At 59.1% G+C, this 223,585-nt stretch carries 222 protein-coding genes, 7 tRNA genes, 3 pseudogenes and 1 riboswitch (2 of these 233 cut by a window edge); of the genes and pseudogenes, 101 read left to right on the top strand and 131 right to left on the bottom strand.

Going from position 1 to position 223,585, the window contains the following annotated elements; genetic code table 11:
- From J2X71_RS16880 to J2X71_RS16855, 6 genes are all read left to right on the top strand, one after another.
- Positions 1-930 carry the 3' portion of an ABC transporter substrate-binding protein gene (locus tag J2X71_RS16880; RefSeq protein WP_310383098.1) on the top strand. 87 nt of this gene lie to the left of the window's left edge, so the window shows 930 of its 1,017 coding nt (coding positions 88-1,017); the start codon falls outside the window, past its left edge; its stop codon occupies positions 928-930.
- Between the two features lie 67 nt (positions 931-997).
- Positions 998-1,822 (top strand): ABC transporter ATP-binding protein, encoded by an 825-nt coding sequence (locus J2X71_RS16875; protein WP_310383097.1) that lies wholly within the window; start codon positions 998-1,000, stop codon positions 1,820-1,822.
- The gene (locus tag J2X71_RS16870; RefSeq protein WP_310383096.1) at positions 1,822-2,667 is read left to right on the top strand and encodes an ABC transporter permease; all 846 of its coding nucleotides are present in this window, start codon (positions 1,822-1,824) and stop codon (positions 2,665-2,667) included. The genes J2X71_RS16875 and J2X71_RS16870 overlap by 1 nt, the downstream gene beginning before the upstream one ends.
- The gene (locus J2X71_RS16865; RefSeq protein WP_310383095.1) at positions 2,667-3,980 is read left to right on the top strand and encodes a cytosine deaminase; all 1,314 of its coding nucleotides are present in this window, start codon (positions 2,667-2,669) and stop codon (positions 3,978-3,980) included. The genes J2X71_RS16870 and J2X71_RS16865 overlap by 1 nt, the downstream gene beginning before the upstream one ends.
- Before the next feature lies 1 nt (position 3,981).
- Positions 3,982-5,391: an FAD-binding oxidoreductase gene (locus J2X71_RS16860; RefSeq protein ID WP_310383094.1), complete on the top strand. Its 1,410-nt coding sequence runs from the start codon at positions 3,982-3,984 to the stop codon at positions 5,389-5,391.
- On the top strand, positions 5,388-5,969 hold the full coding sequence (locus J2X71_RS16855; RefSeq protein ID WP_310383093.1) for an NAD(P)H-dependent oxidoreductase: 582 nt from the start codon (positions 5,388-5,390) through the stop codon (positions 5,967-5,969). The genes J2X71_RS16860 and J2X71_RS16855 overlap by 4 nt, the downstream gene beginning before the upstream one ends.
- A gap of 171 nt (positions 5,970-6,140) precedes the next feature.
- Here J2X71_RS16855 and J2X71_RS16850 read toward each other — a convergent pair whose 3' ends face one another.
- From J2X71_RS16850 to J2X71_RS16835, 4 genes are all read right to left on the bottom strand, one after another.
- Positions 6,141-6,530, bottom strand: coding sequence for a RidA family protein (locus tag J2X71_RS16850; RefSeq protein ID WP_310383092.1), 390 nt, complete (start codon positions 6,528-6,530; stop codon positions 6,141-6,143).
- A gap of 76 nt (positions 6,531-6,606) precedes the next feature.
- Entirely contained in the window at positions 6,607-7,170 is a 564-nt protein-coding gene (locus tag J2X71_RS16845) for a methylated-DNA--[protein]-cysteine S-methyltransferase (RefSeq protein WP_310383091.1), read from the bottom strand.
- A gap of 88 nt (positions 7,171-7,258) precedes the next feature.
- Entirely contained in the window at positions 7,259-7,846 is a 588-nt protein-coding gene (locus J2X71_RS16840; protein ID WP_310383090.1) for an alpha/beta hydrolase, read from the bottom strand.
- A gap of 127 nt (positions 7,847-7,973) precedes the next feature.
- On the bottom strand, positions 7,974-8,279 hold the full coding sequence (locus tag J2X71_RS16835; RefSeq protein ID WP_310383089.1) for a hypothetical protein: 306 nt from the start codon (positions 8,277-8,279) through the stop codon (positions 7,974-7,976).
- 212 nt (positions 8,280-8,491) lie between these two features.
- On the opposite strand from J2X71_RS16835, the gene J2X71_RS16830 reads away from it, so the two are divergent.
- From J2X71_RS16830 to J2X71_RS16810, 5 genes are all read left to right on the top strand, one after another.
- Entirely contained in the window at positions 8,492-8,815 is a 324-nt protein-coding gene (locus J2X71_RS16830; RefSeq protein WP_113325213.1) for a hypothetical protein, read from the top strand.
- Between the two features lie 129 nt (positions 8,816-8,944).
- A complete protein-coding gene (locus J2X71_RS16825; RefSeq protein WP_310383088.1) occupies positions 8,945-10,399 on the top strand; it encodes a deoxyribodipyrimidine photo-lyase in 1,455 nt (484 codons plus the stop codon).
- On the top strand, positions 10,396-11,730 hold the full coding sequence (locus J2X71_RS16820) for an FAD-dependent oxidoreductase (RefSeq protein WP_310383087.1): 1,335 nt from the start codon (positions 10,396-10,398) through the stop codon (positions 11,728-11,730). Before J2X71_RS16825 ends, J2X71_RS16820 begins: the two co-directional genes overlap by 4 nt.
- Complete coding sequence (locus tag J2X71_RS16815; protein WP_310383086.1) at positions 11,727-12,587, top strand: DUF1365 domain-containing protein; 861 nt, start codon at positions 11,727-11,729, stop codon at positions 12,585-12,587. Before J2X71_RS16820 ends, J2X71_RS16815 begins: the two co-directional genes overlap by 4 nt.
- Positions 12,588-12,665: 78 nt before the next feature.
- The gene (locus J2X71_RS16810; RefSeq protein ID WP_310383085.1) at positions 12,666-13,925 is read left to right on the top strand and encodes a cyclopropane-fatty-acyl-phospholipid synthase family protein; all 1,260 of its coding nucleotides are present in this window, start codon (positions 12,666-12,668) and stop codon (positions 13,923-13,925) included.
- On the opposite strand, the gene J2X71_RS16805 is transcribed toward J2X71_RS16810, so the two are convergent.
- Both J2X71_RS16805 and J2X71_RS16800 read right to left on the bottom strand, forming a co-directional pair.
- Positions 13,926-14,759, bottom strand: coding sequence for an SDR family NAD(P)-dependent oxidoreductase (locus J2X71_RS16805; protein ID WP_310383084.1), 834 nt, complete (start codon positions 14,757-14,759; stop codon positions 13,926-13,928).
- Between the two features lie 98 nt (positions 14,760-14,857).
- Positions 14,858-15,517 carry a ChrR family anti-sigma-E factor gene (locus J2X71_RS16800; protein ID WP_310383083.1) on the bottom strand — a complete coding sequence of 220 codons (660 nt, stop codon included), beginning with the start codon at positions 15,515-15,517 and terminating at the stop codon, positions 14,858-14,860.
- A gap of 210 nt (positions 15,518-15,727) precedes the next feature.
- Here J2X71_RS16800 and J2X71_RS16795 point away from each other — a divergent pair, with 210 nt between their 5' ends.
- From J2X71_RS16795 to J2X71_RS16775, 5 genes are all read left to right on the top strand, one after another.
- On the top strand, positions 15,728-16,768 hold the full coding sequence (locus tag J2X71_RS16795) for a cysteine synthase A (protein WP_310383082.1): 1,041 nt from the start codon (positions 15,728-15,730) through the stop codon (positions 16,766-16,768).
- A gap of 6 nt (positions 16,769-16,774) precedes the next feature.
- Positions 16,775-17,512, top strand: a complete 738-nt coding sequence (locus tag J2X71_RS16790; protein ID WP_310383081.1) for an alanyl-tRNA editing protein — start codon at positions 16,775-16,777, stop codon at positions 17,510-17,512.
- A gap of 44 nt (positions 17,513-17,556) precedes the next feature.
- The gene (gene sseA, locus J2X71_RS16785) at positions 17,557-18,426 is read left to right on the top strand and encodes a 3-mercaptopyruvate sulfurtransferase (RefSeq protein WP_310383080.1); all 870 of its coding nucleotides are present in this window, start codon (positions 17,557-17,559) and stop codon (positions 18,424-18,426) included.
- 5 nt (positions 18,427-18,431) lie between these two features.
- Positions 18,432-18,992 (top strand): GNAT family N-acetyltransferase, encoded by a 561-nt coding sequence (locus J2X71_RS16780; protein WP_007815685.1) that lies wholly within the window; start codon positions 18,432-18,434, stop codon positions 18,990-18,992.
- Positions 18,993-19,089: 97 nt separating this feature from the next.
- A complete protein-coding gene (locus J2X71_RS16775) occupies positions 19,090-19,599 on the top strand; it encodes a DUF1203 domain-containing protein (RefSeq protein ID WP_310383079.1) in 510 nt (169 codons plus the stop codon).
- A gap of 16 nt (positions 19,600-19,615) precedes the next feature.
- On the opposite strand, the gene ald is transcribed toward J2X71_RS16775, so the two are convergent.
- Positions 19,616-20,734 carry an alanine dehydrogenase gene (gene ald, locus J2X71_RS16770; protein WP_310383078.1) on the bottom strand — a complete coding sequence of 373 codons (1,119 nt, stop codon included), beginning with the start codon at positions 20,732-20,734 and terminating at the stop codon, positions 19,616-19,618.
- Between the two features lie 158 nt (positions 20,735-20,892).
- On the opposite strand from ald, the gene J2X71_RS16765 reads away from it, so the two are divergent.
- The 4 genes and pseudogenes from J2X71_RS16765 (at position 20,893) to J2X71_RS16750 (ending at position 24,839) form a co-directional block, all read left to right on the top strand.
- Complete coding sequence (locus tag J2X71_RS16765) at positions 20,893-21,354, top strand: Lrp/AsnC family transcriptional regulator (RefSeq protein WP_310383077.1); 462 nt, start codon at positions 20,893-20,895, stop codon at positions 21,352-21,354.
- Between the two features lie 68 nt (positions 21,355-21,422).
- Positions 21,423-22,304, top strand: a complete 882-nt coding sequence (locus J2X71_RS16760) for a DMT family transporter (protein ID WP_310383076.1) — start codon at positions 21,423-21,425, stop codon at positions 22,302-22,304.
- A gap of 87 nt (positions 22,305-22,391) precedes the next feature.
- Positions 22,392-22,706, top strand: a pseudogene (locus tag J2X71_RS16755) (PilZ domain-containing protein); the annotation flags it as partial.
- Positions 22,707-22,850: 144 nt separating this feature from the next.
- Positions 22,851-24,839, top strand: coding sequence for a bifunctional 2',3'-cyclic-nucleotide 2'-phosphodiesterase/3'-nucleotidase (locus J2X71_RS16750; protein ID WP_310383075.1), 1,989 nt, complete (start codon positions 22,851-22,853; stop codon positions 24,837-24,839).
- A 39-nt stretch (positions 24,840-24,878) separates the two neighbouring features.
- Here J2X71_RS16750 and J2X71_RS16745 read toward each other — a convergent pair whose 3' ends face one another.
- Positions 24,879-25,436: a DUF2087 domain-containing protein gene (locus J2X71_RS16745; protein WP_310383074.1), complete on the bottom strand. Its 558-nt coding sequence runs from the start codon at positions 25,434-25,436 to the stop codon at positions 24,879-24,881.
- Between the two features lie 187 nt (positions 25,437-25,623).
- Positions 25,624-26,592 (bottom strand): LysR family transcriptional regulator, encoded by a 969-nt coding sequence (locus J2X71_RS16740; RefSeq protein ID WP_310383073.1) that lies wholly within the window; start codon positions 26,590-26,592, stop codon positions 25,624-25,626.
- Positions 26,593-26,733: 141 nt separating this feature from the next.
- On the opposite strand from J2X71_RS16740, the gene J2X71_RS16735 reads away from it, so the two are divergent.
- Entirely contained in the window at positions 26,734-27,348 is a 615-nt protein-coding gene (locus J2X71_RS16735) for an FMN-dependent NADH-azoreductase (RefSeq protein WP_310383072.1), read from the top strand.
- A 50-nt stretch (positions 27,349-27,398) separates the two neighbouring features.
- Here the strand turns inward: J2X71_RS16735 and J2X71_RS16730 are convergent, their stop codons facing one another.
- Complete coding sequence (locus tag J2X71_RS16730; protein ID WP_310383071.1) at positions 27,399-27,977, bottom strand: TetR/AcrR family transcriptional regulator; 579 nt, start codon at positions 27,975-27,977, stop codon at positions 27,399-27,401.
- Positions 27,978-28,084: 107 nt separating this feature from the next.
- On the opposite strand from J2X71_RS16730, the gene J2X71_RS16725 reads away from it, so the two are divergent.
- Positions 28,085-28,861, top strand: coding sequence for an SDR family oxidoreductase (locus tag J2X71_RS16725; RefSeq protein ID WP_310383070.1), 777 nt, complete (start codon positions 28,085-28,087; stop codon positions 28,859-28,861).
- Between the two features lie 11 nt (positions 28,862-28,872).
- Here the strand turns inward: J2X71_RS16725 and J2X71_RS16720 are convergent, their stop codons facing one another.
- The 3 genes from J2X71_RS16720 to ilvA all read right to left on the bottom strand — a co-directional run bounded on the left by J2X71_RS16720 (position 28,873) and on the right by ilvA (position 32,003).
- Positions 28,873-30,144, bottom strand: a complete 1,272-nt coding sequence (locus J2X71_RS16720) for a GGDEF domain-containing protein (RefSeq protein ID WP_310383069.1) — start codon at positions 30,142-30,144, stop codon at positions 28,873-28,875.
- A gap of 242 nt (positions 30,145-30,386) precedes the next feature.
- On the bottom strand, positions 30,387-30,716 hold the full coding sequence (locus J2X71_RS16715; protein WP_007812996.1) for an HlyU family transcriptional regulator: 330 nt from the start codon (positions 30,714-30,716) through the stop codon (positions 30,387-30,389).
- 36 nt (positions 30,717-30,752) lie between these two features.
- On the bottom strand, positions 30,753-32,003 hold the full coding sequence (ilvA, locus tag J2X71_RS16710) for a threonine ammonia-lyase (protein WP_310383068.1): 1,251 nt from the start codon (positions 32,001-32,003) through the stop codon (positions 30,753-30,755).
- Between the two features lie 196 nt (positions 32,004-32,199).
- Between ilvA and J2X71_RS16705 the strand changes: the two genes are divergently transcribed.
- From J2X71_RS16705 to J2X71_RS16675, 7 genes are all read left to right on the top strand, one after another.
- Positions 32,200-32,577: a VanZ family protein gene (locus tag J2X71_RS16705; RefSeq protein WP_310383067.1), complete on the top strand. Its 378-nt coding sequence runs from the start codon at positions 32,200-32,202 to the stop codon at positions 32,575-32,577.
- Between the two features lie 251 nt (positions 32,578-32,828).
- Entirely contained in the window at positions 32,829-33,278 is a 450-nt protein-coding gene (locus tag J2X71_RS16700; protein WP_310383066.1) for an ester cyclase, read from the top strand.
- A gap of 267 nt (positions 33,279-33,545) precedes the next feature.
- The gene (ada, locus tag J2X71_RS16695) at positions 33,546-34,640 is read left to right on the top strand and encodes a bifunctional DNA-binding transcriptional regulator/O6-methylguanine-DNA methyltransferase Ada (RefSeq protein ID WP_310383065.1); all 1,095 of its coding nucleotides are present in this window, start codon (positions 33,546-33,548) and stop codon (positions 34,638-34,640) included.
- Between the two features lie 14 nt (positions 34,641-34,654).
- The gene (locus tag J2X71_RS16690) at positions 34,655-34,876 is read left to right on the top strand and encodes a hypothetical protein (RefSeq protein WP_310383064.1); all 222 of its coding nucleotides are present in this window, start codon (positions 34,655-34,657) and stop codon (positions 34,874-34,876) included.
- 158 nt (positions 34,877-35,034) lie between these two features.
- Positions 35,035-35,601 carry a methylated-DNA--[protein]-cysteine S-methyltransferase gene (locus tag J2X71_RS16685; RefSeq protein ID WP_310383063.1) on the top strand — a complete coding sequence of 189 codons (567 nt, stop codon included), beginning with the start codon at positions 35,035-35,037 and terminating at the stop codon, positions 35,599-35,601.
- A complete protein-coding gene (locus J2X71_RS16680) occupies positions 35,598-36,347 on the top strand; it encodes a 2OG-Fe(II) oxygenase (RefSeq protein ID WP_310383062.1) in 750 nt (249 codons plus the stop codon). The genes J2X71_RS16685 and J2X71_RS16680 overlap by 4 nt, the downstream gene beginning before the upstream one ends.
- A 130-nt stretch (positions 36,348-36,477) precedes the next feature.
- Positions 36,478-36,996 (top strand): methylated-DNA--[protein]-cysteine S-methyltransferase, encoded by a 519-nt coding sequence (locus J2X71_RS16675; RefSeq protein WP_310383061.1) that lies wholly within the window; start codon positions 36,478-36,480, stop codon positions 36,994-36,996.
- A 577-nt stretch (positions 36,997-37,573) separates the two neighbouring features.
- On the opposite strand, the gene J2X71_RS16670 is transcribed toward J2X71_RS16675, so the two are convergent.
- Complete coding sequence (locus tag J2X71_RS16670; RefSeq protein WP_310383060.1) at positions 37,574-37,972, bottom strand: hypothetical protein; 399 nt, start codon at positions 37,970-37,972, stop codon at positions 37,574-37,576.
- A gap of 258 nt (positions 37,973-38,230) precedes the next feature.
- Here J2X71_RS16670 and J2X71_RS16665 point away from each other — a divergent pair, with 258 nt between their 5' ends.
- On the top strand, positions 38,231-39,319 hold the full coding sequence (locus J2X71_RS16665; protein ID WP_310383059.1) for a hypothetical protein: 1,089 nt from the start codon (positions 38,231-38,233) through the stop codon (positions 39,317-39,319).
- A gap of 90 nt (positions 39,320-39,409) precedes the next feature.
- Here J2X71_RS16665 and J2X71_RS16660 read toward each other — a convergent pair.
- A tRNA-Leu gene (locus tag J2X71_RS16660) sits at positions 39,410-39,495 on the bottom strand.
- Between the two features lie 151 nt (positions 39,496-39,646).
- Entirely contained in the window at positions 39,647-40,243 is a 597-nt protein-coding gene (gene wrbA, locus J2X71_RS16655) for an NAD(P)H:quinone oxidoreductase type IV (protein ID WP_310383058.1), read from the bottom strand.
- A 220-nt stretch (positions 40,244-40,463) separates the two neighbouring features.
- On the opposite strand from wrbA, the gene J2X71_RS16650 reads away from it, so the two are divergent.
- The 9 genes from J2X71_RS16650 (at position 40,464) to J2X71_RS16610 (ending at position 52,721) form a co-directional block, all read left to right on the top strand.
- Complete coding sequence (locus tag J2X71_RS16650; protein WP_310383057.1) at positions 40,464-41,240, top strand: competence/damage-inducible protein A; 777 nt, start codon at positions 40,464-40,466, stop codon at positions 41,238-41,240.
- Positions 41,241-41,339: 99 nt separating this feature from the next.
- Positions 41,340-42,182, top strand: coding sequence for a universal stress protein (locus J2X71_RS16645; protein ID WP_310383056.1), 843 nt, complete (start codon positions 41,340-41,342; stop codon positions 42,180-42,182).
- 169 nt (positions 42,183-42,351) lie between these two features.
- On the top strand, positions 42,352-42,849 hold the full coding sequence (gene gpt / locus J2X71_RS16640) for a xanthine phosphoribosyltransferase (RefSeq protein WP_007812968.1): 498 nt from the start codon (positions 42,352-42,354) through the stop codon (positions 42,847-42,849).
- Positions 42,850-43,032: 183 nt separating this feature from the next.
- Positions 43,033-43,623 (top strand): hypothetical protein, encoded by a 591-nt coding sequence (locus tag J2X71_RS16635; RefSeq protein ID WP_310383055.1) that lies wholly within the window; start codon positions 43,033-43,035, stop codon positions 43,621-43,623.
- Between the two features lie 585 nt (positions 43,624-44,208).
- A complete protein-coding gene (locus J2X71_RS16630; protein WP_310383054.1) occupies positions 44,209-48,021 on the top strand; it encodes a vitamin B12-dependent ribonucleotide reductase in 3,813 nt (1,270 codons plus the stop codon).
- A 299-nt stretch (positions 48,022-48,320) separates the two neighbouring features.
- Complete coding sequence (locus tag J2X71_RS16625; protein WP_310383053.1) at positions 48,321-49,454, top strand: patatin-like phospholipase family protein; 1,134 nt, start codon at positions 48,321-48,323, stop codon at positions 49,452-49,454.
- Positions 49,451-50,500 carry a cyclic GMP-AMP synthase DncV-like nucleotidyltransferase gene (locus tag J2X71_RS16620; protein ID WP_310383052.1) on the top strand — a complete coding sequence of 350 codons (1,050 nt, stop codon included), beginning with the start codon at positions 49,451-49,453 and terminating at the stop codon, positions 50,498-50,500. The genes J2X71_RS16625 and J2X71_RS16620 overlap by 4 nt, the downstream gene beginning before the upstream one ends.
- 2 nt (positions 50,501-50,502) lie before the next feature.
- Positions 50,503-52,203: a ThiF family adenylyltransferase gene (locus J2X71_RS16615; RefSeq protein WP_310383051.1), complete on the top strand. Its 1,701-nt coding sequence runs from the start codon at positions 50,503-50,505 to the stop codon at positions 52,201-52,203.
- Positions 52,191-52,721 carry a Mov34/MPN/PAD-1 family protein gene (locus J2X71_RS16610; protein WP_310383050.1) on the top strand — a complete coding sequence of 177 codons (531 nt, stop codon included), beginning with the start codon at positions 52,191-52,193 and terminating at the stop codon, positions 52,719-52,721. The genes J2X71_RS16615 and J2X71_RS16610 overlap by 13 nt, the downstream gene beginning before the upstream one ends.
- A 133-nt stretch (positions 52,722-52,854) precedes the next feature.
- Here J2X71_RS16610 and J2X71_RS16605 read toward each other — a convergent pair whose 3' ends face one another.
- Positions 52,855-53,202 carry a hypothetical protein gene (locus J2X71_RS16605; protein ID WP_310383049.1) on the bottom strand — a complete coding sequence of 116 codons (348 nt, stop codon included), beginning with the start codon at positions 53,200-53,202 and terminating at the stop codon, positions 52,855-52,857.
- 355 nt (positions 53,203-53,557) lie between these two features.
- Here J2X71_RS16605 and J2X71_RS16600 point away from each other — a divergent pair, with 355 nt between their 5' ends.
- From J2X71_RS16600 to J2X71_RS16590, 3 genes and pseudogenes are all read left to right on the top strand, one after another.
- A complete protein-coding gene (locus J2X71_RS16600) occupies positions 53,558-54,355 on the top strand; it encodes a hypothetical protein (protein ID WP_310383048.1) in 798 nt (265 codons plus the stop codon).
- 178 nt (positions 54,356-54,533) lie between these two features.
- Complete coding sequence (locus J2X71_RS16595) at positions 54,534-55,085, top strand: hypothetical protein (RefSeq protein WP_310383047.1); 552 nt, start codon at positions 54,534-54,536, stop codon at positions 55,083-55,085.
- A gap of 42 nt (positions 55,086-55,127) precedes the next feature.
- A pseudogene (locus J2X71_RS16590) lies at positions 55,128-55,262 on the top strand (NADP oxidoreductase coenzyme); the annotation flags it as partial.
- Between the two features lie 52 nt (positions 55,263-55,314).
- On the opposite strand, the gene J2X71_RS16585 reads toward J2X71_RS16590, so the two are convergent.
- On the bottom strand, positions 55,315-55,554 hold the full coding sequence (locus tag J2X71_RS16585; RefSeq protein WP_310383046.1) for a hypothetical protein: 240 nt from the start codon (positions 55,552-55,554) through the stop codon (positions 55,315-55,317).
- Between the two features lie 16 nt (positions 55,555-55,570).
- Positions 55,571-56,188 (bottom strand): hypothetical protein, encoded by a 618-nt coding sequence (locus tag J2X71_RS16580; protein ID WP_310383045.1) that lies wholly within the window; start codon positions 56,186-56,188, stop codon positions 55,571-55,573.
- A 766-nt stretch (positions 56,189-56,954) separates the two neighbouring features.
- Here J2X71_RS16580 and J2X71_RS16575 point away from each other — a divergent pair.
- A complete protein-coding gene (locus tag J2X71_RS16575) occupies positions 56,955-57,668 on the top strand; it encodes a hypothetical protein (protein ID WP_310383044.1) in 714 nt (237 codons plus the stop codon).
- A 798-nt stretch (positions 57,669-58,466) separates the two neighbouring features.
- Here the strand turns inward: J2X71_RS16575 and mauJ are convergent.
- The 6 genes from mauJ to J2X71_RS16545 all read right to left on the bottom strand — a co-directional run bounded on the left by mauJ (position 58,467) and on the right by J2X71_RS16545 (position 67,689).
- Positions 58,467-59,882: a methylamine utilization protein MauJ gene (gene mauJ, locus J2X71_RS16570; RefSeq protein WP_310383043.1), complete on the bottom strand. Its 1,416-nt coding sequence runs from the start codon at positions 59,880-59,882 to the stop codon at positions 58,467-58,469.
- Positions 59,883-60,031: 149 nt separating this feature from the next.
- Positions 60,032-62,029 carry an ATP-binding protein gene (locus J2X71_RS16565; RefSeq protein WP_405049720.1) on the bottom strand — a complete coding sequence of 666 codons (1,998 nt, stop codon included), beginning with the start codon at positions 62,027-62,029 and terminating at the stop codon, positions 60,032-60,034.
- Positions 62,022-63,407 carry an SIR2 family protein gene (locus J2X71_RS16560; RefSeq protein WP_310383041.1) on the bottom strand — a complete coding sequence of 462 codons (1,386 nt, stop codon included), beginning with the start codon at positions 63,405-63,407 and terminating at the stop codon, positions 62,022-62,024. The genes J2X71_RS16565 and J2X71_RS16560 overlap by 8 nt, the downstream gene beginning before the upstream one ends.
- Before the next feature lie 635 nt (positions 63,408-64,042).
- Positions 64,043-64,816 carry a hypothetical protein gene (locus J2X71_RS16555; RefSeq protein ID WP_310383040.1) on the bottom strand — a complete coding sequence of 258 codons (774 nt, stop codon included), beginning with the start codon at positions 64,814-64,816 and terminating at the stop codon, positions 64,043-64,045.
- Positions 64,816-67,284, bottom strand: coding sequence for an AAA family ATPase (locus tag J2X71_RS16550; RefSeq protein ID WP_310383039.1), 2,469 nt, complete (start codon positions 67,282-67,284; stop codon positions 64,816-64,818). Before J2X71_RS16550 ends, J2X71_RS16555 begins: the two co-directional genes overlap by 1 nt.
- 225 nt (positions 67,285-67,509) lie before the next feature.
- Positions 67,510-67,689 (bottom strand): hypothetical protein, encoded by a 180-nt coding sequence (locus J2X71_RS16545; RefSeq protein ID WP_310383038.1) that lies wholly within the window; start codon positions 67,687-67,689, stop codon positions 67,510-67,512.
- Between the two features lie 105 nt (positions 67,690-67,794).
- Between J2X71_RS16545 and J2X71_RS16540 the strand changes: the two genes are divergently transcribed.
- The 3 genes from J2X71_RS16540 (at position 67,795) to J2X71_RS16530 (ending at position 69,069) form a co-directional block, all read left to right on the top strand.
- Positions 67,795-68,028 carry a hypothetical protein gene (locus J2X71_RS16540; protein WP_310383037.1) on the top strand — a complete coding sequence of 78 codons (234 nt, stop codon included), beginning with the start codon at positions 67,795-67,797 and terminating at the stop codon, positions 68,026-68,028.
- A gap of 437 nt (positions 68,029-68,465) precedes the next feature.
- Positions 68,466-68,666: a DUF4160 domain-containing protein gene (locus J2X71_RS16535; RefSeq protein WP_310383036.1), complete on the top strand. Its 201-nt coding sequence runs from the start codon at positions 68,466-68,468 to the stop codon at positions 68,664-68,666.
- Complete coding sequence (locus tag J2X71_RS16530) at positions 68,659-69,069, top strand: DUF2442 domain-containing protein (protein ID WP_310383035.1); 411 nt, start codon at positions 68,659-68,661, stop codon at positions 69,067-69,069. The genes J2X71_RS16535 and J2X71_RS16530 overlap by 8 nt, the downstream gene beginning before the upstream one ends.
- A gap of 286 nt (positions 69,070-69,355) precedes the next feature.
- Here J2X71_RS16530 and J2X71_RS16525 read toward each other — a convergent pair whose 3' ends face one another.
- Both J2X71_RS16525 and J2X71_RS16520 read right to left on the bottom strand, forming a co-directional pair.
- Positions 69,356-71,230 carry an AAA family ATPase gene (locus tag J2X71_RS16525; protein WP_310383034.1) on the bottom strand — a complete coding sequence of 625 codons (1,875 nt, stop codon included), beginning with the start codon at positions 71,228-71,230 and terminating at the stop codon, positions 69,356-69,358.
- Positions 71,231-71,239: 9 nt separating this feature from the next.
- Positions 71,240-71,857 carry a hypothetical protein gene (locus J2X71_RS16520; protein ID WP_310383033.1) on the bottom strand — a complete coding sequence of 206 codons (618 nt, stop codon included), beginning with the start codon at positions 71,855-71,857 and terminating at the stop codon, positions 71,240-71,242.
- Between the two features lie 402 nt (positions 71,858-72,259).
- Between J2X71_RS16520 and J2X71_RS16515 the strand changes: the two genes are divergently transcribed.
- The 3 genes from J2X71_RS16515 to J2X71_RS16505 all read left to right on the top strand — a co-directional run bounded on the left by J2X71_RS16515 (position 72,260) and on the right by J2X71_RS16505 (position 74,892).
- Complete coding sequence (locus J2X71_RS16515; protein ID WP_310383032.1) at positions 72,260-73,030, top strand: hypothetical protein; 771 nt, start codon at positions 72,260-72,262, stop codon at positions 73,028-73,030.
- Positions 73,031-73,259: 229 nt separating this feature from the next.
- Positions 73,260-73,649, top strand: a complete 390-nt coding sequence (locus tag J2X71_RS16510) for a MerR family transcriptional regulator (protein WP_310383031.1) — start codon at positions 73,260-73,262, stop codon at positions 73,647-73,649.
- A 427-nt stretch (positions 73,650-74,076) separates the two neighbouring features.
- On the top strand, positions 74,077-74,892 hold the full coding sequence (locus tag J2X71_RS16505; protein ID WP_310383030.1) for a hypothetical protein: 816 nt from the start codon (positions 74,077-74,079) through the stop codon (positions 74,890-74,892).
- A gap of 434 nt (positions 74,893-75,326) precedes the next feature.
- Here J2X71_RS16505 and J2X71_RS16500 read toward each other — a convergent pair whose 3' ends face one another.
- Positions 75,327-75,941 (bottom strand): hypothetical protein, encoded by a 615-nt coding sequence (locus J2X71_RS16500; protein ID WP_310383029.1) that lies wholly within the window; start codon positions 75,939-75,941, stop codon positions 75,327-75,329.
- 773 nt (positions 75,942-76,714) lie between these two features.
- On the opposite strand from J2X71_RS16500, the gene J2X71_RS16495 reads away from it, so the two are divergent.
- The 7 genes from J2X71_RS16495 (at position 76,715) to J2X71_RS16465 (ending at position 84,362) form a co-directional block, all read left to right on the top strand.
- The gene (locus J2X71_RS16495) at positions 76,715-77,014 is read left to right on the top strand and encodes a hypothetical protein (protein WP_310383028.1); all 300 of its coding nucleotides are present in this window, start codon (positions 76,715-76,717) and stop codon (positions 77,012-77,014) included.
- 90 nt (positions 77,015-77,104) lie between these two features.
- Positions 77,105-77,959 (top strand): hypothetical protein, encoded by an 855-nt coding sequence (locus J2X71_RS16490; RefSeq protein WP_310383027.1) that lies wholly within the window; start codon positions 77,105-77,107, stop codon positions 77,957-77,959.
- Positions 77,960-77,970: 11 nt separating this feature from the next.
- Positions 77,971-80,235, top strand: coding sequence for a hypothetical protein (locus tag J2X71_RS16485; RefSeq protein WP_310383026.1), 2,265 nt, complete (start codon positions 77,971-77,973; stop codon positions 80,233-80,235).
- Positions 80,236-80,283: 48 nt separating this feature from the next.
- A complete protein-coding gene (locus J2X71_RS16480) occupies positions 80,284-81,360 on the top strand; it encodes a TniB family NTP-binding protein (RefSeq protein ID WP_310383025.1) in 1,077 nt (358 codons plus the stop codon).
- The gene (locus J2X71_RS16475) at positions 81,357-83,198 is read left to right on the top strand and encodes a TniQ family protein (RefSeq protein ID WP_310383024.1); all 1,842 of its coding nucleotides are present in this window, start codon (positions 81,357-81,359) and stop codon (positions 83,196-83,198) included. The genes J2X71_RS16480 and J2X71_RS16475 overlap by 4 nt, the downstream gene beginning before the upstream one ends.
- Positions 83,171-83,911: a type II toxin-antitoxin system PemK/MazF family toxin gene (locus J2X71_RS16470; protein WP_310383023.1), complete on the top strand. Its 741-nt coding sequence runs from the start codon at positions 83,171-83,173 to the stop codon at positions 83,909-83,911. Before J2X71_RS16475 ends, J2X71_RS16470 begins: the two co-directional genes overlap by 28 nt.
- A gap of 79 nt (positions 83,912-83,990) precedes the next feature.
- On the top strand, positions 83,991-84,362 hold the full coding sequence (locus J2X71_RS16465) for a hypothetical protein (protein ID WP_310383022.1): 372 nt from the start codon (positions 83,991-83,993) through the stop codon (positions 84,360-84,362).
- Between the two features lie 51 nt (positions 84,363-84,413).
- Here the strand turns inward: J2X71_RS16465 and J2X71_RS16460 are convergent, their stop codons facing one another.
- Complete coding sequence (locus J2X71_RS16460; protein ID WP_310383021.1) at positions 84,414-85,322, bottom strand: hypothetical protein; 909 nt, start codon at positions 85,320-85,322, stop codon at positions 84,414-84,416.
- A 669-nt stretch (positions 85,323-85,991) separates the two neighbouring features.
- On the opposite strand from J2X71_RS16460, the gene J2X71_RS16455 reads away from it, so the two are divergent.
- Positions 85,992-86,663 carry a response regulator transcription factor gene (locus J2X71_RS16455; protein ID WP_310383020.1) on the top strand — a complete coding sequence of 224 codons (672 nt, stop codon included), beginning with the start codon at positions 85,992-85,994 and terminating at the stop codon, positions 86,661-86,663.
- On the top strand, positions 86,663-87,994 hold the full coding sequence (locus J2X71_RS16450) for a HAMP domain-containing sensor histidine kinase (protein ID WP_310383019.1): 1,332 nt from the start codon (positions 86,663-86,665) through the stop codon (positions 87,992-87,994). Before J2X71_RS16455 ends, J2X71_RS16450 begins: the two co-directional genes overlap by 1 nt.
- A 139-nt stretch (positions 87,995-88,133) precedes the next feature.
- Here the strand turns inward: J2X71_RS16450 and J2X71_RS16445 are convergent, their stop codons facing one another.
- On the bottom strand, positions 88,134-89,123 hold the full coding sequence (locus J2X71_RS16445) for an aldo/keto reductase (protein WP_310383018.1): 990 nt from the start codon (positions 89,121-89,123) through the stop codon (positions 88,134-88,136).
- Between the two features lie 329 nt (positions 89,124-89,452).
- Here J2X71_RS16445 and J2X71_RS16440 point away from each other — a divergent pair, with 329 nt between their 5' ends.
- Positions 89,453-89,926 carry a DUF4145 domain-containing protein gene (locus J2X71_RS16440; RefSeq protein WP_310383017.1) on the top strand — a complete coding sequence of 158 codons (474 nt, stop codon included), beginning with the start codon at positions 89,453-89,455 and terminating at the stop codon, positions 89,924-89,926.
- 117 nt (positions 89,927-90,043) lie between these two features.
- Here the strand turns inward: J2X71_RS16440 and J2X71_RS16435 are convergent, their stop codons facing one another.
- Positions 90,044-90,235 (bottom strand): hypothetical protein, encoded by a 192-nt coding sequence (locus tag J2X71_RS16435; protein WP_113324664.1) that lies wholly within the window; start codon positions 90,233-90,235, stop codon positions 90,044-90,046.
- 190 nt (positions 90,236-90,425) lie between these two features.
- Positions 90,426-90,914 carry a GAF domain-containing protein gene (locus tag J2X71_RS16430; protein ID WP_310383016.1) on the bottom strand — a complete coding sequence of 163 codons (489 nt, stop codon included), beginning with the start codon at positions 90,912-90,914 and terminating at the stop codon, positions 90,426-90,428.
- A gap of 112 nt (positions 90,915-91,026) precedes the next feature.
- Here J2X71_RS16430 and J2X71_RS16425 point away from each other — a divergent pair, with 112 nt between their 5' ends.
- Entirely contained in the window at positions 91,027-91,449 is a 423-nt protein-coding gene (locus J2X71_RS16425; protein WP_310383015.1) for an NUDIX domain-containing protein, read from the top strand.
- A gap of 97 nt (positions 91,450-91,546) precedes the next feature.
- Entirely contained in the window at positions 91,547-92,152 is a 606-nt protein-coding gene (locus J2X71_RS16420; RefSeq protein WP_113324641.1) for a carboxymuconolactone decarboxylase family protein, read from the top strand.
- 30 nt (positions 92,153-92,182) lie between these two features.
- On the opposite strand, the gene J2X71_RS16415 is transcribed toward J2X71_RS16420, so the two are convergent.
- Positions 92,183-93,112: an alpha/beta hydrolase gene (locus tag J2X71_RS16415; protein WP_310383314.1), complete on the bottom strand. Its 930-nt coding sequence runs from the start codon at positions 93,110-93,112 to the stop codon at positions 92,183-92,185.
- Between the two features lie 275 nt (positions 93,113-93,387).
- Here J2X71_RS16415 and J2X71_RS16410 point away from each other — a divergent pair, with 275 nt between their 5' ends.
- Positions 93,388-93,810: a lipocalin-like domain-containing protein gene (locus tag J2X71_RS16410; protein ID WP_310383014.1), complete on the top strand. Its 423-nt coding sequence runs from the start codon at positions 93,388-93,390 to the stop codon at positions 93,808-93,810.
- Positions 93,811-93,813: 3 nt separating this feature from the next.
- Here the strand turns inward: J2X71_RS16410 and J2X71_RS16405 are convergent, their stop codons facing one another.
- Positions 93,814-94,701, bottom strand: a complete 888-nt coding sequence (locus J2X71_RS16405; RefSeq protein ID WP_310383013.1) for a LysR family transcriptional regulator — start codon at positions 94,699-94,701, stop codon at positions 93,814-93,816.
- A 125-nt stretch (positions 94,702-94,826) separates the two neighbouring features.
- Here J2X71_RS16405 and J2X71_RS16400 point away from each other — a divergent pair, with 125 nt between their 5' ends.
- The 7 genes from J2X71_RS16400 to J2X71_RS16370 all read left to right on the top strand — a co-directional run bounded on the left by J2X71_RS16400 (position 94,827) and on the right by J2X71_RS16370 (position 99,032).
- Positions 94,827-95,666 carry an SDR family NAD(P)-dependent oxidoreductase gene (locus J2X71_RS16400; protein WP_310383012.1) on the top strand — a complete coding sequence of 280 codons (840 nt, stop codon included), beginning with the start codon at positions 94,827-94,829 and terminating at the stop codon, positions 95,664-95,666.
- Between the two features lie 154 nt (positions 95,667-95,820).
- A complete protein-coding gene (locus J2X71_RS16395) occupies positions 95,821-96,825 on the top strand; it encodes a 2-dehydropantoate 2-reductase (RefSeq protein ID WP_310383011.1) in 1,005 nt (334 codons plus the stop codon).
- Between the two features lie 114 nt (positions 96,826-96,939).
- Positions 96,940-97,086 (top strand): hypothetical protein, encoded by a 147-nt coding sequence (locus J2X71_RS16390; RefSeq protein ID WP_310383010.1) that lies wholly within the window; start codon positions 96,940-96,942, stop codon positions 97,084-97,086.
- A gap of 9 nt (positions 97,087-97,095) precedes the next feature.
- Positions 97,096-98,016: a 4-hydroxy-tetrahydrodipicolinate synthase gene (dapA, locus tag J2X71_RS16385; RefSeq protein WP_310383009.1), complete on the top strand. Its 921-nt coding sequence runs from the start codon at positions 97,096-97,098 to the stop codon at positions 98,014-98,016.
- Between the two features lie 122 nt (positions 98,017-98,138).
- Positions 98,139-98,318, top strand: coding sequence for a hypothetical protein (locus J2X71_RS16380; protein ID WP_310383008.1), 180 nt, complete (start codon positions 98,139-98,141; stop codon positions 98,316-98,318).
- 23 nt (positions 98,319-98,341) lie between these two features.
- Entirely contained in the window at positions 98,342-98,605 is a 264-nt protein-coding gene (locus J2X71_RS16375) for a hypothetical protein (protein WP_037106596.1), read from the top strand.
- 124 nt (positions 98,606-98,729) lie between these two features.
- Complete coding sequence (locus tag J2X71_RS16370) at positions 98,730-99,032, top strand: DUF1883 domain-containing protein (protein WP_113324635.1); 303 nt, start codon at positions 98,730-98,732, stop codon at positions 99,030-99,032.
- 18 nt (positions 99,033-99,050) lie between these two features.
- On the opposite strand, the gene J2X71_RS16365 is transcribed toward J2X71_RS16370, so the two are convergent.
- Entirely contained in the window at positions 99,051-100,367 is a 1,317-nt protein-coding gene (locus J2X71_RS16365) for a replication-associated recombination protein A (RefSeq protein ID WP_310383007.1), read from the bottom strand.
- Positions 100,364-101,764 carry a DegQ family serine endoprotease gene (locus J2X71_RS16360; RefSeq protein WP_310383006.1) on the bottom strand — a complete coding sequence of 467 codons (1,401 nt, stop codon included), beginning with the start codon at positions 101,762-101,764 and terminating at the stop codon, positions 100,364-100,366. Before J2X71_RS16360 ends, J2X71_RS16365 begins: the two co-directional genes overlap by 4 nt.
- A 279-nt stretch (positions 101,765-102,043) precedes the next feature.
- Here J2X71_RS16360 and J2X71_RS16355 point away from each other — a divergent pair, with 279 nt between their 5' ends.
- Complete coding sequence (locus tag J2X71_RS16355; protein ID WP_310383005.1) at positions 102,044-102,394, top strand: lysozyme inhibitor LprI family protein; 351 nt, start codon at positions 102,044-102,046, stop codon at positions 102,392-102,394.
- 4 nt (positions 102,395-102,398) lie between these two features.
- Here J2X71_RS16355 and J2X71_RS16350 read toward each other — a convergent pair whose 3' ends face one another.
- The gene (locus J2X71_RS16350) at positions 102,399-102,860 is read right to left on the bottom strand and encodes a MarR family winged helix-turn-helix transcriptional regulator (RefSeq protein ID WP_310383004.1); all 462 of its coding nucleotides are present in this window, start codon (positions 102,858-102,860) and stop codon (positions 102,399-102,401) included.
- 75 nt (positions 102,861-102,935) lie between these two features.
- Between J2X71_RS16350 and J2X71_RS16345 the strand changes: the two genes are divergently transcribed.
- On the top strand, positions 102,936-103,340 hold the full coding sequence (locus J2X71_RS16345; protein WP_007812912.1) for a GFA family protein: 405 nt from the start codon (positions 102,936-102,938) through the stop codon (positions 103,338-103,340).
- Positions 103,341-103,398: 58 nt separating this feature from the next.
- On the opposite strand, the gene ilvD is transcribed toward J2X71_RS16345, so the two are convergent.
- Positions 103,399-105,237, bottom strand: coding sequence for a dihydroxy-acid dehydratase (gene ilvD, locus J2X71_RS16340; RefSeq protein ID WP_310383003.1), 1,839 nt, complete (start codon positions 105,235-105,237; stop codon positions 103,399-103,401).
- A 321-nt stretch (positions 105,238-105,558) separates the two neighbouring features.
- Here ilvD and msrP point away from each other — a divergent pair, with 321 nt between their 5' ends.
- Together msrP and msrQ are read left to right on the top strand one after the other, a co-directional pair.
- Positions 105,559-106,506: a protein-methionine-sulfoxide reductase catalytic subunit MsrP gene (gene msrP / locus J2X71_RS16335; RefSeq protein ID WP_310383002.1), complete on the top strand. Its 948-nt coding sequence runs from the start codon at positions 105,559-105,561 to the stop codon at positions 106,504-106,506.
- Positions 106,506-107,168, top strand: coding sequence for a protein-methionine-sulfoxide reductase heme-binding subunit MsrQ (msrQ, locus tag J2X71_RS16330; RefSeq protein WP_310383001.1), 663 nt, complete (start codon positions 106,506-106,508; stop codon positions 107,166-107,168). Before msrP ends, msrQ begins: the two co-directional genes overlap by 1 nt.
- Before the next feature lie 7 nt (positions 107,169-107,175).
- Here the strand turns inward: msrQ and J2X71_RS16325 are convergent, their stop codons facing one another.
- Complete coding sequence (locus J2X71_RS16325) at positions 107,176-107,601, bottom strand: DUF2809 domain-containing protein (RefSeq protein WP_310383000.1); 426 nt, start codon at positions 107,599-107,601, stop codon at positions 107,176-107,178.
- Between the two features lie 142 nt (positions 107,602-107,743).
- On the opposite strand from J2X71_RS16325, the pseudogene J2X71_RS16320 reads away from it, so the two are divergent.
- Positions 107,744-108,612: pseudogene (locus J2X71_RS16320) on the top strand (DUF817 domain-containing protein).
- 97 nt (positions 108,613-108,709) lie between these two features.
- Complete coding sequence (locus J2X71_RS16315) at positions 108,710-109,093, top strand: VOC family protein (RefSeq protein WP_310382999.1); 384 nt, start codon at positions 108,710-108,712, stop codon at positions 109,091-109,093.
- A 68-nt stretch (positions 109,094-109,161) separates the two neighbouring features.
- On the opposite strand, the gene rplQ is transcribed toward J2X71_RS16315, so the two are convergent.
- From rplQ to rpsL, 31 genes are all read right to left on the bottom strand, one after another.
- A complete protein-coding gene (gene rplQ, locus J2X71_RS16310; protein ID WP_007812897.1) occupies positions 109,162-109,584 on the bottom strand; it encodes a 50S ribosomal protein L17 in 423 nt (140 codons plus the stop codon).
- Positions 109,585-109,708: 124 nt separating this feature from the next.
- Positions 109,709-110,719 carry a DNA-directed RNA polymerase subunit alpha gene (locus tag J2X71_RS16305; protein ID WP_007812895.1) on the bottom strand — a complete coding sequence of 337 codons (1,011 nt, stop codon included), beginning with the start codon at positions 110,717-110,719 and terminating at the stop codon, positions 109,709-109,711.
- Positions 110,720-110,816: 97 nt separating this feature from the next.
- Entirely contained in the window at positions 110,817-111,206 is a 390-nt protein-coding gene (rpsK, locus tag J2X71_RS16300) for a 30S ribosomal protein S11 (protein WP_003547577.1), read from the bottom strand.
- A gap of 133 nt (positions 111,207-111,339) precedes the next feature.
- Positions 111,340-111,708 carry a 30S ribosomal protein S13 gene (gene rpsM / locus J2X71_RS16295; RefSeq protein WP_310382998.1) on the bottom strand — a complete coding sequence of 123 codons (369 nt, stop codon included), beginning with the start codon at positions 111,706-111,708 and terminating at the stop codon, positions 111,340-111,342.
- Between the two features lie 218 nt (positions 111,709-111,926).
- Positions 111,927-112,577: an adenylate kinase gene (locus J2X71_RS16290; RefSeq protein WP_310382997.1), complete on the bottom strand. Its 651-nt coding sequence runs from the start codon at positions 112,575-112,577 to the stop codon at positions 111,927-111,929.
- Entirely contained in the window at positions 112,574-113,914 is a 1,341-nt protein-coding gene (gene secY / locus J2X71_RS16285; protein ID WP_310382996.1) for a preprotein translocase subunit SecY, read from the bottom strand. Before secY ends, J2X71_RS16290 begins: the two co-directional genes overlap by 4 nt.
- Positions 113,915-114,149: 235 nt before the next feature.
- The gene (gene rplO, locus J2X71_RS16280) at positions 114,150-114,623 is read right to left on the bottom strand and encodes a 50S ribosomal protein L15 (protein WP_113324621.1); all 474 of its coding nucleotides are present in this window, start codon (positions 114,621-114,623) and stop codon (positions 114,150-114,152) included.
- 16 nt (positions 114,624-114,639) lie between these two features.
- A complete protein-coding gene (gene rpmD / locus J2X71_RS16275; protein ID WP_007812887.1) occupies positions 114,640-114,849 on the bottom strand; it encodes a 50S ribosomal protein L30 in 210 nt (69 codons plus the stop codon).
- 13 nt (positions 114,850-114,862) lie between these two features.
- Positions 114,863-115,432 (bottom strand): 30S ribosomal protein S5, encoded by a 570-nt coding sequence (rpsE, locus tag J2X71_RS16270; RefSeq protein WP_007812885.1) that lies wholly within the window; start codon positions 115,430-115,432, stop codon positions 114,863-114,865.
- Positions 115,433-115,562: 130 nt separating this feature from the next.
- On the bottom strand, positions 115,563-115,925 hold the full coding sequence (gene rplR / locus J2X71_RS16265; RefSeq protein ID WP_003573785.1) for a 50S ribosomal protein L18: 363 nt from the start codon (positions 115,923-115,925) through the stop codon (positions 115,563-115,565).
- Between the two features lie 12 nt (positions 115,926-115,937).
- Positions 115,938-116,471, bottom strand: a complete 534-nt coding sequence (rplF, locus tag J2X71_RS16260) for a 50S ribosomal protein L6 (RefSeq protein WP_007812882.1) — start codon at positions 116,469-116,471, stop codon at positions 115,938-115,940.
- Positions 116,472-116,512: 41 nt separating this feature from the next.
- Positions 116,513-116,911, bottom strand: a complete 399-nt coding sequence (gene rpsH / locus J2X71_RS16255) for a 30S ribosomal protein S8 (RefSeq protein WP_004674934.1) — start codon at positions 116,909-116,911, stop codon at positions 116,513-116,515.
- A gap of 12 nt (positions 116,912-116,923) precedes the next feature.
- The gene (rpsN, locus tag J2X71_RS16250) at positions 116,924-117,229 is read right to left on the bottom strand and encodes a 30S ribosomal protein S14 (protein WP_007812880.1); all 306 of its coding nucleotides are present in this window, start codon (positions 117,227-117,229) and stop codon (positions 116,924-116,926) included.
- 32 nt (positions 117,230-117,261) lie between these two features.
- Positions 117,262-117,819, bottom strand: coding sequence for a 50S ribosomal protein L5 (gene rplE, locus J2X71_RS16245; RefSeq protein ID WP_007812878.1), 558 nt, complete (start codon positions 117,817-117,819; stop codon positions 117,262-117,264).
- Complete coding sequence (rplX, locus tag J2X71_RS16240) at positions 117,812-118,120, bottom strand: 50S ribosomal protein L24 (protein ID WP_037106636.1); 309 nt, start codon at positions 118,118-118,120, stop codon at positions 117,812-117,814. The genes rplE and rplX overlap by 8 nt, the downstream gene beginning before the upstream one ends.
- Before the next feature lie 12 nt (positions 118,121-118,132).
- On the bottom strand, positions 118,133-118,501 hold the full coding sequence (gene rplN / locus J2X71_RS16235) for a 50S ribosomal protein L14 (protein ID WP_003573790.1): 369 nt from the start codon (positions 118,499-118,501) through the stop codon (positions 118,133-118,135).
- Positions 118,502-118,762: 261 nt separating this feature from the next.
- Complete coding sequence (gene rpsQ, locus J2X71_RS16230; protein WP_007812872.1) at positions 118,763-119,002, bottom strand: 30S ribosomal protein S17; 240 nt, start codon at positions 119,000-119,002, stop codon at positions 118,763-118,765.
- A gap of 12 nt (positions 119,003-119,014) precedes the next feature.
- Positions 119,015-119,215, bottom strand: a complete 201-nt coding sequence (rpmC, locus tag J2X71_RS16225; protein WP_007812871.1) for a 50S ribosomal protein L29 — start codon at positions 119,213-119,215, stop codon at positions 119,015-119,017.
- A 12-nt stretch (positions 119,216-119,227) separates the two neighbouring features.
- On the bottom strand, positions 119,228-119,641 hold the full coding sequence (gene rplP, locus J2X71_RS16220) for a 50S ribosomal protein L16 (protein ID WP_003573792.1): 414 nt from the start codon (positions 119,639-119,641) through the stop codon (positions 119,228-119,230).
- A gap of 38 nt (positions 119,642-119,679) precedes the next feature.
- Positions 119,680-120,414 carry a 30S ribosomal protein S3 gene (rpsC, locus tag J2X71_RS16215; protein ID WP_007812868.1) on the bottom strand — a complete coding sequence of 245 codons (735 nt, stop codon included), beginning with the start codon at positions 120,412-120,414 and terminating at the stop codon, positions 119,680-119,682.
- Complete coding sequence (rplV, locus tag J2X71_RS16210) at positions 120,414-120,803, bottom strand: 50S ribosomal protein L22 (protein ID WP_007812866.1); 390 nt, start codon at positions 120,801-120,803, stop codon at positions 120,414-120,416. The genes rpsC and rplV overlap by 1 nt, the downstream gene beginning before the upstream one ends.
- A 2-nt stretch (positions 120,804-120,805) precedes the next feature.
- Entirely contained in the window at positions 120,806-121,084 is a 279-nt protein-coding gene (gene rpsS, locus J2X71_RS16205; RefSeq protein WP_007531666.1) for a 30S ribosomal protein S19, read from the bottom strand.
- 15 nt (positions 121,085-121,099) lie between these two features.
- On the bottom strand, positions 121,100-121,936 hold the full coding sequence (gene rplB / locus J2X71_RS16200) for a 50S ribosomal protein L2 (protein ID WP_310382995.1): 837 nt from the start codon (positions 121,934-121,936) through the stop codon (positions 121,100-121,102).
- 10 nt (positions 121,937-121,946) lie between these two features.
- The gene (locus J2X71_RS16195) at positions 121,947-122,240 is read right to left on the bottom strand and encodes a 50S ribosomal protein L23 (protein WP_007812862.1); all 294 of its coding nucleotides are present in this window, start codon (positions 122,238-122,240) and stop codon (positions 121,947-121,949) included.
- A complete protein-coding gene (gene rplD, locus J2X71_RS16190; RefSeq protein ID WP_007812861.1) occupies positions 122,237-122,857 on the bottom strand; it encodes a 50S ribosomal protein L4 in 621 nt (206 codons plus the stop codon). The genes J2X71_RS16195 and rplD overlap by 4 nt, the downstream gene beginning before the upstream one ends.
- A 13-nt stretch (positions 122,858-122,870) precedes the next feature.
- On the bottom strand, positions 122,871-123,512 hold the full coding sequence (gene rplC / locus J2X71_RS16185) for a 50S ribosomal protein L3 (protein WP_007812859.1): 642 nt from the start codon (positions 123,510-123,512) through the stop codon (positions 122,871-122,873).
- Positions 123,513-123,545: 33 nt separating this feature from the next.
- The gene (rpsJ, locus tag J2X71_RS16180; protein ID WP_003547547.1) at positions 123,546-123,854 is read right to left on the bottom strand and encodes a 30S ribosomal protein S10; all 309 of its coding nucleotides are present in this window, start codon (positions 123,852-123,854) and stop codon (positions 123,546-123,548) included.
- A gap of 307 nt (positions 123,855-124,161) precedes the next feature.
- Positions 124,162-125,337 (bottom strand): elongation factor Tu, encoded by a 1,176-nt coding sequence (gene tuf / locus J2X71_RS16175; protein ID WP_113323818.1) that lies wholly within the window; start codon positions 125,335-125,337, stop codon positions 124,162-124,164.
- A 66-nt stretch (positions 125,338-125,403) separates the two neighbouring features.
- The gene (gene fusA, locus J2X71_RS16170) at positions 125,404-127,503 is read right to left on the bottom strand and encodes an elongation factor G (protein WP_113325479.1); all 2,100 of its coding nucleotides are present in this window, start codon (positions 127,501-127,503) and stop codon (positions 125,404-125,406) included.
- A 29-nt stretch (positions 127,504-127,532) separates the two neighbouring features.
- Positions 127,533-128,003, bottom strand: a complete 471-nt coding sequence (gene rpsG / locus J2X71_RS16165) for a 30S ribosomal protein S7 (protein WP_007817128.1) — start codon at positions 128,001-128,003, stop codon at positions 127,533-127,535.
- Positions 128,004-128,109: 106 nt separating this feature from the next.
- Positions 128,110-128,481, bottom strand: a complete 372-nt coding sequence (rpsL, locus tag J2X71_RS16160; protein WP_003547537.1) for a 30S ribosomal protein S12 — start codon at positions 128,479-128,481, stop codon at positions 128,110-128,112.
- A gap of 496 nt (positions 128,482-128,977) precedes the next feature.
- Here rpsL and J2X71_RS16155 point away from each other — a divergent pair, with 496 nt between their 5' ends.
- The gene (locus tag J2X71_RS16155; protein WP_007817126.1) at positions 128,978-129,271 is read left to right on the top strand and encodes a hypothetical protein; all 294 of its coding nucleotides are present in this window, start codon (positions 128,978-128,980) and stop codon (positions 129,269-129,271) included.
- A 538-nt stretch (positions 129,272-129,809) separates the two neighbouring features.
- Here J2X71_RS16155 and rpoC read toward each other — a convergent pair.
- From rpoC to tuf (J2X71_RS16095), 12 genes are all read right to left on the bottom strand, one after another.
- Positions 129,810-134,021, bottom strand: a complete 4,212-nt coding sequence (rpoC, locus tag J2X71_RS16150) for a DNA-directed RNA polymerase subunit beta' (RefSeq protein WP_113325480.1) — start codon at positions 134,019-134,021, stop codon at positions 129,810-129,812.
- 190 nt (positions 134,022-134,211) lie between these two features.
- Positions 134,212-138,354 (bottom strand): DNA-directed RNA polymerase subunit beta, encoded by a 4,143-nt coding sequence (rpoB, locus tag J2X71_RS16145; RefSeq protein ID WP_310382994.1) that lies wholly within the window; start codon positions 138,352-138,354, stop codon positions 134,212-134,214.
- A gap of 259 nt (positions 138,355-138,613) precedes the next feature.
- The gene (gene rplL / locus J2X71_RS16140; protein WP_007817117.1) at positions 138,614-138,994 is read right to left on the bottom strand and encodes a 50S ribosomal protein L7/L12; all 381 of its coding nucleotides are present in this window, start codon (positions 138,992-138,994) and stop codon (positions 138,614-138,616) included.
- Between the two features lie 58 nt (positions 138,995-139,052).
- Complete coding sequence (rplJ, locus tag J2X71_RS16135; RefSeq protein ID WP_007817115.1) at positions 139,053-139,571, bottom strand: 50S ribosomal protein L10; 519 nt, start codon at positions 139,569-139,571, stop codon at positions 139,053-139,055.
- 330 nt (positions 139,572-139,901) lie between these two features.
- A complete protein-coding gene (rplA, locus tag J2X71_RS16130; RefSeq protein WP_113325481.1) occupies positions 139,902-140,606 on the bottom strand; it encodes a 50S ribosomal protein L1 in 705 nt (234 codons plus the stop codon).
- Between the two features lie 4 nt (positions 140,607-140,610).
- Positions 140,611-141,042, bottom strand: coding sequence for a 50S ribosomal protein L11 (gene rplK, locus J2X71_RS16125; protein ID WP_007817112.1), 432 nt, complete (start codon positions 141,040-141,042; stop codon positions 140,611-140,613).
- Positions 141,043-141,221: 179 nt separating this feature from the next.
- Positions 141,222-141,752: a transcription termination/antitermination protein NusG gene (gene nusG, locus J2X71_RS16120; RefSeq protein ID WP_007817111.1), complete on the bottom strand. Its 531-nt coding sequence runs from the start codon at positions 141,750-141,752 to the stop codon at positions 141,222-141,224.
- 17 nt (positions 141,753-141,769) lie between these two features.
- Positions 141,770-141,970, bottom strand: a complete 201-nt coding sequence (gene secE, locus J2X71_RS16115; RefSeq protein ID WP_007817110.1) for a preprotein translocase subunit SecE — start codon at positions 141,968-141,970, stop codon at positions 141,770-141,772.
- Positions 141,971-142,163: 193 nt separating this feature from the next.
- Positions 142,164-142,239: transfer RNA gene (locus J2X71_RS16110), tRNA-Trp, on the bottom strand.
- A gap of 214 nt (positions 142,240-142,453) precedes the next feature.
- Entirely contained in the window at positions 142,454-143,347 is an 894-nt protein-coding gene (locus J2X71_RS16105; RefSeq protein WP_113325482.1) for an NAD(P)-dependent oxidoreductase, read from the bottom strand.
- A gap of 173 nt (positions 143,348-143,520) precedes the next feature.
- On the bottom strand, positions 143,521-143,655 hold the full coding sequence (locus J2X71_RS16100) for a hypothetical protein (protein ID WP_007817108.1): 135 nt from the start codon (positions 143,653-143,655) through the stop codon (positions 143,521-143,523).
- A gap of 202 nt (positions 143,656-143,857) precedes the next feature.
- Entirely contained in the window at positions 143,858-145,033 is a 1,176-nt protein-coding gene (gene tuf / locus J2X71_RS16095; RefSeq protein WP_113323818.1) for an elongation factor Tu, read from the bottom strand.
- A 385-nt stretch (positions 145,034-145,418) separates the two neighbouring features.
- Between tuf (J2X71_RS16095) and J2X71_RS16090 the strand changes: the two genes are divergently transcribed.
- Positions 145,419-145,619, top strand: coding sequence for a hypothetical protein (locus J2X71_RS16090; protein WP_310382993.1), 201 nt, complete (start codon positions 145,419-145,421; stop codon positions 145,617-145,619).
- A 35-nt stretch (positions 145,620-145,654) separates the two neighbouring features.
- On the opposite strand, the gene J2X71_RS16085 is transcribed toward J2X71_RS16090, so the two are convergent.
- Positions 145,655-145,728, bottom strand: a tRNA-Gly gene (locus tag J2X71_RS16085).
- A gap of 25 nt (positions 145,729-145,753) precedes the next feature.
- Positions 145,754-145,838, bottom strand: a tRNA-Tyr gene (locus J2X71_RS16080).
- Positions 145,839-146,042: 204 nt separating this feature from the next.
- Between J2X71_RS16080 and rlmB the strand changes: the two genes are divergently transcribed.
- Both rlmB and J2X71_RS16070 read left to right on the top strand, forming a co-directional pair.
- Positions 146,043-146,933: a 23S rRNA (guanosine(2251)-2'-O)-methyltransferase RlmB gene (gene rlmB / locus J2X71_RS16075; RefSeq protein ID WP_310382992.1), complete on the top strand. Its 891-nt coding sequence runs from the start codon at positions 146,043-146,045 to the stop codon at positions 146,931-146,933.
- 391 nt (positions 146,934-147,324) lie between these two features.
- Positions 147,325-147,468 (top strand): hypothetical protein, encoded by a 144-nt coding sequence (locus J2X71_RS16070; RefSeq protein WP_310383318.1) that lies wholly within the window; start codon positions 147,325-147,327, stop codon positions 147,466-147,468.
- A 12-nt stretch (positions 147,469-147,480) separates the two neighbouring features.
- On the opposite strand, the gene J2X71_RS16065 is transcribed toward J2X71_RS16070, so the two are convergent.
- From J2X71_RS16065 to J2X71_RS16050, 4 genes are all read right to left on the bottom strand, one after another.
- Positions 147,481-148,077 carry a TetR/AcrR family transcriptional regulator gene (locus J2X71_RS16065; RefSeq protein ID WP_405049719.1) on the bottom strand — a complete coding sequence of 199 codons (597 nt, stop codon included), beginning with the start codon at positions 148,075-148,077 and terminating at the stop codon, positions 147,481-147,483.
- Positions 148,078-148,088: 11 nt separating this feature from the next.
- On the bottom strand, positions 148,089-148,595 hold the full coding sequence (locus tag J2X71_RS16060; protein ID WP_310382991.1) for a DinB family protein: 507 nt from the start codon (positions 148,593-148,595) through the stop codon (positions 148,089-148,091).
- Between the two features lie 277 nt (positions 148,596-148,872).
- On the bottom strand, positions 148,873-149,205 hold the full coding sequence (locus tag J2X71_RS16055; RefSeq protein WP_310382990.1) for a hypothetical protein: 333 nt from the start codon (positions 149,203-149,205) through the stop codon (positions 148,873-148,875).
- A gap of 107 nt (positions 149,206-149,312) precedes the next feature.
- Positions 149,313-149,388 (bottom strand) — tRNA-Thr (locus J2X71_RS16050).
- Between the two features lie 263 nt (positions 149,389-149,651).
- Between J2X71_RS16050 and J2X71_RS16045 the strand changes: the two genes are divergently transcribed.
- The 3 genes from J2X71_RS16045 to J2X71_RS16035 are packed head-to-tail and all read left to right on the top strand — an operon-like array spanning position 149,652 to position 152,009.
- Entirely contained in the window at positions 149,652-150,425 is a 774-nt protein-coding gene (locus tag J2X71_RS16045) for an NAD kinase (protein ID WP_113324889.1), read from the top strand.
- Positions 150,426-150,429: 4 nt separating this feature from the next.
- Entirely contained in the window at positions 150,430-150,960 is a 531-nt protein-coding gene (locus tag J2X71_RS16040) for a hypothetical protein (RefSeq protein ID WP_310383311.1), read from the top strand.
- 29 nt (positions 150,961-150,989) lie between these two features.
- The gene (locus J2X71_RS16035; protein ID WP_310382989.1) at positions 150,990-152,009 is read left to right on the top strand and encodes a dienelactone hydrolase; all 1,020 of its coding nucleotides are present in this window, start codon (positions 150,990-150,992) and stop codon (positions 152,007-152,009) included.
- A 54-nt stretch (positions 152,010-152,063) separates the two neighbouring features.
- Here the strand turns inward: J2X71_RS16035 and prfB are convergent.
- From prfB to J2X71_RS16020, 3 genes are all read right to left on the bottom strand, one after another.
- A protein-coding gene (prfB, locus tag J2X71_RS16030; protein ID WP_162710085.1) for a peptide chain release factor 2 occupies positions 152,064-153,195 on the bottom strand; the annotation gives its coding sequence in 2 pieces (ribosomal slippage) (positions 152,064-153,125 and positions 153,127-153,195; 1,131 coding nt in all).
- A 102-nt stretch (positions 153,196-153,297) separates the two neighbouring features.
- Positions 153,298-155,757: a penicillin-binding protein 1A gene (locus J2X71_RS16025; protein WP_113324891.1), complete on the bottom strand. Its 2,460-nt coding sequence runs from the start codon at positions 155,755-155,757 to the stop codon at positions 153,298-153,300.
- 260 nt (positions 155,758-156,017) lie between these two features.
- The gene (locus tag J2X71_RS16020; protein WP_405049718.1) at positions 156,018-157,142 is read right to left on the bottom strand and encodes an N-acetylmuramoyl-L-alanine amidase; all 1,125 of its coding nucleotides are present in this window, start codon (positions 157,140-157,142) and stop codon (positions 156,018-156,020) included.
- Between the two features lie 758 nt (positions 157,143-157,900).
- Here J2X71_RS16020 and J2X71_RS16015 point away from each other — a divergent pair.
- A complete protein-coding gene (locus tag J2X71_RS16015) occupies positions 157,901-160,750 on the top strand; it encodes an Rne/Rng family ribonuclease (RefSeq protein WP_310382987.1) in 2,850 nt (949 codons plus the stop codon).
- Positions 160,751-161,123: 373 nt separating this feature from the next.
- Here J2X71_RS16015 and J2X71_RS16010 read toward each other — a convergent pair whose 3' ends face one another.
- Complete coding sequence (locus tag J2X71_RS16010) at positions 161,124-161,273, bottom strand: hypothetical protein (RefSeq protein WP_310382986.1); 150 nt, start codon at positions 161,271-161,273, stop codon at positions 161,124-161,126.
- The gene (locus J2X71_RS16005; RefSeq protein WP_310382985.1) at positions 161,274-162,932 is read right to left on the bottom strand and encodes an acyl-CoA dehydrogenase family protein; all 1,659 of its coding nucleotides are present in this window, start codon (positions 162,930-162,932) and stop codon (positions 161,274-161,276) included. It abuts the gene before it with no gap.
- Positions 162,933-163,112: 180 nt separating this feature from the next.
- On the opposite strand from J2X71_RS16005, the gene J2X71_RS16000 reads away from it, so the two are divergent.
- The 4 genes from J2X71_RS16000 to dprA are packed head-to-tail and all read left to right on the top strand — an operon-like array spanning position 163,113 to position 167,180.
- A complete protein-coding gene (locus J2X71_RS16000) occupies positions 163,113-164,069 on the top strand; it encodes an aspartate carbamoyltransferase catalytic subunit (RefSeq protein ID WP_310382984.1) in 957 nt (318 codons plus the stop codon).
- Positions 164,066-165,358, top strand: coding sequence for a dihydroorotase (locus tag J2X71_RS15995; RefSeq protein ID WP_113323309.1), 1,293 nt, complete (start codon positions 164,066-164,068; stop codon positions 165,356-165,358). Before J2X71_RS16000 ends, J2X71_RS15995 begins: the two co-directional genes overlap by 4 nt.
- 53 nt (positions 165,359-165,411) lie before the next feature.
- The gene (gene plsY / locus J2X71_RS15990) at positions 165,412-166,032 is read left to right on the top strand and encodes a glycerol-3-phosphate 1-O-acyltransferase PlsY (protein WP_113323308.1); all 621 of its coding nucleotides are present in this window, start codon (positions 165,412-165,414) and stop codon (positions 166,030-166,032) included.
- A complete protein-coding gene (gene dprA / locus J2X71_RS15985) occupies positions 166,032-167,180 on the top strand; it encodes a DNA-processing protein DprA (RefSeq protein ID WP_310382983.1) in 1,149 nt (382 codons plus the stop codon). The genes plsY and dprA overlap by 1 nt, the downstream gene beginning before the upstream one ends.
- Here dprA and J2X71_RS15980 read toward each other — a convergent pair.
- Complete coding sequence (locus tag J2X71_RS15980; RefSeq protein WP_113323306.1) at positions 167,160-167,366, bottom strand: hypothetical protein; 207 nt, start codon at positions 167,364-167,366, stop codon at positions 167,160-167,162. The genes dprA and J2X71_RS15980 overlap by 21 nt on opposite strands.
- 256 nt (positions 167,367-167,622) lie before the next feature.
- Between J2X71_RS15980 and topA the strand changes: the two genes are divergently transcribed.
- The 5 genes from topA to rpmG all read left to right on the top strand — a co-directional run bounded on the left by topA (position 167,623) and on the right by rpmG (position 174,924).
- Entirely contained in the window at positions 167,623-170,280 is a 2,658-nt protein-coding gene (topA, locus tag J2X71_RS15975; protein ID WP_310382982.1) for a type I DNA topoisomerase, read from the top strand.
- A gap of 2 nt (positions 170,281-170,282) precedes the next feature.
- Entirely contained in the window at positions 170,283-172,652 is a 2,370-nt protein-coding gene (gene rnr, locus J2X71_RS15970) for a ribonuclease R (protein ID WP_310382981.1), read from the top strand.
- A gap of 122 nt (positions 172,653-172,774) precedes the next feature.
- Positions 172,775-173,227 carry a DUF983 domain-containing protein gene (locus tag J2X71_RS15965; RefSeq protein WP_310382980.1) on the top strand — a complete coding sequence of 151 codons (453 nt, stop codon included), beginning with the start codon at positions 172,775-172,777 and terminating at the stop codon, positions 173,225-173,227.
- A gap of 251 nt (positions 173,228-173,478) precedes the next feature.
- Entirely contained in the window at positions 173,479-174,663 is a 1,185-nt protein-coding gene (locus J2X71_RS15960; RefSeq protein WP_113323302.1) for an MFS transporter, read from the top strand.
- A 93-nt stretch (positions 174,664-174,756) separates the two neighbouring features.
- Positions 174,757-174,924, top strand: a complete 168-nt coding sequence (rpmG, locus tag J2X71_RS15955; RefSeq protein WP_003587245.1) for a 50S ribosomal protein L33 — start codon at positions 174,757-174,759, stop codon at positions 174,922-174,924.
- Positions 174,925-175,686: 762 nt separating this feature from the next.
- On the opposite strand, the gene J2X71_RS15950 is transcribed toward rpmG, so the two are convergent.
- Complete coding sequence (locus tag J2X71_RS15950) at positions 175,687-177,060, bottom strand: PleD family two-component system response regulator (RefSeq protein WP_310382979.1); 1,374 nt, start codon at positions 177,058-177,060, stop codon at positions 175,687-175,689.
- A gap of 19 nt (positions 177,061-177,079) precedes the next feature.
- On the bottom strand, positions 177,080-177,451 hold the full coding sequence (locus tag J2X71_RS15945) for a response regulator (RefSeq protein WP_003547430.1): 372 nt from the start codon (positions 177,449-177,451) through the stop codon (positions 177,080-177,082).
- A gap of 132 nt (positions 177,452-177,583) precedes the next feature.
- On the opposite strand from J2X71_RS15945, the gene J2X71_RS15940 reads away from it, so the two are divergent.
- Together J2X71_RS15940 and J2X71_RS15935 are read left to right on the top strand one after the other, a co-directional pair.
- Entirely contained in the window at positions 177,584-177,898 is a 315-nt protein-coding gene (locus J2X71_RS15940; RefSeq protein WP_113185645.1) for a DUF3572 domain-containing protein, read from the top strand.
- Positions 177,853-178,578 (top strand): hypothetical protein, encoded by a 726-nt coding sequence (locus tag J2X71_RS15935; RefSeq protein WP_405049717.1) that lies wholly within the window; start codon positions 177,853-177,855, stop codon positions 178,576-178,578. The genes J2X71_RS15940 and J2X71_RS15935 overlap by 46 nt, the downstream gene beginning before the upstream one ends.
- On the opposite strand, the gene J2X71_RS15930 is transcribed toward J2X71_RS15935, so the two are convergent.
- Positions 178,553-179,140, bottom strand: coding sequence for a GNAT family N-acetyltransferase (locus J2X71_RS15930; RefSeq protein WP_310382977.1), 588 nt, complete (start codon positions 179,138-179,140; stop codon positions 178,553-178,555). The two genes, J2X71_RS15935 and J2X71_RS15930, sit on opposite strands and share 26 nt — an antisense overlap.
- A gap of 76 nt (positions 179,141-179,216) precedes the next feature.
- On the opposite strand from J2X71_RS15930, the gene J2X71_RS15925 reads away from it, so the two are divergent.
- Positions 179,217-180,506: a DNA polymerase IV gene (locus tag J2X71_RS15925; protein WP_310382976.1), complete on the top strand. Its 1,290-nt coding sequence runs from the start codon at positions 179,217-179,219 to the stop codon at positions 180,504-180,506.
- Positions 180,507-180,605: 99 nt separating this feature from the next.
- Here the strand turns inward: J2X71_RS15925 and J2X71_RS15920 are convergent, their stop codons facing one another.
- Positions 180,606-182,336: a GNAT family N-acetyltransferase gene (locus tag J2X71_RS15920; RefSeq protein WP_310382975.1), complete on the bottom strand. Its 1,731-nt coding sequence runs from the start codon at positions 182,334-182,336 to the stop codon at positions 180,606-180,608.
- A 153-nt stretch (positions 182,337-182,489) separates the two neighbouring features.
- On the opposite strand from J2X71_RS15920, the gene J2X71_RS15915 reads away from it, so the two are divergent.
- Positions 182,490-183,740, top strand: coding sequence for a L,D-transpeptidase family protein (locus J2X71_RS15915; protein ID WP_310382974.1), 1,251 nt, complete (start codon positions 182,490-182,492; stop codon positions 183,738-183,740).
- A gap of 3 nt (positions 183,741-183,743) precedes the next feature.
- Here J2X71_RS15915 and J2X71_RS15910 read toward each other — a convergent pair whose 3' ends face one another.
- Positions 183,744-184,175, bottom strand: coding sequence for a helix-turn-helix domain-containing protein (locus J2X71_RS15910; protein WP_310382973.1), 432 nt, complete (start codon positions 184,173-184,175; stop codon positions 183,744-183,746).
- A 142-nt stretch (positions 184,176-184,317) separates the two neighbouring features.
- On the opposite strand from J2X71_RS15910, the gene J2X71_RS15905 reads away from it, so the two are divergent.
- On the top strand, positions 184,318-185,715 hold the full coding sequence (locus tag J2X71_RS15905) for an MFS transporter (RefSeq protein ID WP_310382972.1): 1,398 nt from the start codon (positions 184,318-184,320) through the stop codon (positions 185,713-185,715).
- Between the two features lie 41 nt (positions 185,716-185,756).
- Here the strand turns inward: J2X71_RS15905 and dnaE are convergent, their stop codons facing one another.
- Positions 185,757-189,254 (bottom strand): DNA polymerase III subunit alpha, encoded by a 3,498-nt coding sequence (gene dnaE, locus J2X71_RS15900; RefSeq protein WP_310382971.1) that lies wholly within the window; start codon positions 189,252-189,254, stop codon positions 185,757-185,759.
- A 313-nt stretch (positions 189,255-189,567) separates the two neighbouring features.
- Here dnaE and J2X71_RS15895 point away from each other — a divergent pair, with 313 nt between their 5' ends.
- Positions 189,568-190,029 (top strand): DUF5680 domain-containing protein, encoded by a 462-nt coding sequence (locus J2X71_RS15895; RefSeq protein WP_310382970.1) that lies wholly within the window; start codon positions 189,568-189,570, stop codon positions 190,027-190,029.
- Positions 190,030-190,032: 3 nt separating this feature from the next.
- On the opposite strand, the gene J2X71_RS15890 is transcribed toward J2X71_RS15895, so the two are convergent.
- The 3 genes from J2X71_RS15890 to proS are packed head-to-tail and all read right to left on the bottom strand — an operon-like array spanning position 190,033 to position 193,411.
- Positions 190,033-190,716: an ABC transporter ATP-binding protein gene (locus J2X71_RS15890; protein WP_310382969.1), complete on the bottom strand. Its 684-nt coding sequence runs from the start codon at positions 190,714-190,716 to the stop codon at positions 190,033-190,035.
- A gap of 51 nt (positions 190,717-190,767) precedes the next feature.
- Positions 190,768-192,072 (bottom strand): lipoprotein-releasing ABC transporter permease subunit, encoded by a 1,305-nt coding sequence (locus J2X71_RS15885; protein WP_310382968.1) that lies wholly within the window; start codon positions 192,070-192,072, stop codon positions 190,768-190,770.
- Positions 192,073-192,088: 16 nt separating this feature from the next.
- Positions 192,089-193,411 (bottom strand): proline--tRNA ligase, encoded by a 1,323-nt coding sequence (proS, locus tag J2X71_RS15880; RefSeq protein WP_310382967.1) that lies wholly within the window; start codon positions 193,409-193,411, stop codon positions 192,089-192,091.
- Between proS and J2X71_RS15875 the strand changes: the two genes are divergently transcribed.
- On the top strand, positions 193,410-193,688 hold the full coding sequence (locus J2X71_RS15875) for a hypothetical protein (protein ID WP_162748094.1): 279 nt from the start codon (positions 193,410-193,412) through the stop codon (positions 193,686-193,688). The two genes, proS and J2X71_RS15875, sit on opposite strands and share 2 nt — an antisense overlap.
- A 315-nt stretch (positions 193,689-194,003) precedes the next feature.
- On the opposite strand, the gene J2X71_RS15870 is transcribed toward J2X71_RS15875, so the two are convergent.
- The 23 genes from J2X71_RS15870 to J2X71_RS15760 form a co-directional block, all read right to left on the bottom strand.
- Complete coding sequence (locus J2X71_RS15870) at positions 194,004-194,279, bottom strand: DUF1467 family protein (RefSeq protein ID WP_310382966.1); 276 nt, start codon at positions 194,277-194,279, stop codon at positions 194,004-194,006.
- Between the two features lie 110 nt (positions 194,280-194,389).
- Positions 194,390-194,794 carry a methylmalonyl-CoA epimerase gene (gene mce / locus J2X71_RS15865; protein WP_310383309.1) on the bottom strand — a complete coding sequence of 135 codons (405 nt, stop codon included), beginning with the start codon at positions 194,792-194,794 and terminating at the stop codon, positions 194,390-194,392.
- 2 nt (positions 194,795-194,796) lie between these two features.
- On the bottom strand, positions 194,797-196,467 hold the full coding sequence (locus tag J2X71_RS15860; protein WP_113324436.1) for a ribonuclease J: 1,671 nt from the start codon (positions 196,465-196,467) through the stop codon (positions 194,797-194,799).
- A gap of 17 nt (positions 196,468-196,484) precedes the next feature.
- Positions 196,485-197,249 carry a biotin--[acetyl-CoA-carboxylase] ligase gene (locus J2X71_RS15855; protein ID WP_310382965.1) on the bottom strand — a complete coding sequence of 255 codons (765 nt, stop codon included), beginning with the start codon at positions 197,247-197,249 and terminating at the stop codon, positions 196,485-196,487.
- Complete coding sequence (gene nuoN, locus J2X71_RS15850; RefSeq protein ID WP_310382964.1) at positions 197,249-198,694, bottom strand: NADH-quinone oxidoreductase subunit NuoN; 1,446 nt, start codon at positions 198,692-198,694, stop codon at positions 197,249-197,251. The genes J2X71_RS15855 and nuoN overlap by 1 nt, the downstream gene beginning before the upstream one ends.
- Before the next feature lie 14 nt (positions 198,695-198,708).
- Positions 198,709-200,220: an NADH-quinone oxidoreductase subunit M gene (locus J2X71_RS15845; RefSeq protein ID WP_007823904.1), complete on the bottom strand. Its 1,512-nt coding sequence runs from the start codon at positions 200,218-200,220 to the stop codon at positions 198,709-198,711.
- Complete coding sequence (nuoL, locus tag J2X71_RS15840; RefSeq protein WP_310382963.1) at positions 200,220-202,217, bottom strand: NADH-quinone oxidoreductase subunit L; 1,998 nt, start codon at positions 202,215-202,217, stop codon at positions 200,220-200,222. The genes J2X71_RS15845 and nuoL overlap by 1 nt, the downstream gene beginning before the upstream one ends.
- 7 nt (positions 202,218-202,224) lie before the next feature.
- Complete coding sequence (gene nuoK / locus J2X71_RS15835) at positions 202,225-202,533, bottom strand: NADH-quinone oxidoreductase subunit NuoK (protein ID WP_007823900.1); 309 nt, start codon at positions 202,531-202,533, stop codon at positions 202,225-202,227.
- 25 nt (positions 202,534-202,558) lie between these two features.
- Positions 202,559-203,176, bottom strand: coding sequence for an NADH-quinone oxidoreductase subunit J (locus tag J2X71_RS15830; RefSeq protein ID WP_007823895.1), 618 nt, complete (start codon positions 203,174-203,176; stop codon positions 202,559-202,561).
- A 142-nt stretch (positions 203,177-203,318) separates the two neighbouring features.
- On the bottom strand, positions 203,319-203,810 hold the full coding sequence (nuoI, locus tag J2X71_RS15825) for an NADH-quinone oxidoreductase subunit NuoI (protein WP_037096244.1): 492 nt from the start codon (positions 203,808-203,810) through the stop codon (positions 203,319-203,321).
- Between the two features lie 37 nt (positions 203,811-203,847).
- Entirely contained in the window at positions 203,848-204,894 is a 1,047-nt protein-coding gene (gene nuoH / locus J2X71_RS15820) for an NADH-quinone oxidoreductase subunit NuoH (RefSeq protein WP_037096242.1), read from the bottom strand.
- Between the two features lie 12 nt (positions 204,895-204,906).
- Positions 204,907-206,988, bottom strand: a complete 2,082-nt coding sequence (gene nuoG / locus J2X71_RS15815) for an NADH-quinone oxidoreductase subunit NuoG (RefSeq protein WP_310382962.1) — start codon at positions 206,986-206,988, stop codon at positions 204,907-204,909.
- A gap of 225 nt (positions 206,989-207,213) precedes the next feature.
- On the bottom strand, positions 207,214-207,873 hold the full coding sequence (locus J2X71_RS15810) for a 5' DNA nuclease (protein ID WP_310382961.1): 660 nt from the start codon (positions 207,871-207,873) through the stop codon (positions 207,214-207,216).
- Between the two features lie 4 nt (positions 207,874-207,877).
- On the bottom strand, positions 207,878-209,182 hold the full coding sequence (nuoF, locus tag J2X71_RS15805) for an NADH-quinone oxidoreductase subunit NuoF (protein ID WP_113324443.1): 1,305 nt from the start codon (positions 209,180-209,182) through the stop codon (positions 207,878-207,880).
- A gap of 12 nt (positions 209,183-209,194) precedes the next feature.
- On the bottom strand, positions 209,195-210,340 hold the full coding sequence (locus J2X71_RS15800) for an NADH-quinone oxidoreductase subunit E (RefSeq protein ID WP_113324444.1): 1,146 nt from the start codon (positions 210,338-210,340) through the stop codon (positions 209,195-209,197).
- Between the two features lie 16 nt (positions 210,341-210,356).
- Positions 210,357-210,629, bottom strand: a complete 273-nt coding sequence (locus J2X71_RS15795; RefSeq protein WP_113324445.1) for a hypothetical protein — start codon at positions 210,627-210,629, stop codon at positions 210,357-210,359.
- On the bottom strand, positions 210,629-211,819 hold the full coding sequence (locus J2X71_RS15790) for an NADH-quinone oxidoreductase subunit D (protein ID WP_113324446.1): 1,191 nt from the start codon (positions 211,817-211,819) through the stop codon (positions 210,629-210,631). Before J2X71_RS15790 ends, J2X71_RS15795 begins: the two co-directional genes overlap by 1 nt.
- A gap of 67 nt (positions 211,820-211,886) precedes the next feature.
- The gene (locus J2X71_RS15785) at positions 211,887-212,489 is read right to left on the bottom strand and encodes an NADH-quinone oxidoreductase subunit C (protein WP_007823880.1); all 603 of its coding nucleotides are present in this window, start codon (positions 212,487-212,489) and stop codon (positions 211,887-211,889) included.
- 18 nt (positions 212,490-212,507) lie between these two features.
- Positions 212,508-213,092: an NADH-quinone oxidoreductase subunit B family protein gene (locus tag J2X71_RS15780; RefSeq protein WP_037096229.1), complete on the bottom strand. Its 585-nt coding sequence runs from the start codon at positions 213,090-213,092 to the stop codon at positions 212,508-212,510.
- Positions 213,083-213,448 carry an NADH-quinone oxidoreductase subunit A gene (locus tag J2X71_RS15775; protein ID WP_113324478.1) on the bottom strand — a complete coding sequence of 122 codons (366 nt, stop codon included), beginning with the start codon at positions 213,446-213,448 and terminating at the stop codon, positions 213,083-213,085. Before J2X71_RS15775 ends, J2X71_RS15780 begins: the two co-directional genes overlap by 10 nt.
- A gap of 248 nt (positions 213,449-213,696) precedes the next feature.
- Positions 213,697-213,773 (bottom strand) — tRNA-Asp (locus J2X71_RS15770).
- Positions 213,774-213,846: 73 nt separating this feature from the next.
- A tRNA-Asp gene (locus J2X71_RS15765) sits at positions 213,847-213,923 on the bottom strand.
- Between the two features lie 334 nt (positions 213,924-214,257).
- Positions 214,258-214,659 (bottom strand): cupin domain-containing protein, encoded by a 402-nt coding sequence (locus tag J2X71_RS15760; RefSeq protein ID WP_113324447.1) that lies wholly within the window; start codon positions 214,657-214,659, stop codon positions 214,258-214,260.
- Between the two features lie 149 nt (positions 214,660-214,808).
- On the opposite strand from J2X71_RS15760, the gene J2X71_RS15755 reads away from it, so the two are divergent.
- The gene (locus J2X71_RS15755) at positions 214,809-215,795 is read left to right on the top strand and encodes an aldo/keto reductase (protein ID WP_310382960.1); all 987 of its coding nucleotides are present in this window, start codon (positions 214,809-214,811) and stop codon (positions 215,793-215,795) included.
- Positions 215,796-215,867: 72 nt separating this feature from the next.
- Here the strand turns inward: J2X71_RS15755 and J2X71_RS15750 are convergent, their stop codons facing one another.
- Complete coding sequence (locus J2X71_RS15750; protein WP_310382959.1) at positions 215,868-216,857, bottom strand: zinc-dependent alcohol dehydrogenase family protein; 990 nt, start codon at positions 216,855-216,857, stop codon at positions 215,868-215,870.
- Positions 216,858-216,960: 103 nt separating this feature from the next.
- Here J2X71_RS15750 and J2X71_RS15745 point away from each other — a divergent pair, with 103 nt between their 5' ends.
- A complete protein-coding gene (locus tag J2X71_RS15745) occupies positions 216,961-217,860 on the top strand; it encodes a LysR substrate-binding domain-containing protein (protein WP_310382958.1) in 900 nt (299 codons plus the stop codon).
- An 81-nt stretch (positions 217,861-217,941) separates the two neighbouring features.
- Here the strand turns inward: J2X71_RS15745 and J2X71_RS15740 are convergent, their stop codons facing one another.
- The 4 genes from J2X71_RS15740 to lon form a co-directional block, all read right to left on the bottom strand.
- Positions 217,942-220,143 carry an esterase-like activity of phytase family protein gene (locus tag J2X71_RS15740; RefSeq protein ID WP_310382957.1) on the bottom strand — a complete coding sequence of 734 codons (2,202 nt, stop codon included), beginning with the start codon at positions 220,141-220,143 and terminating at the stop codon, positions 217,942-217,944.
- A gap of 96 nt (positions 220,144-220,239) precedes the next feature.
- The gene (locus tag J2X71_RS15735) at positions 220,240-221,139 is read right to left on the bottom strand and encodes a DMT family transporter (protein WP_310382956.1); all 900 of its coding nucleotides are present in this window, start codon (positions 221,137-221,139) and stop codon (positions 220,240-220,242) included.
- A gap of 92 nt (positions 221,140-221,231) precedes the next feature.
- Positions 221,232-221,384: riboswitch (FMN riboswitch) on the bottom strand.
- Positions 221,385-221,507: 123 nt separating this feature from the next.
- Positions 221,508-221,783 carry a DNA-binding protein HupB gene (gene hupB, locus J2X71_RS15730; RefSeq protein WP_003558438.1) on the bottom strand — a complete coding sequence of 92 codons (276 nt, stop codon included), beginning with the start codon at positions 221,781-221,783 and terminating at the stop codon, positions 221,508-221,510.
- 207 nt (positions 221,784-221,990) lie between these two features.
- Positions 221,991-223,585: the 3' portion of an endopeptidase La gene (lon, locus tag J2X71_RS15725; protein WP_310382955.1), read on the bottom strand. It continues 826 nt past the right edge of the window; only the last 1,595 of its 2,421 coding nucleotides appear in the window; the start codon falls outside the window, past its right edge; it ends in the stop codon at positions 221,991-221,993.

The raw sequence follows: 223,585 nt of genomic DNA, 5'->3' as shown, positions 1-223,585 counted from the left end.
GACAAGGTCAGCTATGGCACCAACTGGCTGGCGCAGGCCGAGCATGGCGGCTTCTACCAGGCCGTGGCCGACGGGACCTATGCGAAATACGGCCTCGACGTTTCCATCGTGCAGGGCGGGCCGAATGCCGCCAACAACGCGCTGCTGATCTCAGGCAAGATCGACTTCTATATGGGCGGGCCGCAGGGCGAAATCTCCGCCGTCGAGCAGGGCATTCCGCTCGTCGATGTCGCCGCGATCTTTCAGAAAGATCCGCAGATCCTGATCGCCCATCCTGACGTCGGCGTCGACAAGTTCGCAGATCTTGCGAAGCTGAAGACCTTGTTCCTCAGCAAGGATGGCTACCTCACCTATTTCGAATGGATGAAGGCAAACTTTCAGGGCTTCAAGGATGAGCAATACAAGCCCTACAACTTCAACCCCGGCCCTTTCCTCGCCGACAAGCAATCCGCCCAGCAGGGTTACCTGACCTCAGAGCCCTACGAGATCCAGAAGCAGACCGGCTGGGAGCCGAAGGTCTTCCTGCTCGCCGACAATGGCTATTCGCCCTATTCGACGATGATCACCACGACCCAGCAGATGGTCGATACCAAGCCTGATGTGGTGCAGCGCTTCGTCGATGCCTCGATCGAGGGCTGGTACAACTATCTCTACGGCGACAACAGCAAGGGCAATGAGCTGATCAAAAAGGACAATCCGGAAATGACGGATGGCCAGATCGCTTATTCCATCGCCAAGATGAAAGAATACGGCATCATCGAATCCGGTGAGGGCCTGGAAAAGGGCATCGGCTGCATCACCGACACTCACTACAAGAAGTTCTTTGACGAAATGGTGGCGATCAAGGTCTTCAAGCCTGAGACCGACTACACCAAGGCCTTTACGACGAAGTTCGTGTGCAAGAGCGTTGGTGTATCGCTGAAGAAATAAGCCTCCCAAGCAGTGTCCGTCGCCATCCGGCGGCGGGCCGCATCCCCTTCGATAAAAGAGCGAGAGAATGTCCCTAGCCGAAACCAAGGCGGCGCCTTCGAGGGAAATACGCAGGCGGCCGCTTGTCGTCATGCAATCAGTCTCGAAGGTCTTTTCCAGCGGCACGATTGCGCTTTCGGGCATGTCGCTGACGGTCGAAAGCGGCGAGTTTATAAGTCTTCTCGGTCCCTCCGGCTGCGGCAAGTCCACGGCCTTGCGCATCATCGCGGGTCTTGGCGATGTCACGTCGGGCAAGATCGACTGGCCAAGTTCGCGCATCAATTCGAAGGGCCTGCCGGAGGGCGACATCGGCTTCGTCTTCCAGGAGCCGACGCTGATGCCCTGGAAGACGGTTTTCGGGAATGTCTATCTGCCGCTGAAACTGCGCGGTGTTTCCAAGGCCGAAGCAAGTGATCGGATCATGGAAGTCCTTGCAACCGTCGGCCTTCAGGATTTCGCCAATGCCTATCCGCGGGAACTCTCCGGCGGCATGAAGATGCGTGTGTCGATCGCCCGCGCCTTGGTGACCAAACCGAAACTGCTGCTGATGGACGAGCCTTTCGCAGCGCTCGACGAGATCACCCGGCAGAAGCTCAATGACGACGTTTTGCGGTTGTGGAAGGCGACCGGCATCACGGTGATTTTCGTCACGCATTCCGTCTTTGAGTCCGCCTACCTTTCCAACCGGATCGTGGTGATGAAGGCGCGGCCCGGCCGCGTTCATGCCGATATTCCGCTTACGACGAGCCTCGATCGTGACGCGCACTACCGGACTTCCGAGGAATACCGGCAGGCCTGCGAGACCGTTTCCTATTCGCTGATTGGCGCGATCAACGCGGCAAAGGAAGACTGATGAGCATCGAGACAGTCGAAAATTCCGTGCCGGCAATGCCCAATCCACTCAATGCGAAGCGCCGGGATCTATTGCTCCGCATTACCGTGCCTTTTGTCGCCATCATCGTGCTGATTGCGATCTGGGCGACCTATGTCAAGGTTTCGGGTGTGCCGCCCTATATACTTCCGAGCCCATTTGCGGTTGCCGGAGCGCTCGTTAGTGATTGGGGCACGCTTTCGCCGGCGCTCTGGGTTACGACCAAGATCACCTTCATGTCGCTGGCGCTCGCCCTGATCGGCGGCGTCGGTTTTGCGATCTTCCTGGTGCAGTCGCGCTGGATCGAGATCGCCTTCTATCCGCTCGCCGTCATCCTGCAGGTCACGCCGATCGTGGCGATCTCGCCGCTGATCCTGATCTATGCGCCGTCGACGCAGGTGGCGTTACTGATCTGCGCTTTTCTCGTCGCCTTCTTTCCGATCCTGTCGAACATGGTGCAGGGATTGAAGAGCGTCGATCACAACCTCATCAATCTCTTCGAGCTCTACAGCGCCTCGCGCTGGCAGACGCTGCTTTATCTGAAGTTGCCCGCGGCCCAGCCCTATTTCATGACCGGGCTTCGCATCGGCGGCGGTCTGGCGCTGATTGCGGCGGTTGTGGCCGAGTTTGCGGCCGGTTCGGCGGGTGCGGGCTCCGGCCTTGCCTTCCGACTCCTCGAAGCGCAATACCGCATGAATATCCCCCGCCTCTTCGCTGCGCTCTTCATGCTGTCGATGCTCGGTGTCGCGATCTTTGCCATCACCTCCTTCATTTCATGGCTCAGCCTGCATCGCTGGCACGAGAGCAGCCTGAAGCGGGAAAATTGATGACCTATTCCTTCATGTCTCCCCCGAATGCGGGCCGCTTCGTGCTGGCCAATGCGACGCTCCCGACCGTTGCCGTCAGCGACTTCGCTGCTGCCTCCAATGAGGGCCTCGTCAAGGCCGACATCGTGATTGCCGACGGTCTCATCTCGGCAATCCTGCCCTCCGGAACAGCACCGGCGGAATTCGCCAAGTCCGATATGAAAGAGGGCATGGTCTGGCCGTGCTTTGCCGATATCCATACGCATCTGGACAAGGGCCATATCTGGCCGCGCAAGCCCAATCCGGACGGCACCTTCATGGGTGCACTGGAGGCCGTCGGCAGGGACCGCGAGGCGAACTGGTCGGCGGCGGATGTGCGCAAGCGCATGGAATTTTCGCTACGCTCGGCCTATGTGCACGGCACCGGCCTAATCCGCACGCATCTGGATTCACTTGCTCCCCAGCACCGTATTTCTTTCGAGGTCTTTGCCGAGGTGCGCGACGAGTGGAGAGACAAGATTGCCCTGCAGGCAGTCGCTCTCTTCCCGCTCGACAATATGGTCGATGAAGCCTTTTTCGCCGATCTCGTTGCTGTCGTGAAGGACAAGGGCGGCCTGCTTGGCGGTGTCACCAGGATGGGACCGACACTCGACTGGCAGCTCGATACGCTTTTGCGCGCGGCGACGGAGAATGACCTCGATGTCGATCTGCATGTCGATGAGACGGATGATCCGGGCGCGGAGACACTGAAGGCGATCGCCGAAGCGGTTCTACGCAACCGGTTCGAAGGCAAGGTGACAGCGGGCCATTGCTGCTCTCTGGCGCGGCAGGATGACGATGCGGCCAAGCGGACCGTGGATCTCGTTCACAAGGCAGGGGTTTCGGTCATCTCGCTGCCGATGTGCAACATGTACCTGCAGGATCGCTATCCCGGCCGCACGCCGCGCTGGCGTGGCGTCACTCTGTTCAAGGAACTGGCGGCTGCCGGCGTCGAGACGGCTGTCTCCTCCGACAATACGCGCGACCCCTTCTATGCCTATGGCGATCTCGATCCGGTGGAAGTATTTCGCGAGGCGGTTCGCATCCTGCATCTCGACCATCCGCTCGATACTGCGGCGCGTGTCGTCACGGCGTCACCGGCCAAGATTGCCGGCAGGCCGCAGATGGGCCGCATTGCCGTCGGCAACCCCGCCGATCTCGTGCTCTTCAGCGCAAGGCGCTGGAGCGAATTCCTTTCCCGTCCGCAGTCTGACCGCGTCGTGCTTCGCCGCGGCAAGGTGATCGACCGCAGCCTGCCGGATTACCGTGAACTCGATAGCGTCGTTGGAGGCTGAGATGGCCGATTATCAGAAGATCAGACAAGAACTCGAAGGTATCGCGGTCGAAGACAATCCGGCGCTCGTTCGCCAGAAGAGCCGGGATTTCTACTGGTATTCGCCGATCCTGAAGGCGCAGCTCGACAATGTGACGGCGGATATCGTCGTCACGCCGAAGAACGAGGCCGAAGTCATCCAGACGCTGAAGGTTGCCTTCGCCCATGGTGTTCCTGTCACCCCGCGTGGCGCCGGTACGGGCAATTACGGTCAGGCCATGCCACTGTCAGGCGGTATCGTGCTCAACCTTGCCGCCATGGACAAGATCAAGGAAATTCATCCCGGCCGCGTCATCTGCGAACCCGGCATCGTGATCGCCCAGCTCGACAAGCAGGCCAAGGCACATTCCGGGCAGGAGTTGCGCTTTCACCCTTCGACGGCGCAAACGGCGACGGTCGGCGGTTTCATTGCCGGCGGCTCTGGCGGCGTCGGCTCGATTACATGGGGCGGGTTGCGCGATCTCGGCAATATCCTGCGCTTGCGTGTCGTGACCATGGAGGCGGAGCCGCGGGTGCTCGATCTCACCGGCTGGGACCTGCAGAAGGTCAGCCATGCCTATGGCACCAACGGCATCATCACCGAAATCGAAATGCCGCTGGCACCTGCCTATGACTGGGTGGACGTTCTCGTCGGCTATGACGACTTCATGGATGCAGTGCGCTTCTCCGATGCGCTGGCGAAGTGCAACGGCATTCTCGTCAAGGAAATAGCGCCGATCGCAGCACCCATCCCGCATGAATATTTCACCCGCCACAAGCCCTATATCCGTCAGGGCCAGTCGATCGTCGTGCTGATGATCGCACCGCATTCCATGGATGCCTTCCTGGCCTTTACGGCAGCGCAGAAGGGTGAAATCATGTTCCGTTCCGACAAGGTCGAGAGCATGCGCGGCATCCCGCATGCCTATGAACTTGCCTGGAACCACACGACGCTGCGTGCCCTCAAGGTCGATCCGTCCTTCACCTATCTGCAAGTGCAGTATCCGGGGCCGGATCATGTCGCCAAGGTGAAGAAGATGGTGGAGATTTTCGGCGATGAGGTGCCGGGTCATCTCGAATTCATCAAGTTCGATGGACAGATCCAGTGCTCGGGCTTGCCGCTGGTACGCTACACGACCGAGGAACGGCTGGAAGAAATCATCAAGATCCATCAGGACCACGGCTGCCCAATCTTCAACCCGCACCGCTATACGCTGGAAGAAGGCGGCATGAAGCGCACAGACAAGGTGCAGCTCGCCTTCAAGCATGAGACCGATCCGAAGGGGCTGCTCAACCCCGGCAAGATGATCGCCTGGGAAAATCCCAACTTCGATTTCAATGCCGGCAAGAACTATCTCTTCCCGGGCCTTGCCGCCGTTATGGAGGCTTCATGAGGGTTCTCGTCCTCCATTCGCACCCGGTCGAGGAAAGCTACGGCAAAGCGCTCTTCAGACAGACCCTGGAGAGCCTCGCCAAGGCCGGGCACGAGGTGGATGCGTGCGATCTCTATGCGGAAAATTTCGACCCCGTCCTGTCGAAACATGACCGGCTCGTCTATCACGACTATCCCGGCAATACCTCGCTGGTGAAACCCTATGTCGAGAGGCTGAAGCAGGCCGAGGCGCTGGTCATTTGCACACCGGTGTGGAACTTCGGTTTTCCGGCCATCCTCAAGGGCTACTTCGACCGGGTCTGGCTCCCCGGTGTTTCCTTCGCGCTCGTGGACGGCAAGGTTCAATCCCGACTGCGGCATATCAAGAAGCTCGGTGCAGTGCTGACCTATGGCGCGACACCTTTTCGCGCCTTCGTTGCCGGCAATCCGCCTAAGAAGATCGTGAAGCGTGTTTTGCGGGCGCAGATCAACCCACTCAAGCCGGTCACCTTTCTCGCCCATTACGACATGAACAATTGCACCCCGGAGACGCGAGCAGCGTTTCTCGCCAAGGTGAAGAGCGCGATGGAGCGCTTCTAAAGTCGCGCAAAAATGTGGTGCGGTTTGCGACAACCACATGCGAAAACAAGTGCCTGAAGCGCGGCAAGCAAATCAGAAGGATTGCGATACGCTTTAGGAAGCGGCTTGCATGCGTGCTGCCACGCCGTTGAACTGCGCGGTCGTGATCGCCACGGAGCCTGCGGTCAAACCTTAGAAGACCTTGGCGGCCGTTACTTCCACCTCGACCAAAAATTCGGGCCGGGTAAAGCCGCTGACGATGATGAGCGTCGAAACAGGTTTCGGGTCGAGCGTGAAGCGGTCGCGCACCGCCATATAGGCCGGGAAATCCTCCCGCTTCGTTACGAAGCCGGAAACGCGGATGACATCGGCAAAGCTCATCTCGGCCTCGGCGAGGATCGCCTTGATCGCCTCGAAGCAGAGCTCGGCCTGCGCCGTCACATCCTCGGGGACCTTTTCATCGAGACCGATTCCAAGTTGACCTGACGTGACCAGCAAGGACGCGCCCGGCGGCACGAGAAGGCCGTGATTGTAATTTCCGAAGGGCCGGCGGACGGATGGCGGGTTGAAAATCTTGTTCATGAAAAACCTCGCTATAGACAGAGTTTTATAGCGAGGATTTTCAGGATATTCCAAGCACTTGCTTGCGGCTTCGTCCTCAAAAATCGAGAGACTGCTGGGCGGGCGGCGGCGGGCCGACATGCACGCCCTCGAGTTCCAGCATATGCAGCTTGGCATTCGAACCACCGGGCGCCGAAAAGCCGCCGATCTTGCCGCCTGCGGCCAGCACGCGATGACAGGGAATGATAAGCGCGACGGGGTTTTTCGCCATGGCCTGGCCGACGTCGCGTGCGGCTTCCGGCCCTGCTCCAAGCTCCTTGGCCAGCGTGCCGTAGGTGGTCGTGCGACCCCAACTGACGCGGCGCGCGGCGGCATAGATATCGCGGAAGAATGCGGCCTGGCCGTCAAGGTCAACGGCGACAGTGGAGAAGTCGACTTCCTCACCTTCGAAGTAGCGCTTTACCGCAGCAACGGCGTCCAGAATCTGCGGCGTCGGCCTGCCCGGTTCGGCAGCCGGCAAACGGCGCAGCAACAAGCGTTCTGTCGACTCGGCGCTCTTCGTCGGCAACTGGAATCGCGTCACGCCGGCATCGCTCCAGGCAATGCCGCAAAAGCCGCCGGCGGTTTCGAAGATCAGATATTGATGCACTTTCTGAGCCATGGTGAAGCCCTCACATTCCGTCGGGCATCAGAATCGTACTGCAAAGGCGTAAGTTCAACCCGTTTCTTGCGCATGTCCCGATAAAATATCAGGCCGATGCGGCGGTCGCGGCAAGCGTGGATATCTGCGGTCTCTTCGCCTTCGCCTTGCCTTTTACTGCATCGAACAGGGCGTAGCCGCCGGTCCAGCGACCGAAACCGCTGGCAATGTTGATATGGCCTGCGAGACCTATGTTGCGGACCTCGGTTTTCCAGAGGCGAGTGTAGAAGCTCAAACGGTCGAGCGACATATATTTGTCGTCGAGGCTGCCGACGGTGAGGCTCGGAAAGGGAAGCGGGGTTGTCGGCATGGGGCCGAAGGCGAGCGAGCCGGGGTGCAGCCTTTCCGTGGCCGGCAAATCGCACGGGGCGACCAGAAGCGCTCCCTTTACCCGCCGGGCCAGTGGCCGGTCGGCGAGCCTCGCCGTCAGGATGCAGCCGAGGCTGTGGGCAACGATATAGGCTTCCCCCGCCTCCAGCAGTGCCTGTTCCAGCCGTTCCATCCAGCGATCCAGACGAGCGTGGTTACAGTCGTCCTGGCCGACCATTTGGCTCTGTGGCACGTCATCAAGCCAATAGTGCTGCCAATGCCCCTCGTCGGAACCGAACAGACCCGGCACGATCAGGATTTTTGTCATTGCTATCTCCTGGCGCATGCGCAGCAAACTGCTGTGACGCATCTCGGCCAGAATTATCCATAAATTTTATGGACTAAAGAAATGAAGCTCCAAAACCCGTGAGAAAGCTGGAAAATCCATCGCGGGATCAGAAGCTGTCGCTCACAGCAAAGGTCAACAAGTCGCAGGATATTCTGAGGCCGATCGTGTTGTGGCAAGGCATCCCCTCGCCTGCAGTCATATCGCGCCCGTCGGAAAGCAGAATGGGCTCGGCATTCCCGACGCGGACGGGGCCAGCAGACCAGAGCGAAGGACGGTTGACGTCGATGACCGAAACCCGTTGCTCCGTTGCTTTCACAACGGTCGACGCCAGCGCCATGCCGCTCACCGTCAAAGTGAGTGCAAGCATCATCTGAAGGCAGAGATCTCCGGCTTCGCGCGGTGAAATGAACATGGCGGCCTCATGCCGTAACAAGGGTTTCACTGCGCAGGTAAGGCAAAGGAGAGCTCAGGCAAAGCGGCTTTCGCGGTTAAGGTTTATGCGTAACCATGCGCAATTGTCTCAACCGCCCCGTTTAAATTTTGTAACCTAATTTTGGAACCATGAGTTTTCTCACGGGTTAGGAAAGGGTCGCCAAAGACGAAAATCTAAGGAGGACAGCTCCCATGCATAAATCTCTTATCGCCGCCTCGCTGCTTGCCATCGGCATGGCTTCGTCGGCATTCGCTCAGTCTAATCCCGACACCATCGGCCCGACCAATGGCGGTTCGACGGACCCGAGTTCGGGCAATTATTCGTCCGACTACACCAATGACAGCAATGGCATTCATCCGATGCCCGGGGCCACGGTAGACCCGACCACGACGCAGAGCATCGGTGGTCAGGCCATCGATTGCCCGGGCATGCCGCAGCAGAATACCGGCGTCGATACGCGCGGTGGCGAGAGCGGCGCTTCGGTCAGCGATGCCTGCCGCGAATACGACAACTGATCGGGCAAAGACCCGTTCATTGAGAGAGGCCGGCTCCCACCGGCCTTTTTCATGCGCGCCTGATGAAACTGTTGATCCGATTGCCTCGTACTTCCGTAACAGACAGAGAGGCAAGGCAGGGAGCAGCCATTGGCACGGGAGACTGTTGCAAGACCGGTAATCGTCTGGTTCCGCAAGGACTTGCGTCTTGACGACAACAGGGCTCTGCATGCGGCATGCGCATCGGGGCGGCCGGTCATTCCGCTTTATATCCGCGAACCCCAGGAAGACGGCACGGGGCCTCTTGGCGCTGCCCAGGCATGGTGGTTGCATCATTCACTGCATGCGCTTGACGCAGCCCTCAAAAGACATGGCGGCAAGCTCATTCTAGCAAGCGGTCATGCCCGCAATGTGCTTGCCGACATCATCAAGCGGAGCGGTGCGGAAGCCGTTTTCTGGAACCGCCGTTATGATCCGCCGGGCATCGCGATCGACACCCGCCTGAAGCATGAATTCGAAAAACAGGCGATCGAGGCACGCAGCTTCGGCGGACAGCTTCTGCATGAGCCGACCAAGCTCAAAACGGCAAGCGGCACGTCATACCGCGTCTATACGCCATTCTGGCGGGCGCTCGAAGAAGGCGGCGAGCCGGAGGCACCGGTCGATGCGCCCGAGCGCTTCCGCTTCCCAAAACAGTTTCCGGCCTCCGAAGTGTTGACCTCCTGGAAGCTCCTGCCGCTTAAGCCGAACTGGGCAAAGTCCTTCCCCGACATGTGGACGCCGGGTGAAGCGGCAGCCCAGGAAAAGCTCAGCGGTTTCGTCGAGGACGGACTTCCAGGCTATTCAGCCGACCGGGATTTCCCCGGAAAGACCGCAACCTCCCTTCTCTCTCCGCACTTGGCGCTCGGCGAAATCTCGCCTGCCCGCATCTGGGACGCCACGAAGGGACTTTCGCGGCGCATTCCATCCGACGATATCGTACGCTTCCGCAAGGAACTGGCATGGCGAGAATTCTCCTACCATCTGCTCTTCCATTTTCCTGAGCTTGCCAGGGATAACTGGAACGACGATTTCGACGGCTTCGGTTGGCGCGAAGATGAAGACGGATTTCATGCCTGGTGCAATGGCCAGACCGGCTATCCCATTGTCGACGCCGGCATGCGCCAACTCTGGCGCCATGGCTGGATGCATAACCGCGTGCGGATGATCGTCGCCTCGTTTCTCATCAAGCACCTGCTGGTCGACTGGCGCCGCGGCGAAGCCTGGTTCCGCGACACGCTAGTCGATGCAGACCCCGCCAATAACGCGGCCAGCTGGCAGTGGGTGGCAGGTTCAGGCGCCGATGCCTCCCCCTTCTTCCGCATCTTCAATCCGATGCTCCAGGGCGAAAAATTCGATGCCGACGGCAGCTACATCAGGCAGTTCGTGCCGGAGCTCGGAAAGCTCGAGGACAAACATATCCACCGGCCGTTCGAGGCACCAGCGAGCGTGCTCGAAAACGCCGGCGTCACGCTTGGGAAAACCTACCCCAGACCCATCGTCGATCACGCCACGGCGCGCAGACGAGCGCTGAAGGTCTATAGCGCCATAAAGGATGCAGCATGAACGTGCATGTTCCTTCGCTGCCACGCAGCCTCAAGGTCGCCATCGTAGGGTCGGGCATATCGGGTGCTTCGGCCGCCTGGGCGCTCAATCCTGTCCATGACGTGACACTCTACGAGAAAGATGCCCGGCCGGGCGGCCATACGGCAACGGTCGATGTCGGCTATGACGGGCTGAGCATTCCGGTCGATACCGGCTTCATCGTCTACAACGAGCACAATTATCCCAATCTGACCGCGCTCTTTGCAGAGCTCGGCGTTGCCACGCATGCCAGCGACATGAGCTTTTCACTGTCGCTGGATCATGGCAGGCTGGAGTGGAGCGGCGGCGGGCTGTCGTCTATATTCGCGCAGAAGCGCAATCTGCTGAGCCCCTCCTTTCTCTGGATGATCCGCGAGATCCTGCGCTTCAACCGGACCTGCCTGGAAGACCGGGCGGCCGGGCACCTGGCCTCACGTTCGATCGGCGATTATCTCGACTGGCGTGGCTTCTCGCCGGGTTTCACCAACAACTATCTGGTGCCGATGGCGGCGGCGATCTGGTCGGCGCCATCAGCGCGGATGCTGCAATTTCCCGCCGAACATTTCGTCAATTTCTTCGACAATCACCGACTTATCTATCGCCGTCAGCATCAGTGGCGCACCGTCACCGGCGGCAGCCGCAACTACCTGAAAAGGCTTCTGTCACCGCTCGGCGACAAATTGAAGCTCGGCTGCGGCGTGCGTGGGGTGATCCGCAGCGACAAGGGCATCACCCTGATCGACGAGACCGGCGGCGAGGCCTTCTTCGACAAGGTGATCTTCGCCTGCCACAGCGATCAGACGGCGCGGTTGCTGATTGATGCGACGGATCAGGAAAAGCGCTTGCTCGCTGCTGTCCCCTATCTGCCCAACCGCGTTATCCTGCACTGTGACGCCAACCTGATGCCGACGCGGCGTAAGGTCTGGGCCTCCTGGAACTATCTGCGTTCAAGCCATGCCGACGGCAGAGCCGGTGTGGCCGTGACTTACTGGATGAACAGGCTACAGGGCATAGATCCGAATTTTCCGCTGTTCGTCACGCTCAACCCGGACCGCGAACCGGAGAGCCGCAAGGTCTTTGCCGAATTCACCTATGAGCATCCGCAGTTCTCCGCGGAAGCGATGGCAGCGCAACGGGCGATTGCCGCCATCCAGGGAAGAAACAATTGCTATTTCGCGGGCGCCTGGACCGGATACGGATTCCACGAGGATGGACTCGTTTCCGGTCTTGCGGCGGCAGAGGCACTGGGCGGGATCACACCCTGGCGGACCGCCCGGCCCTCCTCTGGAACCACGCTGGAAGCGGTAGCATGATGGCATCCCGCAAACCCCCCCGCGCATCGAGGTATGGCGTCAGCGTGACGCGAAACGGTCCTCCGCCGGACGCAGCGGCGGTACTTTATGTGGGCGATGTCATGCATCAGCGCATTAAACCGTTCGGCCATCGCTTCCAATATCGGGTCTTTTCGCTCTCCATCGATCTCGACCGGTTGGAGGAAGCTGACAGCCAGTCGGCGCTGTTTTCGGTCAACCGAAGCAATCTCGTCTCGTTCCATGAAGAGGACCATGCAGCAAATGGAAAGCTGCGCTCCCATGCCGACCGCCTGCTTGCGGATGCGTGTGTCGAACGGCCGGCCAAGATCCTGCTCGTCTGTTATCCGCGGATCCTCGGCTACGTCTTCAATCCCCTTTCGGTCTATTATGCTTATGACGACAGGGATGCCTTGATTGCGCTGATCTACGAAGTGCGCAACACATTCGGCGAGCGGCATAGTTATGTCTGCCCCGTCGAGGATAATGAAATCTTCGAAAGTGGTCTTCGCCAGACCTGCGACAAGCTCTTCTATGTCTCTCCCTTCATTGGCATCGGCATGCGCTATCATTTCCGCATGCTGCCACCCGGCCAGGAAATCCGCTGGCGCATCCTGGAAACCGATGCGGAAGGGCCGCTTCTTGCCGCAACCTTCGCCGGCCGGAAAAAGCCGCTGACTGGCCGGACGCTCGGTTATCTTCTCACAACTATTCCCTTCCTGACCATCAAGATCATGACCGGAATTCACTGGGAGGCTCTGAAACTCTGGCTCAAAGGCGCCATCTACGTTCGCCGGCCACCACCTCCGCCGCCTGTCAGCGTGAAGCCGGCAAGCCGGCTTGCAGAAGCTGCGGAATGAATCTAGCGTTTGCGGCAATCGCCGGAGGAGAGGCGCAAGCATTGTCCTGACCGGCCTAAAAATACGGGAGGATGGACGGTGAGCAATTTACAGGATTTGAATCAATCTGCCCGGGACGCGGTGACGCTGACGGCAGAAAATATTTCACGCATCGTCAAAGGCCTGCCCTTCAAAGCGAAGCTTGCACTGCGCGGCCTGATGCGCATGCAGCACGGCTCCCTTGCGGTCACGCTGCCCGACGGGCGCAAGGTGTTTATCAAGGGCAAGGCTGCCGGACCTGACGCCGCGTTGACGCTTCGAAACTGGAACCTTGCCGATCGCGCGCTGACCAGCGGCACGATCGGTGTCGCCGAGACCTATATGGACGGCGATTGGGACAGCCCAGACATCACTGCCTTCCTCGAGCTTTTTCTCGTCAATGGCGAAGCGGCGCACAGCTACGCGCATGGCAAGCGCGGCGTCGGCCGCTTCGTCGAGCGTATCCGCCACTGGATGAACGCCAACACCAAGACGGGCTCCAAGCGCAATATCTCGGCCCATTACGACCTCGGCAACGACTTCTACAAGCAATGGCTCGACCCGAGCATGACCTATTCCTCGGCGCTCTATTCGACCGGCGCCAACGACCTGCAATCGGCACAGAACGCCAAATATCGGGCGCTGGCGGAGGCGACCGGCATCAAGTCCGGCGATCATGTGCTGGAAATCGGCTGCGGCTGGGGTGGCTTTGCCGAATTTGCGGCAGGCGAGTTGAATTGCCGGGTGACGGGGCTGACCATCAGCCGCGAGCAGCTTGCCTTCGCGCAAACGCGCATCAGCAACGCGGGGCTTAGCGACAGGGTCGACTTTCGCTTCCAGGACTATCGAGACGAGACCGGGGTCTATGACCGCATCGTCTCGATCGAGATGTTCGAGGCTGTTGGCGAGAAATACTGGCCGGCCTATTTTTCCAAGCTGAAGCAGTGTCTGAAGCCGGGTGGTAAGGCAGGCCTACAGATCATCACCATCCGTCCCGAGGCCTTCGAGCAATATCGCAGCAATCCGGATTTCATCCAGAAATATGTCTTCCCCGGCGGCATGCTGCCGACGCGCCACCACCTTGCCGAACTCGGCAGGAAGATGGACTTGTCACTGGTCAGAGACTTCGGTTTCGGCCTTGACTACGCCCGTACGCTGGCGGAATGGCGCGAGCGCTTCTGGTCCGTCTGGCATAAGCTCAGGCCGATGGGTTTCGACGACCGGTTCAAGCGGCTCTGGGAATTCTACCTCTTCTACTGCGAGGCAGGCTTTCGCGCCCGCAACATCGATGTGCGGCAGGTGGTCTTTTCGCGGTCTTGATCACTCAGCCGGATGCGGCGTCACCGGCCGGTGACTGGAGTTGGCGGGCCGCTCGCCCCAACCGGTGAAGCGGTTCACCAGTGCGAAATAGAGACCGTAAGGCAAGATCCGCAGGACCTTCAGCACATAGGTGAAGCGCTTCGGGAAGGTGATCTCGAAAGCCTGCGATTTGAGGCCTGCCGCAATGCGCTCTGCCGCCGTCTCGGGCGAAACCAGTGCCGGCATGGGAAAGGCATTCTTACGCGTTGCCGGCGTATCGACAAAGCCCGGATTGATGAGCTGGATGCGGATGCCGATCTTATCGAGATCGAATTTCAGGCTTTCGGCCATATTGATCAGGGCAGCCTTGGTCGCGCCGTAAGCGGCGCTGGTCGGCAATCCCGTGTAGCCCGTCACTGAGGAAACGATGGCGATCTGCCCCTGCCCCTTCGCCTTCATGTGCCTTATAGCCGGCAGCAGGCAATTGACGACGCCCGACAGGTTGACGGCAAAAGTCTTCTCGAAATCGGCTCGGTTCAGATCCTCGCCATGGACGGGCTGATAGACACCTGCACACAGGATCGCCATGGCGAGCGCACCGTGCTCATATTCGATCGAGGCCATGACATGTTCCATGTCTTCGGCATCGGTCACATCGCCATCAAGCACGATGATGCTGCCGGACAGTCCGGCTGCCTCGAGCTGCAATTCCACCAGTTTTTCGTGATTGCGGGCGGTGACGGCGACCCCGTATCCCTCGCCTGCGAGCTTCAGCGCCAGCGCTCGGCCTATTCCGGAACTCGCACCGGAAATCCAGACGATACCATGTTCTGGACGGGCGATGAAATTACGCATGACACTTCCTCCGGTCTGCCGATTTGAACACGAACACAGGCCCGGAAGCTCCTCATCTCTCCCGGGACCATGGCTCTATCACAGCATTGTGGCTGCTTTCAGCCGATGAGGTCGCCGATGATCTGCCGGAAGGAGCCGGTGAGCTTGATCGGGCCATCCGAAACGGCAAAGGCGATGCACGGCCGATCCTTCTCGGCGACGGGGCGATGGTCGACGGTGGCATCCGCAATCGAGATATCCCCCGGCCCGAAACGGCCGCGCTCGTCGCGGAAAGCGCCGTCGAGGATGAGGATCAGTTCCATGCCCGCATGCGTATGGGCAGGCAGTGCGCGACCCGGCCGTATCCACATCAGGCTGACCTCGCAGCCGTCAATATCGGTCGCATATTCCTTGAAGCCCGGAAGGCGCTTGCGCCACGGCACATCATCGGCTTCGAAACCGATGAGATTGCGCAAGGCGCGCGGGAAAAGAGCACCCGGCGGACGTGACAGGAGCTTAGGAGGGGAAACAGGAGCCTTCGAGCCGAAGATTGCCGCAAGCTTCGCATCGCGGTCGCTGATCGGGCTTGATGGCGTGCTCTCCAGAGCTTCTCCAGCCAGCCATTCGAGGTCAACCACCAGGCCGCGATTGTCCGGCTTCATTTCGAGATGAGATTCCACGAGTGCGCGAGCCGGCTCCGGAAGGGAGCCAGCAACATAATGCGCCATCAATGCATCGATCGTGTCGATATGCTCGTGAACCATGTCAGATTCGGTCACGCCTTGTTCCTGCGCCCGTGCTTGCTTTGTCGTCATCCATACGCCGAAAGTCAATCTTCGGATCACTGCTTGCCCAGGCTGAGCGAAAGGCTGGAAATAGAAGACTAATTTTATCGCGGGCATAGAAGGCATGGAATAGGATTTCTTGCCAATGCCGCCTTGTGAAGGGAAAAGACCGTTCCTAAACTATGCGTAAACGAGGCAGATTCCATGACCTTCCACCCATCCGTAATCGAGGCTATCGGCAATACGCCCCTCATCAAGCTCAAGGGTGTTTCCGAGGCGACCGGCTGCACCATTCTCGGCAAGGCCGAGTTTCTCAATCCCGGCCAGTCGGTGAAGGACCGAGCGGCGCTCTACATCATCCGTGACGCCGAGAGAAAGGGCCTGCTCAAGCCCGGCGGCGTCATCGTTGAAGGTACGGCTGGAAATACCGGGATCGGCCTGACGGTCGTCGCCAAGGCGCTCGGCTATCGTACCGTGATCGTCATTCCGGAAACCCAGAGCCAGGAAAAGAAGGATGCGCTGCGCCTGCTCGGCGCCGAGCTCGTCGAAGTTCCGGCCGTTCCCTACAAGAACCCCAACAACTACGTGAAGGTTTCGGGCCGCCTTGCCGAACAGCTTGCCAAGAGCGAGCCGAACGGCGCTATCTGGGCGAACCAGTTCGACAACGTCGCCAATCGCCAAGCGCATGTCGAAACCACCGCACCCGAGATCTGGAAAGATACGGACGGCAAGGTCGACGGCTTCATCTGCTCGGTCGGTTCGGGCGGCACGCTTGCCGGCGTGGCGGCAGGTCTCAAGGCCGTCAACAAGGACATCAAGATCGGCATTGCCGATCCCGAGGGTGCTGCGCTCTACGAATTCTACGCGAACGGCACGTTGAAGTCCGAGGGCTCGTCGATCACGGAAGGTATCGGCCAGGGGCGCATCACGGCTAACCTCGAAGGCTTCACACCAGATTTCTCTTATCATGTCACCGATGCCGAGGCGCTTCCCTACCTCTTCGATCTCGTCGAGAATGAAGGCCTTTGCCTTGGCGGTTCCACGGCGATCAATATTGCCGGTGCGGTTCGCCTCGCCAGGGATCTCGGCCCCGGCCACACGGTCGTGACAATCCTCTGCGACTATGGCAACCGCTATCAGTCCAAGCTCTTCAATCCGGATTTCCTTTCATCCAAGGGCCTTCCCATTCCCGAATGGATGGTCGGCTCGACGGATATCAAAATACCCTACGAACCCGCAGCGTGAGCCCCCATGCCAGTCAATGCCCTCTACCGTGACGACTTCTATCTTTCCACATGCGAAGCGGTCGTCACGGCCGTTCACGAGGACGGGGGCATCGAGCTGGACCAGACCTGCTTTTACGCGACATCGGGCGGGCAGCCGGGCGACACCGGCTTCTTCGAACGGGTTGATGGTTCCAAGATAGAACTTGGCCAGGCAAAACACGGCGCGACCAAGGACATCATCATCCATATGCCGCTGGAAGGCCAGCCGCGCCCTGAGAACGGCGAGAAGCTGGTGCTGCACATCGACTGGCCGCGCCGCTACCGACTGATGCGCATGCACACTGCCTGCCATCTTCTGTCGGTCGTCTGCTCCTATCCGATCACCGGGGCAGCGGTCGGTGAGGACGAAAGCCGCGTCGACTTCGACATGACCGATACGATCGACAAGGATGAGGTGACGGCCAAGCTGATGGACCTCGTCAATCAGAACCATCCGGTCTATCTTCAGTGGATTACGGATGAGGAGCTCGCCGCCAATCCCGGCATCGTCAAATCGAAGAATGTGCGTCCTCCTGTTGGCCTTGGTCGCGTCAGCCTCGTCTGCATCGGGGAGAGTTCTGCGATCGACAGCCAGCCCTGCGGCGGCACGCATGTTTCGGAAACACAGGAAGTCGGTCAGATTCATATTGCCAAGATCGAGAAGAAGGGCAAAGAGAACCGGCGCTTCCGCATTCGCTTCGGCACGCCCGGCGACGAAGCCTGATAGACGATGCCTGCTATTTGGGCCTGATATTTGGGGAGATCATCATGAGCGACACCAAGAGCCATTTCGTCGTCTCGGCCGACTGGCTGCAGGCTGAACTCGGCAAGCCCGATCTGCGCGTGCTCGACGCATCCTTCTATCTTCCGGCGCAAAAGCGCGATGCAAATGCGGAATATGCCGCCGGCCATATTCCGGGTGCCATCCGTTTCGATCAGGACAAGATCGCCGACCATTCGACGAACCTGCCGCATACGATCCCCTCGCCCGATTATTTCGCTGCTGAAGCCGGCAAGCTCGGCATCAGCGAGAACGACCGGATCGTCGTCTATGACGGCATCGGCATGTTTGCCTCGCCACGTGTCTGGTGGCTGTTCCGGGTGATGGGCGCAAAGAACGTCTTCGTGCTTGATGGCGGATTGGACGGCTGGAAAGCCGAAGGACGACCGCTCGAAACCGAGGTGCCGCACTATGCCCCGGCGAGTTTCAAGACGAACTATGATGCCAGCCGCGTCGTTCATCTCGAGCAGATGCGCGATATCGTAGCGAGTGGCGCTCTGCAGATCGCCGATGCCCGCAGCGCCGGACGCTTCGCAGCCGTCGAGCCGGAACCGCGCGCAGGCATGCGTTCCGGCCATATGCCCGGCGCACGCAGCCTGCCATCAGGCGTCTTTGCCAATCAGGGCCGTTTCAAATCGCTGCCGGAACTGAAGCAGACGATCGAGGATGCCGGCATCGACCTTTCCAAGCCGGTCGTCACCTCCTGCGGATCGGGCATTACCGCCGCGATCATCACACTGGCGCTGGAATCGCTCGGCCATACCGATAACAAGCTCTACGACGGCTCCTGGAGCGAATGGGGCAGCCGCGAGGACACGCCCGTCGTCACCGGCCCGCCTGAACCGGTCAAAGTCTGACCGCCATGGGAAAGACGCCCGCCTCGCTCAAGGCCCATATTACGCGGCTTGAAATGGTCGCGCCGCCGAAGGCAAGCCTGCCTGTGCCCGTCAACATACAGACGGCAATCATGCGCGCCCCAGGTATTCCCTTGGCCTTCTATCGCTACCTCTACCGGCAGGTTGGCGCGCGCTGGCAGTGGGTCGACCGATTGAGGATGAGTGACGAGGAGCTTACGGCAGCGCTGCATGACAAGCGCAACAATATCAGCGTACTCTACGTCAACGGTGCGCCGGCCGGCTTCTTTGAATATCTCTGCGAGGACGAGGATACGATCGAGCTCTCCCATTTCGGGCTCTTCGAACATGCGCTCGGCCTCGGCATCGGCAAATGGTTCCTGCTCCAGGCGCTCTACGCGATCTGGACACTGAACCCGACAAAGGTCACGACGACCACCAACAATCTCGACCATCCACGGGCATTACAGCTCTATCAGATGTTCGGTTTCTCTCCCGTCTCCACCGGCACCGGGATCGTCAGGCCGTTGAGCGACAAGGAACTGCTGGAAATCGCCAGGAAAAGCTGATCGCGTCTGCACGCGACGTGCTGTTCGAAGCAAGAATCGGGTGGCTTGGTTGATCGTCAGCGCGGAAACTATGGCAAAGCTCACAAGGAGATTTGCCGTGACCAGCATTCAGTTTTCCGCGATGCCGACATCAGATGCAGAAGCGCTCTGGAGCGGCGGCCGCGATGCCTATGATCGTTTGCCTGAGACGATGATATCCGATGGTCCAGGCCATCCCTGCCGCCACTGCCTGCGAAATATCGGCGCTGGCGAAGAACTCTTCGTCTTTGCCTACCGGCCCTTTCCGGAACTGCAGCCCTATGCCGAGACCGGCCCGATCTTCCTGCACAAGCAGCCTTGCAAGCGCTATTCCGCCGACGAAGTTCTGCCTCCTGTCCTGACGACAAGCACTGACTTCATTGTGCGCGGCTATGGCGAGAATGACAGGATCGTCTATGGCACCGGTGCGGTCACGCCGATCGAGAAGATCCCTGCTTATGCGACCGAACTGCTTGCGCGGCCCGGCATCGCCTATGTGCATGTGCGCTCCGCGCGCAACAATTGCTATCAGTGCCGGATCGACAAAGTAAAAGCGCCGGCCCTTGCGGAAACCGGCGCCTTCATCTGACCTAGAGTCAGCTGGTTTACGCTACGTTCAGCGCGCTTTCCGGCGCGACAGCTTCATAACCAAGCGCGTCAGCGACCGGCTTGTTGGTGATGCGGCCCTTGTGGACGTTCAAGCCGTTGCGCAGATGCTTGTCCTCGGCAACGGCGCGCAGGCCGCGATCGGCGAGTGCGAGGCCGTGGACGAGTGTCGCATTGTTCAGCGCGTGGGCAGACGTGACGGGAACGGCGCCTGGCATGTTGGCGACGCAATAATGCACGACGCCGTCGACGACATAGGTCGGCTCGGAATGGGTCGTTGCATGCGAGGTTTCGAAGCAGCCGCCCTGGTCGATCGCGACGTCGACGATGACGGAGCCCTTCTTCATGCCTGTCAGCATTTCGCGGGTCACGAGCTTCGGCGCGGCAGCGCCAGGGATCAGCACGGCACCGATGACAAGATCAGCGGAGAAAACTTCTTCTTCCAGGGCCTGAATGCTTGAATAGCGCGTATGGATACGGCCATTGAAGATATCGTCGAGTTGGCGCAAGCGCGGCAGCGACTTGTCGAGAATGCTGACATCAGCGCCGAGACCGGCTGCCATCTTGGCTGCATGCAGGCCGACGACGCCGCCGCCGATGATGGCAACCTTGGCCGGGAGAACACCGGGCACACCACCGAGCAGGATGCCGAGGCCGCCATTGGCCTTCTGCAGTGCAGTGGCACCGGCCTGGATCGAAAGACGACCGGCGACTTCGGACATCGGCGCCAGGAGCGGCAGGCCGCCGCGATCGTCCGTCACGGTCTCATAGGCGATTGCCGTAACGCCGGAGGCGAGCAGACCCTTGGTCTGTTCCGGATCGGGCGCAAGATGCAGATAGGTGTAAAGGAGCTGACCGTCGCGGAGCTGCGCCCATTCTGACGGCTGGGGCTCCTTAACCTTGACGATCATGTCGCACTTTTCAAAGATATCTTTGGCGGAGGCGGCGATCTTCGCGCCAGCAGCCATATAGGCGGCATCATCGGCACCAATGCCGGCACCCGCCTTCGTCTCCACCCAGACCTCATGGCCGTGGGCGACATATTCTCTTACCGAAGCCGGCGTCAGACCGACGCGATATTCATGGTTCTTGATTTCCTTCGGGCAGCCGACACGCATTCGCGTTCCTCTCATTTTATGTCCGCGTTCCGCGGAGCGTTTTCTTGCTCCTAAATCCAACCACCACGGCCACGAAATGTCCTTGCAAAGAGGATTTGCGTTTCAGCAAAGTTTCGAAGATTATTGCGTTAACTATCCATTTTTCGAAGGTTCTTCGAATGTCTGATCTCGATAGTATCGATCTTGCGATTCTAAGGGCGCTACAGATCAATGCCCGTATCACCAATGCGGAGCTCGCCGACAAGGTGGGACTATCGCCTTCCGCCTCTTCGCGGCGGCTCGATATTCTCGAAAAGAGCGGTGTCATCGGCGGCTATCATGCGCGGCTTTCGCACAAGGCGCTCGATTACAAGATGATCGCCATCGTACACATCTCGCTGTCCGGCCAGTTCGCCAAGACGCTGTCGGAATTCGAGGCGGCAGTGAAACGCTGTCCGAACGTGCTCGTCTGCTACCTGATGTCCGGCGAGTACGACTATATCCTGCGGGTCGCCGCCCGTGATCTGGAAGATTATGAGCGCATCCACCGAGACTGGCTTTCGGCGCTGCCGCATGTGGTGAAGATCAATTCGAGCTTTGCGCTACGCGAAATCATCGACAGGCCGAATGTCGGCCTTTGAGCCCTTGCAAAGCCCTCGAATCCTGCCCTAGCTTGATGTTGCGGGCGTCTCCGCTTCAACGGCAAGACATGAAATCCAAGACTCACGGCTATATCTTCCTGCTCCTGGCACTGACGATCTTTTCAGCGCAGGATGCGATCTCGAAGCATCTTGGTTCAGCCTATTCGCCTATCTTCGTGACGATGGTGCGCTATTGGGCCTTCGGCCTGTTCACCTTGATTCTGGCCGCGAAAATGCGCGGTGGCATCGCCGCCACCGCTCGCACCAAGCACCCCTTTCTGCAGGTGTCGCGCGGCATTCTGCTTGCTGTGCAGGTGGTGCTGGCAATCACCTGTTTTGCGCTGATTGGCCTTGCGCATTCGCAGGCGATCTTTGCCGCTACCCCCATCATCGTCGCACTGCTTGCCATTCCCCTACTTGGCGAACGAGTTGGCTGGCGCCGCTGGACGGCAATCGGCGTCGGACTTTGCGGCGTGTTGCTGATCCTCAAGCCGGAGGGCGGGTTCTTCGACGTGAACCTGCTTCTTGCCGTCGTCTCCTGCGTCAACTTCGCGCTTTACGTGATCGCCACTCGTTACGTGAGCCGGCAGGATTCGGCGATGACGAGCTTCTTCTATACCGGTGTCGTCGGGGCTCTCGTGATGACGCTCGCAGGCCCTTTTTACTGGACGCCGGTTCAGGGCTGGGACTGGATGTGGATGCTGGCCGTCTGCCTGACCGGAACATCGAGCCACTATTTCCTGATCCGCGCCTATGACAGTCTCGACGCGGCCGCCGTCCAGCCGGTTACCTATATCCAGCTTGTCTACGCTTCTATCCTTGGCGTGCTCATCTACGGGGAGGAGCTGACGCTGAACATGATCGTCGGTTCGATCATCGTGGTCGCGGCCGGCATCTTCACGGTGTGGCGCGAACATGTCGTGGCGCGGCGAGCGGTCGTGCCGAATTGAGACTTTCGCAGCAATTTTAAATAAGCGCCTAAAGGCATTTCAATCTTCGCTGCCTATGCTCCTCCCGAATTCGTCACGGGGATAAGCATGATACGCAATCTCAAGATCACGACCCGCAAGGCCGACCGCAGGAGCTGCCGCGTTTTTGGCAAGATCCGTTATCTGAACAACCAGGTAGATGCCCGCATCCTTGATATTTCAGCTACGGGTGCAGCACTCGAAGTCAAGGCGCCGCTTTATGCGGCCTCGGGCAGCAAGGTCCGCATCGAAGCCGAAAATCTCGGCCTGCTCGAAGGCGTCATCCGCTGGACACATAATGGTCGTGTCGGCATCCAGTTCGACGTGAATTCCAATGCCCGCGCGCTCATTGCCTCCTATTTCCGCTTCTTCCATCGCGAAGTGCCACGCGTTCGGTAAAGCTTTCCAGAACGGTGCCGCTTTGGCGGCATCGTTTTTGCCATTCTGTCATTTTCGCGATGTACTCCTTTGCCAATCATCCTAAGTTCATCGAACCGGGTGATGCATGATGTCAAAAGGAGTGTTTCCATGCCTTCCATTCTCGATGTGCCTGCAATGAGCCGTCGTTCCCTGCTTGGCGGTCTTGCCGCCACTTCCGCTCTGGTGCTGCTGCACCCGTTCAGCGCCCGCGCTGCCGCAAACCAGGCGCATCTGCGGCTCATGGAAACGACCGACATCCACGTCAACGTCCTCCCTTATGACTATTATGCCGACAAGCCGAACGACACGATGGGCCTGTCGCGCACGGCAACGATCATCGACACGATCCGCGCGGAAGCCGTCAACTCGCTGCTGATCGACAATGGCGACGTGCTGCAGGGCAATCCGATGGGCGATTACATGGCCTACCAGCACGGTATGAAGGATGGCGACGTGCATCCGGTCGTCAAGGCGATGAACACGCTCGGCTATACGGTCGGCACGCTCGGGAACCACGAATTCAACTATGGCCTGGACTTCATGTTCAAGGTGCTGAACGGTGCGAACTTCCCGTTCGTCTGCGCCAACCTGACCAAGGGCCAACTCGCCTCCGATCCGAAGCAGGACGATCTGTTCTTCAAGCCCTATATCATCGTCGAAAAGCAGATCAAGGACGGCGCCGGCAATGAAAGCCCGGTCAAGATCGGCTTCATCGGCTTCGTACCGCCGCAGATCATGCTGTGGGACATCAAGAATCTCGAAGGCAAGGCGCAGACGCGCGATATCGTTCAGGCCGCCAAAGCCTGGGTGCCCGCCATGAAGGAAGCCGGCGCCGATATCATCATCGCCCTGTCCCATTCCGGCATCGATGGCTCAGGCCCATCCGAGAAGATGGAAAACGCCTCGCTGCATCTTGCTGCCGTCGAGGGTATCGACGCGATCTTCACCGGCCACCAGCATCTGGTCTTCCCTGGCCCGAAAACCTGGGATGGCATAACCGATGCCGATCCGGTCAAGGGTACGCTACATGGCAAGCCCGCCGTCATGGCCGGCTTTTGGGGTTCGCATCTCGGCCTGATCGACCTGCTGTTGGAGAAGGATGGCAACAGCTGGAAAATCGTCGCCTTCACCTCCGAAGCACGGCCCATCTACCATCGCGACGACAAGAAGAAAGTCGTTGCCGACGTCACCGATAAGAAAGAAGTGGTCGAGGCCGCCAAGGCAGAGCACGAGGCAACGCTTGCCTATGTCCGCACGCCTGTCGGCAAGACCTCCGCGCCGCTCTATTCCTACTTTGCGCTCGTTGCCGACGATCCCTCAGTGCAGATCGTTTCGCAGGCTCAGACCTGGTACATCAAGCAGATGCTGGCCGATACGCAGTTCAAGGATTTGCCGGTTCTCTCCGCCGCAGCGCCTTTCAAGGCCGGGGGCCGTGGCGGCGCCGACTACTATACGGATGTTCCGGCCGGCGATATCGCCATCAAGAATGTTGCCGACCTCTACCTCTATCCGAACACTGTTCAGGCTGTCGCAATCACCGGTGCGCAGGTGAAGAACTGGCTTGAAATGTCGGCCGGCATATTCAACCACATCGAGCCCGGCTCCAAAGATGCGCTTCTGCTGAACAACGACTTCCCGTCCTACAATTTCGACGTGATCGATGGCGTGACCTATCAGATCGATCTGTCGCAACCGCCGAAATATGATTCGTCGGGCAAGGCCGTCAATCCGGACTCCAACCGTATCCAGAACCTTGCCTTCGAGGGCAAGCCGATCGATCCGGCCCAGAAGTTCGTCGTCGTTTCCAACAATTATCGTGCCGGTGGCGGCGGCAGCTTCCCGGAAATCGCCTCCGACAAGGTGATCTTCCAAGCGCCGGACACCAACCGCGACGTCATCGTCCGCTATGTCCATGATCAGGGCACGATCAACCCGTCCGCCGACGGCAACTGGACCTTCAAGCCCCTGCCCGGCACGACCGTCGTGTTCGAAAGCGGCCCGAAAGCCAAACAGTATCTCGCCGACGTCAAGAGCGTGAAGATCGAGGATGCCGGCGAAGGCGCCGAGGGCTTCGCGAAGTTCAGGCTGGTTCTCTAAAGCCGCAGGGGCGCGGTTTCTTCAACCGCGCCCTTTCGCTCAAGCAGTTTCGGCCTCAGCTTCGATGCGACGAAGAAGCAAGCCGAGTTCGGCCGGCGGCTTCTTTTCGATCCGGAGATATTGCCTGCCATCGCGGGTGCGGTGGACAAGCCCGAAATCGAAAAGCTCGCGGCGCAGCAGTGCCGCATCGCCGAAAAGATGCAGGCGGCTCAGCAAGTCGCTGATTTCGCGCTCCGTCAGTTCCGTATTCGACGGTAGTTTCGACCACAGGAACCATAAGCAAAGCTCCTGCAGCCCCCTCCTGCCCGGCCAGCGGATCAGTCGACCATTGCCATCGAAATGGCGCGATGCCTTCAGCACACGGTCTTCGTCCGGCAAAGGCTGGGGATCCAGCTTCAGGCTCCAGTCCTTCAGCACTTCGGCGGAGTGCGCCACGCTGCGGAAATGCTGGTAGTTGCGATAACCCGCCGCGCGAGTCAGCAGATTGAGCATCTCGACATGGCTCGGCCTGTCAGCGAGCGCTTCGATCTGCTTACGGAGAGATTTGGCAAAAGCCGAGAGATCGGCGATTTCCATTGGAAAGATAGATCTGGTCACGTCTTATCCTCAACGCGCCGTTCCCTGAAAAGGTGTCGGTGGTCGCCGGCTTTCGACTTCGGCACAGGACAAGTGCTGATGATCTTTCTAAAGCAGGTTTAGCTTCCCTTGCGGGACGGCGACGCCTCGGTGAACTGCAGACCGTGACGCCGTTATAGCAAAGGCCGGAAACCCGTCAACTGTGCGGCTATTCCGCAGCCTCGCGAATGGCGTGCAGTCCGTCGATGCCCAGCATGTTGATGAGTTCGCCATGGCTCGGGCACATGGAGAGTCGCCGGCGGAAGGCTTCGATCAGCCACTGGCCGGCAGGACCCGGCGGGTTGGCGGCCTTGCGCATGGCGTAGATCGGGTATTCGCCCTGCTCGTAGGCCTCCAGCTTGATGGCGACCAGATTGCCCTTCATAATGTCGTCACCGACGAGAGACACCGGCAAGCCACCCCAGCCAAGACCACCCTTGATGAGTTGATGTTTGGTCGCAATGTCGCTGACGCGCCATGTCCTGTAAGACAGAACATTGAAATCCCGCCCCTTGGTAAGCCCGGAAGCGTCGGAGACCACGAGCTGGATCTCTTCACGTACATCGGCCAGCGTCAGGGGCCGTTCGATACGCGCCAGCGGATGATCGGGCGCGACTACAGGAACCATGAAGGAATAGCCGATCTTTTCAGCTATCAGCGAATCTTCCTGCCTCACGAGCGCGCCGCCAATGCCGATGTCGGCTTTGTCGCTCAATACCATGTCCATGACCATGCCGAGCTCGCCGACATTGAGGTTGAGCGCAACGCTGGGGAATTTCTCGCGGAATTCACGCAGCTCCATCATGACGGCATTGGCTGGCACCATCACGCTGATCGCCAGAGAAAGCTCCGCCTCCAGCCCCTGCTTCATGCTTTTCACGCGGGCGCGCATGACTTCGAGGTCAGCCATCAGGCGGCGGGCGTCTTCAAGCATTGCCTTGCCGGCATCCGTCAGCTTCGGCTGGCGGGCGCCGGAGCGCTCGAAGAGCGGCACTTCAAGCTGGGCTTCCAGATTGGCGATCGTATAGCTGATGACCGACTGCGCGCGGTTCAGCACACGCGAGGCGGCTGAAAAGCTGCCGGTTTCGGCGACCGTCAGGAAAACCTGCAATTGATCCAGTGTCGGGTTGGGAAGCATATTCCATCCAATCCATCGATAATTTTGATCGACATTATCCCAGTTTTTTCGATACTGGGCCAGCCTTATTTCTTGTCTCGAACACAGCGGCCCACCGCTCCCAACCGGCCGCTGAACCGCAATTCGAGAGGAAATTCGACCATGTCTTCCATTCTTCTTCTGACGTCCAGCCCGCGTTCAGAGTCCCTTTCCACGTCGATCGCCGTTGAACTCGCTGATAAGCTCAAGGCTCAGAACCCCGGTAGCGTCGTCGTCCGCCGCGACCTTGCTGCAAATCCGCTGCCGCACATTGACGATCTCTTCACCGCGGCCATCCGCAAGCCGCCGGAAGCCCGTACCGCCCAGGAAGCTGCTGCAGTCAAGACTTCCGACGAGCTCGTCAACGAGTTGCTCGCAGCCGACAGCATCGTCATCGGTACCGGCCTCATCAATTTCAACATCTATTCTTCGCTGAAGACCTGGATCGATAATGTGGCCCGCGCCGGCCTCACCTTCAAGTATACCGAAAGCGGCCCGGTCGGCCTCGCCACCGGCAAGAAGGTCTATGTCGTCCTCGCTTCCGGCGGCGTCTATTCCCAGGGTCCGGCTGCCGGCATGAACCATGCTGTCCCGTATCTGAAGTCGGTTCTTGGCTTCCTCGGCATTACCGACATTGAAACCATCTATGTCGAAGGCCTCGCTTTCGGCCCGGAAGTTGCGGAAAAGGCCATCGGCGCCGCCAAGTCGCGCGTCGAGGAACTCGCTCTCGCTGCCTAACCTGCAAATTCAAAAGTTCCACTTGAGGGGGCCGGCGCAAGCCGGCCCTTTCATTTTGCCGAGAAACCATCGACGAAGGACCGGACCGTTTCCAGGATTTCTTCAGAGAGTTTTTCGTCGTCGGCAATGCGTGCAAGGCCGACCGCACCCGTCATCAGGCACGAAACGATGATTGCTTTGCGGCGTGCGTCAGCCTCGTCGACCGCATTCATACGGCCTGTCATGTATCCGAGATTCGTCTTCAACTGTTCGGTCGCAAGCGAGCGGCATTTCTCGTCGCTGCGGGCAAGGTCGGCGGTCAACGCGGCAAAAGGGCATCCGCCGCTTACGTCATCGCGATGGACCTCGCTGAGGTAATTGGCGGAATATTCCGCCATCGGAATATCTGCCGGCGCCCTGCCCTGCGAACGCACTTTCGCTTCCCAGGACCCGAAAGCCAGCTTCATGGCTTCGGCCACCATGTCATCGCGTGACGCAAAATGCTTATAGAAGCCACCGACCGTCAGCCCGGCCTCCTTCATCAGATCGGCGACGCCGATACCCTCGAGCCCCCTCTCCCGCAGGCGCCTGGAAGCAATCTCGACGATCCTGTCGTGCGTCTTCTGCTTTTCGAGTTGCGAATGGCCCATTGAAAATCTCCCGGCATACGGACTTGACTCAAGTGGATTACAATCATAATCCTTGTAGATATCGATCATAATCCAGATCGAGGTATTTTCCAATAGGAGCCATTCCCATGCGTCTCAAGAACAAGATCGCGCTGATTACCGGCGGCAACAGCGGTATCGGGCTTGCCACCGCCAAGGTCTTCGTCGCCGAAGGCGCGAAGGTCATCATCACCGGCCGTAACCCGGAAACGCTCGCAGCGGCCAAGAAGGCGCTTGGTGGCGATGTGCTGGCGCTGAAGATCGATCTCACCGACGTTGCGGCAGCGGAAAAGATCTTCGCCGAGGCTGCTTCTGATGTCGGCAAGTTCGATATCGTCTTTGCCAATGCCGGCATCGGCGGCGCTACACCACTCGGCCAGACCTCACTGGAACAGTTCGAAAAGATTATCAGTACCAACCTGACCTCGGTCTTCTTCACGGTTCAGTCCGCACTGCCGCATCTGAACGATGGCGCTTCGGTCATTCTCAACGGCTCCGTCCACGCCGTTCTCGGTGCGCCGGGCTGGTCGGCCTACGCCGCCACGAAGGGCGCTGTGCGCTCCATGACCCGCAACCTCGCCTCCGAGCTCGCACCGCGCGGCATCCGCGTCAATCAGGTAACGCCGGGCGGCACGCGCACGCCGATCTGGTCGCCCTACGCGCAGACGGAAGATGCGATGACGGCACTGGAGGAAAAGCTCGGGAATATGAGCGCGCTTGGCCGCATGAGCGAAGCAGACGAGATCGCGAAGGCTGCGCTTTATCTCGCCTCTGATGATTCCAGCAATGTCACGGGAATCGAGATTACCGTCGATGGCGGCATGACGAGCGCTCCCTCCGGCGCCAAGATCTTCCGCACCGCCTGAGCGGGCCTGATCTAGCTGACTTTTACGACACCGGAGCGGCCGACGACACAGTTGCGGCCGCTCTTCTTTGCCTCGTAGAGGCGGCTGTCCGCCGCCGAAAGCACAGTCGTGAAGCTGTCCCCATCTTCGTCGGCAGTTGCGACACCTATGCTCACAGATACGGGCGCGTCGTCAGGCGTCTTGACGCTGGTCACAATCGTCCAGCGCAGGCGCTCGGCGAGCAGCAATGCCTCCTCATGGCCAGTACCGGGGCAAACGGCAACAAACTCTTCGCCGCCGAAGCGGAAGATGCGGTCGCTGGAGCGGAGTGTCGTTCCAAGCCTGGAGGCAATAGCCTTCAGAACCTCATCGCCCTGCAGATGGCCGAAGCCGTCATTGACGTCCTTGAAGTGGTCGGCATCGATGATGAGAACGGTCGCATACTGGCCCTGCCGAAGCGCCTCACGTACCATCAGCGGCGCCTCCAGCTCCATACGGCTGCGGTCATAGACGCCGGTCAGCATATCGCGGCCGGTGCGTTCCAGGAGATCGTTGTAGCGCTCACGGAATGTCAGATCGCCGAAGAGGTCGCTGATCGAGCGGGCCGAGGCGGCAACGCCGGCCCGGCGGATACGGTATTCGTAGATGGCAAACATCAGGGAATAGAGGCAGACGGCCAGCATCTTGGCTTTCCATCCGGCCCAGAAGGCCGCCATCGGAACGCCCATGAAATAGTGCAGGCCGCTGAAGAAACAGATCTGGTCAAAGGTCAGAACCACGAGGCCCGAGATCATGAAGCGCAACACCACGCGCCTGCGCATGAAATCGCCAAGCTTTTCGTAGAGCAGGATGATGCCAAGCGAGTCGAGGTAGAGAACTGCCGTTCCCCACACCATCAGCCAGCCCATTTCCTTCAGGAAATCGACGTCTGCCGGATGACCGGGCGACAGCTCCAGCGGTTGGTGAAGCTGCAGTACCCAGGCAATGGCGACGGTCAGGAGATTGCCGAGAAACAGACCATAGATCGGCTGGCGGACGGTCGCCGCATCCTCCTGCAGGTAGAGCATGAGGATCATCATCAGCTTGCCGGAAAAGAAGATCGAAGAACCCGGCGAGACGCTCCCGAACGGCAGGGAAACATAGAAGACCGCAGCGAGATAGGTCTCCATGAAATGCATGACGCCAAGCGCCGTCAGGAAGACGCCCAATCCGAGGCGCTGGCGAAAATGCAGGAGACTGACCATCAGCACGAAATAGCCGACGGCTTCGAAGATGAAGAGCGCGGAGTTCAAGAGCTCCATCACGGTCCTCCGCCTACAACAGGACCGCGCGAGAGAGCCGCAGCCGCCGCAGCGGATCTTCTGGTCAGTCGTCCGGAAAGCTCAAACACATGCGGCGCCCTGCAAAACCTGCAGGCGCCACCTTCGCCATAATCCTTTAAGATTAGGTGAGCAACGCAGCAATTTCCATCACGGAAATGCTGTCATAGTTTTGAAAAACAACGGGAAATGGCGGTTCGAAAAAGCCTTGTCCGGCTAACGAGCGCTCAGACCTGCCGAAGCTTCTCGCCATCGCCGAAGAGGGAGGGGCCATGCTGATCGATGATCTGTTGCGCCTTGCGCACCGTGCATTCGATCGCATCATCGGACGAGGAAAAGAGATCGGCGCGAATGAACTTGCGCACGAGAACGTCCTCGCCAACCTTCTTTTCGATGCGGCCGGCTAGACGATACTGGCCGCCTTCCTTCTGCGGCTCCGCATAGATGGTGCAATCGCCATAGAGCTGCGGCTCACCGGAAGGACCCGCAGCTGCCTCGGTGGAGGATTTGCCGCCGCCGGAGAATACCGAAAGAATGTTTGAAAGGAACGAAGCCATAATCCGCCTTTAGCACGCAGTGCAGTGGACGCAAAGTCAAATGATCAGGTTTGCGAGGATCTCATTTTCGGTAATGTCCTCGAAGCCCATGCCTGATCTTTCGAAATTGGCGACCAGCGTCGCGAAGTTCTCTGGAGCCGTCGTCTCGATGCCGATGAGGATCGAACCGAAATTGCGCGCCGATTTCTTGAGATATTCGAAGCGGGCGATGTCGTCATGCGGCCCGAGAAGATTGAGGAAATCGCGCAAAGCGCCGGGGCGCTGGGCAAGACGCAGGATGAAGTATTTCTTCAGGCCAGCGTAGCGCATGGCCCTTTCCTTGACATCGGGCAGCCGCTCGAAATCGAAATTGCCGCCCGAGACGACGGCAACGATCGTCTTGCCCTTGATGGCCTCGCGATCCATGGCGGCGATCGCCGTCAGCGACAGGGCACCGGCTGGCTCCAGCACCACGCCTTCGACGTTGAGCATCTCCTGGATGGTAACGCAGATGGCATTTTCCGGCATCAGCCTGACCTGCTCGACTGAAAAGTCCTTCAGGGCCGCGAAATTTAGGTCGCCGATGCGAGCGACAGCCGCGCCGTCGACGAAATTGTCGACCTTGGGAAGCGTCACCACCTGCCCGGCCTCGAGGCTGCGGCGCAAACTCGGGGCGCCGGCAGGTTCGGTAAAGACAAAATCGGATTTCGCAACGATGCCGTCGAGATAACCGGTGATGCCAGCAGCAAGGCCGCCGCCGCCAACCGGCAGGACGACCATGTCGGGCACCGTGCCTTCGGGAAGCTGCTGCATGATTTCTGCAGCAACCGTCGCCTGGCCCTCTATGATGTCGGCATGATCGAAAGGCGGCACCATGACACCACCGATCGCCTCCACATGATCGCGGGCGGCCTGGTAGCACTGGTCGAAGAAATCGCCGATGAGCTCGATGGTGATGAAACCGGCGCCGAACATGCGTGTCTTGTCGATCTTCTGCTGCGGCGTGGTGACCGGCATGAAGACGACGCCCGGCACTCCGAAATGGCGGCAGACGAAGGCAAAGCCCTGCGCGTGATTGCCGGCAGACGCGCAGACGAAAGTCTTGCCGCCCGCACCTTCGGCAATCGCCTTGCGGAAGAAATTGAACGCGCCGCGGATCTTGTAGGATCGCACCGGCGAAAGATCCTCGCGCTTCAGCCAGATATCGGCACCGTAGCGGGCGGAAAGGTGATCATTGAGCTGCAGCGGCGTAGCGGGGAAAAGGCTGCGCATTGCCTCTTCTGCGCCTTCGACATCGTGTCTTGTCACGGGCGTTCGTCCATTCTTCAAAAATCCAGACGTCGCTATGACACAGGCCGCTTGGGGAAAGAAGCCCGTTTGCGCCATTTGCGGTTCGCCCGATGAAAGGCTTCCTTAAGCGCGTCTTCAGATTGGGACCAAGATCCAGGTTACGTGGACGGCTTTTAACTTGATGGGGTACAGCAATTGCTAATATGACGGCAAGATGACATCCAAGATCACAAAGCTTCTGGCGTGGCTTTTTCTCGCCTTCATCCTGTTCGTCACAGTTTCGCCGATCGAATTGCGACCCCACACGATCGAAACACCTGACATCGACCGTGCCGCGGCTTACCTTGCGGCAGGGCTGGCTTTTGCCCTTGCTTATCCGAAACAATGGAAAACGGTTGCCGTGCTGCTGATCTTCGGCGCGGTCGCGATCGAATATCTGCAGTACCTGTCGCCGACGCGGCATGCGCGCCTTCACGATGCGGGAGTCAAGGCAATGGGCGCAGCAATCGGCCTGACCGTTGGCTGGGTTTTCAACAAATGGCGTGAAGCGAAAACCGGGGCGAATGTCGCCGCGCAATTTGCCAGACGCTGACAACGGACGGGAACGTTAGCGCCCACGCAATTGCAAGACCCAGAAGAAAAGCGGCACCGCTGCCGACGCCGTTCCAGGTGAAGCCGTTGCATAATAGCTCGAGTTGGCGCCTCAGCATTGGCGTCGTCCATATGCTTTTAATTTCGAGGCAAGAACCGGAGTTCCACAGGGCCGACATGCACCTATTCCAAGCTCAGGTCATCGAGCGGTTTCGATGATCCTCCCGAAACAGATCAGAGGATCCATTTCAAATGAGCAAGGAAGAAGACAACAAGGCCGTCGTCGCGCGCTGGTTCACCGAATTTTGGGGCAAGGACGTCAATCTTGCCGTCGTCGACGAGATTGCGGCACCCGACATGCTGCTCAAATATTCGCTGCACGAACCCCGCCGCGGCCATGACGACATCAAGGCGTTCATGACCGATTTCCGCGCCGCATTTCCCGATCTCAACTTCTGGGGCACGGCCGATCTCATCGCCGAGGGTGACTATGTCGTCGGCCAGTGGGAGGGCGGCGGCACCCATACCGGTCCAGCCTTCAACGACTTCCTGATCGGCGGTCTCCCGGCCGCAACCGGCCGCAAGATGCACTTCACCGGCACCACGGTGCTGAAGCTGAGCGACGGCAGGATCGTCGAGGAGATCGGTCTCGATGACGGTGTAACCGCCCTCACCCAGCTCGGGCTGATGAAGGCTGCTTGATCGAGGCATTCTGTCGCCTGCCGGCTCCGCGGCAAGCGACGTTTCACAGGTTTTCGGATGAGGTCCGTGCTTCCAGCGCGGGCCTCTTTTTCTTTTGAACGGCATCGCTCCAATGCGCTTGACCAACCAAGGCATCAACGCCGGTCGACGAGGCACTCCTCTCGGATGAAATCGGGTGGCTGCTATTCGGATTTGAAAGCAAGAATAGGAGTGTGTCCGACCGGGTTTTGCGGGACGATCACTTCGACCATATGAGAAGATAAGACCATGACCACGGTGCATAAAGCTGCCATCTCATCAGTCGCTGACGATCCTCGCTGGGCGCGTATCGTCGGGCGGGACAAGACTGCCGACGGACATCTCTGGTATTCGGTCTCGACGACAGGCGTCTACTGCCGGCCGTCGTGTCCCTCCAGGACTGCCAATCCCAGGAATGTCCAGCTCCATGACAGCATCGAAAGCGCCAGGGCGACCGGATTCCGGCCTTGCCAGCGCTGTAATCCCGAAGGACCGTCGCTCGAATACGAGAACGCGAACCTTGTCGCGAAGGCGTGCCGCCTTATCGAGGAGAGCGAGGGAGAGCCTTCGCTTGAAGAACTGGCTGATAGGGTCGGCCGCAGCCCGAGTTATTTCCACCGCGTATTCAAGGCAGTGACCGGGCTGACACCGAAGAACTATGCCGCGGCACATCGCGCTGAGAAGGTCCGTCAGGGCCTTGCGTCCGGCAATACCGTCACGGAGGCGATATATGATGCAGGCTTCAATTCCAGCGGACGCTTCTATGAGAAGTCGACCGGCATGCTCGGCATGACGCCATCACAATATCGCGCCGGTGGTGCCAACGAAGAGATCAGGTTCGCGGTCGGGCAGACTTCGCTGGGAGCCATCCTCGTCGCCTCGAGCAGGAAGGGTGTTGTATCTATTCTCCTGGGTGACGATCCGGACAAGCTCGTCCACGATCTTCAGGACCGTTTTCCGAAGGCTCGTCTGGTCGGCGCCAACAGGGACTACGACGCCCTGGTCGCGCGCGTCGTCGGTTTCGTCGAGAAGCCGGGCGTCGGCCTCGATCTCCCCCTTGATGTCCGCGGCACCGCCTTTCAGCAACGTGTCTGGCAGGCATTGAGGGAAATCCCTGTCGGCGAGACAATCTCTTACGCCGAAATCGCTCGGCGGATTGGATCGCCGCATGCGATGCGTGCGGTCGCCGGAGCATGCGCGGCAAACAAGCTTGCCGTCGCCATTCCCTGCCATCGTGTCATTCGCAATGACGGCGCCCTTTCGGGCTATGCCTGGGGCGTCGAGCGCAAGCGCGCCCTGATCGACCGGGAAGCGCCCGGTCCGGAGTCATCCGATCATGCGTGATCTGTTTGAAGGTATTGTCCCGCCGGACCCGCCATGGCACCGACGCCACTGCCGATGCGTTTGACGAACTTTCCCATGCCGATCCCGCCAGATCGCTCGTGATGGCGTATTTCAACCAGCTGGTCATCGATGGCCTTGCGGAGTGGGATATGCTTGCCAATGGAGATATCCGGCTCTGTTTCCCGACAGGAGAGACGTTCCTGCTGGCAGAGACGGTAATCATCCGCCTTGCATGAGAACAAACGGTCGTTGGACCGATGGCGCGTGTCACGACACTCGGCCTTTTTACCTGATGCTAAAAAGAAGAACTCCGATTTGAAAGCAAGGACCGGAGTTCGGGCGGGCCGGCGGCCGGATAGTTTCGATCATGAGGACAAACGAAGGAGTTAGTTCAATGAACCTCATGATTTCCAACACCAACTCGCGGCCTGCACCCGCGGCAAAGAATGCCAATCCTGGCACCGACATCCTCTCTTACGCGACGGGCGAATGCGCCCTGGGCCCAGTGCTGGTCGCTCGCAGCGACAGAGGCGTCTGCGCCATTCTGATCGGCGACAAGGACGAAGATCTCACGGATGATCTTGCGAACCGGTTTCCTGAAGCCGGACTCATTGCGAATGAAATCGCTGTCCACGATGATCTCGCGAAAGTCATCCTCTTCGTGAAGAAGCCCGCTGACGGACTTCATCTCACGCTCGACATGCGCGGGACGCCATTCCAGCGCCGCGTTTGGGAGAAGCTCTGTGCGATCCCTGCCGGCAAGACGACAACCTACATGGAATTGGCCCGTCACGTCGGCGCACGGACATCGCCCCGCGCGGTCGGCGCGGCCTGCGCCGCCAATCCCATTGCACTGGCGATCCCCTGCCACCGCGTCGTGCGCAGCGACGGCGATCTCGCGGGCTATCGCTGGGGTATCGAACGCAAGCGTGAGCTGCTCCGGAAGGAGGCTATAGCATGAGCCTCCCTTCCCCTACTATCTCCCCGACCTCTGCGGACATGTCCGCGGAGGCACGCGTAGCCAGCTACGACTGGCGGTCGCTCGCAGGCGATCTCGACAATTATGGCTGCGCCGTCCTGCCAAAGCTCCTCTCGCCGGATGAGTGCCTCGGCATCGCAATGCTCTATTCGGACGAAAGCCACTTCCGTAGTCACATCCACATGGCTCGGCATGGTTTCGGCAAGGGTGAATACCGCTATTTCAACTATCCGCTTCCGGGCCTGCTCGGTGGCTTACGGACGGCGCTCTATCCGCGTCTCGCTGAGGTCGCCAACCAATGGAACGCTCGCATGGGGATCGATGAACGCTATCCCGCTGCGCATTCGTCCTTTCTCGAACAGTGCCACAATGCCGGCCAGATACGTCCGACGCCGCTTCTGCTGCAATATGTTCCAGGTGACTTCAATTGCCTTCACCAGGATCTCTACGGCGATCTCGCGTTCCCGATCCAGGTTGCGTTTCTCCTGTCCGAGCCCGGCGAGGACTTCACCGGTGGCGAATTCGTGCTGACCGAACAGCGGCCGCGCATGCAAAGCCGCGTCGAGGTGGTCCCGCTTCGCCGCGGCGATGCCGTTGCCTTCGCCGTTCACAACCGGCCGGTACAGGGTTCGAAGGGGAATTACCGCGTGAACCTGCGCCATGGCGTGAGCCGTATCCGCACCGGCATGCGCCACACCGTCGGGATCATTTTCCACGACGCGCGTTAAGGACACGGCGGATGCCTCCGGAGCCATCAGGCGGCATCGTGCCTTTTCCGATTTGAAAGCAAGATCCGGATCGGCTGCACCGCAGCAAACTTCTATTCTTCAGATACAAACAGTTCCACAGGAGGCAAAAATGCCCGAAGTCATCCGCTTCGCATGGGGGATCTGCTCCCTCGGCGACTTCATTGTTGCCATGTCCGACAAAGGGATCGTCGCCTTGGAATTCAGTTCGCAGCGCTCCGCAATGGAGGACGCCTCGCGCTTGCGCTTCCCGGAAGCCGACTTCATTGACGGCCAGGCGGATCTCGGCGACGTCCTTGTGAAGGTGGAGCAGGCAATCGAGAACCCTGGCCTTGATCCTAATATTCCGCTCGATCTGCGCGGAACTCCGTACCAGATTAAGGTCTGGTCGATGCTGGGTGCCATACCCATGGGCGAAACGACGAATTATGGCGCGCTGGCTGCCAATTTGGGCACGCGCGATGCCCGAGAGGTGACCGAAGCAATCGCTTCAAATCCCATAGCCGTCCTCGTTCCGTGCCACCGCGTCATCAAGAAGGATGGCTCGATCTCCGGCTACCGCTGGGGCTTTAAGCGGAAGCGCGACCTGCTGGCACGCGAGCACCGGCTCGGGACCCTCAAAGCTGTCTAGAGTCCGCGCAACTGCAAAGCCCAGAAGAATAGCGGCACTGCTGCCACCGCCGTTCCCAATAGTAGAAAGGCACTCATCTTGAAGAGCCTGACGCGCCGCGTTTTTGCTCCATCCCAGTCGTAAACCATCGTCTTACTCCCACTAAGACAACACTTACTCAACCGCACAGTGCCTATATTTTTTGCAGCACTGACGCCATAGACAAGCGCTGCCTATGGTTTATCCACACTATACAAGCACATTCGAACACGTTTATGAAGATGGTGCGAGCGACGGGGATCGAACCCGTATAGCCTAAGGCCGGGAGATTTTAAATCAGTATGATATCGTCGCCGATAGCCCCAACTGCGCCCCGCTTGAAAAATGTGATTACTTTTCTTTACGTTACCTGGTCAACGGCAAGCGCCGTTCGCTGAACGACATTGCCGAGAAGCTAGCCAAGGTTGGCTATCTTTCCGGCACCAGCAAGCCCTTTCTCGGCGCCATCGTCGGCAGAGGTGGAAGTGGCAAGCCCCGCCACACAAAATCGTGGCCTCAAAAGCCTATCTTTAGGCTGCGCTAATGTCATCACCTCCCATTAAGCTTTACGGACGCCGTACCTCCACCAATTGTCTTCGCTGACATAGCGGCGGACCAAACGAGAAAAATCCTCTTCATGCCGCTCATGTTGGAAGCCCTGCTTATGCTTTTTCTCCATGGCTTCGATCCAACCCCAATCGTAGTCTTTGTTTTCGAATTTTGATGACCGAAACAGGCCCTGTTCGCCGTCCTTAAATCCTTCTTTGCGCCAACGTTTATAGTAACCAACCTCATAGGGCGTCAGCCGAACGCCCTTTTTTGCTAAATGAGGATTGGGGGCGTCGGCCAACTGCCCCGGCGTCCAGTAGCCGATAGACAGGAACTCAATTTCGCGTTCTGCCTGATGTCTGCCGTGGCGTTGCCCACTCCACTCACGCCACGCCTTAAACACACCCATTCCCTCCCAGCTTGCACATCCAGAAACCACCCATAAACGCGTTTCCTTGCGAAATCCCTGCTTCCCGATTGCATTGGCCCTGTTTCGGCGAAGCGGGTTTCCTCTCCAGACCTTGTGCAACTTTGCGCATGCTCCTCTACAGGTGGCCCACTGCAAGGCGGGGCATCTTCCAATCAACCATGCTCGTCGGCGATGGTTGAATGTCGTTTAGGAGTAATCTAGACGAGCTTAGGGCAAGGGTTATTTCTGGGGGTTCCGATGTGGTCGGGGAATGTGGGCCCAATACGGGTCATTTTCACCGTTGTCTTTTCAATCTGTGCTTGGGGCTTCCTCTATAAGGCTCCTGCTGCTGCCGAGGTTGAGGTTGTCGAGTGGCGCGGGCACAAGGTTATCAGCCTTGTCGGCAGCATTGACGAGGGAACTGAACAGAAGCTGGCAGGAAGATTGGCAGAGGTCGCGCCCCTGCCTTACGGCTTGCCCGTTCTTTTGCTGGACAGCCCGGGAGGTCTCGTTGACGAAGCCTTGAAAATATCAGCTCTCCTTGATGGCAAGCCAGTGCATACAGTGGTTCAAGATGGGGCCAAATGTGCCTCAGCATGTGCATCCATTGTGTTTATCGCGGGGGCAGCTCGGACTGTCGAGGAGCAGGGGTTGCTTGGTCAGCACTCCTGCTCACGCAGAGGGGTTCCGGACGAGGACTGTAACGAAAAACTTAGCCAGCATGCTATAGCTCATGGCGTATCTCATGGGAGCGTGAAGGCATTCGTTACATACGTAAACCCTGAGAACATTCTTTGGTTCAGCCGTGAAGACGCTGAGGGATGGGGCTTGACCAAGTACCCCGGGGAAGACCTGAGCGGATTTGAGAAAAGCGAACCGAGGGTCTTTAAGTTACTGACCGGAAAACTCCCGCCAGCGCAGACAGCTTGGCGCATCAACTTTCGAGATGATGGGTATGAGGCATTCGGTAGGACAGTGTCTGATGTAGAACGCGAGATGCAGCTAAACGTCTTCTGTTCAGAAAAACTGAAGGGACACCTGTTCCTGAGCATGGAGGTGAATGGCCCTACCGAGGTCGTTCGGGAAGCCATCCTCGGCGCTTCAATCATGACTGATCAGGCTACTTGGTACGATCACCGGCCGTTAGTTCGGCAGCGGACTAAGCAGATAACGGAGATCGTGACCGAAATCCCGACCAAGCAACTAAAAGCCTTCCTGACGAGAGCCGAGAGGTTGAGCTTTGGGGTCGCGCTGAAAAAGCCCTACGAGCCTATGATTGCTGAGACTTGGTTGACTGGCAGTAGGAAAGTTCTGATGTTCGCCGCCAATAACTGCGGCGACAGATGACGCTCGCCAATACCCATTCCAGAAACGCCACCTCATATAAGCAACGCCAGCGGCAACAAGCAGCCCAAGAGTTTAAACAATAATTCAATGTGGTGCGAGCGACGGGGATCGAACCCGTATAGCCTAAGGCCGAGGGATTTTAAGTCCCTTGCGTCTACCAGTTTCGCCACGCTCGCGCGCCGTCCAGATCAACGACTTAGGCGGATTCGTCAAGAAAATGTTTGCGCGTTTCTGTGGGCGGTCGAAAAACAGGCTTGCGTGAGCACTGTCCCAAAATAAAACGGCGGCCCAAAGGACCGCCGTCTCGCAGAAAGATCTAGGCTGAACTCAGGCGAGTTTTGCAGTGATCTTGGCGACGTGTGCGCCCTGATACTTGGCAGCTTCGAGTTCGATTGCCGAAGGCTGACGCGAGCCATCGCCGTTGGTGATGGTTGATGCGCCGTAGGGAGAGCCGCCCTTGACTTCTTCCGTGCCCATCTGACCCTGGAAGGCGTAGGGAAGGCCGACATAGGCCATGCCGTGGTGCAGGAAGGTGGGGACGAAGCCAAGGATCGTCGATTCCTGGCCGCCGTGCTGCGTGGCGGACGAGGTGAACATCGAGCCGACCTTGCCGACGAGCTTGCCGGTGAACCACAGGCTACCGGTCTGGTCCCAGAAATTGCGCATCTGCGAAGCGACCGTGCCGAAACGCGTGCCGGAGCCGACGATGATCGCGTCATAGTCGGCCAGTTCATCGACGGTGGCGATCGGCGCTGCCTGATCGAGCTTGTAGTAGGAAGCCTTGGCGACTTCTTCGGAAACCAGTTCCGGAACGCGCTTGACGACGACATCAGCGCCGGCGGACTTCGCGCCTTCCGCCACGGCATAAGCCATGGTTTCGATGTGGCCATAAGCCGAGTAGTAGAGGACGAGAATCTTCGCCATTGTTATCTCCATCAAGGATTGATTGAATTTCTTGACCGAGACCGTTCTAGCAGCGCATCCCGTTCAACATAGTCCTGCACCAAGAACTCACTGTTCACCGCTTGTAGACGAAATTTCACTTGCCGTTTCGTTTCGACCCTTGAGCCGCTTCGCTTTGCCGTTTGCAAACTGGCCAAACGGCGCTACCTATTTTCAAGCTTCACACCACGGAAATATCCCCATGAGCAATGAGACTGTCGTTACCGCCGCCATGCTAGCCATCGGCGACGAGCTTCTTTCCGGCCGCACCAAGGACAAGAATATCGGCCATCTCGCCGATATGCTGACTATTTCGGGCATCGACCTGAAGGAGGTTCGTATCGTCGCCGACGAGGAGGATGCGATCGTCGAGGCGCTGAACGCGCTTCGCGGCAAATACGACTATGTCTTCACGTCGGGCGGCATAGGGCCTACGCATGACGATATCACCGCGGATGCCGTCTCGAAGGCCTTTGGCGTTCCCTGCGAGCATGATGCGGCGGCGATGGAGCTGCTTGCCGAGATGTACAAGCGCCGGGAGATGGAATTCACCGAGGCCCGCCAGCGAATGGCCCGCATGCCGCGTGGTGCTGCCCATATCGCCAACCCGGTATCGACCGCTCCCGGCTTCATCATAGGCAATGTCTATGTCATGGCGGGCGTCCCGCAGGTCTTCCAGGCCATGGTCGACAATATGTTGCCGACGCTGAAGACGGGCACGCCCGTCCTCTCGCTCGCTATCGCCTGCCCCTATGGCGAAGGCGAGATCGGCACGCCGCTGGCGGCGATCCAGAAGGCGCATCCGGAAACCAGCATCGGCTCCTATCCGCGTTACGTGGGGCAGAAATTTTCAACGGAGATCGTAGTGCGCGGCCGCTCGCAGGATGTGATCGAGGCTGCAGGTGCGGATGTGCGGGCCATGATCGAGGATATCAGACGCAGGAAAGATATTGCCGAAAACCATTCGGCGAACGCGTGAGGACTATGTGCGGTCTTGATCATGGTCAAGGAACCGCAGCATATTCCGGCGCATTCCTTTCCTCGCGGAGCGTGATTTCAGCCGCAAAGGAGAATTGATATGTCTTATAAAACCATTCTCGCCATTCTGGATACAGCAGACAATAGCGGCGCCGTCGCCGATTTCGCCTTTGCCATTGCCGCGGAAAGCAGCGCCCATGTGATCGGCCTGCATGCCGAAACGATTGCCGCCGTGCCGCTGGTCGCGCCGATGGAAATTCCCGATCCGGTCGCCGTGCAGGCGCTTCAGGACATGGCCCATTCAGAGACTATCGCGGTCGAGCGGATTTTCCGCGCCCGCGCGGAGGCTGCCGGCGCTTCCTTCGAATGGCGCGCCTTTGCGACGTCGACGGGATATGGCTCGGCGCCGCTGATCGAAAGCGCACGCAGCGCCGACCTGCTGATCGCCTCGCAGGCCGATCCTGCAAGACCCTCCGACAGCCATGTGAATGTCGACGAATTCCTGTTCGAAAGCGGCCGGCCGGTACTGATTATCCCTTACATCATCCGCCAGCCGAAGCCGATCAAGCGCGTGCTGATTGCCTGGAATGGCTCGAAGGAAGCAACGCGCGCCACATTCGATGCCCTGCCGATCCTGAAGGCTGCCGAAGCCGTGGAAATCTTCTCCGTCGATCCGGCCGAGACCGCAACTCAATCGGCGACGATGGCCGGAGCCGAGATCTCCGCAACGCTTGCCCGCCACGGCGTGAACGTGACGCTTGCCACGGCTGCAAGCGGCGACAAGAACGCCTCGCATGTCATCGAGAACCGGCTTTCTGACGACAGCATCGACCTTCTGGTCATGGGCGCCTACACACATTCCTGGCTCTGGCAGGCGATCTTCGGCGGTACGACGAAGACGCTTTTGCAATCCATGACGGCGCTAACATTGCTCTCGCGTTAAGGCCGCTCTTGCCTTTTGCCTCCAAATCCCGCTAATTGCGGCGACCGATGATATCAAGGCTTCGGCATCCATCGCGCAGTTCCGGCTGCGCGATTTGCGTTTTGCCAGCCGATGTTCACTCGGTCGCCGGCAAACGGCGTGTCGTTTTTTCATGCCGCGGAGCAGCCCGATGTCCCTTCCCGATAAAGCCTTCCCCGTTTCCTGGGATCAGTTCCACCGCGATGCGCGTGCGCTTGCCTGGCGGCTCGCCGGCCTCGGCCAGGAGTTCAAGGCGATCGTCTGCATCACCCGTGGCGGCCTCGTTCCGGCGGCGATCATTTCGCGCGAACTGAACATCCGCCTCATTGAAACGGTTTGCGTCGCGTCCTATCACGACTACGTCAACCAAGGCGACATGGTGCTGCTCAAGGGCATCGCGCCTGAACTGATGGAAAACGGCGGCGAAGGCGTACTCGTCGTCGATGACCTTACCGATACCGGCAAGACCGCCGCCCAAGTGCGCGGCATGCTGCCGAAGGCGCATTTTGCCTGCGTCTACGCCAAACCCAAGGGCGTGCCGACCGTCGACACCTTTATCACCGAAGTCAGCCAGGACACCTGGATCTACTTCCCCTGGGATATGGGCTTCACCTACCAGGAGCCGATCGCCAAGGGTGCTCGCGGCTAACCGCTGCCGACGCGAGCAACCTCCGGTTTTACGACCGAAAATTGTCCCAATATTTGTCTTCCCGATAGCGGATTCCAGCCCCTGCTCGGTAACGTCCATTTTATTTTATTAGCATAACGTCAGGCAACTACCGGTCGTAAAGACCGGATGTAAAGTGGGGCTGAATGCGGTTGGGGAAGCGCAATGGCATGCTGGGGCAAGATTCGAACGGCAGCGGCCTTCGGGCTGATCGGCTGCCTGTTTCCTTATACGCCTGCCGGGGCCGAGCCGGCCTATATCGGCGTCGTGCGTGAATATGTGGAAACGCTCGTCCGGCCGATGGTCGAGGCTCCGGTCGTCGTAAAGGCGATCGAGGAGCAGAACGCCAAATTCGGCGATGTCAGTGAGATGGACATGCGGGTGCTGGACGAAACCTACCAGGCGGAGGTCGCCCAGGGCGATTTCCAGATGGTCCAAGCACTGATGGCAAAATCCGTCTCGCATTATCTCAAATCGAAACAGGATGATTCGCAGGGAACGATCCTCGAATTCTTCGTCACCGACTGTCACGGGCTGAATGTCGGCCAGAGCACCATCACGACGGATTACTGGCAGGGCGATGAGGACAAGTTTCTCCAAACCTTCGCCCGTGGTTCACAGGAGATCTATATCAGCCGGGCTGAGCGCGACGAGTCGACCCAGCTTCTGGAGACTCAGGCAAGCTTCGTGGTCACCGATGAGGCGGGCAAGCCGATCGGCACGGCGACCGTCACGATTGCCATCGATGCTCTCTAGAAAGTGCTGATTTCCTTCAACGAATCGCCATGCGCATTTGCGTCGCAAAAGCCATCCTAACTTTTGCCGCAGCCGATTTTTTTAACATTCCGGCCTTTCCCTTGTCCGAGCAGCGGCGCAAGCCCTTGTATTTTCAGGCTTCCCCAGACTTTCCCCAGTCTTCACAACAGCATCCACAAGATGTTGTGGTTAGCATTCGGTTACGTTCCACCCCTTGACGGAATCAGCGGTTTCAAACTTAATGTTTCAGATGTTGCGGCGGCGACTGAACCGGAGGTAACGAGACCGGTTCTTCCAAGGAAAATTGAACGCAGAATCAGGGTGTTGGACCGCCAAGAGCGGTGACGTCCGAAGGCATTTCTGCGCCTTATTTCCGGCCTCAAAAAGCGACATCGGGGACTGGTAAAGATAAGCTGTTAACACTATATTTAGTGTTTGCAGCCAGCCTCACCACAAGATACAGGAAAATCATCTCCGGATGACAATCCTGTCACAAGACGGAACGAGCACTGGCCGCGCGAAGGGACAACGCGTAGCCGGACGGGAATTTTGCGCCCTTTCGGGTGCCAACAAGAGGTTAAGAACATGCGCATCGAACGTCGGTTTACGAAGGCTGGTCAGGGCGCCTATGCGGATATCGAATTCCGCAAAGCGACGAGCGAGATCAAGAACCCGGATGGCTCGATCGTCTTCCGCCTCGAAAACATTGAAGTTCCCGCGCAGTTTTCCCAGGTCGCCACCGACGTTCTGGCGCAGAAATATTTCCGCAAGGCCGGTGTCCCTGCCCGCCTGAAGAAGGTCGAGGAGAACAGTGTCCCCTCCTTCCTGTGGCGCTCCGTTGCCGACGACGCAGCGCTGAAGGACCTGCCGAAGGACGAACAGACCGGCTCGGAAATCGATGCGCGCCAGGTCTTCGATCGCCTCGCCGGCACCTGGACCTATTGGGGCTGGAAGGGCGGCTATTTTTCTTCCGAGGAAGATGCAGCAGCGTTCAAGGATGAGCTCGCCTATATGCTCGCCACGCAGCGCGTTGCCCCGAACTCCCCGCAGTGGTTCAACACCGGCCTGCACTGGGCCTACGGCATCGATGGTCCCGGACAGGGCCACTTCTACGTCGATCCCTTCACCGGCAAGATCACCAAGTCTAAGTCTGCCTACGAGCATCCGCAGCCGCATGCCTGCTTCATCCAGTCCGTTGAAGACGACCTCGTCAACGAAGGCGGCATCATGGACCTCTGGGTGCGTGAAGCGCGCCTGTTCAAGTACGGCTCCGGCACCGGCTCCAACTTCTCCATGCTGCGCGGTGAAGGCGAAAAGCTTTCCGGCGGCGGCCGCTCTTCCGGCCTGATGAGCTTCCTGAAAATCGGCGACCGCGCTGCTGGCGCCATCAAGTCTGGCGGCACGACGCGCCGCGCCGCCAAGATGGTCGTCGTCGACATCGACCATCCCGATATCGAGGAATATATCAACTGGAAGGTCAAGGAAGAGCAGAAGGTTGCTGCCCTCGTGACCGGCTCCAAGGTTGTCGCCCAGCATCTGAAGGCGATCATGAAGGCCTGCGTCAATTGCGAAGGCGACAATGGCGACTGCTTCGACCCGGCCAAGAACCCGGCCCTGAAGCGCGAAATCCGCGCTGCCAAGAAGGATCAGGTTCCGGAAAACTATGTCCAGCGCGTCATCCAGTTCGCCCGCCAGGGCTACAAGGACATGGAGTTCAAGACCTACGACACGGACTGGGATTCGGAAGCCTATCTCACCGTCTCCGGCCAGAATTCCAACAACTCCGTCTCGATCAAGGACAACTTCCTGCGCGCTGTCGAAGAAGATGGCGATTGGAACCTGACCGCCCGCAAGGACGGCCGGGTGATGAAGACGCTGAAGGCCCGCGATCTCTGGGAAACGATTTCCTATGCCGCCTGGGCATCGGCCGATCCGGGCATCCACTTCAACACGACGATGAACGACTGGCACACCTCGCCGGCCGGCGGCCCGATCCGCGGCTCGAACCCGTGCTCGGAATACATGTTCCTCGATGATACGGCCTGCAACCTCGCCTCGCTGAACCTGCTGCAGTTCAAGGACAAGGCAACCAAGCGCATCAATATTGGCGACTACGAACATGCCGTTCGTCTGTGGACCGTCGTGCTCGAAGTCTCGGTCATGATGGCGCAGTTCCCGTCGAAGCGCATCGCTGAGCTTTCCTACGAATACCGCACGCTCGGCCTCGGCTACGCCAATATCGGCGGCCTGCTGATGTCGACCGGTATCCCCTATGACAGCTCCGAGGGCCGCGCCATTGCCGGTTCACTGACGGCGATCATGACCGGCGTCTGCTATGCGACATCTGCCGAGATGGCTGCCGAACTCGGGCCATTCCCGAATTTCGCGCCGAACCGCGAACACATGCTGCGCGTCATCCGCAACCACCGCCGTGCCGCCCATGGCGAAAATGCCGGCTATGAGGCTCTCTCGGTCAACCCGGTCGCGCTGATCCATTCGGAAAACCCGGACCAGGATCTCGTCGCCCATGCGAAGGCTGCCTGGGACAAGGCGCTCGAACTCGGCGAAAAGCACGGCTACCGCAACGCGCAGGTCTCGGTTATCGCACCGACCGGCACGATCGGCCTCGTCATGGATTGCGACACGACCGGCATCGAGCCTGACTTCGCACTGGTGAAGTTCAAGAAGCTCGCCGGCGGCGGCTACTTCAAGATCATCAACCGCGCCGTTCCGGATGCGCTGCGTACGCTCGGCTATTCCGAAAGCCAGATCGCCGAGATCGAAGCCTATGCAGTCGGCCACGGCAACCTGAACCAGGCACCGGCCATCAACCCTTCGACGCTGAAGGCCAAGGGCTTCACCGACGACAAGGTGGAAGCCGTCAATGCTGCTCTCAAGAGCGCCTTCGACATCAAGTTCGTCTTCAACCAGTGGACGCTCGGCGCCGACTTCCTGAAGAATACTCTGAAGGTCTCCGACGAGCAGCTCAGCGACATGAGCTTCAGCCTGCTCGACCATATCGGCTTCTCGAAGAAGGACATCGAGGCTGCCAACATCCACGTCTGCGGTGCGATGACGCTGGAAGGCGCACCCTTCCTCAAGAACGAGCACCTGCCGGTTTTCGATTGCGCCAATCCTTGCGGCAAGATCGGCAAGCGTTACCTCTCGGTTGAAAGCCACATCCGTATGATGGCGGCTGCCCAGCCCTTCATCTCCGGCGCGATCTCCAAGACGATCAACATGCCGAACGAGGCAACGGTCGACGATTGCAAGAACGCCTACATGCTTTCCTGGAAGCTTGGCCTGAAGGCAAACGCCCTCTACCGCGACGGCTCCAAGCTGTCGCAGCCCCTCAACGCCTCGCTGATCGAAGACGAGAGTGATGAGGATGCGCTTGAGGATCTGATCCAGCAGCCGGCAGCGGCCCAGGCCGTGACGGTCACCGAGAAGATCATCGAGCGCGTGATCGAGCGTGTTTCCCGCGAACGCGAGAAGCTGCCGAACCGCCGTCAGGGCTACACCCAGAAAGCTGCCGTCGGCGGTCACAAGGTCTACCTGCGCACCGGCGAATTCGGTGACGGCCGTATCGGCGAGATCTTCATCGACATGCACAAGGAAGGCGCTGCCTTCCGTGCGATGATGAACAACTTCGCCATCGCCATCTCGCTTGGCCTGCAATATGGCGTGCCGCTGGAAGAATATGTGGAGGCCTTCACCTTCACCAAGTTCGAGCCTGCCGGCATCGTCATCGGCAACGACGCGATCAAGAACGCCACGTCGATCCTCGACTACGTGTTCCGCGAACTCGCCGTTTCCTATCTCGGCCGTCACGATCTTGCCCATGTCGATACGTCGGACTTCTCCAACACCGCGCTCGGCAAGGGCATCCAGGAAGGCAAGACGAACCTGCTCTCCACCGGCTGGACCCGCGGCTACAAGCCGACGCTCGTTGCCGGCACCGGCGGCGAACGCCAGGCCGGCGAGCCCAAGGGCGCGGCAACGGCAGCCCCTGCCCGCGCCTCCTCGATTGGTTCGGTAACCTCCTTTGCGGGGGCAGCAGCCCGCAAGCTGGAGCCGACAGTGGCCATCTCCACCTCCGAAATCGTCGCCTTCAAGCGCGACTATGAGGAGCGCGCCAAGGAACTGGCCGAGGAGATCGCCGAAGAGGTGATCGAGGAAACCGGCACCGAGGCAACCGCCCTCTTCTCCGACAAGGCCGCAGCCGACGCTGCCTCCGCCAAGACGGAAGCCAAGAAGATGGAAGCCGAACGCCGCGCGCGCTCGATCATGCAGGGCTACACGGGCAACATGTGCGGCGAGTGCCAGAACTTCACGATGGTGCGCAACGGCACCTGCGAGAAGTGCGACACTTGCGGTGCGACCAGCGGCTGCAGCTGATTTCTTCGGGAAAATTCAGGTTTCCGCGCAGCTAAATCCGGTGTAACGCGCACACCAATCTTGCCCAGGAGCACCCAAAAGTTATCGAAACACCTCTCTAGGTAGATCGACCAAAAGTGGGAAGGAAACTGGAAATCGCAAGGTGAGCTTGGTTGAAGTAGGGCCAGTTGATTGCGCAAATGAATCATTTTCCGGGCGTCTCGGCGTCCGGAAAATGCCTGAGGGAACAAATAGTGAAACAATCGGGATAGTTGGAATCATAGACCAACCTCCACCAAGCAGACCGCGGATCCGTATTCATGACGAATGCAAGCAATAATTCGCTGCCGAAGCCCTATAGAGTTCTCTGCATTGACGGCGGAGGCATGCGCGGCATCTACACTGCTGCCCTGCTGGACAAACTTACCGCCTACTACGCGAAGCTCCGCAACGTCGAAGCTCTCGACATCGGCAAGGGTTTCGATCTGATTGCCGGGACGAGTACGGGCGCCATTCTAGGATGCGCCGCAGCCATTGGTCGCCCCATGTCATCGGTAGTCGGGCTTTACGAAGAACACGGGGCCACCATTTTCCCGCATCGTATCAAACCCGGCATTCTGAGCCCTCTTTGGCGGGCCATTTCAAAGGGTGGGCGGATCGTGCGTGCCGGAGACATCGCATTGCGAGATGCGCTGGCGCATGAACTTCGCGATGTCACCATGAAGCAGGTTCTCGACATACGCGGCATTGGGCTATCGATCCCTGCTGTATCGATGGAAAAGCACCGTTCGTGGGTTTTCAAGAAGACGCCGAAGAGTGGGCTTCGCGACGACAACTATCGACTGGCGGATGTGTGCCTGGCTTCCAGTGCGGCGCCAATCTATCGGTCGCTCGCTGCGATCCCCGATCCAGATACGGATTCCGACAACTTCCGCATCTTTGCGGACGGCGGTCTATGGGCGAACAACCCGGTATTGGTGGCCATGATCGATGCACTCTCCTGCGCGGATCCGGGTCAGCCGATTGAAATTTACTCCATCGGCAACGTCTCTCGACCCGCCGGATCCCAGATCCAGCCGAGCAAGGTACACCGTTCGATGCTCTCTTGGCAGCTCGGCGCTGAGATAGGTCCGCTGGCCATCGACGTGCAAGAGTTCGCCTACGATCATATGGCGCGCTTCTTTGCAGGGCATCTCACGAAGCTGGGGCGTCCGGTCACGCACGTGCGCATCCCGCAGCAAGAGGCCGCAGCGACTATGCTGCAATACCTCAGCTTGGACGAATCCCGCCCTAAGGCACTGAAGGCCCTGATCGCCCACGGCTACGACGACGCCGACATGGTGAAAAGCCTTTGCGACCGCCCCGGCCATCCAGATGGCCAGATGATCCATGCCTTGCTTAACGAAGTTCCGCCGATGCCGAAAACAGGCATCCCGATGGAGGTGTTTCAATGAAGAACTGCCACGTTCAGGTGCTGAAGTACCAGCGTACCGAGGTCAAGCTGTCGGACGACGACCGTCAGGACATCAAGGACAAGGCGGACACGAACCGCAAGCGTCTCAAGGACGGGCTTGCCGCCAACGACGATCCCAAACCGATCGGCTTGCATACGCAGGGCTCGTACTCGATGAAGACGATGATCCAGGAAGACGATGGCGATTACGACATCGACGACGGGGTCTATTTCGAAAAGGGCGATCTGGTCGGGCCGCAGGGCGGCGAGATGTCGGCGCTCGCGGTCCGCAAAATGATCTGCAACGCCGTGCAGGACAATCGCTTCAAGACCCCGCCGGAAGTCCGGAAGAACTGCGTCCGGGTCTACTACAATGACGGCTACCACGTCGATGTGCCCTCGTATCGGAAAATTCAAGTGAAGGATCCGATTTCCGGCGTGATGAAAACGGCCTGGGAGCTTGCTAGTTCAGACTGGAAGCGTTCTGACGCTCGCGCGGTTACGGACTGGTTCAAAACCGCCAACAAGACGAAATGCTCGGACGCCAGCAAGGACGGTAACAGCGGCCAGTTTGTACGTTTGACGCGGCTGATGAAAAAGTTCGCACGAAGCAGGACGTCGTGGAAATCGCAGACGACATCAGGCTTTGCGATCTCGCGGCTCGTGGACTACTGCTACGTGGAAGACAAGGATCGCGATGACCAAGCATTCCGGCGACTCATGAGCGAGATCCATAGCCGCCTTGGGTACGATGACGCCATTGAGCATCCGACGCTGCGAGATGAGAACATCGTCGATTCCGGCAATGCGAAGGTTGCTTTCTTCCGCGACTGCCTTGAGGAAAACCTCAAGCATCTTGAAATTCTCGATGATCCCAAGTGCACTCATGATCAGGCGATGAAGGCATGGGACAAGGTCTTCAACTCCACTTGGTTCAAGGATCAGCCGGATCCGGATGCGGAGAAGGAGCTCGATGGCCAGATGAGCCGCGGCCCCTTCATTAAGCAGGGAGAGGCCCGTTATGCTTCCGAGGAGCGGTTTGCTTAAGCATGGTCTATCCAGCCGCGGAAATAGATGAATGGTTCGAGACCCTCGACGGCGCATTCGAGGGCAAACTTCCGCATGACCATTCGCTGATTCGCACCTTTGGGGGACAGGGCTGGCGCGTGCGCACGATGGGCGTCGGGCTTTTGGTTCTCGCTGACAGGGACTTCCCCTATTCGAAACCGCGGGCGTTCATAGAAAGTTACGACAGGAAGCGTCCGCAGCCTCATATCGAACCAATCGCCAGGCTCGGTAAACTGGCACGTGTCTGCCTTACGACGCCGACAACACCGGGCGATCCGCTCCTGTCCGTTCAGGCCGCGGTCTACGATGCACGCCTTCTTCTACGCGCGAACGAGAACAACGAAGAGGACGAGGACTTCGGCAACGATTTCGGATCGTACTGGAGCCATTATCTGCCCGACGGCGCGAAGGCTGCCCGCCTGTGGGGTCTCTCACTTCTTGGAAGTGGAATCGGAGCGTTCGCCTACGCGACCGACGGGACCTATTACTGTTTTCCTGACAAGGCGAGCCTTAGGCGGTATTCACATCATTTATGGAGGGGGGCAATCCGGGATCCTCACCAGTTTCCTATCATCGAAATGCGGACCCTCCCCCGCCCGGAAAGGTTTCCGACCGACGCGGAGTCGCTTCTTGGCTTCCTGAAGCGCTACACCAAGGACGGGTTGCACTCGATCGGGGAATTGCTCCGTGCGCGACCGCGGTGCCTCCCCGTTGTGTTCTCCGGCACGGGTCCCAATGGCCGTGTCGCCAAGGTAGCTGTCCAGCTTGTTGTCCGGCAGGACGCCAAAGGTCGGCCTCCTGTAAAGGCGCACATTCATTCGAAACTCGGCGACGAGGACGTCATCCGCCTGTACGACGCTTCTCCCTTAGATACCCGAAATCTCGACGCAGCGCTCACAAGGCTTCCCGATCGCGATTTGGCGACCACGCGTAAGAAAGTGGTCGTCGTCGGCTGCGGGGCGCTGGGCTCGGGCATTGCAATGATGTTGGCGAAGGCGGGCGTCGCCAGGTTTGTTCTCATCGATCCGGAAATCCTTGGATGGGAAAACATACGCAGGCACGAGCTCGGTGCTGAGTTTGTTGGTGAGTCAAAGGCGCTGGCCCTTAAAGGCCGCATCGAGTGCTCCATCCCCGATGTCGAGGATATACAGGCGATTCCGGCGTCCTTTCAGCAAGCAATCGAGGCCGACCCTGGTTTGCTTCTGGATGCGGACCTCGTCATCGCCGCGACAGGAGACTGGGGATGCGACGTCTTCCTTGACCGAGCAGTGTCCGCACGCGAGGCGATCCTCCCGACCATTTACACCTGGACGGAAGCCTTCGCGCTTGCGACGCACGCCGTTCTCATATCCGGAAAAGGCGGGCGGTTCGTCGACGGGTTTGATATCTCCGGTTCCTTCAAGGGTAAGGTATCAGATGCCCAGCGGGAGCCCCCGCCGGAGTGCGGCAATAGCAGCTCTCCCTTCGGAGCCGTGGAGGTTGCTCAGTCCCAGGCCCTCGCTGCAAAGCTGGCGTTGGAGCTTTTTGGCGGACGGCACGATGGAGCGGATGTCTGGCGCACCCGAACCTGCGAACAGTCGACGCTCGAGGATGCCGATGGCAGATGGACGGATAATTGGATCATGACTCGCGGGAGGCCGTCTGCCCTCGGCGAGGTCTTCGAAAGTGCATGGAAATTCTGATGCCGCCAAAGCTTTATGATTTTGGCCATCTGTCGGTAGAGATATTGCCGGGTGCGATGGAGACTATGCTCCAACATCGTCAGCGACGCTTTTATTCGCGAGAGTCGGGCGGGCAGATGTTTGCGAAACTAGCGCCGAACCACTGGCGTATCGAAGTCGCAACGGGGCCACGCACTTCGGATCGACGCGGCCGCTTTCACTTTTGGCCAGATCGGCGGGCAGAGCAGGACGAGATCAACAAGTTCTACGAACAGGGATTGGAATTTGTCGGGGATTGGCACACGCACCCGGAAGATTTCCCCCGGCCATCACGCAACGATATCGAGAGCGTTAACAACATCGTACGGGAGTCCGTTCATACTCTTCCAGGTATTCTGATGTGCATTATAGGTCGTAAGGACCCGCCTGACGGATTATGGCTTTCCTTGCACAACAGCGGCGGAGGCATGTTCGAGCCGCATGTCGAAAATGGTGCAGCAGCCAACAGACGTCAGCGTAAAAAAGTCATCTGGATATAGAGACTTCGCGGTAACTTTCTTAGATGCGCTTCGCCCCCTAAATTCGGAGCTTCTGTTTGCAAAGACAGCGGGTTCCTTAAATGCGCCTCGGTCGTGGAAGAAAGCCGATGATAATCGACTTTCTTCCGAGCGCCTACCGGATGTTATCATCCGCGGTTGCCTTGGCAGTCGCCGATCCTGCAGTAAACTGATCGTCAAAGTGATTCAGGAATGTCTCGATGAGGTGACCATGGTAATAACCGTACACTGGAACTGAAATATTCACGTCCTTACGCTTAATGATATTGAAGGCCAACCTATCGACTGAAACGACTGGACGAAACCAAGCTTTCCCTCCCCACGCTTCCGATTTGTGGGTAAAATCACCATCGCTATCCTCAATCCAAGTTGTGATTTTTCCCTTTTCCTCTTGCTGATGAATGCGTTTCCTGAAATCAGCAAGAAGCGCTTTCGCACTAGATGTATAAAAGTACACGGACACTGTTACCTCCTGTATCGCTTACGAAATACATCTAATGATTGAACTTTCTTGTTTCAAGAACCGTTCTCGTTTAGACAGTCCTATCAACCCCCAGCGGCCTTGGATCAATCAAGATCGCCGAAGTCGCGATGAGAAGCACTTCGAGCCGTACGATACTCGAATTCTGGTCGACCTAGATCCGGATTTCGGCCTTGGCATGGAGCCAATCTGCGCCTCCTTGCCGGCCCTACACGGGATTTCTGCCACATGTTCCTGCGATCCTTCGAGAACTTCTGGGTTCGGTTCAAGTCGCAGTAAATCGGACGACATACCCTTGCATCCCGCTAATTTGGGTAAGGATTCGCACACGAGTCCTGTGGCAGAAAATCTCGTCTTTCATTTCGAGATCACTATGCGCAAGGATTCGATCTTTACCTATGTCGTCGGTTTCGTGCTCGGGAGAGCAGATCTTCTCCGGGAGCTTTTGTTCGCGATCGACAGAAACGCGAAGAAACGAAAGCTGACATACCGGATATTTTTCCTGGGAAACCTTATCGACTTCAGTCCGGATTCAAAGGGGGCGGTCGAGCTTGCACTTCATGCTGTCAGCAGAAATCCGGGATCCGGTCTATTGCTTGGACGCTTCGAAGATGCCCTTCTACAAATGATCGATGAAACAGATAGGAGCGTGCGACAGCGCATGCTTTCCAAGTGGGTGGGAGACCCTAGAAGCCTGCAGGAGATCCACGTGCGGATCGGCAAGCCCGAGGTCTCGACGGATTTATTGACGGATGCCATCGATCAGCGCCACCTATCCTTTATCCGCAAGGCGCGGCGGTTTATCGAGTTGGACGATCATGTTCTTGTTCATGCAGGCCTAGAACCCGGAGTGCACCTGCTGGAGCAGGACCCTGCCTCGTTCCTGAAGGCGCCCGGCGGATTTGAGAATTATCGCGGATCCTTCGGAAAGATCGTGGTGCACGGAACCAGCAATCCAGTCGATCCCGTGGAGTCCTATCCGAACAGGATTGCGATCAATAGCACCACGCAACGCAACGGTCGACTGCCCGCCATCTGCATCGATCCCGACGGCGCCGTCCATTGGCTGTCGGCCCAGCGATCGGGATCCCGCGGCGTGGAGATTTTCTCAGGTCAGCCCTCAATCGTCGAATGACAAAGAAAAGTGATTGGTTTCAAGTTGGAACGAATCACTTTGGCACGCCCTACACCGAGTGATTCAAGAGCTTGCGAATATGAAGACGACGTCGGACCTTTGTTGGACGTCGATATCACCATATGATGCCGTGAAAGCGGAGTTTGTTTCGCATCACCCCGTGAATAGGTCAGTCGATATGGCCGGTGCCATCATTGTGTCCTGGAGCTTCGACGACCTTGTGAAGCTGTCGGGCTATCGCAATGTGGTCTCGACCAATTGCCCTCCAACCGCTTTGGTACACGATGGCCCCTCCGACGAGAGGGTCATCACAAACGGTGTGGCCGCATACTACATCTCTGAAAATGGTCTTCCCTCTGAGGAAGCCGAGCGCGCGCGTCAGTTACTTGAACGACTCTATGCCCTGGGCGACTGGGCTGCCGGAGAAATCGTCGAGCGACATCGTCGTGACAAGGAGAGAGTCGCCAGCGGCTACTATGAGCTAAAACCGAGACTAACCGTGCATGAGATGTTCGTGAGAAGATACGTGAGGAGGCACCCAGGCTCATCCGTTGAAGAGATCTCGGCGGGTACAAGCCTCTCGTTGTCCGAAGTCCAAGTGCTGACGGAAGAGCTTTGCAACCACGGGATTCTGGTTCTCAGCGATCAGAGCAAGACGAAGTACGATTTGAGCGCCTCCGAGCAAGCCCGTTATAGAGAGCTGCCGGAGGCCGAACGACTAATGCCCTAGCGTCGAGGAGGGAGGTAGCGATCCCGCCAGAAGTGACGCGTGCTCGGCGAGCTTGCCAAAAATCTTGGGTTCGCGCCGATCAACCTTGGGGGCCTTTCCGAAGGCGGACTGCTTGTGCAGGCGCGTGGGAATAAGTGGGGTCACTTGATCTTGCAGGACTTGGTCAAGTTCGACTGACGGCAGTTTCGCTTGCTCATTGAGAAGAAACCGTCGCCGTCAGATCCCACCGCTACTTTTCGAAGCGGATGCCAAGTTCCTGAAGCCGCGCGATAGTGTAGTGACATTGCCCCCCGTAGCAGATGCATCCCGGTCCGCATGATGTCCCATTGTCTTTGCCCGCGCAGGGATTTTTGCCGGAGCCCGCGGAGTTGAGGGGATAGTATTCAGTGCCGTTGAAGTTGACAAACACGCTCGGATCCGCGGTCTGCTTCGCGCCACCCTGCCCTGTCTGATCTTTGTCATCTGCCATGTTCCATCCTCTCTGGCTATCGAGATTGACTCAGAATGGCCGACGCTGTGTTTCCTCCAAGTAGCGCAGCCTCATGTTGCACCTGTGCCTGCGTCGCTAGTTCCGCCATTCCTGCGGCCGTGGCGGGCGCAGCAATCGGTCCGAGCGTGACTATGATGTTGCTCGTTTTCGTTCGCGTTGCTCCCAAGAATGCCCCATCGGGATTCACGGTGAACTTCTTGAGATTCCATGTCGGCGTGACGCCACCGCTGAAAGCGACCACGAACGTGAGCGTTTCCTGGAATGTGCTGAAGGGAGCGTATTTCGATCCTCGTGTGGTCGAGGTCGGCGTAGCCGCGATCGAGGCCTTGTCGTAGATAAACTCGTCAATCTTGAGGTTGCTCTCGACGGTCACGCCCTTCTCGGTGATGCTGCAATCGAGATCCGGATCCTTCTTGTGTGTCGCAATTGCCTCCTGGAGGAGGACGGCATTGTCCCAGGTCAGGGTGATAGCTTCCGCCCTTGTCGCATGCGCAGACCCCGAGATGCCGCCGCCGACGCTGAACAGACTCGAAGCTCCGATAGGATCCGAGTAGCTCAGCCCCGGACTCATATTGGACTGTTCGTCCCATGTTAGATTGAGCGAAATTGTCACCCCCCAATTTGTCAACCAAGGTATATCGTGCGCAGCAACGGAGCGAAACAGACCATTCGTCACTTCACATCTGATGTTTGCAAGTATGTTTGCTTCGACGCGCCCTTGGAGAGACAGGTTGTTCTCATCGCTAACAGTGTTAGCGCGAAGAAGATCCTTCTCTGGAACGTATAGACCACAACCAGTCAACATCGACAGAACTGCCGCTGACACTATCCTTAGCGGCTGGCAAGACCTCATGGAAAACCCCTCTTTTTCCATTGGCGGATATTACTACACACTAAAAACCACAAGGAGGAAAATGCAAGGAAAAATTGAGTGCGATCGCAGAAAGTACACGCTTCTTCAATGATGCGTTTAATTAGTAGGACGTGCTGCAGACTCACGTCCCCAAACTTGATTACGACCGAAGGACTTTGCGGAACTGAGACCTTCCACGCCAGTCGAACGCCGCCTGTCCGCAAAGGCGAGAAGCAACGCACAATCAACTCAGACTGACGAAGTGCATTTCAGCAGAGTCGCCCCCCGGGTTGGTAGCGAATGGCCGCACATCCTATGCGGTCACTGCCCTTCTAAGAATTTTACTTTACCGCGAATCTGCATATCGTGTGTCACATGTCATTCAAGTTGCCGCGAGGGCTTGTTGGCAAAAAACCTTCTCGAATGGTCAGGCGACCAGGACTTCAGGACACGCGCCAGCCCAAGGCGTGGCGCGGTTTCACCAGCCTGCCTGCGTCTCGACCCGCTGACACGGTAGCCACACAGGATGACTGAACAGATTTCTCTCAATCGCTTTCGGCGCGGGTTCATTTTCGGACTGGGCGTGGCTGCTGTTATCTTCTTCATCTGGCACACGAAAGGGCAGCCGTCCTGGTGTGCTCCGTCAGCACCTTCGTGGCTTCCCTGGGCGCAACCGGAAGAGCATTGCGTCCGTGAATGGATTTCGGCACTAGGCGGATGGGCTGCAGTTGCCGTTGCCATTCCGACGATTGGCTTTCTGGCCAAGCAGCTCAGGGACGCCGATCGCTTTCATCGACAAACGGTTGCTATGACGCTCGAGAGAAACTTGACGCTGGCGAAGAGAATGACGCGACGGTGTGGAAACGAAAGACGCCGTATCGACCGTATCAAATTAAATCTCTCAAAAATGAATGCTGTAGCGGGAGCAGCAGGCAGTTCGACAATACTCTCTCCGGAGACAGCAAAGATGGTGCTGAAGCTCATTGAGAATTTCGAGGAAACCGACCTGGACGACTTTGAGGCCATAACGTTTGTGGGCGCGACTTATCTTCGGAGTGCGAGAAAGGCGTTGGCAGGAATCCAGAAGATTGCCGACAGCGCCTCGAAAGCCAACGGCGGTCGGACGATCAGCGGCCGCGAACTTAAACGCGTCGATTCAGCAGTGATGCGCGCGAGCTCCCACCTAAAGCGCCTGGATGACCATGCCAAGGAATATCTCAAGAAGTGGGATGTGGCTTAGCTGCCTTGGAGAGCCGGATCGCTACCTTCGTGGCTCCTCTTCTCTCCGTTTTCATAAATGCGATAGGTCGGACTATCAACAATCTGCAGCGATTTTCTGGCATCACGAAGTTGCCGAGGCTGGCGGCGGTATATCGGCAATGAACCGCGCACTTCTGCTGGGAATGAATTGGCGCTGCTTGTCTGCTTTAGGTATGCACATACCCCGAATTCGCGCAGAAGCCGGAATTAGAGTTCGCTTTCGCGGTGTCAATCCAGGAAACAGGCAACAAAAGAGACCAGAGCGAACCCCCACCGACCTTGATCAGTTTCTCTACTGCACGTGGCCGCGTCCTCTACGGGACACGGACGTCTTCGTCGATGTTACCAATGCGATGCCCGCGCAGACTCGCCATCATCACCGCCCTCTCCTCGCCTGGGTAAAATCCATCTCGTCCGGCCGCGACATCACGAAGAGCCATGGAACGGCAGCGACCGCGATCGCAGCTTTTTATGCAGCGCTTCATTCCGGCGACGGCAAGCTTGCGTCGGCTTTCGTCGTCCCTGAAATGACCCGGAAAGTCCGTTCAGCCCTAAAGCGCTAACAGGCTACTATGGATCCCTGTCAGAGCCGATCACGCTGCTTGACGTCCGTAGAGTCGGCGACAACCGTTTCTCCGTCCGATATCGTTTCCGCAATGCGCCGAGACCTGCGATGCTTCTGCGACAGTCACCACGGTCAACCGTGATGGAAGGGACTTCATCCAAGCCATTCGTGCCGAAAATGGTTGCTGAGGTCTGCGCACGGATTTCCTGGATCCTAGTCGGAGAAGTAGGAATCCGACAGCGAGTACACTGTCTTCAGGTAGTAGCGCGCGAGCGCTCTGACGATGCCAGCGGCCGAATACAGCCGCTGTATCTCGACGGACGCATCGGCGTCGGAGGGAAACTGCTCTGACGCATGGGCCGTAGCGACGCGACAGTTGCCGAATATGTAATGGTGAACCTCCGTATCGCCGCGGGCTTCGTGGAACCGCTCCAACTCCGCGGACTGCAACGCAGATGTCGCGGCTTCGAAATTGTCTCTGATCCACAGCTTCGTCGGATTGGGCGTTCGTCCCACGCTCTTAACGCGTTGCTCGAAGACCTTGAAAAAGCTGAGTACTTGGTACGACACCAGCCCGGCTTCTCGGGCATTCAGCCCTTCCCGGTAGTAGGCGAGGCGCTGCAGGACTTCCTCATCCTCGGGCAAGGACCGGTCGAACACCCACTGTCCGGCGACGGTGCCGCCTTTTTCGGCCTTGCGCACCGGAACTGGCACCGGGTTCCCCGACCAGCCGCTGCCGAGGATGGCATGCTGATCCTGACACCAGGCCAGTAGGCTGAGAAATCGATTGAGCAATGTGCGAGCCTGTTCGTGGTTCATGCGCGCTTTTGTCAGATCGATGCTTATGGAATGAGAGTTGTCCGGGGTTCGAGGAAACAGCACAAGCTTGTATCCCGCGAAGTCTACAAGCGTCGGGTCCCGTGGCCACGCCACCGCCGTGTCAACAGGCAGGTTCAAGAAGCTAGATGATGGCCTCGCGCCTAGGGAGCGGTGAAACGCGTCTTTCTCCTCCTCCGTTTCATACTCGGTCCAGTCTGTTTTGAACGGCAGATCCAGCTCGCGCATGATGACGACGTCGCGCCTGAGCTTGAAGAAGAACTCTGGACCAAGGGTGAGCTGTCGCGCGGACGGTGCGTGAATGCGATCGTGATCATAGTCGTCACCAGCGCCTGCAATGAGACGGGTTGCCATCTTGTCAACATACGAGACCTTCACGCGTCGGCCATCTTCCTGCAGGATCGCACGGGCGTGGAAATCGTCACCGTGGTCGGTTCTATCGATTGTCAGGGTGATCGCGACCACGGATCTACAGGCGTCATCGTCGCCCAGTATGGTCGCAATCGTCTCCTGCAGAGTGGCTGTTTTTCTAAAAGATGCATCTGGCCCGACGACCGCCCGAAGGTTCCCGAGACACAGAGCGGCATACCCTGCGAAACCTATTGCGGTGGGTGCAAAGCCGAGGACGGCGCTCGCAATCTGCATATCACTCAGTCGAACCGCGGCATTTTCCCTTCCCCTTGGAAGCAGGCCATACCCCCTCAGCCGCTCGAAACGTTCAAGGGTTTCGCTCAGTGGATCGGGTCGGACGAGGGCTTCGTGGAGAAGAAAGGCTAGGTTCTTTGCGTACATTTCTTACTTCGTGCTATTTCCTGTCGAGGAGCTGAAGTCACCCATTGCTGGAATTCGCCAGAGCGCGCCCATTCCCTCGTATCGATGTGTCAGAATGACAATTGGTCTACCCCCAAGGTTCGAGCCTATCACCACCCGCCCCGACCTCCTCAAGCGCCCCAGGCTTCGACAACCATGTCTAGGGGGAAGGGCGACGTCTCCTTCGACCATTCGTGGTAGGGGGCCGCGGTTTGACTGTATGGCCCGGGTTCTGGCCTGTCGAAAAGTACTCGTGTCGGAATGTGAAACGCACTGCCAAAGACGATGGCTTCACCTGAGCCAAGGATAGTCACTTGGTCCAAAAGACGTCGCGCCTGCATCGGAATGATGCGCCGGAAGTGGTCGATGTCATCCGGATTCTGAAGCCGATGGCTTATGAAGTTTGCGCATTGGCTGATAATCGTCTGGCTGATCTCGCTTGGTCTCTGGCTGGCGATGATGAGCGATAGGCCGAACTTACGGCCTTCCTTGGCGATACGTTCGTAAGTCAGCCGCGCGAGCCGATGTCCGCGATCCTCGTCGGACCTTGGCGGCCGCGCGTAGTTGTGAGCCTCCTCGAGGACAAGCAGCCATGGATGCTTGTAGCGCGATGCGGCTGGGAGGCGCTCGCGGGCTTCAAGGAAAATCCGACCCATAACCGCGCATGCAAAGGGAAGCACCTCGTTACTTAGCATCGAGAAATCGAGAACGGAAACCTTGGGGCCTTGGGCAGCATCGAGACCAAAGCGACGAAGCCAGGCCGCGAGGTTTTCGATCTTTGTTCCATCTTCCTCGTAGTTCAGGAAAGATCGCCACCTCTTGTCGTCAAGCCTTGTCTTGAGCCTCAGCTTGAGCGTCGTGAGATGGGCATCGACGCGGAAGGTGTCCTCCTTCGAAACCGCCCGATTGATGAGAGACGGGTCTGTAAGCGTTGCCCTAGCGATCGGCAATGGAGAGTCCGCGGTGCGCATGCCCTCCTCTTCGGCCTCGCTGCCACCGACAATCTGTATCCGGATCGCATCTTTCAGCTTCTCAGCTTCGATATAGATCGCCGCCTGATTTGCCATCACATCCTGATTGTATTGGTCGACGTTGCGGTGCGATACGAAGAGATTTTCGAAATCGGTCGTGGGGATGGTGGAATTCGCGAGATGTCCGACAATGGCGTCGCAGTAGGATCCCGCCGACTTCCGCTTGATCCTTGACAGTTCGCTGATCAGTTGGTCGAGCGCAGTCATCGCGTTCTGTAGTGCGCCCATACTGGCCGCAATCCTAGCGTTTCCGCCCTTTGCAATGGCCCACCAATCCTTCAGCACGGGCTCCTGTGTCTGCTCGGACGCGCTAAGCCATGCGCAGATCTCCTCGGCGTTCAAAAACCAGAGCGGTAGGCTGAACTCGCGCCCGTTGAGATATATGCGATCGGGAAGTCGCAGAGCTGGCAAGTCCCGCGGAGGGAATGCCTTTGCGTATTCCCCATTTATGTCGAGAATGAAAACGTGCGGCTCCTCCGCCGCTCCTTCGAGAGCCTTCATTGCCTTCTGGATGAGACTGGAAACCGAGAAGGATTTTCCAGATCCGGTGTTCCCAACGATCGCGAGCGGGCGAGAGAACAGGTCGTTGTATGAGGCGCGGACTTCGTTACGTACCTGCCCGGTTGGAAATCCGATCTTCAAATCGTGGTCGAAGTCCTTCTCCGCATAACCTTCTGGCCTATTGCGCCTGGGCGGAATCTCGAATACCGCGCGCAGCACATCGGGCGAGCCGATTTCGGCCGGAGTATCCAGCGTCGGCAAAACCGATATGCCTGGAGAAAATGTCGGCTCGTCGTCGCCGTAACCAATCGTTCCGAGCAATTGCACACTCGCGATACGACGAGGCTTCATCAGTTCCAGGGTCAGATCGTCACCGCTGCCAGGATCGAAGGTCTCGCGAGCTTCGAGATCGGTGATGATGCCGATGACTGTCTCGCCTGCTCCGATCGAGAATGTTAGATAGGCGTTGATCGCTATCGCGGTTTGGATTCCGTCCAATGTCGCCCGGAGAGCGGAGCGCGTCTCGGGCAGCAACTCGACCTTCACCCTGAAACCGTGAACCGCAACGATATGACCGATGAGCCTCGGGTTATCCATTCGACACCTGCGCAGTCACGTCTGTAGAAACACCCGCGGCAATCTGCTTTTCGAAGCGGCGGAGACGGAGGAAGTCATCCAGCCATTGGACATCCGGCATGACGGTGCGGGCGAAGTCGTCGAAGGTCGCGTGATGGAATTTCGCGTTTTCGAATGCAGGCTTTGTCGGGCAGAGCACGAACGCCCGCTTTCCAAGATCCTTATACCGACGAACACGCTCGATGACCGGGCTGTTAGGATTCGGTTCAACGACCAGCATGACGAGCGAAGGATTCATCAGCGCATTCTCGATGATGCGGCTGACGTGCTCGTCGCCGAAGCCATATCCAAGGACAAGTAGGAACGTCTGCGGGACACCCAGCCGCACCTGAAGGGATCGGAACAGGTGCGCGTACGGCATCGAAAGCGTCTGCGCGAACTTGTTTGCGGTCGGCAGTATCCCGACGGACGGGGTCCCTGCTGAGAGGGTACGCAAGACTGCAGCCTTTTCAGTCGCGCCGAGCTTCGCATAGTCCTTGAATGGCGCGAGGTCGGGATGCCGGGCGCGCATTTCCCCACTTTGTTCGAACCAGTGGATCGATCCATGCAGCTTGTAGAGGTGGAGGAATTTGTCAAAGCGCCTCACGCGGCCTTCGGCGACTTCGCCGGGGTAGTAGATGTCGAGGCCGTAGACGGATGGATCGAACCGCGCTGCCGCCCGCCCTGTGAATCCGTCGAAATACTGAATTCCAAGGAGCTCCAGCGACTGTTCGAAAAGTGTGTCGTAGTTGAGTGTGAACAGATGAGTTCGGCCGAGATTGCTATCGCGCGCCACCAGTTTTGACAGAAAGGAGAGCTGCGGCGCGATGGAAGACCCCGCGGCTCCGACTCCGGCGTCCGGCAATGACAGCGCGCACTCTGCAAAGATCGATGCGCGAAGTCGCTCGACGAACCAGCGAAGTTCAACGACGCTCGGAGTTGGGGTGTGCCAGCTCACCGCAGAAAACGGCCCGCCAGGTGTTTCGGCAATCACGAGCGCATTTGCGATGAATGAAAGCCAAGCCTCGAAACCGATGGGCTCTCCCAGGAACTCTGACATCTGTTGCGCCAACTGGCGAAATGTAATGACTTCGGCGATGGGACCTGGCAGATCCGGAAAGGCGGCGATCGTTTCGAGGACGGCGGTTTCGAGGTTGGCCATAGTCTTGCCGCCTGCCGAAACCGAAGTGCCCGCTCCAGTCAGTACGACAAGATTTTCCATCCGAAGCCAGTCGGCAATCAGCGCCTGAAGGCGAATGCGACCTTGTCTGTCGTCAAGGCCCTCGAGAACGTCCCCTACGTCACCAACCTCAGTCGGCCCTAGAAGTTGATATGCGCTCGGTTGGACTGCATCCGTCATTCCCGGTCCTCATTCCGCACGACTGATTCGTGCTAGCATGAGTGTAACGTGTTCCTGCTCAACCCTAGGCAGATTTCTAATCGTCTGGGGATGATCGTTCGGTTGCCGACAGGGCTAGTCTGGGCTCAGATTGTGTAGGCTTCCCGCCCCAGAGGTGCCGGAGGGTTCCCGCACGCCGCGACCAATGAATGAAGGTCGCGGTATTATGAACTTTTGATCTCAAGAGCTTCGATCAGGTCGGGTTGGAGGTGCATCGAGCACCATACGAGGAATTGAACGGTGAACAGACCTTGGTGTCTGTCTTAAAGATGGATCATGCGCGAAATCATGCTCTGGACGACTCCGTCGCGAGCTTCCAAAGCGTCCTCCACCGCGCGCTCAACCGCGGCATCAACCGTAATTCTGTGTTGTTCGCACTCGTGATTTGGAACGATCTAATATTTAGCTTAGACCGACGTTCTGTCCTGACACAAATCAGGGTGGCGATGACAACGTGGGAGCGGGACACCGGTTACTCTCTACGGTCGTCGGCGCTGGCTTGATCATCGCGGCGATGATTCTTCCAGCGTTGCTGAAACCGGAAACACCAGGTTTAAGAAAAACGCTTCCGAACGGCTGATCACTAGCTGGCCCGGCTATTTGATGAGGCGCTCAAGGCTTTGGTCGAGTGCTGCGCGAAAGGCATCGAAACGGGTTAAAATCACGCTTCCGGCTTTCGCCTCGAAAGTGCGAATTTCTTTCATTGCCTCTGCGACGACGGGGTTATTCTCGATCAGGGTTTCCTTCGCAGCGACCTGGTGCAATAGTGACCGACACAAATGCCGCCCTTGAGGTGTGAGCCCCGTAAACAGCGTTACCGTTTGCGAATTCGTCTCCATCCTCAGGAAACGGACGTGATCGTCGTATCGGTGAAATCTCGGGTGAAACGAATCCGTAAATTCTTCCGCCCTTGGATAACGGCGCGAAGTTTTGGAAATCGAGCCCCAAACCTTATCTGTTTTGGCGGAATTACAGTCGTTGCACGATACCGCCATGTTCCAGAACTCGATCGAGAACTGAGGATAATGCCCCCGCGGCAAGACGTGCTCGATCGGCTTAGCGTAAGCTGTGTTGACCAGCCAGCGGCGACAGTAGCAGCATCGGTTGTCCTGGCGCGATAGGATCCTGTGCCGAAAAGCCGACTTGATAGCAGCTCCTTTTATAGTTCCTTTTGGGGAAACGTCATCGAGGGCGTCCAGGTGGGGCCAGACATCGACGAATGGCCGCGAGCGCGCCTGCTTCCACAGATCTTCAAGCAGCTCCTTTGTACGCGCAACGTGCTTTTTTGTCGCGTGTGACACACGCAGGTAGGCGTCCAGTTCGCTACGCATTTCTGCGCGCGAGGGATGAGTTCCTTTAAACCAGTTCATCAGGAGTATCTTCGTTGGATCCCAGCGAGTTCATCGAGAGCAGCACGAGTATGAGCGACAAGCTCAAGATCTTCTTGGACATGCGACAGTGGTGAAGAGTCCGCCAGCCGTATTATCCGCTCCATGAGACTCAACTCTTCGCGCAACGACTCCAAGGTCGGAAGATCGTCATCTTGCATGGACGAGTCACCATTGAGACGTTGAATGGTTTGCGACACGATCGCAGCACACCGCTCGTGGACCTGGCGGTTGTTAGCGGTATACGTTTGGAAACCATCGAATAAGGCTGTCTCGACTGACCGACGTTGGCGCGAACTGAGCTCCGTCAGTGCATGTCGTCTCGCGACGAAGCACTGGTCGGTGGGATGGGTGGCGCTTGCGATAACCACGGGTGAATGCGTCGCCACAACGATCGAACATCCCAACCGAGAGCCGACGATCTCCAACATCGCCGGAATTGCGCGCTGCCAGCTGACGTGAAGACTCAACTCAGGTTCATCGACCAGGATCACCGTTCGGTTGCCAGCATACGCGGTGAGCTTGAGAGCGAGAGTCAGCAGTTGCTGCTCGCCCGAGCTGAGCTCTCCGAAAGTCGTAATTGAACTGTCTCTCTCCCGCCGCATGAGACCCAACACGTACTGGCTGGATCCCATTTGCTGAAGTATGACCGCATTTTGCTCAGCGTTATCCGTGAGCTGCTGGAGTTCAGCATAGCGTGCACGGTCCTGATCTAACGAGTTGTTCAGCTCGGCTGGGACAAGGTATCGACGCTCGCCGAAACCAAGCAGTTTAACGACCGCGCTGAAAACATCCAGGCGTTCGGGATTCACATGGATCTCGCGCAACATGCGACTGACGTCTGCAGAAGTTCGGTCGAGTGTGATGCCGCGGAGCGATGTGCGGGCGCCGACATAGATGAAGGGCTGGTCGTCACGCTTGGGTCGCTCGAATGGAAACCTGTCGGTCAGGCCGAAAGAAATACCTACGACACGCCTACCCTCCTGCGCCAATTGCTCCGCGAGATCGGCAAGAAGGATACTTTTTCCTTCCCCGTTGTTACCGATGATGTAGACGCGCCTACTGTCATCATTTTGATGACGTAAAGCTTCCAAAACGGGCTCGCTGTTGAGCAGCGGTATTATTGTCCGTCGCTTTTTATCGCTCCTTGAACTTCCAAGGTATGAGGAGGCGACTAGGATGTAATCGTTCTCGGCTAGTTCTCCGACCAGAACGCGTCGGCATACGCCGTCTATGTCGCGGTACCCATCCTTGAAATAGTTGTCCAGCATAGCCTCGACGTTACCACCGCCAGGTCCGTAGAAATGAGCTTCTATTGAAGACAGCCACCCTTCCGGTATGCCTTGCGATACGATGGCGGCAACAAATGCCATAAGAAGTCCGGGTTCGCGAAGTTCACCTTTGCCTACCAAACCGCTCGCGTCCACCATCAGGACATGACCAACTGGCGAGCGCCTATTCGCGATTAACCAAGCCGACACCTGCTTAAGTGAGCCATCTATGCGCTCTTTGGGTAAGTCGATCACTGCGAGCAATCGATTGGCCTGCACGAGGTGTTCTCGCATCGCGCCGCGCCAACCTCTAGCAGATCGATCGACGCCAGGAACGATGATTAGGCACGTCTCGAACCTGGAGAAAGCTAGCAATCCGTCCAAAGCCTCTAGCGAGCTTTGTTGATCCATCCAATTCGAGGAACGTTGATGCCGTCCCCCGGCAGGAACTCGGCGTGGATGGTCAATCAGCACAAAAGCCCCATCAAAAAAGAACGCCGGATCGACATCTCGCGAAGGTCGGTCATTCACGTCGATACCGCGCAGTGCTAATCGGAAGTTGACGAAAAAGTCTAATTGGCCAATCACAGCAATGCGCGTGGTAGTCCGAGTATCGAGGAGGGTACGTCGCAACACTGCAAATTCACCCGTTGTCGTAAAATACTCAGAGGCGCGGCTAAAGGGCGCCGAAAGATTAGCCGCCAATGCTGCCGCAGTGTCACCTATGCGATACCCCACCCCGGCGAACCTACTGACCACCCGATGGAATACATCGTCGAAGCAATTCAATATAAAATCCGACCTCGAGCCTCCATTGAAATCGAATTCATCAATTAGCCCCACAATGCTTTCAAATGCGTCGAACGAACCGTTGTTGCGAGCAAGGTCAGGGTAGTCAATATATCGGGTGAATCTAAGCACATCCCAAGTGACGCGCCACGCGCTGCGAAAACGATCTTCGTCTACGAGCACCTCAGACTTCCTCAGCATGTCGAATAGGTCCTGCGCCCGGTCTATAAATTCGCTGGGAAAATAATCCGGCGACTGCGCCACGTAAGCGAGGCCAAGCACCATGAGTGCCAATTGATCGAATTCTTCTTCCCTCAACCTAGAGAGCGCACGCCGTGAGCGAAGGGCCCCCCAAAACTTTGCCGTCACGACGGCTCGCTCGTCGATCATTCTTTCTCCCTTGACCGTTGCGGGTTTTGGCCATGCCCTGTGCGGCGATTTTCACAACAACAAGACTTCGCGTATCTTCCGGAACAGATTTCACATAGCGATGCTGAAGAGGTTTTCGGCAAAATCTCCCCGCGATCGCACGTGATCCGACTCGGTCCCCATACGATTGTCCTTTAGCGCCGTAGGCTGCAATTTGGAATTGCTGATCTTTGCGTTGCATCCATCCTATCTCTCGTCTGATTTAGCACGCGAACTGGCGATGCCTAGGAATTGACCGACAACATCCTCTGCGGTTCCAAACCGGGGTTCGACGAAGAAGCCGACAATGATAAATATGTCGTCAATATTTGTAACCGCAAAAAGCGGTATCGCGATCACGACTGCGGCAAGGATGCCAGTATCCATCAAGAGATTCCTGTTCTCGGATGCGCCAAGTTCCCGGGGAATTGATCTTCGTCCTATCGACTTGTAGAAGCGCGCCCAGACTGAACGCATGGACTTAAGAATTCGATGACGAGATACCTATGGACGCTCGACCGCAAAGACCAGGAGACACGCAGTGGCCTGTCTACGGAGAACGAGCTGATAGCCGTTTTCAACAAAGAAGACTTGCCGTGCGTGATGCCAGCTGACTGGCTTCTCGCGACCATGAAGATGGATATCGACGGAAGCGGCCTTGCGATCCATGAATCCTTGCACGATCCCAAGACACCTTGGAAGCTGCAGTTGAAGCCGGTCGCTTGATCCGGAACAGCTAATGCGAATTCGAGGAATTGGCCGGCCGGGTAACGAAACGGCGGGAGAGTGCGGTATTTCGCGCATGTCCCGCCGTCCTGGCGCTTTCGCGGCCGTCCGACGCGGCGTCGACCCGGTTATCGCGATTTCAGCTTCATTTGTACCCCGCGTTTAAAGGAAGAGCAACTCGCAGATCCGATCGGCCGTTCGTGCCAGTTGTCGATCTTGATGGCGGTTGAACTTCCTTCAATGGCGCCGGCCCGGTTCCTACCCCAGCCACTTACTCAAATGTGGAATCGATTTGTGGGGCGGTTCCACATCACCGCAAAGTTTCGTCGGTGCCATTTTCGCGTTCGAAAGCTGGCAGTCGAGCGCCTTACGTCTCTTGAAAAACCCAAGTTGTTAGGTTATTTTGGAGCATGGTCACCGTTCTCCGCTAAGCAGGAATGCGATTTGTCATTTACACGGATGACCACGAACCGGCGCACACCCATGTCTATGGAGATGGGGAAGCCCGCATCAATATCCTCGATCTCGCCGTGATATCAAACCGGGGAATGAAGAAGCGGGATTTGAGCGTAGCCCTTGCCATTGTTCAGGCGAACAAGCGCCTGTTCATCGAAAAATGGGAGAGCATCCATGGGTGAAGTTGTCTTTGAAGATCGTCACTACCGAGAAGCTACCGTGAAGGGGGAGGCGGAACGCGTCCGCGCGCCCATCCCGGCATCAGCCCGTTTCGATGAGGCATCCGGCCGCATCGTCGTGGATTTTACCAACGGCGCTGCGTTCATGGTGCCTGCCCGATCGATACAGGGCCTGGAGAATGCAACCGTTATGCAGTTGGCTGAGGTCGAGCTTCTCGGCGGGACCGGCCTGCATTGGGAAAGCCTGGACGTGGATTTTACCATTTCCGGGTTGATGAACGGCATATTCGGCACTGTGAAGTTCATGGACGCGCAGCGCCGAGGTGGTCAGTCCCGTTCAACGGCCAAGGTAGAGGCAAGCCGTGCCAACGGTGCCAAGGGCGGACGCCCCCGGAAGAACGGCTAGGCGCTTGCAGATGGCTGGTCCAAAGCCCGGTCATCTACTGTGGGCAAGGACACGCCCGCAATTTGCGCGTAGTTGTCATCGCACTTCACGGCCGAAAGCAGGCCCGATCCCCAATTCTTCGCGCTTAGCAACTATTCGAAGTGCAAGTCCGCCAGGGCAAGTCGAAGCCGCTTTGGGTCTTCCGCAAAAATCTCTGGCATCAGCAATACCCCGACAACCGACGCTGTAACGGACATTGCTACCGATCATTCAAACGAATCCACATTTAGGTAAGTGGCTGGGGTTCCTACCCGGTCTTTCGTTTCGGTGCGATCAACTCCTCTACTTCACTTCCAGTGATGACACCTCGTTCGAAGACCGCCTCAGCGATTAGTTCGACATCGCCCGTTCTCTTCCGAATGATATCGATCGCGCGGTCGAGTTCAGCCGCCAAAAGACGCTCGACACGTTTTCTTAGAGCGGGATTTGCACGCCGAAGTTTCTCCAAGTCACTGGATGATGACAGATCGTAAAACTGGAGCGCACCCAACCCGAGAGATCCGAGCATCCTCGTTGCCATGTCGCAAGCGCGCTGAAGATCGGATCCTGGCACGCCGCCCGAGCCATCCTGGATGTCGCCCAATAAAACTTCCTCTGCAGCCATTCCACCGAACATCATCGCGATTTCGTTCAGATAGGCTTGGCGGGCGCGGCTTCGCCTCTGCGTGCGTCGCCATTGGACGTGACCGACCCTCATGTCACGATGCCCCACCGCCTTGGCGACCACGACCATCTCCAACTCGCCAACCTCGAGTTCAAGGCCGACGATTGCATGCCCCGCCTCATGAACACACGCCTCCCATCGTTCGTCCCCGGTGATAGCCGTGACTGGAGGCAAGAGTGACATCAGGTCGTCAATCTCGACGCCCCTGCCCTTGCGTCGCGCCGCCCTTCTCGCGTCCTTGGCAGCTTGGGCGAGATCGGCGCCAGAATAGCCGCTGGTCGCGGCTGCAGCTTCATGAAGATCCTTAGCGGGCAGGCTCGACCCAAGATGCAATTCGAGCATTTTTCCCCGTGCGGATCTGTCGGGTAGCTCGATGATGACCTCCCTATCAAGCCGCCCGGGACGTTTCAGCGCTGGGTCGATGTTCTGTGGATGATTGGTTGTTGCGACCACGATCACACCTTCACGTCCGCCCGATCCATCCAGTAGCTCGAGCAACGCGTTGACGACCTGGACATTGTAGTCGGCATTGTGTCCGCTGAACTGTCGTCGGTCGCCGATGGCGTCAATTTCATCGATCAACAGCACCGTGGGACCGGACTGCACCGCTTGTTCGAAGCTCCGCCGCATTGCTCTGAGCATGTCTCCGAGGTGACCCTTGGCCTGCCATGCCGCCGTCGATGTCGCAATGAAGTGGGCCTCGCATGACCGGGCGAGCGCCTGGGCAAACAGCGTTTTTCCGGTTCCGGATGGTCCTGCCAGCAGGATGCATGAAGCAACGTCCGACCACGGAATCCGTTTCTCGCGGTAGTCTCTGAGGTCGGCGATAAGTTCGATAGCCCAGTTCCTCGCGGCACCGTACCCTTCGAGCTCCTCGACGCGCGGCTCCCATGTCGCAGCCTTTACGGGCTGCTTCGGCGGCGTCTCCACGTGTGCCCGCAGCCTTGCAAGTACGTCGTCAAGCGGTCTACCGGGGCGAAGGGCCAAAAACACAAGTCTTGCGGGATACGACGCCAGATTTCGGGCCGTCTCAAGAGGGAGATCCATTGCGGCGGCGGACTTAGCGGCGGCCACGAGATGCCGAGCATGCATCGGTACCACGTCAACGATCCGGTCCAGTGCCACGACAAGTTCCCCAGGGACTTCTGCGCTGTGCTGGACCAAGACGACCACGGCGGCTTTGAATCGAACTTGATAAAGCGCGTCGATGGTATCGACATTGCCCTTGTCAAAAGTAGTGATCGTCGTGATCACGTAGTTGTTGAGGCTGGCACCTTTCAAAACTAGCTCGACCGCATCCTTGTAGGCTTCCAGGGCGGCGTCGGGCGGCAGCCGCAATCCGACAACACGGTTCCCTTGGATGAACACCTTGCAGCGACGGAGCGCCGTCCGCACGGATAGTGCATAGGTGTGAACTTCGATCGTGGATGCGCGCTCAGCGAAATTGAACGATCTCATTGTGCGCTCCTATTGGGATACCAGGCGGACGACGGTGTCCGGTCCAAGCAACTCGGTATCAACGTCAACCTCAATGTGACCCTTCAGGATCAGCGCCGCCATGGTCTGCATGGGATGACCGTCACGGATCGAGGCAAGGCATTCCGCCAGCGTGAGCGAACCGAATTCACCGAGTGCTGCCTGAAGTCGGATACGATCACCGAGCGGCGCGTCGTAGCCCGCGTAGCGAATGAGGTCCTTGGCATTCTGTAGCCGCGGCTGCTTCCGGATCTCCGGCATATACACCGCTTCGTAGCGGTAGCCAGCTTGGCGTGAAGTTTCCTTCACCCACCATAGATCTTCAGGCGGCCTGTCCCAGATCTCGACGATCACGCGGCCATCCGTCTTCTCGACGAGGAAATCGATGGTGAACTTCCGGTCGCTGTTGTTGTCACCTAGCAGGAAGGTCGCGCATTGCCATGACACGACATCGGGATCGAGATCCAGGAGGCATGCATAGTCTCTAGCACTTCGCGAGCGATAGAGAGCCTGCCCAACGCATTTTAGCGTGAGAAATGGAAAGTACGGACGATATTCAATGGAATCGCAAGCTTCATTGCCTGCGGAATGAGCGGTTCCAGTCTTCATGACCTGCACTCCAACGAGATTGAATGTGGTGGGCGTCGGGATCGGTCCCGAAAGCCGTTCAACCTATTCGTATCGTGGGTGCGAAGATGTTGCTCATAGTCGGAACGTTTAGGGAACGATATCGGTGCCGTCAAGTCTGATCTTGCCCTCCCGGAGGGCGTCCGTATTTCTACGCAGCCGCCCAGCGGGGCATTGCTTCGTCCACAGGCTATTGCGACATCTATTGACTGAATCACGCAGTGAAGGCAGTTTGGGCTCGGCCTTGACGCACAGGCCGGAGTGCCCATCACGCGAAGCTTACGCAGTGCGCTATCGATGACTATGACTGACACCGTTTCTTCGGACGGGTCCGGTCGGCTGTGGGCACCCGGTTGGATTCGTTGCAACAAGGAATGGATCATCATGGCCACAGACATTCTCACGACTATCAAGAAAATCGCTAAACAGCTTGCTCGGGCGCAACGGCTTCAGCACAGCACTGTGCTGGAAATCGTCGCCAGGGAATTGGGCAAGCCCAACTGGCGGGGCCTTACCGAAGCCCATAAGCAGGGTTGGCGTCCGACCGCTGTTCAGATCGAAAGCCTGACCAATCTGCTCTCCGACTATGCGGAACCTCGTCCGTTGGTCGGAACTGGCGACGGTGCCGATCTGGCAAGTCTCGGAGAAGGTCTTGTCTTCACCCGCTGGCTTCCCGAGGGTGTCACGCCCATGGATGCTGACGAAATCCACGGCGAGCTCGACGGCATTCCATTCTATTTGCTCGGTGACGATTTCAGCGTTTGCATCGGCACGCAGGGCTGGGAAATCAGCCTTGATCAGCCGCCCTCAGCAATACCTAGGGCGAGACGCCTGAAAGGACGGATCAAGACAATTGAACAGTTCGATCCCGTCTTTATTGAACGTGCCACTCTGTTGCTGAGGATCCGAGCAAGGCGTATGCACGCCGAGGTCTCACGCGACTGGCCGCGCCGAGCCACGATGCCAGACAAGAATGGCCGGGCCTTGCATCCACTGCGCCAGGAATTGTCGGCCGAATGGCATTGCCTGCATTGTGACGGAGTGCATAACGGCCGCACCATGGCCGGAAACCTCTGGCACTGCACCGACTGCGGAGCGACGCCAATCGACATCTTTCAGGTGCCATGGTGGAATGGGGCGGAGCAAACAGTATAGCCGCCTTTACGTCACGGAATGCCCGGCGGTGATCACCGGGTATTCCTGAATGGACCCAGCATACCACGGCACGCGCGATTGCCGCCTGAAAGAAAGCCCAGAGCGCCGGCCGCGACAAATCGAATCCTACAAGGCCCAAGAACCCCAGGCGAAACCCGCTTGCTTTGATCTCTGAAATCCTTGAAATTCCAGTCCTGCGAACACCGGGTTGGGGAAGGCTCCAGCATCAATGTTGACAATTGGCGAACTCTCAAAGGCCACGGGCACGAACATCTCGACGATCCGGTATTACGAGCAGACCGGTCTCTTGACGCACACTGAGAGATCGCAAGGGAACCAGCGTCGCTATTCCGAAGTCGAGAAAGACAGGCTTACGTTCATTCGTCATGCGCGGGATCTCGGACTGACGATCGAAGCCATCCGCGACCTCATCGATCTCAGCGAGCGTACCGACCTTCCTGGCGTGGACGCCACTCGCATAGCATCCGAGCAACTGATTGCCATCAGAGGGAAGATCGAGCGCTTGCAAAAGCTTGAAAGCGAGCTCGCTCGCATCTCGTCGATCAATGAGTCCCGCGACAAGGCATACGGAGTCATTCGGGCGCTTGCCGACCAATAACAGGCCATCGAGGGTCACGGAGCCAGCGCCAACCTGAACAATCGGGATGGTTGAAAAAAAATTAAGCTTGATTTCTCAGATCTGTAGCTACAGCCACTGTAGAATCATTCGCATGCTATCTTGTTCGGTTTGGCATTGCCGGCTACGGTCCAATCCATCGGGATATTCTTAGGGATCGAGAAAGTCATCCTGCCGTCGGCAGCCTCGAGAGCTTCCTCGAGCTCGTTGCGGTACGAGAGCTTTCTCTTGCGTTTCTCTGTTGAGCGTTTCGAGGTCGACGGGGGCACAAGGTCGCTGATCGAAACCTACTGAACTCTCCACCATTCCCGATGGAAAGATAGTGAAGCATTGACCGCCGAAGTCGAGGTTGGAATACGACCGATCTCGACATTCCACGATATTGCCAGCGCTATTTGAGGGGTGCTTCATGCAGGATGAGGTTTTTCTGCTCGATACAGATATCGTCAGTCTTTTCGGCCGACCGCGATCACCGCCGGGGCTGCGGCACTGGCTGATGGAACTTGGCGTACACCGCCTTGCTATCGGTTACCCCACAATCACCGAGCTCATGCGTGGTGCTCACCTGAAGCGCAGAGATGATCCCGCCAAGGCGGATAGGATCATGGCATGGATCAAGCGCATCCTGGCGGCGAGCTTCGTCGCGCCTGAAATGACCGACGAGGTGGCGGACGTTTATGCGCGCATGACGGCAGAGCCCTCTCTTCGAGACATGTGGACAGTGCAACGCGCCCAGAAAACCAATCGCCTGGGGCATGATCTGATGATCGCCGCCGTCTCGATCACACACCAACTTCCCATTCTGACTGCCAATGTCGCGGACTTCATGCGAATCCACGAACGCTTCCTTTTGCCGGGCCTATATCATCCCATGGAGGGCCGATGGCGCCTCCTGCCCACGCGGGAGATCGCGATGCCGCAACTCGACAAGACTCTTCCCGATCCCAGCAGCGTACACCTGCCAAAGATCGAGGACGAATGCGGCCAGACACTGGATCCACGTGGTACGCCTTCCCTTCTGGGAAGATATAGAAGGTACATCGAAAGCGAAAACATATTTGCCTGCAGGGGCCTCCGGGTTCGGCCAGCGAGTCACAGTTCACTCGTGTATTTAGCGCGCCCGGCAAACTCCATATTCGAGGTACATCAGACCGGTGTCAGGCAACTCTCATCTCTCGGTGCTTCGGTGGACGACGGCCGTGAGATCAGTGTCGAAAAATCCTGAAGGCAAATCCTTGGCTTGAGCCGGGAAACGCACATCGGAGGATCGCCTAGGTCTTTCTCCGTGAGGAGGTCTCGTGCGCACTTTTCCACGGGCGCGTGTGAAACGTTACACGCGCGCCCGCAAGTGCCTGATTGGACGCCGTTGTGACACGTTCGTCAACACCTCTGAGTTGAAATAAACTCGTAGACAAATTCGCGCATCGGAAGTTTAATTGGCATCATTCCGATCGGAAATCCCGCTGGAGAAACTGTGATGTGCACGTTCATACGCACGACATTCCCCGGAGACGCAGTCGACTGAGCGCAGAGGCGCGCGGTGCAGTCTCCGACATTTCGAACCTTTCGAACGGGACGAACATGCGCCAGCCGAGAACCAATCGCCTTTCCTCAGCCACCAGCAATGCAACAGGTCGACGTGGAATTGCCGCACACGGCCTACCGCCGGAACGTTGGCTCGTCGCCATCGTCGTCGGCTGGCTGATCTTCCCCCCTCAGCATGCCAATAATATCGAACTTGTTCCGCCCGAATTGCGCCTTCCTGTCCTCGATGAGGTTTCCATCTTCGTCGAACGTCTTCACGGCAAGTCCCGTGTATCCGACCTCGACCTCGACGATGGAACCTTCGAAGCGCCCGCGCAAGATGCGGTGCGCTACGAAGGCGAAATCGTTGATCTCACACCACGTCATCACCTCGGAGCCGCGGACGCGCCTCGCCATGATGTTGCGATCCCTCAGCATGCGCTTGATATGTTCCTCATACGCCTTCGGGAACCACCGCGGAGAAGGGGCGCGGTAACGCATCTGATCGATGAAGTAATTATCGATGCCCGCGCCGTGTAGCATCCCGAATTCGTCTATCCGCAGCCTAGAGACATCAAATTCCCGAAGAAATCGGCTCTCGGAAAGTTTGGAAACAAACGAGCTTCCGCGTCCTTTTTCGATCACGACATGGACATGCCGGTCCCAATAGTTGGCGCAGAAGTGATCCTCGTCGTCGTTGACATCAAATCCGTGCCTGAACAGCCAGGCTCTGGCATCCATTTCCCGCATTTCACCCTCCCGTGAGGGCCTCAGGATCGAAAAAATGGCAGCAAGGAACAAAAAAAATTTGAGGCGAGTTACTAATCAGGGGAAAGACGAAGCCTCCGGGCGTCAAGCAAGACGTCTCGACCGTCCGGCGGACGGACATTCGGCTAGTGTGGAACGGTCCGTGGAAGCTGGCTCGACAAATACAAGTCGGCTCAAAATCGGCCGAAGAAATGGAAATTATTTTGGCAGTAGCAGCTACTTCAACTATATCAGTTCAAATACTTAACAATATGCCGATTGTTAAAATACTATACAAATATTTAACTGCAACATTAAGCGATATCTTCTTTTAACATCCTGATTAGTCATGCTTTTTACACTTGAGCAATAGACGCATATTACTTATATGAGACTCGCGATCGGCATCCCGCCCGTCGCATAAGGAGCCGAGATGGCAACGATAATAGAACCGACAAACCGGCCTAAGAGCCGCTCCGCCAAATAAGCGGTCGGCCTACATCGTGCCTGCCTGCCGATGATCGGCGGGTCTTTCCAAAGCAATCCCATCGCCGAAGGAACTCGCCATGTCCCCCTCCAACCACTCCTCGGACCGCCTCAGCATACCTGGCTTCCTCACTCCCGCCGACCACTCGGCAAATTGACGCTTACCCCGCCTAACCTGGCGGACATCGACGACGACTTTCGACCTGCTTCGGCGGGATCGGGAAACTGCGCCTTCGGTTCCGCCGCGTCTGGCCACGCATTCAACTGACCTTCCCAAACAGGAGTAGCAAATGACCAAGACCAGCCGCGCACCCCTCGCCTCCAAGTCCTCCAGCAACGAGAAGGCAGGCACCAGCCGCAAGCGCTCGCCGCGTAAGGGTACGAAGCACGTAACTCGCAAGCTCGTATCGAAGTACGTATTCGATGAGCGCGAGCAGGAAATGCTCGATGCCGAGGCCATCCACGAAATCGACCTCGACGATCTTCGCGGGATTTTCGATAGCGCGAACTACCTCCTCAACGGTGGCATGACCGAAGACTGGGAAACCGATTTCGGCACCTACCGCATCGACTACGGCAAGCGCCACTAAGCACCCCTCTCTATCGACAGCGCATCCACATCCGCCGCCCAGACCAGGGCGGCGGCGAGGCGCCCCCTTTGTCTTCAGAAGGAGACCACGATGAAATCCATCCGCGTTCTGCAACACCTGAAGCAGTACGAACGAGGAATTGACACGACAAAGCGCGCAATTCCCACGACCACGGGCTTCTTACGTCCTGATCGACCGTTCTCCGGCCGCCTCATAACCTTCAACGACGGAAAGTTCGACTACGAAAACTCCCTGAGCTACGAGGAAGCCGGCGACCGCACCGATGTCGCTTGGATCCGGCCTTTCCTGTCGACAGGAACCCGCCAGCCCGTTCCCCGCACCAAGGGATCCGTGCGTGGGCACGACTACGACGTGCGCCTGAACCGTGCACTCGGGTTCGAAAGCGCCGGAGAAATGAAATTTGGCGCCCTGCTCAAGGCAGACCGCAACGTAGTCAACATCGAAGATCAACCCAAGTCCGTGCGCTTTTGGCGTCCCAGCGCTTTAACGCCCACCGAGCACACCATCGACTACAGAGCGACGTTCGCAAACGGGCTGAGGGTCGGCTTCCCCGTCAAGCACACCATGGATGACGAGTTCCCGATTGTCCTCAAGGACGTGGAGTACATGCGGGTCCAATGCTCAGACTTCGCCGATGACTTCGTCGTCGTGACCGAGCGGGAAGTCACTCCGGAGATCGTGGACAACGCAGAAGCCATCGCCTTCGCATTCGCCGCCCGAAACGAACGCGACTGCCGCCAAGTCCTCGAGTTCATGCAGCGGACCGAAGGCCCCGTCGACATGTTCCAGATCGTCGAGAGCTTCGATGATCCGCAGTGCGCCTGGGTCGCCCTCCTGAACCTGATCTACGACGGCCTAGTCGAGCACCTCGACCCCTCCCAGACCTTCGAAGACGCCCCCTTTGTATCCCTCATCGCCAACTAAAGGAGTGCCGCATGACGACAGACTATTCTGCGAACACCATCAAATCCGTCGCCCGCATCACCGAACTCGACAAGGTGATGATCAAGGATGTCGAACACATCTGGGACTGCGACGTTCCCGGCGGCAAGATCTTCATCGAAACGTCCGGCAGCCACCGCGCTCGTCCGTTCACTGACGAGGAGATCCAGAAGCTCCTCGATGAAGGCGACATTGTTGTCCTCCACGGCTACCACAGCGCGCGCGCTGCGGAACGTCGTGGAGTGATGGCACTGGAGCGTCTGACCCAGATGGACCAGAAAAAGCTCTCCAAGGCGATGAAGCGCCTGACCTGGGTCGAAATCTTCTTGAGTGTGAAGGCCGTCGGTCGCGGGACTGGCCCCGGCTCGGATGCCACAATGGAACCGCTGATGGATGCGGTCGTCCGCGAATACATGAAGCGGGCCAAAGCTTCCGAACGCGCAAATTACCGCAAGGTGCAGGTGACAAACAGGGGTCAGTTCGAACTCCAGGGACCTTCCGCGCGGTCTCTTCGCGCATGGGTCGCCCGCTATCTGGCGGCCGATGGAGATGTCAGCGGTCTGATTGATAGGCACAAGGGCCTGCATTCCTGCAAGTACACCGAGGAGGAGCGCAATCTTCACGCCCGCTTCGTGCTCAAGTACGCCAGCCGTACAAAGCCGACGATCAAGCACCTGCATCGCCGCATGGTGGCAACATTCAATCGCCTCAATCGAAATCGACCTCCGAAAAACCAGTTGCGGCCGATCTCGGAGACCTGGCTGCGCAGGAAGATCAACCTGCTGCCGGACTTCTTCAAGATGGCGGGCCGCGAAGGACAGCGGAAGGCACGCCTTGCGTTCCAGCCTGTCATGAGTGGCGTCGATCGCGGCGTACCTTTTCAGCGGGTCGAAGCCGACGAGTGGACTGTCGACGTCTACGCTCTTCTCGTGGAATCGGCCGTCTGGGCCGATCTCTCGCCGAAGGAGCGCAAGGCATTCCAGGGCGTACGTCTGCATTTTTCGGGCGTCATCGACGTGGCCACCAAGTGCATTCCGGCATTCCGCTGCTTCGACACTGCCCCCAACATCGAATCCGCCTACGCGACCGTCGAACTCACCACCCGAGACAAGGCCAACCTCGCGAAGGCGGCCGGGTGCCGGTTCCCCTGGGAGATGCGCGGCCGCATTCAGTCGATCGGTCTCGACTCCGCTGTCTGGTTTGCTTCGGACGCTTTCAAGGGAGCACTGCTGGATTCCGGCTGCCGCTCCGTGTTCCCGCCTGCCGGGGAGCCATACCTGCGCGGCACGATCGAACGCTTCTTCCGGACGATCGCCTTCCTCGGCCTGAATGACTTCTCAGGCCGGACCTTCAGCAACGTCGTCGAGAAGGGTGATGACAATCCAGAGGCCGACGCATCAGTGCGCAAGGATCTGCTCATCCAGATCTTCACGCGACTGATCGTGGATGTCTACCACAACACCCCGCATTCCGGTCTCGGTGGACGCACGCCCAGGCAGGCCTGGCTTGAGTTGAGCAACAAGCGCGGGATCGTTCCCCCTCCAACTGGCTGGGAGCGCCGGAACATCTACGGCATCCCGATCCAGCGCAAGATCACCAAGGAAGGCATCGTCTACGAGGACATCCAGTTTCAGTCCCCGGAGGTTCAGGCCATGCGCCGCGACGACAAGGACCAGTGGGTCGACTGCAAGGTGGACCGTTTCGACCTCTCCGAGATCACACTCATCAAAGGCGATGCCATGTTCCGTGTTCCCGCGGTGATGAAGGGCTTGAAAAACGTCTCCATCTGGCAGTGGAAGGCAGCCAAGGAACGCCTGCGGGTCAGCGACAGACAGTACCTGGAATTCACCCAGGCAGCAGTCGACGAGGCCATCGAATGGGCAGCCGAGCAGTCGGACATCGCCCGCGCCGAGCTCGAGATGGGAACCCCGGTCCTGACGGGTGAAACGCTCGAATACCTCGAAGGGAAGATGGACCGCTTCATCAAGATCGTCGACGTCGATCCCAACCATCAGGCAGCAGTGCGCAACCAAATCGCACTCCGTCCTGAACTCCGCCGCCTGTTTGGCATGACCGCGACGCTGAAGGAGAAGGTTGAACTCACGCCCTCCCTCGCCCGCGTCCTCACCCAGCTTCTTCCGGCGCCCGAGGCCAAGGCCGAAGAGCTGTCGCCAAAGGCCAAGAAGACCCGCCGCAAGGCCGTCTCGACACAGAAGACGATCCTGCCGCCCGACGACGAATTCGGCATGCCGGACTGACCTCCAGCCGCCTGCCCTCATCCTTCCCCAACGAACCAGGAGAATGAAATGCCTATTCTGAAGCGCAGCACTGCCGCCATCGAAGCCATCTCCCACATTCGTCAGACAATGCCAGAGGCCCAGCTCAACGTCGCCGACCGGATGGCCAAGGTCAATTCACAACACGTTGTCACCTTCCGCAATGACGCCATCACACTGCGCCTTGGCCGCCTTAAGCGGAGTTTGGTCGCACACTATTCGGGCGACGAGAAGCAGCACCGCATGCTTTTTATCATCGGCGAGAGCCATTCCGGCAAGTCAACGCTGATCGAGCACGCCATCGCCAATGATCCCGCCTTCGCTCCCTACGTCACTTCTGAGGGGGTCAACGCGATGCCTATGCTGCTCATGCAGTACCCCTCGCCGGGAACACTCCGCAACATGGCTTCCGACGGCCTTGAAGCCCTCGGCTACCCGGTCAAGGCACCCCTTACCGAGAGCCGGATCTGGCCGCTCTTCCGCGAGCAGCTCAAGCGCAGGCAGGTAATGTTCCTCGTCATCGACGAGGCGCAGCACGCCATCAAGAGCAACAAAAGCGACTGGGAAATCCAGAAGGTTCGCGACACGTTCAAGCATCTCGTCCAGATGCCGGACTGGCCGCTCCGTCTGATCCTGTGCGGCGTGTCACCGCTGGAGAGCGTTCGGGACGGCGACAAGCAGATCGCTTCCCGGTCGACCGTCCTCAATCTCGGCCCACTCGACAAGGAAAACCATGCGGGTCACGTCAGGAAGTACATCGAGAAGATCGTGGTCGAGCACGCCGAAATGGAACTGGCGGACTTCATCGGCGGCGACTTTCCGATGCGGCTGATCCATGCCTGCGATGGCTGCTTCGGTTCAATCGTGCAACTCATCCGCATGGCGGTGGAAACCGCAATGGTTGCCGACGAGACGAGGGTCGAGAAGGACCATTTCGCACAGGCATACGCCTTCATCTCCGGTTGCTCCCCAACCAGCAACATCTTCACGATCGAGAACTGGACATCTCTGGATGCCGGCGCCGCCAAGGTCATCGAGGAAAAGGAGGATGCCCAAGGGAAAGAGGAGAAACCGAAGCGCCTTCGAGCCGGAGAACGCCGCAAATGACCAGACTTGGCATCACAGTCCCCTTCCATGATGACGAGACGGTCGCGAGCTTCGGCTCGCGGACGGCTGCCGCCAATGGCATCCGCACCGCACGCGAATTCAGTGCTCACATGGGCTTTCTTTTCCAGCAGATCGTTGATGGCGACCAAAACGCCATCAACGAGTTCGCCTATCTGACCGACCGGGATCCGGAAGAGCTTCAGTCGCGGGCACTGATAAAGGATGCAGCCATGTTCCGGCTCCGTGGTGAACGCCTTTCCAAATTCCAGCTCGCCAGGACAACCGCCCGTTTTTGCCCTCATTGCCTTCGCGAGGACAAGCTTCGTGGAACCGGGCCCGAACACTCGCGAGGCTATGGACGCATCGATTGGATCTTCACATGCGTACGTACATGCCAGAAGCACGGTGTCTTCCTCACCGAAGCGACCGCCCCTTCAAGATCTACTGTCATGAATGACTTCGTGGCCATGGTCAGGGAAGCTTCCGATGTCGTCACCATCCCCGATGAGGCACCGACAAGCGGATACGAGCGCTACATTCGGGATCGGCTCGTTGGACTCGAGCGGACAGAGGAGTGGCTCGATTCCATGCCGTTGCAGGTCTCGTTGCGCGTACCCGAGGTCATCGGTGGCATGGTCCATCACGGCCGCAAATTCCGGTTCGGCGATCTCAATACCAGACAATTGTTGGAAGCCGCCGAAACTGGGTTCGGCATCATGGCGAAAGGAAAGAACGCCTTCATAGAATTCCTGGTGAAGCATCACGACCTCGTTCTCGAGCGCGACGGCGACATCGGCGGCAGGAGAATTTACGGCAGCCTTTATGAACTGCTCGCCCACGACAACTCCGACCCTGACTTCGATGAGATCCGGGCGATCATGAAAAACACAGCCATCGACGCGTTCCCGATCGGACCGGGCAACGAATTCTTCGGGCCGATCGAGCGCCGCCGATGGCATTCGCTGCAATCCGCCGCCAAGGTCTCGCATGTCCATTACCTGACGCTGAAAAAGATCCTGCGCTCCTTGGACCTGATCAGCGACGCCGACATGAAACTCAGTGCTCACAGGATCATCGTCGATGCCGAAGTCATGGATCGACTCCTCTCGAAGGTAGCCTCCGGCCTGCAGTTCAAGGATGCGAGGGATTTCGTCAATGCGCCAAGAGTTCAATGGGATCGTCTCGTCGACACTGGCTACGTGAAGCCCTTCATCGAGCGCGATCTCGCCGTAGGGGTCATGGCAACATTTGCGCGATCTGACCTCGACAATTTCCTGGCAAGCCTGCTCGACAAGGCCACAGAGGAGTTTCGCGAGGACGAGGACATGCTTGACATCGTCAACATCCGGCGACGCGCACTCTGCAAGATCGACGAGATCATGGACCTACTTCTCGGCGGCAAGCTTGCACGCGTTGCCATCGACCCGGCAGAACGCGGTTTCATGGCCCTGCGGCTTAGCCTCACCGAGGTCACGTCAAAGGTGCGCCTCGACGAGCACGGCGGCCTCAGCCTGCGAGAAGCCGAGAAGTCTCTCAGGATGAGCGGGGCCGTCCTTCTCAAGCTCATCGATCGTGGAGACATCCAAGCGGAACAGGGAACCAACCCGACAAACAGGTGTCCGCAAACGATCGTGAAACGGATCGAACTCGATGCGTTCGAGAAGCGGTTCATCTCGCTCTACTGGCTTGCCCGCGAAGCCGAGCTTCACATCCATCAAATGCGCCGGGTCTTGGACGATGCCGGGATCAAAGCTGCCATCACCAGCGATGAGGTCGGTGCGACCTTCTACACTCGAGGCGATGTTGGGCAATGGCTGAAGAAAGGAACCGCGAATTGACACACGACAGGTTTCGGAATTCCCGCATCGCCATCGACGGAAAGCTCGTTCAGAGGCGCCGCAAGCTGCGCACAGTCACGATCAACCAGCTCAGGATGGACGAAAGCCATTCGCGCCGCGCCGAGATTGACCTGTCCAGCGGCAATGGCGTCGCTGGCGGCGATGTTGCCGCAATCATTCACGACGTTGCTGTCGACTACGATGACAGCGCCCCTCCTCGGGTTCCGGTAGCACTGGCAAAGGCGCCAAGGATCAAGGAAATCTTCTGGTGCCAGTTCCCGAAAGACGCTGAGCTTCCGGAATTCTGGAAGGTTAGGCCCGTCGTCGTCCTCTCTCGCAAGGTCGATCTCAACGGCACCGTATTCGTCGTTCCCTGCACCTCGCGTGACCAGAACGGAAGCAACGATGCAGTCGAACTTTCGGCCACGATCGCCGGGCCGAAGACGTGGGCGATCTGCGACAAGCCAGTGAGTGTCGCGGTCAGCCGACTAAGGCCGCCAAAAGAAAAATGCGCCGTCACGGATGCGGAACTCACCGAAATCGTAAGAAAGGTCGCTCTTCTGATGCCGGCACCGATCATGTCGGATGGAAAGCGCTCCCAGATAGTGCGCCTTGTGGAACGACGGCATGGTGCCCGCATGGGCAGTGAAATCAACGTCCGAATAGTGCTCGACGACATCCTCGGCTGGATAGCGACCATCAGGGATCACTGAGGTCCGGCATTGATCAGCGAAGTCCTTTGTAACAATTCGCGGCTTTGAAAATTCAGCCGCCCAACTATGGAGCAAGCCTATGGTACGCGTCGTTTTCAAACACCCTGAGACATCCGCCAAGATCGCTGCCGCCATGAAGAAATACATTTGGGCGACAGGTGGCGAAGCGAAGCACACCGAATGCTTGGAACTTTGTGCCCGGATGTTCGGCTATCGAAACAGCAAGGAACTCCGCTCCTTCTGCAGTGACGATTGTTCGCCTCGCGATGCGGAAGCTTCGGAGGTCGAAATTCAGGACCGCGCCCGGCAATATGTAGCCGAAATCCAGAAGATGGGCTTTACCCGGGAAGAAGCCTGGGATCTCATCACGGGCTTTCTGTGCGGAGGCTGGATGGGGTTCGGCAGATTTATGGATGCAATGCCGGAAGAGATTGACGCGAAGGCAGTCTGACATTCGCAAGGTCTGCAGCGCCCAAATTGACGGCGCTGCAGATTGCGTCAGCTATCTTGAAAGGGCTTGGGCCAACGTCCCTTCATGAACCAGATGTGGTCCTCTGCCCTGATCCCGCAATTCCATCGCCCGAATGATCTTCAGTCCCTCGTGGCTGTGTCGCCAATCTCGTGAAGCTTCGGTCGCGACACAAAGGTAGTGGGTATTCCTGCACACGCTGCTTTTAAACTCCCCGCCCCGATCCGCGATCATCCCCTGCACGGCCTTTCGGGGGCCAAGAGTGAACTTACCCGTCAAGACGAACATCCGTTGATCGAAGACGACCTCGTTGTGATCTTCTAGCGCCCCTTCGATAACACCGACATTTCCGAAGGTAGCGATTCCAGTGTCGGTCGCGCTGTCACCGACCAAGTGCGTGATCCACTCGCATATGTCGTCGGATTCCTCAGGCGTAATTCTACCGTCGGCAATCGACCGCAGCGCGGCATTCCTGAGATTGATGACTCTCTTGTCCGATTGAATTCTGGAATTGCTCCCGAGCCTCGACAGCAACTTTTCGACCTCTTCTATAGTGATGCGATTGTCGCACGCGATGCCTGCGCAGAAGCCATAGAGCTCGTTAATCTGATCTTTCTCGTCTTCGATGGAGATATCACGCGAACGGATGGCAACGATGTTCTCGATGATCTCGTAGATCTCGGTGGGCTCGTCCTGCCACATGCGGAGATCGTCTATAAGTTCGTACGCATCGGGATCGTGGAGCAGCTTGAGAAAGTTCTCGGCCTCAACCTTTAAAGGCGCGAACTCGGCGGTCTCGACTTTGTCGCTTGCCAGAATCCCCTTCAAGAACCCGAGCCAATAAGTGAGCGCCTTCCTGCTGTTCGATTTTGCATGAATTCGGCCTAGAGCCGCGCCTTCGTGCTCAAGCACATTCCTCCCCGGACGCATCGTGTCGACCATCTTATCCCCCTTGTGATGTCTGCCCGTCTGCAACTTATCAACGAACAGATCTGTTGGCGAGAGCCGGCGCATACATCCAAGCGACTAGCGATTTCGACGGAAGGACGACTGGGATTCGGCCACTGCAAGTTGACGCAAAACGCGTCGCTTTGGCGTCGATAGATCGGTATCGGAACGGGAAAAGTGCGCCTTGAGTACCGAGGTGTGCGCACCGATTGATTTTCCGTAACAAAATCAATCGGTGCCAATAACTATTTGGGCAAGATTAGTGTCCTCCCGACATCCGGTCGGCATTTGAAGAAAAGGGCGAATTTACATCTTTCGATTGAGCAGTAAGAAGAGAACAGCCTTCATTGCAGTCAATCGAAACTGATCCGCTCGGACAGAGGTCCGATTTCCTTCAGAACAGACCAATCAGAAATCAACTCCAGGTGCCCAGGCGCCTGGAGTTTTTTGTTCAGAGGCGATTGGCAACCTCATGGGATTTGCCAGGCTCGGATCATCGCGGGAACGAGTAACGGCCAATGCTCTTGTGGCGAAAGGCGGACGATCATGCGATCTCGTTTATCCAATTCGCCGCGACCCATGACTTCCCGCGTTCGAAACGCTCACGCCGTAATCCTGTCGCAATGGTCGTCGTGAAGATAGGATCGCAAAGGTGGACGAGACATGAAGATCCTGTTGGTCGAAGACGAGACAAGGCTGGCGGAAGCGATTGCGGCGTCGCTCACTAAGAAGGGCATAGCGGTGGACCACACCGCTCTTCTTGGGGATGCAATCGAACTGGCTCGACAACAGACCTATGATGCGATCGTGCTCGACAGACGTCTGCCAGACGGCGACGGCATCACATTCATTCCCTGGCTACGAAGCTCCGGCGTCGTAACGCCGGTCATCGTCCTGACTGCCAGAAACGAACCGAAGGAAAGAGTAGCGGGCCTCGATCTCGGCGCCGACGACTATCTGGGCAAGCCGTTTCTGATGGAGGAGCTTTTCGCTCGACTGCGCGCTGTCATGCGACGCCCGTCGGCCCTGGCGGAGCCGTCCATAGTCGCGGGGCGGATGACCGTGGATCCAATCCGGATGGACGTCATGGTCGGCGAACTGCAGCTCGACCTGCCTCGTCGAGAGCTGATGGTGCTCGTTACCCTTGCGAAGCGAAAAGGTAAGACCGTCCTCAGATCGGCGCTGGAAACCGAAATCTACAATTACGAGGAGACGATCCAGTCCAACGCGCTGGATGCTCATGTGTCGCGACTGAGAAAACGCCTGGCTGACGCGGAAGCCGGCGTGTCCATTCACAACATCCGCGGGGTCGGATATCTGCTGAAGGAACATTGATGCGATTTCCGAATACGTCGCTGTGGTGGAGACTGAGTTGGCAGCTCAGTCTGCTATTCGTCGTCATCACGGCATTGGTGATCGTCGGGCTGTGCATCTATGGGGCGATGATCCTTTCTCCGAACGTCGGCATGCAGCACCGGCTTCTGAACGCCCTGGAAGGATCCCTGAGCTACGAACCTGGACGAGGGCTTCGCATCAAAGACAGCGAACAGCTTACGGCATTGAAGAATGACAATACCAATCTCTTCTTCTACGCCGCAGCCCCGGACGGAACGGCAGTCGCATATGGAAATATTCCGCCTCCGTACATGCAGCTCGCCAAGTTCGTGCCGCTTATCAAGGACGCAGACATTCGTGGCACGCTGGCAAGTAGCCCGGAGCCGGCTTCAGTCGACGACATTGAGATCGATACGACCGAGATCCGGGTGCTTTATGGCGGTCGTAACGGAAGCGAGTCGACATTCCTCACGATGCTTGGCAGCACATATCCGATCTACGTGCCTCTGCTTGCGGTTACTCTGCCCGCCCTCTTCTTCGCCGTGCCGCGACTGGTCAGACGTTCGCTCTCAGGGCTGAGCGACGTCGTTCGGAAAGCTCCGGAGATCGACCCTCGCCAGCCAGGATCCCGGCTGCCAGTGGATCGGGTTCCGAGTGAGGTCGTTCCGCTTATCCATGCGTTCAATTCCATTCTGGAGCGGCTTGAGCAGCAGTTCGCAGCCAGAGAACGTTTTCTAATCGACGCCGCACACGAGCTCCGCACGCCGATCGCCGTCATGCAGACGCGTATCGATACGACCCTGGAAGGAAGCACTCGCGACACCATGATGGATGACATCGGGCGTCTACGGGAGACGGCGGAGCAATTGCTCGACTTCGAACGGAGCGAGCAGTCCCCGGAGCCGTATGAACAAGCCGACCTCGTAGAAGTCGCGAGGAACGTCGTCGCCGACCAAGCGCCGCTTGCCATAAGAAATGGATATGAAATCTCATTCGACAGTGAAGTGAACGAGCTGTATCGGCTGGTAAGTCGGTCGGCGATGTCGCGCGCCATAGGCAACCTTGTGCGCAATGCGATCGACCACGGCGGGAATACCGGCACGATATCGGTGCGCGTGTTCGAATGCGGACAAATCTCGGTCTCGGACGAGGGTCCCGGAATTCCAGCAGCGCATCGAGACCTCGTGTTCGAACCATTCTATAGGGTCACACCCCGGAGCACGGGTGCTGGCCTCGGGTTGAGCATTGTGAAGCAGATCGTGACCCGTCACCGAGGGAGCGTAACTCTCGAAGGTAATCCGACAGGAACAACAGTGACCATCAGCCTGTGACAGATACAGCGACCAGCTCCCGCTCTGACGCGCGGTCAATGAAGCGCAGTAAGAATGAAATGGCCGAACCAAAAGGTCCGGACATTTTCGTATGGAATAAAGATAAGGGCAAAGATGCGCGATCTGCCTTTGGCCTTGCCTAGAAGCGACGCGGTGCTTCCGGCTTGTTACCGACAATGCTGTCGATCCGCTCCAGCACGTCTGGTGTCACCTTATCCTTGTGCGAGAGGGCTGCGAGATTGTCCTGCAGCTGGCTCGCGCGCGATGCGCCGAGAATGACGGTCGAGACGTGCTTGTTGGCGAGGCACCAGAGAAGGGCGAGATGGGTGATCGACAGGCCGATCTCGTTTGAGAGCTTGGCGAGCTCGCGAACCTGGGCGAGTTGGGCGCGGCCAGCATCGGTGGACCATTTTTCCTTCAGCCATTCATAGCCCGGCAGGTTCATGCGGCTGTCGGCCGGTACGCCGTCATTGTATTTGCCGGTCAGGACGCCCGAGGCGAGCGGTGACCAGATGGTGGTGCCGAGGCCGATCAGGTCGTAGAGCGGAAGGTAGTCAGCTTCGACCTTCTGACGTTCGAAGATGTTGTACTGCGGCTGCTCCATGGTCGGCGGCGTGATGCGCAGGTCGCGGGCGACGGCGTAGGCTTCCGTCAACTGCTGTGCGGACCATTCCGACGTTCCCCAGTAGAGCACCTTGCCCTGGGCGACGAGATCGTGCATCGCGCGCACCGTTTCCTCGATCGGAGTGTCAATATCCGGGCGATGGCAGAAGTAGAGGTCGAGATAGTCGACCTGCAGTCTCTTGAGCGCTGCGTGGCAGGCGTCCGTCACATGTTTGCGCGACAGGCCGCGTTGCGTCGGCTTCTGACCACCCCAAAAGACCTTGCTCGAGACGACGTAGCTGTCGCGGCTCCAAGCGAGCGACTTCAGCGCTTCACCCATGACGATTTCTGACTTGCCGCTCTCGTAACCCTCGGCATTGTCGAAGAAATTTATCCCGTTGTCGTAGGCGAGCTTCATGAGATCGACAGCGTCGCCGCCATTGACCTGCTTACCGAAAGTGACCCACGATCCGAAAGAGAACTCGCTCACCTTCAGACCCGACTTTCCCAAACGACGATATTCCATCACATATCTCCCAAAACTTATAAAATCTGCCGCCCCAAAATTGAGGTCGGCTTCGTACAATCAGGCAATGACTGATTTCGCGTAACCTATCTTATTGTCAATAATATGCGAGGCCTCGCAGTCATAAAGTCCTGCGTCCTATTGCATCACCTAGCCAACGGTGACCGCGATAGAGTTTCACGAAGATCGACGTAAGCGGCTATAGCTACCGGGGGCAACTCGAAGTGACGGACAAAAGACCTGCATGAACGTTCCAGCTTTTCTTGCGTTTACGAGATTAGGATCACGTTTCAGCACTCTTTGTTGTGCTAGAACCAATCGGAATGGTCATGGTGACGGATATACATTGCGACGACAATCCGGTGCATCTGGATCACAATTCAGAATTTCTGCACACGCCTCCAGAGATATTCGACTTATATCTGCAAGCAGATAACATTTGTTTTGATAGCCCCCGCGGCTCAGCTGTTTTGTGCCGCTGTTGCCTTGAACAATTTCTTGCGCGAATTGGTTACAGAGGGAGTCTGAAGAAGAAGATTCGTCAGATGCAACGCGAAACTAACGTCAATCGCTCTTTTTCGTCTTACATACGGGATGCTATGGAGTTTGTTAGAATTGTCGGAAACGTAGCCGCACATCCGAGATACGATTCAAAATCTTGTACAACGGCAGAAATTGAACAAGAAATGGCGGAATTATGCCTAGAAATAATCCGGGACGTATTTAAAGAATACTATGAGAAGCCATTGCGTTTTGAGCAGGCGCGGATGACCTATGAGAGAGAACTCTCGAGCTTTTTGTGAGGTATATCTATCTTTGGCTACTAGCGCACGTCGCATATTTACGCGCCGTGCGCCATGCTCAGCTCGTCAAGCCATCAATTGGTCGTCTCCGGAGTTTCGTGCAGCTTTAGTCCCTCGCTAGTAGCTGCAAGGGCGATCGTTGCCAAATCCGCCGAGGCACGCCGGTCGGAGCCCAAAGTCGGTGCTTTGGGGCCCATACCCGATCGAACCAGTTTGTATCGAACTATCCGAGCTGGTCGTGCAGGACGAAGCAATGATTGCCACGATGACAGCTGATCCAATGACCAGCAGTTTTCGAAATTGGGACATTTTGATCTACCCCCATACCGATAATCGGCGACACCAGATGCAGCGCATATCATGTCGGCTAAGGAAATAGGCCTGGCCGGAGTTCCGAGAACAGCACTATCGATCAAGATTTCGTCATTTGCGCAGTCTGCTGATATCGACCGTCCAACCTTTCATCTTCCGGCGACGGATCGTCGCCGCGCCAGTCCGCTCAGAAGCGGGTTGCCGCAGCAAAGATTTCCGCCAGGCGCTCGATGCCAGCCTGGTCGTCGGCATCGAAACGGGCGGGTATCGGGCTGTCGAGATCGATGACGCCGACGACCTCATCGCCGTTCCTGATAGGAACGACGAGCTCCGAGCGGGATGCGGCATCGCAGGCGATATGGCCGGGAAACGCATGGACATCTTCCACCAGAATAGAGGCGCGCTCCTTGACCGCCGTGCCACAAACGCCGCGGCCGACGGGGATGCGCACGCAAGCCGGCTTGCCCTGGAACGGGCCGAGCACGAGCTCCTCACCCTTCAGCAGGTAGAAGCCCGCCCAGTTGAGATCGGGCATCATCTGGTACATCAGGGCCGAAGTGTTGGCGGCGTTGGCGATCATATCCGGCTCGCCTTCGAACAGACCCTGCAGCTGCTGGGCAAGCTCTCGATAGAACTCGGCCTTGTTATCCACCGCGATCGACGCCGCCTGGAACATTGTCACATCCACTTGCTGTTTCTGAGCCGCTGATATAGGCGGTCAGGCGAGTTTTGACAAACGGCCGATCCGCTACGGCAGTTGAATTGCGGCAGCGAATCCGGTCAGATTTGTGTATGACGAAGATAATCAGAATATCGGCCGCCCTCCTGTTGCGGAGCGACGGCCGACGCTTTTGGTGCGCAAGCGCGGCACCGTGGCCTTCATGCAGCCGGGCGGCAAGATCGAGCCCGGAGAGACGCCCGAGGAAGCCCTGATGCGCGAACTCTCAGAGGAGATCGGCGTCACCGCGACGCCTGCGGAGCTCGAATTCCTGGGTCAGTTTCAGGCGACGGCGGCCAACGAACCGGATCATGTGGTCATCGCCGATGTTTTCCTGCTGCATGTGCACGATGACGATATCCACGCAACGGCCGAGATCGAGGAGGTCCGCTGGATATCGCCATCTGAACCGGGCGAGATCATCATGGCCCCGCTGACGGAACACCATATCCTGCCATTCTACCGCCAGCGGCAGAGCCAGGCGGCCGGCTGAGGCACCAGGCATCCATTTTGCGGAAAGCGATGGGTGGGCAGATTGATGTCGCCGGACGCCGCTCTATTCTCCCAGTGGATCAAGGGAGGATCGTACCATGGCCTTCATTCGTACCCCAGATGCTTCCGCCAGCGAGAAGACGGCTTCGATGTACGCTTCGGCTGAAGCGAGCTATGGCTATCTGCCGAATATGTATCGCGCCTTCGGCCACCGGCCCGAGGTGATGGAGCACTGGGGAACGCTGCTTGCCAGCATTCGCGGCCATATGAGCCAGCGGCGCTATGAACTGGTGACGCTGGCGGCGGCCAGGGAGCTCAAGTCGTCCTATTGTATGCTGGCGCATGGTTCCGTGCTGCTGCGCGACGGTTTTACCAATGACAGTCTTTCGGCAGTCGCCGGTGGCAGCGAAAAAGCGCCCATCGATGCCGTCGAGCGGGCAATCATGGACTTTGCCGCCAAGGTGGCACGCGATGCGACCTCGGTGACCCAGCAGGACATCGATGGCTTGAAGCGCCTTCAACTGAGCGACGCCGAGATCTTCGACGTCACCGCGGCGGCGGCAGCGCGCTGCTTCTTCTCCAAAATGCTGGATGCGCTGGGTGCTGCGCCCGATCATGCCTATGCCGAACGGCTCGATCCCAAGCTTCGTCAGAATCTCGCCATCGGCCGGCCGATCGAAGGGCTGAATTCGAACCACTCGTAAGAGCTGCGGTCGCGCGGTTTTGGATTGGTCCTACTGTGCCGGCGGGTCTGCGAAATGCGTGATCGCGAATTCGGCGATCTTCTGGCCGGCCTTGTCGGCGTCATCAAGCACTGATGGGAAAAGCTGCCATTGATGCGGCATTCCCGGCCAGACCTCGGCCGTCACATCGACGCCGTCCTTGCGCGCCTTGTCGGCAAGTCGCAGCGTATCGTCGAGCAGCAGCTCGCCGGAACCGACTTGCAGCAGCAATGGCGGAAAACCCGAGAAATCGGCATATAGCGGCGAAATGTCGGGATCCGTCGCGGAATTGTTGCCAAGATAGGCTTTACGCAGCGCCTCCAGCACATTCTTGTCCAGTACCTGATCGTTGGCGGCATTCGACGTGACCGATGCGCCTGATGCCGCCAGATCAGTGATCGGGCTGAGCGCCACGACGGCGGCCGGCAACGGCTGTCTGGAGCGCATCTGCAGCAGCACGGTTTCGATTGCGAGATTGCCGCCTGCGCCATCGCCCATAACAATGATATTTCCGTTGCTGTAGCCGCTATCAAGCAAATAGCGGTAGGCGCTCAAGGCGTCGTTGACCTGCGCTGGATAGCCATATTCCGGCGCCCGCCGGTAATCGATGAGCAATACGTCGCTGGAAGCGGCCTTGGCAAGCGAGCCGGCAAGCAGGCTGTGGCTGCGAATGGAGCCGCTGTAGAAGCCGCCGCCGTGAATGAACAGGATCACACGCCGTCCGATCGGATGATGAAGGCGCGCCGGCCAGAGAAGTTCAGCCTCAACCCCGCCAGCATCGACACGCCGGATCTGGATGCGTGTCGGCTCCGGCAGCGTTTCCATGAAGTCGCGGAACGCGGTGCGCCGGTCCCTAAGGGTCTCAGCGCCCTTGAAATGTTCTTTCCAGCGGGAAAGTAGCTTTTCGACCTGCTCCCGGGAGGCGGGTGTCTGTGCCGACATTTCCTGCGCCGATATTTCCAGCGGAAAGGCAGACAGCACCACGGCTGCAAGCGCTGACAGCAGCGCTGACAGCAGCGCTGCGCGACATCCCACTTTCCACCGACTGACAGCGGAAAAAAACGGTTTTCTCATTCGCCCCTCCGGCGCTGTTCTTCCTTGGTGCAGTGCATCTTCACCACTTCACCACCGAGAGTCAAAAGGGAGTTTTGACTGATCGCATAAGTTCGTAGCCCGTATTTCTAGTTGTGCTAAACTACTTTAAGGAGGGGAAGATCATGGACAGAGCCGCCCTGCTCGGGACGTGGCGCATGATCTCGTGGACGCGAACCGTCGTTGCGACGGGAGAAGTCAGCGACGCCATGGGTGCCGATCCCATTGGATACATCGCCTATCACGCCGACGGCCGGATGATGGCCTTCGTCACCAACCGACGCCGGCCGAAACCCAACGGCAAAGCCCCCAACGACAATGAAAAGGCCGCACTTTTCGATACGATGCTGGCTTACACCGCTGCCTATACTCTGGAAGGCGACAAAGTGATCCATCATGTCGAGGCCGCCTGGAACCCGACATGGGAGCGGCCCCTTATACGCCCTGTGCATATCGAGGGCGACATGCTCGTCATCAGCGATGCACCCGGCATCGATTCTGTCACGGGAGAGGATGTCGTCTACCGGCTGGAATTCCGCAAACTCTGATACTCACTCGCCGCGGATCGCATCGATCACTGTCCGGAAGCCCGCCGAAATATGCCGCCGACTGGGATAGTAGAGGTAGAGCGGCTCCTCCGGCTGGCACCATTCGTCCAGCACCTGGATAAGCTGGCCGCTCGCAATCAGCGGCACCACCCTGCCCTCCCAGACATAGGCGAGCGCCACGCCGCTCAATGCCGCTGCCGTCATCAATTCGTGGTCGTCGAGCGAGAGCGGGCCGGTCGGGTGGAAGGTGATGGCCTGGCCGTCCCTCTCAAAATCCCAGGGGTAACGCGCACCCGAGGGGAACATGTTCTGAACGCAGATATGGCGCTTCAGATCATGCGGCGTCTCAGGCTTTGGCCGGGTTTCGAAATAGGCGGGAGAGCCGACGACGACGAGGCGCATGCGCGGCTTGATGCGCACGGCGATCATACCCTCCGTCACGCGTTCGCCGAACCGGATACCGGCGTCAAAACCTTCCTCGACGATATCCACCAGCCGGTCCGTTGCCGCGATTTCGAGCTGCAGATTGGGGTTCTTCATCAGGAGCGGCCCGATGACCTGGCCGACGACGAAAGGCGCAATGGAATTGCCGACATTGATGCGCACACGGCCGAAGGGGGTATCGCGGAAACGGTTCAGCGCATCGAGTGCAGAACTGATCTCGCCGAAGGCCGGATCGAGATGAGAGCGAAGCAATTCGCCGGCCTCCGTCAGCGAGACGCTGCGGGTCGTGCGGTTCAGCAAGCGGATGCCGATGCGGTCCTCCAGATTGAGGACGGCGTGGCTGACCGCGGAGGCGGTGACACCCCTCTCCTCTCCTGCCTTGCGGAAGCTCTTGTGCCTGGCGACAGCGGCGAAGGCTGCCATTTCGGAAAGTTCGGTCGCTCTCATTACTGAATTTCACTCATCATAGTCTCTCAAATAACAAATCTTATACATGAGCGCGATTTGCGTCAAATTCCTCTCCGTCAGCAACGAACTGCTGAAACAAACACTCTCAAGGAAAGGGAATTGCCATGAAAGTCTGGTTTATCACGGGTGCATCGCGTGGTTTCGGCGCGCTGATGACCAAGGATGCTCTTGCCAGCGGTGACGCTGTCGTTGCCACCGCCCGCAACCCTGGGAACATCACCGAACAGTTCGGCGATCATCCGAACCTGCTTGCCGTTGCCCTCGACGTCACCAATGAAGAACAGGCCAGGCAAGCTGCCGCTGCCGCCGTTGCCCGCTTCGGCCGCATCGATATCCTCGCCAACAATGCCGGTTACGGCTTGCTCGGCGCGGTCGAGGAAGCAACGGCCGAAGAGATCGAAAAGATCTACGCCACCAACGTCTTCGGCCTGCTGAAGGTCACCCGCGCCGTGCTGCCCTATATGCGCCGCCAGCGCTCCGGCCATATCCTGAACTTCTCCTCGATCGGCGGCTACTACGGCTTCCCCGGCTGGGGCGTCTATGGCTCCACGAAGTTTGCCGTCGAAGGCCTGTCGGAATCGTTGGCAACCGAAGTCGAACCCTTCGGCATCAAGGTCACGATCATCGAGCCCGGCTTCTTCCGCACGGACTTCCTGCACGACAACTCGCTGGCAATCAGCCCAGCCTCCATTCCTGATTATGTCGGCACGCCGGCCGGCAACATGCGCGACTTCGCAGCCGGCGCCAACCATTCCCAGCCGGGCAACCCAGCCAAGCTGACCGCCGGCATCATCGAAATGGTGAGCTCGGCCAACCCGCCGCTGCGCATGCCTTTCGGCAGCGATACGGTTGCCAAGATCGAGGAAGAACATGCCAGCGTGGAAAAGGAACTGGCCCAGTGGCGCAAACTCGCCGTCTCCACGGACTTCGGGCAGACCGGCTGAGAAGGCCTGACTTTCCCCACAGCAACAAGCGCGCCCTCCGGCGCGCTTCGTTCATTTCGGCGTGAAGATCGTCACATCGGCAAGATTTTCACTCGCGCTGGCGCCGCGATGACCTAAATCTACGGGCGTCATCACGAATGCGGAAAGGCAAGGTATGACTATCAAATCCATTTGCATCTACGGAGCTGGCGCACTCGGAGGCGCAATTGCCGTCAAGCTGGCAAGCCGGCTCGGCGATGACGTGACCGTCTCGGTCGTCGCGCGGGGTGCGCATCTCGCGGCGATCCGTGAAGGCGGTCTTTCACTTCATGAGGCCGATGCCGACAGGCCGATCAATGTGCGGATCACCGCAACGGACAATCCGGCGGCACTCCCGCCGCAAGACCTCATCATCACCGGCCTCAAGGGCCATCAGCTCGGCCCGGCAGCCGAGGGCATGGCAGCGCTGCTGAAGGACGGCACACGCGTGGTCATGGTGCTCAACGGTATTCCCTGGTGGTATTTCCATCGCGACACGCAAAGCGGCCATGCCGAGCTGCAGCTCGGTGAACTCGATCCCGGCGGCAAGCTGTGGAGCCTGATCGGTCCGGAACGGGTGATCGGCTGCGTGGCGCTGCAGGGCGCGGAAGTCGTCAATCCCGGTGAGATCCGCCTTTCCAATGTTGGTCGTTTCGTGCTTGGCGAACCGTCGGGCGAGATGTCGACCGATCTCGAAACCGTTGCCGGCCTCTTTGCCAGGGCGGGCCTCAATGTCTCGACCACGCCGCGCATTCGCGACGAGATCTGGAGTAAGCTGACGGGCAACGCGGCTTTCAATCCTCTCAGCGCCCTGACGCGCGCCTTGATGACCGACATCATGGCAAATCCCGCACTCTTCGACACGGTCGGCAAGATCATGAAGGAAGTACGCGCCGTCGGCAGTGCATTGGGTGCGAAGTTCAGCATCACCATCGAGGAGCGGCTGGAGCAGTCGCGCCATATCGGGGCGGTACGCACGTCGATGCTGCAGGATCTGCTGGCCGGCAAGGCGCTGGAAATCGTGCCGCTTGTCGGCATGGTCGTCGCGCTTGGGCGCACTGCCAATGTGCCGACGCCCGTGTCGGAAGTCGTGCTGGCGCTAGTGACGCAGCTCGACAGGGAAAACCAGCACGGCGGGTGACAGCCCCTCTTTATGCGATTCCTATATCTTCGATCTCTACTCCGAATGGATTTCCTATCGGAGACGGCAGTAGCCTTTGCCACAACAGCAAAGGTTACCGCCATGCGAGATGTCATGTCCCCCCGATACTTGCCGCTTCGCCCCTACCGCATTACGCGCGGCAAGCGGCAGATGCGTGAGAAGCGTACGGCCCAGGCGCTGATGATCTTCGGCATCGTGCTCGCCTGCGTCGAATTCTATGTAATCCTCGGCTCGCTCTGAGGCCCCATCATGAACAGCATAGGAAGACTGCGCCCGGGTGGCGCGATCACTGCGCTCGTCACGCCGTTCCGCAACGGCGAAGTCGACGGCGCAGCATTGGAAGCTCTTGTTGAATGGCAGGTGCTGAGCGGTGTCGATGGACTCGCTCTCTGCACGGCGGCGGGTGAAGGGCTGAGCCTCTCACCGCAGGAACGCCGCATGGTGCTCGACATCTGCATCCGGGCCGCGGCGGACCGTATTCCGGTGATCGCCGCGGCCGGAACCAATTGCACCGAGAGTACGATCGCGTTTATCCGGGATGCGGAAGAATGCGGTGCCCGCGCTGTGCTGATCACCGTACCCTATTATTCCAAGCCAGGGCAGAAGGGCATTCTCCATCATTTCCAGCAAATCGCTGCGGCAAGCAATCTGCCTGTTCTGATCGAGAACGCGCCCGCACGCACGGCGAGTGACCTGACGGTGGAAACGCTGGAGCGACTTGCCGAACTCGAAGCGATTGTCGCCATCATCGATGCGACCGGGGATATCGCCCGCTTCGCCAACGTGCCGGCGGCGCTGCGGCACCGCTTCCGTTTCCTGTCCGGCCATGACGGAACGGCGCTTTCTTTTCATCTGGCGGGTGGCGACGGCATCGTGTCGGCGGCTGCCAATATCCTCCCGCGTCTCGTCACATCGCTGCAGCAGGCGGCCCATGGGAGCTATATTTCCGCAGCGCTGGCGCTCAGCGACAGGCTGAATCCGCTCATGACTGCACTGGGTTCGGAGAGTGATCCAGCCCGGCTGAAATATGCGCTGGAGGTTCTGCGCGGCACGAAGCCCGATCTTCGCTTGCCACTCGTACCGGCAGAGGCCGAAAGCCGCTTCGCGATCGTAGCTGCGCTTTCTCCTTTTGTCGGCGGCAGCGCTCAGCGCATGGCGCTATCCCTATGAGATTTTAATATTTTCGCTTCCGGCGCCAAATGGAAACCCTATCCGCCAGCATCTATCTTGATGAGCGTGACACCGCCGCGACACTCAAACGGCGGTTGAGTTAGACTTCGAAAGGACAAACGATGTCACGCCTGACTGATATCAATGCCGAGACCGACCCGCTGCAACGTGGCGTAAGCGCCCATGCGGCCGATCCCTCCCATCCACTGTTTGCCGGCCTGGTTGCCGTCGCACCGCGGCTCGGCGCCGTTATGGCTTTCGCCGGGCTCGTGCAGATGAGCTTCCATCTTATTTCCCAGTGAGCGCCGGATCGAGGATCACGACAATGGCAAATGCACAGCAACGCCGGCAGATTTCGGCTCCCCTCACTCCTCGCCCGGCTCGCTTCACCGTCGGTCGCGACAAGGGCGGCCGCTGGATCGTCCAGGATCGGGAGGGGCTCGTCGGCGGTCTCTTCATCAATGAAGCCGCGGCCCTTCATTTCGCCGCGGAAGAGTGCAACCACAATCCCGATGAGATCTGCCGCGCCGCAACGGGCATAGTGCTCGATTTTGCACCTCTTGCGCGTAACACCGGCAATATCCACTAAATACTGTGCCGTTCCTGCCATTTTGAAACAGCAGGAGCGGCATCAGGCCCAGGATTTCCAACTTTTCCTTAACTGCCATCCTGATAGAGTCCCGCTTGCAGAGACTATATGTGCCGCGAGACCAATGCCGAAACCGAACTTCCGCTTCACCCATTACGATATCAAGGAACAGCGCGCCGGAACGATCGTCGAGGTGTCTCTGAGCGCCGTGAACAATGTGCGGCTGATGACGGCTCCGAACTTCCAGCGGTTCACCGAAGTGCTCGATTTCAAATATATCGGCGGTATCGCGCGCAAGTCGCCGGTCAGGCTCGCCATCCCCGAGAGCGGCCACTGGCATATCGTCGTCGACATGGAAGGCCATCACGGGCTGGCGGATTCTTCCGTCAAGCTGATCACCGCTCCGGCCGCACAGAAGCGCGCCTGACATTAGCGCTGCCTGATCTCAGCGCGGATTGCGCTCCTTGCGAAGTTTTGCCCACCAGTCCAGCCGTTTGCGGATCTCGCGTTCAAAACCGCGTTCCGGCGGATCGTAAAAAGTCTGGCGGCCCATCTTTTCGGGAAAATAATCCTGGCCTGAGAATGCATCCGGCTCATCGTGGTCGTAGCGGTAACCATCGCCATATCCCTCGCCCTTCATCAGCTTCGTCGGCGCGTTGAGGATATGCTTCGGCGGCAGGAGCGAGCCATTCTGCTTGGCGGCCATCGTCGCCGCCTTGAAGGCGGTATAGACGGCATTGGATTTCGGGGCGGTCGCGAGATAGACGCAAGCTTGCGCGAACGCCAGCTCGCCTTCCGGCGAACCGAGATAGTCATAGGCATCTTTGGCAGCGTTGCAGATTACCAGCGCCTGCGGATCGGCAAGGCCGATATCTTCCACCGCCATGCGCACCAGCCGCCGGCCGAGATAGAGCGGATCCTCGCCGGCATCGAACATACGTGCAAGGTAGTAGAGGGCGGCATCGGGATCGGAGCCGCGAACCGACTTGTGAAGCGCCGAGATCAGATTGTAATGGCCGTCCTGCGCCTTGTCGTAGACAGGCGCCCGGCGTTGGACGATGCGCGTCAGGCCTTCGGTATCGAAGGTCTCGCCCTCGCGAGCGGCGCGCCAGACTTCCTCAGCCAGCGTCAGCACCGCGCGGCCGTCGCCATCAGCCATGCGGATCAGGCTGGCGCGTGCGTCCTCGGTCAGCGGCAGTAGCCTGCCCTCGACCGTCTCGGCACGTTTCAGCAATTCCTCGAGGCTCTCTTCGTCATGCGACTTGAAGGTCAGCACCCGGGCGCGCGACAGAAGAGCGGCGTTGAGCTCGAAGGACGGGTTTTCCGTCGTCGCACCGACGAGGATGACTGTGCCATCCTCCATGACCGGCAGGAAACTGTCCTGCTGGGCGCGGTTGAAGCGATGGATCTCGTCCACGAAGAGCAGCGTCTGGCGGCCATCCATGCGGCGCATGCGGGCGGCCTCGAACACCTTCTTGAGATCGGCAACGCCGGAGAAGATCGCCGAGATCTGTTCGAATGCCAGACCCGCCTCGCCCGACAGCAGCCGCGCGACCGTCGTCTTACCGGTTCCGGGCGGCCCCCAGAAGATCATGGAGCCAAGAGAGCCGCTCTCGATCATCCGACGCAGAACGCCATCCTCACCGGTCAGATGTTCCTGACCGGTGACTTCGCCAAGCGTCTTCGGCCGCAGGCGATCGGCAAGCGGCCGCCGGCTGGCGACCTCTTCCGGAACACGCGGCGCGAAGAGATCGTCACTCATCGGAAGAACTGCCTGATACGCTGACCATCGCGTTCGATCTCGACCCGCCAGAGGCTGGGATCGGAATCGGCGATCTCCTGCAGGTCGCGGCTGGTTTTCACTTCGGCCCCATTGATGGAAACGATGATATCCTTCGGCTCGAAGCCGAGCCGGGAAGCAGGAGACCCGCCCTCGACATCGGAGATAACCACACCCGTCGAATCGAGCGGCATCCTCAGTTCATCTGCGACACGCGGCGAAAGGTTTTCCACGACCGCACCGGTAAAGGGCGTGCGTCCGCCGATCGTACGCTGATCGCGGGGCTGGGTTTCCGGCGCGCGGGCAAGGGCAAGCGTTATCTGCTGCTCGCGCCCGTTCTCCATGACCGTCAGGTTCACGGACTTGCCGAGGCCGGCAGTCGTCAATCGATAGAGAAGCGCATCCGGATGTTCCACGGAGACGCCATCGACGGCGGTGATGACCTCACCCGCCTTGAGGCCGGCCTTGGCTGCCGGGCTATCCGCCGTGACCTTGGCGATCAGCGCACCGCGCGCCTTGTCGAGGCCGAGTGCATCGGCGACCTCAGAGGTCACCGGATCGAAGCTCGCACCGATATAGGGCCGCTCGAAGGATTTGACGCCGGAATCGGCCGAGGCGAGGAAGACCTTGACGAGATTGGCGGGAATGGCAAAGCCGATACCGTTCGAGCCGCCGCCGCGCGAGAAGATCGCCGTGTTGATGCCGATCAGCTCGCCCTTCATGTTCATCAGCGCGCCGCCGGAATTGCCGGGATTGATCGAGGCATCCGTCTGGATGAAGAAGCCGAACTCGTTCTTGACCACCTGATTGCGGGCAAGCGCCGAAACGATGCCGTTGGTGACGGTCTGGCCGACGCCAAAGGGATTGCCAATCGCCAGCACGAGATCGCCCACTTCCACCGCATCGGAATTGCCGATCGGCAGCGCCGGGAAATCCGTCTTGCTGTCGATCTTCAACACCGCGAGATCGACGCGGTCGTCACGCAGGACCACCTTGCAGGGGAATTCGCGACCGTCTGACAGTGCCACCTTGATATCATCGGCGCCCTCGACGACGTGATTGTTGGTCACCACGGTGCCGTTCGCCTCGACGATGACACCGGAGCCAAGCGAAGACTGCTTTTCGGAACGGTTCGGCATCTGCTGGCCGAAGAACTGTTCGAAGAAGGGGTCGCCGGCAAAGGGCGACTGACGCTGGACGGTCTTTTCGGCATAGACATTCACGACAGCACCCGAGGTCTGCTTGACCAGCGGCGCGAAGGAAAGCTGCATCTGCATCTGGCTTTCCGGCACGGTCTTGGTCTGCGCTTCGGCGACCGCCGGCAGCAGGAGCGTGAATGCCAGAAGAGAAACGGAGGCGTGTTTAAACAGGCCTTGCATGGGAATCCTTTTGAAATGCTCTCAAGAAAAATGTTGTAGCGCCCGACGCTAGAAAGGAAAGAGGGCGGAAGCATGGAAGATCGAGGCATCACGGATTTGGGAATTTGAATCAGGAAAATCAAGCAGGTTACTGATATCTAAGCTCAAAAGCAGGACATAGTCACCGTGCAGGGACACCGTCTTGAAAGCTGGCGGACGGGTTTGATCCTTGCCATAAAACGGACCTGCATCATCTTTGCCGTGAGACCGAAACAGCGTGTCCTTGCAGCAGGAGAGACCATGAAGACCACCATCCTATTAGCCGCAGCCTGGGCCACGCTTCTCACGTTTGCACCACAAGGCGCGCAGGCAGCGAGCTTCAACTGCGATGCAAAGGAGCTGCAGCCGGATGAGAAGGTGATCTGTGAGAACCGGTCGCTCAACGACGCTGATGTGAAGATGGTGACGACCTTCGAGCTGCTGTCGGGACTGCTGGCCATGGGCGCACGCGGTACGCTGCAGGACGAGCAGACAGCGTGGCTGAAGAAGCGGCAGGCCTGTGGCGCGGATGCTGCCTGCATTGGTGCTGCCTATCAGGAACGGTTGAAGCAGCTCGGCGAAACCTACAAGAACATCAATCGGCCCCTCTAAGGGTTCAGTCTTGATCTCCCCGGCCGCCCTGGAAATCGGCAATCATCTCGTTGATGAGGCTTGCGGCCTGGCGCAGACGTTCCTCGCCATAGGTAGCGCCATGTTCGTCTGCCCAGACAGCCTGGCGGCCGGAGATGTCGGCAAGCGCCTTCCTCCCCGCCTCGGTCAGTTCCATCAGCTTGGCACGCTGGTGGACCGGGTTGGCCCGGTAGGTAATCAGCCCCTCTCCTTCAAGAAGATCGGCGATCCGCTGCACGCCCTGGCGGGCAAGGCCGAGCGCACGCGCCGTATCGGCAACCGACATCGGCGCGTGGTCGGCAGCAGCAAGCACCTGCCAGCGCGCGCTGGTCTGCCCGGCAGGTTTGGCAAGCGCGTCGCCTTCAGCCTGCAAATGGGCGGAAAGGCGGATCACGGCGATGGAGAGGGCGGCAAAGGCATCGCCATCAGGCGTACGTTTTCTCGTCATCTTGACAACATATTGTCATGTGTTAATGATGACAATATGTTGTCATATGATGCAGCAACTCGCAAGGAGGAGCATATGAAGAAGACCTATCACGGAAGCTGCCATTGCGGCCGAATCCGCTATGAGGCCGATATCGACCTTCAGGCCGGAACCGGAAAGTGCAATTGCTCGATCTGCTGGAAGCGCCGCTACTGGGGCGCCAATATCAAGCCCGAGGATTTCCGCCTTCTGTGCGAAGAGACCGGCATCAGCGATTACCAGTTCGGCACCTTCTCCGGCCATCACCGCTTCTGCGCCAATTGCGGGGTGCCGGCCTATGGTGACGGTTATGTCGAGGCGGTCGGCGGCGCCTATGTCTCGATCAATCTCGCCTGCCTCGACGATCTCGATCCCGCCGAACTTGCGGAAGCACCGGTGCAATATTTCGATGGCAGGAACAATAGCTGGTGGACCGTGCCGGCCGAAACGCGGCATCTCTGAAAATGAAAGAGCCCCTGATCTGTAGTCAGGGGCTCCAAGCATTTTTCAATAAAACAGTTTAACGAGCGTTCAGGTCGCGAACGGCGCCACGGTCGGCACTGGTTGCGAAGGCCGCATAGGCCTTAAGCGCGGTCGAGACGTTGCGCTTGCGCGGCTCGGCCGGATGCCAGCCCTTCTGATCCTGCTCGGCACGGCGGGTGGCAAGTTCCGCATCGCTGACACGCAGGCTGATGGTGCGGTTCGGGATATCGATGTCGATCATGTCGCCCTGGCGCACGAGACCGATGACGCCACCGTTAGCAGCTTCCGGTGAAGCGTGGCCGATAGAGAGACCGGAGGTGCCGCCGGAGAAGCGGCCGTCGGTGATCAGCGCGCAGGCTTTGCCGAGACCCTTCGATTTCAGGTAGCTCGTCGGATAGAGCATTTCCTGCATGCCGGGGCCGCCCTTCGGACCTTCGTAGCGGATGACGACGACGTCACCGGCCACGACCTCGTTGCCGAGAATGCCCTTGACGGCCGCATCCTGGCTTTCGAAGACCTTGGCCGGGCCGGAGAACTTCAGGATCGATTCATCGACGCCGGCCGTCTTCACGATGCAGCCGTCGACCGCCAGATTGCCCTTGAGAACTGCGAGGCCACCATCCTTGGAGAAAGGATGCTCGACCGAGCGAATGACGCCGCCGACGCGGTCGGTATCGAGTTCATCCCAGCGAGCTTCCTGGCTGAAGGCAACCTGTGTCGGGATGCCGCCGGGAGCGGCACGGTAGAACTTGCGGACGGTCTCGCTGTTGGTGCGGGTGATATCCCAACGATCGATGGCGTCACCCAGTGTTTCGGCATGAACCGTAGGGCAGTCGCGATTGAGCAGGCCGCCCTTATCGAGCTCGCCCAGGATCGACATGATGCCGCCGGCGCGGTGAACGTCTTCCATGTGAACGTCGGACTTGGCCGGCGCAACCTTGGAAAGGCAGGGAACGCGGCGCGACAGCGCGTCGATGTCGGCCATGGTGAAGTCCACCTCGCCTTCATGCGCAGCCGCCAGAATGTGCAGAACGGTGTTGGTAGAGCCGCCCATGGCGATATCAAGCGCCATGGCATTCTCGAAAGCCTGCTTCGAGGCAATCACGCGCGGCAGGGTCTTCTCATCCTCCTGCTCGTAATAACGGCGAGCGAGATCGACGATCAGGTGGCCGGCCTCAACGAAGAGCCGCTTGCGGTCGGCGTGCGTTGCAAGCGTCGAACCGTTGCCGGGCAGCGACAGGCCCAGCGCTTCCGTCAGGCAGTTCATGGAGTTTGCGGTAAACATGCCGGAGCATGAACCGCAGGTCGGACAGGCCGAACGCTCGATGATCTTGACGTCTTCATCGGAGATCTTGTCGTCGGCAGCAGCGACCATGGCATCGACGAGGTCGAGCGCATGGGTCTTGCCATGCAGGACGACCTTGCCGGCCTCCATCGGGCCGCCGGATACGAAGACCGTGGGTATGTTGAGGCGCAGCGAGGCCATCAGCATGCCGGGGGTGATCTTGTCGCAATTGGAGATGCAGACCATGGCGTCGGCGCAGTGGGCGTTGACCATGTATTCGACGCTGTCGGCGATCAGTTCGCGCGAGGGCAGCGAATAGAGCATGCCGTCATGACCCATGGCGATACCGTCATCAACGGCGATCGTGTTGAATTCCTTGGCAACGCCGCCGGCCGCTTCGATTTCGCGGGCGACGAGCTGGCCAAGATCCTTGAGATGAACGTGACCGGGGACGAACTGTGTGAAGGAGTTCACCACGGCGATGATCGGCTTGCCGAAATCCGAGTCCTTCATGCCCGTGGCGCGCCAAAGGCCGCGCGCGCCCGCCATGTTGCGGCCGTGGGTCGTGGTTCTGGAACGATAAGCTGGCATCGGTGTCTTCCTCAATATCCAGGAATTGTCTGGCGATGCGGGGCGGCAAAGGATTTGCGAAGGCCGGGCAGTCGCTGCTTTTTGGAATTGTCCTAATCCAATCGGCCCAAGCTGTCACTACCGGGAATGCCCAAAGCGGTACGGGCCGCACCATCAGGCATATACGGATACTAGGGCACTTTTGTTACGGTCTATTCCATCACGGGCGAACACAAAAAATTGGCTTTTCGTCTCTAAGATTCAAGGCATACACACTGACCCAAAGCGCGCTATCTGCGTCTAAAGATTCACACGGGCCGCCCCGCCCAGGAGGAATTCGATATGCCAGCCTATCGTCCGCCCAAAATCCGCTCCTCGGAAATCACGCCGCGCGGGATTTACCTGAAGCGCCGGGAATTTCTCGGCGCTGCGACGTTTGGCGCGATCGCCCTCTACGGCGCCGGCAAGGCGAGTGCGGCGGCGCTTACGACCGTCAAGAGCAAGTACACGGTCGATGAGAAGCTGACGCCGATCAAGGACGTGACCACCTACAATAACTTCTACGAATTCGGTCTCGACAAGGGTGATCCCGCAGCACTTTCCGGCAAGTTCAAGCCGCTGCCCTGGACGATCAAGGTCGACGGCATGGTCAACAAGCCCGGCACCTTCGATATCGAGGCGCTGATGAAGGAATTCCCGATCGAGGAGCGCGTCTATCGCATGCGCTGCGTGGAAGCCTGGTCGATGGTCATTCCGTGGAACGGCTTTCCGCTTGCTTCACTTCTCGACAAGGTGGAGCCGCAGGGCAGCGCCAAATATGTCGCCTTCGAGACCGTTGTGCGCCCCGAAGAGATGCCCGGCCAAGCCGGCCTCTTCCAGTCGCTGAACTGGCCCTATGTCGAGGGCCTGCGCATGGACGAGGCACGCCATCCGCTGACGCTGCTCGCCGTCGGGCTCTATGGCGAAACGCTGCCGAACCAGAATGGCGCGCCGGTGCGCCTCGTCGTGCCATGGAAGTATGGTTTCAAGGGCATCAAGTCGATCGTGCGCATCACGCTCACCGATCAGCAGCCGAAGAATACCTGGCAGGTGACAAACCCGCAGGAGTACGGCTTCTATGCCAATGTCAACCCTGCAGTCGACCATCCGCGCTGGAGCCAGGCGACCGAGCGGCGCATCGGCGAAAGCGGTTTCTTCGGCGCCAACCGCCACCCCACCCTGCCCTTCAACGGCTATGCCGACCAAGTTGCCAGCCTTTATGACGGCATGGATCTGAGGGTCAATTTCTGATGACGGCGTTTTCGCTCGCCATTCCGAAGCGCTGGCAGCCGGCGTCCGTCTGGCTGCTCTATGTCGTCGGGCTCGTGCCCGCCGCCTGGTATTTCTATCTCGGCGCGACGGATCAACTCGGTGCCGACCCGGTGAAGACATTCGAGCTCTTTCTCGGCATCTGGACGATCCGTTTCCTGATCCTGACGCTTGCCGTCACCCCTGCCCGAGATCTCCTCGGCTGGAACTATCTGCGTTATCGCCGCGCTCTCGGCCTTCTGACCTTCTACTACGCACTGATGCATTTCACCGTCTACATGGTGCTCGATCAGGCGCTGGATATCGCGGCCGTCATCAACGATGTGGTGAAGCGCCCCTTCATCATGTTCGGCATGGGCGCACTGGCGATGCTGGTGCCGCTCGCCGTCACATCCAATAATTTCTCGATCCGCCGGCTCGGCAAGAACTGGATCTGGCTGCATCGCCTCATCTACATCATCGGTGCCTGTGCCGCGCTGCACTTTGCACTGTCCACGAAGATCCTCGACCTCGAACAGTATATTTATGTCGGCCTGATCATCGCGCTGATCCTCTATCGCTCCTACAAGCCGATCGGGCGGAGCCGGAAGAAGGGGCAAGGACGAGCACGTGGCGGCCGCGCCGTGGCTTCATCGGCTTCGTAACGCCGCGTTAGGGCCTCGAAGGCGATGAATGCCTACGCGCCGGATCAAGCGCATAAGCGGCCGCTATTCCGAAAGCGTATGCGACAATATTCCAGAGCGAGAATACCCGCCCTAGCAGCAAGGCGCCTGCGGTCGTCAATCTGAAGGCATCGAGCCAGGGGGTGTGGTAGAGTCGGAAGAGCTCGACGCATATGGCGACAACGAGTGCGATGGTGGCAATTCCTGTAGGCCGAATTCTTGTACTAAGGCCTCCAATAGCAAATGCCAGCAGGAAATACACCATCGATCCCCAAAGCAGCGAACCACCATATTTGACGACGACGAAGGGCAGATCGACGGAGTAGCCGAAGCGCCTGAGCAGCAGGCCCGAAATGATGATCAGGAATAGGGCTGCGAGGCGCTGCAACTGCCTGCCTTGAATCGTTCCGCTCAATTGCAATCGACCACCATGATCTCAACTGATTTGAACGCCTAATTGCGATGCAGCAAATTATCAAGCTGGCGCTGTCCTGGCCTAGCCGAGCCTGATAGCTTCCTACTGCTTCGAAACGAGTCTCGGGATCACTCGCAAGAACATGCCGAAAGTTGCCGCACTTCAAGGATTGCTCCCTCTACTGGACAGGCATCTGATCGACCGACCGGCCGATCTTCCGCGCAATGGCATCGAACGCTTCGTCGTCGAATTCTTCTATTTCGGAGTCAAGGAAGCGCGGCATGCCTCTTCGCGGGTCTGTTTTTTCTGTCGGTTTTTCTGGTGCCGCGTGCAGGCCTCGTCGGTATCCCGCGCTACGATCTGCTGCTGATTATCGCTCTTGCGATCCAGGCCTGGATGGTCTGGGCAAAACTCGAGACCATCGATGAGTTGAAGGCGATTTCCGTCTTCCATGTGGTCGGTTTTGCATTGGAGGTCTTCAAGACGTCCGGCAGCATCCAATCCTGGAGCTATCCGGATTTCGCCTATACGAAGCTCTTCGGCGTCCCGCTGTTTTCCGGCTTCATGTACGCGGCCGTCGGCAGCTATGTCATCCAGGCCTGGCGCCTGTTTGATCTGCGTGTAAGACACCATCCATCCTACTGGATGGCCGGGCTCACGGCATTGGCGATCTACGCCAACTTCTTCACCCACCACTATATCGGCGATTATCGCTGGTATATCGCCGCCTGCACGCTCGGCCTTTATGCGCGCACCACAGTCATCTTCAGGCCCTATGATCAAGACCGCAAGATGCCCCTGCTTCTCGCCTTCGCCCTGATCGGCTTCTTCATCTGGCTTGCGGAGAATATCAGCACCTTCTTCGGCGTGTGGCGCTATCCAAACCAGATCGGCGCGTGGTCGACCGTGCATATCGGCAAGTGGAGTTCGTGGTGCCTGCTGGTGATCATGACCTTTACGATCGTTGCGAACCTCAAGCATATCAAACACAAGATCCACGTGCCTGAATGAATTTCCGAAAACGGGCAGAAAACCAGGACATGTGTGGAGCGAACGCCGGACCGGCTTTTATTTCGCCACCCCTATGAGCTCATAAGGAGCGCCAAGCTTGATTGACCATATCACCGTCGCTGTAAGCGACCTCACAAAGAGCAGGCTCTTTTACGAAAGAGCCTTCGCACCCTTGGGATACACATTGTCCTTCGGGAAGGAGAACGTGTTCTGGGCCTTCGATATCGGCAATGGTTGCCTGTTCGAAATCCAGCAGGCCGATAGCGCCTCGCCTCTGACATGCATCCACGTCGCTTTTCGAGCCAAGAACAGGGCTGACGTCGATGCGTTCTATCAAAGCGCTCTAGCAGCCGGCGCGCGGGATAATGGCGCACCTGGCCCACGCCCGGACTACGCGCCCGATTATTATGCCTGCTTTATTCTCGATCCCGATGGCTACAATATCGAAGCCATGATCAATCAGCCGCTTGACAAAGCTTGAACAGAAGCGGGCTCAAACGAAAAAAGCCGGGCAAGGCCCGGCTTTCCTGTTTCCGTAACCGGAAAACCTTAGGCAGCGACAGACTGCTCTTCAGCAGCGACGCGAGCCTTGTCGGCTGCGCCCTTTGCATAGGTGTCGCGGTCAACGAATTCGATGACAGCGAGAGCAGCATTGTCGCCCTGGCGGAAGCCGGCCTTCATGATACGCAGGTAGCCGCCGTTGCGGGTTGCGTAACGCGAGGCGATCGTGTCGAACAGCTTGTTGACGACGACAGCATCCTTGATCTGCGAAATCGCCTGACGACGAGCGTGCAGGTCGCCGCGCTTGCCGAGGGTGACGAGCTTCTCGACGATCGGACGGATTTCCTTGGCCTTCGGCAGGGTCGTGACGATCTGCTCGTGGGTGATGAGCGAAGCCGCCATGTTGGCGAACATCGCCTTGCGGTGGCTTGCAGTTCTATTCAGCTTGCGGCCGGCTTTACCATGGCGCATTGCTATTCTCCTTTAATGCAGGTGCCCTTACGCTAACCGGGCCTGCCGTTTCCTGGCACATGCAGGCGATAGGCCTGCTGTTTGACGGGGAAAGGCAGCCGTAAAAAGCCTGCCTTTTTGTTTCTTAATACTGGTCTTCGTAACGCTTGGCGAGATCTTCGATGTTCTCGGGCGGCCATGCAGGCACTTCCATGCCGAGGTGCAGGCCCATGGAAGCGAGAACTTCCTTGATTTCGTTGAGCGACTTGCGACCAAAGTTCGGGGTGCGGAGCATTTCTGCTTCGGTCTTCTGAATGAGGTCGCCGATGTAGACGATATTGTCGTTCTTCAGGCAGTTTGCCGAACGAACGGACAGTTCGAGCTCGTCCACCTTCTTGAGGAGCGCCGGGTTGAAGGCCAGTTCGGTGACTGCCTCTTCTTCGGTTTCCTTCTGCGGTTCGTCGAAGTTGACGAAGACGCCAAGCTGGTCCTGCAGGATGCGAGCCGCGAAAGCGACGGCATCTTCACCGGAGATAGAGCCATCGGTTTCGATGGACATGGTCAGCTTGTCGTAGTCGAGAACCTGTCCTTCGCGGGTGTTTTCAACCTTGTAGGACACTTTCTTGACCGGCGAATAGAGGCTGTCCACCGGGATGAGGCCGATCGGAGCATCTTCCGCACGATTGCGCTCAGCCGGAACGTAGCCCTTGCCGTTGTTGACGGTGAACTCCATGCGGATCTCGGCACCCTCGTCGAGCGTGCAGATGACATGCTCGGGGTTGAGGATTTCGATATCGCCGACCGTCTGGATGTCGCCAGCCGTTACAACACCCGGACCCTGCTTGCGCACGACCATGCGTTTGGCATCATCGCCATCCATCTTGATGGCGATTTCCTTGATGTTGAGCACGATGTCCGTAACGTCCTCGCGAACGCCCGGGATCGAAGAGAATTCATGCAGCACGCCGTCGATCTGCACGGCCGTAACAGCGGCACCGCGCAGAGAGGAGAGCAGAACGCGACGCAGCGCGTTGCCGAGGGTGAGGCCGAAACCGCGCTCAAGCGGCTCTGCAACGAGAGTCGCCTTGGTGCGCGAGCTCGAAGAGAACTCCACCTTGTTCGGCTTGATCAATTCCTGCCAGTTCTTCTGAATCATAATTTTGCCTTCCGTTCGTTGCCACCATCCAATCGTGGCAACCGAGCTTGAAAACCACCGGGAGCGCCGAGGCGCTCACCAGTGACGATAGCGATGATCAGACGCGGCGCTTCTTGCGCGGACGGCAGCCATTGTGCGGGATCGGGGTCACGTCGCGGATGGACGTGATCATGAAACCGGCAGCCTGGAGCGCGCGCAGAGCCGATTCACGGCCGGAACCCGGGCCGCAGACTTCGACTTCCAGCGACTTCATGCCATGTTCCTGAGCCTTCTTGGCGCAGTCTTCGGCAGCGATCTGGGCAGCGAACGGGGTCGACTTGCGCGAGCCCTTGAAGCCCTTGGCGCCAGCAGACGACCAAGCAATCGCATTGCCCTGTGCGTCGGTGATGGTGATCATCGTGTTGTTGAAGGTCGAGTTGACGTGAGCGACACCCGACGAGATATTCTTGCGCTCGCGACGGCGAACGCGGACGGCTTCCTTAGCCATGGTATTCCTTTCGTTGATCTCTTCACCGCCGTAATCCCAGCGGCTACACCGGAACGGCGCCTATACGACCCCGCTCCAAACTCAAAAGAGGCCGGCGCAGACCGCCAGCCTCCCCACTCCGGTTTCCCGGAAATTACTTCTTCTTACCAGCGATCGCCTTTGCCGGGCCCTTGCGGGTGCGGGCATTGGTGTGCGTGCGCTGACCGCGAACCGGAAGGCCACGGCGATGACGCAGGCCGCGGTAGCAGCCGAGGTCCATCAGACGCTTGATGTTCATCGCGGTTTCGCGACGAAGATCACCTTCGACCTGATAGTCACGGTCGATGGTTTCGCGGATCTGAAGGACTTCAGCATCCGTCAGCTGATGAACGCGGCGATCAGCCGGAATACCGACCTTCTCGACGATTTCCTGCGCGAATTTCGATCCAATCCCGTGAATGTAGGTCAGCGCGATGACGACGCGCTTTGCAGTCGGGATGTTGACGCCAGCGATACGTGCCACGCCTATTCTCCTTGCATTCCAGTTGCCATCCGGCAATAGGGCTTCGTTATGCAGCCAGAGGCCGCTCGATTAAATTCGGGTTCGTAACATCACAAAACGATCGAACCCGGACTTCCTTCGGAAATCCGCGCCGATCGCAGGGAATGTCGCGAGTTGGCGCGGTTTAGCGGAATCAGTGCAAAAAAGCAACCGCTCCCGCGAAGTTTATTTTCAAAGCTTTAAAGCTCGGAAAGGATGCGTTCGATCTCGGTGGTAACCTGATCGATTTCGGCCATGCCATCCACGGACTTCAGTTTGCCCTTGGCATAATAGTAGCCGATCAGCGGCGAGGTTTCCTTGTAGTAGACCTCGAGACGCTTGGTCATAGTCTCGGCATTATCGTCTGGACGACGCTTGAAATGGGTCGAACCGCACTTGTCGCAGACGCCTTCCTTGACCGGGATCTTGTCCGAGTCGTGATAGACGGTGCCGCACTGGGCGCAGGAGTAACGGCCTGCTACGCGGCGGACCAGCTCCTTGTCGTCGACACGGAATTCGATGACAACCGAGAGATCGAGACCCTTGGCCTTCAGCATCGCCTCCGTGGCATCTGCTTGCACGAGCGTGCGCGGGAAACCGTCGAGGATGAAACCGTTGGCGCAATCGGGCTGATCGATTCGTTCGGAGACGATAGCATTGACAATCTCGTCAGAGACCAGATTTCCGGCGTCCATGACAGCCTTGGCGCGCTTACCGACTTCCGTACCGGCCTGAACGGCGGCGCGCAGCATGTCACCCGTGGAAAGCTGCGGAATGCCATGCTTTTCCACGATCCGCTGGGCCTGGGTCCCCTTACCCGCGCCCGGCGGCCCCAAAAGTATAAGTCTCATCGCCCCCTCTTTCCTCCACGCAGCTTCGATTTCTTGATCAGGCCTTCGTACTGCTGTGCGATCAGATGGCCCTGGATCTGTGCCACCGTATCAAGAGTTACGCTAACCACGATCAAAAGCGAAGTCCCACCAAGGGCTAATGGAATGCCGGTTTGCGACACCAGAATCTCAGGCAGGATGCAGACGAAGACGAGATAGATAGCGCCGATCACCGTGATACGGGTCAGCACATAGTCGATATATTCGGCGGTGCGGTCGCCCGGACGAATGCCGGGGATGAAGCCGCCATGCTTCTTCAGGTTATCGGCCGTGTCCTTCGGATTGAAGACGATGGCCGTGTAGAAAAAGGCAAAGAAGGCGATGAGGGCCGCATAGAGCACCATATAAAGTGGTTGGCCGTGGCCAAGCGCGGCAACGATGGAGGTCGCCCAGGCGGGCATCGCCGTCGTGCTGGCAAAGCCCGCAAGCGTCGCCGGCAGAAGCAGCAGCGACGATGCAAAGATCGCCGGGATGACGCCCGAAGTGTTCAGCTTCAGCGGCAGGTGCGAGGTATCGCCCTGGAACATCCGGTTGCCGACCTGGCGCTTCGGATACTGGATGAGCAGACGGCGCTGCGCACGTTCAACGAAGACGATGATGGCAATGACGGCGATTGCAACGACGATGACGGCCAGGATGAGCGTCGTCGACAGCGCGCCAGTACGGCCGAGTTCCAGAGTACCGGCAAGAGCGGTCGGAAGACCGGCGGCAATGCCTGCGAAGATAATCAGCGAAATGCCGTTACCGATGCCGCGCGAGGTGATCTGCTCGCCGAGCCACATCAGGAACATGGTACCGCCGAGCAGCGTCAGAACGGTCGAAATTTTGAAGAACCAGCCCGGATCGACGACAAGGCCGTTGCCGCTTTCGAGACCGACGGCAATACCGTAAGCCTGGAGCGCGCCGAGGATGACCGTGCCGTAGCGGGTGTACTGGTTGATGATCTTGCGGCCCTGCTCACCTTCCTTCTTCAGGTTTTCGAGCGCCGGCACGACCGAGGTCATGAGCTGCACGATGATCGAAGCGGAGATGTAGGGCATGATGCCGAGGGCGAAGATCGCCATGCGCTGTACGGCGCCGCCCGAGAACATGTTGAAGAGGCCGAGAATGCCGCCAGCCTGGCCCTGGAAAGCCTGGGCGTATGCCTGTGGATTGAGGCCCGGAAGCGGAATATGCGTACCCAGCCGGTAGACGAGGAGAGCTGCCAGTGTGAACCACAGGCGCTTCTTAAGATCCTCGGCTTTGGCGAAGGTCGAAAAATTGAGGTTTGAAGCCAGTTGTTCCGCTGCAGAAGCCATGCGTTTCTCCGCGCTACCAATTCCGGGCGCTCTCGAGTCGGCCGGCACCGGAATCAGTATGAATTTCTTTTAAAAACCGGGCTTCGGACGGATCGCTGGCGCAACCCTATGCCTCACCCTCGTTTTCAGTCTTACCGTCTCGACGCGGATGCGTCCAAGCAGGTTTTTGTGAGGCTCACATATGGGAGCAAAATCGCCCGGTGTGAAGCACCCCGGGCGATATATCATCAGTTTATTATTCTGCCGCTGCGGCAGAAAGAAGCGTTGCCGTGCCGCCAGCCTTTTCGATCTTCTCGACGGCAGGCTTGGAAGCGCCTGCAACTTCGAGGGTGATCTTGGCCTTGAGCTCGCCGTCGGCGAGAACGCGAACGCCGTCCTTGGCGCGACGGATGACGCCGGCAGCCTTCAGAGCAGCCGCATCAATGGTCGCCTTCGCGTCGAGCTTGCCGGCGTCGATGGCAGCCTGGATGCGTGCCAGCGATACGACGACATAGTCGGCTGCGAAGATGTTGTTGAAGCCGCGCTTCGGCAGGCGACGGTAGATGGGCATCTGACCGCCTTCGAAGCCGTTGATGGCGACGCCCGAACGGGACTTCTGACCCTTTACACCGCGACCACCGGTCTTGCCGGAGCCCGAGCCGATACCACGGCCAAGACGCTTGCGGCTATGGGTAGAGCCTTCGTTATCTTTAATTTCATTGAGTTTCATGAGCGTTACTCCGGACTCACTTCTCGTCGACGACGCGAACGAGATGCTGGACTGCACGGATCATGCCACGAACGGCCGGAGTGTCCTCCAGAGTGCGGCGACGGTGCATCTTGTTCAGTCCGAGACCGATCAGCGTGCGCTGCTGGACGTCCGGACGGCGAATCGGGCTGCCGATCTGTTCGATCGTAACAGTCTTCGCTTCAGCCTTCTTGGTAGCCTTGGCCATTGGTCAGCTCCTCTTATTCTTCAGAGGCGTTGCCAGAAGCGGCACGGCGAGCCTGGAGCGTAGCATACTTGATGCCGCGCTGAGCTGCGATGTCCTTCGGGTGAACCTGGTGCTTCAGAGCGTCGAAGGTAGCGCGAACCATGTTGTAGGGGTTCGACGAACCGGTCGACTTGGCGACGACGTCGTGAACGCCGAGCGTTTCGAAAACGGCGCGCATCGGACCGCCGGCGATGATACCGGTACCGACCTTGGCCGAGCGCAGCAGAACCTTGCCGGCGCCATGACGGCCATGAACGTCGTGATGCAGCGTACGGCCGTCACGCAGCGGTACGAAGATCAGTTCGCGCTTGGCTGCTTCGGTTGCCTTGCGGATGGCTTCCGGCACTTCGCGTGCCTTGCCATGGCCGAAGCCTACGCGGCCCTTCTGGTCGCCGACGACGACGAGTGCTGCGAAACCAAAACGACGGCCGCCCTTGACGACCTTGGCGACGCGGTTGATCGCGACAAGCTTGTCGACGAATTCGCTATCGCGCTCTTCGCGGCTCTGGCGGTCTTCCCGCTGCGGCCTTCTTTCCTGTGCCATTGTCCTCTTCCTTTTTCTTTTCCGGGTGCAATCGGCAAACAAAATGAGGACCGCATCGGCTTCCTCTGGGGAACGATTTGCGGTCCGGTGAAATCCGGCCGAAGACTATGAAAGCTTCGGCCGGAAACTATTAGAAGGTCAGACCGCCTTCGCGGGCTGCATCTGCCAGGGCCTTGATGCGGCCGTGATAGATGAAGGCGCCACGGTCGAATACGACCTCGGTGACGCCTGCCTTCGAAGCGCGCTCTGCAACAAGCTTGCCAACGAGGGCAGCTGCTGCGGTGTCAGCACCGGTCTTCAGAGAACCGCGCAGATCCTTGTCGAGCGTCGATGCAGCGGCAAGGGTCTTGCCGGCAACATCGTCGATAACCTGAGCGTAAATGTTCTTCGACGAGCGATGAACCGACAGGCGCGGACGGCCATTGGCCACCGACTTGAGATGACGGCGCACGCGGTTGGCACGACGTGCAAGTGCTTCTTTCCTGCTAGCCATTTCGCGTGATCCTTACTTCTTCTTGCCTTCTTTGCGGACAATCCGCTCTTCGGCATACTTGACGCCCTTGCCCTTGTAGGGCTCCGGACCGCGGTATTCGCGGATCTCGGCGGCGACCTGACCGACCTGCTGCTTGTTGATGCCGGTGACGACGATTTCCGTCGGCTTCGGTACAGCGATCGTGATGCCCTGCGGCGGTTCGTAGACCACGTCGTGGCTGAAACCAAGCGCCAGCTGCAGGTTCTTGCCCTGCAGGGAGGCACGGTAACCAACGCCGTTGATTTCGAGCTTGCGCTCGAAGCCGTCCTTAACGCCCTTGAAGATGTTTTCGATCATCGTGCGGGACATGCCCCACTTCGAACGAGCTTCCTTCGTCTGGGACAGCGGCGTTACGACGACCGCATTGTTTTCGAGCTTGAGGCTGATTTCGTCGTTTGCGACGAAAAACAGCTCGCCCTTCGGGCCCTTAGCAGTAACCTTCTGGCCATCGACCGTAGCCGTGATCCCAGCAGGTACCTGAACGGGCTTCTTACCGATACGAGACATGTTTCAATCCTGTCTGTTCGCTATGGAGACCCTGCGCTGTCTTAGAAGACAGAGCAGAGAACCTCGCCACCAACGTTCTGTTCGCGAGCCTGGTGATCGGCCATCACGCCCTTCGGGGTCGAAAGGATGGTGATGCCGAGGCCGTTCGCGACCTGCGGAATGGACTTGACCGAGACATAAACCCGGCGGCCCGGCTTGGACACACGGCCGATCTCACGGATCACCGATGCGCCTTCATAGTACTTCAGTTCGATGTTCAGTTCGGACTTGCCGTTGCCGAAATCGACGACGGAGTAGCCACGGATGTAGCCTTCGGACTGGAGGACATCGAGAACACGTGCACGGAGCTTGGAAGCAGGCGTCGAAACCGACGACTTGCGACGCGAAGCGCCGTTGCGGATACGGGTGAGCATATCGCCCAACGGATCAGTCATTGTCATCTAACCTGCTCCTTACCAGCTCGACTTGACGATGCCCGGCACCTTGCCGAGATTGCCCAGTTCGCGCAGCGCGATACGCGACATACGCAGTTTACGGTAATAAGCGCGCGGACGACCGGACACTTCGCAACGGTTGCGAATGCGGGTCTTCGATCCGTCACGCGGCAGGGATGCCAGCTTGATCGAGGCCTTGAACCGCTCTTCGATCGGAAGAGCCTGGTTCATGATGATCGCCTTCAGGGCAGCACGCTTGCCGGCCTGGTTTGCGACCGTATTACGGCGGCGCTTGTTCTTTTCAACTGCGCTTGTCTTCGCCATGTCAGGTTCCTTTTCTACGCTCGTCGTTACGGTTACTGACGGAACGGGAAGCTGAACTCCGTGAGGAGCGCCCGAGCTTCGTCGTCGGTCGTTGCCGTCGTGCAAACGATGATGTCCATGCCCCACATCTGATCAACCTTGTCGTAGTTGATTTCTGGGAACACAATGTGCTCCTTGATGCCCATGGCGAAGTTGCCACGGCCGTCAAAGCTCTTCGGGTTCAGGCCGCGGAAGTCGCGAACGCGCGGAAGCGCGATGTTGACCAGGCGATCCAGGAACTCGTACATGCGGGCGCCGCGCAGGGTGACCTTTGCGCCGATCGGCATGTTTTCGCGGACCTTGAAGCCAGCGATAGAGTTACGTGCGCGGGTGATGACCGGCTTCTGGCCAGCGATGGCAGCCAGGTCGGCAGCAGCAACGGTCGGCTTCTTAGAATCAGCCGTGGCTTCGCCCACACCCATGTTGATAACGATCTTGTCGAGCTTCGGGATCATCATCTCGTTGGCGTAGGAGAACTTCTCCTGCATCGCCTTACGGATCCGCTCGACATATTCCTTCTTGAGCCGCGGCTCGTACTTTGCCTCAGCCATCGATCACTTCTCCCGAACGCTTAGCCACGCGGACCTTCTTGCCATCAACAACCTTGAAGCCGACGCGGGTCGGCTTGCCGTCCTTGTCGACGATGGCGACGTTGGACAGATGGACCGAAGCTTCCTTGGAAATGATCCCAGCTTCCTGGGTCTGCGTCTGACGCTGGTGGCGCTTTACGACGTTAACGCCGCGAACCACGGCGCGATCTTCCTTCGGCAGGACCTGGATGACTTCGCCAGTGCGGCCCTTGTCCTTGCCTGCGAGCATGACGACCTTGTCGCCCTTACGAATCTTCTGCATCGTTCCCGCTCCTTACAGTACTTCGGGAGCCAGCGAGATGATCTTCATGTGGTTCTTCGCACGCAATTCGCGCGGAACCGGTCCGAAGATACGGGTGCCGATCGGCTCTTTTTTGTTGTCGATGAGGACTGCTGCGTTGGTGTCGAAGCGGATGACAGAGCCATCCGGACGACGGATGTCCTTGGCGGTGCGAACGACCACCGCCTTCATCACGTCACCCTTCTTCACACGGCCGCGCGGAATAGCTTCCTTGATCGAAACGACGATGACGTCGCCGATCGAGGCATACTTGCGCTTCGAGCCGCCCAGCACCTTGATGCACATGACACGACGTGCGCCGGAATTATCCGCGACGTCGAGGTTTGTTTGCATCTGAATCATATCAGGTCGCCTTCTTGTTCTTACCGGAATGGTTGGGCAAAGCCCCCTCTTCCGGCTTATGAAAAATGTCTGCCGGCCGCTCGTCACAAGGACAGCGAAAACACGGCAATAGCTTGAATAGCGCGGGATAGATCATTGCCAGGGTGGTTTCCCAGATGGGACCTTCCGTGCGCTTAAAGCAAAAGAACGCCCGGCATTCGAGCGTTCCGACGCTGCTTCATATAGAAATTTCCGCGAGACGCAAGGCCTCGCGCAAAATTCTTACTTAGCCTGGGCAGCAATAACCGTCCAGCGCTTGTCCTTGGAGATCGGTGCGCACTCCTCGATGGAGACGATATCGCCGATCTTGTACTGATTGTTTTCGTCGTGGGCCTTGTACTTCTTGGAACGACGAACGGTCTTCTGGAGCAGCGGGTGAGCGAAACGGCGCTCAACGCGAACTACGACAGTCTTCTCGTTCTTGTCGCCAACGACGACGCCCTGCAGAATGCGCTTCGGCATGTTTTTCTTCCTTTACGCCTTTGCTTCCGCCGCCTTCTGGCGAGCAATGGTTTTCACGCGGGCGATGTCCTTGCGAACTTCATCGATGCGCGAGGACTTTTCGAGCTGGCCGGTCGCCTTCTGGAAGCGCAGGTTGAACTGCTCCTTCTTCAGGTCGGCAAGCTTGTCCTTGAGCTGGTCGGCCGTGAGGCCGCGTACTTCTTCGGCTTTCATCGTGCCTTCTCCTTACTCTGCGATGCGCTGTACAAAGCGCGTCTTGACCGAGAGCTTGGCCGAGCCGAGGCGAAGCGCTTCACGCGCGATTTCCTCGGAGACACCGTCGATCTCGAACATCATACGACCAGGCTTGACCTTGCATGCCCAGTATTCCACGGAACCCTTACCCTTACCCATACGGACTTCGGTAGGCTTTGCGGTTACCGGAACGTCCGGGAACACGCGAATCCAAACACGGCCGGCGCGCTTCATGTAACGCGTGATCGCGCGGCGGGCCGCTTCGATCTCACGAGCGTTAACGCGGTTCGGCTCCTGAGCCTTCAGGCCGAATTCGCCGAAGGCAAGGTCGGAACCGCCCTTGGCAACGCCCTTGATGCGGCCCTTGAACTGCTTGCGGTACTTAGTACGCTTTGGCTGCAACATTTTCTTACTTCTCCGAGCTTATCTTTCGCCAGCGCTAATTACGCGTTGTCGCGTTCGCGGCGACGATCGCCACGGTCGCGTTCGCGGCTTGCCGGGCCCTGTGCGTCGCCTTCCAGCGCGCGGCGTTCGGAAGCCATCGGATCGTGCTCAAGGATTTCGCCCTTGAAGATCCAGACCTTGATGCCGCAGATACCGAATGCGGTTTCGGCTTCAGCCGTACCGTAGTCGATGTCAGCGCGCAGGGTGTGCAGCGGAACGCGGCCTTCGCGGTACCATTCCGTACGAGCGATTTCTGCACCGCCGAGACGGCCTGCGCAGGTGATCTTGATGCCTTCGGCGCCAAGACGCATCGCGGACTGAACGGCGCGCTTCATGGCGCGGCGGAAAGCCACGCGGCGCTCGAGCTGCTGGGCGATCGACTGAGCAACGAGCGTTGCGTCGATTTCCGGCTTGCGCACTTCAACGATGTTGAGGTGCGTTTCGGAGTTCGTCATTTCCGACAGCTTCTTGCGGAGCTTGTCGATGTCGGCGCCCTTGCGGCCGATGATCAGGCCCGGACGGGCCGAGTGGATCGTGACGCGGCACTTCTTGTGCGGACGCTCGATGACCACCTTGGAGATACCGGCCTGCTTCAGTTCGCTCATGACGAACTTACGCATCTTCAGGTCTTCGTGCAGGAGCTGACCGTATTCGGCATTGTCCGCAAACCAGCGGCTATCCCAGGTACGGTTGATGCCAAGACGGAAACCAATCGGATTGATTTTCTGACCCATTATGCGGCCTCCTCTTGTGCCTGCACTTCACGAACGACGATCGTCAGGTGAGCGAACGGACGTTCGATGCGCGATGCGCGGCCACGGCCACGAGCGTGGAAGCGCTTCATGACAATCGACTTGCCGACATAGGCCTCGGCGACGACGAGAGCGTCGACGTCGAGGTCATGGTTGTTCTCGGCGTTGGCGATCGCAGATTCGAGCGTCTTCTTGACGGCGCCTGCGATGCGCTTGCGGGAGAATTCCAGCTCAGCGAGTGCACGCTCGACCTTCTTGCCGCGGATGGCCGCAGCAACCAGGTTGAGCTTCTGTGGGCTGACGCGGAGCGTACGGGCGACTGCTTGCGCCTCGTTGTCCTTCAGCCGGCGTTCGGCTTTAGCCTTACCCATCGTTACTTCCTCTTTGCCTTCTTGTCCGCGCCGTGACCGTAATAGGTACGGGTCGGAGAGAATTCACCGAATTTGTGACCGACCATGTCTTCATTGACACTGACCGGAACATGCTTGCTGCCGTTGTAGACGCCGAAGGTGAGACCAACGAACTGCGGCAGGATCGTGGAGCGACGGCTCCAGATCTTGATTACTTCTGCACGTCCGCCTTCACGAACCTTCTCAGCCTTCTTGAGAAGATAGCCGTCAACAAACGGACCTTTCCATACTGAACGAGCCATTGAGGACTTCCTCTCTTACTTCTTACGCTGATGACGCGAGCGCATGATCATCTTGTCGGTCGACTTGTTCGACCGGGTGCGCTTGCCCTTGGTCGGCTTGCCCCACGGAGAAACCGGGTGACGACCACCAGAGGTGCGGCCTTCACCACCGCCGTGCGGATGGTCGACCGGGTTCATGACGACGCCGCGGTTATGCGGACGCTTGCCGCGCCAAACAGTACGACCGGCCTTGCCGTCGTTGATGTTGGCATGGTCAGGGTTCGACACCGCACCGATCGCAGCAAGGCAGGTGCCATGCACGAGGCGCTGTTCGCCCGAGTTCAGGCGAAGGATAGCCATGCCCTGGTCACGGCCGACGAGCTGCGCGTAGGAACCGGCAGAGCGGGCAATCTGACCGCCCTTGCCCGGCTTCATTTCCACGTTGTGGATGATGGAGCCGACCGGGATGTACTGCAGCGGCATCGTGTTGCCGGGCTTGACGTCGACAGCCTTGTCGGAAGCGATGACCTTGTCGCCGGCAGCGAGACGCTGCGGAGCGAGGATGTAGGCCTGTTCGCCGTCGGAGTAGCGGACGAGCGCGATGTAAGCCGTGCGGTTCGGGTCGTATTCGATACGCTCAACGGTGCCTTCGACGTCGAACTTGCGACGCTTGAAGTCGATGATGCGATACGTACGCTTGTGACCGCCGCCGATGAAGCGGGCCGTGATGCGGCCGAGGTTGTTACGACCGCCGCTCTTGGTCAGACCTTCCGTCAGCGACTTGACCGGCTTGCCCTTATAGAGGCCCGAACGGTCGACGATGACCAGCTGGCGCTGGCTCGGGGTCGTCGGATTGAATGTTTTCAATGCCATTTTTTTATCCTCAGAGACCGGTGGAGACGTCGATCGTCTGGCCTTCGGCCAACGTCACGACAGCCTTCTTCACGTCCTGCTGCTTGCCGACAAAACCGCGGAAACGCCGGGTCTTGCCCTTGCGCAGCAGAGTGTTGACGGCGGTAACCTTGACGCCGAAGAGCGCCTCGACTGCAGCCTTGATTTCCGGCTTAGTCGCCTTCTTGGCGACATTGAAAACAACCTGGTTGTTTTCCGATACCAGCGTGGACTTTTCGGTGATCGCAGGAGAAACGATCACATCGTAGTGGCGGAGATCGGTCACTTGAATCGCTCCTCTAGCGCTTCAACGGCAGCCTTGGAAAGCACGAGCTTGCCGCGGCGGACGATGTCGTAAACGTTGATGCCCTGGATCGGCAGAACATCGATGTTCGGGATGTTCTGTGCAGCGAGCTTGAAGTTACCGTCGAGCTCGGCGCCGCCGATGAAGAGGGCATTGGTGAGGCCCAGCGTTGCGAATACGCCGGCCAGAGCCTTCGTCTTTGCTTCGTTGGCGACCAGATCATCGATGATGATCAGTTCGTCTGCCTTGATCTTGGCAGACAGCGCATGACGCAGGCCAAGTGCACGAACCTTCTTGGGAAGGTCGTGTTCGTGGCTGCGAGCAACCGGGCCGTGAGCCTTACCACCGCCGCGGAACTGCGGAGCACGAGCCGAATGGTGACGAGCGCGGCCCGTACCCTTCTGCTTGTACATCTTGGCGCCAGTGCGCCAGACGTCTGCGCGGCCCTTTGCCTGGTGCGTGCCCTGCTGCTTCTTGGCAAGCTGCCAGCGGATAACGCGGGCGAGAATATCTTCGCGGGGCTCAAGGCCGAAAATCGCTTCCGAAAGGGAAACCTTCCCAGCGTCTTTTCCCTCGAGGGTCTTGACGTTCAATTCCATTGGTCTGGCTCCCTTACTTCGCTGCCGACTTGACGGCGTCGCGCACGATGATCCAGGCACCCTTGGAACCGGGTACTGCACCCTTAATCAGGATCAGACCGCGATCTTCATCGGTCGAAACCACTTCAAGGTTCTGCGTCGTCACGCGCGTCTGGCCCATGTGACCAGCCATCTTCTTGTTCTTGAAAACCTTGCCCGGATCCTGGCGCGAACCCGTCGAACCATGCGAGCGGTGCGAAACGGACACACCGTGCGTGGCGCGGAGACCGCCGAAACCGTGGCGCTTCATAGCGCCGGCAAAGCCCTTACCAATCGTCGTGCCGGTGACATCGACGAGCTGGCCAGCGGCAAAGTGACCAGCCTTGAGCTCGGTACCAACATCAAGCAGATGGTCTTCCGAAACGCGGAATTCCTGAAGCTTGGCCTTGGGCTCAACGTTAGCGACGGCAAAGTTGCCGCGCATGGCCTTGGACGTGTTCTTGACCTTAGCCTGGCCAGCACCGAGCTGAAGCGCGGTATAGCCATTCTTTTCTACGGTGCGCTGGGCTACGACCTGGCAGCCTTCCAAACGCAGTACCGTTACCGGGACATGCTCGCCGGCGTCGTTGTAGACGCGGGTCATTCCCACCTTCTGTGCAATTACACCTGAACGCATCGGTTCAATCCTTCCAACTCAGCTCGAGCAAGCTCAGAGCTTGATCTCAACATCGACACCTGCGGCGAGATCGAGCTTCATCAGCGCGTCTACCGTCTGCGGGGTCGGATCTACGATGTCGAGCAGGCGCTTATGCGTGCGCATCTCGAACTGTTCGCGACTCTTCTTGTCGATGTGCGGGGACCGGTTGACCGTAAACTTCTCGATGCGGGTCGGAAGCGGAACGGGGCCCCGGACGCTAGCACCGGTGCGCTTCGCCGTCGACACGATCTCGCGCGTGGAAGCATCGAGAATCCGGTGATCGAACGCCTTCAGGCGAATGCGGATATTTTGGCCGTTCATTCGACGTTATCCTTGTGTTTGTTTTTCCACATGTCTTTAGGCAAGACACGGGTTGTTCTTTCTTCCTAAGGCGGACCACCGGTTTCAAAGATCGAGAGAGACGCCTGTTACGGCACCCCTATCCACTCTTCAGGGCCTTTTGACCCACCTTATTGTTTGTTTAGTCGCCGCTTCGTCATCCAAAGCGTTACGCAAATCGCGCTCGCGCGCCATTTGCAACATTTCTGTGTAATAAGCAAGCGGCTTGCGCCGCCTGCATCATAATAATGTCATCGAATCGGCTGCCCCACCGGAGCAACCGAATGAATTACTCGATGATCGAAGCAACGATGCCTGCACCGACGGTGCGGCCGCCTTCGCGGATAGCGAAGCGAAGCTTTTCTTCCATCGCGATCGGAACGATCAGCTCGACGTCAACGGTGACGTTGTCGCCAGGCATAACCATTTCCGTGCCTTCCGGAAGCGTGACGATGCCGGTCACGTCCGTCGTGCGGAAGTAGAACTGCGGACGGTAGTTCGTGAAGAACGGCGTATGACGGCCGCCTTCTTCCTTCGTCAGGATGTAGGCTTCAGCCTTGAACTTCTTGTGCGGCTTGACAGAGCCCGGCTTGCACAGGATCTGGCCACGCTCGACGCCGTCACGGTTCACACCGCGAACCAGAGCGCCGATGTTGTCGCCAGCCTGGCCCTGGTCGAGCAGCTTGCGGAACATTTCAACGCCGGTAACCGTCGTCTTCGAGGTCGGGCGAATGCCGACGATTTCGACTTCTTCGCCAACCTTGACGATACCACGCTCGACGCGGCCGGTCACAACCGTACCACGGCCAGAGATCGAGAACACGTCTTCGATCGGCATCAGGAACGGCTGGTCGATCGGACGCTCAGGCGTCGGGATGTAGGCGTCAACTGCAGCCATCAGCTCGCGGATCGCGTCTTCACCGATCTTCTTGTCAGAATCTTCAAGAGCAGCAAGAGCCGAACCCTTGACCACCGGGATGTCGTCGCCCGGGAAGTCGTAGGACGACAGAAGTTCGCGAACTTCCAGCTCGACGAGCTCGAGAAGCTCGGCGTCGTCAACCTGGTCGACCTTGTTGAGAAACACGACGATTGCCGGAACGCCAACCTGGCGGGCGAGCAGGATGTGCTCGCGCGTCTGCGGCATCGGGCCGTCAGCGGCAGAGCAGACCAGGATCGCGCCGTCCATCTGCGCAGCACCGGTGATCATGTTCTTGACATAGTCAGCGTGGCCGGGGCAGTCGACGTGCGCGTAGTGGCGGGCCGGCGTCTCGTATTCGACGTGAGCCGTCGAAATGGTGATGCCGCGTGCCTTTTCTTCCGGGGCAGCGTCGATCTGGTCATACGCCTTGAATTCACCGAAATACTTCGTGATCGCTGCCGTCAGAGACGTCTTGCCGTGGTCAACGTGGCCGATCGTGCCAATGTTGACGTGCGGCTTGTTGCGCTCAAACTTACTCTTTGCCATTTTCGGCTCTCCATTCTTTGGCCCCGAGGGACGCTAATTCTTGTTATCGGTCAATTGGTATTCCGGTCACTTCTGACCGGAATACTTTGCCTGGATTTCGGTTGCGACGTTCGACGGGACCGGCGAGTAATGATCGAAGGTCATCGTGTACTGAGCACGACCCTGCGACATGGAGCGCAGGTTATCGACGTACTTGAACATGTTAGCCAGCGGGACGTTGGCGTTGATGACAACGGCCACACCGCGGCTTTCCTGACCCTGGATCTGACCACGGCGGGAGTTGAGGTCGCCGATAACGTCGCCGACGTAATCTTCCGGGGTAACGACTTCGACCTTCATCATCGGCTCGAGGAGCTGAGCGCCGGCCTTCTTTGCCGCTTCACGGAAGCAAGCGCGGGAAGCGATTTCGAACGCCAGGACAGAGGAGTCGACGTCATGGAAGGCGCCGTCGATGAGCGTCGCCTTGACGCCCAGCATCGGGAAGCCTGCCAGCGGGCCGGAAGACAGAACGCTTTCGATACCCTTCTGAACGCCCGGGATGTATTCCTTCGGAACAGCACCGCCGACGATCTTGGATTCGAACTTGAAGTCTTCACCATCCGGGTTCGGTTCGAAGACGATCTTGACGCGCGCGAACTGGCCGGTACCACCGGACTGCTTCTTGTGCGTGTAGTCTTCTTCGTGCTGGCGCGTGATGGTTTCGCGGTAAGCAACCTGCGGCGCGCCGACGTTTGCTTCAACCTTGAACTCACGACGCATGCGGTCGACGATGATGTCGAGATGCAGTTCGCCCATGCCGGCAATGATCGTCTGACCGGATTCCTGATCCGTCTTCACGCGGAAGGACGGATCTTCTGCTGCCAGGCGGTTGAGCGCGAGGCCCATCTTTTCCTGGTCGCCCTTGGACTTCGGCTCGATAGCGATCTGGATGACCGGCTCCGGGAACTCCATGCGCTCAAGGATAACCGGCTTCAACGGGTCGCAGAGCGTGTCACCCGTGGTGGTTTCCTTGAGACCTGCGAGAGCAACGATGTCGCCTGCAAAGGCTTCTTCGATGTCTTCGCGCGAGTTGGAGTGCATCTGCAACATGCGGCCGACGCGCTCGCGCTTGTCCTTGACCGTGTTCATGACCGACGAGCCCTTTTCCAGCTTGCCGGAGTAGATGCGTGCGAAGGTGAGCGAACCGACGAAGGGGTCGTTCATGATCTTGAATGCGAGCATGGACAGCGGCTCGGCATCATCTGCATGACGCTCGATTTCGGCTTCGGTCTTGAAGTCGATGCCCTTGATCGCCGGAATATCAAGCGGCGACGGCAGGTAATCGACAACGGCGTCGAGCAGCGGCTGGACGCCCTTGTTCTTGAAGGCGGTGCCGCAGAACATGGGGTGGAACTTGACGTCGATCGTGCCGCGACGAACGAGTTCGCGGATCTTGTCGTTGTCGGGCATGTTGCCTTCTAGGTAGGCTTCCATCGCGGCTTCGTCGATCTCGACAACGGTCTCGATCAGCTTTTCGCGATATTCTTCAGCCTTGGCTTTCATGTCGTCCGGAATTTCAACGACATCCCACTGAGCGCCGAGGGATTCGTCGCGCCAGATGAGAGCGTTCATCTCGACGAGGTCGATAACGCCCTTGAAGTCACTTTCAGCGCCGATCGGCAGCTGCATGACGACAGCGATCGCACCCAGACGGGTCTTGATCATCTCGACCGAGCGGTAGAAGTCCGCGCCGGTCTTGTCCATCTTGTTGCAGAAGATCATGCGCGGAACGTTGTACTTCTCAGCCTGACGCCAGACGGTTTCCGTCTGCGGCTCGACACCGGCGTTGGCATCGAGCAGCGCGATGGCGCCGTCGAGAACGCGAAGCGAACGCTCGACTTCAATGGTGAAGTCGACGTGGCCGGGGGTGTCGATGATGTTGAAGCGGCGCATTTTGCCGTCACGGCCCTTCCAGTAGGTCGTGGTGGCAGCGGAGGTGATCGTGATGCCACGCTCCTGCTCCTGCTCCATCCAGTCCATCGTGGCTGCGCCATCGTGGACTTCGCCGATCTTGTGCGACTTGCCGGTGTAATAAAGGATACGCTCGGTGGTCGTGGTCTTGCCGGCGTCGATATGCGCCATGATACCGAAATTGCGGTAGTCTTCGATCTTATATTCGCGAGCCATAATGGACTGCCTTTCGATATCGTTCGGGATTACCAGCGATAATGCGAGAACGCGCGGTTGGCATCAGCCATCTTGTGCGTGTCTTCGCGCTTCTTGACTGCAGAACCGCGGTTGTTGGATGCGTCGAGAAGTTCGCCCGAAAGACGATCGATCATGGTGGTTTCGTTGCGCTTGCGAGCGGCAGCGATCAGCCAGCGAATGGCAAGAGCCTGACGGCGCTCCGGACGAACATCGACCGGAACCTGATAGGTCGCACCACCGACGCGGCGCGAACGGACTTCAACGTGCGGAGCGATATTGTCGAGCGCGGAATGGAAAACCGTGAGCGGCTCCTGCTTCGACTTGCCCTGCACGGAGTCAAACGCGCCGTATACGATGCTTTCAGCGACGGACTTCTTGCCGTCGAGCATGATGGCGTTCATGAACTTCGTGACAACGAGGTCACCGAACTTCGGGTCCGGATTGATCTCGCGCTTTTCTGCTTTATGGCGTCTGGACATACTTCTCGTCTCTTTAACCGTTAAGGCGCTCTACCACGCGGAGGACTTCGCGCAGCGCCGGGATTTCACTTTCAAGCCTTTCCGGGCGATATCGCCCGGGGCGAAATTACTTCGGACGCTTCGCACCGTACTTGGAACGGCGCTGCTTGCGGTTCTTGACACCCTGAGTATCGAGAACGCCGCGGATGATGTGGTAACGGACGCCCGGAAGGTCCTTTACGCGGCCGCCACGGATCATGACGACAGAGTGTTCCTGAAGGTTGTGGCCTTCACCGGGGATGTAACCAATGACTTCGAAGCCGTTGGTGAGGCGGATCTTTGCGACCTTACGCAGAGCCGAGTTCGGCTTCTTCGGCGTCGTAGTGTAGACGCGGGTGCAAACGCCGCGCTTCTGCGGGTTCTCCTGGAGAGCGGGAACCTTATTACGCTTTACGTTCGCCTGGCGAGGCTTGCGGATCAGCTGGTTTACGGTAGGCATTCAACCATCCCTTACGTTTGTCTCAGTACCCTTGCGGGCTCGAACTTCGCCGTTTCCGGCATTGCCACACATATTTCCCTCAATGCGCAAAATATGGCCCGATCCGCTTCCGCAGATGGACCACATAGAGCAGAGGACGCAAAAAAGATGCGTCATGCGTGCAGCATCATGACTTCAACGTGCGTATAGAACCTTGTTTGAGGCGATCTTCAGGACGCGTCGTCCCAAACAGCCAAACCTCACATTGGATCTGATGGCGGGCGTACTACTGGTTTCCACCCTGTTCGTCAAGGCCGGTTAAGAAATAATCTCCGCGCCGACGGCATGAAAACCCCTGTGAACAGGCTGTTTACAGGCTCTTTAAGCCGGTTAAAGATACCCGGCAAGATAAACTTGGGCATTGCAGCAAAAACAGATAGGAATCGGTATTTGCAGACATGAAGCCCTTATATGGGATCTGCATATTGCGATTCTCAGAGAGCCGAAGGACAAGAAGATGATCGGGACACCGGACAACGACAACAATTTCGACGGACCGATGATCTTCATCATCATCGGCAAGGGCTATGAATCCGACACGAGCGAGGGCGTTGACCTGCACGTCATGCTGAAGGCCGCCGATGACGATAGCGCCGTGCGCGAAGCATTAAACGCCCTTGCCGAGGAAGGCTTCATCGAAGCCGATCTCGACCAGATCGGCATGTTGACCGAAGTTCCCTCCGATGAACCGCATGCCTCTGCCTATCAGGGTGCCCTGGACGGTGAAGTCTCGATCATCCGCTTCAGCTAAGCCCATATATGCTTCAGCTAAGCCTATATATAAAGAATAGAGCCTGCGCGTCGGTGCAGGCTGAGTCCTCCTCCCTCACCCTCTTCATTTTGCCGATATTAACGAGGTAGCGAGCGAGCGGCGGTTCCCGCGATAGCGTCGCCAGTGGCCTCAGCAAGTTCGACACCCGCCTCTTGCACACATCAAACTGCACACCGCGGTGGCAGTTCGTCTGCGTTCAGGCATCTTCTGCCGACCCTTCGATATCGACCTCCGTTCGAGGTGGCCGGCGGCTTCGTTTGCCGGCATCAACCTTCCCGACACGGTATTTGCGAGACCGAAACTCCCGACGGTCCGAGTATCTGCACGCATTGCGATCGTCAGTAACTCGGCTGAGCAACGCAGGATGAATGGAAGCATCGCCGTTTGCTTTGGGTCCTGCGTTCTGCCGCCATCGGGACAACAGCGCGACAACGATCTCCCAACGACCTTCCGGACAAAGAAAAACCGCCCGGATTTCTCCGGGCGATTTTGGATTCTGGATGTCTCGAACTGGCGATTACTCGGCAGCAGGAGCGCTTTCGTTCGCCAGGTCCTGCAGCATCGGCGTTGCGGCCCCTGCCCCGGAGCCCTTGCGGCGCTCTTCCAGTATCAGGTCGTCGCGAGCCGTCGCAATGCGGCGGATCTGGGTCATGGTGCCACCGGTACCCGCCGGGATCAGGCGGCCGACGATGACGTTTTCCTTCAGACCCTGCAGACCGTCGGTCTTGCCGGCGATCGCAGCTTCCGTCAGCACCTTGGTCGTTTCCTGGAAGGAAGCGGCCGAGATGAAGGACGGCGTCTGCAGCGATGCCTTGGTGATGCCGAGCAGAACCGGATCACCGCTGGCAGGCCTCTTGCCTTCCTCGATGAGGTGGTCGTTGACGTCTTCCAGCTCGATACGGTCGACATTGTCGCCGACGATATAGGTCGAGTCGCCTGCATCGGTGATTTCCACCTTCTGCAGCATCTGACGGACAATCACTTCGATGTGCTTGTCGTTGATGACCACGCCCTGCAGACGATAGACTTCCTGGATTTCGTTGACGAGGTAGGAAGCCAGAGCCTCCACGCCCTTGATCGCCAGGATGTCGTGCGGAGCCGGGTTACCGTCGAGGATGTAGTCACCCTTTTCTATATAGTCGCCTTCCTGAAGGTGGAAGGGCTTGCCCTTCGGGATCAGGTATTCGACCGGCTCGACACCGTCTTCCGCCGGCTCGATGATGACGCGGCGCTTGTTCTTGTAATCGCGGCCGAGGCGGATCGTACCATCGATCTCTGCGATGATGGCGTGGTCCTTCGGACGACGGGCTTCGAACAATTCTGCGACGCGCGGCAGACCACCGGTGATGTCCTTGGTCTTGGCGCTTTCCAGCGGCGAGCGGGCAAGAACGTCACCCTGGGAGACCTTCGTGCCCGGCTCGACCGACAGGATCGCGTCGACCGAAAGCAGGAAGCGGGCTTCGCCGCCACGGGAGAGCTTCGCGACATTGCCGCTTGCGTCCTTGATGACGATGGCAGGCTTCAAGTCCGAACCGCGCGGGGTCGAACGCCAGTCGATAACCTGACGCTTGGTGATACCCGTGGATTCGTCGGTCGCTTCGAGAACGGAGAGGCCGTCGACGACATCTTCGAACTGAACCGTACCGGCTACTTCCGTCATCATCGGACGGGTGTAGGGATCCCACTCCGCCAGACGCTGACCGCGCTTGACCTTGTCACCTTCATCGACATGCAGCTTCGAACCGTAGGCAACACGCTGCGAGGAACGCTCCACGCCACGCTCGTCCAGGATCTGGACGGTCATGTTACGGCCCATGGCAACGAGATTGCCATCGGAGTTGCGCAGGATGTTGCGGTTCTTGATCTGCACCGTACCTTCATACGAGGCTTCCAGGAACGACTGGTCGACCACGGTTGCCGTGCCACCAAGGTGGAACGTACGCATGGTGAGCTGCGTGCCCGGCTCGCCGATCGACTGGGCGGCGATAACGCCGACGGCTTCGCCCATGTTAACAGGCGTACCGCGCGCGAGGTCGCGGCCGTAGCAAACCGAGCAGACGCCCGTCTGGATTTCGCAGGTCAGCGCCGAACGAATACGGATCGACTGGATACCAGCCTTCTCGATCTCGACGACGTCGGGCTCGAGGATCATCTTGCCGGCATCGACGATACGCTCGCCGGTAACCGGATGGTCGATGTTGTCGAGGGCCGTACGGCCGAGGATACGGACACCGATCGAGGCAACGACCTGACCGGCATCGACGATGGCGGTCATGGTGAGGCCGGTTTCGGTACCGCAATCGACGTGCGTGACGATGCAATCCTGCGCGACGTCGACAAGACGGCGGGTCAGGTAACCGGAGTTTGCGGTCTTCAAGGCGGTGTCTGCCAGACCCTTACGGGCACCGTGCGTCGAGTTGAAGTACTCGTTGACGGTCAGGCCTTCCTTGAAGTTCGAGATGATCGGCGTCTCGATGATTTCACCCGACGGCTTGGCCATGAGGCCGCGCATGCCGCCCAGCTGACGCATCTGGTTCGGAGAACCACGAGCGCCCGAGTGGGACATCATGTAGATCGAGTTCATCGGCTTCTGACGACCAGTCGCCGGATCGAACTCGACAGCCTTAATGCGGGCCATCATCTCTTCGGCGACCTTTTCGGTAGCCTTACCCCAGGCGTCGACAACCTTGTTGTACTTTTCGCCCTGGGTGATGAGACCGTCGTTGTACTGCTGTTCGTATTCCTTCACCAGGTTTTCGGTGTCGTTGACGATCTTGGCCTTGGTGTCCGGGATGACCATGTCGTCCTTGCCGAACGAAATGCCGGCGCGGCAGGCATGGCTGAAGCCGAGCTGCATGATGCGGTCACAGAAGATGACCGTGTCCTTCTGGCCGCAATGACGGTAGACCGCGTCGATCATCCTGGAGATGTTCTTCTTGGTCATTTCCTGGTTGCAGATATCGAAGGTCACCTTGCCGTTCTTCGGCAGGAGTTCACCGATGAGCAGGCGGCCCGGCGTCGTTTCATAGATCTTCGAGTAGGGCTTGCCGTCCTCGCCGATCGACTTGAAGCGGCCGCGAATCTTGGTGTGCAGCGTCACGACCTTGGTTTCGAGGGCGTGGTGCAGCTCGCCGAGATCGGAGAAGGCCATGCCTTCGCCCGGCTCGTTCTGGTTCATGATCGACAGGTAGTACAGGCCGAGAACCATGTCCTGCGACGGAACGATGATCGGTGCACCGTTTGCCGGGTGCAGGATGTTGTTCGTCGACATCATCAGAACGCGAGCTTCGAGCTGGGCTTCGAGCGACAGCGGCACGTGAACAGCCATCTGGTCACCGTCGAAGTCGGCGTTGAAGGCCGTGCAGACGAGCGGGTGCAACTGGATGGCCTTGCCTTCGACCAGGGTGGGTTCGAAGGCCTGGATGCCCAGGCGGTGCAGCGTCGGTGCGCGGTTCAGCAGAACCGGATGCTCGCGGATGACCTCGTCGAGGATATCCCAGACTTCCGGCTTTTCCTTTTCGACGAGCTTCTTGGCCTGCTTGACGGTCGAAGAATAACCCTTCGCGTCGAGGCGGGCGTAGATGAACGGCTTGAAGAGCTCGAGCGCCATCTTCTTCGGAAGACCGCACTGATGCAGCTTCAGTTCCGGACCGGTCACGATGACCGAACGGCCGGAATAGTCGACGCGCTTGCCGAGCAGGTTCTGACGGAAGCGGCCCTGCTTGCCCTTGAGCATGTCGGACAGCGACTTCAGCGGACGCTTGTTGGCGCCGGTGATGACGCGGCCGCGACGGCCGTTATCGAAGAGCGCATCGACAGATTCCTGCAGCATGCGCTTTTCGTTACGGATGATGATGCCCGGAGCGCGCAGTTCGATCAGGCGCTTCAGACGGTTGTTACGGTTGATGACGCGGCGGTACAGATCGTTCAGGTCAGACGTCGCGAAACGACCACCGTCCAGAGGAACCAGCGGGCGCAGGTCCGGCGGGATTACCGGAACGACCTTCATGATCATCCATTCCGGACGGTTGCCGGATTCCATGAAGTTCTCGACGATCTTCAGGCGCTTCATCAGCTTCTTCTGCTTGAGGTCCGAAGTGGTATCGGCAAGCTCGGAGCGCAGGTCGCCAGCGATCTTTTCAAGGTTCATCGACGCCAGCATCTCATAGATGGCTTCGGCACCGATCATGGCCGTGAACTGGTCTTCACCATATTCGTCGACGGCAAGCATGTACTCTTCTTCGGACAGGAGCTGGTGCTCCTTGAGCGCGGTGAGACCCGGCTCGGTCACAATGTAGTTTTCGAAATAGAGGACGCGCTCGACATCCTTGAGCGTCATGTCGAGCAGCGTGGAGATGCGGCTCGGCAGCGACTTCAGGAACCAGATATGGGCAACGGGAGCGGCGAGCTCGATATGGCCCATGCGCTCACGGCGAACGCGCGACAGCGTGACTTCCACGCCGCACTTTTCGCAGATGATGCCCTTGTACTTCATGCGCTTGTACTTGCCGCACAGGCACTCGTAGTCCTTGATCGGTCCGAAGATGCGCGCGCAGAAGAGACCGTCGCGTTCCGGCTTGAACGTGCGGTAGTTGATGGTTTCCGGCTTCTTGATCTCGCCGTAGGACCAGGAAAGAATCTTCTCCGGAGAGGCGATCGAAATCCGGATGGAATCGAAGTTCTGTGCAGGCACCTGCGGATTGAAAAGATTCATGACCTCTTGGTTCATGCCTGTCTCCTTCATGGGCGAAAGCGCCCTTAGCTTGCGAGGTTGGCGGCAAATTCCCGGGAGCCGCGCCAGCGCTTAAACGACAATAACCGCAGAATGCGGCGAAAGCGTCCCTGCCCGGCCAACACGTTACGGGGCCTCGGCGGGAACTGTGTGCGCTCTTTTGAAGAGCGCACACCCTATCAAGTGGTTACTCGGCTGCGTCCGGCAGCTGGCCTGCAGCCTGCAGGTCCTCGACCTTGGAATTTTCGAGCTCGACCGAGAGACCCAGCGAGCGCATTTCCTTGACGAGAACGTTGAAGCTTTCCGGAATGCCGGCCTCGAACGTGTCGTCGCCACGGACGATCGCTTCGTAGACCTTGGTGCGGCCGGCAACGTCGTCCGACTTCACCGTCAGCATTTCCTGCAGCGTGTAGGCTGCGCCGTAAGCTTCGAGCGCCCAGACCTCCATTTCGCCGAAGCGCTGGCCGCCGAACTGCGCCTTGCCGCCCAGCGGCTGCTGGGTAACGAGCGAGTACGGGCCGATCGAACGAGCGTGGATCTTGTCGTCGACCAGGTGGTTGAGCTTCAGCATGTAGATGTAGCCAACCGTGACCTGGCGGTCGAACTGCTCGCCGGTACGACCGTCGTACAGCGTCGACTGACCTGTGTCCTTGAGACCTGCAAGGCGCAGCATCTCATTGACGTTCTCTTCGTTCGCACCGTCGAAGACCGGGGTCGCGATGGAGACGCCACGCTTCCACTGATCGGCCAGACGCAGGACCGAGTCATCGTCGAAATCCTTGACCTGTTCGGCCTTCGGACCGTCACCGACAACGTCGCCGATCGTCTTGCGCAGCGGTTCGATGTTGCCGTTGGCCTTGTAGGCCTCCAGCATATCGCCGATCTGACGACCCATGCCGGCGCAAGCCCAGCCAAGGTGCGTCTCAAGGATCTGGCCGACGTTCATGCGCGAGGGCACGCCGAGCGGGTTCAGAACGACGTCCACATGCGTACCGTCTTCCAGGAACGGCATGTCTTCGACCGGCACGATGCGCGACACGACACCCTTGTTGCCGTGACGACCGGCCATCTTGTCGCCCGGCTGGATCTTGCGCTTAACAGCGACGAAGACCTTGACCATCTTCATGACGCCCGGAGGCATTTCGTCGCCGCGCTGGACCTTTTCGACCTTGTCCATGAAGCGCTGTTCAAGGCGCGACTTGGATTCATCGTACTGGCCGCGGAGTGCTTCGAGCTCGCTCTGGACCTTTTCGTCTTCGACGGCGAACATCCACCACTGCGAGCGGGGATATTCGGAAACGACGGCATTCGACAGCTCGGTGCCCTTCTTGAAGCCCTTCGGGCCTGCAATGGAGGACTGGCCGCGCAGCATGTCGATCAGACGGCCGTAGACGTTACGGTCGAGGATCGCCTGCTCGTCGTCGCGGTCCTTTGCCAGACGCTCGATCTCTTCGCGCTCGATAGCCATCGCGCGCTCGTCCTTTTCAACGCCGTGGCGGTTGAAGACGCGCACTTCGACGATCGTGCCGTAGGTGCCGGGCGGCATGCGCATGGACGTATCGCGGACGTCGGATGCCTTTTCACCGAAGATGGCGCGCAGGAGCTTTTCTTCCGGCGTCATCGGGCTTTCGCCCTTCGGCGTGATCTTGCCGACCAGGATATCGCCCGGCTGAACTTCGGCGCCGATATAGACGATGCCGGCTTCGTCGAGGTTCTTCAGCGCTTCTTCCGAAACGTTCGGAATGTCGCGGGTGATTTCCTCAGGACCAAGCTTGGTGTCGCGCGCCATCACTTCGAATTCTTCGATGTGGATGGAGGTGAACACGTCGTCGGCAACGATGCGCTCGGAGAGCAGGATCGAGTCTTCGTAGTTGTAGCCGTTCCAGGGCATGAACGCGACGAGCGCGTTGCGGCCGAGAGCCAGGTCGCCGAGATCGGTCGACGGGCCGTCGGCGAGGATGTCGCCGCGGTTGACCTCGTCACCGACGGTGACCAGCGGACGCTGGTTGACGCAGGTGTTCTGGTTCGAACGCTGGAACTTCTGCAGGCGGTAGATATCGACGCCGGACTTGCCGGCTTCGAGGTCTTCCGTGGCGCGGATAACGATACGCGTCGCATCGACCTGGTCGACCACACCGCCGCGGCGTGCACCGATGGCGGCGCCAGAGTCGCGGGCGACGACCGGCTCCATGCCGGTACCGACGAACGGCGCTTCAGCGCGCAGAAGCGGAACGGCCTGACGCTGCATGTTCGAGCCCATAAGAGCGCGGTTGGCGTCGTCGTTTTCCAGGAACGGGATGAGGGCGGCTGCGACCGAAACGACCTGCTTCGGCGAAACGTCCATCAGGTTCATGCTGTCGCGCGGCGCGAGCATAACTTCGCCGGCGTGACGGCAGACGACGAATTCATCGACGAAGGAACCGTCCGACGTCAGTTCGGCGTTGGCCTGGGCAACATAGTACTTCGCCTCTTCCATGGCGGAAAGGTATAGTACGTCAGTCGTGACCTTGCCATCGACGATACGACGGTACGGGCTTTCGATGAAACCGTACTTGTTGACGCGCGCAAAGGTCGCCAGCGAGTTGATCAGACCGATGTTCGGGCCTTCCGGCGTTTCGATCGGGCAAATACGGCCGTAGTGCGTCGGATGAACGTCGCGGACTTCGAAGCCGGCGCGCTCGCGGGTCAGACCACCCGGGCCAAGAGCCGAGAGACGGCGCTTGTGGGTGATTTCCGAGAGCGGGTTCACCTGGTCCATGAACTGCGAGAGCTGCGAGGAACCGAAGAATTCGCGGACGGCTGCAGCAGCCGGCTTGGCGTTGATCAGATCCTGCGGCATGACCGTATCGATTTCGATCGAGGACATGCGTTCCTTGATCGCGCGCTCCATGCGAAGCAGGCCGAGACGGTACTGGTTCTCCATCAGTTCGCCGACCGAGCGGACGCGGCGGTTGCCCAGGTTGTCGATGTCGTCGATCTCGCCCTTGCCGTCGCGTAGTTCGACAAGCATCCTGACCACGGCCAGGATGTCGTCCTTGCGCAGGATGCGGACGGTGTCTTCGACGCTGAGGTCAAGACGCATGTTCATCTTCACGCGGCCGACGGCGGAGAGGTCGTAACGCTCCGCATCGAAGAACAGCGAGTTGAACATGGCTTCGGCCGAATCCATCGTCGGCGGTTCACCCGGACGCATGACGCGGTAAATGTCGAACAGAGCGTCCTGACGGTTCTCGTTCTTGTCTGCGGTCAGCGTGTTGCGGATATAGGCGCCGACATTGATGTGATCGATGCCGAGAACCGGGATCTCGTCGAAATGGTTGGCGAGGATGATGCCGAGCGTCTTCTCGTCGATTTCGTCGCCGGCTTCGAGATAGATCTCACCCGTCGAGTAGTTGACGATGTCTTCGGCGAGGTAGTTGCCGTACAGATCGTCATCCGTCGCCTTGAGTGCCTTCAGGCCCTTGTCGGAGAGCGTGCGAAGCAGGCGTGGCGTGAGCTTCTTGCCGGCTTCAACAACGACTTCGCCGGTATCGGCGTCGACCATCTCGGTGATCGCCTTTGCACCCTTCAGCGTTTCCGGCTTGAAGGGAATGCGCCAGCCTTCACCGTCGCGCTTGTAGAGCGACTTCGTGTAGAAGGTGTCGAGGATTTCCTCGCCGTCCATGCCGAGGGCCATCAGCAGCGACGTCACCGGAATCTTGCGGCGGCGGTCGATACGGGCATAGACGATGTCCTTGGCGTCGAATTCGATATCGAGCCAGGAGCCGCGATACGGGATCACGCGCGCAGCAAAGAGCAGCTTGCCGGAAGAATGGCTCTTGCCCTTGTCGTGGTCGAAGAAGACGCCCGGCGAACGGTGCATCTGGGACACGATCACGCGCTCGGTGCCGTTGACGATGAACGTACCGTTATTCGTCATGAGCGGCATGTCGCCCATGTAGACGGACTGTTCCTTGATGTCCTTGATCGACTTCGCGCCGGTATCCTCGTCGATATCGAACACGATGAGACGGAGAGTAACCTTCAGCGGCGCGGCGTAGGTCAGGTCGCGCTGGCGGCATTCGTCGACGTCGAACTTCGGCGGTTCGAATTCATAGGACACGAACTCCAGCATGGAGGCGCCGGAGAAGTCGGTGATCGGGAAAACGGACTTGAAGACGGCCTGAAGGCCTTCGTCGGGACGACCGCCCTTGGGCTCTTCAACCATCAGAAACTGGTCGTAGGATGCCTTCTGAACCTCGATGAGGTTCGGCATTTCTGCGACTTCGGGGATTTTACCAAAAAACTTGCGTACGCGCCTGCGACCATTGAACGTAAGGGTCTGAGCCATCGTCGCTCCTTCAAAAATTGCATCCGGGCCTGCAACGGACGGGAACCGATGGCCAGTCGATCCCGTCAACCAATGGATAGTTCAACCTCGTCCCACCTCCCGAAACAGCCAGGCCGGATTGCCTTGGCGCCTCGGTTCGAGACCATGCTCTTGAAGAACCCATTACCCAAAAGCCGTTTTCACGCGGCTTTTGGGTAATTCGTTCAAAAAAACGGCAAATGGGAGACGGTAAATACCGTCTCCCAAAAGACGTTCAAGATTACTTGACGTCGGCCTTTGCGCCAGCGTCTTCAAGCTTCTTCTTGATGTCAGCGGCTTCAGCCTTGTTAACGCCTTCCTTGACAGCCTTCGGAGCGGCTTCGACAAGGTCCTTGGCTTCCTTGAGGCCCAGGCCGGTGATGGCGCGGACTTCCTTGATGACGTTGATCTTGTTGGCGCCGGCATCCGTGAGGATGACGTCGAACTCGGTCTTTTCTTCTTCAACGACAGCAGCAGCACCTGCACCGCCAGCAGCGGCAGCAACAGCTACCGGAGCAGCAGCGGAAACGCCCCACTTTTCTTCGAGAAGCTTCGACAGCTCAGCGGCTTCCAGGACGGTCAGCGAGGAGAGGTCGTCAACGATCTTTGCGAGATCAGCCATTTTACTAGTTCCTTTTGTTCGGTTCGAACCGGTTGATTATAAACAGCGAAAAACCGCCTTAAGCGGCTTCGTCCTTCTTGGCGTAGGCCGCAAACACGCGGGCAAGCTGGCTTGCCGGTGCTGCAACAACCCCAGCGATGCGGGTAGCCGGCGTCTGGATCATGCCCAGCAGCTTCGCACGCAGCTCATCGAGCGAAGGCAGGGTCGCAAGCGACTTGACAGCTTCAGCATTGAGCGTGGTTGTTCCCATGGCGCCGCCGAGGACAACGATCTTGTCGTTGGTCTTGGCGAAATCCATGACGACCTTCGGAGCGGTGATCGGATCATTGCTGTAAGCAATGAGGGTCTGACCTTTGAAGAGATCGGCGATCCCTTCCGCTTCCGTACCCTGAAGGGCAATTTTGGCCAGGCGGTTCTTCGCGACTTTGATGGTGCCGCCAGCAGCGCGCATCTTCGAACGAAAATCGTTCATCTGTGCGACTGTAGCACCAGCATAGTGGGCCACGACAACCGAGCCGGATGCCTTGAAGACATCGTTCAGTTCCGTGACGAATTCGCGTTTTTCCGCTCTTTCCACTGCCTATCTCCAGTTGATGGGACCGCTTGAACGGACCCACCGGGTTGCCTTTGCCTCCTGGGATCAGAAGCGATCCCAAGCGACGCTTGAGGATCCTGTCCCCTCGCGCTCCGCGCCAATTAAGGCAAAGGAGGCACAAGGCATCCAAGGCTCGAACCGATTTCCTAGAAGCAGAACTTCATGCAATTCGGGTCTTACCCGTCTCATGCAGGCAACAGTGATTAAGGGAAAACCACCTGCAATCTCGGACAGGATTCCGGATTTCTCCGGAATATTCCGGCCTCTTGCGAGGCCGGAATTCTTTACAATCGGGCCGAAGCCCGATGAAACTTAAGCAGCAGTAACCGCTGCGGTGACCGAGCCGACTTCGATCTTGACGCCCGGACCCATGGTCGAGGAGAGAGCTACGCGCTTGACGTAGTTGCCCTTAGCGCCAGCCGGCTTTGCCTTGATGACGGCGTCAGCGAAGGCACGGATGTTTTCTTCCAGAGCCTTGGCATCGAAGGATGCCTTGCCGATGCCGGCGTGAACGATACCAGCCTTCTCGACGCGGAACTCGACAGCGCCGCCCTTGGAAGCCTTGACGGCACCAGCGACATCCATCGTAACCGTGCCGACCTTCGGGTTCGGCATCATGCCACGCGGGCCGAGAACCTTACCGAGGCGGCCGACGAGCGGCATCATATCCGGGGTGGCGATGCAGCGATCGAAGTCGATCTTGCCGCCCTGAACGATTTCAACGAGCTCTTCCGCGCCAACGATATCTGCGCCGGCAGCCTTGGCTTCATCAGCCTTGACGCCACGAGCGAAAACAGCAACGCGAACCGTACGGCCGGTGCCGTTCGGCAGGTTGACGACGCCGCGGACCATCTGGTCTGCGTGACGCGGGTCGACGCCGAGGTTCATCGAAACTTCGATGGTTTCATCGAACTTTGCGACAGCACGTTCCTTGACCATGCCGATGGCCGTCGTCAGAGCGTAGAGCTTGGTCGGATCAACACCTTCGTTGATCTTCTGAGTGCGCTTGCCTGCCATGGTCTTAACCCACCACTTCCAGGCCCATGGCGCGGGCAGAGCCCTCGATCATCGCCATTGCACCTTCGATATCCGCTGCGTTCAGATCCTTCATCTTGGCTTCGGCGATCGTCTTGATCTGAGCCTTGGTGAGGGTACCGGCCTTTGCGCCCTTGCCCGGGGTCTTGGAACCGGACTGGATCTTCGCTTCCTTCTTCAGCCAGTAGCTGACCGGAGGCTGCTTCATGGCGAAGGTGAAGGACTTGTCCTGGTAATAGGTGATGACGACCGGGATCGGCATACCCTTTTCCATTTCCTGCGTAGCCGCGTTGAACGACTTGCAGAATTCCATGATGTTAATGCCACGCTGACCAAGCGCCGGGCCGATCGGCGGGGACGGGTTTGCCGATCCTGCCTTGACCTGCAGCTTGAGCTGGCCTGCAACTTTCTTAGCCATATATCTCTCTGCCTTTCACTGATGACCGGTTTCCCGGCCCTTGATGCCGGATCACTCCGGCGGCTGCGGTTGCGTGGTGCGGATCGTTAGGACCTGGCTTAAGACCCCTCACCTTCCACGCGATGCGGCTTTCGCCGCCCGAAGAACGGTCACAAGTGACCGAACCTCGATCTCGAAAATCAGACCTTCTCGACCTGAGCGTATTCCAGCTCGACCGGCGTAGCGCGACCAAAGATCGACACTTCCACTTTCAGGCGCGAACGCTCTTCGTCCACATCCTGAACCGTGCCGTTGAACGAAGCGAACGGACCATCGGAAACGCGAACCTGTTCGCCGATTTCAAAGGTAACGGAAGCCTTCGGCCGCTCGACACCTTCCTGAACCTGACCGAGGATGCGCTCAGCCTCAGAATCCGGAATCGGAACGGGCTTATTGTCCGAGCCAAGGAAGCCCGTGACCTTCGGCGTATTCTTGATCAGGTGATAGGCCTCATCCGTCAGGTTCGCACGAACCATGACATAGCCCGGGAAGAACTTGCGCTCGGAATCGACCTTGCGGCCGCGGCGCACTTCCACCACCTTTTCGGTCGGCACGAGGATCTTCTCGAACAGGTGCTCAAGCCCCTTCTGGCGAGCCTTGTTCTCGATGTCCTCAGCCACCTTCTTTTCAAAATTAGAATATGCGTGGACGATGTACCAACGTGCCGCCATTTTCATCTCCACTCGTATCAGTTGCCGGTATTGAGCACAAAGCTCAGCGCCCAGCCAATGAGCTGGTCGGCGGCAAAGAAAAACAGCGCAGCAAAAACAACCATAAACAGCACCATGACCGTCGAGATCATTGTCTCGCGGCGCGACGGCCAAGTAACTTTAGACGTCTCCGTGCGGACCTGCTGCAGAAACGCGAATGGATTGGATTTGGATGCCATCGACTGCCCACGCAATTACGGCGCGTAAAGCTGAAACTATCAGCCCCACGCACCGCGTGTCTGTTGAACCCTAAATAAACATCGATTTCCGAATACACAAGAGGGAAACCGATGTTTAACGAAATTTGTCGCCATATGCTCAATCCTCGCCGGAACGCTGCGTTCACGTCCGCGCTGTCCGTTCAAGGAAAAATGGCAGGGGCAGTAAGGCTCGAACTTACGACCTGCGGTTTTGGAGACCGCCGCTCTACCAACTGAGCTATACCCCTTTACGCTTTGCATTCAGCCTGTTGACCTTGCGATCATCAGCCGGTGAAAGCATGGCGCTCCCTTTAAAACGGCGGCTCGGGATATGCAAGAGCGATTTTTGATTTTCAGAACCATTCTCCGCAGGCGACCGGAAGAAGTGGCCGACAGCAACGTATCTGGCGGCCGGACGCGAAATTGAATGCGCCCGACCGCAAGAGTTTTCTGACCGGAATCTCAGACTTTTACGTATTTGCGCCAGTCGTGCTCTTCCTTGAAGCCGAGCACCTCGCGAATCTTCCGGTTGGAAAGCAGGCCCTCATATTCGCCGATCTCACGGGTGAAGGGCACATTCGGGAAGAATCGTTTGGCGAGCTCTCTCGACGGGGTGTTGGCCGAGACGCTATCATTGGCGGCGTTGAAGACCTGGAAGCCCAATCCGTCCTTCTCAATGCAGCGATGGACGATCTGGCCGAGATCGCGCGCGTCGATATAACTCCAGGCGATGCGCTTGCGCATTTCCGGATTGGCGAAATAGGTCGGAAATTTCTCGTATTCATGCGGCTCGATGACGTTGCCGATGCGCAGCGCGTAAATATCGAAGCCTGAGCGCTCGGCAAAAGCGCGCGCCGTCTTCTCGTTCAGGACCTTGGAAAGGCCGTAGGAATCCATCGGATTGACATCATAGTCCTCATCCAGCGGGAACTGGTGGAAGTCGCGATGGCCTTCGGCGAAACAGACGCCATAGGTGGTCTCACTCGACGCGACGATGATCTTCCGGATACCGAGCTTCACTGCCGCCTCGATGACATTATAGGTGCCCATCGTGTTGATGCGGAAGGTCTCGTTGTCCGGCTTGATCAGGATACGCGGCACCGCCGCAAAATGCACAACTGCGTCGAAAGGCTGTACGCCCTTGCCCGCTTCCAGATCCGGAAAGTCCCGGTGCATGGAAAGCACGTTGAACATCTGGCCGCTGTCGGTGATGTCGGCGATGAGATTGGTGACTTCAGGGCTTTCGAGCGGCACGAGATCGACATTGTGCACATCATAGCCAGCATTGATGAGCCACGGCACGGTATGGCGTCCCGCCTTGCCCGAACCGCCGGTGAAGAGAATGCGCTTTTTCATGGAAAATCCTCCGCGTCATGAAATCGGAGGCATAGATAAACTCTTCCGCGCGAAGAGCAAGCGAGCGTCTCACGGGCAGGTTCAAACCCACCTCGGCCAGGAGCTTCCTCCCGGAAGCACCTGCGCTGTTACTTTTACGGCCCGCCGGAATATCCGGCGATCCAGTCATGCTATCATTTAACGACGCTTACTTCGTCTATCTGCACGCCAGCTGCCTGAACAACTTCCTGCGGAATTGCAGCGATGAAAAACATCGTGAAAACATACATCGCGAAAATCGTCGCAACGAATGTAGCTTTGTGAATCATCCTACTCTCCTCTCTATAATGAGGAGTCTGGACTAAAAATGCCGGAACGCAAAACGCTTTCTGAACGCTAGATGAACAAAATACTGTTATGGGGCATCTTAACGATATTTTTACAACATCTCAGGAACGCATGAGGATGCCGGAAAACGAAAAACCCCGCCGTCTCCAGCGGGGTTTTTCCTAAAATCGGGGATAATTCCGATTACTCGATGATCGAAGCAACGATGCCTGCACCGACGGTGCGGCCGCCTTCGCGGATAGCGAAGCGAAGCTTTTCTTCCATCGCGATCGGAACGATCAGCTCGACGTCAACGGTCACGTTGTCGCCAGGCATAACCATTTCCGTGCCTTCCGGAAGCGTCACGATGCCAGTCACGTCCGTCGTGCGGAAGTAGAACTGCGGACGGTAGTTCGTGAAGAACGGCGTATGACGGCCGCCTTCTTCCTTCGTCAGGATGTAGGCTTCTGCCTTGAACTTCTTGTGCGGCTTGACAGAGCCCGGCTTGCACAGGATCTGGCCACGCTCGACGCCGTCACGGTTCACACCGCGAACCAGAGCGCCGATGTTGTCGCCAGCCTGGCCCTGGTCGAGCAGCTTGCGGAACATTTCAACGCCGGTAACCGTCGTCTTCGAGGTCGGACGAATGCCGACGATTTCGACTTCTTCGCCAACCTTGACGATACCGCGCTCGACGCGGCCGGTCACAACCGTACCACGGCCGGAGATCGAGAACACGTCTTCGATCGGCATCAGGAACGGCTGGTCGATCGGACGCTCAGGCGTCGGGATGTAGGCGTCAACTGCAGCCATCAGCTCGCGGATCGCGTCTTCACCGATCTTCTTGTCAGAATCTTCAAGAGCAGCAAGCGCCGAACCCTTGACGACCGGAATGTCGTCGCCCGGGAAGTCGTAGGACGACAGAAGTTCGCGCACTTCAAGCTCGACGAGCTCGAGAAGCTCGGCGTCGTCAACCTGGTCGACCTTGTTGAGGAACACGACGATTGCCGGAACGCCAACCTGGCGGGCGAGCAGGATGTGCTCGCGCGTCTGCGGCATCGGGCCGTCAGCAGCAGAGCAGACCAGGATCGCGCCGTCCATCTGCGCAGCACCGGTGATCATGTTCTTGACATAGTCAGCGTGGCCGGGGCAGTCGACGTGCGCGTAGTGGCGGGCCGGCGTCTCGTATTCGACGTGAGCCGTCGAAATGGTGATGCCGCGTGCCTTTTCTTCCGGGGCAGCGTCGATCTGGTCATACGCCTTGAATTCACCGAAATACTTCGTGATCGCTGCCGTCAGAGACGTCTTGCCGTGGTCAACGTGGCCGATCGTGCCAATGTTGACGTGCGGCTTGTTGCGCTCAAACTTACTCTTTGCCATTTGAATGCTTCCTGTGGACGTAAATGGGTGACCCCGGCGAACCGGTTTAGTGCCGCCGTTTAAGGCTTTCGGCGAAATTGCGCAAGACTTAATTGCAGACGCCATTCTTGGCGTGTCAGCGCATATGGGAGATAATTCGCAACCCGCAAGACGATTCGTCGGCACCTGCCCCAAAACACCTGAAATCTAAGGTAAAATCGAGAGAAAGCCCGCTTCTGGCCTTGTTGATGCCAGCAGCGACTGCAATTTCTGCAGTCGTGACCCGGGTGCCGCGCGATCTCATCGGCGCGACGCCTGCCGACAAGATTATCTTACATTTTACTAATTGATTTCACCGAACAGGAAAACTTCCATGATATCCCTCTAATATTCGGAGGAACACCCAATGCAATCGGAGAACTACACCAACCACTATTCGGCATTCATGGAAGACCATCGTGAACTCGGCTATCCACGCGACGACGATGCGGGCACGAGCGTCAAAAAGAACACGGGCCAGTCTTCGGTCTTCATCGCCGGCATCGCCATAGGGGTGCTCGGCTACTGGATCATCGGCAATTTCATGAATCTCGTCTTCGAGTTCTGAAAGCCAGAGCAATTCGTCAAGAACAGCAAGGAAGATGGAGCGGGTAGCGGGAATCGAACCCGCGTATTCAGCTTGGAAGGCTGCTGCTCTACCATTGAGCTATACCCGCGGGGTTGGTCCGATCCAATGACGAATGGTGGAGAGAGTTGGATTTGAACCAACGTAGGCTGAGCCAACGGATTTACAGTCCGTCCCCTTTAACCACTCGGGCATCTCTCCAGTTTTTCGTCCGGATCTTGAAGACCAAGTTCGTCAGACTTTGAAGCGTTGCCGCCCCGTCGTCTGCGCCGCGTATATGACCGGACGATTTCAGTCTGTCAACACGATGACAATGGAAAAGACAGGAAAAATTTCATCGCCTGTTGAAAGCCGGCGTATGAAAGAAGGCCTATGCGGCAACAGGCGCCATCGTTATAAAGCCGCATGAGCAAAGATAAGAAATCCGGCGACAAGCCCGCAACCGACAAGTCCGCAAAGGACACGCATTACGCAACCTTGCGACGCGCGCATCGCGACGGCAAGCGCGAACGCGGTGAGATTCCAACACCGGCACCACAGAAGCGCAAGCGTGGCGGAGACGACTGGAAACCGCCGGCGCTCGCCCCCGATCAGGTCTTCCTCTACGGCCTTCATACCGTTCGTGCCGCGCTTGAAAATCCTGAGCGCAAGAACATCAAGCTATCGGTGACACAGAACGCGCTTGCGCGATTGGAGATCGATCCTGATACGATCGGCGTTCCCGTCGACATGGTCTCTCCGCAGGATATCGACAAGGTGCTCGGCCCCGAAGCGATCCATCAGGGCGTGATGCTGGAAACACGCCCCCTGCCCGTCCGACGACTGGAAGCACTGAAGGACAGCCCATTGCTTCTCGTGCTCGACCAGGTAACCGATCCGCACAATGTCGGCGCCATCATGCGATCGGCCGTCGCCTTCAATGCAGGCGCCGTTATCACCACGCAGAGACATAGCCCAACCGAATCGGGCGTGCTTGCCAAATCGGCTTCCGGCGCGCTGGAACTCATACCTTATATACAGATCACCAATCTCTCGGACGCGCTCGGCGAATTGCACAAGCTCGGCTTCTTCACGATCGGGCTCGATTCGGAAGGACCGGCGCCACTGGAAGGCACGTTCTCAGGTGGTCGAATCGCACTCGTGCTCGGCTCCGAAGGCAAGGGCCTGCGGCAGAAGACCCGCGAAACCGTCAGCGCGCTCGCCCGGCTCGATATGCCCGGCGCCATCAAATCGCTGAACGTATCGAATGCAGCGGCGATTGCACTTTATGCAGCGGGACTGCACCTGAAGGCATAGGCCACAGTCGGTAGATCAATATTGATATGTCGCAGAGAGAGGGAATGATAACCGCCATCGCGGTTGAACACCCTCTCTCCTGGTCCATATTCCGCCTTGGAAAGAGCTTGCCGGTCACTATCATCGGCAATGCATTCATCTTTGGGGCGCCGGCAAAAAGGGAATCCGCACTATGGCAATTCGACCGCTGATCTTCGGCGTTCTTTTCATTGCGGTCCTCGTCATGGTCATTTTGAGCATCACGTGGGTGGACAGGTCTCATCCAATCCGCCAGCCGGATCCCCTGGCACCGTCGACGACGCCATCAAATCCACCTCCATCTGTGCAATAGCCGATCCGGAACCCGCAACGTCGCCGGGCGTTTAATCCCGCCAGACAAACAGGGATCTAGATGTTCATGCGCCTGATGATTGCCGTCGTTGCCGTTATGATTGCTTCGGTCCTCAGCATCGCGATGATGTCACCGTCCGGTGCCGGACAGACCGGTAGCGGTACGAAGATCGCATCGAGCGTGAACGAACCTGCACAGAAGTGACTGTAAACCGCCTCACCGGGCGAGGCGCAGAACACTATCCTCGATATTGCTAAGCAGTTTTGTTCGCCCGGTATCATCGTCGCCGATACCGCTCTGATTTACGACGCCGTGCAATGCGTTGAACAGGAATATGGCGGTGAACGCCGGCTCCTTCAGTGACCAAGCTCCTTCACGGCTTCCTGCTGCAAGCAATTGCTGCAGACTATCGATCAGGATGTTGCTCGTCAGGCCCTCGCGGCTTGGCGGCGGAGAAGCAGCAAAGACGAGATTGTGCAGGCGCGCGGCGTTCAGATAGCCCATGGCACAGGCTCTTGCCCAGGCCGTCAACTTGCCGTTCCAGTCGCCGGTATCCTGTTTACCCACTTCTTCCACGATGCCGTTCAGAAGCTTCTGAACGAAGCGGGTCCGCAATGCTTCGATAACATCCGCCTTCGAAGAGAAATGAAGGTAAAAGGCTCCCTTCGAGACGGCGGCACCCTGGGTGATCTCCTCGATCGTCGTATGCTCCACTCCCTTGTCGAGAAAGAGGCGTTCGGCCGCGACCATGAGGTCGTCCCGCCTCTCCTCGGCTGGTTTGGTTCTTGGCCTGCCGGCCATGCGTGATGTCATCGGAAAGTCCGTCAATGCCCGCGACGCCGAGGCTCCGCCCGGTGCAGGTAGCCCGCGAATACGTCGCGCATAGCAGTGTTTTCAATGTAGGGCAAAAGACGACCGACCTCCCCACGGTGATAACCGCTGTGGGTGATGACATGGGCCAGCATCTCCTCCCGCGACATGCGGCCCTGCCCGCCATCGGTGAAAGTGAAGTCGATCGTCTCTTCGAGCTCCTCGGGCGTCACCTGCACCATATAATCCAGATACCACCTGTCGGTTTTCCTGATTGCGGAAGCAAGATCTCCAAAAGCTGGCGGCTCTCCGGTCCAACTCGCCGTATAGCCATGCGGCTCCTTCCGCAGGTTGGCAGCGAAAATCCGATCGACGATTTGAGCGTGATTGAGAACACGAAAAGCGGACTTGAGGTTTTCCGATGGCCCGCTTTCGGGAAAAGCAGCAAGCGCGGTCAGAAGTTCGTCATCAACGCTGGCCTTATATTGAAAGAGAGAGGTCAGGAGTGTTTTTGCAGACATGGCGAACTCCATCGCGGCGATTGATGAACTGATCTTTAAATTATTGACTGGTGGTCAGTCAATAAAATTCTCAAATCCACCAAATACCGATCAAGCAAAAATCCCGTCGCAAGCTCGAAACCTTGCAACGGGGTTTTGCTAAAAGCATATCGCGCAAAACTGTGCAGCGGTTTTGCGATAACGACCTGCCTGAATACGAAGACCTAAAGTGTGAGAAGCGAATCTGAAAGATCGCGGCATGCTTGAGGGATCGGAAAATGCGTGGCTCGGTCAGCTATCAGCTCCGGTAGAGCCAATAGGGTCCATCGTGGTGGCGACGCCAATAATGACGCTCGCGCCAACGCTCTTCCCGCCACGGGCTCCAGCGGCGTTCATAGCCCCAGGCCGGACGCCAGTAGCGACGTCCACGCCACTCGCGACGCTCGCGCCAGTCACGGCGATCACCCCAATCGCGGTCGCCCCAATCCCGATCACCGCCGCGGACCTGGATCACATCGCTCTGTTGCGAGGCTGCCGGACGGTCGAGAGGGATGGCAGCAGCCGGAGCTACGGCGGAAAACAAAGTACCGGCCGAAAGGGCGGCTGCTAGGAGAAAACTGGAGATCCTCATGGCTCACTTCCTCGTTTCTGATGAAGCGAGAATGGCTGAGCGCTCCTGAATTGCCGCTGAATCGACCCTTCAGTCTCTGTTCATGTAATGCAATGGCTTGGAAAAACTGGTGCCCCCGGCAGGGTTCGAACCCGCGACCCCCTGATTACAAATCAGGTGCTCTACCAACTGAGCTACAAGGGCAATGGCTGCGAAGTAGCAGATTCTGATCTTTTGTAAAGAAAATTTGCCCATTCCGGCAGCTTGGTAAAGCTATCCACAGCGGGTTGTCGATCGACGCTATGGTTGGAAAAGCCCGCTGGGGGGCATGTGGACGTGTTCATTACCGAAATCACCACCCGATCTATCAGGGCGATAAGATCATCCGAACTTCGCCCGCAACGCAAAACGTCTTGTCGTATAGGCCCTTTATCCTTTAGCTAGAGCAGCATAACAAAGGGCATTGCATGGGCCGGTCATTTCAGACGCTTTCTTTTATCGCCTCACCGACCACGGAAGCACTCGCCGCGCGAGATGAACTGATTCGCCTTTATGGCGATGTGCCCGCAAACGAGGCCGATGTCATCGTCGCGCTCGGCGGCGACGGCTTCATGCTTCAGACACTGCACAGTACCATGAACAGCGGCAAGCTCGTCTACGGCATGAATTGCGGCTCGGTCGGCTTTCTGATGAACGATTACAAGACTACCGACCTGCATGACCGCATCTGTACCGCCGTCGAGAACGCCTTTCACCCGCTGAAGATGACGACATCCAATGCCGACGGCAGCAATTCCTCGGCGCTCGCAATCAACGAGGTCTATCTTTTCCGGCAATCCTATCAGGCAGCAAAGCTCAGGGTGGAAATCGACGGACATGTGCGGCTGGAGGAATTGATCTGCGATGGCTTGATGGTGGCAACGCCTGCAGGCTCGACCGCCTACAATCTTTCGGCCCACGGCCCGATCCTTCCGCTTGACGCGCCCCTACTCGCCATGACGCCGGTCAGCGCTTTCCGGCCTCGGCGCTGGCGCGGAGCGCTGCTTCCCAACCGGGTGACGGTGGACATCCATATATTGGAAGCCGAGAAGCGGCCCGTGAATGCGGTCGCCGACAACACGGAGATCAAATCCATACTGCATGTGCGCATCGCCCAGTCCGAGGACATGACCGCACGCATCCTTTCCGATCCCGACCGCTCATGGTCGGACCGGATTCTGGCAGAACAATTCGAGGATTGAAATGATGGCGATGCGGCAAGCATTTATGACGGCGCTCCTCGTTTCCGGCTGGGCGATCGCCGCAGAGGCGCAGACCGTTCATGACGATATCCTGCCGGCCTCGATCATCTTCGCGACCAGCACCGGCTATTGGGAAGATGACGGTAATTCGTTGCCGGTCGAGCGTGCCCCGACAATCACGCAAAGCGTCACCGCCGAAAATGTGAGTGAGGGGGATGCCAAGCAAGAGCAGCGGCATGGCTATTACAAGCTTTTCGCTGTGCGCCAGCCGGACAAGACCTCCAAAGTCTTTCTGCAGCAGATCGCGCAGAGAGACGCTGGCCCCACCATCATCTCGACGGTCGAACTGCAGGAAATCAGCGATCTCAAGCCCTATGTCACCGACATCCGGCCCGAAAATTCGAGCGGCCTCATCAAGGAACCGGGCCTTTTCGCCACAGTCTATCTGAAGACCGATCCAGCCGCCGAATCCGATGGCTGGACGGTACTGATTGACGAGTTTGGGGACATTACTGTGGAGAAAGCGACCAACTGAGCGCCGCAGGCTATTCATCGGGGCTAAGCATGAAACTCGGCTTTCGCGAAGGCGTCCTCCACGACGAGACGCGGCCGGACTGGGATGAGACCGGGCCAAGACCTGTCCGCTGGTCCCTATGGTATCCGGCAGCCGAGGGATCGATCGAAACCGAAATCCCGGGACGAAGCTGGTTCCGAAGGGCCGCGGTCGCCCGTGATGCGCCCGTTCAGCCGGCGACGAAGCCCTACCCGCTGGTCCTGCTGTCGCATGGTACCGGTGGCTCGGCCGCGGGGCTGGAATGGCTCGCCCGCCGCCTGGTCAATCGTGGATTTATCGCGCTCGGCGTCGACCACCACGGCAATACCGGCGGCGAAGCCTATCGCGCCGAGGGCTTTGCCTGCCTTTGGGAGCGTGCGCCCGATCTGAGCCTCGTGCTCGATCGCCGAAAAGACTGGCAGGGTGATCTTGCCGGGCATGTCGATACCAGGAGCGCGTTCGCCGCCGGCTTTTCAGCAGGAGCCTATACGGTGATGCTGCTTCTCGGCGCGGTCGCGCAATTCGCGCAGTTCGAACAATCCAGATTGAAGCCGGGGGGCCTGCGCGGCCCGAGGGAGTTTCCTGACCTCGCCGATCATATTCCGTCGCTGCTTCGCACGAGCACGGCATTTCGCGATTCATGGTCGCGGATGTCGCAATCCTATCGCGACGACAGGATCAAGGCCGCGCTGGTCTGCGCGCCGGGTCGATCTATCCGCGGCTTCAGCGAAGAGAGCCTGAAAGCCATCGATAAGCCTGCTTTCATTCTGGTCGGCGATGCCGACAACACGGCCCCGGTCGAAGAATGTTCGAAATGGCTGCATGCGCGGCTTGATCGAAGCACCTTCAAGATACTCCAGGGCGGCCTTGGGCATTATGTCTTCCTGCCCGAGGGCACGGCATTGGGGTTTTCCTTTGCAGAGCAACTCTTCACCGATCCGGCTGGCGTGGAACGTGCTGATGTCCACGAGGAGATCGCCGAACTATCGGGTATGTTCTTTCACGGAGTAGACATTCCAGTGGACATCTGAAAAAGAAAAAGCCCCGTTTCCGGGGCTTTCTATCTCAGGTCTGTCTCCGCCCACTCAGTCGACGTCGTCAACGACAGCATCGGCTGCGCCGCTGATGCGGTGAGCAAGTGCTGCTTCCATGAACTCGTTCAGGTCGCCGTCGAGCACGTCATCAGGAGCCGTGCTCGCAACGCCGGTGCGCAGGTCCTTCACGAGCTGGTAGGGCTGCAGAACGTAGGAGCGGATCTGGTGGCCCCAGCCGATATCCGTCTTGGAAGCGGCTTCGGCGTTGGCGGCGTCCTCGCGTTTCTTCAACTCCGCTTCGTACATGCGGGCGCGCAGCATGTCCCAGGCCTTGGCGCGATTCTTGTGCTGCGAACGCTCCTGCTGGCACTGCACGACGATGCCTGTCGGGATATGGGTGATGCGCACGGCCGAGTCTGTCGTGTTGACGTGCTGGCCGCCCGCGCCCGACGAACGATAGGTGTCGATACGGCAATCGCTTTCGTTGATCTCAATCTGGATCGAGTCATCAACGACGGGATAGACCCAAATCGACGAGAAGGACGTGTGGCGGCGCGCATTGCTGTCGTAGGGCGAGATACGCACCAGGCGGTGCACGCCCGATTCGGTCTTCAGCCAGCCATAGGCGTTGTGGCCCTTGACGAGAAGCGTTGCGGACTTGATGCCGGCTTCTTCACCGTCATGCACTTCCAAAAGCTCGACCTTGAAGCGCTGACGCTCGGCCCAGCGAGTGTACATGCGTAGAAGCATGTTCGCCCAGTCCTGGCTTTCCGTGCCTCCGGCGCCGGAATGGACTTCCAGATAGGTGTCGTTGCCATCGGCCTCGCCTGACAGCATAGCTTCGACCTGTCGGCGGGCTGCCTCGGCCTGCAGGCTTTTCAGCGCGGCCTCAGCTTCCTTGACGATGCTTTCGTCGCCTTCTTCTTCCCCGAGATCGATGAGCTCGACATTGTCGGAAAGCTGCTGCTCCAGCGCCTTGACGCCATTGATGCCGTCATCGAGCTGCTGGCGCTCGCGCATTAGCTTCTGAGCTTCCTGCGCATCGTTCCAGAGGTTGGGGTCCTCTGCCTTGTTATTCAACCAGTCCAGTCGTCTTACCGCCTGGTCCCAGTCAAAGATGCCTCCTCAGCAGGGTGATAGCCTGCTTGGTTTCATCGACTACGTTCTGGATTTCCGCTCGCATTTTCCTGCTTCTTTGCTTCGGTATTCTGTGAGTGCTGGTGACATAGAGACGCCCGCCACGGATGTAAAGAGCCGTGGCGGGCGCAAAGGAAATCGGTCTCGATCAGAACAGGCCGGGCGTGTTGGTCTGAACCGCCTGGTTTGCCTGCGGCGACGTGCGCAGGATTTCTTCCGGCGCCATCGTGCCGTCCATGCCGATGACAGAGAAGCTGTCAGCCGGGCCGGTGCCTGGCTTGAAGGCTTCGATGATGGTGCCCGGCTCGCCATCGACAGCAGCCATGCCGGTCTTGCGGTTGATCGCGATCATGTTCATTCCGGCCGGGACCACGAACTTGGATTCCGGCATGTCCTTGACGGCCGCCTGCATGAATTCATTGAAGATCGGCGCCGAAAGAACGCCACCCGTGCCGCCGCGGCCAAGCGGAGCCGGCGTATCGAAGCCCAGGTAAAGGCCTGCAACCAGATCCGGCGTGAAGCCGACGAACCAGGCGTCCTTTTCATCGTTGGTCGTACCGGTCTTGCCTGCAACGTCACGGCCGGAGAGATCGACCTTGCCAGCGGCGGTACCGCGCTGGATGACGCCCTGCATCATCGAGGTGATCTGGTAGGAGGTCATCGGATCGAGAACCTGCTCGCGGTTGTCGACGATATTGGGTTCTTCCTGGTTCTGCCAGTCGCCGGCATTGCAGCCTTCGCAGAGACGCTCTTCATGCTTGAAGATCGTCTTGCCGTAACGATCCTGGATGCGGTCGACCAGCGTCGGCTTGATCTGCTTGCCGCCATTGGCAATGACCGAGTAAGCCGAAACCATACGCAGCACCGTCGTTTCGCCCGAGCCGAGCGACATGGCGAGCAGCGGCGGCATCTTGTCGTAGATGCCGAAGCGTTCGGCATATTCGGCAACGATATTCATGCCGAGGTCATTGGCGAGGCGCACCGTCATCAGGTTGCGCGAATTCTCGATGCCGGAGCGCAGCGTCGAGGGGCCACTGACTTCGCCGCCGTAGTTTTCCGGCTTCCAGACCTGACCACCCGAAACGATCTCGATCGGCGCATCCATGATGACCGAGGCCGGCGTATAGCCGTTGTCCATGGCGGCGGCGTAAACGAAGGGCTTGAAAGAGGAACCTGGCTGGCGCATCGCCTGCGTGGCGCGGTTGAATTCCGACTGGGCATAGGAGAAGCCGCCGACCATGGCGAGAACGCGACCGGTCTTCGGGTCCATGGCAACGAGACCACCCTGTACCTTCGGCGGCTGGCGCAGGCGATAGGAGGTCGAATTGTCGCCGCCGAGGCGCTCAACGTAAACGACATCTCCTGCCGAGACGGCGCCGACCGGCGACTTCGTCGTCTTGCGGTCGCCGGCGGCGGAGCGGAATGCCCACTGCATATCCTTGGCTGCAATCGAACCACGTTCGCGTTCGCCTGCGACTTTGCCGCCTCCATCCTTCGGCGGCTGGAGGCCGATATCGACGGCCTCATTGGACACGGCAAGGACGACCGCAAGGCGCCATTCCGGCACGTCGGAGAGAGCGGGAACTTCGGCGAGCGCCGGTCCCCAGTCGCCAGACGTGCTGATCTGCTTGACCGGTCCGTGGAAACCACGACGCTCGTCGTAATTGGTCAGGCCATCCTGCAGCGCCTTACGCGCAAAGAGCTGCATCTGCGGATCGAGCGAGGTGCGCACTGAAAGGCCCCCTTCATAAAGCGCCTTCTCGCCATACTGATCGATGAGCTGGCGACGGACAGCCTCGGCGAAATAATCGGAAGCAAAAAGGGACGGCCCGCTGGTGCGGGCGGTGACGCCGAGTGGTTGCTTTTTGGCATCCTCGCCGTCGCTCTGGCTCACATAACCGTTCTCGACCATGCGGTCGATGACCCAGTTGCGGCGTTCAAGCGCGGCATCCGGATGGCGGAAGGGATGGTAGTTGGCCGGACCCTTCGGCAATGAAGCGAGATAGGCAGATTCGGCGATCGTCAGCTCGGTGACCGACTTGTTGAAATAGGTGAGCGAGGCACTGCCGATACCGTAAGAGTTCAGGCCGAAAAAGATCTCGTTGAGATAAAGCTCGAGGATCTTGTCCTTGCTGTATGCCTGCTCGATGCGGAAGGACAGGATCGCTTCCTTGATCTTGCGGTCAATCGTCTGGTCGGAGGTCAGAAGAAAATTCTTCGCCACCTGCTGGGTGATCGTCGATGCACCGACCGGGCGGCGGCCGGAGCCGAAATTCTGAAGGTTGACGAGGATGGCGCGGCCAAGGCCGGTCAGATCAACGCCGGGATGGTTGTAGAAGTTCTTGTCTTCGGCCGAAAGGAAAGCAGCCTTCACGCGGTCCGGGATAGCCTGGATCGGCAGGAAGAGGCGCTTTTCCTTGGCGTATTCGGCCATGAGCGCACCGTTACCGGCGTGAACGCGGGTGGTAACCGGCGGCGCATAGCTGTTCAGCACCGCATAGTCAGGAAGATCCTTCGCGACATTAGCAAGATAGACGGCAATAACAGCCGCAGCGCCCAGGAACAGGACGCATGCTATCCCGAAGAAATATCCAAGAAGTCTAACCATATTTTCAGCTACCGGTATTTCTAATCATTAGATCGGCGCAGCCGCCACAATCGCACAGATCATGTCTCTTTGCACGTTGCGCGGCTTACTCCATGCGCGTTGGCGCCACAAGCCGATTTCCGTCTTACATGTTCGAAACATATAGACCGGAGTAACGGCGCGAATGTGAGCAAAATAGGGCCCGTCCCGCCACTTTCGCCTTCCCGGTCGGCAAGAGGTCCCGGTTTAGGCGCGAGTGTCACTTCCGGGCAACGCCCAGACTAGCCACCGTTTGCCATCAGGCTCGTGCGGTAACGTTTCACCGCATCGGTCAGGAGATCGGCCATCTTCAACCGCCAGGCATCGTCAAGCAGACGCTTTTCGTCCTCGACATTGGAGAGGAAGCCGAGCTCGAGTAAGATGGACGGAACGTCCGGCGCCTGCAGCACACGGAAGCCCGCGTGACGGTGCGGATTGTTGATTGTACCGACCTGGTCCTTGAACGAGGCAAGCACGCTTTCGGCGAGCGAGATCGAGAAGGCCTGCGTTTCGCGCCGCGTCAGGTCGAGAAGGATATCGGCGACCTCAGGCGGCTCGGCGACCGTTTCCTTGCCGGCGATCTGGTCCGACAGGTTTTCGCGTTCGGCGAGATCGGCGGCGAGCTTGTCCGAGGCCTTGTCGGAAATCGTGTAGACCGTCGCGCCGCGAATATCTTTCTGCTTCAGCGTATCGGCATGCAGGGAAATGAAGAGGCCCGCATGGTTCTGCCGGGCGATCAGCACACGCTGCGAGAGTGACAGGAATTCGTCATCGTCGCGCGTCAGGAAGGCCTTGATGCCCGGCTCCTTGTTCAGGCGATCGGCCAGCGCCTTGGCGAAGGCGAGCGTCACCAGCTTTTCCTCGGTCTTCGTATCGACGCCGATCGCGCCCGTGTCGATACCGCCGTGGCCGGCATCGACAGCAATGACGAAATCTCCAGGCGCTGTCTTTTCCGGCTGGGGAATGGCACTCGTCGTCTCAGCCGCATCGGCCTGGTCGTTCCAGGACTGGGTCTTCACCAGTTCGGCGAACTTCTGCTTGTCGATCATCTCGGCATCGAGCACGAGCCGGTGGCCATTTCCGCTCTCATCCGTCTGCACCTTGGCAAGGGCGAGATGGACCGGGCGCGCCGCCGTCAATACGATGCGGGCGCTTCCTTCATCCATGGCGCCATAACGGATGTCCTTGAAGAGGCCCCGCGCCTCAAGGTCTTTGGCCGGAAAGCCGAAAGCGGTTGCCGGCAGGTCGACGACGATGCGCTCGGGATTGGCGATGTAGTGGACGGAAAAACGAGGCTCACGGTCGAAATCGATGACGATACGGGTTCTGGCGTCGTCGCCGACGATACGCGCTCCGTAAGCCAACAAGGGATTCTTTGCACCGGCTGCGCTGCCCGGAACCGCGCAAAGCGCTGCGAAGGCGAAAAGCCACGCCGCAAAACCCAGTTTTCGCCCTGCGGACAACTCCGCCGCGATCCGAAACCTCTTAAACAATAGCCCGCCACACCCTATTTATTTCTGCGATGGACCCTACATCGCCTCCGCGGTCGCCCGCTAGAGGCGAGCGCACACGCACTGACCCTCGAATCGAGATCGCTTATCCCCGAGAAGTTTATGCGATACGAAATCCATCAATATTATGGCACATTTGGCTTTTCCCTTGCTATTGTGACAGAGAAAACATACAACGAATGTTAGGGTAGAAGTGTTGACGGGATAGAGTCGCCGCGAGGCAGCCAGCCGACCCCCGGATCTGGCGCTACAACCGGTAATCGTCCGCCGTCTAGTGCATTTCCACCCGAGAACTGGATCCTGATTTTCCGGCTTCATGCTGGGATTTCATTGGTGGATCAGCCACCACGCTCTCAGGGAGCAAACTCATCGGACCCGAAACGGGTCTTCGTCATTGTCGATCACGCTTGGTTGTTGATGGTTTCGCAGCAGGTTTTATCTGAAGTGTACAGGCCCCGGAACGAAATGGTTCCGGCTGCGGTCTGGCTGCTGCCTTCTCCCTCGCACCAATCGCGACTTTCATTATCCGGCGCGGCCACGGCGGACCGCATTCTTTCTGTGTCAACAGCAGTCGGGAATGCGCTCTCGCGGCCTCGCCGAGGAGCTCAGCTTACATGGCAGACAAAATGCTTATCGATGCGTCTCACGAGGAAGAGACGCGCGTCGTTGTCGTTCGCGGGAACCGCATAGAAGAATTTGACTTCGAGTCGCAGCACAAGAAGCAGATCCGCGGCAACATCTATCTTGCAAAAGTAACGAGGGTCGAGCCCTCGCTGCAGGCCGCTTTCGTCGATTACGGCGGCAACCGGCACGGCTTCCTGGCCTTTGCCGAAATTCATCCCGACTATTACCAGATCCCGCTTGCCGATCGTCAGGCCCTGCTTCGTGCCGAAGCCGAGGAACATCGCCGCGACGAGGATGTCGAGCATGTCGAGACCGCCCCGCTCGTCGATCTTTCGACACAGGACCAGCCGGATATCGGCATCGTTCCGGTCGAGACTGATGTCGCCCCCGCTGTAGAAGCGGCACCGGCGGAAGAGGTAGTCATCGCTGCAGAGGCTGCCCCAGTTGCCGAGGAAACGCCGGCAAAGAAGCCGCGCGCACGCCGTAGCCGCAAGAAGGTAGTCGAGCCTGTCGCGGAAGAGACCGCAGCAGCCGAAGCATCCGTCGCGGACAACGACGATGAAGGCTCGACCGGCGGCGAAATGGCCGCGATGGTCGAAACCGACTCCATTTCCGAGGACGTTTCCAAGCGCCGTCAGGATGATGACGACGATGACGACGACCACGGCGAAGAGGAAATCATCGAATCCGTTGGCGCCGAAGACGCGATGGAAGAGGTTCCGGACCGCGTGCAGCGCAAGCCGCGCAAGCAGTACCGCATCCAGGAAGTCATCAAGCGCCGCCAGATCCTGCTGGTGCAGGTCGCCAAGGAAGAGCGTGGCAACAAGGGTGCTGCTCTCACCACCTATCTTTCGCTCGCAGGTCGCTACTCGGTTCTGATGCCGAACACGGCGCGCGGCGGCGGTATTTCCCGCAAGATCACCAACCCCCAGGACCGCAAGCGGCTGAAGGAAATCGCCCGCATGCTCGAAGTGCCGCAGGGTATGGGCGTGATCCTGCGTACGGCCGGTGCGAACCGCACCAAGGTCGAGGTCAAGCGCGACTTTGAATATCTGATGCGCCTGTGGGAGAACGTCCGCACGCTGACGCTCGCTTCTACCGCTCCCTGCCTCGTCTACGAGGAAGGCTCGCTCATCAAGCGCTCTATCCGAGATCTCTACAACAAGGATATCAGCGAGATCATCGTTGCCGGCGAAGAAGGCTATCGTGAAGCAAAAGACTTCATGAAGATGCTGATGCCGAGCCACGCCAAGGTGGTTCAGCCCTACCGCGATATCCACCCGATCTTCTCGCGCTCCGGCATCGAAGCGCAGCTCGATCGCATGCTGCAGCCGCAGGTAACGCTGAAGTCAGGCGGCTATCTGATCATGAACCAGACGGAAGCGCTGGTTTCGATCGACGTCAACTCCGGCCGTTCGACCCGCGAACACTCGATCGAGGACACGGCCCTTCAGACGAACCTCGAAGCGGCGGAAGAAATCGCCCGTCAGCTTCGCCTGCGCGACCTTGCCGGCCTGATCGTCATCGACTTCATCGACATGGAAGAAAAGCGCAACAACCGCGCTGTCGAGAAGAAGCTGAAGGAATGCCTGAAGAACGACCGCGCCCGCATCCAGGTCGGCCGCATCTCGCATTTCGGCCTTCTGGAAATGTCGCGCCAGCGCATCCGCGCTTCCGTTCTCGAATCGACGACGCAGGTCTGCTCGCATTGCGGCGGCACCGGCCATGTCCGTTCACAGTCCTCCGTCGCCCTGCATGTGCTGCGCGGCGTCGAGGAATATCTGCTCAAGAACACCACGCACAACATCACCGTGCGCACGACGCCAGATATCGCGCTCTACCTGCTCAACCATAAGCGTCAGACGATCGTCGATTATGAAAGCCGCTTCGGTGTGGCGATCATCATCGATGCGGATGGCTCGGTTGGTGCGCAGCACTTCGCGATCGATCGTGGCGAGCCGGTTGAAAACCCGGTCAAGATCGAAAGTCTCTTCAATTTCGCAGCCATCCCCGATGACGATGACGACGATATCGTCATCGAGCATGACGAGGAGGAAGACGAAGAACTGGAAGAAAAGCCTGTTGCTGCCGAACGCCCGGCTGCTCGCGCAGAGGCTGAAGGCGAAGGTGGACGCAAGCGCAAGCGCCGTCGCCGCCGTCGCGGCCGCAATGGCAATGCCGAGCAGCAGGTTGGTGCCGATACTGTCTCTGACGCGGCTGACGATAGTGATGAGGGCGAGGACGACGGCAGCGAGGGCGATAGTGACGCCAGCGAAGCTCCAGCCGAAACCCACGCCGACGGCGAGGATTCGCAGCGCCGCAAGCGCCGCCGTCGCGGCAAGCGCGGTGGCCGCCGCAACCGCGGTGAAGAAGGTGCTGAAGTCAACGCCGCTTCCGAAGGTGACGAGGGCGACGATAGTGGAGCCGACGAGACGTCCGAAACCGCAGCGGAAGTGATCGAAGTCGTCGCAGCCGAAACGGTTGAAGCTCAGCCGGCAATGGCTGCTGTCGAAGCTGGCGAAAGTGTTGCCGAAGAGGTCAAGCCGGCACGCGGCCGTGGCCGCCGCAAGGCAGCAGCGGCACCCTCGCCGGTCGAGGAGCCCGTAATCGAAGCGCCTATCGCTGAGACCGCGGCCCAGGCTGAGCCGGAAGTGATGGAAGCGTCTGCGGATCTCGCAACACCAGCGCAGGAAGAGGCAAAGCCGGTTCGTGCCAACCGTGGATCGAACATCTCGTCTTCTGAGCCGACTGTCACCTCGACCCGCACTGAAAGCGCGGAAGCTGAGGGCGAAGGCAAGCCGAAGAAGGCCGGCTGGTGGCAGCGCCGCGGCTTCTTCTGAAAGCTGATTTTCGGCGATAAGTGACATGATCCGGCTGCGGCGACGCGGCCGGATTTTTTTGTGCCGTAGAGTGGCCGAGCCCAGTATCAGCCGGCCAGAAAAAAGTTCAGGATTAGAGTGTTCAGCGAACCAGATGGTGGTTTCCGAAGACGAAACAAGCTGCGGCACAAGACGCGTAGAGCCGCGCGAGGATCAAAAGCGCAGCCCGCCCTGATTTGCCCGCATTGACGCCGAGATGAATGTCGCTGATGGCCGCCTTGCGAGCCTGCGACACCCGCTCATCCGAAAGCGCAATTCAGTCGCCCTGCCCCTGAAGGCGTGGCAGGCGGTTCATGCCATGCTTGTCCGACACGAGAACGGTCTTCTTCGGGACTCAGCACCAGATAGAGGTGGAATAAATGTGACCGATCAGCCTGATATCGCGGTGCAGATGGCTCGCATCCTGCCCACTGTCACCAGTCGCAAGCGAGATGGCGTAGACCTCACCGAGATCGTCTTGCCGCGCGTTGCGAAATGGCAGCATTTACGCTGCCGGCGGATAGAGCAGATCGACGATGTAGCTCGCATCGAAGCGGGAATCGAGCATGCCGTAGGTCGAGCGCCAGCCGCCTGCAAGACGGGTCTCGATGAAGGCATCGGCAATGCGCCCTGCCCCGAGCCGGTAAAGCTCGGCGGCGCCGGCAACGAGCGCCAGCTGCTCGACGAGCAAGCGGGCAGCGCCCTCGTCCTGTTCGCAGAGCGCGATCGCGGCGCGCAGCACGTCGATCGTCTTCTTGCCGGCCGGCCCAAGATCGCGCGCAAAGCCTGCAAATACCGTCTCGAACAGATCCTTGCCGCGGTTCAGCACACGCAGCACATCGAGCGCCATGACGTTGCCCGAACCTTCCCAGATCGCATTGACCGGCGCCTCGCGATAGTGGCGGGCGATCGGGCGTTCTTCGATGTAGCCGCTGCCGCCGATGCATTCCATCGCCTCATAGATCAGCGACGGGGCGATCTTGCAGCACCAGTATTTGGCGACCGGCGTCATGACGCGGGCATAGGCGGCATCTTCCGCATTGCCGCGCGCCTTGTCGAAGGCATCGGCCAGGCGGAAGGAAAGAGCCGTGGCGGCTGCCACATCGAGCGCCATGTCGGCGAGCACGCGCGTCATGATCGGCTGGTTGACCAGCATCTTGCCGAAAACGCTGCGGCCGCGGGTGTGGTGCACGGCCTCGGCGAGCGATGCGCGCATGATGCCCGAAGAGGCAAGCGCGCAATCGAGCCGCGTCAGCGTCACCATATCGAGGATGGTGCGGATGCCGGCATCGGGACCGCCGAGCAGGAAGCCGAACGTATCGGTGAACTCCACTTCGGAAGAAGCATTGGAGCGGTTGCCGATCTTATCCTTCAAGCGCTGGAACTGCAGGCCATTGGCAGAACCATCCTCGAGCAGACGCGGCACCAGGAAGCAGCCCATGCCGTCCTTGGTCTGTGCCAGCATGATGAAGGCGTCGCTCATCGGCGCGGACATGAACCACTTGTGGCCGGACAGCCGGTAAATGCCTTCGCTGACCTTTTCGGCAGTGGTCTTGTTGGCGCGGACGTCGGTGCCGCCCTGTTTTTCCGTCATGCCCATGCCGATCGTCACGGCCGATTTCTGCATGGCCGGACGATTGGACGAGTCATATTTGCGCGACAGGATCTTCGGTGCCCAGTCCTTCTGCACGGCCGGTGAGGCCGAGAGAGCGGCAACGGACGCGCTTGTCATCGTCAACGGGCAAAGATGGCCGGATTCCAGCTGCGCCGTCAGATAGAAGCGGGCTGCGCGAATATGGTGGGCCTGATCCTTGGCCTCCGTATCGGCCTGCGGATCCCAGACGGAGGAATGCAGGCCGGACGCCATCGAACGGCGCATCAGCGCATGCCAGGCGGGATGGAATTCGACGATATCAAGACGTTCGCCGCGCGGGCCATGGGTGCGCAGCTGCGGCGTGCCCTGGTTTGCCATGCGCGCCAGTTCCTGCGCTTCCGGCGAGGTGACGAAGCGGCCCATGTTTTCAAGGTCTTCACGGATGCTGCGCGGCAGTGTGGCAGTCAGATCGACGATCAGCGGATCGGATCGGTAGGCATTGATTCCCGACCAGAGGCTCGGCTGGTTGAGTTCGGCGAGTTTGTCTTCAGTCCGGTTTGCGGAGGTCATAGTTCGCTTCTATTTCATGAGCCCGGCAAAAGGAAACCGGAAGTTCGTGATTCGCAGATTTCTGCTCTAGCGGGATTCGACGGAAAATGCATGGGGAACATGGGATTTGCGTACAGCACAAGCTTGCCCCTTCCCCCCGCACTCTTTATAGACCCCGCGAAGATAATAAGAGGCAGGGTCATGGTCTTTTTCCCCCACCGCCACCTCATTGGCATCAAGGGCCTCACCGAGCAGGATATTACCTATCTTCTCGACAAGGCTGACGAAGCCGTCAAGATCAGCCGACAGAGAGAGAAGAAGACGTCGACCCTTCGGGGGCTGACGCAGATCAACCTCTTCTTCGAGGCATCGACAAGGACGCAAGCCTCCTTCGAACTTGCCGGCAAGCGTCTCGGCGCCGACGTGATGAATATGTCGGTCGGCAATTCCTCGGTGAAGAAGGGCGAGACGCTGATCGACACCGCTATGACGCTGAACGCGATGCGGCCTGACGTCTTGATCATCCGTCACTCCAGCGCTGGTGCCGCGGCACTTCTCGCCCAGAAAGTCTCCTGCTCCGTCGTCAATGCCGGCGACGGCCAGCATGAGCACCCGACGCAGGCGCTGCTCGACGCGCTGACGATCCGCCGTGCCAAGGGCCGGCTGTCGCGCATCATCGTCGCAATCTGCGGCGACGTCTTACATTCGCGGGTGGCGCGCTCCAACATTCTTCTTCTGAACGCCATGGGCGCGCGGGTGCGGGTCGTCGCTCCCGCTACGCTGCTGCCGGCCGGCATTGCCGAGATGGGCGTCGAGGTCTTCCATTCGATGAAGGAAGGGCTGAAGGACGCCGACGTGGTGATGATGCTGCGGCTACAGCGCGAGCGCATGTCCGGCGCCTTCGTGCCGTCGGTGCGCGAATATTACCACTTCTACGGCCTCGACGCGGAAACGCTGAAGGCGGCGAAGGAGGATGCGCTCGTCATGCATCCGGGTCCGATGAACCGCGGCGTGGAGATCGCCTCCGAAGTCGCCGATGGCCCGCAGAGCGTGATCGCCGAACAGGTGGAAATGGGGGTCGCAGTGCGCATGGCCGTCATGGAGGTACTGCTCGTTTCCCAGAACCAGGGTCCCCGCACTGATGGAGTGGGCGCATGAGCAATCTCGTCCTCAAGAACGTCCGCATCATCGACCCTTCCCGTAATCTTGATGAGGTTGGCACGATCATCGTCAAGGATGGTCTCATCGTCGCGGCCGGTGAAGATGCGCAGAACCAGGGCGCGCCCGAAGGTGCTACCGTGCGCGATTGCACTGGCCTCGTCGCGACGCCGGGCCTCGTCGATGCGCGCGTCCATATCGGCGAACCGGGCGGCGAGCACCGCGAGACAATCGCTTCGGCAAGCCGGGCCGCGGCAGCGGGCGGTGTGACCTCCATCATCATGATGCCGGATACGCATCCCGTCATCGACGACATCGCGCTCGTCGAGTTCGTCAAGAAGACGGCACGGGATACGGCCGTCATCAACGTCTACCCGGCAGCAGCCATTACCAAGGGGCTCGCTGGTGAGGAGATGACTGAAATCGGCCTCCTGATGCAGGCAGGCGCCGTCGCTTTCACCGACGCGCATTCCAGCATCTCCGATACACAGGTGCTGCGCCGGGTGATGACCTATGCACGCGAATTCGGCGCCGTCCTTTCCTGCGCCACGCGCGACAAATATCTTGGCGCCAATGGCGTCATGCATGAAGGCCTGCTTGCAAGCTGGCTCGGCCTCTCCGGCATTCCGAAGGAAGCGGAACTGATCCCGCTCGAGCGTGACCTGCGCATCGCGCAGCTGACGCGCGGCAACTACCATGCGGCGATGATCTCCGTGCCTGAGTCGGTCGAGGCGATCGAGCTTGCCCGCGCGCGTGGCGTGAAGGTCACCTGCGGTGTCTCGATCAACAATCTGGCGCTGAACGAGAATGACATCGGCGAATATCGCACCTTCTTCAAACTCTATCCACCGCTGCGCTCCGAAGACGACCGGGTTGCAATGGTGGATGCGCTGGCAAAAGGCGCGATCGATATCATCGTCTCCTCGCATGACCCGCAGGATGTCGATACCAAGCGCCTGCCCTTCGGCGAGGCCGAAGATGGCGCCGTCGGACTGGAGACGATGCTCGCGGCAGCGCTACGGCTTTATCACAGCGAGCAGGTCAGCCTGTTGCGGCTGATCGATGCGATGTCGACGCGGCCGGCGCAGATCTTTGGCCTCGATGCCGGCACGCTGAAGCCCGGCGCCAAGGCCGATATCGCGCTGATCGATCTCGAAGAACCTTGGCTTGTCTCCAAGGACATGCTTCTCTCCCGCTCGAAGAACACACCGTTCGAGGATGCGCGCTTCAGCGGGCGAGCCGTTGCGACCTATGTCGGGGGCACGCTGGTTCACGCATTGCAGGACTGAGGGCTGCCCTGCCCTTCCGGGCATCCTCTCGGCAAAAGACTTGGGGAACAAAAATGATATCTGATCTTGTCACCTGGCAGATTACCCTGCCTCTGGCGCTTGCCGCCGTCGTCGTTGGCTACCTGCTCGGCTCCATCCCGTTCGGTCTCATCCTCACGCGCGCCGCCGGCCTTGGTGATGTGCGCAGCATCGGCTCCGGCAATATCGGAGCGACCAACGTTCTGCGTACCGGCAACAAAAAGCTCGCGGCCGCTACGCTTCTGCTCGATGCGCTGAAAGCCGCCGCGGCCGCCTGGATCATGGCTTATTTCGCAGGTGAGGAAGCGGGCATCATCGCCGGTTTCTTTGCCTTCATTGGCCACCTGTTCCCCGTCTGGATCGGTTTCAAGGGCGGCAAGGGTGTTGCCACCTATATCGGCACGCTGCTCGGCGTTGCGCCATCAATGGTTCTGCTCTTTGCAGCCGTCTGGCTTGGGGTTGCTTTCGTCAGCCGCTATTCCTCGCTTTCAGCGCTTGTTGCGATGCTTGTCATTCCGGTTGCATTGTGGATATTGGGCGACGAAAAGGTTGCGGCAATCATGGCGATTATGAGCGTCATCTCCTACTGGAAACACAAGGCCAATATCTCCCGTCTCATCAGCGGGACGGAAAGCAAGATCGGGGCTAAGGGGTAATGGACGCGCTCAGCGCAAAGCCAAAAGGAATTGCGCTGACGGAGAGACAGAGGATCGCCTGGCTGAGGCTGATCCGCTCCGACAATGTCGGCCCCGCGACCTTTCGCGATCTCATCAATCATTTCGGTTCGGCGGAAGCCGCTCTTTCCATGCTGCCGGAACTATCTGCGCGTGGCGGCGCGACGCGTTCGATCCGCATCGCCACCGAAGCCGAAGCATACCGCGAACTCGAGGCGGCGCAGCGCTTCGGCGCCCGCTTCGTCGGCATCGGCGAGCCTGATTATCCGCAGGCGCTGCGCCAGATCGACGGTGCGCCGCCACTGCTCGCGGTCAAGGGCGATCTTTCCGTGCTGAACAGGCCGGCGGTCGGCATCGTCGGTTCGCGCAATGCTTCCGTCAGCGGCGCGAAGTTCGCGGCGATGATCGCCCGAGACTGTGGCCGGGCCGGCTATGCGGTCGTCTCCGGCCTTGCCCGCGGTATCGACACGGCCGCCCATCGGGCGAGCCTCGATACCGGCACCATTGCCGCAATGGCCGGAGGGCTGGACCAGCCCTACCCGCCTGAGAATGTCGGATTGCTGGAGGAGATATGGAATGGCAACGGGCTTGCCGTCAGCGAGATGCCTTTCGGCTGGGAGCCGCGTGCGCGTGATTTTCCCCGCCGTAACCGGCTGATCGCGGGCATCGCGCTCGGCGTTGCGGTCGTTGAGGCCGCAGTTCGCTCCGGTTCGCTGATCACGGCGCGGATGGCCGGCGAATTCGGGCGGCTGGTCTTTGCCGTACCGGGTTCGCCGCTCGATCCACGCTGCCACGGCACGAACGGCCTTCTGAAGGACGGGGCGATGATCGTCACTTCGCCCGAGGATGTCGTGGAAGCGCTGGCGCCGCTCTCCCAGCCCGATCTCTTCTCGCTGCCGTCAGCCGAAGAACCGAAGCGCGAAGGCAGCAGGATGTCGCTTCCGCCCGACGAAACGGATCGCACGCTCGTCATCGATGCGCTCGGTCCGACGCCGACGGAGGTCGACGACATCATGCGTCATACCGGTCTTTCGGCTTCCGCCGTCTATCTCGTTCTTCTGGAACTGGATATGGCCGGGCGGCTCCATCGCCATGTCGGCGGGCTGGTTTCAATTTCCATGGCCGACTGAGCCGCTATCGATGCGTGACTGCAGGTCTCCGGCTTCGACACAGGCCATTTCGATGAGATAACAGAGCATCTCCGCATTTTCGCGTTCTGCCACCTGGCGCAATTCTGCGAGCATTTGTCGGATGAAAGCAATGTTTTCAAGCGATGCCAAGCGATCGGCGTCTTTTTCTGCAGCCTTGGGCGCCATAATTGTCTCTATGAAATCGGAGAGCGCTGCTTTACCAGGAGCCCGAACCACACTTCAAAAACGATAGCGCAATCATCCTGAATTGCAATAGGTTCAGAATCTCGTAATGGTTGCGATACGCGGCAAAGAGGTAAAATTGAAGCAAACCTCTTGACCAGAGCGAATTCCCTGTCCATGTCGGGGGGCCGGTATTCATGTTGCAGTGCATGTTACGCCTGCCTCTCCGCCGGATCGGCATCTTTTTTAGAGAATCATCATGAATGTTGTAGTGGTGGAATCGCCTGCCAAGGCCAAGACGATCAATAAGTATCTGGGTCCAGGATACAAGGTGCTCGCCTCTTTCGGCCATGTGCGCGATCTGCCTGCCAAGGATGGATCAGTTCTTCCGGATCAGGATTTCGAGATGCTCTGGGAGGTGGACAGCGCGTCCGCCAAGCGCATGAAGGATATTGCCGACGCGGTGAAATCCTCCGATGCCCTGTTCCTGGCGACCGACCCGGATCGCGAAGGCGAAGCGATCTCCTGGCATGTTCTCGACCTTCTGAACAAGAAGCGCGTGATCAACGGCAAGCCGGTCAAGCGCGTCGTCTTCAACGCGATCACCAAGAAGGCCGTGCTCGATGCGATGGCCGATCCGCGCGACATCGACGTCCCGCTGGTCGATGCCTATCTGGCACGCCGCGCGCTCGATTACCTCGTCGGCTTCAACCTCTCGCCGGTTCTCTGGCGCAAGCTGCCCGGCGCGCGTTCCGCCGGCCGCGTGCAGTCGGTTGCGCTGCGCCTCGTCTGCGATCGAGAATCCGAGATCGAGCGCTTCATTTCCGAGGAATACTGGAACCTCTCGGCGCTCTTGAAAACGCCGCGCGGCGACGAGTTCGAGGCAAGACTGGTTGCCGCCAATGGCAAGCGGCTGCAGCCGCGCTCGATCGCCAATGGCGAAGAAGCGGGCAAGCTGAAGGCGCTGCTGGAAGGTGCCAGCTATGTCGTCGAAAGCGTCGAGGCAAAACCGGTCAAGCGCAACCCGGCACCGCCCTTTACCACTTCCACGCTGCAGCAGGCCGCCTCCTCCAAACTCGGCTTCTCGGCCTCGCGCACTATGCAGATCGCGCAGAAGCTTTACGAGGGCGTCGACATTGGCGGCGAGACCGTCGGTCTGATCACCTATATGCGTACGGACGGCGTGCAGATGGCGCCGGAAGCGATCGATGCGGCGCGAAGCGCCATCGGCGAACAGTTCGGTGAACGCTACCTGCCGGAAAAGGCACGTTTCTACTCGACCAAGGCGAAGAACGCCCAGGAAGCACACGAAGCGATCCGCCCGACCGATTTCAACCGCTCACCGGATCGCGTCCGCAAGTTCCTGGATGCCGACCAGATCCGTCTCTACGATCTGGTCTGGAAGCGCGGTATCGCCAGCCAGATGGCATCGGCCGAAATCGAACGTACGACGGCTGAAATCATTGCCGACAACAACGGCCAGAAGGCTGGCCTGCGCGCCGTCGGTTCCGTCATCCGCTTCGACGGCTTTATCGCCGCCTATACCGATCAGAAGGAGGATGGCGAGCAGAGCGACGACGCTGATGACGAGGATGGCCGCCTGCCGGAGATCAATGCGCGCGAGAACCTCGCCAAGCAGAAGATCAACTCGACTCAGCACTTTACCGAGCCGCCGCCGCGTTATTCCGAAGCCTCGCTCATCAAGAAAATGGAAGAGCTCGGCATCGGCCGTCCGTCGACCTATGCCGCGACGCTCGCTACCTTGCGCGATCGTGACTATGTGACGATCGACAAGCGCAAGCTGATCCCGCAGGCGAAGGGGCGTCTCGTTACCGCCTTCCTCGAAAGCTTCTTCACCAAGTATGTCGAATATGATTTCACGGCCGATCTCGAAGAGAAGCTCGACCGGATCTCCGCCGGCGAACTGAACTGGAAGCAGGTTCTTCGTGACTTCTGGAAGGATTTCTTCTCGCAGATCGAAGACACCAAGGAACTGCGCGTCACCAACGTTCTGGACTCACTGAACGAAGCCCTGGCGCCGCTGGTCTTCCCGAAGCGCGAAGACGGCAGCGATCCGCGCATCTGCCAGGTCTGCGGCACCGGCAACCTGTCGCTGAAGCTCGGTAAGTACGGTGCCTTCGTCGGCTGCTCCAATTATCCGGAGTGCAACTATACCCGCCAGCTCTCCTCCGAAAACGGCGGCGAGGCTGAAGGCGCTGCACTGAACGAGCCGAAGAACCTCGGCACCGACCCGACCACAGGCGAGGAACTGACGCTGCGTTCGGGTCGTTTCGGACCCTATATCCAGCGCGGCGACGGCAAGGATGCCAAGCGCTCCTCGCTACCGAAGGGCTGGAAGCCCGAAGATATCGACTACGAAAAGGCGATGGCGCTGATTTCGCTTCCGCGCGACATCGGCAAACATCCAGAATCCGGCAAGATGATCTCTTCCGGGCTTGGTCGCTACGGGCCGTTCCTGCTGCATGACGGTACCTATGCCAACCTGGAAAGCATCGAGGACGTCTTCTCGGTCGGTCTCAACCGCGCCGTGACGCTGATTGCCGAAAAGCAGGCCAAGGCGCCGGGGGGCAACCGCGGGACGCCGGCAGCCCTGAAGGAACTCGGCGCTCATCCTGACGGTGGTGCGATCACCGTTCGCGACGGCCGCTACGGCCCCTATGTCAACTGGGGCAAGGTCAACGCGACGCTGCCGAAGGGCAAGGATCCGCAGGCCATCACCGTCGAAGAGGCGCTGGCGCTGATTGCAGAAAAGGCAGGCAAGGCTCCCGCCGGCAAGACCAAGGCCAAGTCGGCGGCGAAGCCGAAGGCTGCGGCCGCTGAAGCCAAGACGACGAGGACCGCCGCAAAGCCGAAGGCAACCAAGGCAAAAGCGCCGGCGAAAACGAAAAAGAGCTGAGAGTGGCGAAAGAACCGCGCGAGACTACGAGAGCCATGGGCAAGCGCCCGGGAAAATTCGGACGCGCGAGCAGGGAACCTGCGCCTGAGCCGTTGAATATCGTTCACGGCGCCCTGCCGTCGCGCGAAGTCATCCTGCGTTTCATCGCCGATCATCCACAGAAAGCCTCCAAGCGCGAGCTCGCGAAGGCCTTTGGGCTGAAGGGCGATAACCGTGTCGAGCTCAAGCACCTGCTGCAGGAGCTGGAGCAGGAAGGCATGCTGCAGAAGACCCGCAAGTCGCTGATCCGGCCCGGTGCGCTGCCGCCCGTCACCGTGCTCGACATCACCACCCGCGACAAGGATGGTGAGCTGATCGGCCGCCCGGCCGAGTGGCCCGAGGATCAGGGCGTAGCACCCGCTGTCGCCATCCGCCAGCAATCGCCTGCTGGCCGTCAGGGCAAGGGGAAGTCGCCCGTTGCTGGCCTCGGCGACCGCATCCTCGCCAAGATCTTCCCGGCCGTCGATCGAGGTGGCCCCGCCTATACGGCCCGCATCATCAAGGTGATCGACAAGCGGCGCGGCGCCAGCATGGGCGTCTTCAAGGATGCCCCCGGGGGGGCCGGACGCCTGCTGCCGATCGAGCGGCGCGGTGAGGAAATGGTGATCGACCCTGAATACAAGGGCGACGCCAAGGACGGCGATCTCGTCGAGGTGGAAATTGCCCGCCTCGGCCGGTTTGGCCTGGCTCGTGCCAAGGTGCTTTCGGTCATCGGCTCCGTCGCGTCGGAAAAGGCGATCTCGATGATCGCCATCCACGCCCATGGCATTCCGCATGTCTTCCCGCCGGCCGCCGTCGCAGAGGCGGATGACGCCAAGCCTGCCACGATGTCGCATCGGGAGGACTGGCGCGACCTGCCACTGATCACCATCGACCCTGCCGATGCCAAGGACCATGACGACGCGGTCTATGCCGAGGATGATCCATCGGAAGACAATGCCGGCGGCGTTATCGTCACCGTCGCCATTGCCGATGTCTCCTGGTATGTGCGGCCGAATTCGCCGCTCGACCGTGAAGCGCTGAAGCGCGGCAACTCGGTCTACTTTCCCGATCGTGTCGTGCCGATGTTGCCGGAGCGCATCTCCAACGATCTCTGCTCGCTGAAAGAAGGCGTCGACCGCCCTGCCCTTTCGGTGCGCATGGTCTTCTCGAAGGACGGCCGCAAGATCGGCCATACCTTCCATCGCATCATGATGAAGAGTGCTGCCAAGCTGTCCTATCAGCAGGCGCAGGCGGCGATCGACGGCAAGCCTGACGACAAGACCGGGCCGATGCTGGAGCCAATCTTGAAGCCGCTGTGGCACGCTTACGCGACGATGAAGCGCGGACGCGACCGGCGCCAGCCGCTCGAACTCGACATGCCCGAGCGCAAGATCCTGCTGAAGCCTGACGGCACCGTCGACCGGGTCTTCGTGCCGCCCCGCCTCGATGCCCACAAGCTGATCGAAGAAATGATGATCCAGGCGAACGTCTGCGCTGCCGAGACATTGGAAAAAAAGCGCCAGCCGCTGATTTACCGTATCCACGATACGCCAACGCTTGCCAAGCAGGAGGTGCTGCGCGAGTTCCTCGCTACCCTCGGCATCTCGCTAGCCAAAGGCGGCAATATGCGCGCCAACAGCTTCAACGGCATCCTCGCCAAGGCTGACAACACGCCGCACCAGACGATGGTCAACGAGATGGTACTGCGCTCGCAGAGCCAGGCGATCTACAGCCCTGAGAATATCGGCCATTTCGGCCTGAACCTGATGAAGTATGCGCACTTCACCTCGCCGATCCGCCGTTATGCCGACCTGATCGTGCATCGTGCGCTCGTCGGCTCGCTCGGCTTCGGCGAAGGCGGCATCACACCGGACGAGGAAGCGACACTCGACGACATCTCCGCCGAAATCTCCACCTTCGAGCGCCGCGCCATGGCGGCCGAACGCGAGACGGTCGATCGGCTCATCGCCCATCATCTGGCCGGCCGCATCGGCCAGGAATTCGAGGGGCGCGTTTCTGGCGTCACCAAATCCGGTCTGTTTATCATGCTGCCGGACTATGGCGCTGATGGTTTCATCCCTATATCTACGCTCGGCACCGACTACTTCATCTATGACGAGGCGCATCAGGCGCTATCGGGTGAAAAGACAGGTCTTGGCTATCGTCTCGGCGACGATGTGACTGTGCGGTTGGCAGAGGCGATCCCGCTTGCGGGCGCCCTGCGCTTCGAGATGCTGAGCGAGGGACGCAAGATGCCGACGGCTGTGCGCTCCTTCCACAAGGCGGGGCGACGCGACGCAAGCCGCGCTCGCAAAAAGATCGGAACGAGGCCGCCGCGCGGGCGGCGCTGAAGCAATTCCAGCAAAAGTGCGCAGCGGTTTTGCGTCCGGAATTGCGTGAAGAGAAAGAGACGGAGCCTTTCCATATTTCAAAGAAAAATGGAAAGGCGCTGGTTCCGGGAAGGGAAAGATCGATGAGCACACCGACAGACGAGGTCGTCCGCTACGGGGATACGCCCGATGTCGAGCGCCCGCTCGGACGCTCCATCATGCGCGGCATGCTGAACCGCTGCCCGGCCTGCGGCAGCGGCAAGCTGTTTCGCGCTTTTCTGAAGCCGGTCGATCGTTGCGCCGCCTGCGGCGAGGCGATGTACCACCAGCGCGCCGACGACCTGCCGCCCTATATCGTCATCCTCGTGCTCGGCCATGTCGTCGTCGGTGGGTTCATGCTGACGGACATGGCCTTTGTCCTGCCGGTCTGGGTGCATCTCGCCATCTGGACACCGATCACCATCATCACGGCGCTCGTCTCGATTCAGCCGATCAAGGGCGGCGTCATAGGCCTGCAATGGGCGCTGAAGATGCACGGTTTCGGCGGCCATGATGACGAACCAGAAGATTACGACGTACCCGGCCGGCAAGCTTGAACACCTTCACCTTCCAGACATATTTCGCGTGTAGTGGCAGCGACCAGAGCGCCACGGCCCATAGCCGACTATCTGCAGAGGATCGACACGGTCATCATCTTTTGTACGGGGAAAGCTTACACTCAAGAAATCGTCGGCGGATGCCAGAAATATTGTGAAACCCTGCCCGTCACTTGGATTTGGCATGCCTATGTCTTTCTATGTGGCTCCAGACGGACGATTCGTCCGCATACCTCTCTAAGGATGGATAAATGTCTCAGCCGAGGAACGGCACACCGGGCGATGTTGAGGAAATCCATTGGCCTTCTCTGGTGGCAGCCGTCTCGTCCATCTCCGCCGTCGGCATCGCGATCGGCCTGGGCCTTCCTCTCCTCAGCATTATTCTCGAAAAGCGTGGCATTTCCTCCACCCTCATCGGCCTCAACACCGCTATGGCCGGTATCGCGGCGATGGCGGCGGCACCGATCACCACCAAGCTCGCGCATAAATACGGTGTCGCGCCCACCATGATGTGGGCGGTGCTGATCTCGGCGCTCAGCGCGCTCGGCTTCTACTATGCGCAGGACTTCTGGATGTGGTTTCCGCTGCGTTTCGCCTTCCACGGCGCAACGACCACACTCTTCATCCTCTCTGAATTCTGGATCAATGCGGCCTCGCCGCCTTCCAAACGCGGCTTCGTGCTCGGCATCTACGCGACCGTCCTTTCACTCGGCTTTGCTGCTGGGCCGCTGATCTTCTCGCTGCTAGGCAGCGACGGCATCCTGCCCTTCCTGGTCGGTGCCTTCGCGATCCTGCTGGCTGCGATCCCGATCTTCATCGCCCGCCACGAAAGCCCTGTCCTGGACGAGAAGCCGGAACTGCATTTCATGCGCTATGTCTTCCTGGTGCCAACCGCAACCGCGGCCGTCTTCATCTTCGGTGCAGTCGAAGCCGGCGGCCTGTCGCTCTTTCCGATCTTTGCGGTGCGCGCGCATTTCACCGAAACGCAGGCGGCCCTGCTGCTCACCATGATGGGTGTCGGCAACGTCATCTTCCAGATCCCGCTCGGGTTGCTTTCGGACCGCATCAAGGACAAGCGCCCCCTGCTGGCGCTGATGGCGCTGACCGGTTTCGTCGGAACGATGATGCTCCCGGTCCTCGTCAATAACTGGATTCTCATGGCCGGACTTCTGCTTTTCTGGGGCGGCTGCGTCTCCGGCCTCTACACGGTCGGTCTCAGCCATCTCGGCTCGCGGCTGACAGGTTCGGACCTTGCGGCGGCCAATGCGGCCTTCGTTTTCTGTTATGCCGTCGGCACCGTTGCAGGCCCCCAGGTAATCGGCGCTGCTATCGATGTTGCCGGAAACAACGGTTTTGCCTATGCAATTGCCGGTTTCTTCGGGCTTTATGCCTTGCTTGCCGGCATAAGACTGCTTTTCCTCGGAAAGCGGGCTTGACTTTTCGGGCTAGATTCGTAGTTTCGCGCCAGAATTTGCCGTGGAGCCTATCCGGTTTTCCACGGCTTTCATTTTCTTAAAGGCAGGACGACCATGGCCAAGGCTACCACTATCAAGATCAAGCTTCTGTCGACGGCCGACACCGGTTTCTTCTACGTCACGACGAAGAACAGCCGTACGATGACGGACAAGATGACGAAGACCAAGTACGACCCGATTGCCAAGAAGCACGTCGAGTTCAAGGAAACCAAGATCAAGTAATTACCTGATCTCACGGCTCTTTCAAAAAGCGCGCGCCTCCGGGTAGCGCGCTTTTTGTTTGCACTGGACTTCCTGACAGCAATGTTAGCGCAAACAAAGAAAAACGCCGCCCTTCCATCTTCGGGAAGTGACGGCGTTTTTACGAAAAGGGGGTCGGCCAGCATGCAAAACGGCACGAGGAACCGTTTGAGATTGCGTACCAGCCGACCGACCCCACGACCCAGGAGATGCGGCGGACCTGAGCATCATGGGGTATCGACAGCTCCTCCATGGGAGCGTTTTCTGTTCTGAGCCGATAATTTGCGCAAAAATGAAAGAAAATCAACAAATTCTTAATGGTAAAATTTCCGAGTATGATTCTATGGTTAAAAGTCCAATTTTGGCACGTGTAAAGACGCAACCAAATCTCTTTTACCAAAAGGACAATATTTGATATCAGCAAGAATTTCAGAAATATATTACAATAACACCTCAGCCCCTCCCCTTACGTAAGGAGTCGGCGTTACGTTTTGTGAAATACGTTTTACAGGGGCCAGACAATCAGGATGCAACTATAGTCCGCTCTTCTTTTTGCGTTCGCCGCCTCTAGCTTTCTGAAGCAGGCGATACGTGTTATCGGAAGAAACACGCTTTAAAGTCCATTTTTTGGCTATCGGGTTGGAAAACCGGCGCCTTCGTCGCAGCCAACAACATTAAATATTCGTAAGGTTCAGCTACTCCCAGTGGATAACCGAAAGCGACGCATTACGGAACGTTATGTCGTCAGGCGGCGGAGGCTACGACGCGGTTGCGCCCGGTATTCTTCGCCTCATAGAGCGCAAGGTCTGCCTGCTTCATGAGCTGGTCGGGCGTTATGACCGAGGCGATGCGCGAGGATATGCCGAAGGAGGCCGTAATATTCAGCGTTTCGCCCGACGACTTCAGCAGGAACGGCGTGCTTTCAATGGCCGCGCGCAGGCGCTCGGCAACGGCCGCGGCAATTTCCGGCGAGGTGTCCGGCATGACGACGACGAACTCCTCCCCGCCGTAACGGCAGGCAAGATCAGCGCCGCGGACGGTAGAGCGCACGCGGTTTGCGAATTCCTTCAGCACCTGGTCGCCGCCGTCATGGCCATAGGTGTCGTTGACCTGCTTGAAGCGGTCGATATCGGTGATCAGCACCGAGAGCGGCCGGCCACGGGCCATCGAGCGGTTGAAGAGCACATTGAGATGGTTGTCGAGATAACGGCGGTTGTTGAGACCGGTCAGCGGATCGGTGACAGCGAGTTCGATCGTCTGCTTGACACTGGCCCGCAGACGGTCGTTGTAGCGCTTGCGGCGGATCTGCGTCAGGCTGCGGGCGACCAGCTCGTTCGGATCGACAGGGCGCACGATATAGTCGTTGACGCCGAGATCGAGCGCGCGGATCACCATTTCATCGGCGCCCTGCTCCGTGATGATGAGGATCGGCAGGAAACGCGTCCGCTCCAGCGAGCGGAACTGCGAGCAGAGTCGCAACGGGTCGTAGTCATCGAAATTGGCGTTGACGATGACGAGTTCGAAGGCGCTCTCGGCGGCTTCGAAAAGAGCTGCCTGCGGATCGGAGATGGCGACCACGTCTGCGACGGGCTTCAGCGCCTTGATGATGCGTTCCTGCGAGTTGGCACGGCTGTCGACCAGCAACACCTGTCCCGCCTCGTCGGAGCGTCCGTCGCCGGCGCGCATCAACTCGTCCATGCCCATCGTATGGGCAGTCTCGGCGCGCACGCGCAACTCGTCGCTCAGCGTCTTCAGGCGCAGCAGACTTTTTACGCGGGAAATGAGCTGCAGGTCATTGACGGGCTTTGTCAGGAAGTCGTCGGCACCGGCCTTCAGGCCGCGCACGCGGTCGGCCGACTGGTCGAGCGCGGTGACCATGACGACGGGGATATGAGCGGTCTTCGGATTGGCCTTCAGCCGCTCGCAGACTTCGAAACCGTCAATGCCGGGCATCATGATGTCGAGCAGGATGAGATCGACCTGGTTGCGGTCGCAGATCGCCAGCGCCTCGTAGCCATCGGCCGCGGTCAGCACGTCGAAATATTCGGCCAGCAGCCGCGCTTCGAGCAGCTTCACATTTGCCGGAATATCATCAACAACCAGTATTCGCGCAGTCATGAATCTTTTTTCCGATGCCTCAGGCGTCGCCCAAATAAGTCTTGATCGTCTCAATGAATTTCGGAACGGAGATCGGCTTCGAGACATAGGCCTCGCAGCCGCCCTGTCTGATCCGCTCCTCGTCGCCCTTCATGGCAAAGGCTGTGACGGCGATGACCGGGATCACATGCAGTTCGTCGTCTTCCTTCAGCCACTTGGTGACTTCGAGGCCGGAAACTTCCGGAAGCTGAATATCCATAAGTATAAGATCGGGGCGATGTTTGCGCGCAAGATCAAGCGCTTCCATGCCGTTGCGGGTCTGGATCGTGGTATAGCCCGAGGCCTCGATGAGGTCGCGAAAGAGCTTCATGTTGAGCTCGTTATCTTCTACAATCATCACCTGTTTGGGCATGATTAGCTGTCCCTACGTCCGCTCTTGAAGCCAAATGTCCATGATAAAGACATTAGCTGACAAATGGCTCCATGAAACCGATAGTGCAAGCTACCGGTATTTGGTTGAAGAAAAGGTAACTCGACCATCGCAATGCAAAGCAATTTCAAGACTTCGAAACAACTTGCGGCGGCAGCAGATCCGCAAGAAACGGCCATTGCCGTCCTCGGCTGGCTTGCGAACGACCCCGATCTCTTCGGTCGCTTCCTGGCATTGACAGGCGTAGAACCCCAGCAAGTGCGTAATGCCATCAACGATCCCGGCTTTCTCGCCGGCATGCTGGACTTCCTCATGAACCATGAGCCGACGGCGATCGCCTTCTGTGAGGCGACGAACACGACGCCGGAAGCGCTGACTGCGGCATGGCGCCACTTCTCGCCGCCCGGCCTCGACTCTGGGGAATACTGATCGTGAGCAACAGCGCCGAATTCGACATTTCTCATATCCGCCTTGGCGACAGGCCGCTCATCGTCTGCGATGTCGATGATGTGGTGCTGCAATTCATCGGTCCTTTCCAACTGTACCTCAAAAGTCTCGGCCACGAATTTCTGCCGCGCTCCTTCCGTCTTCACGGCAACATCGTCTCGCTGGCCGACGGGCTTGCGCTTGAGGATCAGCATGTCAGTCGGCTGATCCTGGAATTCTTCGAGGCCCAGGAAAGCTGGCAGACGCCTATCGATCCCGTCGTTTCGACGCTCGAACGCTTGTCTGATGATGCCGATGTCCTGTTCCTCACCGCGATGCCGCCGCAGTTTTCCGCCCATCGTCGTCGCCTTCTCGACAGCGCGGGCCTTACCTTCCCGTTGCTTGCCAGCGAACAGCCGAAGGGACCGATCGTGCAGGCGCTGCATGGCGGTCGCGATCTTCCGGTCATCTTTATCGATGATATGGCGCGCAACCTGCATTCCGTGAAGGAGCATGTGGCAGATTGCCTGCTCATTCATCTCATGCCGGATTCGCCCGTTCACCGCTTCGCGCCGGCCGCCGCCGAGGATATCGCGCGGGCGAGAGACTGGGCTCATGCCGCCGAACTCATCGACCAATACCTTGCCGGACACACGATCAGCCGTGCAAATCCAGCCGCATGAGCGGCCGGCCGTCCTTGCGCCGCGCGATCGTTTCGAAACCGGCAGTGTCGAAAATCGCCGTCGAGCCGATGCAAAGCGTGACGGATTTCGACTGCTTCACATGGTCGATCGGACAGGCTTCCAGCAACCGTGCGCCCTGACCGCGAGCATAATCGACGGCACCAGCAAGCAATCTGTGGCTCAAGCCTTTTCCGCGCAGATTCGGCAACAGGAAGAAGCAACTGACTGCCCAGATCGAGGGATCATGAGCGTCACCCTCCTCGAGTGGCCGCGAAACCGTTCGCGGCGAATTGAACTGCGGCACGTCGTGGCGCGGCCCCACCTGAACCCAAGCCACAGGCTCGCCCTCGATATAACAGAGAATACCCGGTGGTGGTCCCGTCTCAATCCGGTCCTGCATATGGGCCTTGCGCTCCGAAGGTTCCATCTTCGTGCGGACGGCATGCGGAAGGCGCAGCGCCACGCACCAACAATTATAGAAGGCACCCTGCGGGCCGAACAGCTTTTCCAAATCTCCCCAGCGCTCGGCCGTGACAGGTTCGAAACGAAGATCGATATCCACGGCCAAGCTCTCCTCCCTCTCTTGAGACTCAAAAGCTTAGGGCGTAATGTTACGATGTTCAACCTTTGTTCCCACCATGGCGCCTGCATCTGACAAGACACCCGGCTTCTGTCGTGACTGCCTTGCCGAGCAGAAGGGAGAGGCGCGCCGCTGCCATGCCTGTGGCAGCCCGCGTCTGGTGCGTCACAAAGAGCTCTATGATCTGACGCTCGCGCATATTGACTGCGACGCTTTTTACGCCGCCGTGGAGAAACGCGACAATCCGGAGCTTGCCGACAAGCCCGTTATCATCGGCGGCGGGAAGCGCGGTGTTGTCTCCACCGCCTGCTACATCGCCCGCATCCACGGCGTACGCTCGGCCATGCCGATGTTCAAGGCGCTGGAGGCTTGCCCGCAGGCGGTCGTTATCCGCCCGGACATGGAGAAATATGTTAAGGTCGGGCGGAAGGTTCGCGCACTGATGCAGGAACTGACACCGCTTGTGCAGCCGCTCTCCATCGACGAGGCCTTCCTGGAACTCGGCGGCACGGAACGGCTGCATCACGATCCGCCGGCCCGCACGCTGGCGAAGTTTGCCCGCCGCGTCGAAAAGGAGGTCGGCATTACCGTCTCGGTCGGTCTTTCCTATTGCAAATTCCTCGCGAAGGTCGCCTCCGACCTGCAGAAACCGCGTGGTTTTTCCGTCATCGGACGCGAGGAAGCCGTGGAGTTTCTGGCGCCTCGTCCCGTAACGACCATCTGGGGCGTCGGCAAGGCATTTGCCGCGACGCTCGAAGCAGACGGCATCCGCACGATCGGCCAGTTGCAGCAAATGGAAGAGAATGACCTGATGCGCCGTTACGGCAGCATCGGCCAGCGGCTTTCCCGCCTCTCGCGCGGCATCGACGACCGCGAGGTGCATATCAACGATGCCGCCAAGAGCGTCTCAGCTGAAACCACCTTCTTCGATGATATCTCGCGTTATGATGATCTGGTGCCGATCCTGCGCAATCTCTCGGAAAAAGTCTCCTGGCGGCTGAAGAAGAACGGCATTGCCGGCCAGACCGTGGTGCTGAAGATGAAGACCGCCGATTTCAAATCGCGCACCCGCAACCGGCGCCTTGAAGACCCGACACAGCTTGCCGACAAGATCTTCCGCACGGGGCTCGACCTTCTGGAGAAGGAAACCGACGGCACGAAATTCCGCCTTATCGGCATTGGCGTCACCGATCTCGGCGATGCCGGCCGCGCCGACCCGCCCGATCTCATCGACCAGCAATCCGGCCGCCGCGCGGCGGCGGAAGCCGCCATGGACAAGTTGCGCGACAAGTTCGGCAAGGGCACGGTCGAGACCGGCTATACTTTCGGCGGCAAGGGGAACGGCTAGCCTACGCATCGGCCCGAAAATCGGAATCGATTTTCGGGCCGATGCGTAGATTCAAAGAGTTAGAGCGTCCTTTGTGCGTCCGAATGGACGCACCGCGCTCTAGGCCGGCACCGCGGCCATTTCCTGCAGCGCCGCCTCCCTGTTCTTCGCAGCCTGTGCATAACCAGGTTCGATCGCGATCGCACGATCATAGCTTTCCAGCGCGTCATCATGGCGCCCCAGTCGCCGTAGAACATTGCCGCGATTGTTGAGGGCGATGGCGTGGCCGGCATCGAGAGCGATTGCCCGATCGTAGCTTGCGAGCGCCTGATCGAAATTCGAAAGCCGCGCCTGGATATTGCCGCGATTGCAATAGGCTGAGGCGGATGTCGGTTTCGCCTCGATCGCCTTGTCGACGCAGACTGCTGCGCCACGCAGATCGCCCTTCTGCAATAGCAGCAATGCCAGATGCTGCAGAGCATCGAAATGATCTGGCATGACTAAGATCACGTCGCGATAGCCAGCTTCCGCAGCAATAAGATCGCCGGCCCGATGACGTTCGGCGGCAGCACTGAAATGGGTTTCGGGATCACCGGTCAACCTTGGCCGCTGCGCCGCCTCGATTTTCGCCAGCAATGAGCTGGCTTGCGCATGTTTCTCGTCGACGGCCAGGATCTGCCGGCAGCAGAGTTCGGCGGCGGTCGGGTTTCCATTCCTGAAGAAATGCACCGCCTGATGCATGGCGATGCCAAGCGAGTGCGGATCGAGACGGTCGCCGATATTACGGCCGGTGAGCGTTGAGATCTGCAGCTTCTCGACGATATGATGCTCCGATCCGAGTAAATCCTTATAGCTGTAATTGCCGGTGCCCATGTCGTAGATGCGGTAGCCATTTTCGATCGCCCAGCGCAGATTGTAGCAATGGAGCATGAAGCCGGGGCTGATCGAGTGGCGGAAGGTCAGGTCGCGGCTTCCGAGAAAGCACATCATCGACTTGCGGTAGGGATCGAGGAAGATGATGAAGGTGCCGACCGGCTTGTCCTGATGCCAGAGGATCGGCATGAAGACCGTGCCATGCTCGATGCAGGCCGGCAGCATATGACGGCTGTTGTCGAGAATGAACTTTCCGTAGCGCGGCTGGCGCTCGCCCCATTGCAGGTTCCACATCTCGTAAAAGAGCGCCAGGTCGCGCTCCATCGTCTCGGGCGTGACGTGCGTGATGCGCAGCTCGTTCTGCGGCGCGACCAGATCGCGCAGCGCTTTTCGCGCATTGCGCCGGGTCTTCGAGCCGAAACGCTCATCGACGAAGGTTTCGAAATCATCGCCGAGCGGCACATAGACATAGACGTCGTGGTCGATGTTTTCACCAACCGAGGTGATGTGCGGCCTGCGAGCGACCTTTCTCTTTGAAAATTCGGAAGCCGGAAAGGCCTCGAGGAGCGCCTTCAGTCTCTCCTCGGATATATAGACATCGTCGAGATCGAGATGTTTCCAATTGAAGGTCTGGAGGCAACCGGCAAAGGCGCTGAGCGCCGCTTCGACATCCTCGGGACGCGTCAGGAGGCCGTTATAGCCGGCATAGGGTGTGCCGCCGAGCCGCAGGATATTGACGAGGCCCTGCCCTTCCTCGAATTCGACATGCAGCTGGATGGGCAGGAAAGCCACGTATCGTTCATCCCCCTCCTGCCGCCTGGCAGCGAGAACGAACCACGAAGCGCGCCGCTCCAGCCATTTGGCGATCCAGTGCCAGGAGAGGAAGTAGTTCCCCTCCGGATCGGCAGCATAGACCTCGTTCCAGTTGTCTTTCAGGGCATGCAGATCATCGAACGCGGAAACAATATCGACATGCATTTCCAAGTCTCCCCCAAGACTTCTCCTTTTTTAGATTTGCATAAAATTGAATATCCCACAATCTCGTGATCAAAGCGGCGCCGCGCATTCAAGCCTTCGTTAAACTTCGCGTGCTTAACTCGCGTCGTTTTTGTGCATGTGGTGTATTGCGTCATGTCTGTGCGTGTGAGCGTTCTTATCGGGTTGCTGTCGGCAACCGCTCTTGTCCATCCGGCTTTTGCAGCAGACGCGCGCACGCTGCAGATTTTCGTGTCCAAGGATAAGCAGTCGCTGGCCGTCTATGACGGTGCGGAGGTCGTGGCGACCTCCAAGATCTCGAGCGGCAAGGACGGGCACACGACGCCGAGCGGCATCTTCTCCGTCATCGAGAAGCAGAAGTACCACGAATCCAACATCTATTCGAACGCGCCGATGCCCTTCATGCAGCGGCTGACATGGTCCGGCATCGCGCTGCACGAGTCTAGTTCCGTGCCGCGCTATCCGGCCTCGCATGGCTGCGTGCGCATGCCCGGCGCCTTTGCGAAATCGCTCTACAAGATGACCGAGACGGGCGTGCCTGTCATCATTACCGACAGTGAGCTGATACCAGAGCCGATTGACCATCCGACCCTGTTCCGCCCCGACCGGCCCGAACCGGCACCACTGCTATCGGACGTGGAGCTGCGGCCGTCCATAGGTGACGCGAAGACGCAGGTGCAGGTCGCCATGAACGAGACGACGGCTGCCCTGCCGATGCCGCAGTTCCAGCTGCAGGCGCCCGCTGCGGATAGCGCGCCGATCAGCATGCTGATTACGCGCCGGACGCTGCGTGAAAACGTCATCGACATCCAGACCCTGCTGAACCAGCTCGGCTTTGCTGCCGGCGAGCCTGATGGGCTGGCCGGTCCTGCGACCGTTCAGGCCATCAATGCCTTCAAGGCGCTGCGGCCAACGGAATTTGCCCGTGACAGGGGCCTGGTCACTGATACTCTCCTTAAGGAAGTTTACGCTGCGGCAGGCAAAGGCGAGCCTCCGAATGGCGTCATCATGGTGCGGCAGGATTTCAAGCCGCTCTTCGAGGCGCCCATTACCATCGCCGATCCGGGTCTTGCTCTCGGCACGCACTTCTTCTCGCTACATTCAGTCGATGAGGCCGCCGGCACGGCGGACTGGCTGGGCGTAACGCTGGAGAACAATCTCTCCCGCGAGACGGTGAAGCGGCTCGGCATCGCCAATCAGGAAAGCTCCATCATCAGCGGCCGTCCAATCGCCAGAGCGCTCAGCCGCATCTCGATGTCAGAAGAAACCCGTCACCGGATCGATGCACTGATCTCGCCCGGCTCAACGCTGACGATATCAGATACCGGCCTCGGATCCGAAACCGGCGAAGGCACGGGATTCATCACCATCACCCGCGAGAGCTGAGGCCTACCAAAGCTTCTCGCTGGCGCGTTCGTCGTAGCTTCGGCGGGCGGAGATGATCTTTGCCTGGTTCGTTTCCGTCCAGACCACGAGCGCCTTGATTGTCTCGTGCAGCGTGCAGCCGAGCTCCGTCAGAGCATAATCAACCCTTGGCGGAACGACGGGATAGACTGTCCTCTCGATCAGCCCGTCACGCTCGAGCTGACGCAATGTCGTCGTCAGCATACGCTGGCTGATGCCATCGATGCTCTTGCGCAATTCGGTAAAGCGCAAGGTGCGTTTTTCGAGCAGGGCAATGACCAGTAGCGACCATTTGTCGGCGATGCGATCGAGGATCTGGCGCACTTCGCATTCCTCCCGAGAATCCCACTGGTGGACGTCGTAATCGCGGTCGGTGCTGCAGCAGTCACTCGGTGAGTTTGAAGTGCCTTCTTCCATGGCTCAGAACCATGCCTTATGTCAGCCTTGGTTACAATAGGGAACCGAGGATCAATATGTAACCATTCTCGCTCTTCCCTGCTTTACGGACAAGGAAATCAGAATGTCTACAAGTCCTCCACTGGCATTGGATAGCGGAAGAATGAGCCGTAGTGCTGCCGGCATGCTCGCCGTTCTGTGCGGCGCCATCTTTCTCGAAGGCGTCGATGCGGCCATGCTCAATATTGCGCTTCCATCGATCCGGGCCGAGCTTGGTCTTTCGACCACCACGCTGAGCGCCGTGGTTTCGGCCTATGTGCTTGCCTATGCCGGGCTGATGCTGCTTGGCGGGCGCGTCGCCGACATGTACGGCAAGCGCAAGGTCTTCCTGACGGCACTGACCGTCTTCCTGCTGTTTTCCGGCCTCGGCGGCTTTGCAACCGAGGGCTGGATGCTGCTGACGGCCCGCTTCGTGACGGGTGCAGCGGCCGCCTTCATGACGCCCGCCGGGCTTGCGCTCATCAATGGCAGCTTTCCGGAGGGATCGCAGCGTAACAGGGCCGTGCTGATCTATGCCGGTACGGCCTCGGCCGGCTTCTCCCTCGGCCTCGTCATTGGCGGGCTTCTGTCCGCCGTCGGCTGGCGATGGGTGTTTTTCGCACCTGTTATCTTCTCCGCCATCCTGCTCGTTGCCGGCACGAAGCTGATCGTGGAGAACAAGGAGGACACAACCCCACACCAGAGGTTCGACATTGCCGGCGCGGTGACCCTGACCGGCGCCATGCTGCTTGCCGCCTATGCGCTGACGCGGCTGGAGCATGCCACCAGTGAGCTAACCTGGACGATTGTGGCGGCAGGCGGGAGCGCGGTGCTCTGGCTCGCCTTCATCCTCATCGAACGCAATTCGCGTGCGCCGCTGGTGCGGCTCGGCATCTTCCGGTCTGCCGCCCTGGTACAATCCAACCTCGGAGCGATGCTCTTCACCGGCGCCTTCTTCGGCTTTCAGTTCATCGTCTCGCTCTACCTGCAGGAACTGCTCGGCTGGTCCTCCTTCGAAACCAGCCTCGCCCTCATCGTCATCGGCATGGACGCCATTCTGGCGCCGCTGCTGACGCCGCTGCTCGTCGAGCGCTTCGGCAATGGACGTGTGGTGCTCGGCGGCTTCGCTTTTGCCGTCGCGGGCTACGCGCTCTTCCTTGGTATGGGGCTCGACTGGACTTATGCGGCGATGCTGCCGTCGACGATCCTGCTCGGCCTGGCCTTCTCGCTTGGCTACGGCCCGCTGACGATCATTGCGACTGAGGGTATCGCCGAAAACGAACAGGGACTGGCAAGCGGGCTGGTGAATACGTCGTTCCAGTTCGGTGCGGCGCTCGGCCTCTCTGCCGTCAGCGCCGTCGGCACACTTGCTCTCGGCGATGGAGACAGCCCATCCGAACGCCTGGAAGCGCTGCGCACCGCCTTGCTGGTGCCGGTAGCGGCGACGTTGATCGGCATGGTCATCATGGGCTTCGGCAGAGGCCGCTGCGCGGATGCATCCTGCCGTCTGCAGGCCGGCTGAAAAATAATGGCGACCGGTGCACTGCCGGTCGCACTTTTCGTTCAGACGAGTTCGACGTCGACGACGCCAGGAGCAGCCCGCAACGCAGCTGCGATCTCGGGCGTGATGCGATATTTCTCTTGCAGCACCACTTCGACCTCGCGCTTGCCCTCCTCCTTGATGACGATGAAGGAGACGAGGCCGTCGCCCTTGGCGTTCAGATGTGCGGCGACGGCGCGTAGCGGGCCGGAGTCGCGGACATAGACGCGTAGCGCCTTCTGCATCTGCAGCGACTTTTCCTCCAGCGACTGGATGGTCTGCAGACGCAGGCTGACACCTTCCGGCCGCTCTTCGCCGATCGCGGTGATGACGAAGGATTTCCCGGGCTCGAGTATGTCACGATACTGGTTCAGCATTTCGGAGAAGAGCACGGCTTCATACTGGCCGGAGGAATCCGAGAAGACGATAATGCCCATCTTGTTGCCGGTGCGCGTCTTGCGCTCTTGCTTGGAAATGACGGTGCCCGCCAGTCGCCCGTTCGCAGCACCCTGCTTTACCGCCGTCGAGAAATCCGCGAAGGTCTGTACGCGCATCTTCTGAAGGATGTTGTTGTAGCTGTCGAGCGGATGGGCGGTCAGGTAGAAGCCCAGCACCTGGAACTCCTTGAGTAGCCGCTCGGAGGCAAGCCAGGGCGAGAATGGCGGCAGGGCGATCTTTTCCGGGCCCGAGGATAGGGCACCGCCGAAAATATCCGACTGGCCGCTCAGTTTATTTTCCTGGGCGCGCTGCGCATAGCCGAGCACGCGGTCGAGACCGGCCGAAAGCTGGGCGCGATCCAGGTTGAAGCAATCAAAGGCTCCGGCGTAGATCAGGCTTTCCAGCACGCGGCGGTTCACCTGGCGCGGATCGATCCGCAGGCAGAAATCCTCGATGCTGGCAAAGGGCTTATCGCCGCGCATTTCGACGATGTGATCGACGGCGGATTCGCCGACACCCTTGAGAGCCGCAAGCGCGTAATAGATACGGTTGTCGCCGGTCTCGAACTGGCGGAAGGAGGTCTGGACGGAGGGCGCGATGACCTCGATGCCCAGGCGCTTGGCATCCTGGCGGAAGTCGTTGACCTTTTCGGTGTTCGACATATCGAGCGTCATCGACGCGGCCAGGAACTCGACCGGATAATGCGCCTTCATATAGGCCGTCTGATAGGAGACGATGGCGTAGGCGGCAGCGTGCGACTTGTTGAAACCGTAGTTTGCGAACTTTGCAAGCAGTTCGAAGATGTTGTCGGCCTGCGGCTTCGACACGCCGTTCTGGACCGCGCCAACGACGAAGCGCTCGCGCTGCTGGTCCATTTCTGCCTTGATCTTCTTACCCATGGCGCGGCGCAGAAGATCGGCTTCGCCAAGCGAATAGCCCGACAGGACCTGGGCGATCTGCATCACCTGCTCCTGGTAGACGATAACGCCCTGCGTTTCCTTGAGAAGATGGTCGATCATCGGATGGATCGATTCCAGCTCCTCGTCGCCGTGCTTGCGGGCATTGTAGGTCGGAATGTTTTCCATCGGACCCGGGCGATAGAGGGCGACCAGCGCGATGATGTCCTCAATGCAGTCTGGCTTCATGCCGATCAGTGCCTTGCGCATGCCGGCACTTTCAACCTGGAACACGCCGACCGTCTCGCCGCGCGAAAGCATCTCGTAAGTTTTCTTGTCGTCGAGCGGGATCTTCGGAAGATCGACCTCGATGCCGCGCTTCCTGCAGAAGTCGACAGCGACCTTGAGCACGGTCAACGTCTTCAGGCCGAGGAAGTCGAACTTCACGAGACCGGCCTGTTCCACCCACTTCATGTTGAACTGGGTGACCGGCATGTCGGAACGCGGATCGCGATACATCGGCACGAGCTTCGACAGCGGGCGGTCGCCGATCACGATGCCGGCGGCGTGGGTCGAGGCGTGGCGGTAAAGGCCTTCGATCTTCTGGGCGATATCCAGGAGGCGGGCAACCACCGGTTCCTTGGCTGCCTCTTCCTGCAGCTTCGGCTCTTCCTCGATCGCCTTGGAAAGCGGCGTCGGGTTTGCCGGGTTGTTCGGCACCAGCTTGCAGATCTTGTCGACCTGGCCGTAGGGCATTTCCAGCACGCGGCCGACGTCGCGCAGCGCGGCACGCGCCTGCAGCGAACCGAAGGTGATGATCTGCGCCACCTGCTCGCGACCATATTTCTGCTGCACGTATCGGATCACCTCTTCGCGGCGGTCCTGGCAGAAGTCGATATCGAAGTCGGGCATCGAGACGCGTTCCGGATTGAGGAAGCGTTCGAAAAGCAGCGAGAAACGCAGCGGATCGACGTCGGTGATCGTCAGTGCATAGGCGACGAGCGAACCCGCACCCGAGCCGCGGCCGGGGCCGACGGGAATGTCATGCTGCTTGGCCCATTTGATGAAATCCGCAACGATCAGGAAGTAGCCGGGAAACTTCATTCGCTCGATGACGCTGAGCTCGAATTCCAGCCGCTCGCGATAATCCTTTTCCTCGTAGCCGGCCGACATTCCAAGCTCGGCAAGGCGCATGTCCAGCCCCTCCTCCGCCTGGCGGCGAAGTTCGAGCGATTCTGCGCGCTCAGCCTCCTCGGGATCATCGGTCGCGCCGGTGAAGCGCGGCAGGATCGGCTTGCGGGTCTTCAGAATGAAGGAGCAGCGCCTTGCGATCTCGACGGTATTATCCAGCGCCTCAGGCAGATCGGCGAAGAGCTTTTCCATCTCCGCACGGCTCTTCAGATAGTGATCCGGCGAGAGGCGGAAGCGGCTGTCGTCGGAAACGATGGCGTTGTGGGCCACCGCCATCAGCGCGTCATGCGCGTCGTAATCGTCTCGTGTCGGGAAGAAGGCCTCGTTGGTCGCCACCAGCGGCAGATCATGCTTGTAGGCAAGGCCGATGATCTTCTGTTCGTGGCGCTTGTCGTAGGTTCCGTGCCGCTGCAGTTCGACATAGAGCCGGTCACCGAAGAGGCGCTTCAGCGCCAGCAGCCGCGTCTCTGCCGCAGCAGCATGGCCGTCCTTAAGCGGCATGTCGACAGGGCCGGTCGAGGCACCGGTCAAAGCGATCAGCCCCTCGGTACCGATTTCCTCCAGCCAGGAGGAACGGATATGGACAGCCTGATTGCTCTCGCCGCCGAGATAAGCGCGGCTGACGAGATCGACCAGCCGCTCGTAACCCGCATCCGTAGCGGACAGAAGCACGATCGAAGGCAATTTAACCAGCGCCTGCTGACCGCCCCGCTTCTCCGTGTCTAGGCCATCTTCCATGTCGATCGACACCTGGCAACCGATGATCGGCTGCAGACCGTCGTCCAGCGCCTTCTGGGAAAATTCCAGGGCGACGAAAAGATTGTTGGTATCGGTGATGGCAATAGCAGGCTGGCTGTCGCCCGACGCCTTGTAGAGGATCTTTTTGAGGGGCAGCGCGCCTTCGAGCAACGAATAGGCGGAGTGGACCCTCAGATGGACGAAGCCCGGTTTCCCACCGACGACTGCGCCAGCAGCGCCTTTTTCCGCATCCGCCATGATCTGCCTTTCGAACCGCCTCACTGAAGAGTGCGCATTGTCGGCATTGTCGGCGATTCTGTCCAGAAAAAGTCCTGCTTCGGGACCGCATGGCTGCCATGCGGTCCCCTGAATTCTTACATTGCCATGACGATCAGCGAGAAGCTGGCGATGAACATTGCGATGGAGGTGAATGCTGCGATATCACGGATCATGTCAGTCATTTGGCTCTCCTTTTGCTCTTATGTTTTTAATTTGTTCCATGTATGTTCTGTTGTCAACAGGTTTACCCCCCGCTTCTGCGGGACATGGTTAACATCGGAGCAGTGGGACGATGGACACGCAGGAACTCAACGGCTTCATTGTCGAAGCCAAATCGCAGACTTATGTTGCCGGCGCCAAGGCACAGCCTTCCTATCGGATCGGCGCCCATGACCTCGGCTACAAGCGCGGCATCTGGCGCTATCTCGACAGCTATTTCGGCGGCACGGATTTTGCCGGTCAGGAAGTGGTGTGGCTGGAGGAAAAGCCGGTGTGGGCGATGAACTATTTCGGGCGGATCATCGAGCCCGGGATCATCGACGGAACTGTCGCCGGCACGATCATTAGCGCCGCGCTGTCACAGCTCTACAAACAAGGCCGCTTCCTCGGCGGCATGATCTTCGATCATTCGCTGGGGCGCTATGTCGATACGAGCGAAGGCGACTGCACGCATTTCCGTGGCCACGAATTCATCCTTGTCGATGGTCAGAAGGCCTATGAGCTCGATTATCGCGGCGGGCTGATTGTCCCCTGATAATCAGAAATCCACGACCTTGCCGTCGGAGATCGTCACGCGCCGGTCCATGCGCCGGGCGAGCTCGTGGTTATGTGTGGCGATCAGCGCGGCAAGGCCGGACTGGCGAACCAGCGCTTCCAGAGCATCGAAGACGTAGCTTGCGGTTTCCGGGTCGAGGTTGCCGGTCGGCTCGTCGGCCAGAAGCAGGCTCGGCGCATTGGCAACGGCGCGCGCGATTGCCACGCGCTGCTGCTCGCCGCCGGAAAGCTCGCCCGGGCGATGCGTACCGCGGTGGCCGATGCGCATGTAGTCCAGAAGCATCTTTGCCCGTTCGCTCGCTTCCTTCCATGAGAGACCGGCGATGAGCTGCGGCATCATGATGTTCTCCTGCGCCGAGAATTCCGGCAGCAGGTGATGGAACTGATAAACAAAGCCGATCTCACCGCGGCGGATGGCCGTGCGCTTGTCATCGGAAAGGCCATCACAGGGGCGATCGTTGACCACTACCTCGCCGCCGTCAGGATGCTCCAGCAGCCCTGCGACATGCAGCAGCGTCGACTTGCCGGTGCCTGACGGCGCCACCAGCGCCACCATCTCACCGCTCGACAGGGTGAAATCCGCACCCTTGAGGATGGTCAGCAGCGTTTCGCCCTGGCCATAGTGGCGCGCGACGCCTGAAAGCTTGAGAACGACGTTGCGTTTCATGAATGCGGCATTCCTTGGATTGGGCCTTGGATTTGACCTTGGATCACGGCCTTATTCGTAACGAAGGGCCTGAACGGGATCGAGGCGGGAGGCGCGCCAGGCGGGGAAGATCGTCGCGATGAAAGAGAGCGTCAGCGCCATGATGACGACTGAAACCGTTTCGCTCACATCCATTTCCGCCGGAAGCTGGCTCAGGAAGTAGAGCTGCGGATCGAAAAGCACCGTGCCAGAGACCCAGGAGAAGAACTGGCGGATGGACTCGATGTTGATGCAGACGAGCACGCCGAGCAGCACGCCGGCGATCGTGCCGACGATGCCGATCGCAGCTCCCGTCATGAAGAAGATGCGCATGATGGCGCCGGCGCTCGCGCCCATGGTACGCAGGATCGCGATATCGCTGCCCTTGTCCTTCACCAGCATGATGAGGCCGGAGATGATGTTGAGCGCTGCGACGAGCACGATCAGCGTCAGGATCATGAACATGACGTTGCGCTCGACCTGCAGGGCGGAAAAGAAGGTCTGGTTGCGCTGACGCCAGTCGGTGATGGCTATCTGCCGACCGGCCGCCTCCTCCACCTTGGGCCTCAGATTGTCGATATCGTCGGGGTTATTGACGAAGAGTTCGATCGACTGCACCAGCCCGTCGGCATTGAAATAAAGCTGCGATTCCTCGAGCGGCATATAGATGATCGAGGAATCGTATTCCGACATGCCGATCTCGAAGAGACCGGAGATCTTGTAGGATTTGATGCGCGGATTGACGCCCATCGGCGTCACATCACCTTCCGGTGACGTCAGCGTAATCAGGTCACCGACCCGCAGGCCGAGCTGGTCGGCCATGCGCGTGCCCATCAAAACGCTGTCGCCTGCAGCAAAGCCTACCATGTCGCCGGACTTGATATTGTCGGATACTGCCTTGAGCTTGGTCAGGTCTTCGGCGCGCGTGCCGCGCACCAGCGCACCGGTGCTGCCGCCCGTCCGCGAGGAAGCCAGCACCTGGCCCTCGACCAGCGGCAGCGCCATCTTGATACCGGGCACCGCCTCGAATTTCTTCACGAGGTCGGCATAGTCGGTGAAGGGACCATCGACCGGCTGGATGATCATGTGGCCGTTGATACCGAGGATGCGGGAGACGAGTTCCGTGCGGAACCCGTTCATAACGGCCATGACGATGATCAGCGTTGCAACGCCCAGCATGATGCCGACGAAGGAGAAGCCGGCAATGACAGAGATGAAGGCCTCCTTGCGGCGGGCGCGCAGATAGCGCCACGCCACCAGGCGTTCGAAGGTGGAAAATGGCTTGCCAGCCGGACCCAAGCCGGATTTGGAACTCCGGTCCAATGCTGCCTCTGCCATTTCGCCTCCGTCTTTCTTAAGCCACGAACCTGTTGATCGCCGCCTCGATGGTCATCGTCTCGCGGGCGCCAGTCTTGCGGTCCTTCACTTCCACTTCGCCATTCGCGACCGCGCGCGGACCGGCAATGATCTGGTACGGCACGCCGATCAGGTCGGCGGTCGCAAACTTGGTGCCGGCACGGTCGTCCGTGTCGTCATAGAGCACATCCTTGCCGGCCTTGGTCAGCGCCGCGCAGATCAGCTCGCAGGTGCCGTCGCAGGCCTCGTCGCCGGCCTTCATGTTGATGACCACGACATCGAAGGGCGCGACCGACTCCGGCCAGATGATTCCGTTCTCATCATGCGATGCTTCGATGATGGCGGGAACAAGGCGTGTCGGGCCGATACCGTAGGAACCCATGTGAACGGTATGTTCCTTGCCATCGGGACCTTGCACCTTCGCGCCCATCGGCTCGGAATACCTGGTACCGAAGTAGAAAATATGACCGACTTCGATGCCGCGCGCAGAAAGACGCTCGCCCTCCGGAATGGCGTTGAAGGCCGCCTCGTCATGCATCTCGGAGGTCGCGGCATAAAGCGACGTCCACTTGTCGAAAATCGACTTCAGGCCGTCGACGCTGTCGAAATCCGTATTTTCCACGGGAATGTCGAAATTGACGAAATCCTTATGGCAGAAAACCTCGGACTCGCCGGTGTCGGCGAGGATGATGAATTCATGGCTGAGATCGCCGCCGATCGGGCCGGTGTCGGCGCGCATCGGAATGGCGCGCAGGCCGAGACGATCGAAGGTGCGCAGATAGGCGGTGAACATCTTGTTGTAGGAATGTTCCGCACCTTCGCGCGTCAAGTCAAAGGAGTAAGCGTCCTTCATCATGAATTCGCGCGAGCGCATGGTGCCGAAGCGCGGACGGATCTCGTCACGGAATTTCAGCTGGATATGATAGAGATTGAGCGGCAGGTCCTTGTAGGACTTCACGGAGGAACGGAAGATATCCGTGATCACTTCTTCGTTGGTCGGGCCGTAGAGCATCGGACGGTCCTGACGGTCCTTGATGCGCAGCATCTCCTTGCCATAGGCGTCGTAACGGCCACTCTCCTGCCAGAGCTCGGCCGACTGCAGCGTCGGCATCAGAAGCTCGATGGCGCCGGCGCGGTTCTGCTCCTCGCGGATGATGTTGTTGACCTTGTCCAGCACCTTCTTGCCGAGCGGCAGCCAGGAATAGATGCCCTGCGACTGCTGGCGCACCATGCCGGAGCGCAGCATCAGCCGGTGAGAGACGATTTCCGCCTCCTTGGGGTTTTCCTTCAGGATGGGTATGAAAAAGCGGGACAGACGCATGGCGGATTCCGGTACAGTTGAGACGCCGCTTACCCAAGCGGAATCGACGGCATTTGTTAAAGATGGGAGCGTTCATAGCCGCTTCGCGGCAGGAAGGAAACCCGCGACCGGTGCCAGCTGCCTCCCGCAGACGCATGTTAGCGCCCACAAATTGAGCAGGCGCGAAAAAGCGCGTATTTATAAGGGCTTGAAGGCAAATCTTGTCAACAGAAAAATTTTGCGTGAGTGTAGCAAAAATGCAAAAAAAGCTAATGACAAAGCACAATCTTTGAGCTAGCTTTAGCTCACAAAACAGGCAGGAAGGTTAAATTCTTGTCGAACTCGCGGTCAAGTCTTGGGAGGATCAGATCTTAGGCGCGCTCGTCGCTGCCCCGGTAACGGTTAAGGATCACGCGATAATTAAAACAAGGCTTTTAGCCTTGTTTTTTTTTGCTTTTTCGGCTTCCACCATTCCTGAAAAATCAAGCTCGCCTTTCGTCAAGTAAGCTCGTCTTCCGTTACGCAAGCTCTTTGCCTCACTTGCGTGACGTCCGTATGACAGATTTTTCGCGGTTGCATTTACATCTGCTCAAAGATTGAGCAAAAGCCATTCCTAATAGAAGCTAGGCCCTATTTGTGGAAGTGCATCGAAGCCGAGACCGAAATAGGTCGAGCAGATATACCAGAAGCCGTAAATTGCACCTGAAATGAACGTCGTCAGCGAAAAAACAAAAACCGGACGAAAACGGGTCGGGGCGCTCGGCGCGGTGCCCAGCACAACATCATTATCGTCCGCCTGGGTGCGCAGGCCGATCGGCAGCACGGCAAAAAGCGTGATCCACCAGATGATGAAATAGACTGCGAATCCCTGGAGGAAGGCCTGAAACATCTTGGTTCCCGTCGATATGGTGCCTTGGCGGCAGGTTTTGGCTGCTTATAAGGCGGAATGGCCGCGAGTTCAAAGGCGGTGAACAGTTTAGGTCACTCTGACGCAGAGCTTCAGACCTGTTCCAGCTCGATCAATGTACCGAAGAAGTCCTTCGGGTGCAGGAAAAGCACCGGCTTGCCGTGAGCGCCGATCTTCGGCTCGCCATTGTCAAGCACCCTCGCCCCTGATGCCATTAGCTGGTCTCGAGCCGCCAGGATATCATCGACCTCGTAGCAGATGTGGTGCATTCCGCCCGACGGGTTCTTCTCGAGGAAGGCCGCAATGGGTGAGGCTTCACCGAGCGGCTCCAGCAGTTCCACCTTGGTATTCGGCAGTTCCACGAAAACGACCGTCACGCCATGCGCCGGTAGTGCTTGCGGCTGCGAGACCGCTGCCCCCAGAGTGTCGCGATAGCTCGCGACTGCGGCGGCCAGATCAGGCACGGCGATGGCGATATGGTTCACCCGGCCAAGCATCATCAGACCCTGGTGATGAAGACCGTGACGAGAGGCTTCTTGCCCCAGGTATGATTGGCGGCAGCGCGCACGGCGCGGCGCAGGGCCTCCTGTACCATGTCGATATCCTTGCGGCGGGCGCGTGGAATGCTCTCGAACGCTCCGATCGCGGCGTCGAACAACCCATCTTCCATATCCTCGCCCTCGTCGTCATAGACCGGCAGGCCGATCGCCACGAGATCGGGCTCGCCGATGATGTCATAGCGGCTGTCGAGCACGATGCTCAGGGCAACATGGCCGACATAGGAAAGCTTCTTGCGCTCGCCGATGCCCATCTCATCGAAGTCACCGATCAGTGACCCATCCTTGTAGATGCGGCCATGCGGCGCCTCGTCGATCACCTCGACCGGTCCCGGTGCAAGCCGCAGCACATCACCGTTTCGCACGCGCGGCACTGTCGGAATGCCCGACTGTTCGGCAAGCTCCTTATGCGCCGTCAGATGCGTTGCCTCGCCATGTACGGGCACAACGACTTTTGGCCGTGTCCACTCGTACATCTTCTGCAACTCGTTGCGGCGCGGATGGCCGGAAACATGCACCAGCGCCTCTGTGTCGGTAATGATGTGAACGCCCTGCTCCACCAGACCGTTCTTGATGTCCTGGATCGCCTTCTCGTTACCGGGGATGGCACGCGAGGAGAAGACAACGATATCGCCGGCGGTGAACGCCACATTGCGCATCTCGTCACGGGAGAGCTTGGCAAGGGCAGCGCGCGGCTCGCCCTGACTGCCAGTGAGGATCACCACGACCTTGTCACGCGGGATGAAGCCGTAATCCTCCTCGGAGATGAAGGGCTTTACACCTTCCAGCAGGCCGATGTCCTGAGCAACGTCGCACACACGCTTCAGCGAGCTTCCGAGCAGCAGCACTTCGCGACCGGCGGCTTCGGCGGCTTCGGCGACGGTGCGGATACGGCCGACATTCGAGGAGAAGGTGGTAATTGCCACACGTCCTTCGGCATTCTCGATGATCTTGCGCAAGCTCTCCGAGACATCCTTCTCGGAGGGCGAAACGCCGTCGCGCAGCGCATTGGTGGAGTCGCAGAGCAACGCCAGCACGCCCTCATCGCCAATCTGACGGAAGCGCGCCTCGTCGGTCAGCGGTCCGAGCGACGGCTCATGGTCGATCTTCCAGTCGCCGGTGTGGATGACATTGCCGAGGGGCGTGCGGATCACCAACGACATGGGCTCGGGGATCGAGTGGTTGACGGCAACACCCTCGATGCTGAATGGGCCGACATTGATCGTATCGCCGGCCTTGAAGATCGTCACCGGTACTTCGCCGATCGCATCCTTCTCGAAATTGCGCTTGGCTTCCAGCAAGCCGGCCGTGAAGGGCGAGGCATAGACCGGCACGTTGAGGCCCGGCCAGAGATCGGCGAGCGCGCCATAGTGATCCTCATGGGCGTGGGTGATGATGATCGCCTTGAGGTTCTTGCGCTCATTGGCAAGGAAGCGGATATCCGGCAGGACGAGATCGACACCCGGCAGATCCGGCCCCGGAAAGGTTACACCGCAATCCACCATGATCCACTGGCGATGATCCGCCGGGCCGTAGCCGTACAGCGCGAGATTCATGCCGATCTCGCCGACGCCGCCCAGGGGCAGAAATACCAGTTCGTCCTGTTTCGCCATAATGTTTGTTTTTTCCACTATCCAAAGAATACATCGCCGGCCGCAATCGGCATTATCCTGCCTGCGCCGGTATCGAGCATCAACAGGCCATTATCATCTATCCCGGCGAAATATCCTGAAATCGACCTGTCGGGCAGATTCACGGTTATCTTTTCGCCAATACCGCAGGCGACAGCGCGCCACCGAGCCGTGACCTCGGCGATACCCTGGCCTTCATCCCAGATATCAAGCGTCTCGGCCATGGAGGCAAAGAGATGGGCGAAGAGCTCTTCGGGCGAAGCCGCACTTCCCTGATCACGCAGGCAGGTCACCGGATAGATAGGGTTGTCCGGCATGACCGATACATTGATACCGATGCCGATCACGACGGCATGGCGGCCATCCGCCAGTCGTTCGCCTTCCACGAGGATGCCGCAGGTCTTCTTGCGTCCGATCAGGATATCGTTCGGCCACTTCACCTCGAGCGGCTCGGCGCCGGGCGGCAGTACATTGCGGATCGCCTGGTGCACGGCGACGGCGATTGCCAGCGGCAGGGAGGCAAGGCGCTCCATCGGCGCCGGATCGATGAGGAGAAGTGAGGCGTAGAGATTGCCGCGCTCTGAAACCCAGGGACGGCCCCGGCGCCCTCGGCCGCCGGTCTGTCGTTCGGCGGTCACCCAGAGCAGACCGCTGTTCCCTGCCCGAGCCCGGGCAAGGCATTCCGTGTTGGTCGACGACGTATCCGACAAGGCCTCGTGCCTGATATCGCCGAGCGATATCCGGCGCCGCTTGTCGGGAGCCATCAGAACAGCGTTGCCGCAGCGAGCTCTGCCGCACCACCGATCGGACCGCCGATGAGAACATAGGCAGCGACGAAGAGGCCGGAGAGACCGAAGACGAGGCGCAGCGAACCGGAGACGCGGGCGAACTCGCCGGTCGCCTCATCGAACCACATCAGCTTGATGACGCGCAGGTAGTAGTAAGCGCCGACGACCGAAGCCAGGACACCGATGACGGCAAGCGCATAAAGCTTGGCTTCGATGGCGGCGACGAAGACGAAGTACTTCGCAAAGAAGCCAGCGAGCGGCGGGATACCGGCAAGCGAGAACATCAGCGCTGTCAGCACGACAGCCATGAAGGGGTTCGTCGTTGACAGGCCGGCGAGATCGCTGACATTTTCGACAACCGTACCGTCCTTGCGGCGCATCGACATGATGATGGCGAAGGAGCCGAGGGTCATGACCATGTAGATCGCCATGTAGAGCATGACGCCGGTGACGCCCGTCTGGTTGCCCGCTGCGAGGCCGACCAGCGCATAACCCATGTGACCGATCGAGGAATAGGCCATCAGTCGCTTGATGTTCTTCTGGCCGATGGCCGCAAACGAACCGAGCAGCATCGAGGCGATCGAAATGAAGACGATGACCTGCTGCCAATCGGTCAGCACCGGCTCGAAGGCGGTGATGACGATGCGGGTCATCATCGCCATGGCGGCAACCTTCGGCGCGCTCGCCAGGAAGGCGGTGACCGGGGTCGGCGCGCCTTCATAAACGTCCGGCGTCCACATATGGAACGGAACGGCCGAGATCTTGAAGGCGATACCGGCGAGGATGAAGACGAGGCCGAAGATCAGGCCGAGCGAGCGTGCTCCCTCGACCGTGAGCGCCTGGGCAACTTCGGCGAAATGCGTGTGACCGGTGAACCCGTAGACCAGCGACATGCCGTAGAGCAGCATGCCCGAGGAAAGCGCGCCGAGGACGAAATACTTCAGGCCGGCTTCGGTTGACTTCAGGCTGTCGCGGTTGATCGCAGCGATGACGTAGATCGCCAGAGACTGCAGTTCGAGGCCGAGGTAGAGCGCGATCAGATCATTTGCCGAGATCATCAGCATGATGCCGAGCGTACAAAGCACCAGGAGAACCGGGAACTCGAACTTGTCGAGCTGGTTTTCCCGCGCATGACCCATCGACATGAACAGCGCGACCAGAGAACCGATCAGGGCCAGCACCTTCATGAAGCGTGCAAAGCCGTCGGCGAGATAGACGCCGCCATAAGCAAGGCCGTCGCCGGGAACGAAGATCAGCCACAGGCCGGAGATGGCAATCACGATCATCGCCAGCGCGCTGACGAGCGGACCGGACCGCTCGCCTGAGAAAACGCCGATCATGAGCAGCAGAAGGGCACCGATCGCGAGGATGATTTCCGGCGCGGACAGGTACAGGCTCAGGGAGATTGTTTCAGCAGTCATGTCCTAAACTCCCGTCATTTCATCGACAGCGCAACATTCTGCGCTGCCTGCACTGCGGCCGAATAGCTGTTGATCAGATGGTCTACCGAAGCTGCGGTCGCATCGAAGACCGGAGCCGGATAGACGCCGAAGAAAATAGTGAGCGCGACCAGCGGATAAAGGATGACCTTTTCACGCGGCGAAAGGTCGAGCAGCGCCTTCAGCTTTTCCTTCTCCAGCGCGCCGAAGATCACCCGGCGATAAAGCCAGAGCGCATAGGCAGCAGAGAGGATGACACCGGTGGCGGCAAAGAGCGCAACCCAGGTGTTGGCGCGGAAGACGCCGATCAGCGTCAGGAATTCGCCGATGAAACCCGAAGTGCCGGGCAGGCCGACATTGGCCATGGTGAAGACCATGAAGGCGACGGCATATTTCGGCATGTTGTTGACCAGACCGCCGTAAGCCGCGATCTCGCGGGTGTGAGTGCGGTCATAGACGACGCCGACGCAGAGGAAGAGCGCGCCCGAGACGATGCCGTGCGACAGCATCTGGAAGATCGAACCCTGCAGGCCCTGAGCGTTGGCCGCGAAAATGCCCATCGTCACGTAGCCCATGTGAGCGACCGAGGAATAGGCGATCAGCTTCTTGATGTCGTCCTGCATCATCGCGACCAGCGAGGTGTAGATGATAGCGATAACGGACAGCGCGAACACGAGCGGCGCGAAATGATCCGAAGCGACCGGGAACATGCCGATCGAGAAGCGGATCAGGCCGTAGCCGCCGAGCTTCAGAAGCACGCCTGCCAGGATGACGGAACCGGCCGTCGGCGCCTGGACGTGTGCGTCGGGGAGCCAGGTATGGACCGGCCACATCGGCATTTTCACCGCGAAGGACGCGAAGAAGGCAAGCCACAGCCAGGTCTGCATTGCCGGCGGGAACTTGTAGGCCAGCAGCGCGGTGATGTCAGTCGTGCCGGCCTGCCAGTACATGGCCATGATGGCGAGCAGCATCAGCACCGAGCCGAGCAGCGTGTAGAGGAAGAACTTGTAGCTCGCATAGACGCGGTTCGCACCGCCCCAGACGCCGATAATCAGGAACATCGGAATGAGGCCGCCTTCGAAGAAGACGTAGAAGAGAACGATATCGAGCGAGACGAAGACACCGACCATCATCACTTCAAGGATGAGGAAGGCGATCATGTATTCCTTCAGGCGCTTCTCGATCGAGAGCCAGCTTGCGAGCACGCAGAAGGGCATCAAGAAGGTCGAGAGGATGATGAACAGCATGGAGATGCCGTCGACACCGACATGGTAGCCGATGCCGGTGCCGAGCCAGCTATGCTGCTCGATCATCTGGAAGCCCGGATTGGCGTTGTCGAAACCGATCCAGATGAAGAGCGAGAGGATGAAGGTGAAAACCGTGGTGATCAGCGAAATCCACAGCACGTTCTTGCGGCCGTTCTCAGTTTCGCCGTTCATAAGCAACAAGAGCACCACGCCGACGAGCGGCAGGAAGGTGACCGTTGAAAGAATAGGCCAATCGGTCATCAGAAGGAACTCCCGAGCATCATCCAGGTAACGAGCGCTGCAACGCCGATCAGCATCGCGAAGGCATAGTGATAGAGGTAGCCGGTCTGCAGGCGCACGACGCGGTCGGTGACGTTGACGACGCGGGCGGCAATGCCGTTCGGACCGTAGGTATCGATGACGCCGACATCACCCTTCTTCCAGAGGAAGTTGCCAAGAGCCTTGGCGCTGCGGACGAAGAGGAAATCGTAGAGCTCGTCGAAGTACCATTTGTTGAGCAGGAACTGGTAGAGCACACGGTGCTGCTCGGCGAGCTTGCGCGGCGTCGACGGCGACCTGATGTACATGTACCAGGCGGTCACGAAACCGAGCAGCATGGCGATGAAGGGACTGAGGCCGACCCAGGCCGGGACGTGATGGAATTCTTCCACCAGTTCGTTCTCGGCACCAGTGAAGAGTGCGCCCTTCCAGAACTCGGCATATTCCTCGCCGTAGAAACGGCCTTCGAAGAGCACGCCCGCGACGACCGCGCCGATGGCCAGGATGTAGAGCGGCACCAGCATGACCTGCGGCGATTCATGGACGTGATGCATGACTTCATGCGAAGCGCGCGGCCTGCCGAAGAAGGTCATGAAGATCAGGCGCCAGGAATAGAAGCTCGTGAAAAGTGCCGCAATAACGAGCAGCGTGAAGGCGAAGCCCGCAGCCGGCGAATGCGACGCATAGGTAGCCTCGATGATGACATCCTTGGAGAAGAAGCCTGCAAAACCGATCGGGGTAAAGGGGATGCCGACACCGGTGATCGCGAGCGTACCGATGATCATGAGGCCGCCGGTAACTTTGATATGCGGGTACAGACCACCCATATGACGCATGTCCTGCTCGCCATCGACGGCGTGGATGACCGAGCCGGCGCAAAGGAAGAGCAAAGCCTTGAAGAAGGCGTGCGTGAAGAGGTGGAAGATTGCCGCGCCATAGGCGCCGACGCCGAGGGCGACGAACATGTAGCCGAGCTGCGAGCAGGTCGAGTAGGCGATGACGCGCTTGATGTCGTTCTGCACAAGGCCGACGGTCGCCGCGAAGAAGGCAGTGATCGCGCCGATGATCGTCACGACGACGAGTGCGTCCGGCGACAGTTCGAAAAGCGGCGACATGCGGGCGACGAGGAAGACGCCGGCGGTCACCATTGTTGCGGCATGGATGAGTGCGGACACCGGGGTTGGGCCTTCCATGGCATCCGGCAGCCAGGTGTGCAGCAGGAACTGCGCCGACTTACCCATTGCGCCCATGAAGAGCAGCAGGCAGGCGCCGGTCAGCGCATGCGCCTTGTCGAGATGCATGCCGAAGAGGTTCAGGATCACTTCACCGGCTTCACCGCCGCCTTCCGCCGGAGCGAAGGTCGAGGCATTGGCGAAGATCGTGTCGAAGTTGATCGAGCCGAACAGCACGAAGACGGTGGCAATACCCAGCACGAAGCCGAAGTCGCCGACGCGGTTGACGATGAAGGCCTTTATTGCAGCCGCCGATGCCGAGGGCTTCTTGTACCAGAAGCCGATCAGCAGATATGAGGCGAGACCCACGCCTTCCCAGCCGAAGAACATCTGGGCGAGGTTGTCGGCGGTCACCAGCATGAGCATGGCGAAAGTAAAGAGCGACAGATAGGCGAAGAAGCGCGGGCGATGCGGATCGGTGTGCATGTAACCGATCGAGTAGACGTGCACCAGGGTCGAGACCGTATTGACGACGATCAGCATGACCGAGGTCAGCGTATCGACACGCAGCGACCAGGAGACGTCGATGCCGCCGGACTGGATCCAGCGCAGAACCTCGACCTTGATCACGCCTTCCGGATGGCCGAGCGCAACCGTGAAGAAGACGACCCAGGACAGGACAGCGGCGATGATCATCAGGCCGCTGGTGACATATTCCGACGCCTTGGCGCCGATCGCACGGCCAAAGAGGCCGGCAATGATCGCACCGATCAGGGGAAGGAAGACGATAGCCTTATAGAGGAACATGAGCCGCTCAGCCCTTCATCATATTGACGTCTTCGACCGCGATCGAACCGCGGTTGCGGTAGAAGACAACGAGAATTGCAAGACCGATCGCCGCCTCAGCAGCAGCAACAGTCAGAATGAACAGTGCGAACACCTGGCCGACGATGTCGTTGAGGAACGACGAGAAGGCGACCATGTTGATGTTGACCGACAACAGGATCAGTTCGACCGACATCAGGATGACGATGATGTTCTTCCGGTTCAGGAAGATGCCGAAGATGCCGATCGTGAAGAGGATGGCGCTGACCGTGAGATAGTGGGAAAGTCCGATGACCATGTTCTTTGTTCCTTGACCTCTCGGCTCAGCTCACGCCCTGGCCCGGCTTGACCTTGATCACCTCGACGGCGGTCGCAGGCGTGCGGGCAACCTGGCGGGAAATATTCTGCCGCTTGATATTGGTGCGATGCTTCAGCGTCAGCACGATCGCGCCGATCATGGCGACCAGCAGGATCAGACCGGCGATCTGGAAGAAGTAGACGTAGTTCGTGTAGAGCACGTCGCCGAGAGCGGCCGTATTGGTGCGTTCGGTCAGTGCCGGGATCGGCATGGCGACCGTCTTGGCAATCTCGGGCGAGATCGCGCTGCCACCAATGACGACGATGAGTTCGGCTGCGAGGATGAGACCGATCAGCGCGCCGATCGGCGCATACTCGAGAACACCGGCGCGAAGCTCGGTGAAGTCGATGTCGAGCATCATCACAACGAAGAGGAAGAGAACAGCGACCGCGCCCACATAGACGACGAGCAGGATCATCGCCAGGAATTCGGCACCCAGCAGCAGGAAGAGACCGGCCGCATTGAAGAACACCAGGATCAGGAACAGAACCGAGTGAACCGGGTTCTTCGCCCAGATGACCATGAACGCCGACGCTATCGCGACAAAGGCGAAAAGATAGAAAAATAGAGCCTGCAGACCCATGTTGGTGCCTTTTTCATCTTCCCCCGGGCAGCCGGGAGTTTCCCTGCCCGATAGGACTTCGCACAGCTTTCGCCGGCAAAGCCCCGGTGCATGTTGACCGCTGTGGGCAAGAGCGCCCTTCCCGCGGCATTTCAAATTTCAATCAACGATACGGCGCATCGATAGCCATGTTGCGGGCGATTTCACGCTCCCACCGGTCGCCGTTTTCGAGGAGCCTCTGCTTATCGAAGTAGAGTTCTTCACGGGTTTCGGTGGCGAATTCGAAATTCGGGCCTTCGACGATCGCATCAACAGGGCAAGCTTCCTGGCAGAAGCCGCAGTAGATGCACTTCACCATGTCGATGTCGTAGCGCACCGTGCGGCGCGTGCCGTCATTGCGGCGCGGGCCGGCTTCGATGGTGATCGCCTGAGCGGGACAGATCGCTTCGCACAGCTTGCAGGCGATGCAGCGCTCTTCACCGTTCGGATAACGGCGCAGTGCATGCTCGCCGCGGAAGCGCGGGCTGACCGGACCCTTTTCGAAGGGGTAGTTGATCGTCGCCTTCTGCTTGAAGAAATAGCGCATCGACAGGAAGAAGGCGCCGACGAATTCCTTAAGAAAAAGCGAGTTGATGGAGGCGGACAGGCTTCCCATCTTCAATCTCCAATTTTGCCGGAAACGAGGTTGGACATCAGCCTGCCCATCCCGTCAGTTTCAGCACGAATGCAACGATGACGACCATGGCGAGCGACAGCGGAAGGAAAACCTTCCAGCCGAGACGCATGAGCTGGTCGTAGCGGTAACGCGGCACGAAAGCCTTGACCATGGCGAACATGAAGAACACCAGGCACGACTTCAGCATGAACCAGATGATACCGGGCACCCAGTTGATGAGCCAGAAATCAACCGGCGGCAGCCAGCCACCCAGGAAGAGGATCGTCGTCAGCGAGCACATCAGCACGACGGCCGCATATTCGCCGAGCATGAACATCATGTACGGAGCCGAGCCGTATTCGACCATGAAGCCGGCGACGAGTTCGGATTCTGCTTCCGGAAGGTCGAAAGGCGGGCGGTTCGTCTCGGCGAGCGCCGAGATGAAGAAGACGACGAACATCGGGAACAGCGCCAGCCAGTGCCAGTCGAGGAACGAGTTCGGCAGGCCGAGCATCGTACCGAGGCCGGTGCGCTGAGCATTGACGATGTCAGTCAGGTTCAGCGAACCGACGCAGAGAAGAACGGTAACGATGACGAAGCCGATCGAGACTTCGTAAGACACCATCTGTGCGGCGGAGCGCAGCGCGCCGAGGAACGGATACTTCGAGTTCGAAGCCCAGCCACCCATGATGATGCCGTAAACTTCGAGCGAGGAGATCGCCAGGATGTAGAGGATGCCGACATTGATGTTGGCAACCACCCAGCCGTCAGCAAGCGGCACGACCGCCCAAGTCGACAGCGCCAGAAGCACGGTCACGAGCGGGGCGAGCAGGAAGACCGCCTTGTTGGCGCCGGCCGGAATGACCGGCTCCTTGAAGACGAACTTCAGAAGGTCGGCGAAGGACTGGAACAGGCCGAAGGGGCCGACGACGTTCGGACCGCGGCGCAGCTGGACGGCAGCCCAGATCTTGCGGTCAGCAAGAAGGACGTAAGCAATGAAGACCAGCAGGCAGACGAGCAGCAGCAGTGACTGACCGATCATGATGATCGCCGGCCAGACATAGGTCGAGAAGAAAGAATCCATGAGTTCCTGCCCTTACTCTGCCGCGACTTTGAAATTGTTGCGGGCCAATGCCGAGCACTCGGCCATGACAGCCGAGGCGCGCGCTATCGGGTTCGTCAAATAGAAGTCTTTGACCGACGACGCAAACCCGGATTTGTTCATCTTACCGGCTTTTTTCGCCAGTGCGGCAATTTGGGCGCTATCACCTTCGGCGATCTCATCGACGGCCGCAAAATGCGGGAATGCCGCATAGAGTTTGCTGCGCAATTCGCCGAGAGAATCAAAGGGGAGCTTCTTGCCGAGCACGTCGGAAAGAGCGCGGATGATCGCCCAGTCTTCGCGGGCGTCGCCCGGTGCGAAACCGGCGCGGTTGCCGATCTGGACGCGGCCTTCGGTGTTGACCCAGGTGCCGGACTTTTCGGTGTAGGCGGCGGCCGGCAGGATGACGTCGGCGCCATGTGCGCCGTTGTCGCCATGCGAGCCAATATAGACGGTGAACTTCGCAGCCTTGGTCGAGAAGTCGAGTTCGTCGGCGCCGAGCAGGAAGAGCACGTCCATGGCCTTCAGCATCTCGGCGGCATTGGCGCCCTTGGCGCCCGGCACGAAGCCGAGGTCGAGGCCGCCGACGCGCGATGCCGCGGTGTGCAGCACCGCAAAACCGTTCCAGCCTTCAGCGATCGCGCCGACATTGACAGCGAGCTTGGCGGCGGTTGCGAGAACGCCTGCGCCATCCGTTCGGGTCAGAGCGCCCTGGCCAATGATGATCATCGGCTTGGAAGCCTTGGAGAGGACTTCGGCGAAGGCGTGGCTGCCATCGAGAATGTCCTTCAGCGTATCGGGACCTGCGCCGAGGTAATCATACTTATAGCGCATCTCGCCGCCCTCACCGATCACACCGATCGGGAAGCCGCCGCGACGGAAACGCTTGCGGATGCGAGCATTGAGGATGGCGGCTTCAAAACGCGGATTCGCACCGACGATGAGCAGCGCGTCGGCCTGTTCGATGCCTGATATAGTCGGATTGAAGAGGTAACTTGCGCGGCCGAGCGACGGATCAAGTGCCGCCCCATCCTGGCGACAGTCGAGGTTCCCGGAACCCAGCGACTTTACCAGTTCGGACAGCGCATACATTTCTTCGACCGAAGCGAGGTCGCCGGCAATCGCGCCGATCTTGTCGCCCGACGTTGCCGATACGGCAGCCTTGATGGCGCCGAAGGCTTCGCCCCAGCTCGCCGGCTGCAGACGGCCGTCCTTGCGGACGTAAGGGCGGTCGAGGCGCTGCGTCTTCAGGCCGTCCCAAACGTGACGGGTCTTGTCGGAGATCCACTCTTCGTTCACCGCCTCGTTGACGCGCGGCAGGATGCGCATGACTTCGCGGCCGCGGGTATCCACGCGGATTGCCGAACCGACGGCGTCCATGACGTCGATCGATTCGGTCTTGTTCAGCTCCCACGGACGGGCCGTGAAGGCGAAGGGCTTGGAGGTGAGCGCGCCGACCGGGCAGAGGTCAACAACGTTGCCCTGCAGCTCGGAGGTCATGGCCTGCTCGAGATAGGTGGTGATTTCAGCGTCTTCGCCGCGGCCGATCAGGCCGAGTTCGGAAATGCCGGCCACTTCCGTCGTGAAGCGGACGCAACGCGTGCAGTGAATGCAGCGGTTCATGACGGTCTTGACGAGCGGACCGATATACTTGTCTTCGACGGCGCGCTTGTCTTCCTGATAGCGCGACGTGTCGATCCCGAAGGCCATGGCCTGGTCCTGCAGATCGCATTCGCCGCCCTGGTCGCAGATCGGGCAATCCAGCGGATGGTTGATCAGCAGGAATTCCATCACGCCTTCGCGGGCCTTCTTGACCATCGGCGTGTTGGTGAAGACTTCAGGCAGTTCGCCGTTCGGGCCGCCGCGGATATCGCGCACGCCCATGGCGCAGGAAGCCTGCGGCTTCGGCGGACCGCCCTTGACCTCGACGAGGCACATGCGGCAATTGCCGGCAACCGACAGACGCTCATGGAAGCAGAAGCGCGGAACTTCAGCACCGGCCTCTTCGCACGCCTGAATCAGCGTGTAATGATCCGGAACTTCGATCTCGTTACCGTCAATCTTCAGTTTTGCCATCGTCACTCAGTCCTGTTTCCCATTCGCCGGGCACCGGCAAACAAACCTATTTTTGCAACATCCATATTGCCAAGACAGACATTTCGTCCGTCCTGGCGCCGGAATTGCCCAAATTCTCTTTCGCTGGTTCCGAGACCCGAAACCCGCCATCGGCACCATGACCCGGAGCCCCCTGCCCCGTCGATCGATATGCCATTCTTCCGGCCATCGCCTGCGGCCGGAAACCTACTTCTTCCTGCGACCCCGTGTCGCCAGCACCTTGGCCTGGCCAACCCAGTCGTCACGCAGGATGCGGCCGTCGAAGCCGAGTTCGGCGTCCAGGCTCGCAACGTCGGCCTCGCTCCATGCCGCAATATCGGCAAAGGTGCGGATGCCTCTTTTGTTCAGCACCTGCTCCAACTTCGGACCGATGCCGGCGATCAGCTTCAGGTCGTCAACCTTCCTGGACCTTGCGGCCGGCTTCGCCTTGGCAACCGCCGGCTTTACGGCTTCTACCGTCGGGGCCCTGGTGGAAACCACCGTCAGCTTCGGCTTTACAGCCTTGCGAACCGGAATAGCCGTTTCAGCCGGGCGGCGAATATTCTCCGGACGGATGGCCATCTCAGGCGTTTCTTCATCCGGCGGCGTTTCGTCGAGCGCTGCGGCTGCCATGTTCGCCGTCTCGAATGCTCCCTGCAACGCGCCGAAGAAGACGCCGGCCATCTGCGTGGAAATGCCGAAACCGATCGCCGTGGCTGCGGCAAATGCCGCAGCTTGATGCGCCATCAGCGGATGAACGGGCATCGCACGCGCATTTTCCAGCATGCCGGCAGCAAGACGGCCGAAGTCAGCCGCGAAATCGGCTGCCCCTTCTCCCACCTTGCTATCGGATGCCTTGGTCGTCATGCGCTTACTCTGCCGCCTCCAGAACCGCACCGTGATCGAGCGCACTGGCCGTATACTGGTCGATGCGGGCTTCGATTTCCGGACGGAAGTTACGGATCAGACCCTGCACCGGCCATGCGGCGGCATCGCCGAGCGCGCAGATGGTGTGGCCTTCGATCTGCTTGGTGACCTGGAACAGCATGTCGATTTCGCGCTTCTGGGCGTTGCCGCGTGCCATACGCTCCATCACGCGCCACATCCAGCCGGTGCCTTCGCGGCACGGCGTGCACTGGCCGCAGCTCTCATGCTTGAAGAAGGCCGAGATACGGGCGATCGCCTTGATGACGTCGGTGGACTTGTCCATGACGATCGAGGCGGCCGTGCCGAAGGAGGAGCCGACAGCGCGCAGACCGTCGAAGTCCATCGGGCAGTCGATGATGTCCTTGGCCGGAACGATCGGGCACGATGCGCCACCCGGAATGACGGCCAGCAGGTTGTCCCAACCGCCGCGGATGCCGCCGGCGTGCTTGTCCACCAGTTCGCGGAAGGTGATGCCCATGCTCTCTTCTACGGTGCACGGCTTGTTGACGTGACCGGAGAGCATGAAGAGCTTGGTGCCGACGTTGTTCGGACGGCCGATGGACGAGAACCAGCCGGCACCACGGCGCAGGATGGTCGGGGCAACGGCGATCGATTCGACATTGTTGACCGTCGTCGGGCAGCCATAGAGACCCATATTGGCCGGGAATGGCGGCTTCAGGCGCGGCTGGCCCTTCTTGCCTTCAAGGCTTTCGAGCAGCGCGGTTTCTTCGCCGCAGATATAAGCGCCGGCGCCGTGATGGACGAAGATGTCCATGTCCCAGCCGAGCTTGTTGTTCTTGCCGAGAAGGCCGGCATCATAGCATTCATCGATTGCGGCCTGCAGCGCTTCGCGCTCGCGGATATATTCACCGCGCACATAGATATAGGCAGCGTTGGCGCCCATGGCGAAGCTTGCGACCACGCAGCCTTCGATCAGCGTATGCGGATCGTTGCGCATGATGTCGCGGTCCTTGCAGGTGCCGGGCTCCGATTCGTCGGCATTCACGACGAGGTAATGCGGACGGCCGTCGCTCTGCTTGGGCATGAACGACCACTTGAGACCCGTCGGGAAGCCTGCGCCGCCACGTCCGCGAAGGCCGGAAGCCTTCATCTCGTCGATGATCCAGTCACGGCCCTTTTCGAGGATCTGCTTGGTGCCATCCCAGTGGCCGCGGCTCATCGCGCCCTTCAGGGATTTGTCCTTAAGGCCGTAGATGTTGGTAAAGATGCGGTCTTTATCTTCTAACATATCTCACACCTCTTACCGCGGCTTCTTGCCGAAGACCTTGATATATTCCGCTTCGCCGCCCTTGGCGAGCGCCTTGGCCTGCTTGACCCAGTCATCGCGCTCGATGCGGCCGCGGAAATTCAGGAAACCATCGACCCATTCGCGTTCGGCCTTCTTCCAACCCGCGATCTGCGAGAAGGTGAAAATGCCGATTTCGTTCAACGTTGCTTCGATCTTCGGACCAACGCCGGAAATCATCTTGAGATCATCGGGAGCGGCGGGCTTTTCGATGCCGGCCGGGCGATTCTTGTCGGTCAGCGACGGCTTTACAACGGCTTCAGCAACAGGTTTCGGCGCGGGTTCGGAAGCAGCCGTACCGGACAGCGGCTGAACTTCGGCAGCCTTCGCGTTCTTGGCCGATGCCTTGGGAGACGTTGCCGGCGTCTTCAGCGACGCGTTGGTCTCTGCATCGGTGCTCTTCGGGCGAGCGGCCTCGGAGGGCGGAACCGGCGCGCCGTCGACAGGCGCGGCAGCCGGGGCCTTCTTAACCCCAGTGCGGCTGACAGCAACATCGTCCAGCAGGGTCGTCGGGCCACCTTCGGGTGAGGACAGGTGACGGTCGATCTGCGGGCCGACCTTGACGCTCGCCCCATTTCCTGCCGCGAACGTATCGATGATTTCTTCCAGGCGCTCCGGCGTCAGATCCTCGTAGGTATCCTTGCCGATCATCACCATCGGAGCGTTGACGCAGGCCCCGAGACATTCGACCTCTTCCCAGGAGAGCGTGCCCTCGGCGTTGCGCTCGAACGGATGCTGGTGGATCTTGCTGCGGCAGACCCCCATCAGCTTTTCCGAACCGCGCAGCATGCAGGGCGTCGTGCCGCAGACCTGCACGTGAGCGCGGGTGCCGACGGGATGAAGCTGGAATTGGGTATAGAAGGTCGCGACTTCGAGGACACGGATATAGGCCATGTCCAGCATGTCGGCGATCTTTTCGATCGCCGGACGGGTGACCCAACCATCCTGCTCCTGCGCACGCATCAACAGCGGAATAACCGCGGACTGCTGACGGCCTGCGGGATATTTCTGAATCGTCTTTTCCGCCCAGACCGCATTTTCATCGCTGAAAGCGAATGCGGCCGGCTGGAATTGATCTTCGGCTAATCGACGAACGGACATTCTTCCTCACGCCTTGTCAGTTTAGCGTTCCACACCGCGAAGCAGTCAAAGACTGCATTTCACAGGCATAGGCCGACTGGTCTTTTTGCATAAACACCACGAACTTGCCGCCATTCGGCACGGCGGCCTTGATTTGATAGCCCTTGGACAAAAGATCGCCCATGGACGATTGCTCTGCCGGCGGCTGCGCTTCCTCATGGCCCAGCGGCGTGCCGAGCTTTCCGGCATCCTGCGCAAAGGCGGAGGAAGCCGAAAGAAGAAGTGCGGCTGCGAGCGGCAGAGCCTGCATCAGCGGTCCACCTCGCCGAACACGATGTCGAGCGAGCCGAGAACGGCCGCGACGTCGGCAAGCTGGTGGCCACGGCACATGAAGTCCATCGCCTGCAGGTGTGCATAACCCGGAGCGCGGATCTTGCAGCGGTAAGGCTTGTTGGTGCCGTCGGAGACGAGGTAGACGCCGAACTCACCCTTTGGCGCTTCGACGGCAGCATAAACTTCGCCGGCCGGAACGTGATAGCCTTCGGTATAAAGCTTGAAGTGGTGGATCAGCGCTTCCATCGACCGCTTCATCTCGCCGCGCTTCGGCGGAACGACCTTGCCGTCGATCGAGGAGAACGGTCCCGCCTTGGCATCACCGAGCAGGCGGTTCACGCACTGCTTCATGATCTTCACCGATTCGCGCATCTCGATCATGCGGATCAGGTAACGATCGTAGTTGTCGCCGTTCTTGCCGATCGGAATGTCGAACTCGAGATCCGAGTAGCATTCATAGGGCTGCGCGCGGCGCAGGTCCCAGGCAGCGCCCGAACCGCGCACCATGACGCCCGAGAAGCCCCAGGCCCAGCAATCTTCCAGCGAGACGACACCGATATCGACGTTACGCTGCTTGAAGATGCGGTTGCCGGTCAGAAGGTCGTCGATATCGTCGAGCTTGCCCGGGAATTGGTCGCACCACTTGCCGATATCCTGCACGAGCTCTTCCGGCAGGTCCTGATGGACACCGCCCGGACGGAAGTAAGCGGCGTGCATGCGTGAGCCGCTAGCACGCTCATAGAACACCATCAGCTTTTCGCGCTCTTCGAAGCCCCAAAGCGGCGGCGTCAGCGCACCGACGTCCATGGCCTGCGTCGTGACGTTCAGCAGGTGCGACAGAATACGACCGATTTCCGAGTAGAGCACGCGGATGAGCTGGCCGCGAATCGGGATCTCGATGCCGAGCAGCTTTTCGACCGCCATCGCATAGGCATGTTCCTGGTTCATCGGCGCCACGTAGTCGAGGCGGTCGAAGTAGGGAACGGCCTGCAGATAGGTCTTGGTCTCGATCAGCTTTTCGGTACCGCGGTGCAGCAGGCCGATATGCGGATCGACGCGCTCCACGATTTCGCCGTCAAGCTCCAGCACAAGACGCAGAACGCCGTGCGCTGCCGGATGCTGCGGCCCGAAATTGATGTTGAAGTTACGGACGTTATGTTCGGTCATGGCGATGGGCTCGCTTTTTCAGGTAGTCAGTGAACAGCAGGCTTTCGGCCCGCCACACGCCTCAAACTTACTGCTTCGCCTTTTCGTCGCCCGGCAGCACATATTCCGTGCCTTCCCAAGGGGACAAGAAATCGAAATTGCGGAATTCCTGCTTCAGTTCGACAGGTTCGTAAACGACGCGCTTTGCCGCATCGTCGTAGCGAACTTCAACGAAACCGGTCGTCGGGAAGTCCTTGCGCAGCGGATGGCCTTCGAAACCGTAGTCGGTCAGGATCCGGCGCAGGTCCGGGTGGCCGGTGAAGAGCACCCCGTACATGTCCCAGGTCTCGCGCTCGAACCAGTCGGCGCCCGGATAAACGGCGCAGGCGGACGGAACCGGCGTATCCTCGTCGGTCGCCACCTTCACGCGGATGCGCAGGTTCTGCTTCGGAGACAGAATATGATAGACGACATCGAAGCGCAGTTCGCGCTGCGGCCAGTCGACGCCGCAAATATCCGTCAGGTTGACGAAGCCGCATTTGGCGTCATCGCGCAGGAAGGTCAGCAGCGGAATAAGGTTATCGCCAGTCGTCGTCAGCGTCAGCTCGCCATATTTGAGCTGTGAGGCGGCAATCAGGTTGCCACGCGCTTCCGAAAGGTACGACGAAAGCTCAGTAAGGGCTTCGCTCATAATTCTCTGTCCTTACCCTTAGCGTTCGATCGTGCCGGTGCGGCGGATCTTCTTCTGCAGCAGAAGCACGCCGTAAAGCAGCGCCTCCGCCGTGGGGGGACAGCCCGGCACGTAGATATCGATCGGCACGACGCGGTCGCAACCGCGCACGACCGAATAGGAATAGTGGTAGTAGCCGCCGCCATTGGCGCAGGAGCCCATGGAGATGACGTAACGCGGCTCGGGCATCTGGTCGTAGACCTTACGGAGCGCAGGCGCCATCTTGTTGGTCAGCGTGCCGGCGACGATCATGACGTCGGACTGGCGCGGCGAGGCACGCGGGGCGAAGCCGAAACGCTCGACGTCGTAACGCGGCATGGAGAGCTGCATCATTTCGACGGCGCAGCAGGCAAGACCGAAGGTCATCCACATCAGCGAGCCGGTACGGGCCCAGTTGATCAGCTCATCGGTCGAGGTGACGAGAAAACCCTTGTCGGCGAGCTCGTTGTTGATCTCGCCGAAGAACGCGTCGTTGCTGCCGATCGGCTTGCCGGTGGAGGGATCGATAATCCCCTTCGGCTGCTGCGCTACGAGCGTCTGATTGCTAGCGGGGGCTACTCCCATTCCAGGGCTCCCTTCTTCCATTCATAGATAAAGCCGATGGTCAGCACGAAAAGGAAGACCATCATGGACCAGAAGCCGAACCAGCCGATGGCGCCGAAGGAAATGGCCCACGGGAAGAGGAAAGCGACTTCAAGGTCGAAGATGATGAAGAGAATCGACACGAGATAGAAGCGGATGTCGAACTTCATGCGAGCGTCGTCGAATGCGTTGAAGCCGCATTCATAAGCCGAAAGCTTTTCCGAATCGGGCGCCTTGAAGGCAACGGCAAACGGCGCAATGAGAAGCGCCAGGCCGATAACGAGCGCGATGCCGATGAAGATAGCGATCGGAATATAGGAACTGAGCAGTTCAGTCATCATGTTCATCCCTGCTTGCGGGCGGCGCCTGGCGGCGCAACTGGGCAAATGCCCGGCAAGCGAACGTGCGTTGCAACAAGCCGTGGTTAGCGCAGCCGGAGCCCCGGCGCAAGACTTTTACAGAAGCTATTCGAACAGCGTGAGACGGACATTATCAAGCAGATGCAACGATGTCGCGACAAATCCGCAAATGTCGTGGAAGGCCGCATGGCTGACCCTCGGAAACTGCATGGCTTTTCGGAGATAAATGGCGCGAGTGACGGGGCTCGAACCCGCGACCTCCGGCGTGACAGGCCGGCACTCTAACCGACTGAGCTACACCCGCGCATTGGACCTTTCGGACCGTGAGGATACCACGCAACCGGACAGACGGCGTCAAATTGACGCCTGCTTTGAAATGGCGCGAGTGACGGGGCTCGAACCCGCGACCTCCGGCGTGACAGGCCGGCACTCTAACCGACTGAGCTACACCCGCATTCTTTCAAGCAATCCGGTGCCTGAGCACCTTCTCCAAACGGGCTGGCCGTTGGGATGAGCGGCTAACTAAGGGGTTCGCCTTTTAGTGTCAAGCAGGTTTGGAGACAAAACCATGACAGTCCTGAAATTGTTTCGGAAAGCCTTCTCGATCCTCCCGGCAAATCGGCGATTCTGCTTTGCCTGCGGACCTCATATCCGTTGCGTCAGGTTTTCCACAAGCAGCCCGCACGGATGCTGCGGAGATGCCTGAAACGCCTCGGCCCGCGACAGAGCTTCGCAACGGAAGCTCGAATCGCATGCGCTCTCTCAGAGCCTGAAGTCGGGCAGCCGCCTCAGGCCTTGCCAGCATATTGCTCGTCGCTGACCTGCTCCAGCCAGTCGGCGACGCTGCCGTTCAATGCTTCCTGGATGGCGATATGGCTCATGGCGGTCTCGGGGCTTGCGCCATGCCAGTGCTTCTCGCCCGGCGGGAACCACACAACATCACCCGGGCGGATTTCCCTGATTTCCCCGCCCCATGTCTGAGCGAGGCCTCTGCCTGACGTAACGATCAGCGTCTGCCCCAGGGGGTGCGTATGCCAGGCAGTGCGCGCGCCCGGCTCGAAGGTCACGTGAGTGCCCCGCACGCGCGCCGGCTCCGGCGCCTCGACGAGCGGATCGAGACGAACTGAGCCGGTGAAATAATCGGCCTGGCCCTTCGTGGAAGGGCGCGAGCCTGTAGCCTTGATATCCATGATCTTTCCTGTTCTTCCGTCGTCTGCGGTTGAAGCCGTCGTGGACAAGGATATTTGATCGCAGCAGGCGATCCAAGCGCCATCGGCAATTGCCGCCCTACCCGGCGCCTGCTACTGCGAGGGCCTTTCATCACGAACGGAGGATTTCCATGAAACATCATGCTTTTGGCCGCCTGCCCTTTACCGTCACCGATGTGGGCTTCGGCGCCTGGCAGATCGGCGGCTCCTGGGGCGATGTCAGCGAAGCGGACGGCCGCGCTGCCTTGAATGCCGCGCTCGACGCCGGCATGACCTTCATCGATACCGCCGACGTCTATGGCGACGGCCGTTCCGAAAAGATCATTGCCGAAGTGCTGAAGGCGCGCGGCGGTGAACGCCCGATGGTCGCGACCAAGGCCGGCCGCCGTCTGAACCCGCATGTCGCTGATGGCTACACCAAGGCCAATCTGGAAGGCTTCATCGACCGCAGCCTGAAAAACCTGCAGGTCGACAGCCTCGATCTCGTGCAGCTCCACTGCCCGCCGACGGAAGTGCTCTATCGCCCGGAAGTCTTCGCAGGTCTGGACGAGCTGCAGAAGGCCGGCAAGATCAAGGGCTACGGCGTCAGCGTCGAGAAGGTCGAGGAAGCACTGAAAGCGATCGAATATCCCGGCGTCGTCAGCATCCAGATCATCTACAACATCTTCCGCCAGCGTCCCGATCATCTGTTCTTCAGCGAAGCCCGCCGCAAGAACGTGGCGATCATCGCCCGCGTGCCGCTCGCCAGCGGCCTGCTCTCCGGCAAGATCACCCGCGACACGAAGTTCGCAAGCGACGACCACCGCAACTTCAACCGAAATGGCGAAGCCTTCGATGTCGGCGAGACCTTCTCGGGCGTGCCCTTCGAGGTCGGCCTGCAGGCCGTCGAGGAAGTACGCAAACTGGTGCCGGCGGGTGCGAGCATGGCCGCCTTTGCGCTGCGCTGGATCCTGATGGCAGAGGCCGTCACGGTCGTCATCCCCGGCGCACGCAATGCCGAGCAGGCCAAGGCCAATGCGGCCGCCGCCGATCTTGCGCCGCTCTCGGCTGACGTCATGGCGGCGACACGCGAGATTTACAAGCGACTGATCGCACCGCATGTCCATCAGCGCTGGTAGGCCCTGACTGATTGCTCAGGCCCGGCCGGCCAAGACGGCCGGGCCTGATCTATCCATCCGGCCCGTGCTGGATCACACCGTTACGACAATCTTGCCGAACTGCTCGTTCGATTCCAGGAAGCGGTGCGCCTCGACGATCTGCTCGAAGGGGAATGTCCTTGATATGACGGGTTTGAGAGCACCGGATGCGAACCCTTCCAGAATAAACCGCTTTGCCGCGTCCAGCCGGGCCGGATCGCGGGTGATTTCGTGAACGAGATAGCCGCGCAGCGTCAGACATTTTCCGAGCACGGCAGGCAGAGGAAAGGGCGTCGGCGCCGAGCTCAGTCCGCCATATTCGATGAGAATGCCGCCCGATGACATTGCTGCCGTCAGCGGTCCGAAGATCGGGCCTGCCACGGCGTCGAAGACGACCCGCACACCGTCCGCCCCGGCGATTTCCCTCAGCCGCATTTCAAGGTCCTCCTCCTGCGATGCAATGACATGCGCGGCACCGACATCCTGCAATGACTGACGTTTCGCCGCGGTCCTCGTGATCGCGATCGGCGTGGCACCCACCATGTTGACGATCTGGATCGCAGCAAGCCCCACGCTGCTCGATGCCGCGGTAACGGCAATGAAATCACCCTTCTGCAGCCGAGCAATATCGATAAGAGCGCCATAGGCCGTGAGATATTGCATCCAAATCGCGGCTGCCGCCACCCAGGAGAGCGACGGCGGGTGCCTGACTACGTATTCAGCGGGAAATGCGACCAGTTCGCCATAAGCCGGTGTGCGCACCATGGAGATCGGCGGAATGATGCTGACGCCGTCACCCGGCGCAAAGCCATCCACGCCCTCGCCTACCGCCTCGACGATGCCGGCCGCTTCGAGGCCCAGGCCAGATGGCAGAGGCGCAGTCTCGATGTAGTTGCCGGACCGAAGCAGCGCCTCGGCTCTGTTGATGCCCAGCGCCTTGACGCGGATTTGAACCTGCCCCGGCCCGGGTGCCGGCACATCTACATCCTCGATGCGAAGAACCTCGGGACCACCCAGCTCGTGGAAGCGGATTATGCGTGCCATTTCGATCGACTCCAAAACAATTGAACCGAATGAGCTATGACAAGCGGACTGCAGAAGATAAATTGGCCAGAAAGCAAGACAGAAGAAACCATGGGTTTGCAATATGGATCGTCTCACCAGCATGACCGTCTTCGTGAAGGCTGTGGATCTGGGCTCGTTTGCGGCAGCGGCAGCAGCACTCGGCCTATCTGGCCCCATGGTCGGCAAGCACATCCGCTTTCTTGAGGAGCGATTGGGGGTCAGCCTTATCAGCCGGACGACACGCCGCCAGAGCCTGACGGATTTCGGACGCGCCTATTATGAGCGCTGTCGGATGATCCTTGCCGAGACGGAAGCGGCGGATGCGCTCGCGATCGATCATCTTTCCGAACCATGCGGCAAGCTGCGTGTCACCATGCCCGTGCATTTTGGGCGTCATTGCGTGCTTCCGGTTCTGATCGAGCTTGCAAAGCGATATCCGAACCTCGAACTCGATCTGTCGCTCAGCGATCCCGTTACCGATCTCGCCGATGACGGTTACGATCTCGCGATCCGGACCGGCGAACTGGCAGACAGGTCAGGCATTATCGCGCGCCGCGTCGCGCGCCAGCGCATGGTGGTCTGCGCCTCAGCGAGCTATCTCGATGCGCATGGTAGACCTGAGCAGATCGAAGATATCGGCAGGCACAATGCGATCATCTACGCACGCTCTGCCCGCTTCAGCCCATGGCTCTTCCCGCATGGCGACCAGCCTCCGGTGGAAGTTCGGCCGAACAGCCGATTGCGGCTCGACGATCTCGATGCGATTGCAGATGCGGCAACGGCCGGCATGGGGCTTGCCTGGCTGCCTTACTGGCTCATCCGCGACCGTGTGCAGGCTGGAGCGCTGGAAGTGCTGCTGCCGGGTCAGCCGGAGTTTCTCTATGACTGCCATGCGCTTTGGCTGCAGACACCGCACCTGCCGCTCAGGATCCGTCTTGCCGTCGACGCATTGGCGGCCGCACTGCCCAAATTCATGGTCTAGGTCCGTCGGGTCGTCAGTGTGATTGAGCCAAAGAAAAAGGCCGGGCAAAACCCGGCCTTTCCATTTCGCGGGAATGCGAACTCAGTTCGTAGCGGTCAGGTTGACCGGGAAGAACAGGGTTTCGCCCGAGGAGTCGCTCACACCGTCATTGTCGGTCACAGCATAGGCCTTGCCTGATGCGTCGAAGGCAAAACCTTCCAGCTTGTCGAGAACATAGCCATTGGTGGCCGACTTCAGGTCACCGATGAAATCATGGGCTTCCGTCTTCTTGACGACCGGCAGTTCGGCCCCGAGCTTGCCGGGCTTCAGGTCGGAGATTGCGACCTTATAGAGCTTCTTCAGCTTGGCCGCATCGCCGACGAGGTTGTCGCGCTCGATGATGTAGACGCTGTCGCCCTGGGCGGTGATTTCGGAGAGGCCGACCCAGCCGCTCTCGGTCTTGTCGAGCGGGTAGCGCACGCCGCCCCATTCCTTCTTCTTCGGGTTGTAGGAGAGGAGCTTCACAAAGCCCTTCTCGTCATCGTTCCACTCGCGCTGAACGGCCATCCACAGCGTTGCGTCGTCGCCGGTGCCGATGATCGTGACACCTTCGAAGCCGTAGCGGATTTCGTTGGCGAGCAACTCCTTCGGCAGAGCGATCTCGGTCTTGATGTCGCCCTTGGCGGTAACATTGTAGAGCGCATGCGGAACCAGGCGCTCGGTATAGCCTTCCGAAGCCAGCCAGAAGGAGCCGTCGGCGGCAACAGCGATGCCTTCGATATCGAGCTTCTGGGCCGGAGCGCCGTCACGCTTGACGACCAGCGCATCGGTGATGACGGCCGGCTTCTTGGTGGCGTCGATCGTGTAGATCGTCGGCTGCGAGCCTAGGACGCTGTCGCTGACGGCGTAGAGCATGCCCGGCTTCCCCGGAACGGCGGCGAGCCCCGAAAGGGCTGCAAAGCCGATCGGATTGCCGTCCTTCTCGGCGGAGACAATGTGCGGATAGGCCTTCTCGCCTTCGCCGCGCTCGTAGATCATCACGTGCGAACGCGCACCGCCGTCTTTGCCGAGGTCGAGTTCATTGGCGGTCGCAAGCAGGTTACGCTGCGGAATGGCGATCGCGCCTTCCGGAGAAATACCCGACGGCAGGATCTGCAGCAGTTCCGGATCGGCGCCCGTGTCCTTGTAGACGCCGACGACGGAAGCGCGCTCGGCGAGCAGGAAGAACAGGTTGTCAGTGCCGAACTTGGCCGCTTCGAGACCTTCCGGCTCGACGCCCTTCGACGAGGAGCGGCTTTCCGGATAGTGGCCGATAGCGGCGACGGCACGCTCGAAGGAGCTGCCGGATTCGAAGAGGACCTTGCCGGTCTTGTCGAAGATGGTGAAGCCGCGCGAACCGCCTTCATAATCGCCTTCGTTGGCGACGACGAGACGGTTGTCGTCCAGCCACTTTACGGCGTCGGGCTCGCGATGGATGCCCTTCTTCTCGCCGGTAAATTTCAGGGCGCCGTCACGTTTGGTGTCGATGCCGGTGAGATCAACGGTGCCGGCAGAGAAGTGCGTCTTCACTGTGCCGGTCGTGCCGTCGAGGATGATGATCTCGTTGTTTTCCTGCAGGGTCAGGGCGATTTCGTTCTGGCTGTTGAAGGCAACGAATTCCGGCTCCGGATCCTCCGGGGCAACGCCGGCGAGACCGGCCAGGGCAACGTGCTTGATTGTGCCACAATCGACGGTACCGTCGGTCTTGACCTGGAAGACGACGAGGTCGCCTGCCGGCATCTGCGGGATCTTGCCGTCGTTGACATCTTCGTCGCGCTCGTTTTCGATCGCGATAGTGCCGAGCGTCCTATCCTTGCTGAGGGCGATCGAATCAGGCTGGCCGCCGAGATCGCAGGTGGCATCGATCTTCTTACCGGCGATATCGACGATCGCCAGACGGCCTGACGGCTTCTGCTTGCTTTCGCCGGTGTTGACGGCGACGAGCGCCTTGCCGGCTGCAGTCGTGACCGAGGTCGGTTCACCGTCCATCATCAGCGCGCCGCCGGCCTTGGGTGCCTTAGCATCGGTGATGTCGATGAAGCCGATCGCGCCGAGCGGGCTGTCGCTGTAGATCAGCGTGTTGCCATCCTGCGAAGCGGTAATGATTTCGGCCGAAGTGGCCGAAAGCTTGTCCTTGTCAGCCGGCAGGTTGGTCGCGACCGGGAAAGAGGCGATGCGGTTGAAAACCGGCTCAGCCGCTGCCGGGAAGGCAACGGATGCAAAAAGCATGGCAGCGAGCGCTGCCTTGCGCGAAGACAATGTCATTGAAAATCCCCCAATGTCGAAAAAATCGAACAGAGGTTTTTTGCGGGACTGCCATGACAGACACATGACAGCCTGCGACATTTTGTACGGTTTGCGTCAGGCCGCCTGCCGTTCGCGACGCATCTCGCTGCGCATGATGAAGAGCGACGCGGCGAGGATGAGCGCAGCGCCGAGCCACAGATAACCAGCCGGCGCATAGCCGAAGAAAAGCCAGCCGGCGAGCACGTTCAGCGGCAGCTTCAGGTCGTCGAAAGGCTGCACATAGGCAGCGTCGGCGCTGGCATAGGCGAGCGTCAGCAGATATTGCGCCACGACCGTCAGGAGGCCTGCCAGAAGGAAGAGAGCAAGTGCGGCGCCCGTCGGCACCACAAAGCCTGCCGCGAGCGCCAGGCCGCCATTGATCGGCGTCAGCAGCACCAGAAGCCACACGGTGATCGTCTCCGGCTTCTCAATGCCGGTCAGGCTCTTGGTGATGAGCGAGGAGGCGCCCCAAAGCAAAGCCGAGATAACAGGCAGAAGTGCTGCCCAGGTGAAGCTGTCCGACCATGGCTGGAGGATGATCATGGCGCCGATAAAGCCGACACCTGTCGCCATCCAGCGAGCGGGGCCAACACGCTCGCCGAGGAAAAGGCGTGCGCCGAGAATGATGAAAAAGGGCGAGGTCATGACGAGTGCGATCGCCTGCCAGATCGGCACGGAGGCGAGGCCGGAGACCCAGGCCTCGACGCCGAGCGCAGCAAGGACGACACGCACGATATGCCGCCAGGGATAATCCGTGCGCATGGCAGAAAGGCCGACCTTGCGCAGGAAGGGCAACGAGAAAAGAAAAGCGAAGCCATATTGCCAGAAGGCTGCGGAGGCCGCCGGGAAGGCAAGCGTCATCGTGAGCCATTGGGTGACGACATTGAGGAGCGAGAAGACGACGCCTCCAAGCACCATGAAGGCTGCACCGGCGAAGGCGCGGGAGTGCGAAACTGCAAGGGAATTCTGATTCATGTCTTCCATCCGGAATAGGGACCAAACATAAATCAGGACGCATGAGGTTACAGAACGCAGACGCAGACAGATCCCTGCCCGCGCGCGGCCATGCTCATTCTCTTTCATCCGGACTCTAACCGTCGGCTCCGGAATCACACCGGATCTGCTGACCCTTCCCAAACCAAGGCTTCGGAAGGCGCTCGCGGGCTCAGGCCGTAGCCCTTACCGCCGGTGGGGACTTTCACCCCGCCCTGAGAACATCGCCGTCGTAAGACAAAGCGCTGCATGCCGCAAGCGATCAAAAACAAAAAGGGGTCCGGCGATGCCGAACCCCCCTCGAAATCCTGCGCGACCGTTCTCGTTTACGGCCGGCGGACAATCTCGTATCAGCCGTTGACGGCGTCCTTCAGGCCCTTGCCGGGCGTGAACTTCGGCACGTTGCGTGCCGGAATGTCAACTTCGGCGCCGGTCGACGGGTTGCGACCCTTCGTGGCAGCGCGATGAGAAACCGTGAAGCTGCCGAAGCCAGCGAGACGGATGTCGCCCTTGTTCTTCAGCTCGGCCTGCACAACATCAAAAACTGCGTCTACGGCAGATGCTGCGTCAGACTTCGTCAGTCCAGCCTTTTCGGCTACTGCGGACACGAGTTCATTCTTGTTCATGTTTCCACCCCTTTCTAAATGGTTTGAAACAACTCAATCTGTAAGCTAGGCGCAGAAATCGCTTTCATCAGGCCCGCCGAGAACCCAAAAACCCTGCAAATCAAGGAAAAGCAAGCGTCTACATGACGTTTTCACAAAAAAGGCCGGCGTTTCCGCCGGCCTTTTTCAGGATTTGCAACAATTGGGCATAAATGTGGCCGCCAAAGCTCAATGAGCGATGGCTGCACCTGCATCATCGAGCCCTTCGACAGTCGCGATGACGGGCGTTTCCACCGTACCATCCCACTCGATCGGCTCGGGACGACGGACCAGCGCATGCTTGATCACTTCGCCCATACGGGAGACCGGAATGATCTCCATGTTGTTCTTCACGTTGTCAGGAATCTCTGCCAGATCCTTGGCATTCTCTTCCGGAATCAGCACCTTCTTGATGCCGCCGCGCAGTGCCGCGAGCAGCTTTTCCTTCAGGCCACCGATCGGCAGGACACGGCCACGCAGGGTGATTTCACCCGTCATTGCCACATCCTTGTTGACCGGAATGCCGGTCATGATCGAGACGATCGCGGTTGCCATCGCGACACCGGCAGACGGACCATCCTTCGGCGTTGCGCCTTCCGGCACGTGTACGTGGATGTCGCTCTTGTCGAAGAGCGGCGGCTGGATGCCGAAATCGACGGCGCGCGAGCGGACGTAAGACGCCGCTGCCGAGATCGATTCCTTCATCACTTCCTTCAGGTTGCCGGTGACGGTCATGCGGCCCTTGCCGGGCATCATGACACCTTCGATCGTCAGCAGCTCGCCGCCGACTTCCGTCCAGGCAAGACCCGTGACCACGCCGACCTGATCCTCACGCTCGGCTTCGCCGTGGCGGAAGCGCGGAACGCCAAGATAATCGTCGATATTCGCTGCCGTGACATGAACCGACTTCGCCTTGCCCTTGATGATCTCGGTGACCGCCTTGCGGGCGAGCTTCATCAATTCGCGTTCGAAGTTACGGACACCGGCTTCGCGGGTATACTGCTGGCTGATTGCCATCAGGGCATCGTCGCTGACCGAGAATTCGCTCGGCTGCAGCGCATGTTCCTTGATGGCCTTCGGCAGCAGGTGCCGCTTGGCGATCTCGCGCTTTTCGTCTTCGGTGTAGCCGGCGATACGGATGATTTCCATGCGGTCCATCAGCGGAGCCGGGATGTTCAGCGTATTCGCCGTCGTGATGAACATCACGTCCGACAGGTCGTATTCGACTTCCAGGTAGTGGTCCATGAAGGTCGAGTTCTGAGCCGGATCGAGTACCTCGAGCAAAGCCGAAGACGGATCGCCGCGATAGTCCTGGCCGAGCTTGTCGATCTCATCGAGCAAGAAGAGCGGGTTGGACTTCTTCGCCTTCTTCATCGACTGGATAACCTTGCCGGGCATCGAACCGATATAGGTGCGGCGGTGGCCGCGAATTTCGGCTTCGTCACGGACGCCGCCGAGAGCCATGCGGACATATTCGCGGCCGGTTGCCTTGGCAATCGACTGGGCGAGCGAGGTCTTGCCTACGCCCGGAGGGCCGACGAGGCAAAGGATGGGACCCTTGATCTTGGTGGCGCGAGCCTGGACCGCCAGATACTCGACGATGCGCTCCTTGACCTTCTCGAGACCGAAGTGATCGGCTTCAAGGATCTTCTCGGCATTGTTGAGATCGGCCTTGATCTTCGACTTCTTGCCCCAGGGAATACCGAGCAGCCAGTCCAGATAGTTGCGCACGACAGTGGCTTCAGCCGACATCGGGCTCATCTGGCGCAGCTTCTTCAGCTCCG

Source organism: Rhizobium sp. 1399, from assembly GCF_031455475.1.
GTDB lineage: Bacteria > Pseudomonadota > Alphaproteobacteria > Rhizobiales > Rhizobiaceae > Rhizobium.
This window is presented reverse-complemented; position numbering and strand designations above follow the sequence as displayed.

What these genes read in the sequence shown, in the direction of transcription:
- J2X71_RS16875 (WP_310383097.1), top strand. Translation starts at nt 998, where the DNA reads ATGTCCCTAGCCGAAACCAAGGCGGCGCCTTCGAGGGAAATACGCAGG.
- J2X71_RS16870 (WP_310383096.1), top strand. Translation starts at nt 1,822, where the DNA reads ATGAGCATCGAGACAGTCGAAAATTCCGTGCCGGCAATGCCCAATCCA.
- J2X71_RS16865 (WP_310383095.1), top strand. Translation starts at nt 2,667, where the DNA reads ATGACCTATTCCTTCATGTCTCCCCCGAATGCGGGCCGCTTCGTGCTG.
- J2X71_RS16860 (WP_310383094.1), top strand. Translation starts at nt 3,982, where the DNA reads ATGGCCGATTATCAGAAGATCAGACAAGAACTCGAAGGTATCGCGGTC.
- J2X71_RS16855 (WP_310383093.1), top strand. Translation starts at nt 5,388, where the DNA reads ATGAGGGTTCTCGTCCTCCATTCGCACCCGGTCGAGGAAAGCTACGGC.
- J2X71_RS16850 (WP_310383092.1), bottom strand. Translation starts at nt 6,530, where the DNA reads ATGAACAAGATTTTCAACCCGCCATCCGTCCGCCGGCCCTTCGGAAAT.
- J2X71_RS16845 (WP_310383091.1), bottom strand. Translation starts at nt 7,170, where the DNA reads ATGGCTCAGAAAGTGCATCAATATCTGATCTTCGAAACCGCCGGCGGC.
- J2X71_RS16840 (WP_310383090.1), bottom strand. Translation starts at nt 7,846, where the DNA reads ATGACAAAAATCCTGATCGTGCCGGGTCTGTTCGGTTCCGACGAGGGG.
- J2X71_RS16835 (WP_310383089.1), bottom strand. Translation starts at nt 8,279, where the DNA reads ATGTTCATTTCACCGCGCGAAGCCGGAGATCTCTGCCTTCAGATGATG.
- J2X71_RS16830 (WP_113325213.1), top strand. Translation starts at nt 8,492, where the DNA reads ATGCATAAATCTCTTATCGCCGCCTCGCTGCTTGCCATCGGCATGGCT.
- J2X71_RS16820 (WP_310383087.1), top strand. Translation starts at nt 10,396, where the DNA reads ATGAACGTGCATGTTCCTTCGCTGCCACGCAGCCTCAAGGTCGCCATC.
- J2X71_RS16815 (WP_310383086.1), top strand. Translation starts at nt 11,727, where the DNA reads ATGATGGCATCCCGCAAACCCCCCCGCGCATCGAGGTATGGCGTCAGC.
- J2X71_RS16805 (WP_310383084.1), bottom strand. Translation starts at nt 14,759, where the DNA reads ATGCGTAATTTCATCGCCCGTCCAGAACATGGTATCGTCTGGATTTCC.
- J2X71_RS16795 (WP_310383082.1), top strand. Translation starts at nt 15,728, where the DNA reads ATGACCTTCCACCCATCCGTAATCGAGGCTATCGGCAATACGCCCCTC.
- J2X71_RS16790 (WP_310383081.1), top strand. Translation starts at nt 16,775, where the DNA reads ATGCCAGTCAATGCCCTCTACCGTGACGACTTCTATCTTTCCACATGC.
- sseA (WP_310383080.1), top strand. Translation starts at nt 17,557, where the DNA reads ATGAGCGACACCAAGAGCCATTTCGTCGTCTCGGCCGACTGGCTGCAG.
- J2X71_RS16780 (WP_007815685.1), top strand. Translation starts at nt 18,432, where the DNA reads ATGGGAAAGACGCCCGCCTCGCTCAAGGCCCATATTACGCGGCTTGAA.
- ald (WP_310383078.1), bottom strand. Translation starts at nt 20,734, where the DNA reads ATGCGTGTCGGCTGCCCGAAGGAAATCAAGAACCATGAATATCGCGTC.
- J2X71_RS16765 (WP_310383077.1), top strand. Translation starts at nt 20,893, where the DNA reads ATGTCTGATCTCGATAGTATCGATCTTGCGATTCTAAGGGCGCTACAG.
- J2X71_RS16760 (WP_310383076.1), top strand. Translation starts at nt 21,423, where the DNA reads ATGAAATCCAAGACTCACGGCTATATCTTCCTGCTCCTGGCACTGACG.
- J2X71_RS16750 (WP_310383075.1), top strand. Translation starts at nt 22,851, where the DNA reads ATGCCTTCCATTCTCGATGTGCCTGCAATGAGCCGTCGTTCCCTGCTT.
- J2X71_RS16740 (WP_310383073.1), bottom strand. Translation starts at nt 26,592, where the DNA reads ATGCTTCCCAACCCGACACTGGATCAATTGCAGGTTTTCCTGACGGTC.
- J2X71_RS16735 (WP_310383072.1), top strand. Translation starts at nt 26,734, where the DNA reads ATGTCTTCCATTCTTCTTCTGACGTCCAGCCCGCGTTCAGAGTCCCTT.
- J2X71_RS16730 (WP_310383071.1), bottom strand. Translation starts at nt 27,977, where the DNA reads ATGGGCCATTCGCAACTCGAAAAGCAGAAGACGCACGACAGGATCGTC.
- J2X71_RS16725 (WP_310383070.1), top strand. Translation starts at nt 28,085, where the DNA reads ATGCGTCTCAAGAACAAGATCGCGCTGATTACCGGCGGCAACAGCGGT.
- J2X71_RS16715 (WP_007812996.1), bottom strand. Translation starts at nt 30,716, where the DNA reads ATGGCTTCGTTCCTTTCAAACATTCTTTCGGTATTCTCCGGCGGCGGC.
- J2X71_RS16705 (WP_310383067.1), top strand. Translation starts at nt 32,200, where the DNA reads ATGACATCCAAGATCACAAAGCTTCTGGCGTGGCTTTTTCTCGCCTTC.
- J2X71_RS16700 (WP_310383066.1), top strand. Translation starts at nt 32,829, where the DNA reads ATGAGCAAGGAAGAAGACAACAAGGCCGTCGTCGCGCGCTGGTTCACC.
- ada (WP_310383065.1), top strand. Translation starts at nt 33,546, where the DNA reads ATGACCACGGTGCATAAAGCTGCCATCTCATCAGTCGCTGACGATCCT.
- J2X71_RS16685 (WP_310383063.1), top strand. Translation starts at nt 35,035, where the DNA reads ATGAACCTCATGATTTCCAACACCAACTCGCGGCCTGCACCCGCGGCA.
- J2X71_RS16680 (WP_310383062.1), top strand. Translation starts at nt 35,598, where the DNA reads ATGAGCCTCCCTTCCCCTACTATCTCCCCGACCTCTGCGGACATGTCC.
- J2X71_RS16675 (WP_310383061.1), top strand. Translation starts at nt 36,478, where the DNA reads ATGCCCGAAGTCATCCGCTTCGCATGGGGGATCTGCTCCCTCGGCGAC.
- J2X71_RS16670 (WP_310383060.1), bottom strand. Translation starts at nt 37,972, where the DNA reads ATGGGTGTGTTTAAGGCGTGGCGTGAGTGGAGTGGGCAACGCCACGGC.
- J2X71_RS16665 (WP_310383059.1), top strand. Translation starts at nt 38,231, where the DNA reads ATGTGGTCGGGGAATGTGGGCCCAATACGGGTCATTTTCACCGTTGTC.
- wrbA (WP_310383058.1), bottom strand. Translation starts at nt 40,243, where the DNA reads ATGGCGAAGATTCTCGTCCTCTACTACTCGGCTTATGGCCACATCGAA.
- J2X71_RS16650 (WP_310383057.1), top strand. Translation starts at nt 40,464, where the DNA reads ATGAGCAATGAGACTGTCGTTACCGCCGCCATGCTAGCCATCGGCGAC.
- J2X71_RS16645 (WP_310383056.1), top strand. Translation starts at nt 41,340, where the DNA reads ATGTCTTATAAAACCATTCTCGCCATTCTGGATACAGCAGACAATAGC.
- gpt (WP_007812968.1), top strand. Translation starts at nt 42,352, where the DNA reads ATGTCCCTTCCCGATAAAGCCTTCCCCGTTTCCTGGGATCAGTTCCAC.
- J2X71_RS16635 (WP_310383055.1), top strand. Translation starts at nt 43,033, where the DNA reads ATGGCATGCTGGGGCAAGATTCGAACGGCAGCGGCCTTCGGGCTGATC.
- J2X71_RS16630 (WP_310383054.1), top strand. Translation starts at nt 44,209, where the DNA reads ATGCGCATCGAACGTCGGTTTACGAAGGCTGGTCAGGGCGCCTATGCG.
- J2X71_RS16625 (WP_310383053.1), top strand. Translation starts at nt 48,321, where the DNA reads ATGACGAATGCAAGCAATAATTCGCTGCCGAAGCCCTATAGAGTTCTC.
- J2X71_RS16620 (WP_310383052.1), top strand. Translation starts at nt 49,451, where the DNA reads ATGAAGAACTGCCACGTTCAGGTGCTGAAGTACCAGCGTACCGAGGTC.
- J2X71_RS16615 (WP_310383051.1), top strand. Translation starts at nt 50,503, where the DNA reads ATGGTCTATCCAGCCGCGGAAATAGATGAATGGTTCGAGACCCTCGAC.
- J2X71_RS16610 (WP_310383050.1), top strand. Translation starts at nt 52,191, where the DNA reads ATGGAAATTCTGATGCCGCCAAAGCTTTATGATTTTGGCCATCTGTCG.
- J2X71_RS16595 (WP_310383047.1), top strand. Translation starts at nt 54,534, where the DNA reads ATGGCCGGTGCCATCATTGTGTCCTGGAGCTTCGACGACCTTGTGAAG.
- J2X71_RS16585 (WP_310383046.1), bottom strand. Translation starts at nt 55,554, where the DNA reads ATGGCAGATGACAAAGATCAGACAGGGCAGGGTGGCGCGAAGCAGACC.
- J2X71_RS16575 (WP_310383044.1), top strand. Translation starts at nt 56,955, where the DNA reads ATGACTGAACAGATTTCTCTCAATCGCTTTCGGCGCGGGTTCATTTTC.
- mauJ (WP_310383043.1), bottom strand. Translation starts at nt 59,882, where the DNA reads ATGTACGCAAAGAACCTAGCCTTTCTTCTCCACGAAGCCCTCGTCCGA.
- J2X71_RS16565 (WP_405049720.1), bottom strand. Translation starts at nt 62,029, where the DNA reads ATGGATAACCCGAGGCTCATCGGTCATATCGTTGCGGTTCACGGTTTC.
- J2X71_RS16560 (WP_310383041.1), bottom strand. Translation starts at nt 63,407, where the DNA reads ATGACGGATGCAGTCCAACCGAGCGCATATCAACTTCTAGGGCCGACT.
- J2X71_RS16555 (WP_310383040.1), bottom strand. Translation starts at nt 64,816, where the DNA reads ATGAACTGGTTTAAAGGAACTCATCCCTCGCGCGCAGAAATGCGTAGC.
- J2X71_RS16550 (WP_310383039.1), bottom strand. Translation starts at nt 67,284, where the DNA reads ATGATCGACGAGCGAGCCGTCGTGACGGCAAAGTTTTGGGGGGCCCTT.
- J2X71_RS16545 (WP_310383038.1), bottom strand. Translation starts at nt 67,689, where the DNA reads ATGGATACTGGCATCCTTGCCGCAGTCGTGATCGCGATACCGCTTTTT.
- J2X71_RS16540 (WP_310383037.1), top strand. Translation starts at nt 67,795, where the DNA reads ATGACGAGATACCTATGGACGCTCGACCGCAAAGACCAGGAGACACGC.
- J2X71_RS16535 (WP_310383036.1), top strand. Translation starts at nt 68,466, where the DNA reads ATGCGATTTGTCATTTACACGGATGACCACGAACCGGCGCACACCCAT.
- J2X71_RS16530 (WP_310383035.1), top strand. Translation starts at nt 68,659, where the DNA reads ATGGGTGAAGTTGTCTTTGAAGATCGTCACTACCGAGAAGCTACCGTG.
- J2X71_RS16525 (WP_310383034.1), bottom strand. Translation starts at nt 71,230, where the DNA reads ATGAGATCGTTCAATTTCGCTGAGCGCGCATCCACGATCGAAGTTCAC.
- J2X71_RS16520 (WP_310383033.1), bottom strand. Translation starts at nt 71,857, where the DNA reads ATGAAGACTGGAACCGCTCATTCCGCAGGCAATGAAGCTTGCGATTCC.
- J2X71_RS16515 (WP_310383032.1), top strand. Translation starts at nt 72,260, where the DNA reads ATGGCCACAGACATTCTCACGACTATCAAGAAAATCGCTAAACAGCTT.
- J2X71_RS16510 (WP_310383031.1), top strand. Translation starts at nt 73,260, where the DNA reads ATGTTGACAATTGGCGAACTCTCAAAGGCCACGGGCACGAACATCTCG.
- J2X71_RS16505 (WP_310383030.1), top strand. Translation starts at nt 74,077, where the DNA reads ATGCAGGATGAGGTTTTTCTGCTCGATACAGATATCGTCAGTCTTTTC.
- J2X71_RS16500 (WP_310383029.1), bottom strand. Translation starts at nt 75,941, where the DNA reads ATGCGGGAAATGGATGCCAGAGCCTGGCTGTTCAGGCACGGATTTGAT.
- J2X71_RS16495 (WP_310383028.1), top strand. Translation starts at nt 76,715, where the DNA reads ATGACCAAGACCAGCCGCGCACCCCTCGCCTCCAAGTCCTCCAGCAAC.
- J2X71_RS16490 (WP_310383027.1), top strand. Translation starts at nt 77,105, where the DNA reads ATGAAATCCATCCGCGTTCTGCAACACCTGAAGCAGTACGAACGAGGA.
- J2X71_RS16485 (WP_310383026.1), top strand. Translation starts at nt 77,971, where the DNA reads ATGACGACAGACTATTCTGCGAACACCATCAAATCCGTCGCCCGCATC.
- J2X71_RS16480 (WP_310383025.1), top strand. Translation starts at nt 80,284, where the DNA reads ATGCCTATTCTGAAGCGCAGCACTGCCGCCATCGAAGCCATCTCCCAC.
- J2X71_RS16475 (WP_310383024.1), top strand. Translation starts at nt 81,357, where the DNA reads ATGACCAGACTTGGCATCACAGTCCCCTTCCATGATGACGAGACGGTC.
- J2X71_RS16470 (WP_310383023.1), top strand. Translation starts at nt 83,171, where the DNA reads ATGGCTGAAGAAAGGAACCGCGAATTGACACACGACAGGTTTCGGAAT.
- J2X71_RS16465 (WP_310383022.1), top strand. Translation starts at nt 83,991, where the DNA reads ATGGTACGCGTCGTTTTCAAACACCCTGAGACATCCGCCAAGATCGCT.
- J2X71_RS16460 (WP_310383021.1), bottom strand. Translation starts at nt 85,322, where the DNA reads ATGGTCGACACGATGCGTCCGGGGAGGAATGTGCTTGAGCACGAAGGC.
- J2X71_RS16455 (WP_310383020.1), top strand. Translation starts at nt 85,992, where the DNA reads ATGAAGATCCTGTTGGTCGAAGACGAGACAAGGCTGGCGGAAGCGATT.
- J2X71_RS16450 (WP_310383019.1), top strand. Translation starts at nt 86,663, where the DNA reads ATGCGATTTCCGAATACGTCGCTGTGGTGGAGACTGAGTTGGCAGCTC.
- J2X71_RS16445 (WP_310383018.1), bottom strand. Translation starts at nt 89,123, where the DNA reads ATGGAATATCGTCGTTTGGGAAAGTCGGGTCTGAAGGTGAGCGAGTTC.
- J2X71_RS16440 (WP_310383017.1), top strand. Translation starts at nt 89,453, where the DNA reads ATGGTGACGGATATACATTGCGACGACAATCCGGTGCATCTGGATCAC.
- J2X71_RS16435 (WP_113324664.1), bottom strand. Translation starts at nt 90,235, where the DNA reads ATGTCCCAATTTCGAAAACTGCTGGTCATTGGATCAGCTGTCATCGTG.
- J2X71_RS16430 (WP_310383016.1), bottom strand. Translation starts at nt 90,914, where the DNA reads ATGTTCCAGGCGGCGTCGATCGCGGTGGATAACAAGGCCGAGTTCTAT.
- J2X71_RS16420 (WP_113324641.1), top strand. Translation starts at nt 91,547, where the DNA reads ATGGCCTTCATTCGTACCCCAGATGCTTCCGCCAGCGAGAAGACGGCT.
- J2X71_RS16415 (WP_310383314.1), bottom strand. Translation starts at nt 93,112, where the DNA reads ATGTCGGCACAGACACCCGCCTCCCGGGAGCAGGTCGAAAAGCTACTT.
- J2X71_RS16410 (WP_310383014.1), top strand. Translation starts at nt 93,388, where the DNA reads ATGGACAGAGCCGCCCTGCTCGGGACGTGGCGCATGATCTCGTGGACG.
- J2X71_RS16405 (WP_310383013.1), bottom strand. Translation starts at nt 94,701, where the DNA reads ATGAGAGCGACCGAACTTTCCGAAATGGCAGCCTTCGCCGCTGTCGCC.
- J2X71_RS16400 (WP_310383012.1), top strand. Translation starts at nt 94,827, where the DNA reads ATGAAAGTCTGGTTTATCACGGGTGCATCGCGTGGTTTCGGCGCGCTG.
- J2X71_RS16395 (WP_310383011.1), top strand. Translation starts at nt 95,821, where the DNA reads ATGACTATCAAATCCATTTGCATCTACGGAGCTGGCGCACTCGGAGGC.
- J2X71_RS16390 (WP_310383010.1), top strand. Translation starts at nt 96,940, where the DNA reads ATGTCCCCCCGATACTTGCCGCTTCGCCCCTACCGCATTACGCGCGGC.
- dapA (WP_310383009.1), top strand. Translation starts at nt 97,096, where the DNA reads ATGAACAGCATAGGAAGACTGCGCCCGGGTGGCGCGATCACTGCGCTC.
- J2X71_RS16380 (WP_310383008.1), top strand. Translation starts at nt 98,139, where the DNA reads ATGTCACGCCTGACTGATATCAATGCCGAGACCGACCCGCTGCAACGT.
- J2X71_RS16375 (WP_037106596.1), top strand. Translation starts at nt 98,342, where the DNA reads ATGGCAAATGCACAGCAACGCCGGCAGATTTCGGCTCCCCTCACTCCT.
- J2X71_RS16370 (WP_113324635.1), top strand. Translation starts at nt 98,730, where the DNA reads ATGCCGAAACCGAACTTCCGCTTCACCCATTACGATATCAAGGAACAG.
- J2X71_RS16365 (WP_310383007.1), bottom strand. Translation starts at nt 100,367, where the DNA reads ATGAGTGACGATCTCTTCGCGCCGCGTGTTCCGGAAGAGGTCGCCAGC.
- J2X71_RS16360 (WP_310383006.1), bottom strand. Translation starts at nt 101,764, where the DNA reads ATGCAAGGCCTGTTTAAACACGCCTCCGTTTCTCTTCTGGCATTCACG.
- J2X71_RS16355 (WP_310383005.1), top strand. Translation starts at nt 102,044, where the DNA reads ATGAAGACCACCATCCTATTAGCCGCAGCCTGGGCCACGCTTCTCACG.
- J2X71_RS16350 (WP_310383004.1), bottom strand. Translation starts at nt 102,860, where the DNA reads ATGACGAGAAAACGTACGCCTGATGGCGATGCCTTTGCCGCCCTCTCC.
- J2X71_RS16345 (WP_007812912.1), top strand. Translation starts at nt 102,936, where the DNA reads ATGAAGAAGACCTATCACGGAAGCTGCCATTGCGGCCGAATCCGCTAT.
- ilvD (WP_310383003.1), bottom strand. Translation starts at nt 105,237, where the DNA reads ATGCCAGCTTATCGTTCCAGAACCACGACCCACGGCCGCAACATGGCG.
- msrP (WP_310383002.1), top strand. Translation starts at nt 105,559, where the DNA reads ATGCCAGCCTATCGTCCGCCCAAAATCCGCTCCTCGGAAATCACGCCG.
- msrQ (WP_310383001.1), top strand. Translation starts at nt 106,506, where the DNA reads ATGACGGCGTTTTCGCTCGCCATTCCGAAGCGCTGGCAGCCGGCGTCC.
- rplQ (WP_007812897.1), bottom strand. Translation starts at nt 109,584, where the DNA reads ATGCGCCATGGTAAAGCCGGCCGCAAGCTGAATAGAACTGCAAGCCAC.
- J2X71_RS16305 (WP_007812895.1), bottom strand. Translation starts at nt 110,719, where the DNA reads ATGATTCAGAAGAACTGGCAGGAATTGATCAAGCCGAACAAGGTGGAG.
- rpsK (WP_003547577.1), bottom strand. Translation starts at nt 111,206, where the DNA reads ATGGCTAAGGAAGCCGTCCGCGTTCGCCGTCGCGAGCGCAAGAATATC.
- J2X71_RS16290 (WP_310382997.1), bottom strand. Translation starts at nt 112,577, where the DNA reads ATGAGACTTATACTTTTGGGGCCGCCGGGCGCGGGTAAGGGGACCCAG.
- secY (WP_310382996.1), bottom strand. Translation starts at nt 113,914, where the DNA reads ATGGCTTCTGCAGCGGAACAACTGGCTTCAAACCTCAATTTTTCGACC.
- rplO (WP_113324621.1), bottom strand. Translation starts at nt 114,623, where the DNA reads ATGAAACTCAATGAAATTAAAGATAACGAAGGCTCTACCCATAGCCGC.
- rpmD (WP_007812887.1), bottom strand. Translation starts at nt 114,849, where the DNA reads ATGGCCAAGGCTACCAAGAAGGCTGAAGCGAAGACTGTTACGATCGAA.
- rpsE (WP_007812885.1), bottom strand. Translation starts at nt 115,432, where the DNA reads ATGGCACAGGAAAGAAGGCCGCAGCGGGAAGACCGCCAGAGCCGCGAA.
- rplR (WP_003573785.1), bottom strand. Translation starts at nt 115,925, where the DNA reads ATGGCTAGCAGGAAAGAAGCACTTGCACGTCGTGCCAACCGCGTGCGC.
- rplF (WP_007812882.1), bottom strand. Translation starts at nt 116,471, where the DNA reads ATGTCTCGTATCGGTAAGAAGCCCGTTCAGGTACCTGCTGGGATCACG.
- rpsH (WP_004674934.1), bottom strand. Translation starts at nt 116,911, where the DNA reads ATGACAATGACTGATCCGTTGGGCGATATGCTCACCCGTATCCGCAAC.
- rpsN (WP_007812880.1), bottom strand. Translation starts at nt 117,229, where the DNA reads ATGGCGAAGACAAGCGCAGTTGAAAAGAACAAGCGCCGCCGTAATACG.
- rplE (WP_007812878.1), bottom strand. Translation starts at nt 117,819, where the DNA reads ATGGCTGAGGCAAAGTACGAGCCGCGGCTCAAGAAGGAATATGTCGAG.
- rplX (WP_037106636.1), bottom strand. Translation starts at nt 118,120, where the DNA reads ATGCAGAAGATTCGTAAGGGCGACAAGGTCGTCATGCTCGCAGGCAAG.
- rplN (WP_003573790.1), bottom strand. Translation starts at nt 118,501, where the DNA reads ATGATTCAGATGCAAACAAACCTCGACGTCGCGGATAATTCCGGCGCA.
- rpsQ (WP_007812872.1), bottom strand. Translation starts at nt 119,002, where the DNA reads ATGCCGAAGCGCATTCTGCAGGGCGTCGTCGTTGGCGACAAGAACGAG.
- rpmC (WP_007812871.1), bottom strand. Translation starts at nt 119,215, where the DNA reads ATGAAAGCCGAAGAAGTACGCGGCCTCACGGCCGACCAGCTCAAGGAC.
- rplP (WP_003573792.1), bottom strand. Translation starts at nt 119,641, where the DNA reads ATGTTGCAGCCAAAGCGTACTAAGTACCGCAAGCAGTTCAAGGGCCGC.
- rpsC (WP_007812868.1), bottom strand. Translation starts at nt 120,414, where the DNA reads ATGGGTCAGAAAATCAATCCGATTGGTTTCCGTCTTGGCATCAACCGT.
- rplV (WP_007812866.1), bottom strand. Translation starts at nt 120,803, where the DNA reads ATGGGTAAGGCTAAAGCCGAACGCCGGCTGAAGGACAACGAGGCGCAA.
- rpsS (WP_007531666.1), bottom strand. Translation starts at nt 121,084, where the DNA reads ATGGCTCGTTCAGTATGGAAAGGTCCGTTTGTTGACGGCTATCTTCTC.
- rplB (WP_310382995.1), bottom strand. Translation starts at nt 121,936, where the DNA reads ATGGCATTGAAAACATTCAATCCGACGACCCCGAGCCAGCGCCAGCTG.
- rplD (WP_007812861.1), bottom strand. Translation starts at nt 122,857, where the DNA reads ATGGAATTGAACGTCAAGACCCTCGAGGGAAAAGACGCTGGGAAGGTT.
- rplC (WP_007812859.1), bottom strand. Translation starts at nt 123,512, where the DNA reads ATGCGTTCAGGTGTAATTGCACAGAAGGTGGGAATGACCCGCGTCTAC.
- rpsJ (WP_003547547.1), bottom strand. Translation starts at nt 123,854, where the DNA reads ATGAACGGCCAAAATATCCGCATTCGCCTGAAGGCGTTCGATCACCGG.
- tuf (WP_113323818.1), bottom strand. Translation starts at nt 125,337, where the DNA reads ATGGCAAAGAGTAAGTTTGAGCGCAACAAGCCGCACGTCAACATTGGC.
- fusA (WP_113325479.1), bottom strand. Translation starts at nt 127,503, where the DNA reads ATGGCTCGCGAATATAAGATCGAAGACTACCGCAATTTCGGTATCATG.
- rpsG (WP_007817128.1), bottom strand. Translation starts at nt 128,003, where the DNA reads ATGTCCAGACGCCATAAAGCAGAAAAGCGCGAGATCAATCCGGACCCG.
- rpsL (WP_003547537.1), bottom strand. Translation starts at nt 128,481, where the DNA reads ATGCCTACCGTAAACCAGCTGATCCGCAAGCCTCGCCAGGCGAACGTA.
- J2X71_RS16155 (WP_007817126.1), top strand. Translation starts at nt 128,978, where the DNA reads ATGATCGGGACACCGGACAACGACAACAATTTCGACGGACCGATGATC.
- rpoC (WP_113325480.1), bottom strand. Translation starts at nt 134,021, where the DNA reads ATGAACCAAGAGGTCATGAATCTTTTCAATCCGCAGGTGCCTGCACAG.
- rpoB (WP_310382994.1), bottom strand. Translation starts at nt 138,354, where the DNA reads ATGGCTCAGACCCTTACGTTCAATGGTCGCAGGCGCGTACGCAAGTTT.
- rplL (WP_007817117.1), bottom strand. Translation starts at nt 138,994, where the DNA reads ATGGCTGATCTCGCAAAGATCGTTGACGACCTCTCCTCGCTGACCGTC.
- rplA (WP_113325481.1), bottom strand. Translation starts at nt 140,606, where the DNA reads ATGGCAGGCAAGCGCACTCAGAAGATCAACGAAGGTGTTGATCCGACC.
- rplK (WP_007817112.1), bottom strand. Translation starts at nt 141,042, where the DNA reads ATGGCTAAGAAAGTTGCAGGCCAGCTCAAGCTGCAGGTCAAGGCAGGA.
- nusG (WP_007817111.1), bottom strand. Translation starts at nt 141,752, where the DNA reads ATGGCGGCACGTTGGTACATCGTCCACGCATATTCTAATTTTGAAAAG.
- secE (WP_007817110.1), bottom strand. Translation starts at nt 141,970, where the DNA reads ATGGCATCCAAATCCAATCCATTCGCGTTTCTGCAGCAGGTCCGCACG.
- J2X71_RS16105 (WP_113325482.1), bottom strand. Translation starts at nt 143,347, where the DNA reads ATGAAAAAGCGCATTCTCTTCACCGGCGGTTCGGGCAAGGCGGGACGC.
- J2X71_RS16100 (WP_007817108.1), bottom strand. Translation starts at nt 143,655, where the DNA reads ATGATTCACAAAGCTACATTCGTTGCGACGATTTTCGCGATGTATGTT.
- tuf (WP_113323818.1), bottom strand. Translation starts at nt 145,033, where the DNA reads ATGGCAAAGAGTAAGTTTGAGCGCAACAAGCCGCACGTCAACATTGGC.
- J2X71_RS16090 (WP_310382993.1), top strand. Translation starts at nt 145,419, where the DNA reads ATGCAATCGGAGAACTACACCAACCACTATTCGGCATTCATGGAAGAC.
- rlmB (WP_310382992.1), top strand. Translation starts at nt 146,043, where the DNA reads ATGAGCAAAGATAAGAAATCCGGCGACAAGCCCGCAACCGACAAGTCC.
- J2X71_RS16070 (WP_310383318.1), top strand. Translation starts at nt 147,325, where the DNA reads ATGTTCATGCGCCTGATGATTGCCGTCGTTGCCGTTATGATTGCTTCG.
- J2X71_RS16065 (WP_405049719.1), bottom strand. Translation starts at nt 148,077, where the DNA reads ATGACATCACGCATGGCCGGCAGGCCAAGAACCAAACCAGCCGAGGAG.
- J2X71_RS16060 (WP_310382991.1), bottom strand. Translation starts at nt 148,595, where the DNA reads ATGTCTGCAAAAACACTCCTGACCTCTCTCTTTCAATATAAGGCCAGC.
- J2X71_RS16055 (WP_310382990.1), bottom strand. Translation starts at nt 149,205, where the DNA reads ATGAGGATCTCCAGTTTTCTCCTAGCAGCCGCCCTTTCGGCCGGTACT.
- J2X71_RS16045 (WP_113324889.1), top strand. Translation starts at nt 149,652, where the DNA reads ATGGGCCGGTCATTTCAGACGCTTTCTTTTATCGCCTCACCGACCACG.
- J2X71_RS16040 (WP_310383311.1), top strand. Translation starts at nt 150,430, where the DNA reads ATGGCGATGCGGCAAGCATTTATGACGGCGCTCCTCGTTTCCGGCTGG.
- J2X71_RS16035 (WP_310382989.1), top strand. Translation starts at nt 150,990, where the DNA reads ATGAAACTCGGCTTTCGCGAAGGCGTCCTCCACGACGAGACGCGGCCG.
- J2X71_RS16025 (WP_113324891.1), bottom strand. Translation starts at nt 155,757, where the DNA reads ATGGTTAGACTTCTTGGATATTTCTTCGGGATAGCATGCGTCCTGTTC.
- J2X71_RS16015 (WP_310382987.1), top strand. Translation starts at nt 157,901, where the DNA reads ATGGCAGACAAAATGCTTATCGATGCGTCTCACGAGGAAGAGACGCGC.
- J2X71_RS16010 (WP_310382986.1), bottom strand. Translation starts at nt 161,273, where the DNA reads ATGCTGCCATTTCGCAACGCGCGGCAAGACGATCTCGGTGAGGTCTAC.
- J2X71_RS16005 (WP_310382985.1), bottom strand. Translation starts at nt 162,932, where the DNA reads ATGACCTCCGCAAACCGGACTGAAGACAAACTCGCCGAACTCAACCAG.
- J2X71_RS16000 (WP_310382984.1), top strand. Translation starts at nt 163,113, where the DNA reads ATGGTCTTTTTCCCCCACCGCCACCTCATTGGCATCAAGGGCCTCACC.
- J2X71_RS15995 (WP_113323309.1), top strand. Translation starts at nt 164,066, where the DNA reads ATGAGCAATCTCGTCCTCAAGAACGTCCGCATCATCGACCCTTCCCGT.
- plsY (WP_113323308.1), top strand. Translation starts at nt 165,412, where the DNA reads ATGATATCTGATCTTGTCACCTGGCAGATTACCCTGCCTCTGGCGCTT.
- dprA (WP_310382983.1), top strand. Translation starts at nt 166,032, where the DNA reads ATGGACGCGCTCAGCGCAAAGCCAAAAGGAATTGCGCTGACGGAGAGA.
- J2X71_RS15980 (WP_113323306.1), bottom strand. Translation starts at nt 167,366, where the DNA reads ATGGCGCCCAAGGCTGCAGAAAAAGACGCCGATCGCTTGGCATCGCTT.
- topA (WP_310382982.1), top strand. Translation starts at nt 167,623, where the DNA reads ATGAATGTTGTAGTGGTGGAATCGCCTGCCAAGGCCAAGACGATCAAT.
- J2X71_RS15965 (WP_310382980.1), top strand. Translation starts at nt 172,775, where the DNA reads ATGAGCACACCGACAGACGAGGTCGTCCGCTACGGGGATACGCCCGAT.
- J2X71_RS15960 (WP_113323302.1), top strand. Translation starts at nt 173,479, where the DNA reads ATGTCTCAGCCGAGGAACGGCACACCGGGCGATGTTGAGGAAATCCAT.
- rpmG (WP_003587245.1), top strand. Translation starts at nt 174,757, where the DNA reads ATGGCCAAGGCTACCACTATCAAGATCAAGCTTCTGTCGACGGCCGAC.
- J2X71_RS15950 (WP_310382979.1), bottom strand. Translation starts at nt 177,060, where the DNA reads ATGACTGCGCGAATACTGGTTGTTGATGATATTCCGGCAAATGTGAAG.
- J2X71_RS15945 (WP_003547430.1), bottom strand. Translation starts at nt 177,451, where the DNA reads ATGCCCAAACAGGTGATGATTGTAGAAGATAACGAGCTCAACATGAAG.
- J2X71_RS15940 (WP_113185645.1), top strand. Translation starts at nt 177,584, where the DNA reads ATGCAAAGCAATTTCAAGACTTCGAAACAACTTGCGGCGGCAGCAGAT.
- J2X71_RS15935 (WP_405049717.1), top strand. Translation starts at nt 177,853, where the DNA reads ATGGCGCCACTTCTCGCCGCCCGGCCTCGACTCTGGGGAATACTGATC.
- J2X71_RS15925 (WP_310382976.1), top strand. Translation starts at nt 179,217, where the DNA reads ATGGCGCCTGCATCTGACAAGACACCCGGCTTCTGTCGTGACTGCCTT.
- J2X71_RS15920 (WP_310382975.1), bottom strand. Translation starts at nt 182,336, where the DNA reads ATGCATGTCGATATTGTTTCCGCGTTCGATGATCTGCATGCCCTGAAA.
- J2X71_RS15915 (WP_310382974.1), top strand. Translation starts at nt 182,490, where the DNA reads ATGTCTGTGCGTGTGAGCGTTCTTATCGGGTTGCTGTCGGCAACCGCT.
- J2X71_RS15910 (WP_310382973.1), bottom strand. Translation starts at nt 184,175, where the DNA reads ATGGAAGAAGGCACTTCAAACTCACCGAGTGACTGCTGCAGCACCGAC.
- J2X71_RS15905 (WP_310382972.1), top strand. Translation starts at nt 184,318, where the DNA reads ATGAGCCGTAGTGCTGCCGGCATGCTCGCCGTTCTGTGCGGCGCCATC.
- dnaE (WP_310382971.1), bottom strand. Translation starts at nt 189,254, where the DNA reads ATGGCGGATGCGGAAAAAGGCGCTGCTGGCGCAGTCGTCGGTGGGAAA.
- J2X71_RS15895 (WP_310382970.1), top strand. Translation starts at nt 189,568, where the DNA reads ATGGACACGCAGGAACTCAACGGCTTCATTGTCGAAGCCAAATCGCAG.
- J2X71_RS15890 (WP_310382969.1), bottom strand. Translation starts at nt 190,716, where the DNA reads ATGAAACGCAACGTCGTTCTCAAGCTTTCAGGCGTCGCGCGCCACTAT.
- J2X71_RS15885 (WP_310382968.1), bottom strand. Translation starts at nt 192,072, where the DNA reads ATGGCAGAGGCAGCATTGGACCGGAGTTCCAAATCCGGCTTGGGTCCG.
- J2X71_RS15875 (WP_162748094.1), top strand. Translation starts at nt 193,410, where the DNA reads ATGGCGGATTCCGGTACAGTTGAGACGCCGCTTACCCAAGCGGAATCG.
- proS (WP_310382967.1), bottom strand. Translation starts at nt 193,411, where the DNA reads ATGCGTCTGTCCCGCTTTTTCATACCCATCCTGAAGGAAAACCCCAAG.
- J2X71_RS15870 (WP_310382966.1), bottom strand. Translation starts at nt 194,279, where the DNA reads ATGTTTCAGGCCTTCCTCCAGGGATTCGCAGTCTATTTCATCATCTGG.
- mce (WP_310383309.1), bottom strand. Translation starts at nt 194,794, where the DNA reads ATGCTTGGCCGGGTGAACCATATCGCCATCGCCGTGCCTGATCTGGCC.
- J2X71_RS15860 (WP_113324436.1), bottom strand. Translation starts at nt 196,467, where the DNA reads ATGGCGAAACAGGACGAACTGGTATTTCTGCCCCTGGGCGGCGTCGGC.
- J2X71_RS15855 (WP_310382965.1), bottom strand. Translation starts at nt 197,249, where the DNA reads ATGGCTCCCGACAAGCGGCGCCGGATATCGCTCGGCGATATCAGGCAC.
- nuoN (WP_310382964.1), bottom strand. Translation starts at nt 198,694, where the DNA reads ATGACTGCTGAAACAATCTCCCTGAGCCTGTACCTGTCCGCGCCGGAA.
- J2X71_RS15845 (WP_007823904.1), bottom strand. Translation starts at nt 200,220, where the DNA reads ATGACCGATTGGCCTATTCTTTCAACGGTCACCTTCCTGCCGCTCGTC.
- nuoL (WP_310382963.1), bottom strand. Translation starts at nt 202,217, where the DNA reads ATGTTCCTCTATAAGGCTATCGTCTTCCTTCCCCTGATCGGTGCGATC.
- nuoK (WP_007823900.1), bottom strand. Translation starts at nt 202,533, where the DNA reads ATGGTCATCGGACTTTCCCACTATCTCACGGTCAGCGCCATCCTCTTC.
- J2X71_RS15830 (WP_007823895.1), bottom strand. Translation starts at nt 203,176, where the DNA reads ATGGGTCTGCAGGCTCTATTTTTCTATCTTTTCGCCTTTGTCGCGATA.
- nuoI (WP_037096244.1), bottom strand. Translation starts at nt 203,810, where the DNA reads ATGGGAAGCCTGTCCGCCTCCATCAACTCGCTTTTTCTTAAGGAATTC.
- nuoH (WP_037096242.1), bottom strand. Translation starts at nt 204,894, where the DNA reads ATGGATTCTTTCTTCTCGACCTATGTCTGGCCGGCGATCATCATGATC.
- nuoG (WP_310382962.1), bottom strand. Translation starts at nt 206,988, where the DNA reads ATGGCAAAACTGAAGATTGACGGTAACGAGATCGAAGTTCCGGATCAT.
- J2X71_RS15810 (WP_310382961.1), bottom strand. Translation starts at nt 207,873, where the DNA reads ATGACGACCAAGGCATCCGATAGCAAGGTGGGAGAAGGGGCAGCCGAT.
- nuoF (WP_113324443.1), bottom strand. Translation starts at nt 209,182, where the DNA reads ATGTTAGAAGATAAAGACCGCATCTTTACCAACATCTACGGCCTTAAG.
- J2X71_RS15800 (WP_113324444.1), bottom strand. Translation starts at nt 210,340, where the DNA reads ATGTCCGTTCGTCGATTAGCCGAAGATCAATTCCAGCCGGCCGCATTC.
- J2X71_RS15795 (WP_113324445.1), bottom strand. Translation starts at nt 210,629, where the DNA reads ATGCAGGCTCTGCCGCTCGCAGCCGCACTTCTTCTTTCGGCTTCCTCC.
- J2X71_RS15790 (WP_113324446.1), bottom strand. Translation starts at nt 211,819, where the DNA reads ATGACCGAACATAACGTCCGTAACTTCAACATCAATTTCGGGCCGCAG.
- J2X71_RS15785 (WP_007823880.1), bottom strand. Translation starts at nt 212,489, where the DNA reads ATGAGCGAAGCCCTTACTGAGCTTTCGTCGTACCTTTCGGAAGCGCGT.
- J2X71_RS15780 (WP_037096229.1), bottom strand. Translation starts at nt 213,092, where the DNA reads ATGGGAGTAGCCCCCGCTAGCAATCAGACGCTCGTAGCGCAGCAGCCG.
- J2X71_RS15775 (WP_113324478.1), bottom strand. Translation starts at nt 213,448, where the DNA reads ATGACTGAACTGCTCAGTTCCTATATTCCGATCGCTATCTTCATCGGC.
- J2X71_RS15760 (WP_113324447.1), bottom strand. Translation starts at nt 214,659, where the DNA reads ATGGATATCAAGGCTACAGGCTCGCGCCCTTCCACGAAGGGCCAGGCC.
- J2X71_RS15755 (WP_310382960.1), top strand. Translation starts at nt 214,809, where the DNA reads ATGAAACATCATGCTTTTGGCCGCCTGCCCTTTACCGTCACCGATGTG.
- J2X71_RS15750 (WP_310382959.1), bottom strand. Translation starts at nt 216,857, where the DNA reads ATGGCACGCATAATCCGCTTCCACGAGCTGGGTGGTCCCGAGGTTCTT.
- J2X71_RS15745 (WP_310382958.1), top strand. Translation starts at nt 216,961, where the DNA reads ATGGATCGTCTCACCAGCATGACCGTCTTCGTGAAGGCTGTGGATCTG.
- J2X71_RS15740 (WP_310382957.1), bottom strand. Translation starts at nt 220,143, where the DNA reads ATGACATTGTCTTCGCGCAAGGCAGCGCTCGCTGCCATGCTTTTTGCA.
- J2X71_RS15735 (WP_310382956.1), bottom strand. Translation starts at nt 221,139, where the DNA reads ATGAATCAGAATTCCCTTGCAGTTTCGCACTCCCGCGCCTTCGCCGGT.
- hupB (WP_003558438.1), bottom strand. Translation starts at nt 221,783, where the DNA reads ATGAACAAGAATGAACTCGTGTCCGCAGTAGCCGAAAAGGCTGGACTG.